General features: G+C 40.0%; 217 protein-coding genes, 5 tRNA genes, 1 other RNA gene and 2 pseudogenes (2 of these 225 running past the window's edge). 103 read left to right on the top strand and 122 right to left on the bottom strand.

What is annotated here, in order from left to right; all coding sequences use genetic code 11:
• Positions 1 to 209, top strand: partial view of a YceI family protein gene (locus D8991_RS04605; protein WP_120488998.1) — the 3' end only. 484 nt of this gene lie to the left of the window's left edge; 209 of the gene's 693 nt are visible here — the last part of the coding sequence; its start codon lies off the left edge, out of view; it ends in the stop codon at positions 207 to 209.
• Between the two features lie 355 nt (positions 210 to 564).
• Here the strand turns inward: D8991_RS04605 and D8991_RS04600 are convergent, their stop codons facing one another.
• The 6 genes from D8991_RS04600 to D8991_RS04575 form a co-directional block, all read right to left on the bottom strand.
• Positions 565 to 1974 carry an efflux transporter outer membrane subunit gene (locus D8991_RS04600; RefSeq protein WP_120488997.1) on the bottom strand — a complete coding sequence of 470 codons (1410 nt, stop codon included), beginning with the start codon at positions 1972 to 1974 and terminating at the stop codon, positions 565 to 567.
• A 24-nt stretch (positions 1975 to 1998) separates the two neighbouring features.
• Positions 1999 to 5151, bottom strand: coding sequence for an efflux RND transporter permease subunit (locus D8991_RS04595; protein WP_120488996.1), 3153 nt, complete (start codon positions 5149 to 5151; stop codon positions 1999 to 2001).
• A 69-nt stretch (positions 5152 to 5220) separates the two neighbouring features.
• Positions 5221 to 6417, bottom strand: a complete 1197-nt coding sequence (locus tag D8991_RS04590; RefSeq protein WP_120488995.1) for an efflux RND transporter periplasmic adaptor subunit — start codon at positions 6415 to 6417, stop codon at positions 5221 to 5223.
• Between the two features lie 5 nt (positions 6418 to 6422).
• Positions 6423 to 6878 (bottom strand): transcriptional regulator, encoded by a 456-nt coding sequence (locus D8991_RS04585; RefSeq protein WP_120488994.1) that lies wholly within the window; start codon positions 6876 to 6878, stop codon positions 6423 to 6425.
• Between the two features lie 164 nt (positions 6879 to 7042).
• Positions 7043 to 7567, bottom strand: coding sequence for a GNAT family N-acetyltransferase (locus D8991_RS04580; protein ID WP_120488993.1), 525 nt, complete (start codon positions 7565 to 7567; stop codon positions 7043 to 7045).
• Between the two features lie 3 nt (positions 7568 to 7570).
• The gene (locus D8991_RS04575; protein WP_120488992.1) at positions 7571 to 8182 is read right to left on the bottom strand and encodes a SanA/YdcF family protein; all 612 of its coding nucleotides are present in this window, start codon (positions 8180 to 8182) and stop codon (positions 7571 to 7573) included.
• 109 nt (positions 8183 to 8291) lie between these two features.
• Between D8991_RS04575 and D8991_RS04570 the strand changes: the two genes are divergently transcribed.
• From D8991_RS04570 to D8991_RS04505, 14 genes are all read left to right on the top strand, one after another.
• On the top strand, positions 8292 to 8828 hold the full coding sequence (locus D8991_RS04570) for a TlpA family protein disulfide reductase (RefSeq protein WP_120488991.1): 537 nt from the start codon (positions 8292 to 8294) through the stop codon (positions 8826 to 8828).
• A gap of 30 nt (positions 8829 to 8858) precedes the next feature.
• Positions 8859 to 9830, top strand: coding sequence for an iron chelate uptake ABC transporter family permease subunit (locus D8991_RS04565; protein WP_120488990.1), 972 nt, complete (start codon positions 8859 to 8861; stop codon positions 9828 to 9830).
• 245 nt (positions 9831 to 10075) lie between these two features.
• Positions 10076 to 11065 (top strand): phosphoribosylformylglycinamidine cyclo-ligase, encoded by a 990-nt coding sequence (gene purM, locus D8991_RS04560; protein ID WP_120488989.1) that lies wholly within the window; start codon positions 10076 to 10078, stop codon positions 11063 to 11065.
• Positions 11066 to 11125: 60 nt separating this feature from the next.
• Positions 11126 to 11698 (top strand): tetratricopeptide repeat protein, encoded by a 573-nt coding sequence (locus D8991_RS04555; RefSeq protein ID WP_120488988.1) that lies wholly within the window; start codon positions 11126 to 11128, stop codon positions 11696 to 11698.
• A 222-nt stretch (positions 11699 to 11920) separates the two neighbouring features.
• Positions 11921 to 12709 (top strand): tetratricopeptide repeat protein, encoded by a 789-nt coding sequence (locus tag D8991_RS04550; protein ID WP_120488987.1) that lies wholly within the window; start codon positions 11921 to 11923, stop codon positions 12707 to 12709.
• A 174-nt stretch (positions 12710 to 12883) separates the two neighbouring features.
• Positions 12884 to 13741, top strand: a complete 858-nt coding sequence (locus D8991_RS04545) for a tetratricopeptide repeat protein (RefSeq protein WP_120488986.1) — start codon at positions 12884 to 12886, stop codon at positions 13739 to 13741.
• 222 nt (positions 13742 to 13963) lie between these two features.
• Positions 13964 to 14749: a DUF695 domain-containing protein gene (locus D8991_RS04540; RefSeq protein ID WP_120488985.1), complete on the top strand. Its 786-nt coding sequence runs from the start codon at positions 13964 to 13966 to the stop codon at positions 14747 to 14749.
• Positions 14750 to 14821: 72 nt separating this feature from the next.
• On the top strand, positions 14822 to 16000 hold the full coding sequence (locus tag D8991_RS04535; RefSeq protein WP_309568990.1) for a metallophosphoesterase: 1179 nt from the start codon (positions 14822 to 14824) through the stop codon (positions 15998 to 16000).
• A 22-nt stretch (positions 16001 to 16022) separates the two neighbouring features.
• Positions 16023 to 16586 carry a phosphoribosylglycinamide formyltransferase gene (gene purN, locus D8991_RS04530; protein WP_120489696.1) on the top strand — a complete coding sequence of 188 codons (564 nt, stop codon included), beginning with the start codon at positions 16023 to 16025 and terminating at the stop codon, positions 16584 to 16586.
• Between the two features lie 47 nt (positions 16587 to 16633).
• Complete coding sequence (locus D8991_RS04525; protein ID WP_120488983.1) at positions 16634 to 17407, top strand: phospholipase D-like domain-containing protein; 774 nt, start codon at positions 16634 to 16636, stop codon at positions 17405 to 17407.
• A 54-nt stretch (positions 17408 to 17461) separates the two neighbouring features.
• On the top strand, positions 17462 to 18253 hold the full coding sequence (locus D8991_RS04520; protein WP_120488982.1) for a J domain-containing protein: 792 nt from the start codon (positions 17462 to 17464) through the stop codon (positions 18251 to 18253).
• Complete coding sequence (locus D8991_RS04515; RefSeq protein ID WP_120488981.1) at positions 18246 to 18644, top strand: HIRAN domain-containing protein; 399 nt, start codon at positions 18246 to 18248, stop codon at positions 18642 to 18644. Before D8991_RS04520 ends, D8991_RS04515 begins: the two co-directional genes overlap by 8 nt.
• Positions 18645 to 18791: 147 nt before the next feature.
• Entirely contained in the window at positions 18792 to 19292 is a 501-nt protein-coding gene (locus D8991_RS04510; RefSeq protein WP_120488980.1) for a hypothetical protein, read from the top strand.
• Between the two features lie 20 nt (positions 19293 to 19312).
• The gene (locus D8991_RS04505; protein WP_120488979.1) at positions 19313 to 19924 is read left to right on the top strand and encodes a sugar O-acetyltransferase; all 612 of its coding nucleotides are present in this window, start codon (positions 19313 to 19315) and stop codon (positions 19922 to 19924) included.
• A gap of 18 nt (positions 19925 to 19942) precedes the next feature.
• On the opposite strand, the gene D8991_RS04500 is transcribed toward D8991_RS04505, so the two are convergent.
• Genes D8991_RS04500 through D8991_RS04490 form a run of 3 tightly spaced genes read right to left on the bottom strand, consistent with a single transcriptional unit; the run spans position 19943 to position 24140 of the window.
• Entirely contained in the window at positions 19943 to 21199 is a 1257-nt protein-coding gene (locus tag D8991_RS04500) for a DUF3999 family protein (protein WP_160224630.1), read from the bottom strand.
• Positions 21183 to 23480, bottom strand: a complete 2298-nt coding sequence (locus D8991_RS04495; protein ID WP_120488977.1) for a DUF2339 domain-containing protein — start codon at positions 23478 to 23480, stop codon at positions 21183 to 21185. The genes D8991_RS04500 and D8991_RS04495 overlap by 17 nt, the downstream gene beginning before the upstream one ends.
• 39 nt (positions 23481 to 23519) lie before the next feature.
• On the bottom strand, positions 23520 to 24140 hold the full coding sequence (locus D8991_RS04490; RefSeq protein WP_120488976.1) for a Type 1 glutamine amidotransferase-like domain-containing protein: 621 nt from the start codon (positions 24138 to 24140) through the stop codon (positions 23520 to 23522).
• 219 nt (positions 24141 to 24359) lie between these two features.
• Between D8991_RS04490 and purH the strand changes: the two genes are divergently transcribed.
• The 5 genes from purH (at position 24360) to D8991_RS04465 (ending at position 30130) form a co-directional block, all read left to right on the top strand.
• The gene (purH, locus tag D8991_RS04485; protein WP_120488975.1) at positions 24360 to 25874 is read left to right on the top strand and encodes a bifunctional phosphoribosylaminoimidazolecarboxamide formyltransferase/IMP cyclohydrolase; all 1515 of its coding nucleotides are present in this window, start codon (positions 24360 to 24362) and stop codon (positions 25872 to 25874) included.
• 273 nt (positions 25875 to 26147) lie between these two features.
• Positions 26148 to 26813 (top strand): DUF6261 family protein, encoded by a 666-nt coding sequence (locus tag D8991_RS04480; protein ID WP_120488974.1) that lies wholly within the window; start codon positions 26148 to 26150, stop codon positions 26811 to 26813.
• A 163-nt stretch (positions 26814 to 26976) separates the two neighbouring features.
• Positions 26977 to 28281 carry a 30S ribosomal protein S12 methylthiotransferase RimO gene (gene rimO / locus D8991_RS04475; RefSeq protein ID WP_120488973.1) on the top strand — a complete coding sequence of 435 codons (1305 nt, stop codon included), beginning with the start codon at positions 26977 to 26979 and terminating at the stop codon, positions 28279 to 28281.
• Positions 28282 to 28411: 130 nt separating this feature from the next.
• Complete coding sequence (locus tag D8991_RS04470) at positions 28412 to 29155, top strand: electron transfer flavoprotein subunit beta/FixA family protein (protein ID WP_120489695.1); 744 nt, start codon at positions 28412 to 28414, stop codon at positions 29153 to 29155.
• A 24-nt stretch (positions 29156 to 29179) separates the two neighbouring features.
• Positions 29180 to 30130, top strand: a complete 951-nt coding sequence (locus D8991_RS04465) for an electron transfer flavoprotein subunit alpha/FixB family protein (protein ID WP_120488972.1) — start codon at positions 29180 to 29182, stop codon at positions 30128 to 30130.
• Between the two features lie 74 nt (positions 30131 to 30204).
• Here D8991_RS04465 and D8991_RS04460 read toward each other — a convergent pair whose 3' ends face one another.
• From D8991_RS04460 to lepB, 3 genes are read right to left on the bottom strand one after another with little or no spacing between them, the layout of a single operon-like run.
• Positions 30205 to 30762: an RNA polymerase sigma factor gene (locus tag D8991_RS04460; protein ID WP_120488971.1), complete on the bottom strand. Its 558-nt coding sequence runs from the start codon at positions 30760 to 30762 to the stop codon at positions 30205 to 30207.
• 25 nt (positions 30763 to 30787) lie between these two features.
• Positions 30788 to 31384 carry a WbqC family protein gene (locus D8991_RS04455; protein ID WP_120488970.1) on the bottom strand — a complete coding sequence of 199 codons (597 nt, stop codon included), beginning with the start codon at positions 31382 to 31384 and terminating at the stop codon, positions 30788 to 30790.
• Entirely contained in the window at positions 31384 to 33060 is a 1677-nt protein-coding gene (lepB, locus tag D8991_RS04450) for a signal peptidase I (RefSeq protein WP_120488969.1), read from the bottom strand. Before lepB ends, D8991_RS04455 begins: the two co-directional genes overlap by 1 nt.
• 530 nt (positions 33061 to 33590) lie before the next feature.
• On the opposite strand from lepB, the gene D8991_RS04445 reads away from it, so the two are divergent.
• From D8991_RS04445 to D8991_RS04435, 3 genes are all read left to right on the top strand, one after another.
• The gene (locus D8991_RS04445; protein ID WP_120488968.1) at positions 33591 to 34841 is read left to right on the top strand and encodes a BspA family leucine-rich repeat surface protein; all 1251 of its coding nucleotides are present in this window, start codon (positions 33591 to 33593) and stop codon (positions 34839 to 34841) included.
• 60 nt (positions 34842 to 34901) lie between these two features.
• Positions 34902 to 36584 carry a BspA family leucine-rich repeat surface protein gene (locus tag D8991_RS04440; RefSeq protein ID WP_120488967.1) on the top strand — a complete coding sequence of 561 codons (1683 nt, stop codon included), beginning with the start codon at positions 34902 to 34904 and terminating at the stop codon, positions 36582 to 36584.
• Between the two features lie 78 nt (positions 36585 to 36662).
• Complete coding sequence (locus tag D8991_RS04435) at positions 36663 to 38591, top strand: BspA family leucine-rich repeat surface protein (RefSeq protein ID WP_120488966.1); 1929 nt, start codon at positions 36663 to 36665, stop codon at positions 38589 to 38591.
• Between the two features lie 426 nt (positions 38592 to 39017).
• Here D8991_RS04435 and dapB read toward each other — a convergent pair whose 3' ends face one another.
• The 11 genes from dapB to D8991_RS04380 form a co-directional block, all read right to left on the bottom strand.
• Positions 39018 to 39719, bottom strand: coding sequence for a 4-hydroxy-tetrahydrodipicolinate reductase (gene dapB / locus D8991_RS04430; protein WP_120488965.1), 702 nt, complete (start codon positions 39717 to 39719; stop codon positions 39018 to 39020).
• Between the two features lie 17 nt (positions 39720 to 39736).
• Complete coding sequence (locus D8991_RS04425; protein ID WP_120488964.1) at positions 39737 to 40327, bottom strand: DUF5683 domain-containing protein; 591 nt, start codon at positions 40325 to 40327, stop codon at positions 39737 to 39739.
• Between the two features lie 15 nt (positions 40328 to 40342).
• On the bottom strand, positions 40343 to 41233 hold the full coding sequence (locus D8991_RS04420; protein ID WP_120488963.1) for a ParB/RepB/Spo0J family partition protein: 891 nt from the start codon (positions 41231 to 41233) through the stop codon (positions 40343 to 40345).
• A 37-nt stretch (positions 41234 to 41270) separates the two neighbouring features.
• Positions 41271 to 42032, bottom strand: coding sequence for a ParA family protein (locus D8991_RS04415; RefSeq protein WP_120488962.1), 762 nt, complete (start codon positions 42030 to 42032; stop codon positions 41271 to 41273).
• 168 nt (positions 42033 to 42200) lie between these two features.
• Positions 42201 to 43034 carry an energy transducer TonB gene (locus tag D8991_RS04410; RefSeq protein ID WP_120488961.1) on the bottom strand — a complete coding sequence of 278 codons (834 nt, stop codon included), beginning with the start codon at positions 43032 to 43034 and terminating at the stop codon, positions 42201 to 42203.
• 305 nt (positions 43035 to 43339) lie between these two features.
• On the bottom strand, positions 43340 to 44152 hold the full coding sequence (locus D8991_RS04405) for a purine-nucleoside phosphorylase (RefSeq protein WP_120488960.1): 813 nt from the start codon (positions 44150 to 44152) through the stop codon (positions 43340 to 43342).
• Positions 44136 to 45176 carry a tetraacyldisaccharide 4'-kinase gene (gene lpxK / locus D8991_RS04400; RefSeq protein ID WP_120488959.1) on the bottom strand — a complete coding sequence of 347 codons (1041 nt, stop codon included), beginning with the start codon at positions 45174 to 45176 and terminating at the stop codon, positions 44136 to 44138. Before lpxK ends, D8991_RS04405 begins: the two co-directional genes overlap by 17 nt.
• A gap of 30 nt (positions 45177 to 45206) precedes the next feature.
• Positions 45207 to 46262 carry a 3-dehydroquinate synthase gene (aroB, locus tag D8991_RS04395; RefSeq protein ID WP_120488958.1) on the bottom strand — a complete coding sequence of 352 codons (1056 nt, stop codon included), beginning with the start codon at positions 46260 to 46262 and terminating at the stop codon, positions 45207 to 45209.
• Positions 46263 to 46376: 114 nt separating this feature from the next.
• A complete protein-coding gene (gene deoC / locus D8991_RS04390) occupies positions 46377 to 47123 on the bottom strand; it encodes a deoxyribose-phosphate aldolase (RefSeq protein WP_120488957.1) in 747 nt (248 codons plus the stop codon).
• Positions 47124 to 47150: 27 nt separating this feature from the next.
• The gene (locus D8991_RS04385; RefSeq protein ID WP_120488956.1) at positions 47151 to 48041 is read right to left on the bottom strand and encodes an endonuclease/exonuclease/phosphatase family protein; all 891 of its coding nucleotides are present in this window, start codon (positions 48039 to 48041) and stop codon (positions 47151 to 47153) included.
• A gap of 9 nt (positions 48042 to 48050) precedes the next feature.
• Positions 48051 to 48509, bottom strand: coding sequence for a GtrA family protein (locus tag D8991_RS04380; protein ID WP_120488955.1), 459 nt, complete (start codon positions 48507 to 48509; stop codon positions 48051 to 48053).
• A 117-nt stretch (positions 48510 to 48626) separates the two neighbouring features.
• On the opposite strand from D8991_RS04380, the gene D8991_RS04375 reads away from it, so the two are divergent.
• Positions 48627 to 49913, top strand: a complete 1287-nt coding sequence (locus D8991_RS04375) for an adenylosuccinate synthase (protein WP_120488954.1) — start codon at positions 48627 to 48629, stop codon at positions 49911 to 49913.
• A 171-nt stretch (positions 49914 to 50084) separates the two neighbouring features.
• Here the strand turns inward: D8991_RS04375 and D8991_RS04370 are convergent, their stop codons facing one another.
• Positions 50085 to 50696: an NUDIX hydrolase gene (locus tag D8991_RS04370; RefSeq protein WP_120488953.1), complete on the bottom strand. Its 612-nt coding sequence runs from the start codon at positions 50694 to 50696 to the stop codon at positions 50085 to 50087.
• Positions 50697 to 50737: 41 nt separating this feature from the next.
• On the opposite strand from D8991_RS04370, the gene D8991_RS04365 reads away from it, so the two are divergent.
• Positions 50738 to 51124: an SRPBCC family protein gene (locus D8991_RS04365; RefSeq protein ID WP_120488952.1), complete on the top strand. Its 387-nt coding sequence runs from the start codon at positions 50738 to 50740 to the stop codon at positions 51122 to 51124.
• 48 nt (positions 51125 to 51172) lie between these two features.
• Positions 51173 to 52126: a KpsF/GutQ family sugar-phosphate isomerase gene (locus D8991_RS04360; RefSeq protein WP_120488951.1), complete on the top strand. Its 954-nt coding sequence runs from the start codon at positions 51173 to 51175 to the stop codon at positions 52124 to 52126.
• Between the two features lie 255 nt (positions 52127 to 52381).
• Here the strand turns inward: D8991_RS04360 and D8991_RS04355 are convergent, their stop codons facing one another.
• Positions 52382 to 52996: an ATP-binding cassette domain-containing protein gene (locus D8991_RS04355; protein WP_120488950.1), complete on the bottom strand. Its 615-nt coding sequence runs from the start codon at positions 52994 to 52996 to the stop codon at positions 52382 to 52384.
• Between the two features lie 4 nt (positions 52997 to 53000).
• The gene (locus tag D8991_RS04350) at positions 53001 to 53177 is read right to left on the bottom strand and encodes an ABC transporter permease (protein ID WP_245957176.1); all 177 of its coding nucleotides are present in this window, start codon (positions 53175 to 53177) and stop codon (positions 53001 to 53003) included.
• A gap of 75 nt (positions 53178 to 53252) precedes the next feature.
• Between D8991_RS04350 and D8991_RS09155 the strand changes: the two are divergent.
• The 6 genes and pseudogenes from D8991_RS09155 to moaA all read left to right on the top strand — a co-directional run.
• Positions 53253 to 53441, top strand: a pseudogene (locus tag D8991_RS09155) (molybdopterin-dependent oxidoreductase); the annotation flags it as partial.
• On the top strand, positions 53418 to 54140 hold the full coding sequence (locus D8991_RS09140; protein WP_394364125.1) for a molybdopterin oxidoreductase family protein: 723 nt from the start codon (positions 53418 to 53420) through the stop codon (positions 54138 to 54140). The pseudogene D8991_RS09155 and the gene D8991_RS09140, both read left to right, overlap by 24 nt.
• Positions 54141 to 54196: 56 nt before the next feature.
• Positions 54197 to 54772 (top strand): 4Fe-4S dicluster domain-containing protein, encoded by a 576-nt coding sequence (locus D8991_RS04340; protein ID WP_120488949.1) that lies wholly within the window; start codon positions 54197 to 54199, stop codon positions 54770 to 54772.
• 19 nt (positions 54773 to 54791) lie between these two features.
• Entirely contained in the window at positions 54792 to 55322 is a 531-nt protein-coding gene (locus D8991_RS04335) for a QcrA and Rieske domain-containing protein (protein WP_120488948.1), read from the top strand.
• Positions 55323 to 55339: 17 nt separating this feature from the next.
• Entirely contained in the window at positions 55340 to 55639 is a 300-nt protein-coding gene (locus tag D8991_RS04330) for a C4-dicarboxylate ABC transporter permease (RefSeq protein WP_120488947.1), read from the top strand.
• Complete coding sequence (gene moaA, locus D8991_RS04325) at positions 55629 to 56621, top strand: GTP 3',8-cyclase MoaA (RefSeq protein ID WP_120488946.1); 993 nt, start codon at positions 55629 to 55631, stop codon at positions 56619 to 56621. The genes D8991_RS04330 and moaA overlap by 11 nt, the downstream gene beginning before the upstream one ends.
• 86 nt (positions 56622 to 56707) lie before the next feature.
• On the opposite strand, the gene ssrA is transcribed toward moaA, so the two are convergent.
• Positions 56708 to 57107, bottom strand: a transfer-messenger RNA (tmRNA) gene (gene ssrA, locus D8991_RS04320).
• A gap of 393 nt (positions 57108 to 57500) precedes the next feature.
• Here ssrA and D8991_RS04315 point away from each other — a divergent pair.
• Both D8991_RS04315 and D8991_RS04310 read left to right on the top strand, forming a co-directional pair.
• Positions 57501 to 58841, top strand: a complete 1341-nt coding sequence (locus tag D8991_RS04315) for an SGNH/GDSL hydrolase family protein (RefSeq protein WP_120488945.1) — start codon at positions 57501 to 57503, stop codon at positions 58839 to 58841.
• 21 nt (positions 58842 to 58862) lie between these two features.
• Positions 58863 to 60530, top strand: coding sequence for an MBOAT family O-acyltransferase (locus D8991_RS04310; protein WP_185123856.1), 1668 nt, complete (start codon positions 58863 to 58865; stop codon positions 60528 to 60530).
• Positions 60531 to 60697: 167 nt separating this feature from the next.
• Here D8991_RS04310 and map read toward each other — a convergent pair whose 3' ends face one another.
• The 9 genes from map to D8991_RS04265 all read right to left on the bottom strand — a co-directional run bounded on the left by map (position 60698) and on the right by D8991_RS04265 (position 72676).
• On the bottom strand, positions 60698 to 61507 hold the full coding sequence (gene map / locus D8991_RS04305; protein ID WP_120488944.1) for a type I methionyl aminopeptidase: 810 nt from the start codon (positions 61505 to 61507) through the stop codon (positions 60698 to 60700).
• Between the two features lie 8 nt (positions 61508 to 61515).
• Entirely contained in the window at positions 61516 to 61947 is a 432-nt protein-coding gene (locus tag D8991_RS04300) for a BT0820 family HAD-type phosphatase (RefSeq protein ID WP_120489693.1), read from the bottom strand.
• Between the two features lie 30 nt (positions 61948 to 61977).
• Positions 61978 to 63237, bottom strand: a complete 1260-nt coding sequence (locus tag D8991_RS04295; protein WP_120488943.1) for a CinA family nicotinamide mononucleotide deamidase-related protein — start codon at positions 63235 to 63237, stop codon at positions 61978 to 61980.
• Entirely contained in the window at positions 63234 to 63872 is a 639-nt protein-coding gene (locus D8991_RS04290; protein ID WP_120488942.1) for a rhomboid family intramembrane serine protease, read from the bottom strand. The genes D8991_RS04295 and D8991_RS04290 overlap by 4 nt, the downstream gene beginning before the upstream one ends.
• 767 nt (positions 63873 to 64639) lie before the next feature.
• The gene (locus D8991_RS04285) at positions 64640 to 67219 is read right to left on the bottom strand and encodes a DNA gyrase/topoisomerase IV subunit A (RefSeq protein WP_120488941.1); all 2580 of its coding nucleotides are present in this window, start codon (positions 67217 to 67219) and stop codon (positions 64640 to 64642) included.
• Positions 67220 to 68509, bottom strand: a complete 1290-nt coding sequence (locus tag D8991_RS04280) for a TIGR00341 family protein (RefSeq protein WP_120488940.1) — start codon at positions 68507 to 68509, stop codon at positions 67220 to 67222. It abuts the gene before it with no gap.
• Between the two features lie 2 nt (positions 68510 to 68511).
• Positions 68512 to 69000: a hypothetical protein gene (locus tag D8991_RS04275; protein WP_120488939.1), complete on the bottom strand. Its 489-nt coding sequence runs from the start codon at positions 68998 to 69000 to the stop codon at positions 68512 to 68514.
• Positions 69001 to 69035: 35 nt separating this feature from the next.
• A complete protein-coding gene (locus D8991_RS04270; protein WP_120488938.1) occupies positions 69036 to 70886 on the bottom strand; it encodes a DNA topoisomerase IV subunit B in 1851 nt (616 codons plus the stop codon).
• A 425-nt stretch (positions 70887 to 71311) separates the two neighbouring features.
• Complete coding sequence (locus tag D8991_RS04265; protein ID WP_120488937.1) at positions 71312 to 72676, bottom strand: MATE family efflux transporter; 1365 nt, start codon at positions 72674 to 72676, stop codon at positions 71312 to 71314.
• Positions 72677 to 72979: 303 nt separating this feature from the next.
• Here D8991_RS04265 and D8991_RS04260 point away from each other — a divergent pair, with 303 nt between their 5' ends.
• Entirely contained in the window at positions 72980 to 73162 is a 183-nt protein-coding gene (locus tag D8991_RS04260; protein WP_120488936.1) for a type II toxin-antitoxin system HicA family toxin, read from the top strand.
• Positions 73163 to 73206: 44 nt separating this feature from the next.
• Positions 73207 to 73617 (top strand): type II toxin-antitoxin system HicB family antitoxin, encoded by a 411-nt coding sequence (locus tag D8991_RS04255; protein WP_160224653.1) that lies wholly within the window; start codon positions 73207 to 73209, stop codon positions 73615 to 73617.
• 69 nt (positions 73618 to 73686) lie between these two features.
• Here D8991_RS04255 and D8991_RS04250 read toward each other — a convergent pair whose 3' ends face one another.
• The 13 genes from D8991_RS04250 to lipA all read right to left on the bottom strand — a co-directional run bounded on the left by D8991_RS04250 (position 73687) and on the right by lipA (position 84948).
• The gene (locus tag D8991_RS04250; RefSeq protein ID WP_120489692.1) at positions 73687 to 74871 is read right to left on the bottom strand and encodes a sigma-54-dependent transcriptional regulator; all 1185 of its coding nucleotides are present in this window, start codon (positions 74869 to 74871) and stop codon (positions 73687 to 73689) included.
• 110 nt (positions 74872 to 74981) lie between these two features.
• A complete protein-coding gene (gene tsaE, locus D8991_RS04245; protein ID WP_120488934.1) occupies positions 74982 to 75389 on the bottom strand; it encodes a tRNA (adenosine(37)-N6)-threonylcarbamoyltransferase complex ATPase subunit type 1 TsaE in 408 nt (135 codons plus the stop codon).
• Between the two features lie 60 nt (positions 75390 to 75449).
• Positions 75450 to 75827, bottom strand: coding sequence for a large conductance mechanosensitive channel protein MscL (gene mscL, locus D8991_RS04240; protein ID WP_120488933.1), 378 nt, complete (start codon positions 75825 to 75827; stop codon positions 75450 to 75452).
• A gap of 127 nt (positions 75828 to 75954) precedes the next feature.
• Positions 75955 to 77580, bottom strand: a complete 1626-nt coding sequence (gene pruA / locus D8991_RS04235) for an L-glutamate gamma-semialdehyde dehydrogenase (protein ID WP_120488932.1) — start codon at positions 77578 to 77580, stop codon at positions 75955 to 75957.
• 130 nt (positions 77581 to 77710) lie between these two features.
• Positions 77711 to 77784: transfer RNA gene (locus D8991_RS04230), tRNA-Asp, on the bottom strand.
• A 29-nt stretch (positions 77785 to 77813) separates the two neighbouring features.
• Positions 77814 to 77887 (bottom strand) — tRNA-Asp (locus D8991_RS04225).
• A 135-nt stretch (positions 77888 to 78022) separates the two neighbouring features.
• A complete protein-coding gene (gene trxA, locus D8991_RS04220) occupies positions 78023 to 78340 on the bottom strand; it encodes a thioredoxin (protein ID WP_120488931.1) in 318 nt (105 codons plus the stop codon).
• A gap of 90 nt (positions 78341 to 78430) precedes the next feature.
• Complete coding sequence (locus D8991_RS04215) at positions 78431 to 79579, bottom strand: cysteine desulfurase family protein (protein WP_120488930.1); 1149 nt, start codon at positions 79577 to 79579, stop codon at positions 78431 to 78433.
• A gap of 64 nt (positions 79580 to 79643) precedes the next feature.
• On the bottom strand, positions 79644 to 81365 hold the full coding sequence (locus D8991_RS04210) for a phospho-sugar mutase (protein ID WP_120488929.1): 1722 nt from the start codon (positions 81363 to 81365) through the stop codon (positions 79644 to 79646).
• Between the two features lie 66 nt (positions 81366 to 81431).
• A complete protein-coding gene (locus D8991_RS04205; RefSeq protein WP_120488928.1) occupies positions 81432 to 82136 on the bottom strand; it encodes a GIN domain-containing protein in 705 nt (234 codons plus the stop codon).
• A 206-nt stretch (positions 82137 to 82342) separates the two neighbouring features.
• Positions 82343 to 83725, bottom strand: coding sequence for a dipeptidase (locus D8991_RS04200; protein WP_120488927.1), 1383 nt, complete (start codon positions 83723 to 83725; stop codon positions 82343 to 82345).
• Positions 83726 to 83792: 67 nt separating this feature from the next.
• The gene (locus D8991_RS04195; RefSeq protein ID WP_120488926.1) at positions 83793 to 84017 is read right to left on the bottom strand and encodes a hypothetical protein; all 225 of its coding nucleotides are present in this window, start codon (positions 84015 to 84017) and stop codon (positions 83793 to 83795) included.
• A gap of 70 nt (positions 84018 to 84087) precedes the next feature.
• A complete protein-coding gene (lipA, locus tag D8991_RS04190) occupies positions 84088 to 84948 on the bottom strand; it encodes a lipoyl synthase (protein ID WP_120488925.1) in 861 nt (286 codons plus the stop codon).
• Positions 84949 to 85064: 116 nt separating this feature from the next.
• On the opposite strand from lipA, the gene D8991_RS04185 reads away from it, so the two are divergent.
• The 5 genes from D8991_RS04185 (at position 85065) to D8991_RS04165 (ending at position 89640) form a co-directional block, all read left to right on the top strand.
• Entirely contained in the window at positions 85065 to 85583 is a 519-nt protein-coding gene (locus tag D8991_RS04185) for an FKBP-type peptidyl-prolyl cis-trans isomerase (RefSeq protein ID WP_120488924.1), read from the top strand.
• An 84-nt stretch (positions 85584 to 85667) separates the two neighbouring features.
• Positions 85668 to 86675, top strand: coding sequence for a peptidylprolyl isomerase (locus D8991_RS04180; protein WP_120489691.1), 1008 nt, complete (start codon positions 85668 to 85670; stop codon positions 86673 to 86675).
• 571 nt (positions 86676 to 87246) lie between these two features.
• Positions 87247 to 87750 (top strand): 5-(carboxyamino)imidazole ribonucleotide mutase, encoded by a 504-nt coding sequence (gene purE, locus D8991_RS04175; RefSeq protein ID WP_120488923.1) that lies wholly within the window; start codon positions 87247 to 87249, stop codon positions 87748 to 87750.
• A 26-nt stretch (positions 87751 to 87776) separates the two neighbouring features.
• On the top strand, positions 87777 to 88619 hold the full coding sequence (locus D8991_RS04170; RefSeq protein WP_162926733.1) for a hypothetical protein: 843 nt from the start codon (positions 87777 to 87779) through the stop codon (positions 88617 to 88619).
• Between the two features lie 10 nt (positions 88620 to 88629).
• Complete coding sequence (locus D8991_RS04165; RefSeq protein WP_120488921.1) at positions 88630 to 89640, top strand: SEL1-like repeat protein; 1011 nt, start codon at positions 88630 to 88632, stop codon at positions 89638 to 89640.
• A 71-nt stretch (positions 89641 to 89711) separates the two neighbouring features.
• Here the strand turns inward: D8991_RS04165 and D8991_RS04160 are convergent, their stop codons facing one another.
• The 3 genes from D8991_RS04160 to D8991_RS04150 all read right to left on the bottom strand — a co-directional run bounded on the left by D8991_RS04160 (position 89712) and on the right by D8991_RS04150 (position 91763).
• Entirely contained in the window at positions 89712 to 90536 is an 825-nt protein-coding gene (locus tag D8991_RS04160) for a hypothetical protein (RefSeq protein WP_160224665.1), read from the bottom strand.
• Positions 90537 to 90649: 113 nt separating this feature from the next.
• Positions 90650 to 91357 (bottom strand): dipeptidase PepE, encoded by a 708-nt coding sequence (pepE, locus tag D8991_RS04155; RefSeq protein WP_120488919.1) that lies wholly within the window; start codon positions 91355 to 91357, stop codon positions 90650 to 90652.
• Positions 91350 to 91763, bottom strand: coding sequence for an acyl-CoA thioesterase (locus D8991_RS04150; protein WP_120488918.1), 414 nt, complete (start codon positions 91761 to 91763; stop codon positions 91350 to 91352). Before D8991_RS04150 ends, pepE begins: the two co-directional genes overlap by 8 nt.
• Positions 91764 to 91910: 147 nt before the next feature.
• Between D8991_RS04150 and dnaA the strand changes: the two genes are divergently transcribed.
• The gene (gene dnaA / locus D8991_RS04145; RefSeq protein ID WP_120488917.1) at positions 91911 to 93356 is read left to right on the top strand and encodes a chromosomal replication initiator protein DnaA; all 1446 of its coding nucleotides are present in this window, start codon (positions 91911 to 91913) and stop codon (positions 93354 to 93356) included.
• Positions 93357 to 93578: 222 nt separating this feature from the next.
• Here the strand turns inward: dnaA and D8991_RS04140 are convergent, their stop codons facing one another.
• The 6 genes from D8991_RS04140 to D8991_RS04115 form a co-directional block, all read right to left on the bottom strand.
• Positions 93579 to 95201 carry an ABC transporter ATP-binding protein gene (locus D8991_RS04140; RefSeq protein WP_374210831.1) on the bottom strand — a complete coding sequence of 541 codons (1623 nt, stop codon included), beginning with the start codon at positions 95199 to 95201 and terminating at the stop codon, positions 93579 to 93581.
• Between the two features lie 183 nt (positions 95202 to 95384).
• Positions 95385 to 95729 (bottom strand): 50S ribosomal protein L20, encoded by a 345-nt coding sequence (gene rplT / locus D8991_RS04135; protein ID WP_120488915.1) that lies wholly within the window; start codon positions 95727 to 95729, stop codon positions 95385 to 95387.
• Between the two features lie 131 nt (positions 95730 to 95860).
• On the bottom strand, positions 95861 to 96058 hold the full coding sequence (rpmI, locus tag D8991_RS04130; protein ID WP_120488914.1) for a 50S ribosomal protein L35: 198 nt from the start codon (positions 96056 to 96058) through the stop codon (positions 95861 to 95863).
• 101 nt (positions 96059 to 96159) lie between these two features.
• Complete coding sequence (infC, locus tag D8991_RS04125; protein ID WP_120488913.1) at positions 96160 to 96687, bottom strand: translation initiation factor IF-3; 528 nt, start codon at positions 96685 to 96687, stop codon at positions 96160 to 96162.
• Between the two features lie 54 nt (positions 96688 to 96741).
• Positions 96742 to 98691: a threonine--tRNA ligase gene (gene thrS, locus D8991_RS04120; RefSeq protein ID WP_120488912.1), complete on the bottom strand. Its 1950-nt coding sequence runs from the start codon at positions 98689 to 98691 to the stop codon at positions 96742 to 96744.
• A gap of 59 nt (positions 98692 to 98750) precedes the next feature.
• The gene (locus D8991_RS04115; RefSeq protein ID WP_120488911.1) at positions 98751 to 100094 is read right to left on the bottom strand and encodes a GDSL-type esterase/lipase family protein; all 1344 of its coding nucleotides are present in this window, start codon (positions 100092 to 100094) and stop codon (positions 98751 to 98753) included.
• Positions 100095 to 100178: 84 nt separating this feature from the next.
• On the opposite strand from D8991_RS04115, the gene D8991_RS04110 reads away from it, so the two are divergent.
• From D8991_RS04110 to D8991_RS04085, 6 genes are all read left to right on the top strand, one after another.
• A complete protein-coding gene (locus D8991_RS04110; protein WP_120488910.1) occupies positions 100179 to 100727 on the top strand; it encodes a CopD family protein in 549 nt (182 codons plus the stop codon).
• A 4-nt stretch (positions 100728 to 100731) separates the two neighbouring features.
• A complete protein-coding gene (locus D8991_RS04105; RefSeq protein ID WP_120488909.1) occupies positions 100732 to 101460 on the top strand; it encodes an ABC transporter permease subunit in 729 nt (242 codons plus the stop codon).
• A gap of 33 nt (positions 101461 to 101493) precedes the next feature.
• Positions 101494 to 103143, top strand: a complete 1650-nt coding sequence (gene gldG / locus D8991_RS04100; RefSeq protein ID WP_120488908.1) for a gliding motility-associated ABC transporter substrate-binding protein GldG — start codon at positions 101494 to 101496, stop codon at positions 103141 to 103143.
• 85 nt (positions 103144 to 103228) lie between these two features.
• On the top strand, positions 103229 to 103582 hold the full coding sequence (locus D8991_RS04095) for a hypothetical protein (protein ID WP_120488907.1): 354 nt from the start codon (positions 103229 to 103231) through the stop codon (positions 103580 to 103582).
• 35 nt (positions 103583 to 103617) lie between these two features.
• Positions 103618 to 105840, top strand: coding sequence for an FUSC family protein (locus tag D8991_RS04090; RefSeq protein WP_120489690.1), 2223 nt, complete (start codon positions 103618 to 103620; stop codon positions 105838 to 105840).
• Positions 105841 to 105843: 3 nt separating this feature from the next.
• Complete coding sequence (locus D8991_RS04085) at positions 105844 to 106578, top strand: ABC transporter ATP-binding protein (RefSeq protein WP_120488906.1); 735 nt, start codon at positions 105844 to 105846, stop codon at positions 106576 to 106578.
• Between the two features lie 113 nt (positions 106579 to 106691).
• On the opposite strand, the gene yidD is transcribed toward D8991_RS04085, so the two are convergent.
• Positions 106692 to 106955 (bottom strand): membrane protein insertion efficiency factor YidD, encoded by a 264-nt coding sequence (yidD, locus tag D8991_RS04080; protein WP_120488905.1) that lies wholly within the window; start codon positions 106953 to 106955, stop codon positions 106692 to 106694.
• Positions 106956 to 107029: 74 nt separating this feature from the next.
• On the opposite strand from yidD, the gene D8991_RS04075 reads away from it, so the two are divergent.
• A complete protein-coding gene (locus D8991_RS04075; protein WP_120488904.1) occupies positions 107030 to 108301 on the top strand; it encodes a replication-associated recombination protein A in 1272 nt (423 codons plus the stop codon).
• Between the two features lie 73 nt (positions 108302 to 108374).
• Here the strand turns inward: D8991_RS04075 and D8991_RS04070 are convergent, their stop codons facing one another.
• Both D8991_RS04070 and D8991_RS04065 read right to left on the bottom strand, forming a co-directional pair.
• Positions 108375 to 109199 carry a T9SS type A sorting domain-containing protein gene (locus D8991_RS04070; RefSeq protein WP_120488903.1) on the bottom strand — a complete coding sequence of 275 codons (825 nt, stop codon included), beginning with the start codon at positions 109197 to 109199 and terminating at the stop codon, positions 108375 to 108377.
• Between the two features lie 270 nt (positions 109200 to 109469).
• The gene (locus D8991_RS04065; protein ID WP_120488902.1) at positions 109470 to 111317 is read right to left on the bottom strand and encodes a M1 family metallopeptidase; all 1848 of its coding nucleotides are present in this window, start codon (positions 111315 to 111317) and stop codon (positions 109470 to 109472) included.
• 86 nt (positions 111318 to 111403) lie between these two features.
• Here D8991_RS04065 and D8991_RS04060 point away from each other — a divergent pair, with 86 nt between their 5' ends.
• Positions 111404 to 112273, top strand: a complete 870-nt coding sequence (locus tag D8991_RS04060) for a hypothetical protein (protein ID WP_120488901.1) — start codon at positions 111404 to 111406, stop codon at positions 112271 to 112273.
• On the opposite strand, the gene uvrA is transcribed toward D8991_RS04060, so the two are convergent.
• Both uvrA and D8991_RS04050 read right to left on the bottom strand, forming a co-directional pair.
• Positions 112268 to 115075, bottom strand: coding sequence for an excinuclease ABC subunit UvrA (gene uvrA, locus D8991_RS04055; RefSeq protein WP_120488900.1), 2808 nt, complete (start codon positions 115073 to 115075; stop codon positions 112268 to 112270). The two genes, D8991_RS04060 and uvrA, sit on opposite strands and share 6 nt — an antisense overlap.
• 329 nt (positions 115076 to 115404) lie before the next feature.
• On the bottom strand, positions 115405 to 115941 hold the full coding sequence (locus D8991_RS04050) for a thioredoxin family protein (RefSeq protein ID WP_120488899.1): 537 nt from the start codon (positions 115939 to 115941) through the stop codon (positions 115405 to 115407).
• Between the two features lie 84 nt (positions 115942 to 116025).
• On the opposite strand from D8991_RS04050, the gene D8991_RS04045 reads away from it, so the two are divergent.
• The gene (locus D8991_RS04045) at positions 116026 to 116898 is read left to right on the top strand and encodes a lysophospholipid acyltransferase family protein (RefSeq protein WP_120488898.1); all 873 of its coding nucleotides are present in this window, start codon (positions 116026 to 116028) and stop codon (positions 116896 to 116898) included.
• A gap of 21 nt (positions 116899 to 116919) precedes the next feature.
• The gene (locus tag D8991_RS04040; RefSeq protein ID WP_120488897.1) at positions 116920 to 117885 is read left to right on the top strand and encodes a glycosyltransferase family 2 protein; all 966 of its coding nucleotides are present in this window, start codon (positions 116920 to 116922) and stop codon (positions 117883 to 117885) included.
• Here D8991_RS04040 and lipB read toward each other — a convergent pair.
• Positions 117882 to 118604: a lipoyl(octanoyl) transferase LipB gene (lipB, locus tag D8991_RS04035; protein WP_120488896.1), complete on the bottom strand. Its 723-nt coding sequence runs from the start codon at positions 118602 to 118604 to the stop codon at positions 117882 to 117884. The genes D8991_RS04040 and lipB overlap by 4 nt on opposite strands.
• 40 nt (positions 118605 to 118644) lie before the next feature.
• The gene (gene ribD, locus D8991_RS04030; protein WP_120488895.1) at positions 118645 to 119676 is read right to left on the bottom strand and encodes a bifunctional diaminohydroxyphosphoribosylaminopyrimidine deaminase/5-amino-6-(5-phosphoribosylamino)uracil reductase RibD; all 1032 of its coding nucleotides are present in this window, start codon (positions 119674 to 119676) and stop codon (positions 118645 to 118647) included.
• 173 nt (positions 119677 to 119849) lie between these two features.
• Here ribD and D8991_RS04025 point away from each other — a divergent pair, with 173 nt between their 5' ends.
• A complete protein-coding gene (locus D8991_RS04025; protein ID WP_120488894.1) occupies positions 119850 to 121184 on the top strand; it encodes a histidine kinase in 1335 nt (444 codons plus the stop codon).
• Positions 121185 to 121283: 99 nt separating this feature from the next.
• Positions 121284 to 122039, top strand: coding sequence for a LytR/AlgR family response regulator transcription factor (locus tag D8991_RS04020; protein WP_120488893.1), 756 nt, complete (start codon positions 121284 to 121286; stop codon positions 122037 to 122039).
• A gap of 391 nt (positions 122040 to 122430) precedes the next feature.
• Here the strand turns inward: D8991_RS04020 and clpX are convergent, their stop codons facing one another.
• From clpX to greA, 3 genes are all read right to left on the bottom strand, one after another.
• Positions 122431 to 123612, bottom strand: a complete 1182-nt coding sequence (gene clpX / locus D8991_RS04015; protein ID WP_120488892.1) for an ATP-dependent Clp protease ATP-binding subunit ClpX — start codon at positions 123610 to 123612, stop codon at positions 122431 to 122433.
• A gap of 11 nt (positions 123613 to 123623) precedes the next feature.
• Positions 123624 to 124013, bottom strand: a complete 390-nt coding sequence (locus D8991_RS04010; RefSeq protein WP_120488891.1) for an HIT family protein — start codon at positions 124011 to 124013, stop codon at positions 123624 to 123626.
• An 84-nt stretch (positions 124014 to 124097) separates the two neighbouring features.
• Positions 124098 to 124568, bottom strand: coding sequence for a transcription elongation factor GreA (greA, locus tag D8991_RS04005; protein ID WP_120489689.1), 471 nt, complete (start codon positions 124566 to 124568; stop codon positions 124098 to 124100).
• 103 nt (positions 124569 to 124671) lie between these two features.
• Between greA and D8991_RS04000 the strand changes: the two genes are divergently transcribed.
• The 5 genes from D8991_RS04000 (at position 124672) to galE (ending at position 128356) form a co-directional block, all read left to right on the top strand.
• Entirely contained in the window at positions 124672 to 125127 is a 456-nt protein-coding gene (locus D8991_RS04000; RefSeq protein WP_245957174.1) for a hypothetical protein, read from the top strand.
• Between the two features lie 12 nt (positions 125128 to 125139).
• On the top strand, positions 125140 to 125454 hold the full coding sequence (locus tag D8991_RS03995; RefSeq protein ID WP_120488890.1) for a DUF4298 domain-containing protein: 315 nt from the start codon (positions 125140 to 125142) through the stop codon (positions 125452 to 125454).
• An 8-nt stretch (positions 125455 to 125462) separates the two neighbouring features.
• Entirely contained in the window at positions 125463 to 126029 is a 567-nt protein-coding gene (locus tag D8991_RS03990) for a DNA-3-methyladenine glycosylase I (RefSeq protein WP_120488889.1), read from the top strand.
• Between the two features lie 71 nt (positions 126030 to 126100).
• Positions 126101 to 127231: a DegT/DnrJ/EryC1/StrS family aminotransferase gene (locus tag D8991_RS03985; protein WP_120488888.1), complete on the top strand. Its 1131-nt coding sequence runs from the start codon at positions 126101 to 126103 to the stop codon at positions 127229 to 127231.
• Positions 127232 to 127330: 99 nt separating this feature from the next.
• Positions 127331 to 128356 (top strand): UDP-glucose 4-epimerase GalE, encoded by a 1026-nt coding sequence (gene galE / locus D8991_RS03980; RefSeq protein WP_120488887.1) that lies wholly within the window; start codon positions 127331 to 127333, stop codon positions 128354 to 128356.
• On the opposite strand, the gene metH is transcribed toward galE, so the two are convergent.
• Both metH and lysS read right to left on the bottom strand, forming a co-directional pair.
• The gene (gene metH / locus D8991_RS03975) at positions 128357 to 131032 is read right to left on the bottom strand and encodes a methionine synthase (RefSeq protein WP_120488886.1); all 2676 of its coding nucleotides are present in this window, start codon (positions 131030 to 131032) and stop codon (positions 128357 to 128359) included. It lies immediately after the preceding gene.
• Between the two features lie 108 nt (positions 131033 to 131140).
• Positions 131141 to 132832, bottom strand: a complete 1692-nt coding sequence (gene lysS / locus D8991_RS03970) for a lysine--tRNA ligase (RefSeq protein WP_120488885.1) — start codon at positions 132830 to 132832, stop codon at positions 131141 to 131143.
• A gap of 603 nt (positions 132833 to 133435) precedes the next feature.
• Between lysS and D8991_RS03965 the strand changes: the two genes are divergently transcribed.
• On the top strand, positions 133436 to 134089 hold the full coding sequence (locus tag D8991_RS03965) for a hypothetical protein (protein WP_160223596.1): 654 nt from the start codon (positions 133436 to 133438) through the stop codon (positions 134087 to 134089).
• Positions 134090 to 134122: 33 nt separating this feature from the next.
• On the opposite strand, the gene truA is transcribed toward D8991_RS03965, so the two are convergent.
• From truA to D8991_RS03945, 4 genes are all read right to left on the bottom strand, one after another.
• On the bottom strand, positions 134123 to 134857 hold the full coding sequence (gene truA / locus D8991_RS03960; RefSeq protein ID WP_120488883.1) for a tRNA pseudouridine(38-40) synthase TruA: 735 nt from the start codon (positions 134855 to 134857) through the stop codon (positions 134123 to 134125).
• Between the two features lie 9 nt (positions 134858 to 134866).
• Positions 134867 to 135514 (bottom strand): HD domain-containing protein, encoded by a 648-nt coding sequence (locus D8991_RS03955; protein ID WP_120488882.1) that lies wholly within the window; start codon positions 135512 to 135514, stop codon positions 134867 to 134869.
• A gap of 9 nt (positions 135515 to 135523) precedes the next feature.
• Positions 135524 to 136150 (bottom strand): DUF4241 domain-containing protein, encoded by a 627-nt coding sequence (locus D8991_RS03950; protein ID WP_120488881.1) that lies wholly within the window; start codon positions 136148 to 136150, stop codon positions 135524 to 135526.
• Between the two features lie 104 nt (positions 136151 to 136254).
• Entirely contained in the window at positions 136255 to 136545 is a 291-nt protein-coding gene (locus D8991_RS03945) for an HU family DNA-binding protein (protein WP_120488880.1), read from the bottom strand.
• 301 nt (positions 136546 to 136846) lie between these two features.
• Here D8991_RS03945 and panD point away from each other — a divergent pair, with 301 nt between their 5' ends.
• Positions 136847 to 137194 carry an aspartate 1-decarboxylase gene (panD, locus tag D8991_RS03940; RefSeq protein ID WP_120488879.1) on the top strand — a complete coding sequence of 116 codons (348 nt, stop codon included), beginning with the start codon at positions 136847 to 136849 and terminating at the stop codon, positions 137192 to 137194.
• 19 nt (positions 137195 to 137213) lie between these two features.
• Positions 137214 to 138221, top strand: a complete 1008-nt coding sequence (locus D8991_RS03935) for a lysylphosphatidylglycerol synthase transmembrane domain-containing protein (RefSeq protein WP_120488878.1) — start codon at positions 137214 to 137216, stop codon at positions 138219 to 138221.
• Between the two features lie 42 nt (positions 138222 to 138263).
• On the opposite strand, the gene lnt is transcribed toward D8991_RS03935, so the two are convergent.
• Positions 138264 to 139904, bottom strand: coding sequence for an apolipoprotein N-acyltransferase (gene lnt, locus D8991_RS03930; RefSeq protein WP_120488877.1), 1641 nt, complete (start codon positions 139902 to 139904; stop codon positions 138264 to 138266).
• A 396-nt stretch (positions 139905 to 140300) separates the two neighbouring features.
• Here lnt and D8991_RS03925 point away from each other — a divergent pair, with 396 nt between their 5' ends.
• The 4 genes from D8991_RS03925 to D8991_RS03910 all read left to right on the top strand — a co-directional run bounded on the left by D8991_RS03925 (position 140301) and on the right by D8991_RS03910 (position 143413).
• Complete coding sequence (locus D8991_RS03925; RefSeq protein ID WP_317126825.1) at positions 140301 to 140531, top strand: VanZ family protein; 231 nt, start codon at positions 140301 to 140303, stop codon at positions 140529 to 140531.
• Positions 140532 to 140624: 93 nt separating this feature from the next.
• Positions 140625 to 142130 carry an NAD(P)H-hydrate dehydratase gene (locus D8991_RS03920; protein WP_120488876.1) on the top strand — a complete coding sequence of 502 codons (1506 nt, stop codon included), beginning with the start codon at positions 140625 to 140627 and terminating at the stop codon, positions 142128 to 142130.
• 74 nt (positions 142131 to 142204) lie between these two features.
• Positions 142205 to 142915 carry a class I SAM-dependent methyltransferase gene (locus D8991_RS03915; protein ID WP_120488875.1) on the top strand — a complete coding sequence of 237 codons (711 nt, stop codon included), beginning with the start codon at positions 142205 to 142207 and terminating at the stop codon, positions 142913 to 142915.
• A 42-nt stretch (positions 142916 to 142957) separates the two neighbouring features.
• Positions 142958 to 143413 carry a hemerythrin domain-containing protein gene (locus D8991_RS03910; protein WP_120488874.1) on the top strand — a complete coding sequence of 152 codons (456 nt, stop codon included), beginning with the start codon at positions 142958 to 142960 and terminating at the stop codon, positions 143411 to 143413.
• Positions 143414 to 143501: 88 nt separating this feature from the next.
• Here D8991_RS03910 and uvrC read toward each other — a convergent pair whose 3' ends face one another.
• Positions 143502 to 145298 carry an excinuclease ABC subunit UvrC gene (uvrC, locus tag D8991_RS03905; protein ID WP_120488873.1) on the bottom strand — a complete coding sequence of 599 codons (1797 nt, stop codon included), beginning with the start codon at positions 145296 to 145298 and terminating at the stop codon, positions 143502 to 143504.
• Positions 145299 to 145484: 186 nt separating this feature from the next.
• On the opposite strand from uvrC, the gene D8991_RS03900 reads away from it, so the two are divergent.
• The 4 genes from D8991_RS03900 (at position 145485) to D8991_RS03885 (ending at position 150701) form a co-directional block, all read left to right on the top strand.
• Positions 145485 to 147443: an ABC-F family ATP-binding cassette domain-containing protein gene (locus D8991_RS03900; protein ID WP_120488872.1), complete on the top strand. Its 1959-nt coding sequence runs from the start codon at positions 145485 to 145487 to the stop codon at positions 147441 to 147443.
• A 51-nt stretch (positions 147444 to 147494) separates the two neighbouring features.
• Positions 147495 to 148496, top strand: a complete 1002-nt coding sequence (locus D8991_RS03895; protein WP_120488871.1) for a PLP-dependent cysteine synthase family protein — start codon at positions 147495 to 147497, stop codon at positions 148494 to 148496.
• Between the two features lie 92 nt (positions 148497 to 148588).
• Positions 148589 to 149863: an aminotransferase class I/II-fold pyridoxal phosphate-dependent enzyme gene (locus tag D8991_RS03890; RefSeq protein WP_120488870.1), complete on the top strand. Its 1275-nt coding sequence runs from the start codon at positions 148589 to 148591 to the stop codon at positions 149861 to 149863.
• Between the two features lie 226 nt (positions 149864 to 150089).
• Entirely contained in the window at positions 150090 to 150701 is a 612-nt protein-coding gene (locus D8991_RS03885; protein ID WP_120488869.1) for an inorganic pyrophosphatase, read from the top strand.
• Between the two features lie 69 nt (positions 150702 to 150770).
• Here D8991_RS03885 and trpB read toward each other — a convergent pair whose 3' ends face one another.
• Both trpB and D8991_RS03875 read right to left on the bottom strand, forming a co-directional pair.
• Complete coding sequence (gene trpB / locus D8991_RS03880) at positions 150771 to 151958, bottom strand: tryptophan synthase subunit beta (protein ID WP_120488868.1); 1188 nt, start codon at positions 151956 to 151958, stop codon at positions 150771 to 150773.
• A 24-nt stretch (positions 151959 to 151982) separates the two neighbouring features.
• Positions 151983 to 152996, bottom strand: coding sequence for a nucleoid-associated protein (locus D8991_RS03875; RefSeq protein WP_120488867.1), 1014 nt, complete (start codon positions 152994 to 152996; stop codon positions 151983 to 151985).
• Positions 152997 to 153082: 86 nt separating this feature from the next.
• Between D8991_RS03875 and D8991_RS03870 the strand changes: the two genes are divergently transcribed.
• Positions 153083 to 154018, top strand: coding sequence for an NAD(P)H-dependent flavin oxidoreductase (locus D8991_RS03870; protein WP_120488866.1), 936 nt, complete (start codon positions 153083 to 153085; stop codon positions 154016 to 154018).
• Between the two features lie 404 nt (positions 154019 to 154422).
• On the opposite strand, the gene D8991_RS09005 is transcribed toward D8991_RS03870, so the two are convergent.
• From D8991_RS09005 to D8991_RS03850, 4 genes and pseudogenes are all read right to left on the bottom strand, one after another.
• Positions 154423 to 154728 (bottom strand): T9SS type A sorting domain-containing protein, encoded by a 306-nt coding sequence (locus D8991_RS09005; RefSeq protein ID WP_245957217.1) that lies wholly within the window; start codon positions 154726 to 154728, stop codon positions 154423 to 154425.
• 135 nt (positions 154729 to 154863) lie between these two features.
• A pseudogene (locus D8991_RS09000) lies at positions 154864 to 156507 on the bottom strand (BspA family leucine-rich repeat surface protein); the annotation flags it as partial.
• A 463-nt stretch (positions 156508 to 156970) separates the two neighbouring features.
• Positions 156971 to 157528, bottom strand: a complete 558-nt coding sequence (locus D8991_RS03855) for an IS1096 element passenger TnpR family protein (RefSeq protein WP_120489687.1) — start codon at positions 157526 to 157528, stop codon at positions 156971 to 156973.
• Between the two features lie 161 nt (positions 157529 to 157689).
• The gene (locus D8991_RS03850; RefSeq protein ID WP_120488863.1) at positions 157690 to 160197 is read right to left on the bottom strand and encodes a M1 family metallopeptidase; all 2508 of its coding nucleotides are present in this window, start codon (positions 160195 to 160197) and stop codon (positions 157690 to 157692) included.
• Positions 160198 to 160674: 477 nt separating this feature from the next.
• Between D8991_RS03850 and D8991_RS03845 the strand changes: the two genes are divergently transcribed.
• From D8991_RS03845 to D8991_RS03810, 8 genes are all read left to right on the top strand, one after another.
• A complete protein-coding gene (locus D8991_RS03845; RefSeq protein ID WP_120488862.1) occupies positions 160675 to 163710 on the top strand; it encodes a SusC/RagA family TonB-linked outer membrane protein in 3036 nt (1011 codons plus the stop codon).
• 11 nt (positions 163711 to 163721) lie between these two features.
• Positions 163722 to 165167 (top strand): RagB/SusD family nutrient uptake outer membrane protein, encoded by a 1446-nt coding sequence (locus D8991_RS03840; RefSeq protein WP_120488861.1) that lies wholly within the window; start codon positions 163722 to 163724, stop codon positions 165165 to 165167.
• A gap of 152 nt (positions 165168 to 165319) precedes the next feature.
• Entirely contained in the window at positions 165320 to 168151 is a 2832-nt protein-coding gene (gene polA / locus D8991_RS03835) for a DNA polymerase I (protein WP_120488860.1), read from the top strand.
• Between the two features lie 230 nt (positions 168152 to 168381).
• Positions 168382 to 168717, top strand: coding sequence for a zinc ribbon domain-containing protein YjdM (locus D8991_RS03830; RefSeq protein WP_120488859.1), 336 nt, complete (start codon positions 168382 to 168384; stop codon positions 168715 to 168717).
• A gap of 63 nt (positions 168718 to 168780) precedes the next feature.
• Complete coding sequence (locus D8991_RS03825) at positions 168781 to 169245, top strand: pyrophosphohydrolase domain-containing protein (protein WP_120488858.1); 465 nt, start codon at positions 168781 to 168783, stop codon at positions 169243 to 169245.
• A 9-nt stretch (positions 169246 to 169254) separates the two neighbouring features.
• A complete protein-coding gene (locus D8991_RS03820; protein ID WP_120488857.1) occupies positions 169255 to 169794 on the top strand; it encodes a thioredoxin in 540 nt (179 codons plus the stop codon).
• 7 nt (positions 169795 to 169801) lie between these two features.
• Positions 169802 to 170404: a DUF4230 domain-containing protein gene (locus tag D8991_RS03815; RefSeq protein ID WP_120488856.1), complete on the top strand. Its 603-nt coding sequence runs from the start codon at positions 169802 to 169804 to the stop codon at positions 170402 to 170404.
• A gap of 2 nt (positions 170405 to 170406) precedes the next feature.
• Positions 170407 to 170736 (top strand): translation initiation factor, encoded by a 330-nt coding sequence (locus D8991_RS03810; RefSeq protein WP_120488855.1) that lies wholly within the window; start codon positions 170407 to 170409, stop codon positions 170734 to 170736.
• A 60-nt stretch (positions 170737 to 170796) separates the two neighbouring features.
• Here D8991_RS03810 and D8991_RS03805 read toward each other — a convergent pair whose 3' ends face one another.
• The 4 genes from D8991_RS03805 to D8991_RS03790 form a co-directional block, all read right to left on the bottom strand.
• Complete coding sequence (locus D8991_RS03805) at positions 170797 to 171267, bottom strand: glucosaminidase domain-containing protein (protein ID WP_120488854.1); 471 nt, start codon at positions 171265 to 171267, stop codon at positions 170797 to 170799.
• 206 nt (positions 171268 to 171473) lie between these two features.
• Positions 171474 to 171923: a PepSY-like domain-containing protein gene (locus tag D8991_RS03800; protein WP_120488853.1), complete on the bottom strand. Its 450-nt coding sequence runs from the start codon at positions 171921 to 171923 to the stop codon at positions 171474 to 171476.
• A 124-nt stretch (positions 171924 to 172047) separates the two neighbouring features.
• Entirely contained in the window at positions 172048 to 174492 is a 2445-nt protein-coding gene (priA, locus tag D8991_RS03795; protein WP_120488852.1) for a replication restart helicase PriA, read from the bottom strand.
• Positions 174493 to 174540: 48 nt separating this feature from the next.
• Entirely contained in the window at positions 174541 to 175335 is a 795-nt protein-coding gene (locus D8991_RS03790) for a thymidylate synthase (RefSeq protein ID WP_120488851.1), read from the bottom strand.
• A gap of 121 nt (positions 175336 to 175456) precedes the next feature.
• Between D8991_RS03790 and D8991_RS03785 the strand changes: the two genes are divergently transcribed.
• Both D8991_RS03785 and D8991_RS03780 read left to right on the top strand, forming a co-directional pair.
• Positions 175457 to 175846, top strand: coding sequence for a group III truncated hemoglobin (locus tag D8991_RS03785; protein ID WP_120488850.1), 390 nt, complete (start codon positions 175457 to 175459; stop codon positions 175844 to 175846).
• Positions 175847 to 175883: 37 nt separating this feature from the next.
• A complete protein-coding gene (locus tag D8991_RS03780) occupies positions 175884 to 176522 on the top strand; it encodes an alpha/beta hydrolase (RefSeq protein WP_120488849.1) in 639 nt (212 codons plus the stop codon).
• Positions 176523 to 176568: 46 nt separating this feature from the next.
• Here D8991_RS03780 and D8991_RS03775 read toward each other — a convergent pair whose 3' ends face one another.
• Complete coding sequence (locus D8991_RS03775; protein ID WP_120488848.1) at positions 176569 to 177171, bottom strand: DUF2911 domain-containing protein; 603 nt, start codon at positions 177169 to 177171, stop codon at positions 176569 to 176571.
• Between the two features lie 330 nt (positions 177172 to 177501).
• Here D8991_RS03775 and D8991_RS03770 point away from each other — a divergent pair, with 330 nt between their 5' ends.
• The gene (locus tag D8991_RS03770) at positions 177502 to 178212 is read left to right on the top strand and encodes an AAA family ATPase (protein ID WP_120488847.1); all 711 of its coding nucleotides are present in this window, start codon (positions 177502 to 177504) and stop codon (positions 178210 to 178212) included.
• 7 nt (positions 178213 to 178219) lie between these two features.
• Positions 178220 to 178957 carry a YggS family pyridoxal phosphate-dependent enzyme gene (locus tag D8991_RS03765; RefSeq protein WP_120488846.1) on the top strand — a complete coding sequence of 246 codons (738 nt, stop codon included), beginning with the start codon at positions 178220 to 178222 and terminating at the stop codon, positions 178955 to 178957.
• A gap of 62 nt (positions 178958 to 179019) precedes the next feature.
• On the opposite strand, the gene D8991_RS03760 is transcribed toward D8991_RS03765, so the two are convergent.
• The 9 genes from D8991_RS03760 to D8991_RS03720 form a co-directional block, all read right to left on the bottom strand.
• The gene (locus D8991_RS03760) at positions 179020 to 179694 is read right to left on the bottom strand and encodes a DUF4377 domain-containing protein (RefSeq protein WP_120488845.1); all 675 of its coding nucleotides are present in this window, start codon (positions 179692 to 179694) and stop codon (positions 179020 to 179022) included.
• A 17-nt stretch (positions 179695 to 179711) separates the two neighbouring features.
• A complete protein-coding gene (locus D8991_RS08995) occupies positions 179712 to 180095 on the bottom strand; it encodes an isoprenylcysteine carboxylmethyltransferase family protein (RefSeq protein WP_262512157.1) in 384 nt (127 codons plus the stop codon).
• Positions 180096 to 180333: 238 nt separating this feature from the next.
• A complete protein-coding gene (locus tag D8991_RS03750) occupies positions 180334 to 181794 on the bottom strand; it encodes a lipopolysaccharide biosynthesis protein (RefSeq protein WP_120488843.1) in 1461 nt (486 codons plus the stop codon).
• Between the two features lie 94 nt (positions 181795 to 181888).
• Positions 181889 to 182542 (bottom strand): fructose-6-phosphate aldolase, encoded by a 654-nt coding sequence (gene fsa, locus D8991_RS03745; RefSeq protein ID WP_120488842.1) that lies wholly within the window; start codon positions 182540 to 182542, stop codon positions 181889 to 181891.
• Between the two features lie 86 nt (positions 182543 to 182628).
• The gene (locus D8991_RS03740) at positions 182629 to 183054 is read right to left on the bottom strand and encodes a DUF4268 domain-containing protein (protein ID WP_120489686.1); all 426 of its coding nucleotides are present in this window, start codon (positions 183052 to 183054) and stop codon (positions 182629 to 182631) included.
• Positions 183055 to 183067: 13 nt separating this feature from the next.
• The gene (locus D8991_RS03735; RefSeq protein WP_120488841.1) at positions 183068 to 183850 is read right to left on the bottom strand and encodes a TIGR02757 family protein; all 783 of its coding nucleotides are present in this window, start codon (positions 183848 to 183850) and stop codon (positions 183068 to 183070) included.
• A gap of 7 nt (positions 183851 to 183857) precedes the next feature.
• Positions 183858 to 185177, bottom strand: coding sequence for an FAD-dependent oxidoreductase (locus D8991_RS03730; protein ID WP_120488840.1), 1320 nt, complete (start codon positions 185175 to 185177; stop codon positions 183858 to 183860).
• Between the two features lie 49 nt (positions 185178 to 185226).
• Positions 185227 to 186144 carry a ribonuclease Z gene (locus D8991_RS03725; protein WP_120488839.1) on the bottom strand — a complete coding sequence of 306 codons (918 nt, stop codon included), beginning with the start codon at positions 186142 to 186144 and terminating at the stop codon, positions 185227 to 185229.
• A gap of 79 nt (positions 186145 to 186223) precedes the next feature.
• The gene (locus tag D8991_RS03720) at positions 186224 to 187153 is read right to left on the bottom strand and encodes a bestrophin family protein (protein ID WP_120488838.1); all 930 of its coding nucleotides are present in this window, start codon (positions 187151 to 187153) and stop codon (positions 186224 to 186226) included.
• A gap of 214 nt (positions 187154 to 187367) precedes the next feature.
• Between D8991_RS03720 and D8991_RS03715 the strand changes: the two genes are divergently transcribed.
• From D8991_RS03715 to D8991_RS03700, 4 genes are all read left to right on the top strand, one after another.
• The gene (locus D8991_RS03715) at positions 187368 to 187739 is read left to right on the top strand and encodes a hypothetical protein (protein ID WP_160223620.1); all 372 of its coding nucleotides are present in this window, start codon (positions 187368 to 187370) and stop codon (positions 187737 to 187739) included.
• A 385-nt stretch (positions 187740 to 188124) separates the two neighbouring features.
• Positions 188125 to 189000, top strand: coding sequence for an MbnP family protein (locus D8991_RS03710; protein ID WP_221407567.1), 876 nt, complete (start codon positions 188125 to 188127; stop codon positions 188998 to 189000).
• Positions 189001 to 189090: 90 nt separating this feature from the next.
• Entirely contained in the window at positions 189091 to 190137 is a 1047-nt protein-coding gene (locus tag D8991_RS03705; protein WP_120488836.1) for a cytochrome-c peroxidase, read from the top strand.
• A gap of 176 nt (positions 190138 to 190313) precedes the next feature.
• Positions 190314 to 191708 carry a leucine-rich repeat domain-containing protein gene (locus tag D8991_RS03700; RefSeq protein ID WP_120488835.1) on the top strand — a complete coding sequence of 465 codons (1395 nt, stop codon included), beginning with the start codon at positions 190314 to 190316 and terminating at the stop codon, positions 191706 to 191708.
• Between the two features lie 64 nt (positions 191709 to 191772).
• Here D8991_RS03700 and D8991_RS03695 read toward each other — a convergent pair whose 3' ends face one another.
• The 5 genes from D8991_RS03695 to D8991_RS03675 form a co-directional block, all read right to left on the bottom strand.
• A complete protein-coding gene (locus D8991_RS03695) occupies positions 191773 to 192093 on the bottom strand; it encodes a rhodanese-like domain-containing protein (protein ID WP_120488834.1) in 321 nt (106 codons plus the stop codon).
• Positions 192094 to 192158: 65 nt separating this feature from the next.
• Positions 192159 to 192770 carry a Crp/Fnr family transcriptional regulator gene (locus tag D8991_RS03690; protein ID WP_120488833.1) on the bottom strand — a complete coding sequence of 204 codons (612 nt, stop codon included), beginning with the start codon at positions 192768 to 192770 and terminating at the stop codon, positions 192159 to 192161.
• Between the two features lie 74 nt (positions 192771 to 192844).
• Positions 192845 to 192918 (bottom strand) — tRNA-Ile (locus D8991_RS03685).
• 144 nt (positions 192919 to 193062) lie between these two features.
• Positions 193063 to 193926 (bottom strand): BadF/BadG/BcrA/BcrD ATPase family protein, encoded by an 864-nt coding sequence (locus D8991_RS03680; RefSeq protein ID WP_120488832.1) that lies wholly within the window; start codon positions 193924 to 193926, stop codon positions 193063 to 193065.
• A gap of 139 nt (positions 193927 to 194065) precedes the next feature.
• Positions 194066 to 195229: an iron-containing alcohol dehydrogenase gene (locus tag D8991_RS03675; RefSeq protein WP_120488831.1), complete on the bottom strand. Its 1164-nt coding sequence runs from the start codon at positions 195227 to 195229 to the stop codon at positions 194066 to 194068.
• A 138-nt stretch (positions 195230 to 195367) separates the two neighbouring features.
• Here D8991_RS03675 and era point away from each other — a divergent pair, with 138 nt between their 5' ends.
• The 7 genes from era to D8991_RS03640 all read left to right on the top strand — a co-directional run bounded on the left by era (position 195368) and on the right by D8991_RS03640 (position 204566).
• A complete protein-coding gene (gene era / locus D8991_RS03670) occupies positions 195368 to 196243 on the top strand; it encodes a GTPase Era (RefSeq protein ID WP_120489684.1) in 876 nt (291 codons plus the stop codon).
• A 365-nt stretch (positions 196244 to 196608) separates the two neighbouring features.
• Positions 196609 to 197916 (top strand): TolC family protein, encoded by a 1308-nt coding sequence (locus D8991_RS03665; protein WP_120488830.1) that lies wholly within the window; start codon positions 196609 to 196611, stop codon positions 197914 to 197916.
• 100 nt (positions 197917 to 198016) lie between these two features.
• Entirely contained in the window at positions 198017 to 199105 is a 1089-nt protein-coding gene (locus tag D8991_RS03660; protein ID WP_120488829.1) for an efflux RND transporter periplasmic adaptor subunit, read from the top strand.
• A 36-nt stretch (positions 199106 to 199141) separates the two neighbouring features.
• On the top strand, positions 199142 to 202363 hold the full coding sequence (locus D8991_RS03655) for an efflux RND transporter permease subunit (RefSeq protein ID WP_120488828.1): 3222 nt from the start codon (positions 199142 to 199144) through the stop codon (positions 202361 to 202363).
• A gap of 79 nt (positions 202364 to 202442) precedes the next feature.
• Positions 202443 to 202643: a YgaP-like transmembrane domain gene (locus tag D8991_RS03650; protein ID WP_221407566.1), complete on the top strand. Its 201-nt coding sequence runs from the start codon at positions 202443 to 202445 to the stop codon at positions 202641 to 202643.
• Between the two features lie 162 nt (positions 202644 to 202805).
• Positions 202806 to 203660, top strand: a complete 855-nt coding sequence (locus D8991_RS03645; RefSeq protein WP_120488826.1) for a diacylglycerol/lipid kinase family protein — start codon at positions 202806 to 202808, stop codon at positions 203658 to 203660.
• Positions 203661 to 203678: 18 nt separating this feature from the next.
• Complete coding sequence (locus D8991_RS03640) at positions 203679 to 204566, top strand: glycoside hydrolase family 25 protein (protein WP_120488825.1); 888 nt, start codon at positions 203679 to 203681, stop codon at positions 204564 to 204566.
• Between the two features lie 84 nt (positions 204567 to 204650).
• Here the strand turns inward: D8991_RS03640 and obgE are convergent, their stop codons facing one another.
• From obgE to D8991_RS03610, 6 genes are all read right to left on the bottom strand, one after another.
• The gene (obgE, locus tag D8991_RS03635; protein WP_120488824.1) at positions 204651 to 205637 is read right to left on the bottom strand and encodes a GTPase ObgE; all 987 of its coding nucleotides are present in this window, start codon (positions 205635 to 205637) and stop codon (positions 204651 to 204653) included.
• A gap of 152 nt (positions 205638 to 205789) precedes the next feature.
• A complete protein-coding gene (locus tag D8991_RS03630; RefSeq protein WP_120488823.1) occupies positions 205790 to 206368 on the bottom strand; it encodes an adenylate kinase in 579 nt (192 codons plus the stop codon).
• Between the two features lie 48 nt (positions 206369 to 206416).
• Positions 206417 to 206692 (bottom strand): Txe/YoeB family addiction module toxin, encoded by a 276-nt coding sequence (locus D8991_RS03625; protein ID WP_120488822.1) that lies wholly within the window; start codon positions 206690 to 206692, stop codon positions 206417 to 206419.
• A complete protein-coding gene (locus tag D8991_RS03620) occupies positions 206689 to 206904 on the bottom strand; it encodes a hypothetical protein (RefSeq protein ID WP_120488821.1) in 216 nt (71 codons plus the stop codon). The genes D8991_RS03625 and D8991_RS03620 overlap by 4 nt, the downstream gene beginning before the upstream one ends.
• Positions 206905 to 206917: 13 nt before the next feature.
• Positions 206918 to 207475 (bottom strand): hypoxanthine phosphoribosyltransferase, encoded by a 558-nt coding sequence (hpt, locus tag D8991_RS03615; RefSeq protein ID WP_120488820.1) that lies wholly within the window; start codon positions 207473 to 207475, stop codon positions 206918 to 206920.
• Between the two features lie 52 nt (positions 207476 to 207527).
• Entirely contained in the window at positions 207528 to 208259 is a 732-nt protein-coding gene (locus D8991_RS03610) for a ZIP family metal transporter (protein WP_120488819.1), read from the bottom strand.
• A gap of 273 nt (positions 208260 to 208532) precedes the next feature.
• Between D8991_RS03610 and D8991_RS03605 the strand changes: the two genes are divergently transcribed.
• Together D8991_RS03605 and lptC are read left to right on the top strand one after the other, a co-directional pair.
• Complete coding sequence (locus D8991_RS03605) at positions 208533 to 209825, top strand: porin family protein (RefSeq protein ID WP_120488818.1); 1293 nt, start codon at positions 208533 to 208535, stop codon at positions 209823 to 209825.
• Between the two features lie 4 nt (positions 209826 to 209829).
• On the top strand, positions 209830 to 210417 hold the full coding sequence (lptC, locus tag D8991_RS03600) for an LPS export ABC transporter periplasmic protein LptC (protein WP_245957172.1): 588 nt from the start codon (positions 209830 to 209832) through the stop codon (positions 210415 to 210417).
• Here lptC and D8991_RS03595 read toward each other — a convergent pair whose 3' ends face one another.
• The 4 genes from D8991_RS03595 to D8991_RS03580 all read right to left on the bottom strand — a co-directional run bounded on the left by D8991_RS03595 (position 210418) and on the right by D8991_RS03580 (position 213007).
• Positions 210418 to 211557 carry a class I SAM-dependent methyltransferase gene (locus D8991_RS03595; protein ID WP_120488817.1) on the bottom strand — a complete coding sequence of 380 codons (1140 nt, stop codon included), beginning with the start codon at positions 211555 to 211557 and terminating at the stop codon, positions 210418 to 210420.
• 15 nt (positions 211558 to 211572) lie between these two features.
• On the bottom strand, positions 211573 to 211914 hold the full coding sequence (locus D8991_RS03590) for an FtsB family cell division protein (RefSeq protein ID WP_120488816.1): 342 nt from the start codon (positions 211912 to 211914) through the stop codon (positions 211573 to 211575).
• A 3-nt stretch (positions 211915 to 211917) separates the two neighbouring features.
• Complete coding sequence (gene udk, locus D8991_RS03585; RefSeq protein ID WP_120488815.1) at positions 211918 to 212532, bottom strand: uridine kinase; 615 nt, start codon at positions 212530 to 212532, stop codon at positions 211918 to 211920.
• A gap of 94 nt (positions 212533 to 212626) precedes the next feature.
• The gene (locus tag D8991_RS03580; RefSeq protein WP_120489682.1) at positions 212627 to 213007 is read right to left on the bottom strand and encodes a DUF1573 domain-containing protein; all 381 of its coding nucleotides are present in this window, start codon (positions 213005 to 213007) and stop codon (positions 212627 to 212629) included.
• A gap of 101 nt (positions 213008 to 213108) precedes the next feature.
• Here D8991_RS03580 and D8991_RS03575 point away from each other — a divergent pair, with 101 nt between their 5' ends.
• Positions 213109 to 213555, top strand: a complete 447-nt coding sequence (locus D8991_RS03575) for a hypothetical protein (protein ID WP_120488814.1) — start codon at positions 213109 to 213111, stop codon at positions 213553 to 213555.
• A 90-nt stretch (positions 213556 to 213645) separates the two neighbouring features.
• Here D8991_RS03575 and D8991_RS03570 read toward each other — a convergent pair whose 3' ends face one another.
• From D8991_RS03570 to D8991_RS03535, 8 genes are all read right to left on the bottom strand, one after another.
• Positions 213646 to 214668 carry a phosphatase PAP2 family protein gene (locus D8991_RS03570; RefSeq protein WP_120488813.1) on the bottom strand — a complete coding sequence of 341 codons (1023 nt, stop codon included), beginning with the start codon at positions 214666 to 214668 and terminating at the stop codon, positions 213646 to 213648.
• Positions 214655 to 215392, bottom strand: a complete 738-nt coding sequence (locus tag D8991_RS03565; protein ID WP_120488812.1) for a phosphatase PAP2 family protein — start codon at positions 215390 to 215392, stop codon at positions 214655 to 214657. The genes D8991_RS03570 and D8991_RS03565 overlap by 14 nt, the downstream gene beginning before the upstream one ends.
• 78 nt (positions 215393 to 215470) lie before the next feature.
• Positions 215471 to 216184, bottom strand: a complete 714-nt coding sequence (locus tag D8991_RS03560) for a DUF6261 family protein (RefSeq protein ID WP_120488811.1) — start codon at positions 216182 to 216184, stop codon at positions 215471 to 215473.
• Positions 216185 to 216521: 337 nt separating this feature from the next.
• Positions 216522 to 217121, bottom strand: a complete 600-nt coding sequence (locus tag D8991_RS03555; RefSeq protein WP_120488810.1) for a hypothetical protein — start codon at positions 217119 to 217121, stop codon at positions 216522 to 216524.
• 3 nt (positions 217122 to 217124) lie between these two features.
• Positions 217125 to 218378: an AAA family ATPase gene (locus tag D8991_RS03550; protein WP_120488809.1), complete on the bottom strand. Its 1254-nt coding sequence runs from the start codon at positions 218376 to 218378 to the stop codon at positions 217125 to 217127.
• A gap of 50 nt (positions 218379 to 218428) precedes the next feature.
• On the bottom strand, positions 218429 to 221041 hold the full coding sequence (locus tag D8991_RS03545; RefSeq protein WP_120488808.1) for a valine--tRNA ligase: 2613 nt from the start codon (positions 221039 to 221041) through the stop codon (positions 218429 to 218431).
• Positions 221042 to 221358: 317 nt separating this feature from the next.
• Positions 221359 to 222141 (bottom strand): enoyl-CoA hydratase/isomerase family protein, encoded by a 783-nt coding sequence (locus tag D8991_RS03540; protein ID WP_120488807.1) that lies wholly within the window; start codon positions 222139 to 222141, stop codon positions 221359 to 221361.
• Positions 222142 to 222151: 10 nt separating this feature from the next.
• Complete coding sequence (locus tag D8991_RS03535) at positions 222152 to 222937, bottom strand: class I SAM-dependent methyltransferase (RefSeq protein ID WP_120488806.1); 786 nt, start codon at positions 222935 to 222937, stop codon at positions 222152 to 222154.
• A 96-nt stretch (positions 222938 to 223033) separates the two neighbouring features.
• Here D8991_RS03535 and D8991_RS03530 point away from each other — a divergent pair, with 96 nt between their 5' ends.
• Positions 223034 to 224359 carry a hydroxymethylglutaryl-CoA reductase gene (locus D8991_RS03530; RefSeq protein ID WP_120488805.1) on the top strand — a complete coding sequence of 442 codons (1326 nt, stop codon included), beginning with the start codon at positions 223034 to 223036 and terminating at the stop codon, positions 224357 to 224359.
• Between the two features lie 242 nt (positions 224360 to 224601).
• Here D8991_RS03530 and D8991_RS03525 read toward each other — a convergent pair whose 3' ends face one another.
• Positions 224602 to 226029, bottom strand: a complete 1428-nt coding sequence (locus D8991_RS03525) for a TonB-dependent receptor (protein WP_120488804.1) — start codon at positions 226027 to 226029, stop codon at positions 224602 to 224604.
• Between the two features lie 45 nt (positions 226030 to 226074).
• Between D8991_RS03525 and D8991_RS03520 the strand changes: the two genes are divergently transcribed.
• The 4 genes from D8991_RS03520 (at position 226075) to D8991_RS03505 (ending at position 229014) form a co-directional block, all read left to right on the top strand.
• Positions 226075 to 226839 carry an MBL fold metallo-hydrolase gene (locus D8991_RS03520; RefSeq protein ID WP_120488803.1) on the top strand — a complete coding sequence of 255 codons (765 nt, stop codon included), beginning with the start codon at positions 226075 to 226077 and terminating at the stop codon, positions 226837 to 226839.
• 73 nt (positions 226840 to 226912) lie between these two features.
• Positions 226913 to 226994: transfer RNA gene (locus D8991_RS03515), tRNA-Leu, on the top strand.
• Between the two features lie 426 nt (positions 226995 to 227420).
• Positions 227421 to 227819: a hypothetical protein gene (locus D8991_RS03510; RefSeq protein ID WP_160223649.1), complete on the top strand. Its 399-nt coding sequence runs from the start codon at positions 227421 to 227423 to the stop codon at positions 227817 to 227819.
• Between the two features lie 46 nt (positions 227820 to 227865).
• The gene (locus D8991_RS03505; protein ID WP_120488801.1) at positions 227866 to 229014 is read left to right on the top strand and encodes a PDDEXK-like family protein; all 1149 of its coding nucleotides are present in this window, start codon (positions 227866 to 227868) and stop codon (positions 229012 to 229014) included.
• Positions 229015 to 229088: 74 nt separating this feature from the next.
• On the opposite strand, the gene D8991_RS03500 is transcribed toward D8991_RS03505, so the two are convergent.
• Positions 229089 to 229162: transfer RNA gene (locus D8991_RS03500), tRNA-Arg, on the bottom strand.
• A gap of 47 nt (positions 229163 to 229209) precedes the next feature.
• On the opposite strand from D8991_RS03500, the gene D8991_RS03495 reads away from it, so the two are divergent.
• Positions 229210 to 230271, top strand: coding sequence for an ABC transporter substrate-binding protein (locus tag D8991_RS03495; RefSeq protein ID WP_120488800.1), 1062 nt, complete (start codon positions 229210 to 229212; stop codon positions 230269 to 230271).
• Here the strand turns inward: D8991_RS03495 and lgt are convergent.
• A protein-coding gene (gene lgt, locus D8991_RS08990) for a prolipoprotein diacylglyceryl transferase (RefSeq protein WP_260392852.1) crosses the window boundary here: on the bottom strand, positions 230268 to 230686 show its end. 433 nt of this gene lie beyond the right edge of the window; only the last 419 of its 852 coding nucleotides appear in the window; its start codon lies beyond the right edge, outside the window; it ends in the stop codon at positions 230268 to 230270. The two genes, D8991_RS03495 and lgt, sit on opposite strands and share 4 nt — an antisense overlap.

The following is a 230686-nucleotide window of genomic DNA, read 5'->3' as shown; positions in this document are numbered from 1 at the left end:
CGATAAAAGATAAGACCAACCCTATTAAATTTACTGCTCAAGTGAAGGTAGATGGAGATAATGCAAGCCTCGTTTCTGATGAAATTATAATCGACAGAACAAAGTGGAATGTAAACTATAACTCTGGTTCTGTAATTAAAGACCTTGCAGCAGATAAAGTAATTAAAGACGAGATTAAAGTCCTCGTATCTGTGCTGGCTAAGAAATAATTGATTATTTACAAATTAAATCCTCCTCAGAAATATCTGAGGAGGATTTTTTATTTCTAATTTGTCTCCGACCCCACTGGATTATGGCTTTTGGCAAATAGCTATTAGCTAATCGCCAGTAGCCAACCGCTAATTATCATTTTAATAAAAAAATAGGCTATTTTTTATCAATTTTTAGGTTCTTAACCTAAAATTTTAGGTCTGGAACCTAATTGAATACGGTAACCAACCTAATCGTTCCGGTTCTTAACCTAAACGATGGGGTCTCTGACCCAAAATTTCCGGTCTTTGACCTAATCGTTCGGGTTTTTAACCCAAAAATGGGGTCTCTGACCCAAACGATGGAGTTTTTAAGTTAGTGGGCGCCGAGAGCGCGGTAGAGTTCTACGCCAGATTGTAGTTTTATGTATTGAGCATTGAGGATATTGAGCTCGGCATTGAGTTTATTTACATCAGCGTTGAGGACTTCTAAGTAATTTGCCATACCGTAATTCACAAGCTCGCGGGAGTAATCTACGGAATGAGTATAGGCTTCGAGCTCCTTTTTCTTTAAGCTGATGAACTCCTCTTGTGAGGAATAGATTTTTAGCGCATCGGAGACTTCCTTTCCTGCGGTGAGGACTGCCTTGCGGAAGGCGAGGTAGGCTTTTTCTTTATTGGCGAGGCTCACTTCATAATTGGTGCGTATCTGTCTTTTGTTGAGCAAAGGCTGGGTAAGACCGGCAATGATGCTCGCAAAAAGGGAATTGGTGCTAAAGAGCTTATCTATGTCTAATGATTGAAGCCCTCCGTTTGCGGTGATTTTAAGGCTCGGGTAGAACTGTGCATTGGCTACATTGGTCAGCTCAAAGGCTGCCCTAAGGTCGAGCTCCGCTTTTCTTACATCTGGGCGATGGGTAAGCAGATGGCTTGGGTAGCCGAGCGATGTATTAATGTTTAAAACCTGCTCGTCTATACTCCCTCGCTCTATTTTATGAGGCGCTTCCCCGAGGAGGAGAGAGATGGAATTTTCCAACTGCACAATTTGATTTTCTATACTGATGAGCGATGCCTGAGCATTATAAACTAAGGCTTCGCTTTGTTTTACGGCAACTTCGGTGAGGGAGCCTGCAGATTTCAGCGCTTTGGTGGTCTCTAAATTCTTTTGGCGAAGCTCAATAGTCTGCTCAATGATTTGCTTTTGCTTGTCATAGGTAAGGAGCTGGAAGTATGCCGTTGCCAATGATGCTACCAAAGTACTCTTTACCGCCTGCTGGGCTGCAACGGTACTCAGGTAGGTAGCGAGCTGTGCTTTCTTTTGTGCATTGAGCTTGCCCCAGATATCTGCCTCCCAGCTGAGACTTGCAGTGAGGTCATACTGCCGAAGATAAGTCCTATCCCTCCCCTGCCCAGAAGCTGAATTAAGGGAAGGCGTCTGGTAGCTAAAATTTGCAACGAGGGAGAGCGTAGGCTCATATACGCTTGCCTTGTATTGCTTTAAGTATGCCTCTGCGGAAGCAATATTCTGCACTGCGGTAAGCACATCTAAATTATTTTCCAAACCTTTGCTTATAAGGTTTTGGAGATGGCTATCGGTGAAGATTTCCTTCCAAGGGGTAGTAGCAATGCTGGTTTCCGTACTTTCAATACTACTGCCTTTTAGGGTAAGGCTATCGGTTCGGAAGAGGTTTTCAGTGGCAACTTCAGTGGGCTGTTTGTACTCCTGCCTTGCTGCGCAGGAGGTTATAAGCACTGCTGTTAGTATGGTGATGATAGTGTTATTCATATTCTTTAATTATCATTGAGTTTATTATTCAGAGAGGTGTACCTGCTCTTCTTTCTTTAAAGGGGAAATTTTCTCCTGTATCCATTGGAAAACGACATAGAGCACAGGGATTACAATTAATCCGAGAACGGTACCTATGAGCAATCCAATAGCTGCACCTGTCGCGATTGAGCGGTTCCCCACTGCACCGATTCCATTAGCGAGTACGAGAGGCATTAGCCCTACGATAAATGCAAGAGAAGTCATTAATATCGGTCTTATCCTCGCTTTTGCTGCATTAATGGCAGAGATGGCAAGCCTCTCGCCGTGTCTTCTTCTTTGCAAGGCAAATTCTACGATAAGGATAGCGTTCTTTGCCAATAGGCCGACGAGCATAATCAGTGCAATCTGGAAGTAGATATTGTTTTCCAAGCCGGCAAACTTCTGCCCGATGAACGCCCCCATCACACCGAGAGGGAGGGAGATAATCACCGAAAGCGGTACGATATAAGACTCATACTGCGCCGAAAGGATGAAGTATACAAACACCAAACTGAGCATAAAAATTACGATAGTTTGTGAACCTGCATTGATTTCCTCTCTCGTAAGTCCAGTAAAGTCTATCCCATAATTTGCAGGCAGGTGCTCATCTGCTACTTCTCGCACTACATTAATTACATCTCCTGTACTGAAACCAGGGTTATTCGCTCCTGTAACTTTCACCGAAGTGAAGAGGTTATATCGGTTGATGGACTGAGGACCATATACTCTTTTAAGACTTACGAATTGGGAAATGGGAGCCATCTCTCCACCTTTGGTTTTTACATAGAGTCCATCGAGGCTTGAAGCATCTTTTCTATCTTCTGGCAGGGCTTGTACCATTACTCGGAACTGCTTTCCGTATTTTGTAAAGTCCGCCGCGTAAAGCCCTCCGATATACCCTTGAAGCGTAGAGAGCAGGCTGCTAACCGATACGCCAGACTCCATAGCTCGAGGCACATTAATCTCCATTTCATACTGAGGATAGTTGGTATTAAAAGAGGTTTGCGCATATTGTATTTCGGGTCTTTGCATCAGTGCGCCCATAAATTCCTGTGCGGTTTTATCTATTTCCTTTATCTCCTGACCCGCTTTATCGAGGAGGACGAACTCCGCACCTGCACTCATACCGAAACCAGGCACGCCCGCAGGCTGAAAGAAAACGATTCGTGCTTCGGAGATATCTCCTACCGCCCCGAAGAGCTTGCCCGTTATCGCCTCAATGCTTTCGGCAGGGTTTTTCGCCCGTTCCTCAAAGTCCTTAAGCATAATGAACGCCATCCCATTATTACTTCCCGTACCAGAGAAGAAATTTCTCCCTGAGGAGAATGAAATCCCTTTAATCCCCTCTATATTTTTTACTTTGGTTTGTATCTGAGCGAGTACTTTATCCGTTCGCTCAATAGAAGCACCTACGGGCAGCTCTACATTTACAAAGACTACCCCCATATCTTCATTGGGTACGAAACCTCCTTTCATCGTTTTAGAAGACCAGAAGATAAGCACGCCAGAGATTAGAATCATCAGCACGGCAATCCACTTTCTTTTCAAGACAAAATTCACCGCCTTTCCATATCGCTTGGTTCCCGCTTCAAAAGCGAGATTAAACCTGTGGAAAAACTTCTGAATTACATTCTTCTTTTTATAATCCTCATCTGGGTTGTGAGGCCTTAGAAGCAAAGCACAAAGAACGGGACTAAGGCTAAGAGCATTCACAGCAGAAATCACAATAGCGACAATGAGGGTAATCCCAAACTGCTGATAAAACACCCCTGTAGGACCAGAAATAAAAGTAACGGGAATAAAAACTGCTGCCATTACTAATGTAATGGAAATAATTGCACCTGTAATCTCGTGCATCGCCTCAATAGTAGCCTGCTTTGCACTGAGGTGGTGGTTGGTCTCCATCTTTGCGTGTACGGCTTCTACCACTACGATTGCATCATCTACCACAATACCTATCGCCAGAACGAGAGCAAAAAGGGTAAGCAGGTTGAGCGAGTAACCAAAAAGATTGAGGAAGAAGAACGAACCCACAATGGAAACAGGCACTGCAATAGCAGGAATAAGCGTAGAACGGAAGTCTTGTAAGAAGATATAAACCACTATAAACACAAGGAGGAATGCCTCTATCAGCGTGCTTATAACTTTATTAATCGATGCTTCGAGGAAGTTCGTAGTATCGTAGTTTATCGTATAATTCATCCCTTCTGGGAAGTCCTTCTGTGCGGTTTCCAAATAGGCTTTTACGGCTTTGGCAATCTCTTGAGCATTAGACCCTGGTGTCTGCTGGATACCAAGACTAGTTGCGGGTAGCCCATCTTTCTTTGCCGAACCAGCATAGGAAAGCGCATCGAGCTCCACCTTTGCTACATCTTTTAGATAAAGGTACTGCCCTCCTCCCAAAGCCTTGATAACGATATTATCATACTGCTCTTTACTGCTGTATTTCCCTTGATACTTTATCACATACTCAAAGGCAGAACCACTGTTTTGCCCTAGCTGACCTGCAGCGGCTTCACGGCTTTGGTCATTTATCGCAGCACTTACATCTGAGGGTTCCAAGCCATAAGCAGCGAGCTTATCTGGGTCTAACCATACCCGCATAGAATAGGTTTTTCCTCCCATTACATTTGCATCTCCTACTCCATTTATCCTTTTAATGGCAGGAACTACATTTATATTTACATAATTTTGAATGAAAACATCATCGTGCTTAGGGTTTTCAGAATAAACCGAAAGATACATCAGTGCAGAAGTCTGTTGCTTCTGGGTAACAACCCCCGCACGGGTAACTTCGCTCGGCAAGAGGGGTGTAGCTCTATTCACCCTATTCTGAACATTCACGGCAGCAATATCTGCATCTACTCCCTGCTTGAAATATACTTGAATGCTCGCGCCACCATCATTCGTAGCCGATGAAGTGATATAATCCATCCCCTCTACTCCATTAATCTGCTCTTCGAGTGGGATGATGACCGATTTAAGTACCGTTTCTGCATTGGCACCCGTATAATTCGCCGATACACTTACCGTAGGCGGTGCAATATCTGGATACTGCGTAACAGGCAGCGCCGTAAGACCCAAAATACCGAGTATCACAATAAGAATAGATACCACAGTAGATAATACAGGTCTGTTTATAAAGTTTTTTACCATTTTTTTAATCTCATTGGTTGTAAGTATTGCTTATGTTTTTGCCTGAGTTTGCAGATATATTTACCACGATTAATGGGTTTTAAAAGCTGCTTGTATGCTGTCTGCTACGCTGCTGAAGGAAACTTTCTTCGGACTAATAGCTGTTCCTGTTTTGAGGGTAGAAACGCCTGAGGCTACGATGACATCTCCTTTTTTAAGCCCTGATTTTATGATAATCCTGTTATTCACTCGATTTTCTACTTCAAGGATAACAGATTTTGCAGTATCATTTTCTACCTTGAAAGCAATAACATTCCCTTGCTGTTCGTAGGTAGAAGCCTCAGGAATCACGAGTGCATCGTTATAGAGTTTAGGAATCCTTACGCGCCCGCTACTTCCGTTGCTGATGAGTTTTTGTGCATTAGGAAAGGCTACACGAAACTGTATGCTACCAGTAGTAGGATTGATCTGCCCAGTAGCCGTCTGCACCACTCCTTTTTCTGAATAGGCTTGTCCATTCGCAAGGAGGAGCTCTACGGAAGGTATATTTTTGAGTTTTTCCTGTACGCTTGCCCCAGGGATATCTTTCAAAAAGTCTAAGTATTCTTTCTCATTCATAGAGAAATAAGCATAGACTTGCTTAGTATCTGAAACGGTCGTAAGTGGAGTAGCGTCATTAGGACCCACAAGGCTTCCAATTTTAAATGGAAGGCTCCCCACTACCCCACTAATAGGTGCACGGATGATAGAATAATCAATATTCGCTCTTACACTTCGGTAGTTTGCCGATGCTTGATGCTGAGCTGCTACGGCTTGTGAAAGCTGAGCTTTTGCCTTTGCCAGATTTGCCTCTGCGGTTTGTAGCTGTACGCTGCTAATAATATTTTGAGCCACGAGAGGCCTGAGCTTATCTACTTCTACCTGTGCAGAGCTTACAGCCGCTCGAGCAGCCTCTACCGATGCTTTTGCAGCTCCTATACCTGCTTCTGAGGCATCTGCGCTTTGGTTGAGCATATTGGTTTCAAGACGAAACAAGGGCTGACCAGCAGATACAAACTGACCTTCATCTACCAAAACTTGGGTAATATATCCCTGTATCTTTGCTCGCACATCATTATTGATTACGCCTTGTATATTGACGTGGTATTCAGTATAAGCGGTTACATTCTGAATCTCTGCACTTAGTACAGGCAGCGCCTTTGCTCCTTCAGCTCTTTTCTCTTCTTGCTTAGAGCAGGATACTATCGAGAGTACCGATAGCGCAGCGATAAAAAATCTATTATTCATATATATTATAAGTTTACTATTGTCTGTTCTATATTGCTGATATTCTCATCTAATAACACCTTGTGGATACCAATCTTTCCGCTGATGTCTGGGTTTTTATCCTTACTGAAATCAATGAGAGAGATGAGAACTTCTCGTTCTTCCTTGAGCCTGCTCATAATTTCCATAAATCGGATTTTCACGAAATCGCAATTGATTTTAAAGAATCTCTTACGCTTATCATCTTTGTAGAAATCTACCACTAATTTTTTATCCAAAAGCAGATTGATGCTCGTAGAAACCGAGCTCTTACTCACGGAAAACACCTCTACAAAATCCTCAAATGAAAGCCCCTCACCCTGAAAATCAAAGATGAGAAAGGCATACATCTTCGCCGAGAGAGGCGAGAGGTTAAAGGTCTTCCGATAGAGTTCTGCCAAGCGGTGGCAGAGGTCATTATCTACATCAAACAGATGTGGCATACCTAATTTTTGGGCAAAAATATATTTTAGTTCGGAAACAGCCGAACTAAAACTATTAAATTTATGTTAAAGCTGTATTTATGAAATATAAAGAATCAATAATCTCCCCACCCACTGCGTGACACTGTAGCCAGTGAGGCACTTAAAATTATTTGCTTCATCGGCTACGGTGTGCCCCTCGTGCTAACGAGTTTCTCAAAGGCTTTTCTGGGGGTGCCTCTCATTTTTATTTCTCCGCAATAGGTATAATTAAGTTTTTGGAGTATGTGGAGCATTGGGAAATTATCTTCATTAGTATCTACGCGTATGCTTGGGAGGTTCATTTTTAGGGCAATCGCTTCTATTCTTAGAAAAATTTCTTGTGCAAATCCTCTGCCTAATACTTTATCGGAAATTGCAACCCTATGAACGACTAAGAAATCTCCACCGATCAACCATTGACCTTTTATCTGCTTATAAGCGGGTTCATCATTTGCCCAAAGTGCTGCATAGCCTATGATTTTATCTCCTTCGGTGAGCACATATCCCACTCCCTTTTGCAGGTCTGATTCTACGGTACTAAAATTAGGATAGCCATCTTGCCACTGGCTACTTCCATCAGATTTTCGGCGGAGAATGGCCTGTTGGAGGATTTCCCAAATCATTGGTGCATCTTCTGGCTTTGCTTTTTTGAATTCTACTGGCTTCATATTTTATTCTAAACCTAATAAATAATAGACTACGGCATTTACTTTTGCTAAAAACTCGCGTGCCTGATTTCGGTAAAAATTCTCCTTTTTAAGGACATCCTCTGCATCAAATGCAAGGGCATTCATCTGATGATTTCGGGCATAGAATAAAGCCCTGAGATTATGAAAGCCTTGTGAAACAATGATGATATTCTTCTGGTGATAAACCTTTTTACAGTTGATAATAGATGCCTGAGTACGGAAACCTTTTGGGTCTTCTATGATGACATCTTCGGGTATGCCTTCTTGCTCTATTAGGTAGTGTTTCATCGCTAATGGTTCATTATAACCTTCACTTTTTTCTCCACTTACGATGATTTTTTTTATCTTTTTGTGGTGATAGAGCATTGCAACGGCCTCCATTCTCGCTACGAAATAAGGATTGGCAATTCCAGACTTCATCTTTGGTGAAGTGCCGAGCACAAGGGCGGTCTCCCTTGGTGGTATTTTAGAGATTTTATTATAAGTACGCCCATTGGTCAGTGCGAAAACCCACATATTTGCCAGTATCATTAAAATAAGGAGCACTTCCAAAAGGTTGAGAATGAAATTGAATATGAATTTTAATATCTTCAATATAAGTGGGTTTTTGATTTGTGTTTTGTTAAGTGCTAATTTTTTTCTACTTTTAGCCCTCGAAAAATAAACGATAAATTAGATATCCAAAATTAAAGATTTTTTTGAAATGAGAAAGTTTATTCTACCCTTAGCATTAGGATTGGCGGTTGTTTCTTGTAAAAAAGAAGCGCCAGTAGAAACCACAGAAAACAAAACTGAAACCACTACCGAAAGCCCGAAACTCAGCTTAAAGGAGTACACTCCTGAGAAGGTCTCCGAGCTTCTCAGCACTAAGAATGACACGCTTTATGTAACCAACTTCTTTGCTACTTGGTGCGGACCGTGTGTAAAGGAAATCCCACATTTTAAAGAGGTAATGGACGAGAACAAAGACAAACCCGTGAAATTCACTTTTGTGTCCCTTGATGAGAAAGCCGACTGGGAGACTAAAGTCCTCCCTTTTGCTGATACAAAAGGCATCACTGCAAATACTGTTCTCTTAAACTTCGAGTCGCTAAACGAGGGCTTTTTCTCTTCCAACTTCAAAACTTGGGACGGAAACTTCATCCCCTTTACTATTTTGAGGAAGGGCGATAAAGTAGAAGAAATAGGCGGAGGTGTTTCTAAGGAAATCCTCGTAAAAAAGATGAGCAGCTTAAATTAAAATTTATCTCTTCATTTTATAAATTAAACAATGGGCAGGGGCTTTACTAAATTTTACGGTGTTTTAGTAGCCCTTGCTTTTTTTGCGGCATTTCTCAACCTGAATACGGGCTTCATCTCACTCTCTACGAGTGATTTTTTATACACCAACAGCCCGAATTATGACATTGCGGTACTTCGCTTTCACAGGGTTATCGCTGTGCTTATTGCGGGTGTCTCGATTCCAACTGCAGGCTTTGTGCTTCAAGAATATTTCAGGAACCCCCTTGCGGGTGCGGAGGTCTTGGGAATCAGCGCTGTGGCGAGCCTTGCCGTAGCTTTGTACATCTTTCTTTCTAAGGACCTCCTCTTCCCAGAATTTCTTCAAAACAACCTTCTAAACCTATCCGCCATTGTCGGTAGCGTCTTAATGCTCCTCATTCTCCTCGCATTTTCAAGGAGGATTGCCGATAAATCATTCCTTATCATCTTCGGCTTTTTGGTTTCTGCGCTGGCGGGGGCTGTTATCTCGCTCTTGCAGTTCTACGCCGATAGCCAAAGCCTTAGAAACTACATCCTTTGGAGCTTTGGAGCGAATAATCAGCTCTCGGGGAGCCAAATTTTCATCTTGGGTGGCACTACCCTAGTTGGTTTAGCCCTTTGCATAAGGGTCATCAAGCCCCTGATGGGCATCAGCCTTGGGGAGAACTATGCGCTTTCGCTCGGCGTAAATCTCCACAGGCTAAAATTCCTCGCCATCATCACTACCTCATTGCTTTCGGCGTCGGTTACGGCATTTATGGGCAGTATTCTGTTCATTGGCATCGTTATTCCCCACTTCAGCAGGCTCCTCTACAACCCGTCAAGGCTCTGGCATCAGTGGCTGCTTAATATGGCATTAGGCGTTCTCATTATGGAGGTATTTTCTGCGCTCTCGGAGGTTTTGAGCCTTTCGCTCAACATTATCAGCTCTATTTTCGGTATTCCTGTGATATTAATGATGCTCATCAAGGGAAAAAGATAGTGATTCACCAAAAAAATCTTAGGTTTTTCATTATAATTTTTTACTTTTGTGGGCAAATAAATCAAAATAGTGATCAAAACAAAGCATATTTTAGAGAACTGCACTACGGTTTTTATGATGAGAAATATAAGCTCTAAACTCTGCTGTGAAGATACAGGCCGATAATCTGCGAGATTGTCGGCTTTTTTATTGAAGAAAATCTAAGTAAGAAAGTTTGAAATAAAAGTAAAAAGTAAAAAAAAAAAATGAACAACACTTACAAATCTGCGGGGGTCGACAAGGAGGAAGGCTACAAAACGGTAGACAAAATCAAGAAAGCCGTTGCCGAAACTCATAATCCGAGCGTGCTCAATAGCCTTGGGAGCTTCGGGGCGTTTTACGAAATCGGAGGCTACAAAAACCCCGTGCTCGTCAGCGGTACCGATGGCGTAGGCACCAAACTAAAAGTAGCCCTCGACACCAAGCAGTATGGCTCCATCGGTATCGATTGTTTTGCGATGTGTGCCAATGATATCCTCTGCCACGGCGCCAAGCCGCTTTTCTTTTTGGATTACCTCGCCTGTGGGAAGCTCGACTCCGACATTGCTGCGGAAATCGTGCTCGGTATGGTCAAAGCGTGCAAAGACAACCAATGCGCCCTCATCGGTGGGGAAACGGCAGAGATGCCAGGAATGTATCAGCCAGGCGATTATGATGTTGCGGGCTTCTGCGTAGGGATTGTAGAAAAAGACGAAATCATCGACGGCTCTAAGATTCAAAAAGGCGACAAAATCATCGCTCTCCCGAGCTCTGGCTTTCATTCTAATGGCTTTTCCTTAGTCCGAAAAGTCTTCACCGATTTTAATGAAACCTTCGATGGCAAACCTTTACACGAAACCCTCCTCATTCCCACAAGGCTTTATTACCAACCGATTCACAAATTATTAAAAGAGGTGAGCCTCCACGGAATTGCCCACATCACAGGGGGCGGGCTTATAGAAAATGTACCGAGAATCATTCCCGAAGGGCTTTGTGCCTCCATCAGCACTGGGGAAATCCGCATTCCAAACATAATGCTCGAGCTTGAGAAGAGGGGCAATATTAGCCGAATGGAGATGTACGGAACCTTCAATATGGGCGTGGGAATGACTGTTGTCGTGAGCGAAGCCGACACCGAGAAAGTCCTCAACCTCTTAGACGACGCCTACCTCATTGGCGAAATCACCGAAAACTCAGAGAAAATAGCTTTAGTATAGCGCACAAACAGCGATTTATCAATTAAAATCAAGAAAAAAAACAACAAAAATAAATATAAAATGAAAAAATTAATCTTATCATTAGCGCTGTTATCCACTCCTTTTATCTTTGCACAAGAGAATTTTAATACGCTTTTAGCAAAAGCAAAGCAAGGGGACGCAACCGCACAGTATGAAGTAGCAAAAGCATACACAAAGGACAAAAGCATGGTGCAGGAGGACACCCAAGCTGTCCATTGGTATACAAAGTCCGCTGAGCAGGGGAATGTAGATGCTCAGTTTGCTCTGGCTATGATATATTATGTAGAAGGAACTACTCCACAGGACTCTACTAAAGCATTTTTCTGGATGAAGAAAGCAGCAGAGCAAGGCAATGCAGATGCTCAGTATAATTTAGGACTGTTGTACTATGATGGATATGGTGTGTCGTATGATTATTCCAAAGCTGTTTATTGGTATACAAAATCTGCTGAGCAAGGGCTTGCGGAGGCTCAGTTTAGTTTAGGAGGTATGTATTATTTCGGGCAAGGAGTACAAAAGAATATTACCAAAGCTAGATATTGGCTTCAAAAAGCAGCAGATAAAGGACATAAGGGTGCTCAAGAAGGACTAGAAGTACTAAAAAAACAATAATTTTTTCTAAGTTTTTAAAGAAAACAAAGCAGAGAAATACAACCACAGCACAAGAAGAGAAGAAAGCCTATTAATTTAAAATAATGCATTCTAATGGCTGGTCCCAGAAAAAAGAGCTATTAGAAAAAATGAAATATTTCTAATTACAGAGAAAATTAAACCGATCTAAAAATCAGAAATTATACTGGCTTTCTTATCTTTGCTCCCCTAAAATTATATTTAATGAAAAAGTTGATTTTAACTTTAGCGGTATTGTCTGCCCCTTTTATGTTTGCACAGGAGAATTTTGATGACCTCTTAAAGAAAGCCCAAAAAGGGGACGCCACCGCACAATATGAAGTAGGAAGCCATTTTATCTTAGAGAAAAAAGATTATAAGACTGCTATAGAATGGTATGAGAAGGCGGCAAAAAAAGGCAATGTAAAGGCACTGGATGTTTTAGGAATGCTGTACGCAAATGGATTGGGTGTAGAACAAAACTACACTGAGGCTATCGCATGGTATACTAAAGCTGCCCAAAAAGGTTCCGCAAAATCTCAGTATAATTTAGGGAATCTTTATTATAGCAGTGAGGGCGTTGCACAGGATTATAAGAAAGCTGTACACTGGTATACAAAAGCTGCGGAGCAAGGTTACGCCGATGCTCAGAATGATTTGGCATTTATGTATTATAATGGCTATGGCGTACCAAAGAACAACGAAAAAGTAGTATATTGGGCTACCAAAGCAGCAGAGCAGGGAACAGCAGCAGCTCAGCATAACTTAGGTTATTTTTATAACAATGGAGAAATCGTTACTAAGGACTACGAAAAAGCTGTCTACTGGTATACTAAGGCTGCGGAGCAGGACTATGTGTTGTCACAATATGAGTTGGGTCTGTTGTATGGTATGGGAGAAGGAGTGCCGCTGGACTATACAAAGTCTATCCAGTGGCTGGAGAAAGCAGCAAGTAAAGGGCATATGGAGTCCATAGAACTGCTAGAAAAGATAAGCAAAACCATAGAAAAATAAGCCTAAAATGAAAAAATTGATTTAATATTTGGAGGCGTGCTTCGCCCTTTTTGTTTCGGCGCAGGAGGATTTTTCCGCGCTTTTGAAGAAAGTGGATTAGAAGACCTAAGGATATTTAAAAGCCAGCATAATTATTGACTTTTTTTATCTTTGCTTTTCTTTAACTTATAATTAATGAAAAAACTAATTTTAACCATTATTACTTTATTTATTAATCATTATGTACAAGCACAGGAAAATCCAGATGAAATTATTAGTGATGATACAGAGGAACACATCATTGCTCAATACGATGTAGAACCTACCTATCTTAAGGATTTAAGTATAAAACAGGATTACGAAAAAGCAAAATCTTTGTATCAAAAAGCAGCAGAGAAAAATCAAAAATTTGTAAAAAGTAAATTAGGTTATATTTACAGCCAAAAGCAGGATTACAGCAAGGCTAAATTCTGGATAAAAATTGCTGCAGAGAAAGGCGATAGAGAAGCACAAAATAATTTAGCCTCTTTATTCGAATATGGTTTAGGTGTAAAGCAAAATTATAATAAAGCTATAAAATGGTATAGGGAATCTGCAGAAAAAAAATATGATTTAGCACTAAATAATCTGGCTATTCTCTATGCTAAGATGGGAGACTATTCTTCGGCAAGGTTCTGGTCAGAAAAAGCTGCTGAGCAAGGAAATGCTACCTCGCAGGGGATTTTAGGTGCTTTATATGAAGAAGGTTTTGAGGTGGAGCAGAGTGATGAGTTATCATTTTTATGGTATAAAAAAGCTGCAGAGAATGGTAATGAAACTGCACAGAATAATTTAGGGCGTATGTACTTTAATCAGCAAGAGTATAACAAGGCTTTATATTGGTTTCAGCAATCGGCAGACAAGGGTAATATAGATGCATTATATAATCTTTACATTATTTATGCTAAGGGATTAGGAACCAGTAGGGATTTTGAGAAAGCAGAAGAATTTCTCATAAAAGCTGCTGCAAAAGGTCAGCCACAAGCACTGGAAGTACAAAGAATCAGGGATTAAACCCTGATTCTTTTATAAATATACTATCTTTACAGTGTTTTAAATTAGTAAAGAAATTACACTTTATGACAAAAAAAAGACTAAACTACTAATTCTTAACTATAAAAAATAATTTTAGAGAAAAAAACTAATTTTATTACCACTCCCTAAAAACTAATAATCTTAAATACAGCAGATTTTCATCCACATATGATAACCGAAAAATAAATAAACTATACAAAAATGAATAAAATAATGGAAAATAAGGAATTAGAACAAGATTGGGTAGTCTATATAGGCAGTGTAGCTGAAAAACCTGCCGCTTTCAGAGTAGATTTGGGACTAGCACAGTTGGCTCCAATTACAGACTACTTCCATAGAATAAGTATAACTACTAATCTGAAAAGCCCAACAGAAGAAGGCTTCTCACAAGAGAGTGAGTATGAGGAAATCTATCAAATAGAAGATAGAATTTCACAAATATTGGAGGACAAAGGAGCAATTTTGTGTGGTGTAGTTACTCGCGAAGGCGAGGTGTGTTGGTACTATTATACTCAGGATAAAAGCAGTGCTGAGCAAGTTCTAAGCGATATAAAGACCTCGGATTTCGGTTATAATTTAGAAACTAAAATTTCTGATGATGCCAACTGGGAAGCATATTTCCAGTACCTCTTCCCAAATATCTATGAAATGCAAGGTATTCAGAATGACAGGGTTCGTCAGCAATGCAAAGAGGCCGGTGACCAGCTTAGTACCGAACGAGAGATACAGCATTGGCTCTATTTCTCAACTGAAACAAATATGAGAAACGCTCTGGCCAAAATAGAAGAATTTGGATTTAAAATATTAGAAGCTGGAGAGATAGACTTAGAGAATGAAGAGCCACAGTCGGAGCCCGTAGGTTTTAAAATCCTTGCCTCAAAAATAAACTCTCCACAGGATATAGATGATGATACTTGGAATCTTATTGACATCGCCCTTGATCATAATGGAGAATACGATGGCTGGGAAACTCAGATTATAAAATAGCCTAAAACCTCCCCTAAAAAGGAGGTTTTCCTTATTCGTGCATTTCCCAACTAAATAAAATATATTTGCGTAATGAGAAATTTAAGGATGGATACTAAAAAATTACTACTCGCATTAGGGCTTTTTATGATGAGCGCCCCTACCCTATTCTACTCACAACTAACTCCCCACATCTCCGAGAAAAGATTGAGCAAAGACACCTCAAAAGCGGATATTGATGGGGTTTATATCTTTTATAATGATGAGGGAGCAGTCGCAAAGCAAGTCATTAAGAAAAACGGAACTCCCATTGTAAAGACAAAGCACTTCAAAAAAAGTATAACGGGTAAAAAGTTTCAGATTTTGGTGAATGATAAGGAACATTTCCCTACCCGCATCCAAAAACAGCTTCAAAACCAACCATCGGTCTACCCAATGCCAGAGAAATTCATCGCTATATCCGATATAGAAGGGGAATATAATGCGTTTCGTACCTTCCTCATTAATAATAAAGTCATTGACAAGAATAATCAGTGGATTTTCGGTTCTGGGCACTTGATTACACTTGGGGATTTCTTCGATAGAGGGCTATTGGTAACTCAAACCCTCTGGCTCATCTACTCCCTCGAAGAACAGGCGGAAAAAGCAGGCGGGAAAGTACATTTTATACTCGGAAACCACGATATAATGAATATGAGCCACGACTTCCGATATGTGCGCAAGAAATATTTTGAAAATGCCCGCTTAATGAATGAGGAATACATCAATTTCTACAAGCCAAATACCGAGCTTGGTCGATGGCTGGGCACAAAAAATATCATTGAAAAAATTGGTTCTTATGTATTCGTACACGCGGGTATCTCTAAAGAGGTGAGCGACCTTAATCTATCCATTCCAGAGATGAACAGCATCGCAAGGCGGTATTATTTCAATACAAAATCAGCACAAACTAGCTCTGATAAACTCGCCAATGGACTTTATATGTATGCTAAAAGTCCAACTTGGTACAGAGGCTTTGGGAAAGCAGATATTGACAGGTCAGATTTTGAAGAAATCAGACAAAAAATGGGTGCTGATAAGTTCGTTATAGGGCATACACTGCATACAACTATTACCTACCTCCTCGATAAGAAAGTAATTGATATAGATGTGCATCACGCAGGCGGTAAAACCCAAGGATTGCTCGTAGAAAATGGCAAGGAATACGCGGTGGATATTCACGGGAATACATCTGCAATCGTAGAAAATGCAAGCCCAGAGGACGGAGACTAACCCCAAAATAAACCTTAGAGAAATGAAGAATATCGTTGTTTTAGCATCAGGATCGGGTTCTAATTTAGAGCGAATTATAGAATGTACCCAAAATGGTGAAATCCCCAATACCCAAGTGCGCCTTGTAGTAGCCGACAGGGATTGCTATGCTCTCCAACGGGCAAAAAATCACGAGATATCCAATCAGCTCATCCCTCGTGGGAAGGATTTCTGCGAGAAACTTGAAGAGATTCTACCTGAAAACACAGATTTGATAGTATTGGCAGGCTTTCTTTCCATTATCACAAAGGATTTTGCGGAGAAATACAAGGGTAAAATCATCAATATTCACCCTTCTCTCCTGCCCAAATTCGGTGGTAAAGGGATGTGGGGGATGAATGTACACAAGGCTGTCATCAATGCTAATGAACCTGAAAGCGGCGCAACAGTACATTTCGTGACGGCAGGTATAGACGAAGGGGAAATTATCATACAAGGTAGCGTGCCCCTCTCTCCCAATGAAACCCCAGAAAGCCTCGCTGAGAAAATCCACGAGATAGAGCATAAAATCTTCCCAGAGGGGATTAGAAGGGTGTTAGGAAAATAAAAAAAACAATACAAACCAAGAATAATAATTTATTAAATAAATAGACTATGCGTACTTTTTTTAATGGAGCCAATTGCGATATATACATTGGTCAAGGTGCAGGCAAGAAACTATTAGATGATATTACCAATGCCAAACGAAGTGTAAAGATTGTTTCCCCATTTTTATCTCCTTTTCTAATAAAAGAACTTATTTATCTGTATACAAGAGGTGTCAATGTTCATCTAATCACCACAGATAATATCGAAGACTATTATGATTCTTCTTACGAAAAGAATATTTATAAACTTATTCGGCAAACCAGAATCATAGATAAAGAAGCTGAAAGAATTAGAAATAAATGGTTAGATATTGTAAAATATCTCCTTTTTGCTAATATTGGATTAATCTGTATTTTATCACTCTCTGCATTTTTTTACTGGGATATGAAACTAATTTATGGATTAATCCCAATTCTTCTAATATTCCTGATTAGAAGTTATTTTAAAGAGAAAATAAAATCCAAACGGATTTACAATTATGAGTACTCTCAGCTATTTCCTTTCAAGGTATATGTCTCTCCTCAAAATTTCAATATGTATAAAAATATGTATATACATAGTAAAATCTATATCATTGATGATGAAATTGCTTATATGGGATCGCTAAACTTCACAGCAAACGGTACCAAAGATAATTTTGAAACCCGAATAAGAACCACAGATGAAGGAGCATTAGAGAAAATTGTAGATATATTCAAAGAACTTTTTTATCACTCTGGATTACCCGAAAGAGATATTCAATCGTGGGGAAGTTTTCTATATAAAGAGCCTATAAATTAAAGGTATTGTTAAATTACTATATTTAGTTTATTATTTAGCTTTAAAAACAAAACTATGGATAGAAAAGAACTTTTAGAATCATTAGATAAACTTAAAAAGGGATATATTTCTTCTATCAATACTCTTGAAATAATGATGAATTGGGGAAGAGTACAACTGGAATCCCTTTATGCTACTAAAATTGGAAAGTATAAAATAGAATTGCTGGAGCTCAATATTCAACTAAAAGCACTAAAAAAGAAAATACAGTTTTGTCATCAATACATCAATCAGGACAAAGAGCCAGCATTTGATAAGATAGAAGCAGAAGTAGAGGCGATGATAAAGAAAGCATATGAAGAAGTACATTTAGAAAAGCAAAAGATTGTAATGGGGAAAGAATTTCTTAAAAATTTACATTCGCCAACTGACAGTGCAGAAATCCGCAAAATCTATCGAAATATTGCAAAATCACTGCATCCAGATATCAATCCTCATCTTACAGAATATCAAAAAGAGTTATGGTATATATTTCATAAGGCATATAAAAGTGGCGATTTAGATAGGCTTAAAGCATTAGAAGTAGCTTTTTCAGAAGATTTGAAAAAATCTGAAGAACAAAATGAGGAACTCTCAGAAGAAGAAATTTTATTACAAACCGCTACCTTAGCACAAGGTATAAAAGAGTTGGAAGAAGATATTGCAAATCTTGAAAAGGAATTTCCTTTTAATATTGCTGACCAAATTCGTGATGAAGAATGGGTAGAGGAACAGCAGGAAATATTAAAAAATGAGATAGATGAAATAAAAAAAGTAATTAAGGAAAAAGAAAAAATCTATAAACTAATAAGAGAAACTTATGAGTAATCAAGAAAATTTTGAACTTAGCAAAACAGATCCTGCATTACTAAAATTAGTAAGCGGAGGGACAATATCTTTTAAAGCATTTGAGGAGGATATTCTTGCTTTAGCATCTGTTATAGCAGGCACATCACACCAAAATCTCAGCGAGATAGAAGATAAGATCATTATAAAAGAATCCATACTTAAACTAAAACGAGAACCTGATAATGAGTATGATAAATTTGCAATCTGTATTCTATTTGAGGAGCATAAACTCGGATATATTCCCAAAGCAAAGAACCAAACTATTGCCAGACTAATGGATGCTGGCAAAGAGTTTTATGCTAAAGCTACCCATAAAGAATGGGAAGGGAAATGGTTAAAAATAGATATGGAAGTATTTTTAAAAGATTAATAGGATAACAAATGAGGCTTTTTAAACAAAAAAATCTATTGTTTTCTGGGAGAAAATCTCCCCTTTTAAATTAGAAAGAGATATTCAACAACTATTTGAAAACAACTCTGAACAAATTATTGGATTAAAATTTATAAAAACATCTCAATGGACTGGTATTTAAAACAGAATATCCGTGGTGTGATTCATCATTTAGAGAGTACTTTAAATAAAAAGTCATCAAACTTCACCCGATTAGAGAAACAGACAACAGGATATTACTATCTTATGGCTCTTATTAGCAAAATGGATACCCTAGCTTATAATAATTATGGAGATTTTGTAGATAGAATTGATTTTATTATAAATATGTTTCCAACTAAGAGAAATGGGAGTCTTCGCTATGGAAAATACCTTACTCATTATTATAACTTTAGAAAATATATCCGAAAAGAATACGGCTATCTTCATAAAAATGTAATCTATTGGAAAACATTTATATACCTTTCATTATCAGGACTGGTTATAGGAGTTTTTACAAATATTTATATGGGGATTATTTTAGGTTTATTTTTAGGACACTTTATAGGAATTTCTCGTGAAAAATATGTTAGAAAACAAGGGTTGATATTAGATTCTGAACTTAGCAACTCGAAAAATCAAAATTAAACTCAATAAAACAAACACTAATGACAGAAAAAGAAAAAATGCTTTCAGGAAAGCTTTATTTCTCTGATGATAAGGATTTAGTAGAAGAGAGGAAAATCGCCAAATTACTGGTCTTTGAACTGAATAACCTCAATATTTTGGAGAAGGAAAAACGGCGGGAAATATTCAAAAAATTATTGGGGAAAATTGGAGAGAATTGCTATATAAAATCACCATTTTACTGCGATTATGGAGCAAATATAGAGATTGGTAAAAACTTCTATGCAAACTACAATACCACAATTTTAGACTGTGCAAAAGTTCAGATCGGGGATAATGTATTCTTTGGACCGAATGTTTCTCTATTTACAGTAGGGCACCCGATTGATGCAGAAATACGAAATTCAGGAGTAGAATTCGCACTGCCGATCAGTATAGGAAATAATGTTTGGATTGGTGGCAATACGGTGATCAATCCAAATGTTTGCATCGGTGATAATACCGTTATCGGGGCGGGAAGCGTTGTTACGAAGGACATCCCCAGCGGTGTCGTGGCTTTCGGAAATCCTTGTAAAGCCCATCGCGAAATCAATGAGAACGACAAAGAATTTTACTTCAAAGATTTAGCATATAAGCAAACAAAAAGTGGATAAATTTATCCACTTTTGCGCTTAATTTTCTTCTGATTCGGATTTTTTAGCTATCATTTTATAACTGAAATAACCTAAAAACAAAATCAGAACTATCATTATCCCTGAAAGCCAATAATCGCTCTCCATCAGGGGTTTGCTTCTATTATCCGCTTGCTTCACAATCATTTCATTTGATAGGCTTACGGTATCTTTTTTCTCTCTGCTAATTTTCTCTTCAAAGGTTTCTATATCATAGTTTGGTCTGTCGATAATCTGCTGATTACCATAGGTAAGAATGTAATCTCCACTTTTTTCGGCTTTAAAGACGATCCCATTTTCATAGGTTTTCACTTCTATTTCAGAGATTTTCAGTGGTGGATTATCTCCATTATCAATTACAATCATCATCTGCTTGGCGAGCACCTCTTTATAAGATTTCAGGTCAGCCCCCTTCAATGAGGAAAGCGTACCATCCGCAATGCCAGAATACTCCGCCAGCTTGCCTTTCTCCGTAGCAATAGTATCGATTGCATAAATGCTTATTGGGCGATAAAAATCGTTTTTATTTTCAACCTTTATGCGGAATGAGTGTATGGGCAAGCTATTTTTCAATGAAAAAACAGCTGTACTCGTCTTTGATTTTTTATCATTTTTAACCTTAAAGTTCTGAATCTTATGAACATTGAATTTCTGATATTTCAGAACATCATCATTCTGAAAAGCAGCTTCTGAGAGCAATGGCTTTTCATTGGTTTTCACTAATATGCGGTAATATTTATATCGTGTTTTCTCAAAAATCAAATTTTCAAAACTAAAATCTGTTTTGGAATTTTGGATGGACAAAACCCTGTAATTTTCCAGAATACCAAACCACTCTTTCTGGTCATTACTGCCCTCTAAATCAATTCTCCAATCAAAATTTTTGTTATCAAATGAGAGATTAATCTCACTGATTTCAGACTGATTATCCTCTCTTTGGAGTGTGAAATAATAGCCCTTATCGGTTTTGGTTTTGTTCAGAATTTCAAAATACTCATCCGTCTGAGCCTCAGTTCCCCAAATTCCTGAGATAAGATAAGGTACCTCCAAACTATCTTTCTGGCGAATGCGATAAATCCTAAGGTCTGCAAGGCTGGGCTCTGCTTTTTCATAGAGATTATCGGGGATTCTGAAGTAGTTCCACGAATTTTGTTTTGCATTGATTTTCCTCTTATAGCTTATTTTTGTCTGTGCTGTGCCATTAGCAAACAGCAAAATAAAACCGCCAAAAATTATCGATTTAATTATTCTTTTCACTTTCTGATATTTTATCTTTAAATTTATTATAAAGGAATGATATGATTAATAAAAGCACTCCTAAGATAATGAACACCACTATTTTTGAAATCGTATCTAAATCACTGATATCGTAGAAGAAGAGTTTCAAAAGGGTGAAAGAAAACAAAACAATCGCTCCTATTCTGAGGTGTTTCTTGTGTTTTGCTATTCCGATGCAAATGAGCGCGAGCGAATAAACTCCCCATAAAATGCTTAGCCCCAGCTTGAAAACATCTTCATATCGATTGATGGCGAGCCAATTAATCAGCTCATTACTCAAAAAGCTGATGACTGAGGTATAAACCACCAGATCTGCTAATATCCTGGTTTGTACGGACTTTTCCTTAAATGGCAATTGCCTTATATTCATCCATAAGCTAATGAGCGCCAATGCAATGCAAACCAAAAGCAGATAGCGCACCAGTACATACTTCAGCCCTATATCATAATACAATTCCTCTGCTCTGTGGATATACACCTCTCTCAGCTCGCCAAGTGAGTAAAATCCAGCCGTTTGTGCTAAAACCAACGAAAATAAAATCAATACTGCGGCTACGATTCCCAGCGCTTTGCTTTTTATTTTCAATAGGTTAAAGAAGGAAAGCAAACTAAAAAATATCAGCGCATAGCTTATTTTATAAATCGCTGTATAATCCTCAATTACAGGATTAAAACGAATCCCTTCACTCCTTGTATGCAAAATTGTGCTGGCTTCCCATTGGCTAAAATATAATTTCATCTCATTATAGAAACTGAAATATGCCACAATCACCAATAAAACCGAAAATATTACTTTCACAATCTCAAGCAATTCCTTTTGATTTTTTTCTGCAAAATCGTTCTTCTTATGAAAAATAGAGAGAACAACGGATAAGCTCGTGCCAACCAGCAGTGTAGTAAAGAAAATCGGATTGATGAAAATCAACATCTCATTATGGTAATTTGACCAATCTTCGCAAAGGCTAAAAAACGCCAGTGGGAGTATGATAAACGACAGATATTCATAGAATTTCACCTTCTGCTTTCGCCCTACCCAGAACAAAATCAGCCCCTGAACCGCCCAGAGCATCGTAACCCAATTGCCATCCCATTCTATCGGGATTGCTATCGTAATAAATCCAAAAACCAGCCCGAGCACCAAGTAGAAAATACTGCGGTCTGCCAGCTTTTTATTTCGTATAATAACGCCTACTACAAAATGTATCAGCGCATTAAACACCGTAAAAAGCCCTATATATCGGCTTGTATTTTCTTGCGAGAGCACGCCAAACTCTATCCCGTAGTATATAAATGAGTTGAGCAACAGGAAAATCACATCACCAACATCTAACATTTTATTGCTGATGATTTTATTCACAATCCCAGAAATGTAAAATTGTAAGAAAAATAAAGTCCCGAAACCAAATGCGATGCTCTGATAATGAATATTATCACTATCATAAACTAACCAAACTGCACAAGCTATCCAAGTGAAGAAAAACGAAGAGCAGAACAATAACCGCCAATACTTTTTAATCGAAATCGCTAAAATACCGAGATTAATCAATCCAATATAGCTGAAAAGCACTACAATATCCCCTGTATTTGATGAGAGAATAAAAGGAATGGCATAAGCGCCAACTAAACCAATATGCGCTATCACTGAGCGGTTATAGCTGAGCGATGCCAGCACGGTAAATACAGTAAAAACGAGCATTAATACGAATGCCAGCACTTGCGGTATCAGCGAATAGAAATCATATGCAAAATAAGTTAATAAGTAGAATATCGCCATCGCACCGCTCACGAGTACAGCACTATACGATTCATACTTTTTCCTTAGTCTGTAACTAAAAATCAATAAAATTCCCCCAGAAATATAACCTAAAACGATTCTCGTAAGAGGGTTGATAAGGTCATTCTCAATAGAATACTTCGCACCCAATGCCACACCGATAATCAGAATTAAAATCCCAACTTTATTAATCCAATTCTCACCGATAATCTTCTCCCAATTGAATGTTTTCTCTGGTTTTTTAGGCTTAGGAACAGAGATTTTTGCCTCTGGTTTCTTCGCGTCAGTTTGTAGGCTTATCACCATTTCAGCCTTTGCTGGCGCTGGCTTTTCGGCTGGCTGAACTTGTACAGGATGCACATCTCCCACCAAAGCAGCAATCTGCTCTTCTATCGCTTTTATCTCCCGCCCAAAGCTCTCTTGCCGCAGACTGAGCTCTTTCAACCTGGCACTCAGCTCTTCTATGAGCAAATCATTTTTTTTCATCTTTCAAATGTACAAAAAAATCTCTTTTCTCAGAAGAGATCAGTCTCTGGTACGAATTTCCATTCTTTTTCCAAAAATCTTAACTGCTTGTTTATTCGTTATGGGAATTAATTTTAAGTCTGAATACTGGGAAAGTATTTTCTCACATTTTTTCTCAAAGGGATACGACTTATAATGCGGTACAATACAGCAATCTACCAAGCCCAAGCCCATAAAATCCGGTGGTTGTGGATTAGGTTTTATAACATCATCCATACCTCTCATATACTCCACAGTTTCAGAGGCTACCGCTGCACCTGCAGACTCACCAATATATATTTTTCCATTGGCAACCTGCTGTTTTATAATTTTGTCTGCTCCCGAGCGTTTTAATTCACTAAGCAGGAAGAAAGTATTTCCTCCTGAGAGGTAAATATAATCGTTCCTTTCTATTGTCTTTTTGATTTCATCAGCAGTACTCTGGCTCAGTTCAAGGTTCTCTATTTCAAGTCCCATTTTCTCTAAAACCATCTTACCTTCATCCACATAAGCTCTGTAGTCTTCGTAAAAACTTGCTGTGGGAATAAAAGTTACGGACTTACCATATAGACTTCCATCCACAAAATCCCTAAAAAGCTCTCCCACTTCTGCAAAATACGAGCACAAAAACAACTTTTTCATCGTTAGATTCGTATTAAGTTCAAAATTATTTATCTATAAAACGCTGATATGTCTTAAATCTTATCAAGAGTTTGAAATTCAGCTGCAATACCCAATACAAATTCTGAATTTCAAGTTCAAGAATTTTAACTCAACCGATATTTTCATTGCTAAAATCCTCTTTAAATTAGTATATTTGCGAGATATTTTTTAGAAATTAAACATATAATTAAAAGTAAAATGAAAAAAAGAGTCCTAATCAGCGTTTCGGATAAGAGCGGATTGGCAGAATTTGCACTGTTCTTGGAGAAAAACAAGTATGAAATTATTTCCACTGGTGGCACTTTCAAGTATTTAAAGGAATCTGGCGCACATCCCATCCCGATAGATGATGTTACCCAATTTCCTGAAATGCTTGGCGGTAGAGTGAAAACCCTCCACCCAAAAGTTCACGGAGGACTGCTCGCCCTAAGGGATAATCCCGAACATATCCAGACCGTAGCCGAGCACGGTATCGAACTCATAGATATGGTCATCGTTAATCTTTACCCCTTCTTTGAAAATGCTACGAAAAACATTGATTTAGAAGAGAAAGTAGAGTTTATAGATATAGGTGGGCCTTCTATGCTCCGCTCTGCGGCGAAGAACTTCAAATCGGTAACGGTCATCACCGATGTGGCGGACTATCAGAAAGTTCAGCAAGAAATAGAAACCACAGGAAATTCTACCTTAGAAACTCGTAAGTACTTAGCAGGCAAAGTTTTTAATCTCACTTCGGCTTACGATGCTGCCATCTCCAAAATGTTGCTCAGCTGCGAATATCCAGACTATCTCAACGCTTCGTACAAGAAAGTTGCAGATCTCCGCTACGGCGAGAACCCCCACCAGTCCGCTGCCTACTATGTATCTACTGTGGAGCAAGGTGCGATGAAAGATTTTGAACAATTGAGCGGTAAGGAGCTCTCGTTCAATAACCTCCGAGATATGGATCTTTGCTGGAAAGTTGTGTCCGAGTTTAAAGAACAATTGGCGTGCTGTGCAGTGAAACATTCTACCCCTTGCGGCGTTTCCATCGGCTCTACCCCGCTCGAAACCTATTCAAAAACCTTTGAATGCGACCCCATTTCCATCTTCGGGGGCATTGTGGCAATGAACTTTACGGTAGATGCGCCCACAGCTGAAGAGCTCAATAAAACTTTCCTTGAAATCGTAATGGCACCAGACTTCAGTACAGAAGCGCTTGACATCCTCCGAAAGAAGAAGAACCTCAGAATCATTAAGATAAAAAACCCTGTGAGCGATAAACAAACTTGGGTTAAAATCGATGGCGGGCTCCTCGTACAGGATTGTGACCATCATTTTTCAAACGAAATACAGGTCGTAACTGAACAAAAGCCTTCTCCTGAGCTTCGCGATGCACTGCTTTTCGCTCAGCGCGTTGTAAAGTATGTGAAATCCAATGCAATTGTAGTCTCCAACGGAACTCAGGCATTAGGCATCGGGGGCGGACAAGTCAACCGAATTTGGGCTACTCAGCAAGCCATCGAAAGGGCAAAAGAAAAATTTAGCGGAGATTTGGTTCTTGCCTCAGATGCATTTTTCCCTTTCCGCGATGTGGTAGATTTCTGCGCCGAGCATCACATCAAAGCCATCATACAGCCTGGTGGAAGTATGCGAGATTCCGAAAGCATACAAGCGGCCAACGAGCACGGTATCCCTATGCTGTTTACTGGTATCAGGCATTTTCTCCACTAGGGGCATCGCCCCTTTTTTAGGGATATTGTTATTAATATAGGGGGCTCTGCCCCCCCTTTTTTATTTATACACCTATCTATTTGATGATAGTTTTCTTTATTTCTTATAGTAAATACTCTCAATGATGGAATGTTATAAAAAAAGCAGTATAATAACAAATGTTCTATAAAATACAATTCATTGCATGATGATTCAATAAATATAATTTATTAATTTTGATTATTAATAAAAATAAATCTCTAATTTAGCACCGTAATTTTAATGATTCAAATTATGAAAATTTCAGTTTTGAGCCATATAAGTACGGTAAATCTAGCAGCTTTTACTGAGTTAGTTATTAAAATTTCCAAAAGCGAAAAGTATAAAATTGATACGGAAAACCATTATCTGAAAGATATAGAAAACGAATACAATATTTACAAAAAATCTCACACAAAACAGACACATAATGGAAAGGAAAAAGAACTTACAAAAACTGACAGAGAACGAGACTATTTATTTAATGGAATTAAAAGTTTTCTTAAAGGTTGTATAAAGTTGCCTATTCATCCATTTTCTGAGGAAGCAAAATCACTTTATGAGGTATTTAAGTTCCATGATCTTTATCTTAACCGCCTTCCATATGAGGATAAGTCCACACTTTTACGCGAGCTCCTCGAAGCCTTAGAGTTGAAAATTAATAAAGAAAGAATTAAAATACTTCTTCTGGAAACCTCCATCGGCAAGCTAAAAGACACACAAGAAAGATTTGATATCCTATACAGTGAGCAAGTGGAAGCTAATGCGAATTTGAGGGAGATACAGAGTGCTTCTGCCATCCGAAAATCTTTGGAGAAAGCGCTGAGAGACTACCTAATCTATGTAAATTCAGCACAATTACTCCCCAATTGGAAGGAACTTCAACTCGAACTAAAAGAATTACTTAAAACAATAAAGTAAATATCTTAATATTAGATTTATACTAAATATAATTTTAATTTGGATACACCCAAATCAGATGATTTTGGGTGCTTTTTTAATACCTTTGCCGCCTTATTTTTTTGCTCTCTTCTCTTCTGAAGGAAAGCAGTTTTAAAAATTCTATTGATTAAAAATAAAGCAAATGCGTACAAAATCTGTCGGCAGAAAGAAGATTAATATCGTAACCTTAGGTTGTTCAAAAAATTTATATGACTCTGAAGTGCTAATGGGTCAGCTGAAAGCGAGCGGAAAGGAAGTGAGCCACGAGGCGAAAAACGGTGATATTATTGTGATTAACACCTGTGGTTTTGTGGATGTTGCAAAAGAGGAGTCGGTAAATACGATACTGGATTATATAGAAGCAAAAAAACGGGGAGATGTGGAAAAAGTGTTTGTAATGGGCTGCTTATCCGAGAGATATAAACCCGACTTGCAGAAAGAAATCCCAGATGTAGATGAATATTTCGGTACGAAGGATCTTCCCATACTTCTGAAGCACCTCGGCGCCGATTATAAACACGAGCTCGTTGGAGAGCGGATGACGACCACCCCAAAACATTATGCCTACCTGAAAATTTCGGAAGGCTGCGACCGGCCGTGTTCTTTCTGCGCAATTCCTCTGATGAGAGGAAACCATATTTCTGTACCGATTGAAAAATTGGTTTTAGAAGCGAAGAAGCTCGCCCAAAAAGGAACAAAGGAATTAATCCTCATTGCACAGGATTTGACCTATTATGGACTCGATATTTATAATAAACGAGCACTCGCCGACCTGCTAAAAGAGCTGGTAAAGGTAGAAGGAATCGAGTGGATTCGCCTGCATTATGCATTCCCTACGGGATTTCCAGAGGATGTTCTCGAAATTATTAAGAACGAGCCTAAGGTTTGTAATTATATTGATATCCCGCTTCAGCATATTAATACCGAAATCCTCAAATCGATGAAAAGAGGAACTACTCGCGAGAAAACCAATACTTTATTAAATAAATTCCGCGAAAAAGTACCCGATATGGCAGTGCGAACAACACTTATCGTAGGCTATCCTGGGGAGACGGAAGAGGCTTTCCAAGAGTTGAAGGAATGGGTAAAGGAACAGCGATTTGACCGCCTTGGATGTTTTACCTACTCCCATGAGGAAAATACAACCGCCTTTGATTTGCAGGATGATGTGCCTCAAGAGGTTAAAGAAGCAAGAGTCTCCGAAATTATGGAGCTGCAATCAAGCATATCTTGGGAAAAAAATCAAGAGAAAGTTGGCAAGGTATTCCGATGTATTTTTGACCGTAAAGAAGGGAATTACTTCGTAGGACGAACGGAGTATGACTCACCAGATGTGGATAATACGGTATTGGTATCCGCAGAAAATCTCTACCTCCCAATTGGAGAATTTGCCGATATCCGAATTACTTCAGCAGAGGAATTTGACCTCTATGGCGAATTAGCATAAAATACAACAATAAAGACCACCGAAAAAGGCTGGTCTTTTTTAATGTTTTATTTAAAATCTATGCTCATCTGAATTTTTATTTGTACTTTTGGACTCTTTCAAAATTAAATTTAATAACAATAATCTTGGTATGAATATATTAGTGTGCATAAGTAGTGTGCCTGATACTACTTCCAAAATAAACTTTACGGCAGATAGCTCTGCATTAGATAAATCAGGAATTCAGTGGATTATTAACCCTGTGGATGAAGTTTGCTTATCAAAAGTGGTGAAATTACAATCTTCGGGAGCGAAAGTAAGTGTGCTTTGCATCGGGGAGGGAGAAACGGAAGCTGTATTAAGGAAGTGCCTTGCAATAGGGGCTGATGAGGCAATTCGCGTAAATCTCTCACCGAAAGATAGCTACTCTACCGCAAAGGAAATAGAACAAGTGGTAAAGTCTGGCAATTATGATGTAATCTTATGCGGAAAAGAATCTATGGATTATAATAACGGTGCAGTTGCAGGGATTTTAGCAGCATTGCTGGGCTATCCTTTTGTAAATTCGGCAATTGAGATTGAACTTCAAGCTAATGAAGCAAAAATTACAAGGGAAATAGATGGAGGTACGGAGACTGTAGCCGTTCAGCTCCCAGCCGTTATCGGTGGGCAGAAAGGTTTGGTAAGCGAGAAAGATATCATTATCCCAAATATGCGAGGAATTATGAGCGCCAGAACGAAGCCTTTGCAAGTATTGGAACCGACCTCAAACGAGGTAAAAGCAAATACCCTATCATTTGAAAAAACTCCAGCCCGCGCAAATGTAAAACTCATAGAAGCCAATAACTTAGATGAATTGGTAAGGCTGTTGAAAGAAGAAGCTAAGGTAATTTAATTTGAACTCTTAAAAATATTTGAAATGACAATATTCGTATATGCTGAAAATAATAATGGTAGCTATAAGAAGACTACTTTTGAAGCGATTTCCTTTGCAAAAGCTATCGCTGAAAGCAATGGAGGAAATGTAACAGCAATTACCATAAACCCAACAGATTCAGTAGAAAAACTTTATCAGTATGGTGCCGATAAGGTATTAACCATAAAGAATGAAGGTTTAAAATTCAGCCCAAAAGCATATTCACAAATTCTGGCAGAAGTAGCACAATCAGAATTGATTATCCTTCCAAATACGGTAGATTCTTCCTCAATAGCGCCAATGCTCGCAGTACAAAAAGGATTTTCTATTATCACTAATGTAACCGAATTACCGGAAAGTTTATCCCCTCTACGAGTAAAGAGAAAAGTTTTTTCTGGAAAAGCATTTGCTACTGTGCAATCTGAAACTACTGGAACAGTGCTTACATTAGCTACTAACTCATTTGGGGTAAAAGAAAATCCGCAATCATCAGCAGGAACAGAGGAAATAATCAATTCCACCGTTCAGAATACTGATGTACAAGTGATTTCTACTGAACAAAGTATAGGGAAATTAGATTTAAAAGATGCTGATATCGTAGTTTCTGGCGGTAGAGGGCTGAAAGATGCTGAACACTGGCACTTGATTGAAGAATTAGCTTCTGCACTTGGAGGAGCTACAGCTTGCTCAAAACCCGTTTCCGATATGGGATGGAGACCGCATAGCGAACATGTGGGACAGACGGGTAAAACGATTTCCCCTAACCTCTATATTGCTGCAGGAATCTCTGGAGCTATTCAGCATTTGGCAGGAGTAAATTCCTCTAAAACAATTGTAGTTATTAATTCCGATTCCGAAGCTCCTTTCTTTAAAGCAGCAGATTATGGAGTGGTAGGAGATGTATTCCAAGTGCTTCCAGAGCTGACTAAAAAGATAAAAGAAGCAAATACATAAGATAAAAAAGAGCTCCGATAGATTATCGGAGCTCTTTTTTTAGTAAAAATCCTCTTCCCTATCAATAAAATAGACTAATGACTAAAATCATTTTCTTTAAGGAGTTGTGCTAAGACTTTTTTTGCTCGCATAATTCTCACTTTGGTATTTGCTATTGAGATATTGAGCACTTCAGCAATTTCTTTTATACTCATTTCTTCAAAAAAGCGGAGACGGATAATCTCAGCGTAATTTGCATCCATAGTAGAGACAATATCCTGAATTTTTTTATGCTCTTCTTCGGAAATCAGGAGCTCTTCTGGAGATTTTGCAAATTCATTTTTTACCTCTTCGAGGTTTCCATCTGTATCCTCAGCTTCTCGGGCTTTCTTCCGCCAGTAGTCTATAATCGTATTTTGAGCAATGGTAAGCACCCAAGTCTTAAACTGAAAATCAGAGTCGTAAAGATGTAATTTAGAGAGTACTTTGGAGAAGACATTAACAGTAATTTCATCTGCTAAGTTCTCGTGCTGTACCTTCTTCATCACAAAGGAAAAGACCTCTACCCAATAGAGATTAATCAGAGCGGTTTGGGACTTCTGATCTTTCTCTCTCGCCAGTTGAATGAGCTGTAGTATTTGTTTTTGCTCCATTGCTCAGCTATTTCTTTTAGCTATTTTAGATATTCTGCAAGTATGCCAATGCTTCTGGACCTTTATTACAGATTAAATCCAGCACCGATAAATCTTCTATAAAGCCCATTTTATCCGAAAAGGTTTGATAATACTCTTCAAAACCATAATGCAGAGGTTTTTTAGCACTAAACTTCTCCCTGTAATCATTCATCTGAGGCTGTTTTATATACTCCTCAGTAAGCAAAAAGCCTTTATCTGTCTTTAAAATACGCTGCAAAACCTCCAACGCCCTAAGGTTGAATTTCAGTAATGAAGGCTCACGAGTCTCAAAGATTGATTGGAGCTTATCTTCGTAATATTCAAAGTAGGGAGAGGATTGATAGGCAGTCTTAATAGACTTCCAATGGAGCTTTTGCCAATTCTCAGCATAGGAGATTTGTATATCTTTCATCAGCCTGTCTCCCGTATGTTTTATAGGGATAATGAGGGATAATTTCCCATTAGCACCATAGATATTCGCTCTGTTTCGGTAGGTTTGTTTAGGAAAATTCTCATACTGTTCCAGTGTAATATCTTCCTGAGCGATAAACCGAGCAAACCAGCTCACAGGCGGGAGGTAGAATACAGGTAAGAGGTTCATTATTCGTCTTCTTTTTTCTTTTTGAATATCTTCATAATATAATCCCAGCCGAAGAAAAGGGTCAGGATGAGCACCGCAAGCCACCAGTAGGATGTTTTATTAGCATCGCCTGTATTTACGGCTTTAAACATTCTTTCCCATCGGATTTTAAATGGTGCTTGGTAGATTTTTCCTTCCGAATAGGATACCCCTCGCTCAGAATCTGAGAACAGCCCTTGTAGGCTTAGCCAAGCGAACATAGGCTTACCCATAATGTGCGTTTCTGGAACGAAACCGAAGAACCTTGCATCTAATGAATTGTCTCGGTTGTCCCCTATCATCATATAATAATTGTATTTTACGGTGTATTGATCGGTCTCTTTGCCATTGATGAAGAATTTACCGTCTTTATGCACCAATGTATTGCCTTCGTATTGGGTAATGAGCTTTTGATATTCTGGTAGGTTATCTTCGGTAAGGCTAATAACATCTCCTTTTTTAGGAATTCTCAGTGGGCCATACCAGTCTGGGTTCCAGTTTTTATTATGAGGGAAAATCGTATTGGAATAGTTGATTTTATTACTAAGAACGAGCTCTCCTTCTTCCATAGATTTTACTTTATTTATATAGTATCCCACTGTTTTTTCGCCTTTGGGGTCTATATTTTCTTCTACGGAGGTTACGCCAGGCATTGCTTTAAAATCTTTTACCATAGCATCGGTAAGTCCGCTAAATACATAGACTCCGTCTTTCTCCTCGAAGGGTAAAACGCCATAGGCTTTGAATATTGCATCAATGTCGAGGAGCTGCTCAGTGGTTACGGTATAGGAATGCTGTACTTCGGCATCTGCCATTCGTTTTTCGGGCTTTCCGTTGATGAACACCTTACCTGCTTTTATCTCCAATACATCACCAGCAGTGGCGAGCAGTCGTTTTACATAGGGGTCTTTCCTGTCTATTGCGGTATGCACCGAGTCATCAGGATAGTTGAAGACCACAATATCATTTCGCTGAGGCTCACTACTGAAAATCCTCAGATACGGGAGCTCTACAACATCTACATAGGACTTAGGGTCGTCTTTCGGATTGCCTTTCTCACCAGTATCCATTATGGTGCTTTGTAAAAAAGGGATAGCGAGCGGTCGTGTAGGCATTCGGAAGCCATAGCTCCATTTATTAACGAAGAGGAAATCGCCCACAAGGAGTGTTCTTTCCATCGAGCCGGTAGGGATTCCGAAGGGTTGGGTAACGAATGTGTGTATAACGGTAGCAAATACCGCTGCGAAGGTTAATGAACCGATGAGCGTATCTTTTTTCTTCTCCTGCCGCTCTTCTTCGGTAAGGAAGAGGTCTTCCATTTCATCTATTTCAGTATCATCAAAGTAGTTGATGTACGCCATATAGATAAACGGCAGTACAACGGTGAGGAACTTTTGAGGGAAGAGCTTTTTGCCGAATTTATCCATCAAAAGGAGGTGAAAAACAGTCATCATAATGCTTCCCACAATCGGCATATAGGCAAGGAGTGCCCACCATTTCGGTTTTTTTGAGACCTTTAGTATAAGGAAGTAATTATAAAAAGGGACGAAAGCCAAAAGCGGGTGATGCCCCATTTTTCTGAAAAGTTTCCAAGTAGAGAGCCCCATTAGTGCGGATAAAATGAGGACAAAAACAGTGTATTGAACGAAATATTCCATTGATATTTTTCGGTTTTTTCGGTATTTAATCGCTTAAAAAGCAGGTGCGAATATAAATATTTTAAAATAAATCTTTTTTCTATTGCGCAATAGACTTTTTTATATAACTTTGACGCGTTTAAAATAAGGGACCCCCCCCTCTATTTTTCAAGTGTTTATATTTTTATTTAATATTTAAAAATCTAAAACAGTATGATAATATGCATGGGTAACTATGAAAATAGACATAAAGAGCCAAGGGAAATTTTCATTAGCCATCATAAAATAAAAAAAGATATGCAGACAGTATTGCTAAATACTGAAACTTAACCAACGAAGGATTAAAATACCAATATAGTGAGGTATTTTAATCCTTCGTCTTATTCTTTTACCCCTTCAAATCTGAAAGTAGAAGAAAAAATATTAAAATGAAACAGGAGATAAAATCTCTATCCGAAGAGGAATTTTTATCTCGGGAGAGCGCCGAAAATCCTTAATAGAGTAAGCAATTGATTAAAAAAATAAGAACAAGTAATAAGTAAGTATTAGAAATGAAGAAAATTTCAATTTTATTCGCATTATGCCTCGCAATAGTGGCGTATGCACAGGGAAATCCCCTCATCGGTGTATGGAAAAGCGATGCCAGCGGCGTAGTGGAGCTCTCCGCTTTGGGAGATTTTAGCTATACCTACGAAAAAGTAGGCGAGCCAAGTGTATCGGGCTCAGGCTCGGCAGTAGCGGTGGGAACTGAGTTTCAGCTTAAAATAACAGAATCCGTAGGAGAATATACCATTAAAATAAACCCAACGGGAGTTTTTAGACTGAAAAAAAATGGAGGCGATGCTTTCCGAAACCTCAGCCAATGGGGAGATATAGACTGGGCAGAAGACCTCTCGGGAATGTTTAGAGAGTGTAGCCAACTGAAAATAACCGCTACCGATACCCCAGACTTCTCCAAAGTAACCGATATGAGCAGGATGTTTCTCAATTGCGCGCAATTAGAAAATGTACCCAACATAAACGAATGGGCAGTAGGCGAGGTTACCGATATGGAATCTATGTTTGAAGGAGCAAAGCAGTTTAACGGCGATATCTCCCAATGGAAGGTAGGCAAAGTGGAAACAATGGTGTCTATGTTTAAAGGAGCAGAGGCATTTAACCAAGACCTCTCCCAGTGGGATACCGAAGCCCTTACCGAAACCGTAAGTATGTTTAGAGGTGCAAAGGCTTTCAATAAAGATATCTCTGGCTGGAAAGTGCAAAATATCTTGCTAATGAGCGGTATGTTTTATGACGCAACGAATTTTAGCCAAGACTTAGGCGCTTGGAAGATAAAAACAGGTGCCACGCTGGCAGGGATTTTTAGAAACTCTGGAATGGATTGCGAAAGCTACAGCAAAACCCTCAAAGGCTGGGCAGAAAATTCTGAAGTAGGAACAGGCGTAAACCTCTCTACCAACTCCAAGTACGGAGATGCAGCAAAACCTTATAGAGATGAGCTCATTAAAAAGAAAGGATGGACCATCAGTAGCGATAAATATGACGATAAATGTACCGTAGACTTAGGCATAGCTGATGCCCCTACCCGACCAGCCCTCAAAGTACTGAAACCCGTAAAAGATGAGCTCATTATCTCAAGCCCAGAAGAGATAAAAAACATTGAAATCTATACCGCTTCTGGCGCACTCATCAAGACATTAAAAGGAAAACAAAGAGCCGTAAGCAACCTACCAAAAGGGCTCTATATCTTAAAAATAAATACAGAAAATCATCAGTACACAGAGAAAATTATTAAAGAATAATCATCAGAGATAATCCATCTCATCATTAAATTAAAACAACATAATTAATATATTTCAATAATGAAGAAAATCTCGATTTTATTCGCATTATTCGTCGCAATAGTGGCGTATGCGCAAGAACCTTTCGTAGGAGTGTGGAATGCCCCAAGAGGACAAATAGTCTTCGCAACAGAAGGAGAATTTAGTTACTCCTATGAAAAGGTAGGAAACCCTAGTATCAACGGTATAGGAGATGGCTGGCCTAATAGAACAGAACTGTTCGTAAGCCCTGGTAAATACAAAATCTCCATCGTACCAAAAAACAATAATAAATTTAGATTTAAAGACCTTAACAACTTCCTCGAAGTACAAAAATGGGGAAGCGTGAAATGGGCAGATGACCTCTCAGGGATGTTCGCTAACTGTAACGAACTCCAAATAACCGCTGACGATACTCCCGATCTATCTGGGGTAACCAGCCTTAGCGGGCTCTTCAGCGGCTGCTCTTCATTGGAAACCATCAATGGATTAAACGACTGGGATGTAAGCAATGTTCAAGATATGAGCTATATGTTTAGCGGTGCTACGCATTTCAACCAAGACCTGTTCAAATGGAATATGGGCAATGTAAAAAATGTGAGCTATATGTTCCAGGAAGCAAGCACTTTTAATGGAGATATCCATACTTGGGAATTCAAAAACCTCGAAAATATGGAGTATATGTTCCGAGAAGCATTTGCATTTAATGGCGATGTATCTAACTGGAATGTAGGCACTGTAACCAATATGAAAGGCGTATTCTATAGAGCAAAAGCCTTTAGTGGAGATGTCTCTAACTGGAATGTATCCCAAGCTAAGAATATGGAAGTGATGTTCTATGAAGCATTACAGTTTAATAGCGACCTTTCTAGATGGAATGTAGGTAATGTAACCCTTATGTACGCTATGTTCTCCAAAGCTCCGCTATTCAACTCCGACCTTTCTAACTGGAATGTGAGTAATGTTACAGGAACTTGGAGTATGTTCCAAGGTGCTACAGCTTTCAATAGCGATATTTCCAGATGGGATGTGAGCAAGGTAACCGATATGAACAATATGTTTAAAGAAGCAGAGGCATTCGACCAAGATATCTCCCAATGGGATGTAAGCAAGGTAACCAATATGGGCTCTATGTTTGAAAGTACAAAAAATTTTAATAAAGATATCTCTAACTGGGATGTAAGTAGCGTACAAGTACTTGACTTTATGTTTGAAGATGCTAAGGCATTTAACCAAAGCCTTGCAGGATGGAAGATAAAAGATAAAGCCCATATGACGAACTTCCTCAAAGAATCTGGAATGGATTGCGAAAACTACAGCAAGACACTCAAAGGCTGGGCAGATAATCCTAACACAGGTAAGGAAATCCACTTCTACTCTACCGCAAGCTACGGAGATAGTGCAAAACCTTACAGACAAAAACTCATCGATGAGAAAGACTGGAAAATCTATAGCGATAGCTACGACTCAAGCTGTACTGCCGACTTAGCAACAGAAACAGTAGCGCAAAGACCACAGTTCTTCATCATAAAACCAGTAAAAGAAGAGCTACACATTCAAGGCTTAGACGGCATCAAGAGCATAGAAATCTACTCCGCAAACGGAAGCCTCGTAAAAACACTCAATGCAAACCAAAGAGGCGTAAGCAACCTTTCCAAAGGTGTGTATATCCTTAAAATCAATACCCAAAACGGTACTTATACAGATAAAATCATTAAAGATTAAAACCTAATTTAATAGCCCCTGAGGTCAACTTTGGAGGCTTTTGTCTATATTTTAGAAGCATAATTAAATACATTTATAATGAAAAAAATTTCAATTTTATTCGCATTATTCGTCGCAATGGTGGCGTATGCACAGAAGCCTTTCGTAGGCGTATGGAAAACAAATAAGAAAGGGGAAATCTCTTTTGGAAGTGTGGGCAACTTTAACTATACCTACGAAAAAGTAGGCGACCCAAGTGTAACAGGTTCAGGAGCAGGTGTGCCTGCAAAAACAACCCTCAACTTGGCAAATGGAGAATATAAAATCACCATCACACCAACAGAGGCTTTTAAATTTAAGAATCTTAGCGGCATCATTGAATTAAAAGAATGGGGAGAAATAAATTGGACGGATGATTTATCCGACCTCTTCCGAGGATGCTCTGGTCTTAAAATAACCGCAACTGATAAGCCGAACTTTTCTAATGTAACCAATATGAGCCATATGTTCTACTATTGTAGGGAAATCGATAATATCCCTGGCATAGAAAACTGGGATGTAAGTAAGGTTACCAATATGAAGAATATGTTTAACAATGCTGCTAAATTTAACGGCAATATCTCTGGCTGGAATGTATCCCAAGTAGAAGATATGAGCGGGATGTTTGCCCACGCACAAGCATTTAACCAAGACATCTCCAACTGGAAAGTGGGCAATGTAAAGAATATGGGAGGAGTTAACTTCTACAAAGGAGGGATGTTTGAAGGAGCTAAGGCATTCAACCAAGACCTCTCCAAATGGGATGTGAGCAAGGTAGAAAATATGAGCTATATGTTTAATGGCGCTACGGCATTCAACCAGGACCTCTCCAACTGGAATGTGAGCAATGTAAACAATATGCAGTATATGTTTAGCGATGCGGTCAACTTTAACCAAAATATGCCAAACTGGAAAACAGGAAAAGTGAAAAATATGGCAAATATGTTCAACGGTGCTATAAAATTCAACGGAGATATCTCCAACTGGGATGTAGAGCAGGTAACCAATATGAACTCTATGTTTAATGGTGCTTCTGAGTTCAACTCCGATATCTCTAAATGGACGGTAGACAATGTAGCGCATATGAACTCTATGTTTTTTAATGCTATAGCTTTCAACTCCAACCTCTCTGAATGGAGCGTAGGTAAAGTGCAAGATATGAGCTCTATGTTTGAGAATGCAAAAGCATTTAACCAAGACCTCTCCAAATGGGATGTAACCAATGTAACCAATATGAGAAGGATGTTTAACAGAGCAGGAGTATTTACCAGCGACCTCTCTAAATGGAATGTGGGGAGCGTTACCAATATGACTGAGCTGTTCTGGAACGCAGCAGAATTTGAGAGCGACCTCTCTAACTGGAATGTAGGCAATGTAGAAAATATGGAGTTTATGTTCCATGGAGCAGAGAAATTTAATAGCGACCTCTCTAACTGGAATGTATCTAAAGCTAAAAATATGAACAGAATGTTCGTAGGTGCAAGAAAATTTAACCAAAACTTGGGAAGCTGGACTATTCCAACGGATGCTAAACTCGGCGGTATATTCTCCTTCTCTGGAATGGATTGCGAAAACTACAGCAAAACCCTCAAAGGCTGGGCAGAAAACCCAAATACAGGAAGTGATGTAGTCTTCTCTTCTCAAGCCGTTACTTATGGTGCTGCTGCTAAGCCTTACAGACAAAAACTTATCGACATTAAATGGTGGAAAATCTCTGGCGATACATTTGATGCAGGCTGTACTGCCGACTTAGCAACCGAAGATGTAGCGCAAAAACCACAGTTCTTCATCATAAAACCAGTAAAAGATGAGCTTCACATTCAAGGCTTAGACGGCATCAAGAGCATAGAAATCTACTCCGCAAACGGAAGCCTCGTAAAAACACTCAGCACAAACCAAAGAAGCGTAAGCAACCTTTCCAAAGGTGTGTATATCCTTAAAATCAATACCCAAAACGCTACTTATACAGAGAAAATCATTAAAGATTAAAACTCTGATTGAGCAAATTAATATGAAACAGTACAGCCACTTATGGTTGTACTGTTTTTCTTTTGGATTCTTTTGTGAGCCGATTAATTCCCGTAATCGAATCAAAATTATCGTATATTTGAGCCGATTAATCAATATTAATTGGCTCATAGTATTATTTATTAATACAACGGAGGTCAAATTTAATACGATGACGCATTAATTTAATGAGATGGAGGTCAATTTTAGACCGTCGTCGGTCTATTTTAATGCGATGGAGGTCAAAATTTGACCTCTGGAGCACTAATTTAGAGGTATAGAGCATTAATTTAATGCTCCATCTTAGTAATCTTACTAAGATTTTCTTCAAAAACAGATAAACTACGCATTAAAACAGAGATAATTTTATTAATTTCATAAAAAAGAAGGCTTTCGCCTCCTCATTTTTTATACTCCTAAGACATCTTTCATACTGAAAATGCCCTTTTTGTCTCTTAACCACTCGGCGGCAACTACCGCCCCGAGCGCAAAGCCTTCCCTACTGAAAGCCGTATGTTTTATCTCGATTTCATCTACTTTGGAGCGGTAGAATACCGAGTGCGTACCTGGAACTTCATCTTCCCGAATGGCAAAAATTCCTAATTGGGCACCTTCGGTTTCATCTAATTTCCACAAATGAAACTTCGGATGATGAGCGATAAGCCCTTCAGCTAAGGAAATTGCCGTACCGCTCGGTGCGTCCTTCTTATGAATGTGGTGTATCTCTTCCAGCTGGGCATTATACTCATCAAAATGAGCCATCATCAATGCTAATTTCTCATTCAGAGCAAAGAAAAGATTCACACCGAGAGAGAAATTAGAACCATAAAGAAAAGCGGACTGCTGTGCCTGTGCGATTTGCTCTATTTCTGGCTTCCTGCTGAGCCAGCCCGTAGTACCGCAGACCACAGGCGTATGGTTTTCAAGGCAGGTTTTTATATTCTGGAAAGCCACTTCTGGCTGGGAGAATTCTATTGCCACATCGGCATTATTCAGCGTCTCGGAAGTCGGGGTTTGGTTGAGCCTGGCAACGATTTCGTGCCCTCTCTCGGTCGCGATTCTATCGATAATCTGCCCCATTTTACCATAACCCACTAATGCTATTTTCATTTTATATTCTGTATGTATTAAAATCTAAAACTAAGGCTTATTCCTGCTTTTGCATTCTGCTCGGCATACTCATCGTAGATAACGGTAGGTTTCAGAGTCAGGTTTGGGTCTCGCTTCATCTCATAAAGATGCGCATCTACCACTGCATCTATAATATTGAGCACATAGATAAGCCCCGTAATGGCAATGGCATAGTCTCTTTGCCTTTTAAATTTATCCTGAATGCGCCCCAAAACCTCCTCATTCACTCCCTGAAAACCAGAGAACTCGTGAGGCTGCCCATTAAGCTCTGCAATAAAGGCAGAGCGGTATTTATCATACTTCCGCTGGTTCCAGAGAACGATGCCTACCCCTGTGCCAATCCCTCCCCAGACAATAGGAATCTTCCAGTATTTCTTATTATAATACTGCCCGAGCCCAGGTAAAACTGCAGAGTATAAACCCGCCTTCACAGGGCTGTTAGGAGTAATCTTTAAAGGTTTATTTATCATCTGAATGTCTCGCTCTATATCCTGCACGGTTTGAGGTGCTACCTTTAAGGTATCTACCTCCTGTGAAAAGGCAAGATGAATGATAAAACAAGAGATGATGAGCAAAAGTTTTTTCATATTTATAAGCGGTGGCTATCGGTTAAAGTAAGCGAGAATCTCTTCCAGCACTGCTTCGTTTTTAAAATCCAAAACCAGCTTTCCTTTTTTACCATTGGCAGAAGTTTTAATCTCCACTTTTGTATCCAGCAGGTCACTGAGGTTTTTCTGAACTTTCTTATGATAATTAGAAATCTCCCTTTGAGCTTTGATTTTCTTCTCCTTCGGATTTTTTATCGCTGATGCTAATGCCTCAGCTTGGCGAACATTTAAGCCTTCTTTTATAATCTGCTCGAAAAGCTGCTGCTGCTCCTCCTCAGTATCAAGACTAAGGATGGCTCTACCGTGCCCCGCTGAAATTGCAGCACTACGGATGGCATTTTGTACCTCAGGAGTTAGTCTGAGCAAACGAAGAGAATTCGTAATGGTACTTCTCTCCTTCCCTACCCTTTGGCTGAGGTTTTCTTGGGTAAGACCGATTTCCTCCAAAAGTCGCTGATAAGTAAGGGCAACTTCTATCGCATCGAGGTCTTCCCTTTGGATGTTTTCTACGAGCGCCATCTCCAGAAGCTCCTGGTCATTCACAAGGCGAATGTAAGCAGGGATAGTTTTTAAGCCTGCGAGCTTAGACGCACGGAAACGCCGTTCACCAGAGATAATCTCAAATTTATCTTTATCCTTTCTCAGGGTAATGGGCTGGATAACACCGAGTGATTTAATGGACTGAGCCAAGTCGGTAAGGGCTTTTTCATCAAAATAAGTCCTCGGCTGTGTGGCGTTGGGGTAGATATCCTCTATTGGAACCTCCACAATATTTCCAACCAGCTTCTCGGCACCTGCATCGGTAGCGGTGTGTATTGTATTTTTAGATTCAGAGTTTAGGATTGCCCCTAAACCTCTGCCCATTGCTCTTTTTTTGTCTTTCATTTTTTAAGTTTTTATAGCGCTTAAAACCGCATTTTCTCTATTTTTTATTTTTAAGAAGCACCTCTTCTGCCAGCTGTATATACTGTACTGCACCTTTGCTTTCGGCATCATACATCAGGATGCTTTCACCAAAACTCGGAGCCTCGCTAAGCCTTACATTCCTGCTGATAACCGTCTCAAAAACCATTTCTGGGAAGTGCATATTCACTTCCTCCACTACTTGATTTGAGAGGCGAAGCCGGCTATCATACATCGTAAGGAGGAGCCCCTCTATGCTTAAATCAGGATTATGGATATTCTGCACATTCTTAATGGTATTGAGCAATTTACCCAAGCCCTCCAATGCAAAATATTCGCACTGTATAGGAACAATGACCGAGTCTGATGCCGTAAGCGCATTGATGGTAATAAGCCCCAAGCTCGGAGCACAATCAATGATAATGAAATCATATTGGTCTTTAATGGGTTCTAAGGCAGTTCTGAGCATAAACTCTCGGTTTTCCTTATCTACCAATTCTATTTCGGCAGCAACCAAATCAATGTGAGAAGGAATAATATCTAAATTCGGGGAGCTGGTTTTGTATATGCAATCTTCCACCTTTTCACTATGCTCTAAGAGATTGTAGGTAGAATTTCTCACTTCTTCTACACCGAGACCAGAGGTTGCATTTGCTTGTGGATCAGCATCAATAATCAGTACTTTTTTTTCAAGAACACCGAGTGCAGCGGCTAAATTTACCGCAGTCGTCGTTTTTCCTACACCTCCTTTTTGATTTGCAATTCCTATTATTTTAGCCATTCTAAAAATTATAATTCCCCAAAAGTACAAATTTTTTATTCTTGCAATAAATTGATATTGATATAGCAATATTTAATCCTCTACAAACCAAAAAATTATTAGAATAAAAAATTATCCACATTCGGTTATAGAATGTGGATAAAACTATAAAAAAAAACAGCTATGTCCTTAGTTAAATACTACAGAAACAGGGAATCTAAAATAGCTCCTAACAGGTCGTCCATCAATTTTTGCAGGCGTCCATTTTCCTTTTATACTTTTGATAGCACGGATGGTTTCTTTGTTAAAAGCATCATCTTTTCCACTTGCCTTGATATTAGATATACTACCATCTTTTTCAACGACAAAAGTGATTTCTGTACTTAATTTTTCATTACTTTCCTCAAATTCGGAAATATCAAAACTGCTCATCACCTTATTTCTAAAAGCATCTATCCCACCTATGAAATCTGCGCTTACATCTACCTTCGTCTTTGGTGAATCATCTATTATAACAGGTTTTTCAAATTTCACTTCTCCTGTATTACCGCTGTTATTCATCTCATTTGAAGACCGATTAAGTCTAATATCCGGTGATTTCCCCTGTATGGTCTCCAACCCTCTTATTGCATTTAGCGATTCTTCATTGGTAGGGACTGAGCTTTCATTTGTCGCATTTCGTTTAGGGTCAGGCACTCGGCTATCTACTGTATTTACCTTCTGGGGTTTAGGGGGAGCTATTGATTTTTCAGGGAGAGGCTTCTCGTCCTCTTTTTTCTCTATATTTTCAATATCCATAGGGCGAGCAACGACCTCTACCGTAGCCTTAGGCTCTTCTTTAAAAAGACTTGTTACCAACGGAATGATGGATACCGAGCTAAAAAATGCCACTCCAATAAACATTGCTTTTGTCAGCATTTTGTCTGATTGATAGCGCAGGTCATAAGCGCCATATTCTTTGTTTCTCCCTTGAAAAATCACCTCATCTAAGAGGAATTCTTCTTTTTTAAATAAATTTTTCATTGCATCTGTTTTTAATTTTATTAAACTCGTCTTATTTATTATAATTTTTAAGATTATTTTCAGTATTTCAATCCAATGATTATCTACTCTACAAAGTCTTTGCCAAAAATAAATAAAACTGAATATCTATTATAATTTCTAAAATCTAAAGCAATATCCTCTTTTTACAAGATTTGCATTATTTTTAAGTATTTGATGGAAGTCTTTTTCTAAGATATACTACCCAGAAAAAATAAAAGGGGGCAAAGCCCCCAAAATAAGTATTCAAATGAATCTTTCTTTAAAAAAGAAAGAGACGATATCCCCTAATAATTCTTCACCAAGCCTTTTACAATGCTGATGACATTAGGCATTGCTTTTTCGGCGGCTTGTAGAACCTCATCGTGGGAAACGGTAAAGGCAATGTCTGGCCCACCAAGGTCGGTGATGATAGAGATTCCGAAGCAGTCCATCCCCTGATGCTTAGCCACGATAACCTCTGGTACAGTGCTCATCCCCACAGCATCTCCACCGATTGCTTTTACAAGACCGTACTCGGCAGGAGTCTCGAAGGTAGGCCCTTGAAGCGCTACATATACTCCTTGATGTACTTTGATGCCTTTCTCTGCAGCTACTTTCTCTGCTATTTCAATCATTTTTCTGCTGTAAGGCTCACTCATATCTACGAAACGAGGACCGAATTCATCTATATTCTTACCTCTGAGCGGGTGCTCTGGCATCATATTAATATGGTCGCGAATAATCATTACATCTGCCACACGGAAGTCTTTATTTACCCCACCAGAAGCATTGGAAACGATGAGATTCTTGATACCAAGCGCGTGGAAAACCCTGAAAGGGAAAACTACCGTCTTAATATCGTGCCCTTCGTAGTAGTGGAACCTACCGCTCATCATCAGTACTTTTTTGCCTTCGAGATTTCCGTAGATGAGCTTGCCTCCGTGCCCTACAACGGTAGTCTGAGGAAAGTTTGGAATCTCGCTATACTCCAATGTATGTATCGGCTCTACTTCGTTTTTCAAAGCACCAAGCCCAGAGCCTAATACGATTGCGAAATCTGGGGTTTCTTTGATGATTCCCTTAATAAATTCTGCGGTTTCTTTAATTTTGTTTAACATAGTCTATAATTATTTGATTAAACTCTTCTTTTTTATCAATGGATAGATTTATCGGCCAGTAAAAAATAAGACCTCTAAGGTAATCAAAAGTTTTCAATCTTACATAATCCTTCTCGGTAGTGAGGATGAGTTTATAATCTCCAAGCTTTCGGTATTCATCCATAATCTTCTTTATATCAGCATCTGTAAAGTTATGATGATCCTTAAATTTTAAATGTTTAAAATTCTTGTTAAACTTGGAAAGATGTTCCAAAAGGGGCTTAGGATTGGCAATCCCCGTGATGAGGAGAATGTCGTAATACGCCAGATTATTATCGGGGAGCTCGGTAGGTTTTCCCAGCCCATCTTTACCAAACACCTTTTCATCATAGCTAATAGATGAGAAAAACACCTTTTGATTCTGTGTAGGCTTTATACGAGAGATATAATACTGTTTCTTCTCCTCTGTAAGGTTATCTGGGCATTTGGAAACCATAATAACTTGTGCTCTTTTGGCTCCTGCTTGGCTCTCCCTAAGGTTGCCCGCTGGCAATAGGAAATCTTTAAAGTAAGGGTCGTTATAATCCGTCATCAGAATGTTAAAACCTGCTTTTATCGCACGGTGCTGATAGGCATCATCCAAAAGGAGAACTTTTAAATCCATATCGGGAATCATCTTCTTTGCTCCCTCTACTCTATCTTCACAAACCCCAATAACGAAACGATTTTTAAACCTCTCGAAGAGCTGCATAGCTTCATCACCTACCTGCCTGTAATTACTGTCGTAATTGGTAATCCTGTAGCCTTTCGTCTGCCTGCCATAACCACGAGAGAGCACTCCCGTTCGGTAATATTGAGAAAGCAAATCGGCAAGATACATCACCATTGGAGACTTTCCAGAGCCTCCTACGGATAAATTACCTACATTAATGATTGGGGTTCTAAACCTTGTGGACTTAAGAATTCCTATGCTATACGCCAAGTTTCGGGTAGCCGTAGCCAAATGATAAACGAGGGAAAAAGGATAGAGATACCATCTTTTCATACGGGTGCAAAAGTAGTTCTTTTCTTCCTTTTAATAAAATGAATCCTTAGGCAACGACCCGTAAAACTCAATAGACTCAATGATATTTTTCTCCGTGGATTGATAATCATAAATACCGCTTCCCACCGCAGAGATAAGGGAGAAATTAATCTTCCCAGACGCATTCTTTTTGTCATTGGTCATTAGGGAAATCAAGGATTCATCTGTAAAATTCTGGATATTGAGCACTGGATAGAATTTTCTTATCGTGTTTATAATATTATCACGGGTTTCTCTATTAATCAATCCTTCAAGACAAGAGAGATAAGTCTCGCAAATCATACCTGCTGCTACTGCTTCTCCGTGGGGAACCAAACTTCCTTGTTCCAAGAAAAGGCTCTCAATAGCGTGCCCGATAGTATGCCCGAAATTCAGTGTTTTTCTGATATTTTCTTCCTTAAAATCGATGCTTACCACCTTCTCTTTTATCATCATAGATTCTTTGATGTAGGGCGAAACTGCTACTACATTAATCTCCGAAAGAGAGGAGAGGTTCTCCCAATGCGAACGGCTGGCAATAAGACCGTGCTTAAGCATCTCTGCAAAGCCACTCCTAAGCTCTACAAAAGGAAGGCTATCTAAAAAGTTCGGATAAACGAAAACAGCTTCTGGATGGGCAAAAGTCCCCACTACATTCTTCAAAAACTGATGGTCAATCCCCGTTTTACCACCGATAGAAGCATCACACATTGCGAGGAGGCTTGTCGGCATATTTACAAAGCGAATCCCTCTCTTATAAGTAGATGCCACAAAACCACCAAGATCGGTAATAACCCCTCCGCCAAGGTTGATGAGCAATGATTTCCTATCCGCACCGAAATCTGCCAATATCTCCCACAGTTGCTTTGCCGTTTCTATGGTTTTCATTTCCTCACCTGCTTCTATTTCTATAATTTCAAAAGGAATATCGGTCTGCATATTGAGTAAAAGCGTAGGCAAGCAGTACTCATTTGTGTTTTCATCACAAAGGATGAATATTTTAGTTGGTAAAGCCTCAGACAAATACAAATTCAGTAGAGAAAATTGAGTATCTAATATTGAAATCATTTGAATTTTAATTTTTAGCTGTGCAAAAATACTAATTATATGAGGTTGGTAAGAGATGAAAAAAAAATCCAGAGGCTTATCAGGCTCTGGATTTTGTATTTGAATGATGATAGCTTAGTATCCTGCGCTTGAAGGAGCAGTACCTTTACCCGAAAGAGCGAGGGCAGAGGAAGTACCAATCCTCTTGACACCGAGCGCAATCATATCAAGGGCTTCTTGGTGGGTTCTAACGCCTCCCGCAGCCTTTACGGGGAGCTTACCCGCGTGGGCAATCATTATTTTAATGGCTTCTGGAGTGGCTCCATTGGGCTTTCCGCCTTCCGTTTTATAGAAACCTGTGGAAGATTTAACGAAAATCTCTTGCTCTCTACCTGCAAAACTCTCCTCTGCCCACTGGCGAATGTGAGAAGTGATGCTGGCAATCTGCTCATCGGTAAGAGCGGCGATTTCGATAATCCATTTCGCGGTTTTATGATGTTTGAGCGCGAGAGCGGTACATTTTAGGAACTCATCTTTTACATAAGCGAGCTCATTTGCCTTAAATTTCTCGAAATTAATGACGAAATCGAGCTCATCTACGCCATCGGCAATCGCCTTTTCTGCCTCTGCGAGCTTCGCCTCTACAGATGCGGTGCCCTCGTGGAAGCCGATAACGGTACCAACCTTAACGGAGGCACTCTTTTCCTTGATATAGTTCTTGATGAAGTGGACATATTCTGGACGAATCATCACTTCGAAGAAATGGTAGTTAATGGCCTCGTCGGTGAGCTCAATTACCTTTTTACGGGTCTCTTCTGTGGTGAGACCAGACTGTTCTGGGAGTTTTAGATAAGTGGAATCTAAAAAATTTTCTACATTCATAGCTTACTAATTTTTTATGTTAATAATTCAGTTAATAATTGTCTTAGTTTGTATGATGACGGGGAAGTGATCGCTTTGTCCGCCCAAGTATCTGCTTCCGGCGAAGGTTCGCGAGGGCTTTCCGTGCTGCTTCAGTTGTTCTGGAGCAAAGATTTCTGCTTTTACAAACGCTAACGGGAAGTTTTCTGACACGAGATGTTCGGAGAAGAGAATCTGATCAAACAACAAACCCTTTGAGCGATGGAAATTGGAAAACGACCTATTGGCATAAACCTCTGAAAAAGGGTTTATCAGCTGGAAACGAGGGCTTATATTCATCAGATTTCTTATGGCTTCATCATTAGGATTGGCATTAAAATCACCGAGAATGATGACGGGCTCTTTTTGGGCGTTAAGATTGTTTATCAGATGCTCTTTGAGGGTGTTCAGTATGATTTCTCTTTTGTTTTTTGCCTCATCTGACCCTCTTCGGGACGGGAGATGGAGGGTATAAACATTGAATATTGAGTTGCAATACTGTATTTTAGTAAAGATGATGCTTCTGGTTTCCGAAACGGGAAGAGGCTCGGAATGGAGGACCTCTATTTCCTTAGAATCATAGAGTAAAGCGGTATCTACGCCCCTTTTGTCACGGCCTTTGTAATGTATAATGCCGTAGCTAGAAAGCGGCGGATATTGTATTAAGTCTTCCAGAGGCTGTATGCCCTGTACCTCGCATACGCCAATGATGATCGGGAGGCTCCCGTAGGTTTTTTGTATTAATAGGAGTGTTTCTGAAATGCTTTTTAGCTTTTTTTGGTATCGGCTGAGCGACCAATTTCTCAATTGATTATCAATATTCTGAGAACTTAGAGGATAAAATAAATTCTCCAGATTGTAAAACATCAAAAGGGCAGTATTTCCTTTGGCTCTCAGCATTATCTTGTATTATCCATTAAAAATCATTTTCTTTTTCACGAAATAATTCAGTATTGAGGTTAGAATAATCGCAGATATTTTGCTTAAAACCTCCGCGCTAAATGTGAAAATGATGAGTTTTAAGTGATTCTTGAAAACAAAAGTAAAAAATATTTGAAAGAAAACCAAACTCAGAAGAGTACTTAGCAATGAAACCAACATAAAGTAGGCAAACTCCCTCCTTTTGGAGTGCTTCCCCCTCTGGAATACGAACCAAATGCTGAAGAAATAGTTCGTAATAATGCCGAGCGAGGTAGAAAAAACATTGCTCAAAGGGAAATGTATGCCGTAGAAATTGGTCTCGGAGGAGATGATTGAAGGGAGAATGAGGCTTAGTCCTTTAAAACTACTCACCTCTATCATCGCACTAAGACCGCCCGCTATAATAAATAAGAATAGCTGTTTTTGTTTGAAAAAGATTTGCTTCATTGAAACACATTTGGGCTGCAAAAGTAGTATTTAATCATAAATTAGTGTGAATTTAATTTTGTGGCTGATGCATTTTTAACTTACTTTTGTGAGCATCTAAAAAAAAGTAAAGAAAATATGTCTACCTATGTAGTTGTAGGTCTCCAATACGGAGACGAAGGTAAAGGTAAAATTACCGATGTTCTATCCGCAAAATCTGATTATGTAGTTCGTTTCCAAGGTGGTGATAATGCCGGGCACACTGTCTATGCGGGCGATGAGAAGTTCGTTCTCCACCTCCTCCCCTCAGGAGTTCTCCAATGCAAAGGGAAATGTATTATTGCCAATGGCGTAGTGGTAAATCCTAAGTCCTTTATTAAAGAAATCGAGCAAATTGAGAGCAAAGGACTCAGAACTGATCATGTATTCATCAGTAGAAGAGCTCATGTGATTATGCCTTATCACATCCTCTTGGATACTTATAGAGAAGAAGAGCAAGGTGGAACACAAATCGGGACTACAAAAAAGGGAATCGGTCCTTGCTATGAGGATAAAATCGCTCGAGTGGGTATTCGTATGATAGATTTACTCAACCCCGAAGTACTGAGAGAAAAGATTGAGAAAAATCTGAAAGTAAAAAATGCTCTTTTTGAAAAATATTTTGGCAAACCCGCCCTTAATGTAGATGAACTCTACGAAGAATTCCTCGCTATCGGTCAGAAGCTAAAAAATAGAATCGTAGATACCGAACTTGAACTCAATGAAGCTATAAGAGTTGGAAAGAATATCCTCTTTGAAGGTGCGCAAGCCCTAATGCTGGATATTGATTTTGGGACTTATCCATTTGTAACCTCTTCTTCTCCATCTACTGGTGGGGTTTGTACAGGTGCGGGCGTACCTCCAACCAGCCTTCAAAACCTTATCGGTGTGGCTAAAGCCTATTGTACGAGGGTGGGTAATGGCCCTTTCCCTTCCGAGCTTAATGATGAACTCGGCGAGAAAATAAGACAGGTAGGGCACGAATTCGGGGCTACGACAGGCAGACCAAGACGCACAGGCTGGCTTGACCTCGTTTCTCTGAAACACGCTTGTATGATTAATGGTATCAACAATCTTGTTATCACTAAACTCGATGTGCTGACAGGCATTAAAACATTGAAAATCGTTACCCAATACAAGACCGAAGACGGTAAAATTATAGATTACTTTACTTCATCTACAACCAAACTCTATAAGTATGAGCCTATATATCACGAGCTCGAGGGTTGGGATGAAGACATCAGCAAAGTACGCTCTTACGATGAACTTCCAGAAAATGCCAAGAAATATATTTCCTTTATAGAAAACTACCTCGGTATTAATGTCTATCTCGTATCCGTAGGTCCAGAGCGAAACCAAAATATTATTCGTAAAGACTTGTTTTAATCTACTATGTAAAGCTCTTATTAGTATTATATTAAAGAGCGTTTACTCTGTATAAAAAGAATTATTATAATAAATCTCTTCCCAGAGTTCATAGCTCTGGGAAGATTAAGAAATAATATTTTTATAATACCTTTTGATTATATGGCTAAATAAAAAATAAGATCCAAGGTCTCACTTATCTTCTGCTACCCCACTTTGATTTAATACAAGATGTATGTTTTTAAAGGTATTGGGGAGGACTTTAAGGTAGATATCCTCTTCATCAAGCCATTGTACATCGGTTATGCCTTCCTCTGTTTGGGGGATGAGTTGCTCATTTCCTGTGTATTCCATCTGGAACCAGTGGGTCATTTTCAAGACATTATCTCCGTTTTTCTCAGTATAGATGTGGTAGGTAGTCATCACAGGTAATCCTAATACAAGATGGCGAAGATGGGTTTCTTCCTCGACCTCTCTCAGTGCCGCATTTTCATAGGTTTCGCCTTTTTCTATCTTTCCTTTAGGTAAATCCCATTTGTTGAGCCGATAGATGAAAAGTACTTTCCCCTCTGTATTTTTTACTATACCACCAGCAGCTTCTACTATTCTGAATTGGCTTTTGAAATTCTGCCACAGAGCTCCTATATCGGTAGAATAAATATTGATTTCTTGTGTAGAGGTGTTTTTAATAAGGTCCATCGCTATCTCTATGGTATGAGCACCTTCGTAAGGAAGAATTTTGACCGTGCTTTCGGGAGATTTAGTGAGTGATATTTTTTTTTCGTTAATAAAAACTTTATACATTTGTGAGGTATTTGAAAATTTAATGCACAAAAATATAAAAAATGAACTTAGAAGGAAGAAAAATCACTGTAAATAAGTCAGTACAAGAGCTTAAAGAAATGCTGAAACATCCCTCGGACTATCAGTATTTAATGCCAGAAAGTCTGCAATTCTTTGAGACTACAGAGAAGGGATTTAAATTCAGCCTAAAAGGGATGCCAGAGATTGCATTAGACATCAATAAGACGATTGATGGAAACATAGAGCTAAAATCTGCAAAAGCAGGGCTTGATTTCTCCTTAATAGGTCAGATGCAACCTATGAGCGACAACAAATCCGAAGTGCAGCTCCTTTTTAAAGGTAACTTCAATCCATTTATCAAGATGATGGTAGAGAAACCTCTTCAAAACTTCATTAACAGCCTTACTGACAAGATAGAAAAACTATAGCCTCCCACTGAAACACTGCAAATCTGCATATTCTCATATCTCCTTACGATGAACTCAATTATTGATTTAGCAAAAAGATCCATTGAAACGGAAATCAGCGAACTGCACAGACTCACTGAGCGCATAGATGAAGTTTTCCTGAAAGCAGTAGAGACAATTTACTCTGCACAAGGGAAACTTATTATTGTGGGGATAGGTAAGTCCGCACACATTGCCAATAAAATCGTTGCTACAATGAATTCCACAGGTACTCCTGCACAGTTTCTCCACGCCTCAGAGGCGATACACGGCGACCTTGGGCTTATCCAGAAGCAAGATGTGGTGCTTTGTATTTCCAATTCGGGAAATTCGCCTGAGATTGTAAGCCTCGTTCCCTACTTGAAAAGCTACTCCTCTGCCTTAATCGGTATGACGGGTAATCTTAAAAGTAAGTTAGCCGAGGGCTCAGATATCATTCTCAACACGAATGTGGAGAAGGAAGCCTGCCCGATAAAGTTGGCCCCCACGAGTTCTACGACGGTTCAGATGGCGTTGGGAGATGCTTTGGCGATTTGTCTGATGGAAATGAGGGGGTTTAAGGACACTGATTTTGCAAAATTCCACCCTGGGGGGAGTTTGGGCAAGAATCTTACGGCTACGGTGGAGCAATTCCTCTCCCAACAAAAGCCTGAAGTCCCTGAAACGGCGGGTATCCGAGAGGTGATTATATCGATTAGTGCTTCTTCGCACGGGATTACGGTGGTAACCGATGGAGGGAAAATAACGGGCGTGATTACCGATGGAGATCTTAGGAGAATGCTGATTAATACGCAGGATTTATCTCATCTGAGGGCAAAAGATATTATGAGCAAAAGCCCTAAATCGATAGAGAAAACGGCTCTTGCGAAAGAAGCGATGAAACTCTTGAAGGAGAACAATATTGGGCAGTTGATTGTAACAGAAAACGGTAAGTATTTTGGAATTATCGATCTGCATAGGCTGCTAGACGAAGGGATTAATTGAAAAATTTCTCTATGAGTTATCCCCCCTTCCAATTCCTAACCAGTTTTTATTAGGTTTCCTCTTGTTGGTAGATTTATAATTTTACTTTCCAATATAGCTTTAAAAGGATAAATATAGACTCTAACATACTATATGATTCTGTTCTAATGGAGTAAAGAAAAAAAAATGATAATTCTGCTACTCTAATAGATTAAAAATTTTCTGAAAACATAGGAATATCCTTTTCATTGAATAAAATAAAGTCTAGGTAATATCTTAGATTTGTATGCTACCGCTGATCAGTTTCTCAAATTCGGAGGGGTCGTGGCTGATGATAAAGACCGTTGGCTCGTAGGTCTTATAGTGCTCAAAAATCGTATCTATCATTACTGGTCTCATCTGCCTGTCGACGGCGGAGAGGGGCTCATCTAAAAGCATAATTTTTGCCTTTTGTGCCAGTGTGCGAGCCAGTGCTACTCTCTGCTGCTGCCCACCAGAGAGCTGGTAAGGATATCGGTTTTGTAGTGGTGAGAGCTCAAAACGTTGTAATAATTCATCGGTAAAGGGTTTATCTTTCACCTTTTGTGCAAAAGCGATATTTTCTTTTACCGTCATATTAGGAAAGAGGGCATAATCTTGAAACATCAACGAAATATCCCTTTTCTGCGGTGGTAATGACAGGTTTTGCTGAGTATCGAGAAGGGTTTGGGAGGTGGATATCCGACCGAAATCAGGCTGTATAATGCCTGCAAGAATTTTAAAAAAAGTAGTTTTCCCTATTCCAGACTTACCGAATACGCCTATAAAGCTCCCTTCATCAATCGTAGCATCTACCTCTAAGCATTTCTCTCCTTCGGAAGTGAGAATAGGGTGTTTAATGGATATTTCCATAGGATTAGAACTGTATTTTGAACTTTTTATTAATACTGAAAATCAAAAGCAGGATAAGAAATGAGAAGATGAAAAGGACGAAAGCATAGCGATTGGCTGCCTCAAAATTCAGTGCCTGAACCTGGTCATAAATAGCTACGGAAGCGATTCTGGTTTCATTCGCAATATTCCCACCGACCATAATAACCACTCCAAACTCGCCTATACAGTGCGCAAATGAAAGTGCAATTCCCGTGATAATGGAAGTGCATTAGAAAAATTGGAGTTCTACGCTGGTATAGACTTCTTCTTATCCGAGACTCTTCGCCACGCAAATATCATATTGGCAGGGTCTCTTCAAGAAGAGGAAGATGGAACTACTACCTCCTCCGAAGGTAGGGTTATCCGTATTACTGGAGCTGTAAAGCCTCCTGGAAATGCAATGAGAGACCTTGATATCTTTAAGGAGTTAGCACGAAGATTAGGAGTAGAAGATAAATTCAACTATACCAAATCTGAGGACATCTTTAATGAATTAAGACATATTACTAGGGGGAGCTATGCCGATTATTACGGAATTACTTACGAAAGAATAGAAAAAAATATGGGAATGTTTTGGCCTTGCCCAAGCCTTGACCACCCTGGTACACCGAGATTATGGGAGGATAGAAAATTTAAAACCAATGACGGTAAGGCTCACTTCAACCCTACTCCATACATTACCCCAGTAGAAGAGCCTGATGAGGAATATCCTATCGTATTAACAACTGGGCGAGTAGTAAGCCAATACCTTAGTGGAACCCAAACAAGGAGAATTGGAAAATTGGTAGATATATACCCTGAGCCCTTAATGGAAATCCACCCTGAGCTGGCAGCTAAATACAATATAGAGACCGATGATTTAATTAAAGTCATCACCAGAAGAGGAGAAGCCTTATTCCCAGCCAATGTCGTGGAGACCATAAGAAAAGATACTATTTTTATCCCATACCACTGGGGAGGAGTTAATGCAGTGAATCAATTAACCGTAGGATTTGATGGATTAGACCCAATCTCTAAAATGCCAGAGTTTAAGGTCTGTGCCTGCAAAATAGAGAAAACAGGCAGGAAGCGAGCAGAGGAGTCCGTTGAATTAGCTTACAGAAGTAGGGATATTCACTATTAAATACAAATCAAAAAGATATTTAAACAGTAATAAAGATATATGAAGTTATAAAAGTTATGGCAGAACAGTTCGAGAAGTTTAATGATATGGAGTTCTTCCTCGATATGCAGAGATGCATAGGTTGCCACTCTTGCGAAATGGCTTGTGCAGAGTGCGAAACCAATGGAGAGACGACTATGATACACATACACTATGTAGATAGAGCAGAAACCATCCAAACTACGGTTCAGGTGTGTATGCACTGTGATGACCCTATTTGTGCAAATGTATGTCCCGCCGATGCTATCACAAAAGATGAATTTGGTATTGTACATTCTGCAGATGTTTCTAAATGTATTGGGTGTGCCAACTGCGTAATGAGTTGCCCATTCGGAGTACCTCAAATCCCTGATCAGAATGCACTGCTAATGATGAAGTGTAATATGTGCTACGATAGAACAAGCATTGGTCTTAAACCAATGTGTGCTACCGTATGCCCAAGTGGAGCGCTCACCTTTGATACCCGAGAAAATGTAGCTAAGAAAAGACCAAACAGTACTCCCGTTAACCGTTTTATATTCGGTGAAGAGGTCGTAACCACTAAGGTTAATATAATGATGCCGAAAGGCAGTAAAGAATTAAAAGTATTCTAATGATAAAAATCAATTAATAATGTCTGATAATAACAATATCCCTGATTGGAAAGCAGATTTCCCTATTAAGAAAAGAGAGGCAGGATATGTCTCCCGTAGAGAATTTGTAAAAGTCGTAACCTTATTCTCTGGATTGTTGGCTTTTGCTAATGTTTTCATTCCAGTATTTAATTATTTCCATAAGAAAAAAGTCATTAAAGATTATTTCGTTTGCTTTACTGATGAGCTGGAAGTAGGGCAGCAAAAAACCTTCTATATAGATGGAGACCACAGAAACCCTTATATGCTCATTCGAATGGCAAAAGATAAATGGAAAGTTTTCGAGCAAAAATGTACCCACCTCTCTTGTGGAGTTATCTATAAACACGATGAAAACCTTATAGAATGCCCTTGCCATCACGGATTTTTTGACCCAGAGAATGGAGAAGTTTTACAGGGACCTCCACCAAGACCATTACCGCAACTGGGCGTTGTAGTAAAAGAGAACAGAATCTATGTAGAAGAATATGCTTATCAAAAGAAAAAGCATCACAAAGCACATCACGGATAAAATAAATACTGAACCTTATGGCTATTAGAAAGAAACCCATAAAGAAAGTTACATTCAGAATTAATGAAATGCTAACTTTCGTTATTGCAATTTATATTATGTTCGTCGCTCTCCAGATGTGGCTTTTATTTGGTACGATTAACAAGGCATTATACCTATATAATACAGAAATAGAAGTACAGCCGTTTGCTACTTGGTCAGCAATTGGCTCTGTAGTTATTTTTCTGTGCTTAGTCTTCTTTTTAAGATACATCCCTAGAATACCAACAGGTAATATTATGAAAGGAGACGAGAAAGAAGAAGAATATGAGTATTGATTTATTAGATTCCTTCGGTAGAAAACACGATTACTTACGGCTATCCATTACAGATAGCTGTAATTTTAGATGCCTATACTGTATGCCCGATGAGCCTTTCAGTTGCAGCTCTATCGCAGAGCTTATGTCCGCCGAAGAAATTTTCAATATCTCCAAAGTCTTTGTAGAAAAATTTGGAATTAAGAAAATAAGAATTACGGGTGGTGAACCCCTCGTAAGACAAGATTTTAAACAAATCATAGAACTCCTCTCTCAGCTCAATGTTCAAATTGCTATCACGACTAATGGAGTGCTTTTAGACCGATATTTTAACCTATTAGAAGAAAAAAACATCAGAGATATCAATATCAGTATAGACAGTCTCAATCGTCAAAAATTCAAGCTCCTCACCAAGCGAGATTCCCTCCCAAAAGTCTGGGAAAATATACTAACAGGCATCTCAAAAGGCTTTAATATTAAGCTCAATGCAGTCATCATAGATGGGATGAATACAGATGATATCCTCCCATTAGCCGAGCTCTCTCATCGCTACCCGATAGAAATGCGCTTCATAGAGTTTATGCCTTTCAATGGTAATTCTTGGGAGCGAAATAAGGTTTTCCCCATTAGAAAAATGCTCAGCATCATTGGAGAGAAGTACGATTATCTTAAACTCTTTGATGCTAAAAACGATACCTCAAAAAAATACAAACTGAGAATTGATAGCGAAGGTAGCTTTGGCTTTATTTCTACAATGACGGACTCCTTCTGTGCGGGTTGCAACAGAATACGACTCACCAGCGATGGTAAAATGAAAAACTGTCTTTTCGGAGCAGAGGAATTTGATCTGCTTTCCCTCTACCGCCAAGGGCAAAGCATTGAAAATGCCATAAAAGAAGGTATCTGGCGAAAGCATAAAGAAAAAGGCGGACAGTTCATTCATCTACAAAACATAGAGGAAGAAAAACTCGCCAACAGAAGTATGATAAAAATAGGCGGCTAGGTCTATTGAATGTTTTATACCTAATTAAGATATTAATTAGGCTAAAAAAAATAAAACCTCCGTAAATATTTAGTTTATGGAGGTTTTTGTGGAGTTGGAGGGATTCGAACCCTCGTCCAAACAAGCAATACATAAGCTTTCTACACGCTTATTCTGTTTTTAGTTTTCGTCTGCAAACAGAGAACAGACACTCAATTTACAGCTTATCTTCTCGGGTTTTCGTCCTTTAGCCGAAGCCTCCAAAGGCTTATTTCTGCATTTCCTATGCCTCATACTCGGACGCCGCAGAACGGAGCTTCCGTGAGACATCTTGTTTCCTTACTCTACTTCGGGAAAAACGCTTATCCTACTATACTTCAGATTAAGCAGCAAGAGCATACTCTTCGTTGCCAGTTAAAATTTGTAGCAAGGGATTATAGAGATCGCGCTACGGTTCTCTGCGTGCTTACTTACCCATTGGTCTTGCTGTCGAAACCAGTCAACCCCAATTGATAAATCAGCGCAAAAGTAATGCTTTTTTCCTTTCAGCCCAAAAATGAAAGATATCACAGACAGCAAGCACAGTATAATTGGGTAGTTAACTACTGGCTTTTAAACAGCCCTCAATTATTGTTTTAATAAAAAAATCATACTTTTTTTATCAATTTTTAGGTTATTAACCGCGTTTTCCTGGTTCCTAACCAGGTCAACGGGCTTTTTAACCGGGTCGGCGGGGTCTTTAACCGCAACGACGGGGTTTTTAACCCTATTATTCGGGTCTCTGACCTTGTCGTTCTAGTTTAGGACTATAAACAAATCCTAAATCTATAAGCTATTTTAGGATTTATTAGGATAAAAGAGAGATTTTATCGTTAATTTGCAGTAAAATGATTTATCACCTTGAAAAATGTTAATAAAAAGGTTATATCGCTAACCGCTATTTGTACGATTATCTATTTCGTGGCTTCGGTTATTTTCACCGCTTTCAACCTCAGTTGGGAGCCATTTGATAAGGTTAATCTCATCTCTGAACTCATCAAGTCTGATGGCAAAAAATCAACCGCCAGCGCTGAGCTGAAAAAGAAAAAAGATTCATTAATCGCCTCTCAAAATGGGAAAAGCGAGGCAAAAGAGAATTTTGAACTTTACAGAAAAGGAAATTTGATTACCGATTTCCGAGAGAGCTCCTCTCCTGCCCTACCCTCGTTTGCGGAGAAACTACACCGACTGAAAAAGGGAGAAAAAGTGAAAATACGGATTGCCTATTTCGGGGATAGTATGATTGAAGGTGACCTGATGACACAGACGCTGAGAGCTCTTCTACAAGGGGAATACGGTGGCTCTGGCGTGGGCTTCTTGCCAATTAATTCTAATGTGGCGGGCTTCCGACAGTCGGCCACGATTTCTGTAAAAGGCTGGCAGGGGACGAATTTTATGGATAAAGCCGCACAAAACCTCTACATCTCGGGGTATAAATACACAGGGACAGGTGCCGGGAGCTATACCGACAACACGATAAAGGACTCAGCAAACACAGAAAAAGCCCTTATTTTTGGTAGTGGTGCAGCATCAGAGGTACTGGTAAATGGCGCAGCGGTGCAGCTATCATCCACCGAAAAGCTCAACCGAAAAGTGCTGCTGAAAGATAGCTCCAACCGAATAAAAATCTCGGGGAATAATGTTCAAACACCACTGTACGGTATTAGTTTCGAGAGCGAGAGTGGCATTTTTGTGGATAACTTCTCCTTCCGAGGGATTACAGGCGTAGAACTGAACAAAATTGATGAAGATTTTATGCGCTCGGTACAGAAAAACAATAGATACGACCTCATCGTCTTGCAGTACGGCGTTAATCTACTCTTTAAACCAAAAACCACCGATTATTCCTTCTACTCAAAGATGTTTTCCCCAGTCCTATCAAAGATGAAAACCGCTTTTGAGGGGGCTGAATTTCTACTCATCAGCTCGGCTGACCGCGCTTTTAAGTACAATGGCGAGTTTAAAACAGCTATCGGATTACCCAACCTTATCGAGACCCAAGCACTGATGGCTTTTGAAAATAAAATCGCTTTCTATAATCAGTTTGAGACAATGGGCGGAGAAAACTCAATAGTGAAATGGGCAAATGAAAAACCCGCACTTGCCAATAAAGACTATATACACCCCAACCACAAAGGGGCAGAAATCCTCGCACAAAGGCTCTTTGAGGCAATCCAAAAAGATGTAGCTAAGAAAAAATAAACCTAACCACACGATAGAAAAATGATTATTACAATATTCCTAAACCTTATCAACAGCTTTAATGCAGAGGCTTTTTTCAGCCAGTTTCTCTACGACCCCAAGAACCCTCTGCTCTTTAACAATGGCTTCTTCGTCTATTTCTTCTTTCTATTTATCCTGCTCTTCTACCTCCTGAGGCATAAGCCTACAGCAAGGAAATATGTATTCTCCTGCTTCTCTCTATACTTTTTCTATAAGGCAAGTGGCTCGTTTGTACTGCTGGTCATCCTCTCAGCGGTGGTCAATTATCTGCTGTCAAACGCGATATACCAGCTCAAAGAAAAGCGGACAAAGACGCTTACATTAGTGGTGAGTATCGTTATCAATCTCGGGCTGCTGTTCTACTTTAAATATACCAACTTCTTTATCTCGGTTGCCAATGAGATTTTTAATACAGGCTTTAATCCGCTCCATATCCTCCTGCCGATAGGTATTTCTTTTTTCACTTTTGAGAACCTGAGCTATACGATAGATGTGTACAGAGGAGATTTTAAGCCTGCTCATAAGTTTGTAGATTATTTGCTCTTCCTTTCGTTCTTCCCAAAGCTGATGATGGGTCCTATCGTACGGGCGCACGACTTCGTACCACAACTGGATAAACCTTATTACATCAATGAGAAGGAATTTGCAAAAGGCTTCTACCTCATTATCTCGGGGTTAATAAAGAAATTGGTCATCTCCGATTATATCACCCTCAACTTGGTAGATTATATATTTGATAACCCTTCACTGCATACAGGTCTGGAAAATCTAATCGCCCTCTACGGCTATGCAATGGTCATCTACTGCGATTTTAGTGGCTACAGCGATGTGGCTATCGGTATGGCTCTCTGGCTCGGTTTCAAGATACCGCCTAACTTCCTCTCGCCTTACCAAAGTGCGAATATTACAGAGTTTTGGAGAAGGTGGCATATCTCGCTCTCTTCTTGGCTAAAGGATTACCTCTACATCCCTCTGGGAGGGAATAGAAATGCTACATTTGGCTCTTACCTCTTCGTTATTCTATTCCTCATCGGGAGTTTTATGATGCTCAACCATCTCTTTAGCCTGTCTTATCTTTACTCGGGGCTTATTACTTTCGGTTTGCTGATGATATTCGTACTCCCACCGCTCTTAAAGGGAAATAATAAAGGTATCGCAGCTAATTTTAACCTCCTTACCACAATGCTCCTCGGCGGTTTTTGGCACGGTGCAAGCTGGAATTTTATTATCTGGGGCGCACTGCACGGCATTGCGCTCGGTATTCATAAAATATGGATGATGATGACTGGGAAAGCATTTGCTCGCTTTAATAATTCCAAGCTCTATAACTTCATAATGATTGTTCTTACCTTTCATTTCGCTTGCTTCTGCTGGATATTCTTTAAGGCTGAGGATTTTGATATCGCACTGGCAATGATTCGGCAAATCGCTTTCAACTTTGATTTCAGCGTGTGGATGCCCTTCTATGAAAACTACAAATATGTGGTTTGGATGATTGCTTTCGCAATGCTTATCCACTTTATCCCGGATGACTTTATAGACAAACTCGTAGAAAAGCGAAACAAGTTCTCATTAGGCTTATATATCCTCATTTTCTTTGCCTTTCTCATCCTCTACGGTTTCTTTAAATCGTCCGAACAAGTAATGCCTATCTACCTGCAATTTTGAGGCATCGTTTTTATTAAGATAAAAAATATAGAAAATAGTATCAAGGTGTTTCAATATTATGATACACCTTGATTTCTTTTGGTTTATTATAGACAAAAAAGAAATCCTCGTTTAAAACGAGGATTTCAAGTTTAACAAATAAATATTAATATTATGAAATACAAACATTACCAATCGTACTGGAAAGGTTCTTCTTCATCGGAGGAAATACCAAGCGCTTCGTGTACATATTTAAATGTGGAGAGGAGAACGGGCTTTCCTTTGATGATTGCTACATCATGCTCGAAGTGCGCAGAAGGGCTATTGTCCTGGCTGGTAACCGTCCATCCATCTTGATGGAAAATAACTTTCTCAGTCCCCATATTAATCATAGGTTCTATAGCGAGCACGATACCGTCTTTCAGAACTTTGCCACTTCCTCGCTTGCCGTAGTTAGGCACCTGAGGGTCTTCGTGCATTTTTCTACCTACACCGTGCCCCACGAGCTCGCGAACTACCCCATAGCCTTCCTTCTCGCAATAGGTCTGTATAGCGTAGGAAATATCCCCTACCCGCTTGCCTCGTATGCACTGTTCTATACCTTTGTAGAGAGATTCCTTAGTTATTTTGAGGAGTTTTTTCACTTCGGGGCTCACCTCGCCTACCTGAAACGAATAAGCGTGGTCGCCATAAAAGCCATTTTTATAGACACCGCAATCTACGGAGATGATGTCTCCTTCCTCAAGGGGCTTTTTGTTGGGAATCCCGTGCACTACTTCTTCATTTGGAGAGATGCAAAGGGTATTAGGGAAGTCATACAAGCCCAAGAAGCCTGGTTCGGCATTGTGGTCTTTAATAAATTCGTAGGCGAGATTATCGAGATGCAGCGTAGTAACGCCAGGTTTTATTTCTTTTGCGAGCATCCCCAGTGTTTTGGAGACGAGCTGAGCAGATTCTCTAATGAGGTAGAGCTCTTCTAATGTTTTTAGTTGTATCATCGTTTATTTTACCAGAAAAATCCTTTCTTTTTTTCTTTTTTGAGTTTGGAATAAGGGAGAACCTCTCGCCCTTCTACTCGGAATTCTATTTTCTCATTAATGATGTTGTAGATTTCTCCCCAGCCTGGGAAGCCTCCGAGGTTTCTATCATCGATGAAGAGGTCGGCGTCTATTTTTCGAGATTGAGTTTCGGCATCAAATACCTCACCTTCAAAGGAAGAATTTACAGCGTAGAACTCTACTCCATTCTTTTTACAGAAATCAATTGCATCGTCTAATGCTTTGCCACTTCTGTAAGTCCAAAGAATGAGTCTGTAGCCTTCGCTCTGTAATTTTTTAAGGGTTTCAAATGCGAATATTTTGGGCTTTCCGATGGCTGGATAAGCATCTTCTACGATGGTACCATCAAAATCAATAGCCAGTTTTTTATTACTTCTAATCATATTTTCTGTAATGAGCAAGCAAATATACTAACTTTTAAGCACTTCTTCTACCACTGTTTGCAAGACCTTTTCACTGACGAAATTAATGAAGTCTTCCCGCTCCAAGTGGGGTAAAAAAAGCTTGTGCGTGCTTTCTTTCTCACCAATTCTTACCGAATAATAGACCAAACCGATGGAATTATTGTACTGGTCGGTATTAGGACCTGCAACTCCTGTGGTGGATACAGAAATATCAGTGCCGAAGAGCTGCTGACAGCCTTTTGCCATCGCTTGGGATACTTCAGCCGAAACCACCGTATGCTTCTCTATAATGGAAGGCGCTACACCGAGTATTTTCGCCTTCATCTCGGGGGAGTAGGTACAAACGCCACCAGCGAAATAAGCCGAGCTGCCAGAAACCGATGTGAGCAGTTTAGAGATCGCCCCTCCCGTACAGCTCTCGGCAGTGGAAATGGTCATTTTCCTTGAGATGAGGAGGTCTTTTACGATATCCTGTATCCTGTCATTAGCCTCGGAGATAATGCTGGTGCCGAGCAGAGATTTCAGCTTCTGTATTTCGATTTTGAGCTGTTTTTGGAGCTCGATTTCTGTGCTTCCTTTTGCGGTAATTCGCAGTTTTATCCTATTTCCTACGGGAAGGTATGAGAGGGACAGGCTCTTGGGGAGGTGGGTTTCCCAGTCTTCAATTTTGTGGGACAATGCACTCTCGGGGATTCCTACAACCGAAACTACGGCAGTGAGTATGGAATGCAGCCCAAAACGAGATTTGAGAAGCGGGATGATTTTCTCTTTGATGAGAGGCTTTACTTCAAAGGGTACGCCTGGCAGGCAGAAGATGAGCTTATCATTATCATCTATCAGCTGGCAGGGAGCAGTGCCGTGCTCATTCTTCAAGACTTCGGCGCCCTCTAAAACCAATGCCTGATTTCTATTAAGGTCTAAAATCTCGGCTCTGCCTCTCTTTTCCAAGAATATTTTAAGCTGAGCAAACACCTCATCATTAAAAACGAGCTTGCGATTGAAGAATCGTGAATATGCCTCTAATGTTTTATCATCTTTGGTCGGCCCAAGCCCTCCCGTAGATATGATAATATCAGCGAGGGAAAGGCTTTCCTTCAAGGTTTTTTCTATGGTTTCAGCCTCATCGGATATGGTATAGATTTGCTTGGTTTCTATCCCGATGCCCCTTAATTCATTCGCTATATAATGAGAATTCGTATCGAGAGTATTTCCCGAAAGGAGCTCATCTCCTATGCAAATAATAACGGCTTGTACTGGTCTGCTCATCTTCGTTTGTTCTTAAAGAGGATATAGGCGAGGTAGAGTATCGGGATAAGCATTATGATGAGGTATAATCCATTCTCTATCGCCGATTGAGTAGCTACAATGAATATATAAACCAGTCCGAAGACTGCACCTCCCAAGTGGGCGGAGTGCCCCAGATTGTCCCAAGGCTTTGGGCGGAGGAGCATATAAACCGAGTAGGAAAAATAGAGCGTGCCAAACAGCCAGCCAGGGAGAAAATTCACACTAATACCATCTGGATTGAGGGCGATGGCAGCAAAAATAACCCCAGAGACCGCTCCCGAAGCACCGATAGCGGAATACCAAGGCTGATCCTTATATAAAAACAGGCTGAAAGCATTCCCCAAGAGCATTGAACCGAAATAAATAATGAGGAAGCCACCCGCTCCGAATGCAGCGCTCACAATCCCTTGGAAGAAGTAAAGCGAGAGCATATTAAATATAAAGTGCATCCAGTCAGCGTGGAGAAATCCCGAGCTGATAAGCCTGTAATACTCCCGCTTCTGGCGAATAGCCCCTACGCTAAACTTATACTGCTCAAAAAACAAGGGTTCATTAAAACCTCTGTAAGAAAAAATCGCCGTAATGGCTATAATTACTAATCCCGCTAAAGTCATACGCATTATTCTTTTAAAACTGCGCAAAAGTAAGGAATTCTAAAGCAATTGGCACTCGTTAACGCGAGGGGCTTTTTCTATTAATTTCAGGAAACCCGTAGCACGGGAGGCTCTTTTTCTTATTAATTTCAGGAAACCCACTAGCGTGGGGAGCACAGCTTCCAGCTGAGGGACTTAGCCACTTGCACGGCAGGCGATTTTTCCCTATTAATTTTATGAAACCCGTAGCACGGGAGGTTATTTTTCTAACTAATTTCAGGAAATTTTCTGTCCGCGTTCTTGGACGAATAATTGCCTGCCGTGCTACGGCTCTCCGCACCATAGCCGGTGAGGCACTTAGACTTACTTTTTTACGAAATTTCCATAAAAAGAGATAGATTTTTATGAATATTCATACAAACAGGTCTCGGACGATGAATAATTCTTTAGCGAAAGTCTGTCCGTTTGCTCGGACAAACAATTTCCTGATGGCGAAAGTCTGTCCGCGCACTCGGACAAGCAATTTCCTGATGGCGAAAGTCTCTCCGCGAGCTCGTTCGGGAAATTTCCTGTTGGCGAAACCTTCTTCGCGAGCTCGTTCTGACTGTCGTACTAAAAATCGCCCTTCTATTGCTGTGAGGAGGGGTTTTTGCTGATTTTTTGAATGGAAATTGAGGTGGAAAATGGATTTAAAACTCCTCTGATGGGTTATCTGAGTGCTCGGACGGGATTTTATAAAAAAATGCCTGCCGTGCTACGGGCTCTCCACGCTGTGGGAGCCACACCGGCTACGGTGTGGGCTCATCAAACAGCTCGCCTATAATGCCTTCTTCGGGGATTTCATCTGAAGAATGAGGGGAGGTTTCGTCCTCTGTAAGGAGGTCTTCCTCATTGGGTTCTGGGATATTGATGTTGATGGATTTTATCTTGTCCTTGACGAACTGATTACCTATGGCTTTAATCCCTTTTATGGCGATGAAGTCGTCTATATTCACGGTTTCGGGTTCTTTTTCCTTGCCCGATTTATCCTTAGCGAAGATAATCTCCGCTGAACAGCCATCGGAAGTGCCTACAAACTCGATGAAAGACTTAGGGTGCTCGCTCGGCATAAAGGTTTGGAGGTTGGGGGTGTTCTCCAGCAGGAAGCGCTTGATGAAATAGATTTTCTTCTCGCCATCATAGTAGATGCAGGAGATGGGCTGCTGTGGTTTCCATTTTTCGAGGATGAGGTACTCATCATCAAAGCGATTACTCAGGTCAAAGCTCAGGAGCTTGGCTTCGCCTTTGGAGGTAATGCTAAGGATTTTATCTTGCCCTTTAAAAGTACCGAGCAGGGTACCTCTACCATCGGCATTGAGCCTTCGCACGGTATCATCAAACCATATTTTTCTCGGGGCAAGGGTGGAGATTCCCTCTTCCTTTAAATCGATTTTCTTAATGGCATATTTGGTTACGAGATTGCCTCTTGAGTTTCGCCCCTTTATGGCAAGCTCGGAGAAGTCTATCTCCAATCGTTGCTTGCGAATCCTTGCATTAGGCTTGAGAATGACGCTTACAATCTCGGCTTCTCCATTGGGGTTTGCAGAGAAATACAAGACTTCGGAACCCTTTTTATCCGATGCTAAAGGATATTCGGTATTTCGTGTAATGGAGGTTACGGAGAAGCGCTTCATATAGTACGGACCGAGCTTTCCCTCACGGTAAATCATATTATAAACGGTGCGGGAGTCGTTCTTCTTCCATATTCCGACAAAGAGAATATCCTTACCGACGAAGGTTTTCTGATCTACTTTTACTACCTGCATTGTGCCATCTTTTCGGAAGACGATGATGTCGTCTATATCTGAGCAATCGAACAAGTAATCATCTTTTCTCAACGCTGTTCCAACGAAGCCTTCGGAATAGTTGGCATAGAATTTAATATTGGCTACGGCTACTTTTGTGGCATCTATGGTGTCAAAAATCCTTAGCTCGGTTCTGCGCTCCCTTTCCTTTCCGAATTTCTTCTGTATGCTGAGGTAATAGTCTATGGCGTACTGCACAAGGTGCTCGAGGTTGTATTTTGCTTTCTCTATCTTGTCTTCAAGTGCTGCGATGTTTTCTCTGAACTTATCCAAATCAAATCGTGAAATTCTCTTAATGCGAATCTCTGTCAACTTGATGATATCCTCTGTGGTAACCTTGCGGAGGAGGTGCCCGGTATGCGGTTTTAGTCCATTGTCTATGGTGGTGAGTACCTCTTCCCAGCTCTTTACTTCTTCTATATCGTGATAAATTCTGTTCTCGATAAAGATTCTTTCGAGTGATGCAAAATGCCAGCTCTCTTGTAGCTCTCCGAGTTCTATTTCCAATTCTTTTTTAAGGAGTGAAACCGTGTGGTCGGTATTCAATTTCAGGATTTCCGAAACGGAGGTGAAGACAGGCTTATCCCCGATAATGACGCAGGCATTAGGCGAAAGGGTTACCTGGCAGTCCGTAAAGGCATAGAGCGCATCTATCATCTTATCTGGAGAGACATCATTGTGCAAATGGATGATAATCTCCACCTTATCCGATGTATTATCTTCTATCTTTTTTATTTTGATTTTCCCCTTCTCATTTGCCTTTATAATGGAGTCTATTAAATCGCCTGTGGTTTTGGAGAACGGCAGTTCGGAGATGATGAGCGTATGCTTATCCTGCTGGGTAATCTTGGCACGGACTCTTACTTTGCCTCCGCGCTTACCGTCATTATACTCAGAGACATCCAAAAGACCCGCCGTTTGAAAGTCTGGAAACAGCTCAAAACTCTTCCCTTTGAGATAGGCAACCGACGCATTGATGAGCTCATTAAAATTATGCGGGAGAATCTTTGTAGAAAGTCCTACCCCAATGCCCTCCACTCCCTGAGCGAGCAAAAGAGGGAATTTTACAGGTAAATCTACGGGCTCATTATTTCGCCCGTCGTAGGATTTTACCCATTCGGTTGTTTTTGGATTAAAGACCACTTCCAATGCAAAAGGCGTGAGACGAGCTTCTATATATCGGGCTGCAGCTGCCGAATCTCCAGTGTAGATATTTCCCCAGTTCCCTTGGGTATCTATCAGCAGTTCCTTTTGACCAATCTGCACCATAGCATCGGTGATGGAAGCATCCCCGTGAGGGTGATACTTCATCGTATTACCGACGATATTTGCAACTTTATTGTATCTGCCGTCTTCCAGCTCGCGCATAGAGTGCATTATCCTCCTCTGTACGGGCTTAAAACCATCGTATACCGACGGTATCGCTCGGTCTAAAATCACATAAGAGGCGTAATCAAGAAACCAATCTTGATAAAGCCCAGATATTTTTTTTAAAGTTTCTTCTTTATGTTCGTTTTCTTGCATTTATTTTGTGTTTATCAGTCTGATATTTTGGTCGTTTAACTTAGATTGAAGCCATTTTTTCAGCTTTTCTTCATCCAGCTTCTCTTTTTCTTTGATTTGGTAGATGACAGTATTTTGTTGTTTACGAGAATCTTTTTCGTAACTATTTAGTTTACCGATAGATATATTTTCTACCTCTGGGAAAATGATTCTAAGTTCTTTGATGAGCTGTCGGTCATCAAATTTGTATTCATTCAGTTCCGAAGTAAGATTTTGGATGATAATATCTTTTTCTGAGAAATCCTTGTTCTGCTGGTTGATTTCAGCTAAAATTTCACTTTTTAGATTAGATGAATTATTTTTTATCAGGAGTTTTGTATCCTTGATTTCGTAGCTGTCGGCAAGTTTTTTGTTAAGCGCTTGAATTTCAATGCTGTCCATTCGCTGATTTAGTAAAACCAATTCTATGGTTTTTGGCGTATCATTTTGATTTATTTTCTTATAAATCACCGTGTGCCCTCTGTCTGTAAATTCGTTTTTGATGAAATTTTCTACATTTTTTGTGTATTTATTATCACTAATGAGACGGTAAGCCAAGAAAATACTTGGAACAATCATAATAGTAAACAAAATATAGATGGAATATTTTACTTTTCTGTCAAATTTTTTATCCTGAGTAGAAACAGGTTTGTATTTAAGGAATTTAACAATAGTAAATGTAGCAATGGCGATGAAGAAGCAGTTGATAGAATATAAATATAAAGCTCCAGCAAAAAATTTAAAATTAAAAGTTGCCAGCCCAAAACCAGCCGTACAAAGAGGCGGCATAAGCGCTGTGGCAATAGCTACCCCAGGGATAGGGTTTCCTTTTTCTACACGGGTGATGGAAATTATTCCTACAATTCCACCAATGAAAGCAATTAGAACATCATAAATATTAGGTGATGTTCTGGCTAAAATCTCAGACTGAGCTTCTTTAAAGGGACTGAGAGTAAAGTAAATCGCAGAGACTAAAAGACTCACGATAGTAGCCGTAAGTAGGTTTTTTCCTGATTTTTTTAGAAGAGTTAAATCATAAATGGCAAGGGCAACCCCAATTCCTACAATAGGTCCCATAAGTGGAGAAATCAGCATGGCGCCGATAATTACGGCTGTGGAATTGACATTTAGCCCAATAGATGCAATGAATATAGCACATGCCAAAATCCAAAGGTTAGCCCCTTTGAATGAAATGTTTTTTAAGACATCTTGTAGGACTTTTTCTTGTTTCTCTTCTCCTTCGTGTAAGTTAAATAAATTATGTCGTTTCATGCTTAGTTATCGTCGTTATCGCTGTTTTCTTTGTTGGCTTTTATTGTTCGTTGTAAAGAAAGTTTCAAATCCCTTATTTCACTGCTTGTAAGGTAGGAAATATCGTATTTTAGGACAATTTCATTTTTCTTTCTGCTCGTTATTTTTATGTGAAGTCTTTTGAACAGAACAGCATCAGTAATATCAAAAGAAATCAGTTTGTATTTAGGAAATTCATCTCTTGCTTCTCTTCCTAAAAAAGGAATTATGCTGTAATTTCTGAAATTGAGAGCTTCGCCATCGCTGTCGTACTCAAAAATCTGTTTTCTTCGGATGAAGTGCAGCCCAAAGGCCACGATATTAATAAGCAGGAAGAGGCTAGCTTTCCACCCGAGGGTATGGAGCTCAAACCTATCTGCAAAGAATATCAGAATACTCATCGCGAAAGAAAATATCACCAGTGTATTAATAAAATTATACAATGGTTCTTTTTTTCTGTTACTTAATCTCATCTGTGTTGTGTTTTTTATAAAGATTGATGGTAGAATTAGCTCAGTGCTTCTTCTACCACTAAATTTTCCAAGATAAAGGACTGCCTATCGGGTGTATTTTTCCCCATATAGAATTCCAATAGTTGGTCTATGGTCTGGTCTTTACCAATGACTACAGGCTCGAGGCGGATATCCTTTCCGATGAAATGTTTAAACTCGTCTGGTGATATCTCTCCAAGCCCTTTAAACCTCGTGATTTCTGGATTTTTCCCAAGCTCGCTGAGGGCTTTTATCCGCTCTTCTTCGGTATAGCAGTAGCGGGTTTCTTTTTTATTTCTCACTCTGAAAAGCGGCGTCTGCAAGATGTAGAGATGCCCATTTTTTATCACATCAGGGAAAAATTGAAGGAAGAAAGTAATCATCAGCAGGCGAATGTGCATACCATCTACATCGGCATCGGTAGCGATGATAACTTGGTTGTATCTGAGGTCTTCCAGACTGTTTTCTATGTTGAGCGCTGCCTGCAAGAGGTTGAACTCTTCATTCTCATAGACTACTTTTTTGGTCAGTCCGTAGCAGTTTAGCGGCTTACCTTTTAGCGAGAAAACCGCCTGAGTTTCTACATCTCTGGACTTGGTAATGGAGCCAGAAGCAGAATCACCCTCAGTGATGAAGATTTGTGTTTCGGATTTCCTCTGTGCTTTTTGGTCGTTGTAATGCTGTCGGCAGTCGCGCAGTTTTTTATTATGAAGAGAGACCTTTTTTGCTCTCTCACGAGCTAATTTCTGTATGCCCGAGAGCTCCTTTCTTTCCCTTTCGGAGATCAAGATTTTCCTGTTGATGGCTTCTGCTATTTCAGGGTTTTTATGGAGGAAATTGTCTAACTCTTTTTTTAGAAAATCAATAACGAATGACCTCACGCTTGTGCCACCAGGCGCCATCTCATTAGAGCCGAGCTTCGTTTTGGTCTGAGATTCAAAAACAGGCTCTTCTACATTTACAGAGATCGCTGCAATGATGGATTTCCTCACATCCGAAGCATCAAAATTTTTATTAAAGAACTCACGAATCGTTTTTACATAAGCCTCACGAAAGGCGTTGAGATGCGTACCGCCTTGGGTAGTATTCTGCCCATTGACGAAGGAAAAATAGGTCTCGGATTGTGATTTATCAGAATGGGTAATCGCAACCTCTATGTCTTCCCCTTTTAGGTGGATGATTGGGTAGAGAATCTCCTCGCCGATCTCCTCCGTTAGCAAATCTTTTAGCCCCTCTTCCGAATAATAAGCCTCTCCATTGAAAATAATTTTAAGACCAGGGTTCAGATAAGCATAATTTCTCAGCATTCGTTCGATGTACTCATTTCGGAATTTATAATTCACGAAAATCTCGGCATCGGGTACGAAACTAATCTCCGTACCGTTCTTTTCATTGGTTTCAGCGGTAGGGAAATCCTCTATGAGGTTACCCTTTGAGAACTCGGCAGATTTCGTTTGCCCCTCTCTTACAGACTTCACCTTAAAGTAGGTCGAGAGCGCATTCACCGCCTTTGTACCTACCCCGTTTAGCCCCACTGATTTTTTGAATGCCTTAGAGTCGTACTTCCCTCCTGTATTCATTTTGGAGACCACATCTACTACCTTCCCGAGCGGGATACCTCTTCCGTAGTCTCGTACAGTGATTTTATCCTCATCCAGCTTTATTTCTATTCTTTTTCCAGCTTTCATTCGGAATTCGTCAATCGAATTATCGATGACTTCTTTCAGCAGTATGTAGATTCCATCGTCTGCCGAAGAGCCATCGCCCAATTTCCCGATGTACATCCCTGGTCGCAGCCGCACATGCTCCTGCCACTCCAGCGTACGAATATTTTCTTCCGAATAATTTGTCTGCTCTTTTGTGCTCATAAAGATGAAATCTTAAAACTGAATTGCACAAAAGTAAATAAAACGATTGTAATAGACAATTGATGAGCTGCGGGCTTTTGGTAAATAGCTATTAGTAAACCGATTGATAATATTTATCGTTTATCACTATTTCTTTGAGGAATTAATAATAAAATAACCTGAATAGTTATAAGTGTTTAAGAAATTAATCTTGCGCATATTGCGTAAGAAAAATTTCATGTGAAAGTAGTCTCAAACAAGTTGCGCAAGATGAATTTCACGTGAAATTGATTACAAACAACCTGAAAAGAGATTTCCATTTTTTTTGTTCATTAAAATTTATCTATAAAATATAGGCTTATATTACGATAAATAGAGCCTCCGAAGGGGGGAGGAGGCTATTTGCCATTCATCATAATGAGTAAAAAAGATGTAGCCTTCTTCGGTTAAGAAGCGCTCGCAAAATCAGAGCGAGAAGTAAGAATCAGAAAGCGGCGAACGAGCAGAACGGCGGAGATGGTGAGCCCCACACCAAAAGCTATCCACATCCCTACGGCGCCCATCCCTCGCACATAGCAGAGATAGTACCCGAGCGGAATGGTGATGACCCAATAGGCGATGAAAGTGAAAATACTCGGGATTTTCACATCTTGAAGCCCGCGAAGACTACCGAGCGCTACGACTTGGATGCCGTCTGACAACTGGAAAAGTGAGGCAATGATGAGCAGCATAGAAGCAAGCACCACGACATTGGTCTCACCAGGTTTGGTATAGAAAGTCGGCAGGATGTCTTTGCCCAAGATAAAAATCAAACAGCAGAGGCTCATAAATATAAAGGCGATTTTTATATTATTAACACCGATCTTCCGAGCACCTAAGAAATCTCTCTCGCCAAACTTATTGCCCACCATAATAGTGGAAGCCACGCTGAAACCTACACAAAGGTTATAGGTGAAGGAGACCATTGTCATCGCTACTTGGTGTGCTGCTACATCGGTAGCAGAAACCAGTCCGCATATAAACGATGCCCCAGCGAAGGTACTTACCTCAAAGAAAAGTTGAAAAGCGATGGGCACACCTATTTTGAGCATCTTACGAAACATTTCTTTTGAGAAAATCTCGAGTTTAAGGCTAAATTCCTTTAAATATTTTTGAGTTTTAGACTCTCGCCTCATTATAAAATAGAGAAAAATGATGATGAAAAACCTTGAAATCAGGGTGGCATACGCCGAACCTGCTACGCCCATAGGAGTAATACCGAAGAGCCCCTCGATAAAGGTATAATTAAGTGCGATATTAATGAGGTTTGCCGCTACTGTAGCCACCGTAACACCAATGGTATAGGACAACCCCTCTGATACCTCCCTCATCGTTTGAAAAATCATAAAGGGGATAATGCTTATCGCCATAATGTTTAAAAACCGCATAGCATCGGGAATGATTTCTGGTGGCTGTTGGGCGTATTTCATCAGGGGAGAAATCAGCAGCAATAATGCGGCGAGAAGAATACCGATAGCCAAATTAATCACAAAACCGTGGCTAAAAACCTTATTGATTTGCGAATGATTGTTCTGCGAATTCGCTTCCGACACGAGGGGTGGAATCGCAAGTGAAATCCCCAATGCAAAAACAAAAACACTAAAAAAAACCGAGTTCCCAAGCGAAACCGAAGCAAGGGCATTAGCTCCTAACAAGCGCCCCACAATAATATTATCAAATAAATTTACAGAAGCCTGCCCCAGCTGAGTAAGCATTACAGGTATAGCGAGTTTTAATGTTTGTTTTGTATAAACGGGATTTAAAAAAGACATTAAATAAAAATTTGCGGCAAAAGTAGCTCAAACTTTTTAGTATTACAATCGTAAAAAAAAACAATGAATATTATAAATTTATTCTATAAAATAAGATGGGAATAAAAGATAACCTCCAAAATACAGCAAAGGACAATGCAGAGAGAAAGAAGGGAGAAAGAAGGAATATACCTCTTCTTAATCTTAGAAGGATTGTTATAAAATATCTTTAAATCAATAATATTAATATTACATAAAATACTGATTAAAATATTTTGGGGTACAAAAAAGTTACCTACATTTGCAATACTAAAACAATACCCAATGAGTAGTACAGAGCTAATTAGGGTTATAGAAGATGACGGATGGTATTTGGTTAATGTTAAAGGAAGCCATCATCATTTTAAGCACCAAACTAAAAAAGGTAAAGTAACGATACCTCACCCTAAAAAAGATTTACCCCAAGGGACTATAAATGCAATTTTAAAACAGGCAGGACTGAAATAGAACCGTTGTTTATTAAATTATTATTAGAAAAAAAAAATAAAAAAATGAGAAAGATAAAAGTAACCGTTCGTAAAGAAAATGGAGTTTATTGGGCAAATACTGAAAACATAGAAGGTATTGTAGTAGCTGATGGGAATACTTTTGATGAAATGAAAAAAAATTTACAAGATGCCTTTGATTTTCATTTAGAGGAATGCGAAAAAGATGGTGATTTAGGCTTCGTAAAAAAATATAAAAAAGGAGTAGAATTCGTATATGAAATTGAACTTAACGGAATATGCAAACAACTCCCCGAGATTAATTTATCAGAACTGGCAAGACGATTAAAAATAAGCCCTGTAATGATGAGAAAATACGCTACAGGAAAGACTAAAGCCTCCGAAAAAAGGCTTTATGAAATACAGGAAGGTATTCGGAATATCGGAAAAGAACTTGTAGAAGTAAGGCTACTCTAATCCCCCTCTTTTTTTTAAACATTTTGCCCTGCATATAGTGCAGGGCAAAATGTTTTTTCTAAAAAATACTTAACGAACAAACGCTACCACATCTTCTTCTGAGATAGGGTTCCCACCGAGGATGATAAGCCTTTCTACCACATTTCTCAGCTCTCGGATATTGCCCGTCCACGAAAAAGATTGAAGTTTTTTTATCGCCTCTTTAGAAAATTTTTTCGGGGTATTTCCTTGCTCATCTGCAATGAGTTTCGCAAAATGCTCTACGAGAAGTGGTATGTCCTCTTTTCTTTCATCCAATGGAGGTACATAGATTTCTATTACCGAAATTCTATGGTATAGGTCCTCACGGAAACGCCCTTCGGCAATTTCCTTTTTCATATCCTTGTTGGTCGCTGCCAGTACGCGAACATTAACTTTAATCTCCTTATCGCTGCCCACAGGAGAAACCTTATTTTCTTGCAAAGCTCGGAGGACTTTCGCTTGGGCTATAAGACTCATATCCCCTATTTCATCGAGGAAAATAGTGCCCTCATTTGCTTGCTCAAACTTCCCAGATTTATCTTTTATAGCGCCAGTGAAAGAGCCCTTTATATGCCCGAAAAGCTCAGACTCGATAAGCTCGGAAGGGATGGCTGCACAATTCACCTCCACTATAGGACCTTTGGAGCGCTCGCTCTGGGAATGAATCGCGTGGGCTACCAGCTCCTTCCCTGCTCCATTGGGACCTGTGATGAGCACCCTTGCATCCGATGCAGCAACTTTATCTATCATCTGCTGTATTTTTTTCAGGGGCTCGCTCTCGCCAATCATCTGGTATTTCTTATTGACTTTCTTCTTTAAGGTTTTATTCTCGCTTTGGAGGGTTTTATTCTCTTTCTTCAAGTTTCCTTTGTCCAGAGCATTCCTCACACTCGTCAGCAGCCTGTTGATGTCTATCGGTTTTGAGATAAAATCATACGCACCCTCCTTTAAGCAGGAAACCGCAGTATCTATATCTGCGTGCCCAGAAATCATTATAAATGTAAGGTCTGGATTAATGCTTAAGCTCTGTTTGAGAAAGTCTGAACCCGAAAGTTTAGGCATTTTAATATCCGAAATCACTAAGCTGAACTCCTCTTTTTCTACCCTCTTTAAACCTTCGAGGCCATCTTCGGCAATGGTGAAATCATACTCTGGAAGCTCATCCGAAAGGATGCTATGAAGCACCCCAGAAATCGTTTTTTCATCTTCTACGATAAGAACCTTTTGAGACATAACTTGATTAATTTTTCTGTTTTTATAATGCACAGCCCAGAGGCAAAAATCATTCCTTTGGCGGCATATTGATAAAATTTAATAAGTTTTTAGAAGATTATGGCTCGGGGTTATTCAAAAACCACCCTGCGCACGCCCTCCTCCACCTCTATGCTGAGGCTATGATAAGGGATACCTTCGAGCGCGGGCTCATAAATCTCTGCCCACTCGATAATGTTCAGAAAAGCATTATCAAGATATTCCTCTATGCCTATATCATAAACCTCTTCTATGGACTTCATCCTGTACAAATCGAAGTGATTAACCCTGCCTCTCGGGGAATGATACTCATTTACGATAGCATAAGTGGGCGAGGAGACTTCATCTGCGCTGCCGAGCTTCTTTAGTAAAAACTGCGTAAAGGTAGTCTTCCCCGCTCCGAGATTTCCCCTCATCAGGAGAATATTGTGCTTTATATGCGGGAGGAGGGCATCTATCACCTCATTCCACTCCTCTAATCGGTGTATTTTAAACTCCATACGAAAAATTAAAGCGCCAAATATAAATAAAAAAACCGCCTTTCAGCGGTCGTGAAGTTCTTATTTGTTTTTGAGCAAATCCCTGATTTCTGCAAGGAGCTCCTCCTGCGTAGGACCAGCTGGTGGCGCGGGTGCTTCCTCTGGTTTTTTGTTCAGCTTATTCGCTCCTTTTATCAACCAAAAAAGGACGAGCGCAATACAAAAGAAGCTGATAACCGATGAAAGGAAGTTGCCGTAAGTAACTCCATTCCAAGAGAGTTTTGCAATATTATCCGCTCCCGCTGCTTTTAATACGGGGTTGAGTAGCAGCGGCGTGATGACATCATCTACCAGCGAGGATACAATCTTACCAAATGCTGCCCCGATGATGACACCGACAGCCAAATCAATCACATTTCCCTTGAATGCAAATGCTTTAAATTCTTTAATCAAACTCATAATTTTTAACTATTTTGATGGACAAAAGTATGAGTTTAATTTTAAAACTGACAATAGATAATCTCTATTTATCCAACAAAAAAGGCGGAGATTAGATCTCCACCTTTTAAGATTATTCGCGTTTATATTAGCCTAAATAAGGATATTTATAGTCCTTAGGGCTTACGAAAGTCTCTTTAATCGAACGAACGGAAACCCATCTGAGTAGGTTCATTTTAGAGCCTGCTTTGTCATTGGTTCCAGACGCTCTACCGCCACCGAATGGCTGCTGACCCACAACGGCACCCGTTGGTTTGTCATTAATATAGAAATTACCCGAAGCGTTTTCTAATGCCTTGAAAGCCTCATCTATCACATATCTGTCCCTCGCGAATACAGACCCCGTTAATGAATAAGGAGAAGTGGTATCTACCAATTTGAGCGTTTCAGTCCACTTTTCATCTTCATAAACATAGATGGTGAGGATTGGGCCAAAGATTTCTTCTACCATACTCTCGTATTTTGGGTTGGTTGTTTCGATGATGGTAGGCTCCACGAACCAGCCTTTACTGCCATCGCACTTACCTCCGAAGATTACTTTTGCATCAGAAGAGGCATTTGCTCTGTCTATATACCCCTTGCATTTCTCGAAAGATGCCTTGTCGATCACAGCATTTACGAAGTTGGATGGGTCTTCTGGCGTACCTACTTTAACCGTTCTGAGCTGAGCTGCTAAGGCTTCTTTTACTTTTGCCCAAAGAGATTGAGGGATGTAAGCTCTGGAAGCTGCAGAGCATTTCTGACCTTGATACTCAAACGCACCTCTTACCAATGCAGTAGCTACGGCATCTACATCCGCAGAAGTGTGAGCGATAACGAAGTCTTTACCGCCCGTTTCACCTACAATTCTCGGATAAGATTTATAGTTATGAATGTTCTCTCCTATTTTCTTCCACATACTTTGGAATACTGCGGTAGAGCCTGTAAAATGCAAGCCCGCGAAATCTGGGTGGGTAAGAACCTTATCTGCTGTTTCCTTACCTGGTGAGAATACGAGGTTGATCACCCCATCTGGAAGTCCCGCTTCTTTGAATACCTCCATAATGACACTTGCTGCATAGATTTGCTTATCGGAAGCCTTCCAAACGACTACATTCCCAAGCATCGCCATACAAGAAGGGAGATTGCCCGCAATAGCAGTAAAGTTAAACGGAGTAAGCGCAAAACAGAAACCTTCAAGTGGTCTGTACTCTACTCTATTCCAGATTCCGTTATCTGAAACCGGCTGCTCGGAGTACATTTCCGTCATAAATTCTGCATTAAATCTAAGGAAGTCTATAAGCTCACAAGCGGAATCTATCTCTGCCTGGTGCACATTCTTAGACTGCCCGATCATTGTAGCTGCATTTATTCTATCTCTGTAAGGGCCAGCAATAAGGTCTGCCGCTTTAAGGAAAATAGAAATTCTCTGCTCCCAACCGAGAGCATTCCACTTCGGTTTTGCAGCCAAAGCAGCTTCAATAGCTTGGTCTATATGGCTTGCATTACCTCTATAAAAAAATCCCAAATCGTGCTGGTGGTCTTGTGGAGATTCTAATCTTACTTTTTCATCAGATTTTACTTCTTTTCCACCGATAATCATTGGGATTTCTACTTTCTCATTCCACATTTTTTGGTAAGTGGAAATAAGGTTTTTCACCTCTGGGCTTCCTGGTTCGTAAGTTCTTACTGGCTCATTAATCGCAATAGGAACTTGTGAAATTGCTTTTGACATATTTTTCTTTTTTTAATGTATTTGAATAATTAAATTTTGCCCAAATTTAAGATTTTAAAACGAAAGAATAAAATTTCTTTTTGTAGGATTAAAAAACAAAAAATCTCACTAAATCATTAGTGAGATTCTGCGATCCGGACGGGACTCGAACCCGCGACCTCCGCCGTGACAGGGCGGCATTCTAACCAGCTGAACTACCGGATCAATAAACTTATGAGAAAAATCTATTTCTGCGATCCGGACGGGACTCGAACCCGCGACCTCCGCCGTGACAGGGCGGCATTCTAACCAGCTGAACTACCGGATCAATTAGTGTTAATAAAGAGCGTTGTTCCTTTTTGACGAGTGCAAAAGTATAGTTTTTCTGCAAACCTCCAAAACTTTTTTCCAAAAAAAATACCCTTTGGATAAAAGGGTATTGATTTTCAATAGTGTTTTTTTCCTATAAATGTGCAGATAATTTCTCTGCTATAACAGATTTAGGATTTACACCCACGATTTTATCTACTACTTCCCCATTTTTAAAAATAAGAAGCGTAGGGATATTCCTGATTCCATATTGTACGGATACCTCTTGGTTGTTATCTACATCTACCTTGCCTACTACTGCTTTACCTTCAAAGTCCTGAGAGAGTTCATCAATAACAGGAGCAAGCATTTGGCAAGGCCCACACCATACTGCCCAAAAATCTACCAATACGGGCTTATCAGAATCTAAAACTAATTCTTTGAAACTGCTGTCTGTAATTTCTAATGCCATAATTTATTCTTTTCTTATTTTAACTTTGCAAATGTAGTAAAATAATACACAATTATCTTTTTCTACATCTATCTGAAACATTGTTTTCATCTATTTAAAATCCTGCTGAATGCTTACAAGAGCCTCTACCAACTTGTCTATTTCCTCCTTCGTAGTATAATGGCTGAAAGACACTCTAAGCGGCGTACAACTCTCCATTTCCTCATCGGTGAGGAGCATTAGCATAACGGTAGAGGGTTTTGCTGCTCCCGATGAACAAGCACTCCCCTGCGAGATAGCAATGCCTTTCATATCCAGTTTGAAACCGATAAGCGGGTCTTTAAACGGAAGAAGGACATTCACCAGTGTAAAGAGGCTGTTCTCCGCCTCTGAGGAGCGACCGTTGAACTTCACACCTTTAATTTTATCTATGAGCTGATGAATGGTATAATCCTTTATCTCTTGAATCTTATTCTTATAGATTTCAAGGTTTTGGATACACAAATCAAAGGCTTTGCCTAAGCCTACAATACCAACCACATTCTCGGTACCCGACCGCATATCTCGCTCCTGACCACCACCAGAAATCATTCCCTTTAGCTTAGTAGATTTCCTAATATAGGCAAAGCCATTGCCCTTTGGCCCGTGAAATTTATGAGCAGAGCAGGAAGCGAAGTCTATATTCATCTTAGAAAAATCCAAGTCCAAATGCCCGATGGTCTGCACCGTATCTGAGTGAAAATAGGCATTATACTTTTTGCATAGCTCACCTATTGCCTTTATATCATAGATATTCCCGACTTCGTTATTGGCGTGCATAAGGGTAACGAGAGTCTTTTTATCGGAGCTTTGGAGAGCTTTTTCTATATCATCAAGGCTGAGATCTCCCTGATGATTCGGTCGGATATAGACCACCTCTACCCCTTTTCGAGCTTTCATATCTCGGACAGACTCTGCCACGCACTTGTGCTCCAGTGGAGAAGTGATGATACGCTCTACACCGAGATGCTCTACACAGGATTTGATGATGAGATTATTAGACTCCGTACCACAAGAGGTAAAGACAATCTCGGCAGGTTGAACCTTAAGACTATCGGCAATATTGCGACGAACGCCCTCTATAAGAGCCTTTGCTTCTTGCCCAAAACTATGGGTAGAGGAAGGATTTCCATAGCTAATTTTCATCACCTCTACCATCGCATCAACGACCTCTTCAGAAAGAGGAGTGGTAGCAGCATTATCAAGATATACTCTATTCATCTTATTAGATTTTTTTTAGGTGTGTAAAAATACGGCTTTTTTAAAATTCAACAAGAATGAATATTTAGATGAGGTTTAAGTCCTTTTTCACCTGCTCTATCTGAGCTTCCAAGACTGGGAGTTCTTTTCTAAAGTCTTCTTCTGAGGTGATGCTTGCTTTAACCGATACATAGAACTTAATTTTAGGCTCTGTACCCGAAGGACGGACGCAGATTTTGTTTCCATTCTCAGTATAGAAGATGAGAACATTAGACTGAGGCACATCGGTGATAGGTTCAGTGGTATTTTGAGCTACAGAGAAGCGGGTTCTCTCCTTATAATCTCGGATTTCGGCTACAGGAGAACCAGCGATCTGCTTTGGAGGATTGCTTCTGAAATTCGTCATCATCTGGCTGATTTCCTCAGCACCTGTTCTTCCTTTTCTAACCACATTAACGAGCCCTTCGTAGTAGAAGCCAACTTCTTTATAGATATCAATCATATATTGGAAGAGGGTTTTGCCCTGAGCCTTGCACCAAGCTGCTGCTTCGCAGGCAAGGAGGATGGAGCCACAAGAGTCTTTATCTCTCACGAAATCACCCGTCATAAATCCAAAGCTCTCTTCGCCTCCACAGATGAATTTCTGCTTACCTTCTACCTCTCGAATCATTTTTCCAATCCACTTAAAGCCTGTAAGGCTTACTTTGCATTCGATACCGAACTTTTTAGCAATATCAAAGAAAATATCTGAGGTAACGATGGTGGAACCGATGAAATCCGAAGGCTGGAGCTTACCGAGACGCTGCCACTGCTCAAGGATGTAATACGAAAGAACAGTATTGGTCTGGTTGCCATTGAGGAGCTGCATTTTACCATCGAGGTTTCGTACGGCAATGCCGAGCCTGTCACCATCTGGATCGCAACCGATAACGATATCTGCATTGGTTATCTCTGCAAGATTGAGCGCCATACTGAGAGCAGCGGGTTCCTCTGGATTAGGACTCTCAACAGTAGGGAAATTGCCACTCGGAATCATCTGCTCGGAGACTAAATCTACCTTTTTAAAACCTGCCTTTGCAAGTGCTTTAGGGATGGTAGTGTAAGTAGTACCGTGTATGGAAGTGAAGACGATGTTGAGGTTATCATAACCGATTTTATCCTCTTGATAAAGGGAATTTTGCATACAAGCATCAATGTATACATCATCTTGCTCCTCTCCTATCCATTCTATAAGTGAGTCGTTTCCATTAAATTTAATATCTGCAAAATTTACAGCATATACATTTTTGATAATGTTTTCATCATTGGGAGGTACGACTTGTGCGCCATCATTCCAATAGACTTTATAGCCATTATATTCTGGTGGATTGTGCGATGCAGTGAGGACGATACCCGCATTACACTTCTTATTTCTCACCGTAAATGAAAGCTCAGGCGTAGGGCGGTGCTCCTTGAAGAGGAGGACTTTAATACCGTTTGCCGTAAGGACATCGGCAACGATTTTTCCGAATTCTGGAGAATTATTTCGAACATCAAACGCCACAGCAACCTTAATCTCCTCACCAGGGAACTGCTCCTTGAGGTAATTGGCAAGTCCTTGAGTAGCCTGCCCAAGCGTGTATCTATTTAGGCGATTGGTGCCTACGCCCATAATACCTCTCATCCCCCCAGTACCAAATTCGAGGGCTTTGTAGAAGGAATCTTCTAATTCTGCTGAGTTTTCATTGATGAGCTTCTGAACCTGAGCTCTGGTTTCCTCATCAAAAGCGTCTGTAAGCCATTGTTTAGCTCTTTCTAATGCTGTCATAATCTATGATTTTAGTTATTATTATCTGGTTTTAAGATACTCCTTAGCGAGTAAGGGGTTTAATTTTTATTTCGGATTAATATTTTGGATTTTCACGGTTTTATCTGCCTTAAAAATCTTTACAGGGCTATTATAATAAACGAATTTCGTGGTGTTTTTTAAGTCTGCTTTTATGGAATCTTGTGTATTGACCTCCGCATAAGCCCCGTTATAAGCCTTGATACTAAGGGTATTAACTTCCCAATAAGGTGCAATGATTCCCGCTGTATCTTTTATCTTAATTAATGCCTCTCGGGTGAAGCCTTTGAAGTTGGCAAGGCTGAAATGCCGCATTTCAATCTCTGTACGGTCAGATTTTACTGCTCCGATGAATTTTGAATTATCACTAAGGGATAATTTTAGGTTTTTTAATGCTAATTGCCCTGAAACATTGAACTCGATAGAGTCTCTAAGGGTGATTTTTAAGGGAGTATTTTTGGAGAAAATAGTGATACTGTAGAATCCATTACCAAAAGTTTCCTTTTTCTCGGAGATGGTGAGGTTTTCATCCTTTATATTGATATTCAGATTATCAATGAAGTTGGGATAAGTCTCGACTTCTAATAGATTTTGTTCGGATTTCAGCCAAAACACTCTGAATTTGCCCTTAGCATCTATAGAGGAGAAATTTTTTAGTGGGATTTGTTTTTGTTGGATATCTCCTTCGGGTTTGAGCTTGCTGCAACTGATGAGCAAAAGGGTGATGAAGAATATTGAAATGAGGTTTTTCATTTTTAGGGTGATGTTTGTAAAAAAAACTCCTCAAAAGTATTGCTTTTTTTAGTGTTTTCAAAGCAATGGGGGGGACAAAATATAGGTCTATAAATAATATTTTGTATGAAAAAGTAAGATTCTTATTTTCATCTGTTTTATTGAGTTTTTTATAAAGCCATTGGCTTTCAGCTATTAACCGAAAACCAATGACTCATAGCTAAAATTTATTGCTTAGCATAATTTTGAAAAAAGAGAGGAATGCTCTCTATACCTTTAAAGAAGTTGGAGAGCCCATAATGCTCATTTGGCGAGTGGATAGCATCTGACGCCAATCCAAAGCCCATTAAGACGCATTTGGAACCGAGAACTTGCTCAAACATTGTGGTAATTGGGATGCTACCACCACTCCTGAATGGGAGAACCTCCCTACCGAAAGCCGTTTCCATAGCTTTTTTGGCAGATTGAAACTCCTTAGTATCTATTGGAAGAACATAAGGAAGCCCACCGTGATGCGGATTTACGGTTACTTTCACATTATCAGGTGCGATTTTATGAAAGTATTGGGTGAATTTCTCTGTAATCTCTTCAGGCGTTTGATAAGGCACGAGGCGCATAGAGATCTTAGCATAGGCTTTAGATGGGATAACGGTTTTTGCCCCTTCGCCAGTGTAGCCTCCCCAGATGCCATTGCAGTCCAAAGTAGGACGAATGGAGGTTCGCTCAAGAGTAGTATAATCTTTCTCGCCCTCTACCCCCCTAAGACCGATGGCGTTTTTGTATTCCTCTACATTATCTTTTAGCTTGTTCATCTCGGCTCTTTCTTCGAGGGAAACAACTTGTACATTATCATAAAATCCATCGATAGTGATATGACCGTTTTCATCTATCAGCTGAGCAATCATCCTGCTGAGGGTATGGATCGGGTTGGGCACTGCACCTCCGTATAAACCCGAATGGAGGTCGCGATTAGGACCTTCTACTTCTACCTCTACATAGCTGAGCCCCCTGAGCCCAGTAGTTACAGTAGGCTGCTCCATAGAATAGAGGCTGGTATCTGAAATAAGGATGCAATCACAAGAGAGTTTTTCCTTGTTTTCATTGACGAAATCACTTAAACTTACGGAGCCGACTTCTTCTTCTCCCTCTATGATAAACTTAACATTGCAAGGCAGAGCATCGGTATTTATCATTGCTTCAAATGCCTTTAAATGCATAAAAAACTGACCTTTATCATCCGCTGCACCTCTGGCGAAGATAGCGCCATCAGGATGGATATCCGTTTTCTCAATATAAGGCTCAAAAGGAGGTTTATTCCAAAGCTCTATCGGGTCTGGTGGCTGCACATCGTAATGCCCATAAACCAAAACAGTAGGCAGGTTTGGGTTAATGAGTTTATCCCCATATACGATAGGATTGCCTTTTGTTTGGCAAACTTCTACATTATCTACTCCCGCTTTTTGGAGGTATTCTGCTACTTTATCTGCACACTTAAGTACATCATTTTTATATGCTGGGTCAGCAGAAATAGAAGCTATTTTCAATAAATCAAATAACTCCTCTACGAATCTGTCTTTATTCTGATGAATATAATCTAATGTTTTTTGCATTATTTATTAATTTAAGTTAAAATAAAAATGCCCACTGATAAACAGGAGGCATTATTGAGATTTTTTCTTAGTGAGCTGGTTGTTCTACCTCAGTGGAATCTGCTGGTGTTGCTTCTACTTCTGGGGTCTCAGGAGCGGTATGCTCTGCTTCGGAGTGAGATTGTGCATCATCAGTGTATCTTTCTACACCATCCTCCAGCTTCAGAATGTTTTTATTCCCTCCCTCAGGGAGTTTTTTACAGCTAACAGCCATCAATGCCACTAAGGATAAACCTAAAACTATTTTTTTCATTATTCTTAATTTTCTATTTAAAATTTTGCCAAAAATAAGTATTTCTAATTTCTTATACAATAACTTACCATTAATGAATATGTTTTTCTGCGTGGTAAGAAGACCTCACCAGAGGGGAACTCTCCACATGCCTAAAACCAAGACTGCGGGCAAAGTCTCCATATTCATTAAACTCTTCTGGAGAGATGAATCTCTTTACAGGTAAGTGATTACGAGTAGGCTGAAGATACTGTCCCAGAGTAATAACATCTACATCTGCATTTCTAATGTCTTCTATCGCTTGGAAGACTTCGTCTTTCTCCTCTCCTAATCCGAGCATTATCCCTGTTTTTGTTCGTCTCTGCCCTGCTTCTTTCAAGTATTTAAGGACTTCAAGACTTCTCTCATACTTAGCTTGTATTCTCACTTCTCGGGTAAGCCTTTTTACGGTTTCCATATTGTGAGATATAACTTCTGGTGCTACTTCTACCAGCCTGTCTATATTTTTCCTCACCCCTTGAAAGTCTGGAATCAGGGTTTCCATAGTGGTTCCTGGTGATATTCTACGAACGGCATTTACGGTTTCTGCCCAGAGTATGGAGCCCATATCTTTTAGGTCATCTCTATCCACCGAAGTAAGTACAGCGTGCTTAATCTTCATTAATTTTATAGACCGAGCTACTTTTTCTGGTTCATCCCAGTTTACATCGAGGGGTTTTCCTGTTTTCACACCGCAGAAACCACAGCTTCGGGTACAGATATTCCCGAGAATCATAAATGTAGCGGTACCGTATCCCCAGCATTCTCCCATATTTGGGCAACTCCCACTTTGGCAAATGGTATTGAGCTTATATTTGTCTACCAAACTGCGAAGCTCACGATAATTCTTTCCTGTTGGGAGCTTTACGCGTATCCATTTAGGTTTGTTGGTAAGCGTACTTTGTTCTTCCATTTCTTTCTAATGCGATATTTTCATTTGTGAAAAATCTCGCCAAAATTAAGGAATATTTTATAATTCCCAATCGTGTGTGGAGGTAAAGATTAAATTCACTACTTTTGCCATCGTTTATGAAAAAAATCTATATCATTGCTCTGGGTACCCTATGTTTCTCCGCTTGTGAGAAGCCTAAAGTATATTCCCCTGCAAATGGGATGAATGCTCCCGTTGCAAATGATATGGAACAATCTAAAGAAAAAAACAAAAACAGAAACCAGCAAGAGCGGGAGTTCATTAAAAACTGGATAAAAGAGAAAGCAGAGCAGAACTTCTACCCCACTGCGATGAACTACTGGTCAAGTATAGATTTCAAAGGGAGAAAAGCCTCTAATGAAGCACTATATTCTTATGAATACAGCCTTTCAGACTTTAATGCAACGGCTATTTATCCCTCACCAGCGGTAGTACAGAAAGAGGTTTCTCCTATTAAGATTGAAGAATTAAAAGCCGTAGAAGACGCTTTAAAATATCTGAAAACCGATGAAGAAACGGTATTGCTCGTACCCTCATCATTAGCGTATGGAATTTTAGGCGATGGAGATAAAATCCCAGCAGACTTGCCTCTCATCATCAGATTAAAAAGAAATTAAATATTTATAGTAATGAAAATAAAAGAATTTTTAACCGCTGCGGTTCTCACTTCCATAGTGAGCTGCACACCAATTTATAAGAAAATGAATGTAGACAAAGCAACTTATGAAAGCCTTGACAATGGGCTTTATGCAAACCTCCAAACTTCCAAAGGGAATATGCTCGTGAAGTTTGAGGACAAGAAATCTCCCGTTACAGTAGCGAGTTTCATCAGCCTTGCAGAGGGTAAAAACACTTCTGTAAAGGCAGAACTAAAAGGTAAACCTTATTTCGATGGTACCATCTTCCACCGCGTGATTAAGGATTTTATGATTCAAGGAGGAGACCCTCTCGGTACGGGTATGGGCGAGCCTGGTTATAAGTTTGATGATGAGAAAAACGACCTGAAACACCTCGGAAAGGGCTACCTCTCTATGGCAAACTCTGGACCTAATACCAACGGCTCTCAGTTCTTCATCACAGAAGTAGCTACGCCTTGGCTCGATGGCAAGCACACCGTTTTCGGTAAAGTGGTAAAAGGAGAGGAAGTAATTGAAAGCATTGCAAGCGTAGAAAGAGACGAAAGAGATAAACCCAAAGAAAATGTAGTCCTCCAAAAAGTTTCCATATTCAGCAAAGGAGATGAATACAAGCACTACGACGCTGCAAAAGTTTTTGAAGAAGGTAAAACCAAAATTCAAGAAAACAACGCCGCACTCATCAAAAAACAGGAAGAGGAAGCACTAAAACAATTGGAAAATCTGAAAAAAGATATGACACAAACCGCATCTGGTCTCCTCTACAAAATCACCAAAAAAGGAAGCGGTGCAAAAGCAGAAGCAGGTAAAAATGTAGCCGTACACTACGCAGGAAGATTAGCCAATGGTAATGAGTTTGACAGCTCCTTCAAACGAGGAGAGCCCATTGAATTTACCGTAGGTACTGGGCAAGTAATCCGCGGTTGGGACGAAGGGCTCCTCCTCCTCAACGAAGGCGATGAAGCTACCTTCATCATCCCACCAGATTTAGCATACGGCACCAGAGGTGCAGGAGGTGTAATCCCTCCAAACGCTTGGCTCATCTTCGATGTAAAACTCGTACAAGTCAAATAACACCGTAGCCGGTGAGGCAGCCACTAGCGTGGCGAGCACTTACACCGTAGCCGGTGAGACACTTATATCGTAGCCGGTGAAGCAGACCACAGCGTGGCAAGCACTTACACCGTAGTCGGTGAGATTCTTAGCTACTCGTATGGAGCGTGCTTAAACTAGAAATTAGAAACCCGAAAGACTGTTTTTATCATAAAAGCAGTCTTTTTTTTGTTCCGTATTGGGTAGGGTTTTATTAGCAATCTGTTTGAAATAATTTTTAGTTAAAATCCTGTTATAATCAATAAGTAGGACATTTAAAAAAATGTGAAGGAGAAGCTCCTCCCGATGGAGGAAGAGCTCCTACGGATGAAGGAAAGAAAAAGGAAATACAACTATACTAACCATCTTAATTAAGAGACAAAAAAGAATAAAAATCATCTTTTATAATACATTGATAAACGCCCTCCCAAAGAACAACAATTTTGCTTATTTAATAAAAATTTGCTCTATTTATATAAATAAAGATATAGGTTATAAACCGTATTAATTTAAACCCTATCTTTGAGGCTTTAAAATCTAAAAAAATAATAAAATGATAGGTATTATTATGGGCAGCCAGAGTGATTTGCCCGTTATGCAACAAGCCGCTGATTTTTTAAAAAGCCTTGAAATCCCCTACGAGCTTACGGTAGTCTCTGCACATCGCACCCCTGAGAGAATGTTTGAGTATGCAAAATCTGCAAAATCAAGAGGGCTGAGAGCCATTATCGCTGGAGCAGGAGGTGCAGCACATCTCCCTGGTATGGTTGCCAGCTGCACTACACTACCCGTTATCGGGGTGCCTATACTCTCATCCAACTCTATTGATGGATGGGATTCTGTTCTGTCTATCCTGCAAATGCCCTCTGGCATCCCTGTGGCAACAGTTGCCCTAAACGGCGCTACAAATGCTGGGATTTTAGCCGCTAAAATCATAGGTGCTTCGGAACCTGAAATCTCAAAAAAATTAGAAGCCTATCAGCAATCTTTAAAAGAGAAAGTCCTCCACACCATAGATGAAATAAAAACACTCCACCCTAATGAATATGACCAATAATTCCATTCATTAATAAAAAAAATCAAATGATGAAAAATATAGTAAGCCTCCTCTTCTCGGTTCTATCAGTTCTTTGCCTCTCTCAAATACCAAAGGATATGGGTGATTTGGAGTACAATAACCTCATTGGAAACATAAAATCCGTAAAAGAAATTACTTATAAATACACAGACTCAGCCGATAGCAAAAAACCTATGCTGCAATCTACCCGCACTACCCACTACAACAAGAAAAAGAATAAAACCCTACTTATCATTAATGATGCAAATAATGAATTAAAGGAAAAACAAACTTTCACTTATGATGCTAATGGCAATCTCATCTCAAAAACAGAATACAATAAAAACGAAGATGAAGAGACCAATATGACCTATCATTATAAGTATAATGATAAGCAACTCCCTTCTGAAGAGGCGGGATATGACGGCACAGGAGCACTGATCGCCAAAACACTGATTACCTACCCTAATAACGACCACGAAGCAGAGTCCAAAACCTATGACAGCAAGGGAAATCTCACCTCAAAATCCACAGTATTTTTTAGTGCAATGAAGGGGATTCCCTCCAAGATTATAGAATATACCCCTACCGATAGTTTAGAGGCGGTTTATACCTTTAAATACGATGGAGATCTCTGCACAAGCTTAAAGATATCCTCCCCTGCTACTGAAACCAAACTCCTTGAAATTGCGATAAAGTATAATGATAAAAAACTTCCTTCAGAGGTTTCAATCGAGTGGCCTTTTGGTCCGATAAAAGCGAATTTTAAATACCTTTCCTTTGATAAAAAAGGGAACTGGACGAGACGAGAAACCTATACCAATGAAGAGCTCTCCGAAACCTCAGAACAAATAATAGAATACTACTAATCGACAACGAATGAAAATAAATCTACTAACACTTTCCCTACTCTCCTGCACTTTATTAGCACAGAAAAGTTTTAAAGAAATAAAAAAAGAAGCCGAAAAGGGAAACCTGATATCTCAGTTTAACCTCGGATTGATGTACTACGAGGGCAATGGCACCTCTAAAGATTATAAAAAAGCCAAATACTGGTGGGAAAAGGTTGCTGAAAAAGGGAATATAAAACTCCAACACTTTCTCGGGCAGATGTACTACTACGGCGAAGGTATACCTCGGGACTACTCGAAAGCCAAATATTGGTGGACGAAGGTAGCTGAGCAAGGGAATCCCAAAGCTCAACACTTCCTTGGGCAAATGTATCAAAATGGTGAAGGTATGCCTAAAGACTTTATAAGAGCTAAATTCTGGTACGAAAAAGCCGCACGGCAATGGCTCCCCGAGGCACAATACAGCTTGGGAACAATGTATGCAAAGGGAGATGGCGTACTTAAAGACCTTACGATTGCAAAATATTGGTGGGAAAAATCTGCTGAACACGGCTATAAAGTTGCCCAATACAATATTGGACTAATGTATGAAAATGGAGATGGTGGAGCAAAAGATAAAACAAAAGCCTTTTACTGGTACCAAAAAGCTGCCGAACAAGATGTAGCCAAAGCACAAGTTGCCCTTGGTTCTCTCTATATGAATGGTGATGGCATACAGCAGGATATAATGAAAGCTAAATTCTGGTACGAAAAAGCTGCTGAACAGGAAGATGCTATAGCTCAGTTTAACCTTGGTTTATTGTACGACAGCAAAAGTATATCAGAAGATAAAACCCAAGCTATTTACTGGTATCAAAAGGCTGCCGAGCAAGGTATAGCAGATGCTCAGTACAATTTAGGAGCTCTATATGAATCTGGAGAAGGTGTACCTCAGGATTATTCAAAAGCTAAATACTGGTATGAAATGGCAGCAAAAACAGGAGATACTGGAGCTAAGCAGGCCTTAAAAGACCTCAAACAAATGATGATGAAAAAATAAAATCTATATCTCCTGCATAAAAAAAGACTGCATTTATTGCAGTCTTTTCTATTTTCAGTTAGCTTTAAAAATTAATAAAGAGCTATCTCTCTCTCTGTTACAGAGAAACCAGCATCACGGATATGTGTTATTTTAACACTCCAAATTCCAAGATAACCATAAGTATATTTTTGTTCTTCCTGTGCAATAAGGACTCCGAACTCATTATATGTAGATTCTTTAATAATATCTCCTTGGTTATTATACTCATAGGTAGTACCATTCCCTTTTGTATCATCAGGATTATAATACTGCTCACTAATTTTTCGGTTTTTCGAATCATACCGATAAACATATTTAAATTTAAGGAAATTTTTAGCTGTAAACTGAGACCAAGCAATCTGGTTTCCTGCTGCATCATACTCATAAGCATCTTTAGATTCAAGCTTCCGATTACTATCATAGTTCCACTTTTCTATCAAATAACCATTAGCATCATATTTATAAACATTTTCAGAAACAAGACTTCCGTCAGGATTAGTCATTTTTTCTTCTTCTAACAAATTCTTATCATTATAAGTAAATATTTTTTTGTAATTCAATGAACCATCTCCATCCCAAAAGGCTTCTTCCACTTTTAAATCTTTATCATTATAGGTATAGGTCGTCTTTTGAGAGAGGTTTCCATTGGATACATTATAATCTGCATCTTCAATCAGTAGACCTTTTCTATTGTAGGTTTTTACATTGTGGTCTTCCAAATCCCCTTTCCTTATATTGCCAGCTTCTTCAATGCCGATATAAGTCTTTTCAGTAATGGTCTTTACAGCAATGTCTTGCATACCTTGATCAAAGTCGCTTCCCAAGCAACTCATTAATAACAGTGCCACTCCTGTGGCAAATAGTAAGTTTTTCATTGTATGTAAATTTTAAATTATAATCTTAATTTTTATTTAGTTTTTAAATCTATTAATTATCTAATTCACAATATATAAAGCTTCTAATGAAAACTTCTCTACAAATTCAATGCCTAAAATGAAAGTACAGTACCGCTTTCTACCTCATAAGGTTCAGTATCAGGGAGAAATATCCTTGTCAATTTTTCACCTTCCACTGTGGTAATATCTCCTGATTTTCGTATCCAGTTGCCCTCTCGAAGTCCTACAACAGGGAGATTGTTCTGGCTGAGAAACTCCTTAATTCGGGTCTCTCGAGTCTCGCCATTATGTTTTAAATCAGGCTGAGGGTCAAGGTAATGAGGGTTGATATTAAAAGGTACCAAACCCATTGTATCAAAGCTCGGAGGATAGACGATGGGCATATCATTCGTGGTCTTCATATTCACCCCACCGATATTACTGCCTGCACTGCACCCCAGATACGGCTTTCCGCTCTCTACATTCTCTTTTAAGAGGTTCATCAGAGCGTTTTCGTGGAGGGTTTTCACAAGGAGAAAAGTATTTCCGCCTCCTGTAAAATAGCCTTTAGCACTGCGGATAGCCTCCTTCATATCCTGAAACTCATGCAAGCCTCTCACCTTAATATTTAAAGTAGAGAAGAATGCCCTTGCCTTAGCGGTATAATCTTCATACGAAATCCCCGAAGGGCGTGCAAAAGGGATAAATACGATTTCATCTATACCCTTAAAGAGCTCTGTGATGGGTGCTCTGAGGTATTCCAAGTACTGTCCTCCGAAAAGCGTAGAAGTGGAGGCGAGTATAAAATTAGGTTTATTCATCTTTCCAATTTTTTTGTAGGTATTGCATTATAAAATCTGGGCATTTGGTTATTTTCTGGGTAGCAGCATCTAAAAAGAAGAGCGTAGTAACTGCTTCGGAGAGCTTCTCACCCTTTTGGTTGAAAATCTCATATTCAAACTCGATTCTCACGGCTGGAAGTTTCTTCACACGGGTATGAATTTCCAATATATCATCATACTTTGCAGGCTTTAAATATTTAATTTTATATTCCGAAACGGGGAGCCAAATCCCACGATTTTCTATCTCATTATAAGAGATTCCTATACTTCTGAACAGCTCTACTCTGGCTACCTCTAAATACTCTGCATAGTTACCATAATAGACATACTTCATAGGGTCGGTTTCTCCATAACGAACTCGTAAATAATGCTTTGTAAATATCATTTAAATACTTTTGTTCAATCATACAAATATATTTTTAAAAAACCAATAGTGCCAAATCTTTTTTTTCCACAATTAAAGTTTCATATTTGCAGGGTTGAGTTTCATCAATAAGTTCTAACCCGATAAATTTTTCAAAGCGAGTACAATATGAATCAAGAGTTGTCATTGATATGGGAAAAGTGTCTCCAATTTATGAAGGACAATCTGAATGCAATGGAAGGGAAAGATCCTGAAAAATTAGCTAAAAACTTTAATCTACTTTTTGAAAAAGTAGAACCTATATCTTTGATAAACCATAACCTCACCCTACTCGTGCCAAGTGACTTCTATAAAGAATATATAGAGGATAATTACCTCTCACTACTCTCGGCGGCACTCCGAAAGCACATCGGGAAAGGGGTGAAACTTTGGTATTCGGTAATGGAGAATAAACCTTCGGGAAATAAAAAACCAGTAGTACAGAATATGAAAGGAAATTCTGTACAATCGCCCAAGGTACAACAGGCTTCTCCCAAGGTAAAAAATCCCGTAAATGCTTTTATAGCACCAGGAATAAAAAAGGTAAATATAGAATCTAACCTTATCCCGAGCCTTTCTTTCAGTAATTATGTAGAGGGCGAGAGTAATAAACTCGCAACCAATGTAGCGAAATCCATCTCCCACAGACCTGGCTCTACGGCTTTTAACCCAATGTTCATCTATGGAGGAGTAGGGGTAGGAAAAACTCACCTCGCCCACGCTATTGGCTTGGAGGTAAAGAGCCTTCATCCAGATAAAGTGGTGCATTATCTGTCTTGTGAGAAATTTACCCAGCAGTTCGTAAAAGCAGCAAAGGAGCAGAATAAGGCAGCTTTCCACAACTTCTTCCAGATGATTGACGTACTCATCATAGATGATATACAGTTCCTCTCTGGGAAAGAGGCTACACAGGAGAGTTTCTTCCATATTTTTGACTATCTGCATCAGAATGATAAGCAGATCATCCTCACCTCAGATAAAGCACCGGCAGATATACAGGACATACAGGAGCGCATCGTTTCCCGTTTTAAATGGGGGCTTTCTGCTGAAATTAAATCTCCAGACTTTGATACAAGGAGGAAAATCATTACCGAGAAGCTGAACAGAGACGGCATTGTCCTCACTGATGATATGGTGGATTTTCTGGCTGGTGAAGTCAATTCTAATGTGAGAGAGCTCATCGGAGTGATTAATTCAGTCATAGCACACTCCACCGTCTATAAATCTGACCTGAGCCTCGACCTGCTAAAAGAGACCATCAATAAAATAACGACCAATCAGAAGAAAATCGTCAATATCCCTTATATTCAGAATGTAGTCTGCGAATACTTCGGGCTCGATAGGGAAAAACTCATCTCAAAATCGAGAAAAAGAGAAATTGCCCTACCCCGTCAGCTGTCTATGTACTTCGCAAAGAAGTTAACCAATGCTACATTTAAAAGGATTGGCGACGAGACAGGTGGTAGAGACCATGCCACCGTGATGCACGCCTGCGAGACTATAAAAGACCTTGAAGAGATGGACAAGCAAGTAAAAAAGTATGTAAAAGAACTCTCTGCCAAAATTGGAAAATAATCAGAATTTAAAATATAAAAGCACCTAATAAGGTGCTTATTTTTTCTCGCCTTCTTCCCGATTAAGAGCGTATAAAATTATACACACAAATTTCCCAACTCATTAGGAGGAATGAAAAAATACAAATAAATTTTAGATTCTTTCTCACAGCTCATTACCATAAGCCTACAAAAGAGTAGCAGTATTAAAGGCTAAATTTCAGCCTTGAAAAAGCAGCGCCGCTCACGAGCGAGGATAGCGAATTTCCACGATTCTCCCCTGCTCCATCACGATAATTTTGTCCGCATTCTCTATCGTAGAGAGGCGGTGTGCAATGATGATTGCCGTACGGTTCTGCGTGATTTTCTCGGTTGCCCGCTGTATCAGCCGCTCACTTTCGGTGTCTATGGAGGAGGTTGCCTCGTCCAGAATCAGGATTTTCGGGTCAGAAAGGTATGCCCTCATAAAGGAAATGAGCTGGCGCTGCCCAAGCGAGAGGGACGAGCCGCGCTCGCTCACCACATAATCATACCCGCCAGGGAGCTGCTCTATAAAACTGTCTATCCCGATTTCTCTTGCCGCTTCTTTTATTTTTTCAAGGCTAATATCCTCATTCCCAAAACAAATATTCTCGAGAATACTGCCGTGAAACAGGAAAACATCTTGGAGAACCGCCCCGATATTCTGCCTCAAATGCTGGAGTTCGTAGCTTCTCACCTCAATATCATCGATGAGAATCTGACCTTTTTGTATTTCATAAAGTCTGGGAATCAGGCTGATGATGGTAGATTTGCCGGCACCCGTCTCACCGATAATCGCAACGGTCTCGCCTGGGCTCACGGTAAAATCAATGCCTTTGAGCACTTCCTGCTTGTCATCGTAGGAGAAATGCACGGACTTAAACTCTATCTTCCCATCAAAATTGTCCTTAACCACTGTGCCGAGGTTCTCTATCACCTCGTTTTCTTCCATTATTCCGAGCACTCGCTCTGCCCCTACGATGCCGCGCTGGATGTTATTAAACCTGTCGGCTATCTGCCTTAAAGGGCGGATGAGCATATTGATAAACTGGATGAAGGCGATGACCTCCCCTGCCGTTATCGTGATATAACCGCCATACACCAGCACAAAACCGATGAACAGGGACGAGATGAGCTCGACCGTTGGGAAAAATAACGAGAAGATGAAGACGGTGCGGAGGAGGGCAGCTTTGAGGCTCTGATTGATGGAATCAAACTTCTTAAACTCAGCTTCCTGCCTGCCAAAAACCTGGATGATGGGCATCCCTGCGAGCCTTTCCTGCACGAAGGAGTTCTGAGTGGCCGTCCACCCCCTTTCATCGCCAAAGGCTTTTTTTAATTTTTTCTGGAATAATCGGGTGATGAATACCATTAGAGGCAAGATAGCGAGCGAGATATAGCTGAGATGAGCATTTACGGCGAACATCATCACAAGCACGAAAATGATGCGGAGGATATCACCAAAAACCATTAGAAATCCGTCGGTATATACTGTGGATATGGTCTCTACATCGCCTACGGCACGGGTTACGAGCTGGCCGATTGGGGTTTTATCAAAGAAAGCTGTACGGAAATAGATGAGCTTCTTGAAGAGCCTTTCCCTGATATCTCGGATGACATTTTGGGAGATAAAGTTGGAGAAATAGACGAGGAAAAAGTTGAGCACCGTCTCCAAAAAGACCAAACCTACGAAGAGATAGATGTGGGTAAGCATAAGCTCCTTATCTTGTAGCTTGATGATGTCTTCATCTACAATTCTCATACTGAGATAAGGGCGGTAAGTGGATACGAGCGAGAGCGCAACAGATAGGGTGAGGGCTAAAATAAACCAAGCTCTGAGCTTCATTCCTATCCCAAACAGCTGCCTGATGATAGCCCAAGTGGAGGTTTTATGATTCTGCTGAGTGGTAGTGGTCTCGGTAAGCTCTTGGTTCATTTTCTTATTTTAGGGTTGCAAATCTACTGAAAAAAAGGCATAAAAAAAGCCCAGAGAACTGAGCTTTTCTATTGATAACAAAACAGTTTTACATTATTTAACTTGATCTACAACAGCTTTAAAAGCCTCAGGATGATTCATTGCGAGGTCTGCAAGAACCTTTCTATTGAGCTCGATGTTGTTCTTTTTAAGAGCTCCCATAAACTGAGAGTAAGAGATTCCGTGTGCTCTTGTACCTGCATTGATTCTTGCAATCCACAAGGCTCTGAAATTTCTTTTTTTCTCTTTTCTACCGCGGTAAGCATATTGCATTGCTTTTTCTACGGCGTTTTTAGCTACAGTCCAAACATTTTTTCTTCTACCGAAGAAACCTTTGGCTTGCTTCAAAACTTTTTTTCTGCGTGCTCTGGACGCTACAGCATTTACTGATCTTGGCATAATTTAATTGTTTTTTTGAAAAGGGCGGAACTGTATTTTTTCATTCTCTTAGGGGCGCCTTTTCAGGGTTAAACTTTCTTTTGTTGAATTTTACACTTTAAATTCTTATAAACCGAACCGATTTATAAAAACTACTTAATTGCTAATTGTCTCAAAACGCTCTTTGTATCCACAGAAGCGACATAAGAAGTTTGCGTAAGATTTCTCTTTTGCTTGGTTTCTTTTTTAGTCAAAATGTGGCTTTTGAAAGCATTTTTTCTTTTGATCTTTCCTGTTCCGGTAAGAGCAAAACGCTTCTTAGCACCTGATTTAGTTTTTAACTTTGGCATTTTTGTTTGCTTTTAATATTTGTTATCAATATTCTTTTTATGTCTGTTATAGCGATATACTTAAAAAAATAATAAGGAATGAAATGATTATCCTTTTTATTTTACTTTGCTTTCTTTGGGCTCATCATCATTATCATCCTCTTACCTTCGAGTTTAGGCATTTGGTCTACTTTCCCTACATTCTCTAAATCTTGAGCTAAACGAAGCAAGAGAATCTCCCCTTGGTCTTTGAAAATAATAGAACGCCCTTTAAAAAACACATAGGTTTTGAGCTTAGAACCCTCTTCAAGGAACTTTTCTGCGTGTTTTTTCTTAAACTCATAATCGTGGTCATCCGTCTGAGGCCCGAAACGAATTTCTTTTACAACAACCTTAACTTGCTTAGCTTTCAGCTCCTTTTGTTTTTTCTTTTGTTCATAAAGGAACTTCTTGTAATCCAAAACACGAGCTACGAAAGGCTCTGCTTTATCTGAAATTACAACCAAATCCAATTCCTGCTCTTGGGCTATCTGCCTTGCTTTCTCAATTGGATAAACTCCTGGCTCTACATTATCACCGACCAAACGAACTTCTTTCGCTTTAATCTTTTCGTTTATCTGGTGTAAATCTTCTTGCACGGGACGGCGCATCGGCCCTCTACCCCTGCCACTAAATTTCTGTGCTATTGTATTATAATTTTAAAGTTAATTCAAATCTTTTTCCCCGAACTCTATTCCTGTATCTACTTCTTTTTTAAAGTACTGAACAAAGTCATCGAGCTTCATTGAGCCTAAATCTCCTTCTCCTCTTCTTCTTACAGAAACGCTTCCTTCCTGCTCCTCCTTCTCACCTACAACAAGCATAAAAGGAATTTTTCTCAACTCTGCATCTCGGATTTTCTTGCCTGTTTTTTCGTTTCTTTCGTCTACGAGGCCGCTAATATCGTTAATTTCTAATAATTGAGAAACTTTTTTAGCATAATCTGCATATTTTTCACTAATTGGAAGCACAATATACTGCTCTGGGCTTAGCCAAAGAGGGAAATCTCCCGCTGTATTCTCTATAAGAATTGCAATAAACCTTTCCATAGAGCCAAACGGCGCTCGGTGTATCATAATCGGTCTATGCTTTTCATTATCACTACCTACATAAGTAAGGTCAAAACGCTCTGGGAGATTATAATCCACTTGAATAGTCCCAAGCTGCCAACTTCTGCCTAAGGCATCTTTTACCATAAAGTCGAGTTTAGGACCATAGAAAGCAGCTTCGCCATATTCTACCACAGTTTTCAGGCCTTTATTAGCTGCTGCGGTAATAATTGCACTTTCAGCTTTTTCCCAATTCTCCTCAGAACCGATATATTTGTCTCGGTTCTCTTTATCCCTAAGTGAGATTTGAGCAGTAAAATCTGCAAAACCTAATGAGCTAAATACATAAAGTACCAAGTCTATCACTCCTTCAAACTCTTCTAATAGCTGGTCAGGAGTACAGAAAAGGTGAGCATCATCTTGGGTAAATCCTCTTACTCTTGTAAGCCCGTGGAGCTCCCCACTTTGCTCATAACGATACACGGTTCCAAACTCTGCATAGCGCTTAGGCAAATCTTTGTACGACCACTGGCTTGTCTTATATATCTCACAGTGGTGAGGGCAGTTCATCGGTTTTAGAAGGAACTCTTCTCCCTCGTGTGGAGTTTTAATAGACTGGAAGCTATCTGCTCCATATTTTTCATAATGCCCAGAGGTTTTATAGAGTTCTATATTCCCAATATGTGGAGTTATTACAAACTCATAACCTGCTTTTTTCTGTGCTGCAGAAAGGAAGTTTTCAAGTTTCTTTCTCAATGCTGTACCTTTTGGAAGCCAAAGAGGGAGCCCAGCTCCTACTCTTTCTGAGAAAGCAAAAATCCCGAGTTCCTTACCGAGTTTTCTGTGGTCTCTTCGTTTTGCTTCTTCTAATCTCTCAAGATATTCTGTAAGTTCCTTTTGTTTAGGAAAAGAAATACCATAGACCCTTGTCAGTTGCGGATTGTTTTCATTTCCTCGCCAGTAGGCACCTGCTGCATTGAGTATTTTAACCGCTTTTACAATCCCTGTGGATGGGATATGCCCGCCACGACAGAGGTCTGTAAAATTATCGTGGGTGCAGAAAGTAATCTCCCCATCATTCAGATTCTGTATAAGCTCTGTTTTATAAGGATTATCCGCATATTCTTTAAGAGCATCTGCCTTTGAAACCGAATAGAGATTGAAAGTAGAATTCTTTTTAGCATTTTCAATCATCTTTTTTTCAATCTTCTCAAAGTCTTTCTCAGAGAGGGTCTCATCGCCGAAATCTACATCATAATAGAAACCACTGTCAATAGCTGGTCCTATGGTAAGTTTAGCTTTGGGATAAAACGCTAAGATTGCCTGTGCCAAAAGGTGTGCAGAAGAGTGCCAAAATGCCTTTTTACCGAGGTCATCATTCCAAGTAAGAAGCTGTACGGTAGCATCTTCAGTAATAGGGGTAGTTACCTCCACTTGCTTGCCATTTACGAGAGCAGAGATGGTATTTCTTGCAAGCCCCTCGCTTATAGATTGCGCTACTTCTAAAGGTGTTACAGTTTCTTTAAATTCTCGGATACTTCCATCTGGAAGGCTAATATTCGGCATTGTTTCTTTTTATTTTGAGGTGCAAAAATACAATTTTAGTTTAAAAGCAGAAAAAACTTTTAGTTGGTATCCACACATATCACCTTGTATCTATCATCATACTCCTCAAGTGCTCTCCATATTTTCATTGCTTGTTCTTCATAGCCCGCCTGCAAAAAATGAACTTTATCTGCACTTGCTTTCTTTTGGCTTAATGCTTTAGTAAAGTAGCCTCTACCCCCTGTTGCCTTATACATATTGAGAAATGCTGTATTATATTTTAGACTGGCTTCGCTAATCCAATCTACCACTTCAGCAGTTTTCTTGGGATTTAAATTATTATCGGTAGGGCTAATGAGCAAGATTGAGAGGTTTTTATTTTCCTCTCTAAGTGCTGAAATGAGATTCCCCACATTCTTTATAAAATCTTCCTTTGTAATGCTGCTAATCCCTTCATTCGTCCCTAAGGAAATCATTACCAAATCTGGCATTGTAGATTTGAGCTGCTTCAATTGAAGCGGATATTTCAAAAAATCGGCATAAGTAGCGCCATTTACCCCTACTGTATTAAAGACTACTCCAGATTTTGCCGTGCTTTTGAGGAGCTGAAAACCATACAGGATATTTCCTTTACTGCTATTGAGTCTTAGAAGCAGGTGCTGAGTAGGTTTTGGATAGCGAAAACTCGTTTCAATTCCTGTAAAATGATGACTGGCAATCTTCCTAAGCCCCTCTTCAAAATTTGTATTATACACAGGCGTTGCTCTCTCGGCTTTGATGAGCATTCCTGCCTTTGGGTTTTTCACTTTATCACCATTGAGCTGAGCCAGTCGAGTGGTTACCACATTAAATTTCGCTGCGAGTTCGGGATAGGTCTCCCCTTCTTGAACCGTATAATTGAGCAAAGTTTTCTCAATTTTAACAAAATCTCTCAGCCTCTTTTCGGTTTCATAAACACTAAATGCCTCTCCGTTTAGAGACGCATCATTATAGATTCTCACCTCATCAAAGGCGTCTTCTGGGTCTTTAAAATCCATTTCTATCAACGAATCTGCATTATTTCCCATCACAAAGCCCAAAGCTCCTACTTGAGGGAATACATCTTGCTCATAAACCATACGGAAAGTCTGCCACGCTTGGTTTGAACTGGCTACAAAATCCAATGAACCATTAGAATTTGCCAGCTGATAAGGAAAAACCACTCCCCTACCTGCATTGCCATACGCCTGCTGAAACTTTCGCCTCAAAACCTGAGAGATATAGCCTGACTGTATATGAGAATCACCCAAAAAGAGCACTCTGCTCACCGATTTTCTTGTATTGAGCTTATCCCAAAATGGTTGCAGATTCGCTGTATTTTCAAGTGTTTGGGCAGTAAAACTCCCCCATATCATTGCAAAAGCAAACCAACTAATTTTCTTCATCGCTTTTAAATTTTCACTCGGCGAAGATACAAATTCAGAGGCTTTGTACCTTTTTAGGTATCTTTGCAACCTTAATTTTCATTAATGGCATATAGTATTTTCAAGGCATTGCACATTATCTTTATGGTGAGCTATTTCGCAGGGATTTTCTATCTCGTTCGGCTTTTCGTTTATTATAAAGATACTGAAGGCTTTCCGCAGGAGAAGAAAACCATCCTCCGCGAGCAATATATCTATATGCTTCGCCGTTTGTGGAACATCATCCTCGCCCCTGCTGGCGTACTGATGCTCGTCTTTGGACTAATACTGATAATGCTAAACCCTACACTGATGAAAATGCCCTGGTTCCACCTGAAACTAACGGGACTGATTGCCCTCGCTGGCTATCACTACTGGGCGTGGAGAAAGGTTTTAGAACTAAAAAATCTTCAGGGGGAAAGCCTGCAAACACCGAATATCAAGCTGAGGCAATACAATGAAATCGCCACCTTTATACTCTTTCTAATTGTCTTCACTGTGATATTAAAGCAACAGGTAATTGACTATGGATGGCAGTTGTTGCTCGGGTTTTTCGCTTTAGTTTTTGTGATAATGATGATTGTAAAACAGGTTAATCGTAAGAAAAAGAATTAAAAATATGCTGAGTATTTATAAGAAAGAGCTGTTTGAGAGCTTTGGGAACTTTACTGCTTTTATTATCATTGGAGTTTTTGGGATATTAGGAGCGCTATTTCTCTTTTTCTTTGAGAATGATTCTAATATTTTTGATATAGGTACGGCTTCCTTGCAGGCTTATTTCGTGCTTGCGCCGTGGCTATTGCTATTCACCATCCCCGCTCTGTCTATGAAAACCATAGCCGAAGAGCAGCAGCAAGGCACCTTAATCTGGCTCTTTGCACAGCCTGTATCGGTTAGGGATATTGTGCTCGGGAAATTTCTCTCAGTTTGGACGGTCGGGATAATGTGCCTACTCCCCTCTCTGGTGTATCTCTACACTATATATGTACTCGGTGTGCCTGAGGGCAACTTAGATGCTGGGGCTACCTTAGGGAGCTATCTCGGGCTCATTATGCTGATAGGGGCTTTCTCCGCCGTAGGGCTTTTGGCATCATCTATCGCGAGGAACCAGATAATGGCTTACCTGCTCGGGGTATTTATGTGCTTCTTCATCTTCTTCGGAGTAGAGCAGCTGGCGAGCTACCGCCTACTCGGAAATGTGGATTACTTCCTGCAAAGTTTAGGGTTCTACAAGCATTATATCGCCTTTACTCGTGGGCTTATAGACAGCAGAGATATCTTCTACTTCCTCTTCATTATCTCACTGATGATAGGTGCATCCGTATTATTAGTAGAAAAAAAGAAATAATGCCTCAAGTTTTAATCATTAATACTTATTCAAATGCTTAGAAAAAACATCGTATTCTTTATATTTCTCATCCTGATTTTTCTTGGGGCTATCGGTATTTTTCAGTTTAGGATAGACCTTACCCAAGAGAAAAGATACACCCTTTCTCCCTCCACCGTAAAGGTTTTAAAAAGCATTAAAAAACCATTGAAAGTGGATGTATATTTAGAGGGAAACTTTCCCGCTTCCTTTAAACAGCTGCAGAGCGAAACCCGCTTTATGCTGGAAGAATTCCGAAGAATAAATCCGAATATAGATTTTGAGTTTATAGACCCATTAGAGAAGAAAATGTCTCAGGAAACTCTGATGGCAATGGGTATGCAGCCCTCCATCTTGCCGAGCTCTAAGGACGGTAAAGTCTCCGAAATCGTTATCTTCCCCTATGCCGTAGCGAAGTACAAAAGCGCAGGCGCTACCATCCCCCTCATCGTACAGCAGACGGGGATTTCCGCTGATGACCAGCTCAACCGCTCCATTGAGAACCTCGAGTACAACCTCATCTCCACAATGAAGAACATTAGCCAAGAGAAAAGGAAAAATATCGGTATACTCGTTAATCAAGACGAGCTAAGCCCAAAGGAATTTCAAGGATTTATGGATATGGCGCTTGAGAACTATAACGCTGGCCCCATCATCCCCAAGAATCAAAAAGAACTCACCTTAGACGACCTCCCTACGCTCAAAAAAGTAGAGGCATTAGTCATTGCAAAACCTCGAAAACCCTTTACCGATGGCGAGAAAGTTATCCTCGACCAATACATTATGAACGGCGGAAGAACCCTCTGGATGATAGACGCAGTAAATGCCGAGATGGACACCCTCTTCCAATCCAAAGAAATAATGGCATACCCGATAGACCTTAATATGACCGACTTTTTCTTTAACTACGGGGTGCGCATCAATTCCGCTTTGGTAAAAGACTTAAAGAAATCCGCACTGCTAAGGCTACAAACAGGGCAGATCGCTGGCAACCCACAATACTCCTCCTTCCTTTGGCCGTATTTCCCTCTCGGAATAGCGGAAGGGAGCAGTGCCATTACCCGAAACATCAACCCCGTGAAATTCGAGCTCCCCACAGCCATAGACACCCTCCAAAGAGCAGGAATAAAAAAAGAAATCCTCTTTGAATCCAGCGACAGAACCTTCCTCAAGACCGTTCCCAACCTTATCTCGCTCAATGAAATCATCCGCACCGACTCCCTCGGGCAGATGGAGCACCCCACCCCACCGAAAATCTTCGCCGTTTCATTAAAAGGGAAATTCCCCTCCGCCTACGCTACCCGAAGCGAGCGAAAATCTTTCCCCAACTTCAAAGCCTCTACAAGCTCAGAAAATAAAATGATTCTAATCTCCGACGGAGATGTAGGGCGAAATAAAGTGATAAAAGACCAACCAATGCCACTCGGCTACGATATAATGAATGACCAGTACTACGGCAACGAACAGTTCCTGAGAAATGCCCTTGACTACCTCCTTGACGATAGCAACCTCATCGCCCTTCGGAACAGGAATATCGAAGCCCGACTGCTCGACAGACAGCGCATCTACGATGAAAAAACCTACTGGCAATGGCTCAACCTCCTCCTCCCACTCATCCTCTCTCTCCTCCCCTATCTACGGCATCTTCGCCATCTCGGGAGATAGGTAAAATATGATTGGAAACAGCCCCTATTCTTTGTCAATCTTATGGAAGTTGGTATTTTTGTTCGATTTTTAAATGCTTCACCAAATGGAAACGAAGAAATCTACTGGCTTTATATTGGCATTGGTCTTCACTTTTGTGGTCTCTACTGTGGTTTTTAACCTCGATGGGGTAGAGTTTGTCCAGCGTAGGGAGGTCAATATCCCGAGTGGGTATTTCTACCTTATTTTTGCAGTGGATATTCTTTGGGTAGTCTCGCTGGTGCTTATTTATCTGTACCGAAAGCTGGGCGTTTTTCTTTTTCCATTAGCGGTGGCTGTGCATTTTTTGCTCAACAGCTATTTTTTATCCTCGTTTTTATATTTTGATGTCTTTATCCTCTTCCTCTACTTTTCGTTAGTGCTCTTAGTAACGGTGCCGAGGTGGCAGGCTTTTAAGTAGGCGGGGAGAGATTGGGGGCAGAAATTTTCTATGAGATGTATTACAAGACAGAGTTACAGAAATTTGCTACGGGGCAGTATGTGTATGCTGGGGTGAGGATTACGCTTGCGTGTGTAGTCCCAGCAATCGTCCTTGCCTACTTCGGAGTGCTGAAGGAGTATTTCCTCTTCCCATTGGCAACGAGCTTTGTGGGGCTTACGGACTTGCCCGGACCTTTCATTAGGAGGAGAAATTCGCAGCTCTTCGCAGTGGTAAGTTTTTTCTTTGTCGCCTTACTCTCGGGTTTGGTAAAGGAGATAGTGCCGCTGGTCTTCCTGCTTATTTTTGTATTGGGGATGTTCTTCACCTTGATTGGCGTGTATGGTCAGCGGCTGATGTCGGTAGGCTCCATCGCCCTCATCGTAATGGCGATATTTATAGACCCGCACTTGGCACAAGGACCATTGTGGAAGAACCTTCTCATCTTCCTTGCAGGCTCGCTTTGGTTTGTTTTCATCTTTTTGGTGGTGTCTAAAATTCAGCCCTACAAGCTCGCCTCTCAGATGATTGGTGAGAATTATATAGAGCTTGCGAATTTCCTTAGCATCCGAGCGAGATTATACCTCCCAAATCCTAATTTTTCCAAGATTAATGGGCTGCTCATCAATAAGCAGATACAGATTAAGGAGCTGCAGGAAGGCACTCGAGAGACGGTATTCAAAACCCGAACGCTGGTGAATGAATCTACCACCACGAGCCGTCTCTTGATGCTGATGCTCCTCAATTCTTTCGAGCTTCACGAGAAGCTAATGACTTCCGAGAGCGATTATGAAACGATGCAGAAGGATTTTGGGGAGACGGGCTTCCTCCCAAAGATACACGACTTCCTCCTCCTCCTCTGCCAAGAGATGACCAATATCGGCATCGCGCTCCAAGGGGGAAATAAGGTGAGCCTCCTCCACAACTTGGATGAAAAACACGCCGAGCTCTACAAAGAATACTTCGCAATGCGAGAGCGCGAACTGAAAGCCGGGAGCCACAAAAACTTCATCGTGCTGAGGCATATTCTCATCAGAGTAAATGATATAACCAAGGATATAAAAGGGATTTATAACTTCTTCTACCAAGACGAGAAGCTCGCGAAGAGCCTTTCTTCTGGCTTGGATTACGGGAAGTTTATCCCAAAGGAAGAAAAGCTCAGCTACAAAGTGCTCAAAAATAATATATCGCTAGATTCGCAACACTTTCGCCACGCGATCAGGCTTACCTTAGCCCTGCTGATAGGCTATGCTTTCTCGTTTGTAGATGTGCTTAGCCTTGGGCATTCGTACTGGATACTCATCACCATTCTGGCGATTCTGAAACCTTCATTCTCTATCACCAAAAGCAGGAACCTCCTGAGGTTATACGGGACTATTGCGGGTGGCGTGTTCTCCTACGGCTTATTGTACTTTGTAGATGACCATAATGTACTTTTAGCGTGGCTGCTTTCCAGTATGATTATCTGCTTTACTTTCCTTAGGAGTAAGTATTTTACGGCAGTTTTCTTTATGACGGTCTATATCTTCCTCACCTTTAATTTCGTGAACCCCGGCAATGTAGATGTCATCTTTAAGGACAGGCTGTTTGATACCTTTATAGGGGGCGTTATCTCATTTCTCGTCTCCTACCTCGTGCTGCCCGTTTGGGAGCATACCCAGAATGCAGACCTGATGAAGAAATCCGTGCGCTACAATAAAAACTACTTTGATGTAGTGATGAGCGCGCTGGAAACCCTCGTATTTGATGATGAAAGATTCAGGCTGGAGAGGAAAGACGCGATGATAGCCCTTGCCAATCTCTCTGCCAACTTCCAGCGAATGCTCTCGGACCCGAAAAACCAGCAGAGCAAGATGGAAGCCCTCCACCAGTTTGTAACTACCTCGCACCTGAGTACGGCGTACATAGCCTCCTTGTCTCAATATGCAAAGATGAATAAAGATGTTACCAAAGAAATAGACATCACCAACTGGAAACTCAAAATAGAACTCGAGTTTCAGAAGGTTTTATCCTTCTTCGGAGAGGCAGAATACCCCGAGCAAGGGAAAATAAAGCCTAAGGATAAGCTCACTCCCCTCCTCGCAGAGCAGAGAGCAAGGGAAATAGCTCCCGATGAGGCAGAGGCACAAGAAATACACCTCGCCGAAGTAGAGAATGTGCAGAACCTCCTCAGCCTCATCTACGATGTAGTGAAGGAGCAGCGCAGAGTGGTAGAAAAAAACTATAAAGAACAGGTTTAAGCTATGGGATTTCTCAGTTTGGAAAATGCAGAAGTAGGCTATGGGCAGCCACTCATTAGGAACATCAATGCCGACTTAGAGCTTGGCGAGGTCTGCCTGATGATGGGCGATAACGGCACTGGGAAAACCACCCTCATCAAGACGATTCTAAGCCAGCTCCCCCTCCTTAGCGGAAAAATTTCAATTGATGGCAGAGATACCTCCGAGCTTTCGGCACAGGAAGTAGCGGAATACATCGCGGTGGTCTTTTCCAAGTACGAAATCCCTGCATTTTACACCACTACCGACCTTATTGCGCTCGGCAAGTTCATCCATTATCCCTACTACATCAGGCTGAGCGAGGAGGACAGGGCGGAGGTCTCAAAAGCCATCCACCTGCTCGGTTTGGATGAGTATAAGTACTGCCCGCTGCAAAACCTCTCGGATGGCAATCTACAAAAAGCGTTTATCGGCAGGGCAATCGTGCAAAACTCCCCCGTTATCCTCTTAGACGAGCCCACCACTCACCTTGACGAGCAGAATAAAATCGCCCTCCTCAAGCTCCTAAGGAGGCTCGCAAAGGAATATCACAAGCTCATCCTCTTTTCGTCTCACGACTGGCGGCTCGCGAAGTTCTTCACCGATAAAATTTGGTACATCACCGACCAATCTCTCCAGTCAGGCAGTCCAGAAGAGCTCATCGGTACGGTAATTTTAGAATCCAATTTTGATGATTTGATAAATGGAGGGGTGTTTTAATGAAATTATAGTCAGAATTTGACTAATGAATATTAAATTTAAGGAGATTCATTCAGAGCTTCATCAAAAAAAATCGCTTTAAACCAGAATTTGAGGTGATTCTTGCATATAGTCTATTGCTTACGGCTTGTAGCCTGCTTTTTCTTCGGAACGGGGTCGTAGCCACTGCCTCCCCAAGGGTGGCACCTCAGTATTCTATTAATCCCGAGAGAAAGCCCACGGAAGAGCCCGTGCGTACGAAGCGCCTCCGCCATATAGTGCGAGCAGGTGGGCTGATAACGGCAGTTACGCCCCAGAAGAGGAGAAATCCCCCACTGATATACCTTAATCAGCAAGAGAAAAGGAAAGAGAATGATATGATTTAAAACCTTTTTCATAGCCGCGCAAAGGTAATTAATTTAATGACATATTGGCGCAAATGCTTTACTTTTGCAGTCATTAAACCGACGAAATGAATACCCCATTAGCTGAGATTTTACGCCCCAAAAACCTCGATGATGTACTCGGACAAGAGCATCTGACAGGAGAAAACGCACCCATCCGAAAGATGATTGAGAACAATACACTGAACTCGCTTATCTTTTGGGGACCTCCCGGTACGGGGAAGACTACGCTGTCTGAAATTATCGCTGAAAAATCTGGGCGGAAGTTTTTTAACCTCTCGGCGGTATCCAGCGGTGTGAAGGAAGTAAGGGAAGTCATTGAGCAAGCGAAAAAACAGAACCTTTTCTCTGGGAAATCGCCTATTTTATTCATAGACGAGATACACAGATTTAATAAATCTCAGCAAGATTCCCTGCTCCACGCTGTGGAAAAGGGGTGGCTCATTCTTATTGGTGCCACCACTGAAAACCCGAGCTTTGAAGTGGTCTCTGCACTGCTCTCCCGCTCTCAGGTTTATATCCTAAAAGCCCTAAGCTATGAGAAACTCGAAGAAGTGGCAGGTATTGCTTTATCAAAATTCAATGAAATCAACCAAACCTCCTTTAATCTCGTAGATAAACAGCCGTTTATTCAGTATTCTGGGGGAGATGCGAGAAAACTTATCAATTCTATTGAATTGGTTTTAAATCAATACAAAAACAGCCACAAACGGGAGATTAAAACTGAGGATATTTTGAGCGTACTCCAAGAAACAATGGCGGTTTATGATAAAAATGGTGAGCAGCACTATGATATTATCTCTGCTTTTATAAAGTCTATACGAGGGAGCGACCCGAATGCAGCGGTGTATTGGCTCGCGAGAATGCTGAACGGTGGAGAAGACATTAAGTTTATCGCAAGGCGAATGCTGATTCTCGCATCTGAGGATATAGGGCTGGCAAATCCTAATGCGCTGATAATAGCAAACAACTGTTTCCAGGCGATAAATGTTATTGGCAACCCCGAAGCGCGGATTATTTTGAGTGAAACAGCGGTGTATTTGGCAGTTTCACCTAAGAGCAACTCTACCTATAAGGCGATCAACGAAGCCCTTGCCTTTGTGAAGAAAACAGGAGACCTCCCCGTACCCCTACACCTGAGAAACGCACCAACCAAACTGATGAAAGACCTAAACTATGGCAAGGATTATAAATATGCACATAGCTATGACGGTAACTTTACCGAGCAGGAGTTCCTCCCCGAAGAGATTTCTGGAACTCGGTTCTACGAGCCAGGGAATAACTCTACCGAGAAGAAAATAAAAGATGAACTCACCAAAAAATGGAAAGATAAGTACTAAAAAAAGCTATCGGCTTCCTAATAGGAAGCCGATAGCGAGTTTCAAAACAATCTAAAAATATGAAATATCAAACTTACTCCTTAACGATTTTCTGAGAAACAGATTTACCATTTACTACTCCTGCTACAATATAAACACCTTTTGGTAGAGAAGATAGATTAAGCGCACCGTCCTTAGCTACTTTTGCTGTTTTTACCAATTGACCAGCAGTATTAAAGATTTTCACCTCTGAATCTGTAGAGAAGAATAGGTTATCTCTTACGATTGTGTTCTTAATAAAATCAACTTTTGCATAGCTATGCTCTGCTGTACTAAGCTCAGTACTATGGAGGACGAAGTTGTCTAAGTCTAAATCAAAAGTACCTGCCTTACCTAATTTAACAATAAAGAACTGAGTCCCTTCTGCCGTATTCAAATCAGTAATACCAGAGAGATTAAGTTTAACTTTCACCCATTTTCCTTGGGTATCAATCGTACCTGTATATCCATTTTTTGAAGATGCTTCAATTTCCACTTCATCTTTAGAACCATCTATTAAACTTTCAAGATTGAAGATAGAATTACCACCACCATGATGTACCATTATGGACAAAGACTTATTTGAAGTACCTTTTATTTGAAAACTAATCGCTTCTCCCTTAGTAGGAAGCCCTTTCGGTGCATTCGCAGTAAATACATAATCATTTTTCTTACCATCAGAGTTATTAATATGTAGGGAAGCAGAACCATCTACACCTCTACCTACTCCTTGCTCAGCATGTTTTACACCATACTTGTTAAGCCCTCCTGTAAAAGCAGACCAGTCTTCAAAGTCTGCTCCTGCAAATGCTGGCATTTGTTGAGCACTCATCATTGCACCAATAGCAAACACTGACAAAATTGAATAAAACTTTTTCATAGTCTTTAAAATTTTAAATAGTTAATAATTAATAATCTTTTTCGTGCCACTAAGATAAGCCTATTTATAGTAACAAAACAAGTTTTATGACAAGATAAATGTCATCTGCTAATATTCTTGATATTTTAATAAAAATTTGTATATTATAAGCGAAATTTTTCATCGGAAATCTATTATTAGCTTTGCTACTATAATCCATAAACATCTACCCCTCCACAAAAAAACACCTCCCAAAAGGAGGCGTAAGTATAAAAAGCAAACTCAATAGAGCTATTTCAGTTCTAAGAAGTTGTTTTCTGGGTTTACATCGGCCATTCTTTGGGAGAAATCAATACCGAGCACGGAGATTTCAGACTTTTTTAGCGGGAGAGTAAAAGTGTACTCCTTATTCGTCCAAGCCCAATAGTCCAAGCTCGTATGGTTGCCATAGATATCGCTGGTTTTCCAAGTGCGGGTAAGGTTGGTGGGGATGTGGTAGTTGAGTATCTTTTTATCCTTAGTCAATACACTAAAATCTATCGGCATAGGAATCCCGCCTTTATTCTCGAGGGTTATGGTGGTGCCCTCATTTGAATAACTTACATTCTTAATGGCATAATCTATCGTTTTGGTGGTATTAATCCAGTAGTGGTGGAACCATTTTAAGTCCATAGAAGAGGTTTTCTGGGCTATGTGCAAGAAATCTCTATCGGTTGGGTGCTTCAGGCTCCATTCATTAAAATAATTTTTCAGCACGGCAGACAGGTTTTTCTCACCCATAATATAGCCGAGCTGCACGAGGTAGAGCTCGCCCTTCACATACGATGCGTAGCTGTATGCCGAGCCACTGTCGTGATGATCGCCGAGCCAAGATGCTGGCGCTTCCTGCCCCGTTTTGGTAAATTGGATATAAGAATTTAGGGTAGATGAGAAAGGATTGGGCTGAGGCTCTTTCGGTGGGAAGAGGTTATACATCGTATAGGTCTCTGCGTAGCTGGTAAAGCCTTCGTCTAGCCACGGGCGCATCGCCTCATTGGTTGCCACCATCTGCTGATACCAAGAATGCGCACCCTCGTGTGCCATTAGCCCTACGAGCCCCTCCAAGCTACGCGCTTCACCGAGCATCATTGTGCACATACCGTACTCCATACCGCCATCTCCCCCTTGTATAAAGGCATAGCTTGGGTAAGCATACCTGCCGAAGGTGTTGTTCATAATCTGGAAATAGCGTTGGATATAAGGTTTGGATTCCTCCCAATATTTCGTTTTGTCTGATTTCTGATAGACATAGTAGATTTTAGGTCCGTCCAACACATCGAACTGCTCTACGGTGTAGTCTCTATCTGCTGACCAAGCAAAATCGAGGATATTCTTTGCCGACCACCGCCATACCGCCTTGCCCGATGTATCAGTCTTGATTTCAGCCGTAGGAGAATAGCCCTTTACCTCATCAGGGTTAATGAGCTCGCCACCGGCACCTATGACATAGTCCTTATCTATCCTGATGCTCACATCAAAATCTGCAAACGGCGAATGAAACTCCCTACCGATATAGTCAAACGCTGCCCAGCCGTCATAATCGTATTCAGCAATTTTAGGATACCACTGCGTCATCGTCATATCGATACCTTCGGAATTATTCCTCCCACTGCGGCGGATTTGCATTGGGATATTAGCCTCCCACTCCATACTCAGCGAGGTGGTAGTGTTGGGCTTTATCGGTTTATCGAGATAGACTTTCATCACCGTCTCCTGCACTTCAAAGCGAAGCGGTGTGCCGTTCTGCTTTATCCAATGAATATTCTGCCTCCCTTCCTGCTCCTTTGGGATAAGGGAAAGCCTAGACACTCCATTTGCCTGCAATCTCTTATCGGCGTTCTTTCCTTGGCTTTTCACCCTTTCGTCCATCATCGAGCCTGGCTTAAAAGCATTCCAATACAGATGGAAATAAACCACAGAGAGCTCATCTGGGGAGTTATTTGTGTACTGAATCGTCTGCTTCCCCGTGTAGGTATAGTTCTCTGCATCTACCTCTATATCCATCTTATACTTTGCGTGCTGCTGATAATAGTGCGGAGACTTCTGCGCCTGCAATCCTCCAAAACATAAAGCCGAAGCGACCAAGATTAGTTTTTTCATTAACGATTATTTTAATTTTTTACGGCAGGCAAGATAAGGATTTCCACCCAAATGCGCCTATCTTTGCAGACTTAATCCTAAAACCGATGAAAAATATCATATCTATTATTCTGTTTGTAATTTCGGCTCTACTTTCTGCACAATCCGAGAAAAAATTCCCTTTAAAAAACTACTTTATAGCCCATTTACCCAATTCATTAGAAGAAACTTCGGGGCTTGATTTTTTCAATGGAGAGCTGTTTAGCTTTAATGACAGTGGGAATAGTTCAGAGCTGTTTAAAATCTCCCCCAAAACAGGAAAAATACTCAAAGTCTACCATCCAGACATTGTAAATAAAGACTGCGAAGCAATAACCAATGATGGACAACACATCTATATGGCGGATTTTGGGAATAATTTAGGGACAAGACAGGACCTCACTATCTACAAAATAAAGATGGAAGGCGATTCCCTGCAGTCCCCTATAGTAAAACTCCCTTTTTACTACCCCGAGCAAGAAGACTTTTCCCGCAATAACAGGAATACCGACTTTGATGCCGAATCCATCATCTACCATAAAGGGAAACTGCACATCTTTACTAAAGAATGGAAATCCAAAAACACCACCCACTATACCATAGATCCCAACAATACTGAAAAGCAAGCTGCAGAAAAATTGGAGAGCTTTCCTATCGGTTTTGTAGCAACCGATGCTGCTTACTACAATGGAAGACTCTATATCGTAGGCTATACCAAAAGTCTGCGAGCCTTTCTTTACATCTTTGAAGAAAACTCTGATGGACTCTTCTTCCAAGGGAAAAATGAAAAATATACCCTTGGAGGAGTGCTTACCGTAGGTCAAATAGAAGGAATAGCCGTAGACGACAGCGGTATCTACCTCTCTGGAGAAAAATTTAAAGTTCCTGTAAAACTAATAAAGCAAAGCCTATACTTTATACCTGCTACAGATTTATAGTTTACTACTTAAAACTAATAATTTATCGGCTATATATTTTGCGGTGTGGGAGAGGCTGCAAGTCGCCAAGTCCTCAGGAGTGCCACAGAAGATGATTTCTCCGCCATTTTTTCCTGCCTCAGGCCCGATGTCTATCACCCAATCGGCGGACTTAATAATATCGGGCTGGTGCTCGATGACGAGTACCGAATGCCCGAGCTCTATAAGGGATTGGAGGGATTTCATCAACTTATTAATATCATGGAAGTGTAGCCCTGTGGAAGGCTCATCAAAGACGAAGAGGGTCTTTTCAGTTGCACTTCCTTTTACAAGAAAAGAAGCGAGCTTCATCCGCTGTGCCTCACCACCAGAGAGCGTAGAGGAGCTTTGCCCGAGCTGTAAGTATCCGAGACCTACATCTTGCAAAGGTCTGAGCTTAGATACGATTTTAGCCTCTCTGTTTTTCTCAAAGAAATCTATCGCTTCATCTATCGTCATATGGAGGATGTCGGCAATATTTTTCTCATCAAATTTCACTTCCAGTATCTCGCTTTTGAATCTACTTCCATGGCAAGTTTCGCATACCAGCTCTATATCTGCCATAAACTGCATAGATACGGTGGTTACGCCTTCGCCTTTGCATTCATTACACCTCCCGCCATCTACATTAAAGGAGAAGTGCTTGGGCTGCAGCTTGAGATGCTTCGCCAGTTTCTGCCGAGAGAAGAGCTCCCTTATCTCATCGTATGCCTTTAAGTAGGTTACAGGATTGGAGCGAGATGATTTACCGATGGGGTTCTGGTCTATAAGCTCGATGTGCTGAACTAAGGATTTCGGGAAATCTACGCTGTCGTAATCTCCTTTTTTTCCTCCCATCCCGAGCTGTATCTGTATATCATTTACTAGGACTTCTTTCATCAGGGTAGATTTCCCAGAGCCCGACACCCCAGAGACTACCACCAAGCACTCGAGCGGTATATCTACACTGATGTTTTTAAGGTTGTTCTGCCTTGCGCCTCGTATTTGTATAAAGTTTTTTGGAGCGCGCCTTAGCTCTGGAGTTTTTATTTGTAGCTTTCCTGTGAGGTAATTTGCGGTGAGGGTATCTGCCGTTTTCAATTCCTCAAACGCACCTGCGAAGACCAATTCTCCCCCCAAATATCCTGCCTCTGGACCGATGTCTATAATGTAGTCGGCAGCTTTCATTACATCTTCATCGTGCTCTACGACAATGACTGTGTTTCCCAAATCTCTGAGCTGCTTGAGGACACCGATGAGGTTTTCGGTATCGCGAGAGTGCAGCCCGATGGACGGCTCATCGAGAATGTAGATGGAACCCACGAGCGAGCTCCCCAAACTCGTTGCGAGATTTATCCTCTGGCTCTCTCCGCCCGAAAGGGTATTGGAATTTCGGTTGAGGCTAAGGTATCCGAGCCCTACTCTATTGAGAAACTCAAGGCGAGAGGTGATTTCGTATATCAATCTCTTGGCTACGCTCTCCTCGTATGGGGTAAGTTTAAGGTTTTTAATAAGCGGGAGGAGCTCATCGAGGGGGAGGTCTATGAGCGATTGTATATTTCGCCCGTCAATTTTTACCCATTCGGTTTCTTTTCTCAGTCTGAGCCCCCCACAGTCTTGGCAGAGGGTTTTTCCTCTGTATCTTGCGAGCATTACTCGGTACTGTATCTTGTAAAGATTCTCTTCGAGCATTCGGAAGAGGTTGTCTATGCAGGGGAATCGCCTCTCGCCATTGCCTCTCCAGAGGAGGTGCTTTTGCTCCTTCGTTAGTTGGTAATACGGCTTATGAATAGGGAAATCCGCTACTTGCTTAATGAACTCGCGCTTCCACTCGCTCATTGTCTCGCCTTTCCAAGGGGCTACGGCATCTTCAAAGACCGAAAGCATCTTGTTGGGAACCACCAAATCTTCGTCTATACCGATGATTTTCCCGTATCCCTCGCAGGTAGGGCAAGCGCCGTAAGGATTATTAAAGCTGAAAAAATGCACATTAGGCTCTAAGAAACTGATACCATCTGCCTCAAACTTGTTTGAAAACTCTTTTATGCTTCCACTCTCGGTATTTTTTAATGAACAGGAGCCCCTACCTTCGTAAAATGCCATCTGCACCGAATCGGCAAGCCTTTGCAGGAAGCTCTCATCCTCCTCATAAGTAAATCTATCGATGACGAGCTGAATATCCATCCCCTCCTCTGGGATAAATCCAAAGCTCTCCAAATCTTCTATCCCAGCAATATTACCGCTAACCTCCAAGCGGGTGAATCCCGATATTTTCAGCGTGTTGAGCATCTCTTTAAAGCCATCAACACTATACTCCAAAGGGCTGCGGAGAAGAAAAGAGGTGTTTTTAGGAGAGGCTTTTATGAAGTCTATCACATCGCTTACGCTGTCCTTCTTCACTTCCTCCCCAGAAATTGGCGAGTAGGTTCTGCCAATCCTCGCAAAGAGGAGCTTGAGGTAATCATACACCTCAGTAGAAGTACCCACCGTAGAACGCGGATTGGAGGAAATTACCTTCTGCTGAATGGCGATAGACGGAGCCAATCCCTTAATATCATCTACCTTCGGCTTTTCCAGCTTCCCGAGAAACTGCCGAGCGTAGGAGCTAAGGCTCTCCACATAGCGCCTCTGCCCCTCAGCATAAACCGTATCAAATGCCAATGAAGACTTGCCACTCCCCGAAACGCCCGTAATAACGACCAATTTATTCTTCGGAATCCTCACATCTATATTCTTTAAGTTGTTAAGATGTGCATTCTTCACAAAAATCTCTTTCCTGATATCTATCTCTCTTTCCTGACTCATAAAAAATCTTTATTCCTTCTATTTGGAATAAAAACCCTGCAAAATTACAGAAAAATAATAAGCATCATAGCTGATGAGGCTCTTAGTACTCAAAATAAGGTTTAAAATTCTCCACTGAAGTGTTTTTGGTCTCGGACAAGCAATTATACCGCTCCGAAACTCTGCACAGCTTATCTGACTTTTGTAGAAAAAAATACCTCGCCAGCTACGGTGTAAGTACTCCCCATGCGAGTAGGTACCTCACCGGCTACGATGTTTTCTCAGTTTAGTAAAACCACCTAAGGGGAGAGCTTATGCTCAATTATATGGGGAAAAAGCGGTAGTATTGCCTACCGCGTACTGCCTATAGCATACTGCAAAAGAAAGTCTTTTACCTTCTCGAAATCGTAGCTATTGGCACCATCCTCAAGTACGGAGCTGTCTTGAATGTGGATTAGCTTACCGTATTTATCTAAAATAATGAAAACAGGGAAGCCGTATTTATCCTGAGGATTGCCGTAGGAGGCAAAGATATCAGCATTTTTATTCTCGCGAGAATAGTTCAAATGATAGTAGAGGTAGTTTTCATCTACCAGTTTTTTCAGCTCGGGATTGTTTTGTATGTATTGATGAAACCTCAGGCACCAGATACACCAATTGCCACCGCCCTGAATCAGAATGTTCTTGTTTTCGGTTTTGGCTTTCTTTACCAGCGCTGCGATTTTCTGCTTAGCATTTTCATTAGGATTGTAAGGCTTATCGAATTTCTGCTGTTTCTGAGAAGTGGATGGGTCTTTAGCCCCGTCTTTAATCTGTGCAAAAGAGAAAGAAGCCCCTGCAAAAAGGAGGAAAGCAGCAACTGAGGTTTTAAGAATATTTATACTCATCTCATTAAAATTTGCGCCAAATATAAAGAAATCACCCTAAAGAAAGTTTTTAACCGATGATATTATTTTTACTTTTGCACCGAAATGAAACTTATCCTAATACTTCTACGACTGATATCAAGACTCCCTCTTCGAGTGCTTTATGTATTTTCGGATATCATCTTTTTTCTGAATTATTATATCATCGGTTATAGAAAAAAGGTGGTGCTAGACAATCTGAGGAACTCGTTTCCCGAAAAGACCGAAGCCGAAATAAAAGCGATACGAAAACAGTTCTTCCGCAACTTCTCAGACTATATCGTGGAGACCTTAAAAGCGATGACCATTAGCGAAACGGAGCTTAGGGTAAGGGTACAGCACATTAATCAGGAAGTATTTTATGAGGCTCTTGATGAGAAGAGAAACATCATCCTCCTTACAGGGCATATTTTTAATTGGGAATGGATTATTGCTCTTGCATCGGTGATTCCGCAGAAGAATTGCCATCCTGTTTATAAGAAAATCAATAATAGTTTCTGGGAAGAGCAGATGGTGAAGATTAGGAACAAGTTCGGAAACCAATCCTTAGAAACGAATGATGTGCTGAGAAATATTCTGCGCACCCCAAATGATGGAAATACCGCCTATATGTTCGTTGCCGACCAATCTCCTTTTGTGGCAAATGTAGATGTAGGAACGATTTTCCTTCATCAGAAAACTCCTGTATTTATTGGGTACGACAGGCTCTCCACAAAAATGAATCTCGCCTTTATCTACTGCGATATGAAGAAGGTAAAGAGAGGTTTTTACCAAGTGAATTATTATAGAATCTACCCTGATGAGGAGAAATTCACCGAGCTGGAAGTCGTGAAGAAATTCCACATCCTATTGGAAGAGACAATAAAGAAAAACCCCGACAATTATCTCTGGTCTCACAAGCGCTGGAAGTATGCGCACGCCATTAAAAGGATTATTTAACCCTAAAACCTCCCTCCGAAAATGAAAACTGCCGTAGCAATACTCAACTATAATGGAAAAAACTGGCTGGAAACCTTCCTACCCACTGTAATAAAGCACTCGCACGGGTATGAGGTCTATGTTATAGACAATCAATCTAATGATAACTCTGTAGATTTCGTAAAAGAGCATTTCCCAGAGGTGAAAATCATTATCAATGCTGCCAATTACGGCTTTGCAAAGGGATATAACGAAGGATTAAAGCAGATTGATGCTGAGATATACTGTCTGCTCAACTCTGATGTGGAGGTTACAGAAGGGTGGATAGATTCGGTGCTGGAAGTTTTTCAATCTGATGAGAATATTGCTGTCGTACAGCCTAAAATACTGTCTTATTACGAGCGAGACAGTTTTGAATTTGCTGGCGGAGCAGGTGGTTTAATGGATAACCTTGGCTATCCCTACTGCCGAGGGCGAATATTTGACAAAACAGAGAAAGATAACGGTCAGTATGATGATATTTCCGAGATATTTTGGGCATCGGGCTGTGCTTTTTTCATCCGTGCAGATGTATTCTGGGAGCAACAACAAGGCTTTGATGAAAGATACTTCGCTCACCAAGAAGAAATAGACCTCTGCTGGAGAATTATCAACTCTGGAAAAAAGATATTCTACACCTATAAATCTGTGGTCTATCACATAGGAGGCGCTACCCTTGCCAAAGAGAATCCGCACAAAACTTATCTCAATTTCAGGAATAATCTTAGCACCTTGCTCAAAAATCTTCCTTTCCCAAAGCTCCTTTGGGTCATTTTCCTCAGGCTTTGCTTAGATGGCATTGCAGGTCTTTATCTCGGGATTAAAATCGGCTTTTCTCACACTTGGGCGGTCATAAGGGCGCACTTTGCTTTCTATGCAGAGGCTATAAATACAATCAAGCGGAGGGGGAAACACCAAACGGCGAACTACTACCAAACGAAATGGCTCATATTTAAGAAAAAGTTTTAGATAATTTCGGCATCAAAGACCTCTTCAAAATGCCTTTTGATGTGATTTTTCACGCCCGCAACCTCTTCTGAGGAAAGAATTCCACCCAGCTCACGATGGAGCGATGCCACCGCCTTATCTTTTATCCCACACGGAATAATGTACTCAAAATACTTTAAATCGGTATTCACATTAAGGGCAAAGCCGTGCATTGTAACCCATCTTGACGCCTTCACTCCCATTGCGCAAATCTTACGAGCGTACGGCTTACCGACATCCAGCCATACTCCCGTCTCTCCTTTGCTCCTCTCGCCTTTCAAGCCATACTCGGCAATGGTTTTAATGATAACTTCTTCCAGATTTCTCATATAAAGATGGATATCTGACTTAAAATTATCCAAATCCAAGATAGGATAGCCCACAATCTGCCCATAGCCGTGGTAAGTAATATCTCCGCCTCTGTTCGTCTTCACATAGGAAGCGTTAATCTCCTTCAGTTTCTCCTCATTAGCGAGCATATTCTGCTCATCTCCTGATTTCCCGAGGGTATAGATATGGGGGTGCTCCACAAAGAGGAGGTGGTTCGGTGTTTGAATACGAGCGCGCTCTTCTCTATCTCTATTTTTTATTTTCAGGTCTATAATCCCCTGCATTAGGTTTTCTTGGTAGGAGAATGCCTCCGCATAATCCATTATTCCCAAGTCTTTAAACTGAACTTTTTTATTTTGAATCACTGACATAGGCATAATTTAAGGCATCAAATCTACAAATTAAATCAATCTACGAATGATGATTTCTATAAAATCGTACGAGATTATCTCTCAAGCGCTCTTCTTTATAAGGTACAAAGCTAAAATCAGGCGCTTTTGTCCCATTATCAAGGTATAATGAAGGATTACTAATCACCACAGCCTCATCCCAGAGGTTATGCGAGATAAACTCGCCCAAAGTAAAACCGCCCCCTTCTACCAGTATGGATTGTATTTGCAGCTGATAAAGCGCCTCCATCATCTCCTCCAAAAGCCTCGTTTTATCTTGAATGCGCACATAGAGAATATTATTTTCCCCGCCTTCTTTTTGGGAGTTAAAGACAATGGTCTCTGCTTCATCGTTGAAAATATTAAAGTCTCGGGGTACTTTTAGGTCAAGGTCAATCAGCAGGCGAATCGGACTACGCCCAACAACCTCGCGAGTCGTAAGGCTCGGATTATCACCAAGCGCCGTCTGAGTTCCCACCAATATCGCTTGTTCCTCACTCCTCATCCGATGTACCCACTGCTTTGAAAGCCCATTGCTAATACTAAACGGCTGATAATCCTTATCCAAAAAACCATCTGCACTGCTCGCCCACTTTAAAGTAATATACGGGCGCCTCTTGGAATGGTAAGTAAAGAACCTTTTATTGAGCTCCCAACACTCCGCCTCGAGAAGGGGGGAACAAACCTCTATCCCAGCGGCTTCGAGGAGGGCTTTCCCTCGACCATTTACACGCTCATTAATATCCATCGCACCAATAACTACCCTTTTAAAGCCTATCTCTTTAATTGCCTCAGCACAAGGCGGCGTTCTACCAAAATGCGAGCACGGTTCTAAGGACACATACAAGGTAGATTCTGGAAGCAGCCCCTTATCCCTTACCGAACGAATGGCGTTAATCTCCGCGTGCGGCTCTCCCGCCCTTTCATGGAAACCCTCACCGATAATTTTCCCATTATGCACAATCACGCTCCCTACCAAAGGGTTCGGGTAGGTATTTCCCACAGCAATCTGCGCAAGTTCTATACATCTTCGGAGGTAGTCTTCGTCTTTCATCGCTTATTTATCTAGGCAAAAATAAAAATATTCAGTTAAAAATCACTTGAAATCACTAATTAATCAACAAAAACCACCTTTCAGTAAGGAAAACCTACCTTTCGGTAAATAATTTTTCCAATAGCGACAGGGAGTTTCTATCTTTGAACCATAAAATTATTAAAACCAACCGTATGAACCGCTCTTATCCCAACAAAACACTCTCATTTTCCCTGTTTTTCCTTAGCATTAGCAGTATTTTCCTCTATTATATGCTCCCGAACCTCTTTTTAGGCATACCACACTCGGAATCTTTCTATCTTACCGCGATATATTCTGTGGGATATACCTTTGCAAACGCCCTCCTCTACAATTTTTTAGATGAAAAACACCCTTGGAGCCCTCGTTTTCAGCTAAGATTCCTTCTTAGCATCATCAGCATCATCATCGTCAATACTTTTATCACCTATGCCCTTCATTTTTCGTATCTCGTTCTTTATAAAGGGGGTAGCGCGGAGGATATATTCAACCTTAACCGCTTCAATCTGCTTTGCATCTGGGGAATCACCATCATCGCCCTTTTCTATCACGGATTTGATTACCTCAAAAGCCTAAAACATCGGGTAGAGCGAAAGCTAAGCCAGCAAAAAATCATTGCGCACTCCGCCGATGCAAGGTATCAAAGCCTTAAAAACCAGCTAGACCCCCATTTCCTGTTTAATTCCCTCAATGTCCTCAGCTCGCTCGTAGAAGAAAACCCAAGCCAAGCGCAAAACTTCATCCATTTGCTTTCAAAAACCTACCGATACATCTTAGAACAGAAGGATAAAGACCTTATCTCCGTAGGGGACGAGCTCAGCTTTGCAGAAACCTACTGCCAGCTCCTCAAAATGCGGTTTGAAGAGAGCATCAGCCTGTCTTTCGAGCTCGAGGAAGGCATAAAAAACCACCTACTCGTCCCACTATCGCTCCAGCTGCTATTAGAAAACGCCATCAAACACAATTATGCCTCTGTGCAATCACCATTACACATAAAAATCTACTCAGACTCCGATAATTTTTTAGTCGTAGAGAACAATTTCCAGCCTAGAGCAACCAATGCATCAAAAACAGGCATAGGATTACAAAACATCATCCAACGCTATGCAATCCTCACCGATAAACCCGTACAAATCGAAAGAAATACACAGCATTTTAAAGTAAAAATCCCGATACTAACCCTAAAAAATAAGATTATGGACAAAAATTTTGAAACCAAAGACCAAGCGCGACGAAAAGCAGAGAGAAAAGCCGCCGCTCTCACTGATTTCTACGGAAATCTCATCAGCTATGCCCTCATTATCCCCACATTGTTCCTCATCAATTGGCTTACATTGCCTAAATATTGGTGGGCGGTATGGCCAGCCATCGGCTGGGGGCTCGGTTTAGCCATTCACGCGGTAAAAACCCTCTATATTACCAGCAATTGGGAGGAAAAACAAGTGCAAAAATTCCTAAAAGAAGACGAAAAACTCCACCCAAAACACTAATTCCTCCCCTATCAAATGAAATACTGAGCTTATAAAGGCTCGGTATTTCATTTTATCCTTATTTTTGGAGAGCAAAAAACATTTATAAAAGTAAAAACAATGAAAGAAAAGACAAAAACACTCATTATAGAAGACGAAAAACCCGCTGCTCGCCACCTGTCGCGAATGCTTTCCGAGCGGAGAGATATAGAACTCATCGGGATTGTACATTCCGTAAAAGAAGGTCTCAATTTCCTTAAAAATCAAAGCCAACCAGACCTTATCTTTGCCGATATCGTGCTTGGAGATGGGCTATCCTTTGATATTTTCGAGAAAACTGAGCTCCGAAGCTTCATCATCTACACTACGGCGTTTGATAATTACACCCTAAGAGCCTTCAAACTCAATTCGGTCGACTATCTCCTCAAACCGATAACCAAAGAAGAGCTCCATACTGCCATAGAAAAATATCATCGCTTTTCGCCTAAAGCACAGCACTATGAGAACCTTAATTTCTCATCAATGATTGCAACAGAGGCACCAAAAATCTCGCGGATTTTATCCAAAACGGGAACCAACTTAAAAATAATCCCCACCAGCGATATCTCTTTTTTCTATTCTGAAAACAAAATCGTCTATGCGCAAACGAAAGAGCGCTCCTACCCTACAGATTTCTCCCTTGATGAGCTTGAAAACAACCTCCCCTCACCATCCTTTTTCAGAATCAATCGGCAGACTATCATCCATATCCATTTTATTAAAAACATCTGTACATCGCCTACTTATAGCGTTCAAATGCTCTACTCCCTCGATCCACATCTCTCCATAAGCCGCGATAGAATTAATGACTTTAAAAACTGGCTCACCCAAAGCTAATCCCTCCCCACCATAAGAGGGATTTCTTTTTCTATTTTCTCTCCATCGGGCATCCTCATTAGTAGTAATATTTTTTACCTCTAAACCCAAAACTCTTTCCACAGCGAATGTTAGCTCTATTGTACCGCGAAAAAATCATATTGTAACGCAAAGAAACGAGATTGTAACGATAAAAAACAGTATTGTAACGCGAAGAAATGGGATTGTAACGCGAAAAAATGACATTGTAATGCGAAGAAATGGAATTGTAACGCTAAAAAATCATATTGTAACACAAAGAAATCATATTGTAATAATTCTACTAAAATCCCTGAAAAATAGAGCAATAAAAAACCTCTTCTTGTACAAGAAGAGGTTCACTAATGAAACAGACTTTATAACTAAAGTATTTCTAATTGCTTTCTTTATTGCCCGTAAGTATAATTTCTTTCTGCTCGCCTATGCTAAACATATAATCCTCTAAAACTTTTTCCGTCGTTCCTCTAAGACCCCTCGCCCCAAGACCTTTTTCCATCGTTTCATCTACAATGGATTCTACCGCTTCATCGCTAAACACTAGGTTGATACCATCCATTCTGAAAAGCTCTACGAACTGGTTTACAATAGAGTTCTTTGGTTCTTTCATAATTCTAACCATCGTTTCTCTCGTTAGCTTATCGAGGTGCGTGATAATAGGGAACCGTCCCAAAAGCTCAGGAATAAGCCCAAAGCTCCTCAGATCTATTGCGTTGATTTTGCTGAGGATATCCTCTTCCTCCTCTGCTGCATTTAGCTTCTCAGAACTAAAACCTATTGCCTGCTTATTAAGCCTTCGTTCAATGATTTCTCGTATCCCATCAAACGCGCCTCCAGCTATAAAAAGTATGTTCTGGGTGTTTACCTGTATGTACTTCTGGTCGGGATGCTTCCTGCCCCCCTGAGGTGGCACATTTACAATGCTGCCTTCCAATAGTTTTAGGAGCCCTTGCTGTACCCCCTCCCCCGACACATCTCGGGTAAGGCTCGGATTATCAGACTTTCTGGCTATTTTATCTATCTCATCGATGAAAACAATTCCCCTTTCTGCTTTTTCCACATCATAATCCGCAACCATCAGTAGGCGAGAGAGTATGCTCTCCACATCCTCCCCTACATACCCTGCCTCTGTGAGTATAGTGGCATCTACTATACAGAATGGCACATTGAGCTCGCGAGCAATCGTCTTCGCAAGGAGGGTTTTCCCTGTTCCCGTTTCGCCAATCATTATGATGTTAGACTTTTCAATTTCCACTTCTCGGTCCTCATTCTGAGCGTGTAAAAGCCTCTTATAATGATTATACACAGCTATTGAGAGCTGCTTCTTTGCTTGGTCTTGCCCGATGACATATTGGTCTAAAAACGCCTTTATTTCCTTAGGTTTTTTAAGATTTTCAAGGATTTGCGCTGATTCTGCAGAATTTTGAACCGCATTTTCCTTCACGATAGAATGCGCCTGCTCTATACAATTCTCACAGATATAACCATTCTGCCCAGAGATGAGCATTTTCACCTGCTCTCTATGCCTCCCGCAGAACGAACATTGGTTTGGATTCATAAACTTACTGACTAATTATTTTTAATCTTTTCGGCAATTGCTGTATATTCCTCTGGTGTGAATTTCAACCTTTTATTGCTAAAATTAAGGTCGTCCATCTCGCTTATCGGAACCAAATGAATATGCGCGTGTGGCACTTCTATGCCCACTACAGCTACAGCAATGCGCTTCCCTGGATAGGTTTTCTCTAATTTCTTTGCTACCTGCTGAGCAAACGCCCAAAGCCTCTGATGCTTTTCGGTATCCAAATCAAAGATAAAGTCTATTTCCTCCTTCGGAATAACGAGCGTATGCCCCTCTACCAAAGGCATAGCATCCAAAAAGGATAGAAATTCGCCATCTTCGGCTACCTTGTAAGACAGTATTTCTCCTCTTACAATTTTAGTGAATATTGAACTCATAACGATTCTTTTTAATATTTAAAAACCTTGTTTTAATACTTGAAAACCTTATTCTTTTAGCAATAAGTTTTCAAAAAAAACAGACTAAAGTGTAATTTCTAATACCTCAAAGGAGAGTTTATTGCCATTAGGGAGGAGAATTTCTGCCGTCTCCCCTACTTCCTTACCGAGCAAGCCTTTTGCGATAGGAGTATTCACAGATATTTTGCCCGCTTTCAGATCGCTTTCATTATCGGGAACAAGGGTGAATTTCTGCTCCTGTTTTGTAGCATTATTCTTCAATCTTACGGTCATCAGTATAGATACTTTGGAGGTATCCAGCTGAGACTCATCTATCACTTTTGAAGTTGCAATGGCATCTTTCAGCTTGGAGATTTTCATTTCCAGCATACCTTGTGCCTCCTTTGCAGCATCGTACTCCGCATTTTCAGAGAGGTCTCCCTTGTCTCTTGCTTCTGCAATCTGTTGAGTTATTTTAGGTCTCTCAACACTTTCCAAATGTTCCAATTCGGCTTTCATTTTCTCTAAGCCTTCTTTAGTTACATATGTTGCCATAATAAAGTTAATTTTAACAATGAATATAAAAAAATAATCCGACATTTGCCGGACAATGTTTGTATATGATTTTCGTTATGCAAATATATAATATTTTTTGAATATGAAAAGACATTCCTCTCTAATTCTCTTTTTTATAAGTCTTATATTTTGTACTTTCAGCCTTCATTCGTGCAAAGACAGAGATGGTACCGTGAGTTGCTTCCCAAAACAGTATATTAATTTCAATCTGGATTTAAACTTCCCCAGCTATAATTCCCTTCAGCACGCGGGGAATTGGCTTTATATAGATATAGATGGTAGTGGTACAAAAGGTGTTATTATCTACAATAAAGGTACAGAGTTTAAAATCTATGACCGCAATGCTCCTCACCTCTGCCCAGATGAAAATACCACATTAGAAGTGATTCGAGATTCATCGGGTTTTAATAAAATCCATTGCAAAAAAGATAATTCAGAATGGCTTTTAGAGACTGGCGAACCATTAAAAAACACACAAGTCCCTCCCAAGACTTACCGATATACTTTTGAAAATAATATACTAACAGTCTATAATTAAAGGAATAAAAAAATGCAAAACCTTAACGAAAGGATGGAGAATATTACAGAAATGGAAAATATTCTCAATAAAATGAATGACTTAATGAGCCGATTAGAAACCCTGCACCAAGAGTGGAAAGATGCTCAACCCAATTTTGAGAAATTGCTCAACTATTACGAAGGTGAACAGTGGCAAGCGGACTATGAGGCTTATGAAGAAGGGCTTTTCCCTCAGGATTTCCCCTGTGGAGTGCTTAGCGAAGATGCTGTTTTTGACCTTGTGAGTAGCCAGCACTCTGCCGCCCTTGATGCCATAAAACTTTCAGCAGATATACTAACGAAATAAATCAAACTTTGGAAAAGAAAATACGCTGCCAATGGTGCGAGAAAGACCATCTCTACCGAAACTATCACGACAACGAATGGGGCAAACCCGTTTATAATGATGAAACCCTCTTCGAGTTTCTCACCCTTGAGAGCTTCCAAGCGGGGCTTAGCTGGTACACAATCCTCGTGAAAAGAGAAGGCTTTCGAGAGGCTTTTGATAACTTCAATTATCATAAAATCGCGAAATACAGCGAGCAAAAAGTAGAAGAACTCCTCAATGATTCTCGGATTGTAAAAAACAGACTCAAAATCTTCGCTACAATAAATAATGCTCAAAAATTTATAGAGGTGCAAAAAGACTTCGGGAGTTTCTCAAACTATATCTGGGCATTTATAGGTGGGCAGCCGATAGATAATCATCCGAAAGAGTTAAAAGATATCCCAGCAACTACGGCTATTTCTGATAAAATTTCTAAAGATTTGAAGAAAAGGGGCTTTAAGTTTTTAGGCTCTACGACTATTTATGCCTTTATGCAGGCTGTAGGGATGGTAAATGACCATATAGCCAACTGCTTCACAAGAGAGAGAGGTTAGTTTCTGCTAAAATCTCACTTAAAAATCCTTCCAATTCGGTAGAAAGTCTTAATTTTACGCAAATTTTTTATATGAAAAAGATTCAGATGGTTGACTTGCAAAGTCAATATTTCAAAATAAAAAATGAAGTAGATAATGCCGTACTCAATGTAATGGAGTCGGCACAATTCATTAATGGTCAAGAGGTAAAATTCTTCCAAAAAGAGTTGGAAGAATACCTCGGAGTGAAAAATGTAATCCCTTGTGCCAACGGTACAGATGCCCTGCAAATTGCACTAATGGCATTGGACTTGGAAGAAGGCGATGAAGTCATCACTGCTGATTTTACCTTTGCAGCAACAGTGGAGGTTATCCATTTATTAAAACTCAAAGCTGTACTTGTAGATGTGGATTATGATACCTTTACCATCAGTCCAGATCGAATTCGGCAAGCGATTACCCCAAAGACAAAGGCAATTATCCCTGTTCATCTCTTTGGGCAATGTGCTAATATGGAGGAGATTTTAAAGATTGCCAAAGAACATAACCTTTTCGTGATAGAGGATAATGCTCAGGCGATAGGTGCGGAATATACTTTCAGCGACGGCAGAGTGAAGAAATCCGGTACTATGGGTACGGTAGGGACTACTTCATTCTTCCCGTCTAAAAATTTGGGTTGCTATGGTGATGGCGGAGCTATTTTCACCGATGATGATGACCTTGCCCACAGGTTGAGAGGAATTGTAAATCACGGAATGTATGAGCGGTATTACCACGATGAAGTGGGGGTAAATTCGAGGTTAGACAGCATCCAAGCAGCGGTTCTAAGGAAGAAACTCCCTCACCTGAATGCGTATAACGAAGCCCGTGCAAAGGCGGCAAACTATTACAATGAGGCATTTAGCAACCATCCTCTTATCCTCACCCCAAAACAAGCCGAATATACCACCCACGCCTATCATCAGTACACTCTCAGGATACTCAATGGCAAGAGAAATGAGCTCCAAAGCTACCTTGCAGAGAAGGAAATCCCTGCAATGATTTACTACCCCGTAGCACTAAGGAAGCAGAAGGCATATTACCAAGAAAGCAATGATGCAGACTTCATCAATACCGATAAGCTCTTGAACGAAGTAATTTCTCTGCCAATGCACACCGAGCTGGATGAGGAACAACTAAAATACATTACAGAATCCGTTCTGGAATTTGTAAACAAAAGCTAACAATTATTAACTTTTTCACATCTATGAAGCAAGGGCATCTTAATCCAATTGCTTTCTGTGCTATGATGGGTATTATTAATGACAAATAAAAAATAACTGATGAAAACAATTCTGGTAACAGGTGGGCTCGGGTATATAGGCTCTCATACGGTAGTAGAACTCCTAAATGGTGGTTTTGAGGTAGTCATCGTAGATGATATGTCAAATTCCGAAAAATTCATTCTCAACAATATAGAGGAAATCACAGGTAAAAAACCTTATTTCTACCCATTTGACCTAAAACGAAGAGAGTTACTCACTCAGGTATTTGATGCTCATCAAATCAATGGGTGTATCCATTTCGCTGCTTTCAAAGCTGTGGGTGAAAGCCAAGAAAAGCCCGTAGATTATTACGAAAACAACCTTTTTACGCTTATCAACCTCCTTCAAGAATTTAAGGAGAGGGGTATTTCTAACTTTATCTTTTCATCATCTTGCACCGTTTATGGGCAGGCAGATGAAATGCCAATAACCGAAACTACTCCACTAAAAGCTGCGGAAAGTGCCTATGGAAGAACCAAGCAAATGGGTGAAGAGATTTTAAGAGATTTTGCTACAGCACATAAGAAAAAGATTTCTCTGCTAAGGTATTTTAACCCAATTGGGGCGCATTCATCAGGGAAATTGGGCGAATTACCGATTGGCATACCAAACAACCTGGTGCCTTATGTAACTCAAACTGCAGCAGGCATAAGGGAGAAGCTTAGTATTTGGGGTGATGACTACCCTACCCCAGACGGTACAGCAATAAGGGATTATATTTATGTTTCAGATCTTGCCAAAGCGCATTTACAAGCATTAAAAAAACTTCTCTCCGAAGAAAAGGAAAGTCTGATAGACATCTACAATCTCGGAACAGGCAAAGGGTCTTCGGTGCTGGAAGTAGTAAAAGCATTCGAGAGGGCGAATAGCGTAGCAGTACCTTATCAGATTTGCGAGCGAAGAGCAGGAGATATTACGATAGCCTTTGCTAACGCCGAAAAAGCAGAAAAAGAACTCGGCTGGAAAGCAGAAACTACCTTAGAAGAAGCCCTGCGTACCACTTGGCAATGGCAAAAATATTTAGAAACAAGAAAGGGAGGTTAATTACCTCCCTATTAAATTAGGTCTAAGCCATTTTGTAGCAAAATCTAAATCCACTCCTTTTCTCTCGGCATAGTCGCGGAGTTGGTCATTCCCAATCTTGCCTACACCGAAGTATTTCGCATTGGGGTTACCTATATAATAGCCAGATACGGCAGCCGTAGGATACATCGCAAGACCAGCATCCATCAGCTCTATGCCTGTATTTTCTTTTACTTTGAGCAGTTCCCAGATGGTTGCCCGTTCCAAATGGTCTGGACAAGCGGGATAGCCTGGAGCTGGCCGTATACCCTTGTATTCTTCGTCTATCAGCTCATCATTGGTCAAATTTTCATCAGAGGCATAGCCCCAGTATTCCTTCCTCACTCTCCAGTGGAGATATTCTGCAAAAGCCTCTGCAAATCGGTCGGCTAAAGCTTTTGCCATAATGGTGGAATAATCATCATTTTTCTGCTTATAATAATCCACGAGCTCATCTGTGCCAATGCCTGCGGTAACAGCAAAAGCCCCGATATAGTCCTGCACCCCTGATTGTTCTGGAGCAATGAAGTCCGACAAGGCAAAATATTCCTTACCCTCAGATTTTTTAAGTTGCTGGCGAAGGGTTCTAAACACAAACTTTTCGCCATCTTTATCCACGATAATATCATCTCTATCGTTGGAATTTGCAGGGAAGAGCCCAAATACCGCCTTTGCTTTAAGGAGTTTTTCATCTAAAATTCGGTTGAGGATGATCTGTGCATCTGCCCAGAGTTCCCTCGCCTGCTCTCCGACTTTTTCATCATTTAATATATTGGGAAATCTGCCGTGTAAATCCCAGCTTCGGAAGAAAGGAGACCAGTCCACAAACGGAAGTAATTCCCTCAAATCCTGATCTTCTATCACCGTAATGCCGAGCTTTTTCGGTGGAATGATACGCTCGTTTTTCCAATCGATTGTAAATCTTTTCTGGCGAGCTTCTTCTATTGAGATATACTCTTTATCGGTTTGTCTTGCGAGGAATTTCTCTCTAAACTCGGTATACTCGGCTTTGAGCTCCTTTTTATAATCAGAAGATTTATCAGGGCTAAGGAGAGAATTGACGATATTCACCGTTCGGGAAGCATCTCCACCGTGTACTACGGTGTTTTTGTACTTCGGAGCGATTTTCACTGCGGTATGCGCCTTTGAAGTGGTAGCCCCTCCGATGAGAAGTGGGAAATCCAAATTCTGCCTGTCCAGCTCGGAAGCTACATATTCCATCTCATCAAGGCTTGGAGTGATGAGCCCGCTAAGCCCTATAATATCCACTTTCTCTTCTATTGCGGTTTGTATGATTTTCTCACAGGGAACCATTACGCCAAGGTCTATTATCTCGTAATTGTTGCAGGCAAGGACTACGCCCACAATGTTTTTTCCTATATCGTGCACATCTCCTTTCACGGTCGCCAGTAAAATTTTACCATTGCTCGGTTTGGTAGCATCTTTTTCAGCTTCGATGAAAGGTTCTAAGTAGGCAACAGCTCGTTTCATTACCCTTGCGGATTTCACAACTTGAGGGAGGAACATTTTACCACTCCCGAAAAGGTCTCCCACTACACTCATACCCGTCATCAGGTTGATTTCTATCACATCCAAAGGGCGAGTAGCTTCTTGCAATGCCGCAGCCATATCTTCTTCTATAAACCTATCAATCCCCTTTACGAGAGAATGAGTAATTCGCTCCTGGAGGGGCTGCTCACGCCAAGAGAGATCTTCTGTTTTTTCTTTTTTTACGAATTTCACCTTTTCGGAATAGTCCAAAAGGCGCTCGGTAGCGTCATCTCTTCGGTCGAGGATAACATCTTCTACGAGTTCTAAAAGTTCAGAGGGGATTTCATCATAGACCTCGAGCATTGTAGGATTTACGATGCCCATATTCATTCCTGCCTTTATTGCGTGGTAGAGAAATACGGAGTGCATCGCCTCTCGCACAGTATCATTCCCCCGAAATGAAAAGGAGACATTGGAAACCCCACCACTCACCGAAACGAAAGGGAGGTTTTCTCTAACCCAGCGAGTAGCCTCTATAAAATCAATGGCATTTCGCCTGTGCTCCTCCATACCCGTAGCCACAGGGAAGATATTCAAATCAAAAATGATGTCTTCTGGTGGGAAATCAACTTTATCCACCAAAATCCTGTACGAACGCTCAGCAATCTCTATCCTCCTCTGGTAATTATCCGCCTGACTTACCTCATCAAAAGCCATTACGATAACAGCAGCACCATATCTCTTAATGATTTTTGCCTGCTCTATGAACTCCGCTTCCCCATTCTTTAAACTAATGGAATTAACGACGGACTTCCCCTGCACAACCTGCAAACCTGCTTCTAAGATTTCCCAGCGCGAGGAGTCTATCATTATCGGTACTCTGGCGATGTCTGGCTCGGAGGCGATAAGGTTGAGGAACTTTATCATTGATTCTCTACCGTCCAAAAGCCCATCGTCCATATTTACATCGAGGATTTGTGCACCGCCCTCTACTTGATTTCTGGCAATGTCTAAGGCTTCTGCAAATTTACCTTCATTGATAAGTCTCAGAAACTTTTTAGAACCTGCAACATTGGTTCGCTCACCAACATTTACGAAATTGGATTCTGGAGTAATGACAAGTGGCTCGAGGCCCGAGAGTTTGAGATATTTCGTAGGAGTATTCATCTTATTGAATAAATTATGCGCACAAAACTAAGTTATTTTATCTTTAATTTCTTGCCTAGGATACTAATTGAAAAATAAAAGTGAGGCAGCTGATGTGCCCCACTTGGTTTATGCTAATCTTATGATAAGATGGTCATCTATTTTCTCAACCTTAATCAAGTTGTGTTTGCTAAGGTTTTTGGTTGCCTTATCCCATTTCTTACCTGAAAGCTGAGATTTATCTTTCACTTCTTGCAGAGGTTTTGCCTCATCGGAGAGGAGGGAGAGGATTGCCTTCTCGTCATCTCCGAGTTCTATAGATGGGGCTTGTTTCTCGGGTCTCATTTGAGGGAAGAAGAGTACTTCTTGGATGGATTGATTATCGGTAAGGAACATCATAAGCCTGTCCATCCCGATACCTAATCCCGAAGTTGGCGGCATACCGTACTCCAATGCGCGGAGGAAGTCCTGGTCTATGAACATCGCTTCATCGTCGCCCTTTTCGGAAAGCTTCATCTGCTCCTCAAATCTCTCGCGCTGATCTATCGGGTCATTGAGCTCGGAATAAGCATTCGCAATCTCCTTACCGCAAACCATCAGCTCAAACCTTTCGGTAAGCCCCTCCTTGCTCCTGTGCTTCTTGGTGAGTGGAGACATCTCAACGGGGTAATCGGTAATGAAGGTCGGCTGAATAAAATTGCCCTCACATTTTTCTCCAAAAATCTCGTCGATGAGCTTTCCTTTACCCATTGTTTCATCTACGGCAATACCGATGGACTGTGCAAAGGCTCTTAATTCTTCTTCAGTCTTGCCCGTGATATCGTAGCCCGTGAATTTAAGGATAGCATCGGTCATTGAAATCCTTTCATAGGGTGCTTTCCAATCTACTTCATACTCGCCAAACTTCGCTTTAGTACTACCATTTACAGCGATGGCGCAGTGTTCGAGGAGTCGCTCGGTGAAGTCCATCATCCAGTTATAATCCTTATACGCCACATAGATTTCCATTGCCGAAAACTCGGGGTTGTGGGTTCTGTCCATCCCTTCATTACGGAAGTTTTTCGCAAATTCATAAACGCCATCAAAGCCCCCTACGATAAGCCTTTTGAGGTAAAGCTCATTGGCAATTCTGAGATAAAGAGGGATGTCCAAAGCATTATGATGCGTGATGAATGGGCGCGCCGCAGCACCACCAGGAATGGATTGGAGGATTGGGGTCTCCACCTCGAGGTAACCAGCATCGTTGAAGAACTGGCGCATTGCGTTAAAGAGTTTTGTTCGCTTCACAAAAGTCTCTTTCACTTGCGGATTTACGATGAGGTCGGCATAGCGCTGTCGGTACCTGAGCTCAGGGTCGGTAAAGCCATCATAGACCTTGCCCTCAGCATCTACTTTCGGTAGTGGGAGCGGGCGAAGCGCCTTTGTGAGGAGGGTAAAGTTCTTCACCATAACCGTCATTTCCCCCACTTGGGTTTTAAACAATTCCCCCTCGATTCCGATGATATCCCCGATGTCCAAAAGGTGTTTATAAACCTCGTTGTAGAGGGTTTTGTCCTCCCCCACACAGATTTCGTCTCTATTAAAATAAACTTGAATCTTCCCCGTGCTGTCTTGAAGTTCGGCAAAGCTCGCCTTGCCCTGAATCCTTCGCGACATTAGCCTGCCCGCGATGTTAACTGGCTGCCCCTCCTTGAAGTTTTCCTTTATCGATTGTGTAGTATGCGTAAGTGGGTACTCATCTGCTGGGAAGGCATTAATCCCCATATCCGTAAGCCTCTGCAACTTCTCGCGACGAATAATTTCCTGTTCTGATAATGACATTGATTTAAATTTAGACGGCAAAGATAATATTTTTCACCGTAGCCGGTGAGGCACTTAGAAATAAGTTTCCTCCACACACCGTAGCCGGTGAGGTAGCCACGAGCCTGACGAGCGCTTCAATTAAAAATAAGAAACCCGAAAGATGGTTTTTATGATAAAAAGCCTCTCTTTTTTGTTCCGTAGCAGGTAGGGTTTCATCAGTTATCGGTTTGAAATAATTTTTGGGCAGAAACCTATTAAAATCAATAAGTAGAGAATGAAAAAAAAGTTGAAGGAGAAGTTCCTACACCTGTAGGAAGATAAATGCCTGCCACGCTGTGGCTCCTACACCCGTAGGAGGGTTTCCTACACCAGAAGGAAGAGTTCCTCCCGATGGAGGAAGAGTTCCGACATATTGTAAGGATATAAGTGCCTGCCACGCTGTGGCTCCGACACTTATCGGGGAAGCCCCTACATCTGTCGGGGATATATATCTAAGTATCTTATAGACTACGGTCTAAGTGCTCGCCACGCTCGTGGTTGCCTCACCGGCTACGGTGAAAAACATTATCTTTGTGCTTGATGAATGAAAAAAGAAAAATAAACCCTAATAAATATAAAAAGATGAATATAAAAACACCCCTATTAGTTATAGGTCTCGTAATGATTTCTTGCGCTTGTATAGACCATAAAAAACAAATGGGAAGTAATGAAGAGGCGAGCCTTCATCATCCGCACTTAGAGCGGGAAGATGAGCAAAAAGCAGATGACTTTACAGACTTCGTATTTGATTTCTTAGATGTATGCTTCTATGAGAATAATCTGAACCGACTGATTCGTGATAATGACCCCCGCCTGAAACCTTATATAGACCCGAAAATGGGCGTGAGGCGCTACTATGCACCAGGGGCGTTTGCTTATTTGGCAGGGGCCGATGAGCATTATGGCTTCCAGGACTATGATGATTTTAGCTTCCTCCCAGAGCCTTCTGGCGAAATTATCCTAACAAAACTTTCGGCTAAAATGAGCGTATGCGAGCTCGAGTTTAAAAACAACAGTGAAGTATTTTACGAAACACTCAAAAAACTGCCCGAAGCCGTAGTAAATGCCGATGTGGAAAACATCAAGACGAAGCCCGTTGTCCTCCCCTATCCTAAAGCCAAAATACGCGCCGTTTATGTGCCTGATAATTTTAACAATCCCGTAGGGCTGTATTTCGTTCTTACCCCCAAAGGATGGAAATTCGCCTTCATCAATGATGCCTTGTGCGAAGCCTAGAAGGTTGAGGAGTTTTAGCTAACAGACATTAGCCTAAAAGTGGGGATAGCCTACATCTACGAGGAAGAGCCCTTGCGGAGGAGCGGAGGAGCCTGCGGAGTTTCGGTTTTTGTTTTCTATGATGGCTCGGAGGTCGGTAGGGTGTAGCTTGCCAAGACCTACATCCACCATAGTACCCACAATAGCACGCACCATATTTCGGAGGAATCGGTTGGCAGAAATAGTGAACTTAAGCTGGTCGCCCACTACCTCCCACTCTGCTTTATAGAGGTTGCAGAGATTGGTTTTATTATCACCCCCGACCTTAGCAAAGCTACTGAAGTCCTCATACTCAAGAAGGATTTTGCAGGCTTCGTTCATCTTATCTACATCTAATTTTTTTTTTCTCAGTTGCCACGAAAAATCGGTATGAAAAGGGCTTTTCCCTTGATAAATATAGTACTCATAAGTGCGATAAATGGCACTGAAACGGGCGTGGAGCTCATCGGGAACAGAAAAAATGCGGTGGATGCTGATATCAGGAGGGAGGAAGGCATTGAGCCTCTCGCTAAGCTGAGGAGGAAGGTTTTTCTCGGTATCAAAATGAGCAAAAATCTTTTTGGCGTGTACGCCCGTATCGGTACGCCCAGCTCCTGTGGTCTTTATTTTCTCCCTTAGAATCGTGGAAAGAGCGGTCTCCAAAGCCTCCTGAACCGAGATCTGATTAGGCTGCACTTGGTAACCGAAATAGTTCTTACCATTGTATGAAAACTCTATGAAATATCTCATTGTGGGGATTTATTCGGTTAGATTCCACTCTTTATAAAACTGCTCCAAAAAGATAAGCATAAAATTATGCCTCTCCTCTGCCATTTGGTAGGCGGTGGGAGTATTCATCAAGTCCCTCAAGAGCAAAAGTTTTTCGTAGAAATGGTTAATGGTAGTGCCATTGGATTTTTTGTAGTCCTCCTTGCTGAGATTGATTCTGGGAGGGATTTCAGGGTGATACATCAGATTGTTTTTAAAACCTCCGAAATTGAATGTTCGCGCAATTCCCAAAGCACCGATAGCATCTAACCTGTCGGCATCTTGCACTATTTGAAGTTCAATATTTTTATGAGTTGGAGCTTCATTTCGGTTCTTGAAAGAGATATTTTTAATGATGAAAAGCACCTGCTCAATCTGCTGAGAATCTAAATTCTGAGTTTGGAGGAAATCATTTGCTATACGGAGGGCAAGGGTTTCATCACCATTATGGAATTTGGGGTCTGCTATATCGTGGAGGAGTGCTCCGAGCTGAATAATCAGTGAATCTCCCCCCTCTTTAAGGGCGATTTTCTGTGCGAGCTTCCAGACCCTCTCGGTATGGAACCAATCGTGCCCCGCTTCGGCATCTTTAAGCATTTCCTTTACAAACTGAATGGTATTTTGTATGATTTCCATCATCTAAACGCCTTATCCTGCTACCTCTATAAATTCTGTAATGATTTTCACTGGCTTAGACTCGGCATTAAACCCGATATAACTCGCATAAAAACCTTCTCCAAAGCCAGCTTCAAAAGCAAAAATATTCCCTGTATTAGATTCATCGGGATTTAAAAAGGCATATTGCTCGCCTCCAGAGAAATATTGATGAAAAAACTCTTCATAAATCCCCATAAATAAGTCGCCTTTCTTATTATAAATCTCCCGTTCTAAAAGATTTAATTTATCCTGAGTATCAACATCCATAAAACAGCCCATACCGCTCTGAACGGGATAGCCGAAGATTTCATTATCGTTTAAATCGGCTATATTTTGTCCATCGGTAGTAGCCATTTCCCAGTGAGTGACGGTCTCTTTACCGAAAATAATCTCCACATAAGCAATACAACCCGTTTCTCTCTCCTTATGAACGATAACAGTAAAATCTCCCTTTGGGAAAGAGACTTTGAAAGGCTTCATATCATTAGTAATTAAAGGGTCGCAAGCTACCAGCCTACCACTCACCAAACTGATTACTCCTGCCTCAAAAGACTCTATCATTGGATTTTCTACAAAATCTCTACTGAAAAGTTTACTGATATTCTCTATATGCTGCATAGCTATGGAAACAAAAACAGCGCGAAAGTATAAAAATAATCACAAATAAAAAGAAGCTATACACGAGGTTTAGCTTCTTTAAATGGATGAGAAAATAAAAACAATTATTTTTTCTTAACACCAGCTACAGCATTCACAAGTGTTGCTCCTGGTTTAAATCTCGCTACTTTCTTAGCAGCAATTTTAATTGGTTTCTTAGTGGCAGGGTTTATACCTGATCTTGCAGATCTCTCTGCCACAAAAAATGTCCCAAATCCGATAAGAGACACTCTGCCATCTTTCTTTGTAAGTGTAGTGGTTACATTAGAAAGAAAAGATTCCAAAGCTGCTTTTGCTGCTACTTTGGAAATCCCTGCATCCTTAGCCATAGCTTCAATTAACTCTGTTTTGTTCATAATTTAATTTATTTAAAAAGTTAAGATTCTTACGCTTTGATTTATTGGGTAACAAATATATAAAGTTTTTCTACACACGCAAGTAAACCTGTCAAAAATCATATAATCTGTACCTAATAAGGATATTAGCAATTGTAATACCATTTTATAAGATTAATGAATTTTTTTTGGCATTTTAATGCTTAATAATAGAGAGAGATGTAGTAGTTATCATTGATTAGCAATACACTATACTTCTTTCAAAGCATCTGAAATTATACGAAAATTTATCACATTAAAATTAATACTTACATTTGCCGCCATGTTTATTGAAGTATTTAAATCTAAAATCCATCGGGTAAGTGTTACAGAATCCGATCTTAATTATATAGGAAGTATCACAATTGATGAAGATCTGATGGATGCTGCTGGCTTAATTGTAGGTGAAAGAGTCTATATTGTAAATGTAAATAACGGTGAGCGCTTTGATACCTATGTAATAAAAGGCAAAAGAAAATCTGGAGAAGTCTGCCTAAATGGTCCTGCAGCAAGAAAGGTTCAGAAAGGAGATATCATTATTATTATTGCGTATGCACAGATGACTCCTGAGGAAGCAGAGGGCTTCCAACCGAAAATAGTTTTCCCAAATGAAAAGACCAACCTGCTCTAAGCAGTCAGCACGCTAATCTATGAGCCAGAATACTCAATCTTCTATTCTTAAAAATACACTTATCATTATTATTTCACTTTGCTTTGCTGCTGTATTTATGTGGCTGGCTTTGCGTGGGCTGGAGTTTAAAGCCATTAGAGAGAGTCTCTCGCAGGCGAATTACTGGTGGATATTCATTTCTGTAGTATTTGGGCTAATGGCATACTGGATAAGAGCCATCCGCTGGAATCTATTGCTCGAGCCTTTGGGATACAGCATTTCATCTGCAAATTCTTTATGGTCTCTGTCATTTGGATATTTAATGAACCTTACCATTCCCCGCAGTGGGGAGATTGCCCGCTCCACAGCACTTTACAGTGTAGAAAAAGTACCCGTAGATAAATCTTTTGGTACGATTGTATTAGAACGGGTTGTAGATTTAGTATGTATGCTCCTGTTTCTGGGGCTTAGTCTGGTCTTTAAAGCTGGTGCTATTTACAGTTTCTACGCTCAGTCGGGCATCAGTATCAACCCTGCACTTATTATAGGAATAGTTTTAATGGGTCTTATCGGGAGTATTCTATTTTTCATCTTAAAAGAAAGACTTAAAAAACTTAGGTTTATCGGTAAAATCATCGGCTTTATAGAGGGAATATTTGATGGACTTCTCTCCATATTCAGGCTCAAAAAAAAGGTGCTATTCATCATTGAGAGTCTTGGGATATGGTTATGCTATTATATGGCTACTTATATGGCGTGTTTTGCTTTGCCAGAGACTGCTGATTTTAGCATTACCGATGGATTCTTTATCGTAGTAGTGGGTACTCTGGGGATGATGATTCCTGCTTCGGGGGGGATAGGTGCTTATCACTTCGCATTGAAACTCGGTATATCGGCTCTTTTCCTCTCTATGGGTAGAGATGCAGATGAAGGTGCAAGAATTGGGCTGTCTTATGCCTTTCTTTCTCATTCTGTACAATTGGTTATAATGCTCGTAATGGGCATCATCTCTATACCAATGCTCACCAAAGCCAGAAAGAGAGCTTAACTGCCCTCTTTTCTTATTCCTAATATTATTATCACTTATTCATTACTTCTTCTTTTTCCTGTTCTGATACTTATCTAATAGCGTATAGAACACAAGAAAGCCAATACTGAATATCGCTATTCTGGAAATAAAATCTCCAGCACGAGTATAGAAAGTCTCTCCCTGATACAATTTAATAGCAGAATACAAAGCCGTTTTATCCCCATAGAAAGTACTTTCCTCAATTTCACCAAGGGCATTGATATGCGCAGATACACCAGAATTAGCCGCTCTTGCAATCTCTCTACGGGTTTCTATAGCTCTCAGCCTTGCATAGGAAAGGAGTTGCTTATACCCTTGTGTTTCGCCCCACCAAGAGTCATTGGTCAGTATTCCGAGGAAGTTAGCTCCGTTTTTCACATAATCCGTTACAAACTCTCCATAAATGCTCTCATAGCAGATAACAGGGGCTATTGCACCTTTATTATATGGGTTTCGGAAGACCTTTCGCTTTTCATCTGTTCCCAGAGAGGCTACAGTTCCTCCGAGATTCAGCATAGCATCGCCCAGCAGGGGTTTAAGGGTTTTCATATAAGGAAAAATCTCAACACCAGGCACCAGTTTAGCTTTGTGATAAGTCTGCACCTCTTCCTTTGGGATAATTTGAAGTGCAGTATTATAATTCTCCACCCAAACTTCGGGCTGAGCCTGTATTTGATAAGCAGAGGGTGGCAAATTTTCATTAGAAAAGAAGAATTGATGAGTAGATGCTCCGCTCACAAAAGCCGAATGTGAGTGAGTCTCCAAGAAGCCTTTAATCTCACCTATGAGCCTTGATTGATGAAACCCCTTCTCCGAAAGCGAGCCATAACCTGGCACTGCCGTCTCTGGTGCAAGGTAATAATCCACCTTAGCAGCATCCGCCGTATGGGCGAGTTCCATTATATCTTTTAGAATACTAAGGCTATCCTTCGTGTATTTCTCAGTATAAGGGTCAAGGGCGGGCTGTATCATCACTACCTTTACCTCACCAACGGGCTTTTCATCAAATGAATAATACTTGAATAAAGACACTACCACAGGCACACTTATCAGTACCCCCAAGATTGCAAGATGCTTTACGAGTGCCTTCCTGCTTCGCCCTGCTTCCCAAATCCTGAGGGCATAGAATACAAGGACATTTACCTTCAGTATCCATAAACTCCCCCCCGTAGCACCAACGGTATCGTACCACTGTATGAGTTTTGGATATTCCGAGAATACATTTCCCAAATTCAGCCAAGGCCAGCTAAGCTCCCAACTGAGGTGGAATTTCTCAAAACTCAGCCATATCGCTACAAAGAAAGCCAATCCCCAATAAGTCCCCTGCACCTTTTTATAAACAGAATACAGCTGAAATACGATGGCATAAAGCAGGGAATTAACCAAAACTGGAAAAGCCACCGCCTGCAAAGACTGTGAGCCATCAGGGTTCTTAGAACCATAGAGCCAACCTGTACTAATGATATTCCACACCACAAAACACAAGTATGAAAGCCCAAATACTGCCCAGCCTTTGTGCTTTATCTTACTAAATTTTATGATATCGTGCTCCAATACCAAAAGCGGAACAAGCGCTATAAAAATAAAAAACGGCACTCCATACACTGGCCACGAAACCGATAACAATAATGCCGATATTAAGGACAAAAAAATATACTTCATATAAACCCACCTGCGACAATTATACCACAAGATGCCTGCAAATGTAATAATAACCGCCCAAACACACCGTAGCCGGTGAAGCAGCCACAGCGTGGCGGGCACAGCCACCAGCTGACGGACTTAGCCACACCGTAGCCAGTGAGGCGCTTAAAAATAATTGCTCCCAAACTTTGCGTTTTTTTTATTAGTCCCTCTCTTTATTATGATACCTTTGCACAATGCTAATAAAAAAAACTTTACAAAACTCTTCTTCTACCCTATACCCTCCTGATACTCTACTTAATGTTTCTCGGATTTAGCAGAAAGCCAATGGATTTCCATATCGTGCGAGTTATACCCATTGTTTCCACTGGCTTATTTGTAAAAGAGTAGTTTCTCAACCATAATTATCTCAGTATAGCAATTAATCTCATTGGCAATATAGTAATGTTTATACCTTTCGGATTTCTCGGTTGGTGGTCCTCACGATATAATCAACTGCATAGATTAGTACTGGACTTTCTCACTGCAATATTCATAATAGAAGCCTGCCAATATTTCACTCGTCTCGGAATTTTTGATGTAGATGATATCCTCCTAAACTTCTTAGGCGTCTTAATAGGATTTAAAATAAAAGAAAAATTTTAAATAAGTACTTTTCATATTAGAACTAAATATTCTTCATACCGTAAAAATATTTACAAATTGATTATATTTGCGGGATATTTTTAGGAAATCGTTATGAAAATATTAGCATTAGAACAAATTAGAAAATGTGAAGAACTCACCATTAAGGAGGAAGATATGCCTTCTGTAAACCTGATGGAGAGAGCTGCCAATGCCTGTGCGGAGTGGATTACCAAAAATCTCTACCAGGTAAAAAGGTTTAATATCTTCTGTGGAAAGGGCAATAATGCTGGTGATGGATATGCCATTGCAAGAATCTTGAAAGCAAAGGGCTTTTATGTAAAAGTTTTCAGCTTTAATCCGAAAGAGCTGCCACCAGAGGCTGCGAAAAATCATAAGAGACTTCGTGAGCTGGGAGATATCGAGCTCCTTAGCTTTGAGAAAGCCTATGAACTCAAGTTTGAGGAAAACTCCTGCGTAATAGACGCCCTCTTCGGTATGGGGCTTAAAGGCAAGATAGACGACCCAGACTTCATTAAAATCATCGATTTTCTCAATGGTTTGGAGAATGTCCACAAAGTATCGTTAGACATCCCGTCCGGGCTCTATATTAATGATATGTATCCAGAGGGCACAGCTATTTTCAAGGCAGACCATACCCTCAGCTATCAGTTCTGGAAGAAGGCTTTCCTGCACCCAGAGAGCGGTATGTATTGCGGTCAAGTCCATATTTTGGATATCGGGCTTAATAAGAATTATATCGATGAGGTAGAGGTGGAGCATTTCATCAGTGATGATGCAAAAATCAACAGCTTCTTCCGAAGAAGAGAGGCATTTACTCATAAGGGGCGCTTCGGGAAGTCGGCACTCATTGCCGGGAGCTATGGTAAAATGGGGGCTGCGGTGCTCTCCGTTGCTGCTGCGCTTAGGACGGGTAGCGGCCTGGTCTATTCGGTGTCTGTGGATTCCGGCTACCACATTATGCAGACCAACAACCCCGAGGCGATGTTCAGAAAAGGAGGTAATGACTTCATCGATACCATTACCATTACTGATGATGAATATACCATAGGCATTGGTCCTGGTTTGGGTACCGAGCCTCAGACGCAGGAGGCTTTTGCAAACTTCCTGAAATCCTACAACAAGCCCTTGGTGATGGATGCCGATGCGCTGAATATCATTGCTCAGAATCATAAGCTGCTAAAACATATCCCAGAAGGGAGTATCATCACACCGCATATTGGTGAGTTTGAGAGATTGTTCGGACAGTTTAAAAACTCTTTTGAGCGATTGGATGAAGCTAAAAAACTCGCCGAAGAGCTCAAGATTTATATTGTACTGAAAGATCACAGAACCCAGATTATAACCCCAGAAGGCAAGGTATATTATAATATTACGGGCAACTCAGGAATGGCAAAAGGCGGCAGTGGTGATGTCCTTACAGGGATTATCACTTCCCTCCTTGCGCAGGGCTACACCAGCCTGCAAGCAGCACTCCTCGGTGTGTGGATGCACGGTAAAGCAGGAGATTTCGCAGCAGAAGCACATTCAAAAGAATCCTTCCTCCCATCAGATTTAATACATCAGTTGGGCGAAGTATTCAAACTTCTGAATAAATAATTGTTTATTAACCATAATAGATAAAAGTACAATGTATTTTTGCATTGTACTTTTTAATTTAAACCAAAACTCTTATGAAAGACTTAATGGGAATGGCAATTTGGGACTATTACCACACCCAAAAACCTGCGGATATCCTCACAGAAACCTCTATTTCAGATATAGATGAGCTCCCTGTAGCCTATCTCTTCCGAGATTTTGATGAGATGAATACCTTAGAGCAGAAAGCCCTCCAGCTGTCCTTCGGAAAGGTATTAGATATAGGGGCAGGAGCGGGCTCTCATAGCCTTTTCCTCCAAAATAATCGCGGGCTCAGCGTTTGTGCATTGGATTTTTCCCCTCTTTCCATAGAGGTCTGCAAGCTAAGAGGCATTAAGAATACCATCTGCGCAGATATCCTCAACCTCCCCACAGAGAAATTTGATACCCTCCTCCTCCTGATGAATGGTACGGGGATTTTTCAGAGCTTAAATACCCTAGATATCTATCTCCAAAAGCTGAGAACCCTGCTGGCAAGTGGCGGACAAATCCTTATCGACAGTACCGATATTATCTATATGTATGACCGGGATGTAGATGGTGGTATCTATATCCCCGCAGGGCGGTACTACGGCGAGGTAGATTACTTCATCCACTATAAGCAGGATACCGAGCAACCCCTCAAATGGCTCTATCTGGACTATGAAACCCTGAGAAAAGCAGCTGAGAACAATGGTTTCAAGGTTGAGAAAATAGCACAAGAAGAATATTCTTTCCTCACAAGGCTTACCAATAAGGCGGAATGATGAAAAAGCCTTAACTTCGTCTGCAAAAAAAGTCCACGAATTATGAAAAGAGATAAAAATATAGTGCCCCTCTCCAGAGACCACCACTTCGGTCTGCTCGCAGGCTGGAAGATTCGCCAAGGATTGAAAAAAGGAATCTCCTACGACAGGATTCGCCGATTTGTGAATTTCCATTGGGAGACTCACCAAAAGCAGCATTTTGACGAAGAAGAGCGCATCCTCTTCCCTTATTCCGATAATGAGCATACCCAGCAGGCCATCCGTGAGCACGAGGAGATTAGAGAAATCATTCAAGCGATTAACCAAGTAGAGGAAGAGCAACTCCTTACCCTCTTTGCTGATAAAGTAACGGCACATATCCGCTTCGAGGAGCGCATCCTTTTCCCTTATTTGGAGCAAGCCCTCACCCCCGAACAGCTTTTGGAAGTCGGAGCTCAATTAGACTCCATCCACAACGATGAGGAAATCCCCTACAATGATGAATTCTGGCTCTCTTAATACCCTGTAGGGTCTGTTTTAATACCCAATGGGGTCAATTTCAGATCCTGTAGGGGTCAACTTTAGACCTTTTGACTAAATGGCTGGTTTATTGAGTACGGTGAAAATACTCCCAGATGAGTTTTGCTTTGGCTTTGCCGAGGATTTCTTCGAGGGTTTCGAGGGGGGATTCTTTTATTCGTTTTACCGATTTGAGCTTGGAGAGGAGGAGGGTGATGCTTTTCTCACCAATGCCCGGTATTTCTTGAAGCTCGGACTTGATGGTGGTATTTTTCCTGCGGATTCTGTGGTGCCTCACTCCAAAGCGGTGAGACTCGTCCCTCACCTGTTGGAGGATTTTCAGCGTCTCAGATTTTTTGTCTAAATAAAGCGGGATGGAATCTTCGGGGAAGTAGAGTTCTTCCAATCTTTTAGCTATCCCGATAATGGTGATTTTACCATACAAACCGAGAAGTTTCAGGCTTTTTACCGCCGATGAGAGTTGGCCCTTTCCACCATCTATTAATATCAATTGTGGGAGTTCTCGGTCTTCATCTAAAATCCGCTTATAACGGCGGTAGATGACTTCTTCCATTGTGGCAAAATCATTTGCCCCCTGCACTGTTTTGGGATGAAAGATGCGGTAATCCTCCTTGCTGGGCTTGCCATTTTTAAAGACTACACAGGCAGATACGGGGTTTGTCCCTTGTATGTTAGAATTATCGAATCCCTCTATATGGCGGGGCTCTACGGGCATTCTGAGGAGGGTTTTCATCTCTGCCATTATGCGGTTGGTATGCCTTTCAGGGTCTAAAATCTGGGTTTGTTTCAGCTTTTCTATGCGGTATTCTTTTGCATTCTTTTCGGAGAGCTCTACGATTCGTTTCTTATCTCCTGCTCTGGGCACGAAGATCTTAGTGTTGGGGATTTCTACGCTAAGGTGGAAAGGGAGGAGGATTTCCTTAGAATCCGATCTGAACTTCTGGCGGATTTCTATCAATGCCTCCTCTAATATTTCCTCATCGGTTTCCTCTAAAATTCGTTTTATCTCAGTGGTGTAGCTCTGTATGATGTTTCCATTTCGAATTTTAAAGAAGTTGATATAGACTGCTACCTCATCGCTTGTCATTCCAAAGACATCTACATCGTCTATATTCGGATTGGTTACGGTGTGCTTTGCTTGGTAATCTTCGAGGAGGGTGAGTTTTTCTTTTTCGGCTTGTGCTTTTTCAAATTCTAATCTCCCTGCGTAGTGGAGCATTTGCTCGGTCAGGTACTTTTTTGCCAGCCTGAAATCCCCTTTTACGATTCCCCTGATGGCATCTATTTTTTTATTATACTCCTCTTCGAGTTCCAAGCCTTCGCAAGGACCTTCGCAGTTCTTTATATGGTATTCCAAACATACTCTGTACTTGCCTTCGGCAATCTTTTCTGGGGATAAATTAAGACCACAGGAGCGGATTTTATAAATCTGTTTAATGGTCTCTAAGAGTACTCTCGCGGGTTTTATCTTGGCATAAGGTCCATAGTATTCGGAGCCGTCCTTTATTCTCTTTCGGGTGAGGAAGATTCTTGGGAAATGCTCATTTTTAATACATAGCCAGGGGTAAGATTTATCGTCCTTCATCATTACATTGTAGAAGGGCTGGTATTCTTTTATCAGGTTATTTTCAAGGATGAGTGCATCGTATTCACTGGGTACAATGGTGGTTTCCAAATGATGAATCTTGCCTACCATAATCTTGGTCTTGTACCCTGAGAGTTTTTTATTGAAATAGGACATCACCCTTTTTTTCAGGTTTTTTGCTTTTCCTACATACAGTAGCTGATTGTTTTTATCGTAATATCTATACACCCCAGGCTCTGTGGGCAAAGTCTTAAGTTGTAATTCAAGCTCGGAATTCATAGGTGCAAATATAGGGCTATTAGCTTTTAGCTTTTAGCTTTTGGCAGCTGGCTAATGGCTTTTAGTGATAAATACCTGCAGTGCTGTGGATAAGAGCCTCACAAGCTATACTGTACTCACCAACTATAGTGCTAACCGCTAAAAACATTATCTTTGCGGGCTTAATTTTAATCTTTTATTAAGGAAATGCTATCAGTTCAGGGTTTAGGTCTGCACCATTCGGGGAATTATTTATTCCGAGATGTAAATTTCACCATAAAAAGAGCAGATAAAATCGGTTTAGTCGGTAAAAATGGAGCAGGGAAATCTACACTGCTGAAAATCCTCTCTAATGAAATTAATTTCTATGAGGGAAATGTAGTTCCAGAAGGGAATATCACCATCGGAATTCTAAAACAAGACCTTGATTTTGTAAAAGGGCGAACAGTCTGGGAGGAAACTCTACAGGCTTTTGAGCAGATTAATCAATGGAAAGCCGAGCTGGAAGAGGTTAATGAGCAGCTCACTACGCGTACAGATTACGAGTCTGACGACTATGCCAACCTCATCCAAAGAATGACCGACCTCAATGATATACTCCAGCACCACGATGCCTATAATCTGGAAGGCGATGTGGAAAAAGTCCTTCTCGGGCTCGGATTCAAGGCAGATGACTTTAATAAAATCACCGATACCTTCTCTGGAGGCTGGCGGATGAGGATAGAACTCGCAAAACTCCTCCTCCAAAATAATGACCTTCTGCTGCTGGACGAGCCTACCAACCACTTGGATATGGAGTCCATCATCTGGTTAGAAAACTTTTTAAAGGACTACACAGGGGCAATTGTCCTCGTAAGCCACGATAAGCAGTTTATGACCTCCGTGTGCAACAGAACCTTTGATGTGAATAATAAAAAGATTGATGACTACAAAGCCAACTACTCAAAATACCTTGAGCTAAGGAAAGAAAGACGAGAAAAACTGATGCAGGCAAAGAAAAATCAGGATGCAGAGATAAAGCAAATGGAAGATAACATCAATAAATTCCGTGCATCTGCTACTAAGGCGAGCTTTGCACAGTCGCTCATCAAGAAGTTGGAAAAGATTGAGCGGATAGAGATAGATAATGAAGATGTCTCCAAGTTTAATATCCGATTTGAGCAATCCATCATACCAGGTAAAGTTATTTTTGAAGCCGAAAACCTCGGTAAATCCTACGGAGATAAAAAAGTCTTTGATGGTGTAAATTTCTTCGTGGAAAGAGGCGACAGGATAGCTCTTCTCGGGCAAAACGGTCAGGGGAAAACTACCCTTGCAAAGATTCTGTCAGGTGTAATCACCGATTATACAGGAAGCTGGTCGCTCGGTCATAATGTAAATATCGGCTACTTTGCACAGAACCAAGAAGAGGTATTAGACCCGAATAAAACCGTACTCCAAGAAGCTGAAGATGCTGCCACCGAAGAAACCAGACCAAGAGTAAGAGACCTGCTCGGGAGCTTCCTCTTCTCTGGTGAAGATGTAGATAAAAAGACCAAAGTACTCTCGGGAGGCGAGAGAAACCGATTAGCCCTCTGCAAACTCCTCCTGCGACCATTCAATACGCTGATTATGGACGAGCCTACCAACCACTTAGACATACAGTCTAAGGAGATTATCAAGCTCGCATTAAATAAGTTTGAGGGTACGCTCATCGTTATCTCGCACGACAGGGAATTCCTCCAAGGGCTTGCTGATAAAATCTTTGAATTCCGAAACGGAAAGATGAAAGAATTCCTCGGCAATATAGATGAATACCTCGAATACAGACAAAAGGAAAGCCTCCGTGAAGTCTCTATGGAGAAAGCAAAACTGGAAAGCTCCAGAACCTCCCCAAAGCAGGAACACACTCATCAAAATAGAGATAAAAGCTCTGAGACTTCAGCTAAAACAGAGGTTACAACTACAAAAAATACCTTCGTAAGCAAAGAGCAAAAGGCTTTGCAGAACAAGATAAAAAAAGTGGAAGAGAAAATCTCCCAGCTCGAACTCGAAATAGAAGCTTTTGAAGTGGATTTCTCCAAGTCTAACCCCTCAGAAGAGGCATTAGAAACCTATAACGCCAAAAAAGAGGAACTGGATTTAGCCCTTCAAGAATGGGAATACTTGGGGAGCCAGCTGAACTAAAACGCTCCTTAGATAATATAATATATTTGCAAACCATAAAAAGATATAGAAATGAAGAATGTTCACGATAATATTCTTGAACTTATAGGGAATACTCCCCTTGTAAAGCTCAATAAAACGGTAGGAAACACTCCTGCAAAGGTATATGCCAAGTTAGAATGCTTTAACCCTGGTCATTCCGCAAAAGACAGAATCGCGCTGCACATTGTAGAGAATGCAGAGAAGAAAGGGCTCCTTAACCCAGATTCCGTTATCGTAGAAACCACCTCTGGGAATACGGGTTTTGCACTTGCAATGGTTGCCATTATTAAGGGCTATAAGTGCATACTTGCCGTTAGCGATAAAACCAAGCCAGAGAAAATGTCTTATCTAAAAGCTCTCGGTGCAGAAGTGCATATATGCCCTGCCAATGTAGAGCCAGACGACCCAAGGTCCTACTACGAAACCGCAAAACGAATAGCCCAAGAAACCCCTAATGCCATATACATCAATCAGTATTTTAATGAACTGAACATCGATGCTCATTACCAAAGCACAGGCAGGGAAATCTGGGAACAAACCGAAGGAAAGATTACCCATCTGTTTGCCTGTACAGGAACTGGAGGTACGATTTCTGGCACAGCGAAGTTCCTCAAAGAGAAAAATCCAAACATCAAAGTTATAGGTGTAGATGCCGATGGCTCCATTCTCAAAGGCTATTTTGATACAGGAAAAATCAATAAAGAAGACATCCACCCTTATCAGATTGAGGGGATGGGTAAGAATTTAATCCCTTCCGCTTTGCTCTTTGACCTGATAGATGAATACGAGCGAGTGAATGACAAAGATGCAGCCCTAAGGGTGAGGGAAATAGCTCTGAGCGAAGCTATTTTCGGCGGATATACCACAGGTGCAGTAATGCAAGGCTTTTTACAATATGTAGAAAAGAACCCTCTCAGCAAGGATGACTTAGCGGTGCTCATCTTCCCAGACCACGGCTCTCGGTACATCTCCAAAGTCTATAGCGACCAGTGGATGCAAGAGCAAGGCTTCCTCCCATCTCATAAAGAATAAAGATATATTGAGATAGCCTCCTGTTTTATGCAGGAGGTTCTATTATTTTAATTACATTTGCAACCATTAAATAATAAAATCAGTATCATAAAATGGTAGATATTTTTGATAGAATTAAAGAAAACCCTGGTCCATTAGGTCAGTTTGCAGACTATGGCGAGGGGTATTTTATTTTCCCAAGATTAGAAGGTCCTATCGGTCCAAGAATGAAATTCCAAGGGAAAGAAGTAGTATTCTGGTCGGCTAACGACTATTTAGGTCTCTGCAACCACCCAGAAGTAAAGGAAGCAGATGCCAAAGCAGCGGCTGAGTACGGTATGTTTTACCCAATGGGTGCGCGCGCAATGTCTGGCGAGACCGATGCCCACCTTCAATTGGAAAGAGAATTGGCAGAATTTGTCCAAAAAGAGGCTGCCTATCTCCTTAACTTTGGGTACCAAGGAATGCTTTCCATCATCGATGCTTTGGTAAGCAGAAATGATGTGATTGTATACGATGTAGATTCCCACGCCTGTATCGTAGATGGCGTTCGCCTGCACTCTGGGAAGAGATTTACCTACAGACATAATGATATTGAAAGCCTTGAAAAGAACCTCCAAAGAGCAACCAAAGTAGCGGAGGAAAACGGTGGCGGTATCCTCGTCATTACCGAAGGAGTTTTCGGAATGAGAGGTCAGCAGGGCAAGCTAAAAGAAATATGCGAACTTAAAAAGAAATACGATTTCAGGCTCTTGGTAGATGATGCCCACGGCTTTGGTACGCTCGGTAAAACGGGTGCCGGTGCTGGCGAAGAGCAAGGTTGCCAAGACCAGATAGATGTCTATTTTTCTACTTTTGCCAAGTCTATGGCAGGCTTTGGAGCATTCGTAGCGGGGAATAAAGAGATTATCCGATATCTGAAGTTTAACCTCCGTTCTCAAATCTTTGCAAAGTCCCTCACAATGCCTATGGTTATTGGTGGGCTGAAGAGATTGGAACTCCTAAGAAGCCGACCAGAGATAAAAGCCAAGCTCTGGGAGAATGTGAATAAACTCCAATCGGGTCTCCGTGAAAGAGGCTTCAATCTCGGGGATACCAATACTTGCGTAACGCCCGTATTTATGGAGGGTAGCCCTGTAGAAGCAACGCTTCTGGTGAAAGACCTCCGTGAGAATTTCGGTATTTTCACCTCCGTAGTGGTTTATCCCGTAATTCCAAAAGGTATGATTCTCCTTAGGCTCATTCCTACCGCTTCTCACACCGATGCAGAGATTAATGAAACCCTCGCCGCATTTGAGGCAATCCACGAAAAGCTCGTTTCCGGTGAGTATAAAAAAGCAGCCGAAAAACTCCTCGCCGAGCAAGGTTTGGCTTTTAAAGAAATTTAGAGTAAATTTTTGTTTTCATATAGATTAATTTTAAGAGGGCGCCTCCTACTTCGTAATGAAGTAGGAGGTCTTTCTTTTTTTGTATTTTTTATAGCTTCTGGATTAAACATTCTCCTCTTATTCTAATAACAAACACTGCTTATTGCTTAAAACCTACCTACCGCTTAATTTTTTATTTCATATCTTTGGCGTCCTTAAATTTAATAATTAATAAAACAATAATAGAATGAAACCAACATTTCAAGCACATCCTTGGCACGGAATATCTGCTGGGGAGAATGCTCCAGAGAAGGTAAATGTATTTGTGGAAATCGTACCATCAGACACGATTAAATATGAAATCGATAAAGAGACAGGGCATTTGATGATTGACCGTCCACAAGTATTCTCAAATATTATCCCAGCGCTTTATGGATTTATACCGAGAACCTATTGTGATGAGGAAGTGAAGAAATTAGCAGTAGAAATGGGTGCCGATGATGTTACAATGGGAGATAATGACCCACTGGATATCTGCGTACTCAGCTCTCACAACATCCCAATGGGAGGGATACTCCTCGAAGCTATTCCTATCGGTGGATTTAAAATGATTGATAAAGGCGAAGCGGATGATAAAATCATCGCAGTACTGGTGGGCGACCACGCTTTTGGGCATATCCGAGATATTGCTGACCTGCCAGAAGCCGAAGTAAAAAGACTGATGCACTACTTCCTGACCTATAAAAACCTGCCTACGGAGCCTGCCAAATGCAGAATACAAGAGGTATATGGTGTAGAACACGCGAAGAAAGTAATCGCTGCATCTCAAAAAGATTATCACAACAAGTATGGGGAATAATCTCCCTGCTTTGTCATAAATCAAAGGCTATCCAGAATTTCTGAATAGCCTTTTTCAGGTCTATCAATTCTATTGACTATTCATATTTGCGAGGTAGGTTTCCATATCCTTATCTCCTCTACCACTTAGGCAGAGAACTACCACATCTCTCTCCAAAAATGTTTTTTTATCTAATACAGCAAGAGCATGCGCCGATTCCAATGCTGGAATAATCCCTTCTATTTGGGCAAGTTGGAAAGCTGCTTTCAGGGCTTCATCATCATTAATGCTAAGAAACTCTGCCCTTCCCTTTTTAAACAAATGAGCGTGGAGAGGACCGATACCAGGATAATCTAAACCTGCAGAAATAGAATAAGGCTCTATCACCTTCCCCTCATCATCTAAGATAACGAGACTTTGGCTCCCATGCAAGATACTGAGGCTCCCCAAAGCAGTAGTTGCCGCAGTTTTACCGGAACTCACGCCCAAGCCACCTCCTTCGGCAGCGATGATTTTAACTTCCGGTTCATTCAGAAAATGGTAAAATGCTCCTCCAGCATTACTCCCTCCACCTATGCAGGCAATAAGATAATTTGGATTTTCTCTACCTGTCTGCTCATAGAGCTGCTGCTTTATCTCCTTAGAGATAACGGACTGAAATCGGGTTACCATATCCGGATAAGGATGAGGACCTACAGCACTTCCTATGAGATAATGGGTAGTCTGTGAATGGTTAATCCAAGCCTCCAAAGCTTCATTTACGGCATCTGTCAAGGTTTTAGAACCAGATGTTGCAGGTATCACCTCTGCTCCGAGCATTTTCATTCGCGCAACATTTAGAGCTTGCCTTTTCATATCTACCTCTCCCATATAGATGGTACAGTCTAAGCCAAGCAATGCACAAGCTGTAGCTGTAGCCACACCGTGCTGCCCTGCTCCTGTTTCTGCTATTACTCGCTTTTTACCTAATTTCTTCGCGATAAGTGCCTGCCCAATGGCATTATTAATCTTATGAGCCCCTGTATGATTAAGGTCTTCTCTTTTCAGATAGATATTCGTACTGTATTTCTTACTCAGGTTCTCGGCGTAGTAGAGCGGCGTTTCTCTCCCTACATAGTTTTTTAATAGCTTCTGAAATTCTTTTTGAAAGTCCACAGACTCCATAATTTCTAAATATATCTGCTGGAGTTCCTGTATATTGGGGTAAAGTGCCTCTGGAACGAATGCTCCACCGAACTCACCATAGTAGCCGTTTTCATCAGGATGTTGAAAATTCATATCATTATTTTTTTATTATCGGATTTACCTCTCATCATCATAATAGAGACGGTAGAATTTCCCTTTATCATCTTCGCCCTGCTCTATTTTCTGCCGGTCTCCGTGGATGTAGATATGGAAGTTTTTATCGAGCTTGATGATGCTCTTAAAACCTCGGCTCTGCTTTTTTACGGCAGGCTCACTAATGGGAAATTCCTCTGCTATGGACACCTGCATATCCTGCTCCCAATCGGTTTTATAATTGATGAAATTCTCTATCACATTAGCATCTTCCAGCACTTCATTCGTAAACTGATCGAGGTTAAACTGGTCTTTCTCCTTAAAGAAATTAATCGAGCGGTTGAGGAAATCCGCTTGGTCAGCTTTTGAAACCTGAAACTCCTTCGGAAGCTCATTGGTGATGAAATCCTTATACAGAGAGAGCGTTTCCTGAGTCTGGAAGTAATCATCTTCCCTTTGTTTCACTTTTAGGAAGTCCTCAAACCAATAGTACAAATCACCGTTTTTATTATTATCTACTACGGATACCACATAGCCTTCCTCCTTATTATTATTGTAGATGAGTGCTGCTTTATCAATCTTTGAAAGCCCGATGCCATAGTCCTTTTCCAGCTCCATACTCGTGCCCTCTGGATATATTTTAAGGAAAGGCTCCTTTCTCTCGGTCTTGAAAATCCCAATTTGGTCAATCTTCCCAAACTCGGTCTCCTCCCCTTCTATATAGACGATAAAGAGCTCTCCATTGGGTATTCTTGGGTTCTCGGTAATCTCATAGAGGTGCTTAGCAATATTCTCAGACTCTTGTACGAACTTAGAATTATCCTCAAAAATCTCTGCAACCGAAGCATAGACTGGATTATTCGCAAGGTAAGACTCGCTGTAAAACTGAAACTGCTCGGGAGACTTAAAAGACTTGAGCAGATAATCCGTCAGCAGCTCATTCATATCTTCCGAGAGCTTGATTTCATCTTGAGAGAGAATCAGGGAATCTTGATTGACTTTATTCCCCACTTTATGTGCAATAATCTTTGAAAACATAATCTATTTATTAAGGCAGACAAAGGTAATGAAAAGACGACTACCAATAGAAATAAATACCTATCTTTACCCCTAAAATTAAGAATATGCAAGCATTAGAACAAAGCAGAGTTTCCCAACTCTTCGGGATAAAATACCCCATCATACAAGGCGGAATGGTCTGGCATTCGGGGTGGCAACTGGCATCCGCAGTGTCTAATAACGGTGGGCTCGGGCTCTTGGGTGCCGGCAGTATGTACCCCGATGTATTCCGAGAACAAGTACAGAAGTGCAAAGCCGCTACACAAAAACCTTTCGGAGTGAATATCCCAATGTTCTACCCCGATATACAGGAGCTCATCAACATTATATTAGAAGAAAAGGTAAAAATCGTCTTCACCTCCGCAGGAAGCCCAAAACTCTACACCGAGATGCTCCAAAAGGAAGGGATAACCGTAGCTCATGTGGTCTCTTCAACCAAATTTGCTATAAAATGCGAAGAAGCAGGCGTAGATGCCATAGTTGCCGAAGGCTTTGAAGCCGGTGGGCACAACGGTAGAGACGAAACTACCACCCTCTGCCTGATCCCCAATGTGAGAAAACATACCTCTAAACCCCTGATAGCCGCAGGAGGAATAGCCCTTGGCTCACAAATGAAGGCCGTAATGGTTCTCGGCGCCGAAGGAGTACAAATCGGTTCCCTCTTCGCTGCCACCACAGAAGCTAGCGCTGATGAAAACTGGAAACAAAAAATCACCACCCTACAAGAAGGAGATACCTTCCTCACCCTAAAAGAGCTCGCACCTGCACGCCTCGTAAAAAATAAATTCTTCTACGAACTCGAAGAACTCTACAACAAAGGGCGAGATGCCGAAGCCCTAGACCAGCTCCTCGGCAGAGCAAGAGCAAAAAAAGGAATGTTTGAAGGAGATTTAGACAATGGCGAGCTCGAAATCGGGCAATCCTCCGCTCTTATCAATGAAATCCTCCCCGTAAAACAAGTCTTCCAAAACCTCCTCACCCAATACACCGTAGCACCGTAGCCGGTGAGGCTCTTAGGAAATAATTGCTCCCCACGCTAGTGGGCACCGTAGCTGGCTTCTAGCTTTTGGCTTCTGGCTATTAGCCAGCTTCCAGCTGACGGACTTATCTCCCTCCGAAAAGTGGTTTTTTATCCTATTCCGATATCGGAATTTTAACATTTAGTGCCAAACTGCCCCGTCGTCATATGTCGACACCTCAGTTAGGTAGTGAATTGCCCTGTCGGGGCGTCCCAATAGGATAATTGCCTTATTGACTACAGTGTACTTATAATCCTATGGCTAAGTCCGTCAGCTGGTAGCTGTGGCTGCCATGCTAGTGGCTTTTACCAATAAAAAAGGCTGTCTTTGTTGTAAAGACAGCCTTTCTAGCTTTTAGCTTCTGGCTAATAGCTAATAGCCATAAGCTAGAAGCCTACAATTATCTTCTCTGTAATGCTCACATTGGGAGTATTGATTTTAAGGATATAGGTTCCTTTGGTGAGGTCGGTGAGGTCTCTATCCGTATGGAAGAGGATTTTCACAAGCTGACCGCTGAGGTTATACACCTCTATGCTGGTAATACCTGAAAGACCTTGGATATGCAGATGGTCTTTTACAGGATTGAGGACAAAGATTTTTGTTTTAGCCCGAGTGATATCCTCTGTGGAGAGACCTGGATTGCAAGATGGGTCAAAGGTATCGCCAGAGATGCTCCATTTCTTATCATTCATAAGTTTATCTCTATACACCTCTGCTCCTACACCGTATTTACGATTAGACGAGAGGCTAACATATTGACCTATGTTAGGATTCTCTGCCCAGCCTTTTAGGGTATTGCTGTAATTCTTACAGTCCATTCCTGAGTTTGTAAAAATATCCGTAAGGGAGGCATCATCTTCTTTTATAAGCCAAGCGCCTAAGTTTTGATTAAAGGCAGTAGCATTGGAGAACATATACTGCATATCGCTAACCTTGCTCACATTCCAGCCAGAAATATCTTGGTTAAATGCTGCTGCCCCTGAAAACATAGACTCCATATCGGTAACCTCACTTACGACCCAGCTGGAGATATCTTGGTTGAATTTAGTAGCTCCTTCAAACATAGAATTCATACTGCTGACTTCACCCACATTCCAGTTAGAAAGTGCGGTATTAAATTTCTCAGCTCCTTTAAACATACCTGCTAAGGAAGTAACACTTCCTACATCCCATAGGTATATATTCGGTATAGTTTCTATTGAGGAGCAGTCTTTGAACATATGGTTCATATTGGTTACAGCAGAGAAGTTGGGGATATCGGTAGCTGTTATTTTAAGGTTAGAACACCCAGAAAAGCTACTTGCCAAATTGCTAAGCCATTTCCCTCCTCCCCATTGTCGTAATTCCTTAAACTGAGCCCTTATCTCTTGGGTAATGTCCTTATCTCCATAGAAAAAGGCAAAGCCATCGGAAGGAGTTATGGTGATGAGATATTCGCCCGAATCTCCTGTATCTATAATTGTTTTGCCTTTGCTCCCACTTCCAGAGCCTGTTTTAGTATCGTCTCCTATCTTTTTATACTCATAGGTAAAGTCTGCACCATCTGTTGGTAGAGTAATCTTCCCATCGGCTGTTGCCTGCCATACACCTGAGAAAGGTAGGGCAATGGGTGCGCAGTCAGACACCTCTATATCATCAGAAATATACCAACCTTTTGTATCTATAAGGTTTTTTCTAGAAGTCGCTGCACTTTTATCATACTTAATATTAGAGGAGAGCCTTACATTTTTCCCCATCTTAGGGTTTCCTGCCCAGCCTTTCAGGGTATTACTATAATTTACACAGTCCATCCCCGAGTCGCTAAAAATATCATTAAGAAGCGCTCCTCCCTTTATTATCCAGCTCCCTAAGTTTTGATTAAAGGCAGTTGCTCCTTTGAGCAGTCCATTCATTTCTTTCGCATTGCTCACATTCAGCTAAGAAATATCTTGGTTGAAAGAAGAAGCTCCTTCAAACATAAAGTTCATATTCCTAACTGTACTGAGATTCCATTGGTTTAGATTCGGGATTTCGGTAATGGAGGTACAGTTTTTAAACATTTCAAGCATAAAGTTTACCTCAGAGAGGTTAGGGACATCTGTAGCAGTTACTTTAAGCTCAGAGCAACCGCTAAAGCTACCCAATATAACCATCATCCAGACTACATCTCCCCACTGTTTTAGTTCTTTAAACTGGGCTCTTTCTGAGGGGAGCACATTACTTTTGCCATAATCAAAAGCGAGGCTAATTTTAGGTGTGATGGAGATAATATACGCCCCGGCTTCGCTTACATCAATTACATTTTTAGCATAAGTACCTTTTCCAGAGCCCGTAATGCTCGGGTCATTCTCTTTCTGATAGGTATAATCAAAATCTCCTCTTGTGGGCAGAATAATTTTACCATCTGTAGTTTCCCACTTGCCTATAAAAGGCCTCTGTGCATATACTATTAGAGAGATTAGTAATGCAAATACAATTGAAATTCTTTTCATAATTTATCATTTAAGAAATATTACTCGGTTTTTATTGGGATTTTTCGGTTTTCTCCCTGTTAAATTTATTTTTAGCAGAACAGCCTATCTCTTTCTAAGCCTCCTCTCCTCATTTAAATCAGCAAGTGAATTTTTCGTAAAAATGAAAAGGAGCAACTCTGCCCACAAACTCGGCAAATGTAGCACCTCAAATTATTAATTTAATAAAAAAAACAGCTGTTTTTTGTCATATTTTAGGTTATTGACCTAAATTTCCTGGTTCCTAACCTAAAATTTTAGGTTAAGAACCTAATTGAATACGGTAACCAACCTAAACAACGGGCTTTTTAACCTAATCGTTCGCGTTTTTAACCTAAACGATGGGGTCTCTGACCCAAATGATAGATAAATTAGGCAGAAAAAAAAGCTTCCGAACCCCAATCTTGGGGTTCGGAAGCCATATTATGAGATATCTTTTTAAAATTTATTCGTCATCAAAGAGGTCGTCTCCGTAGCCTGTATCTTCATCATCATCAAAAGAATCATCTTCATCTGAAAAATCAGCAGTAAAATGCTCCTCAAAACTGAACTCATCTTCCAAGACTGCGGATTTTGGTTTCTTAGCCGAGTTTGTTTTAGCAGGTGCTTTCAGCGGTGCATTACCAAATCTATACACGGTGATAGGGTAATTTACGGACGGCTTTTCGTCTTCAATCGCAATAAGTTCGCAGAAAAACTCCCATAGATCGAGGAAACCGTACTGGAACTGCGCCTTGTCGCCCACCTGCTCGAATGCCTCATCTATATAGATATCAGACATTATCTCACCCTCACCATCATCGCTCATATCTTCAAGCGGAACAGATTTTACGACAGTACCGTCTTCCTCCAAAAGATTAAAAGCAGAGAGCTCCTCACCTTGCAGACTGAATGCACTTTTAATTCCCAAATGCAGATTCCAGAGCGTCTGCTTACCTTTAATCTCAATGTCTCTAAAAATGTCTTCTTTAGTATCTAAAATAACTCGAATCTTATATACCATCTTCTTCTTTAATTGCTTTTCTTCTGGTTGATTTGGGTGCAAATATAAAACAATTGATAAATCGAAAAAATTTTTACCACAAAAAAGGATAAATGTTTTTTCATTCTAAAAAACGCCCATTAACAGGGCGTTTGTTCATTGTTTTTACGATGCTTGATTTTCTATTTATAAGCTTCTATCATCTCCTTTAAGCTATCGATCTGAGTATTGAGCGTTGGGCTGTTCGGATGAGCTCTAAGAACCTGCATCTTTCTTTGCAAACCCTCTTTCAGCATATCGATAATCATCATTTTTACCTGTGGATTATCTATCTCTCCTTTTATCTGGGAGAGGACTTTGGTGATGGACTGGGTAGCAGGCAAGTCATCGGACTCCATAATCCAGTTAAATCCTGCTTCAGCAGTGGCCCCAAGCTCTGGATTTTGAAACTTAATAAACGGATAAAAAGCAACCATACTTCCGATAGCCTCCCTGTGCTTTGCTACCTTGTGCTCCACGATAATAGGGAGAAGCTTTATAATGGTATCCTCAGAGGCATTGGTCAGCTCTACCCTGTCTAATATACCTACTACTTTTTGGGGTTCCAAAGAGGCAATAGCTGCCAGTGATGAGCTTTTTACCGCATTAGAAACCGCATTTATCCCTTTCTCAAATAGAGGAAGGTATTTAGTATTTTTAGTTTTAGCCAATGCTGAAATAGCCGCTGCCTGAACCAGCGTTTTAGGGTCTTTGGAAGCGAGCTTCTCCACTTCCGAGAGGAGGATTTTTGCCTGTTTAGCATCGGATAAGTCCAGACTTGATAACGCCTTCATCCTTATTCTGAAAAACGGGTCTTTGAGTGCAGAGGCCAATGTCTTTAAAGCTGCATCATTCTTGGTAGATAGCTCACCCACTGCCTTCACTGCATTATATCTACTATGAAAATCCTTAGTTTGGGTATATTGTGCGAGGTACTGTTCTGGGGTTTTATCTTCAGTAATCTGTGCAAGGAGAATTCCATCAGGGTTTAGGTTGAGGAAGTCTGGTTTTTTAGTTACCGAGAACGAGAAATTGTTCTTTTGCTTTGCTTCTACCCAGACTTTAACCCTCTTAGGCTTCCCAGCTTCAAAGATATCTATGCTGAGAGGGAACTGAAAAGGCAATTCCTCATTTTGATGAATACTAACGATGATTTCTTTCTTCACAGGCTCATAAGAATAGGAGTAGCTGAGCTTGGGGTTTCCACTGCCGAAATACCACTGATTGAAGAACCAGTTGAGGTCTTTACCACTGATTTTCTCCATAGATAAACGAAGCTGATGTGCCTCCCCAGTACTGTATTCATTGGTTTTAAGATAATCGGTAATGCCGGCAAAGAAAGCTTCATCGCCAAGGTAATCTCTCAGCATATGGAGGATGGCTCCTCCCTTATTGTAGCTCACGGCATCAAACATATCACCTCGAGATTTATAATCAAAACGAACCAAATGTTTATTAAAATTCGTCGGATTGTGAATGTAGCCTCCTACGGAATCCATCAAATGGTAATCTGCCCTGTCTTTCCCATACTTATACTCGTACCACAGATATTCTGAGTAATTGGCAAAGGATTCATTTACGGTAAGGTTGCTCCAACTCTCGGTAGTTACCAAGTCACCGAACCAGTGGTGGAAGAGCTCGTGGGCAATCACTGCTTCCCAACGGTTTTCATCTATCAGGTCTCCTTCTTTCTGATTTGCCATCTCACTGTGGATTACCGCTGTGGTATTTTCCATTGCACCACTTACAAAGTCTCGTCCTACAATCTGGGAGTACTTCGCCCAAGGGAAGTCATAATTCACCCTCTTAGAGAAAAACTCAATCATCTCTGGGGTAAGCCCAAAAATATCCTTTGCATAAGGCTCATACTCTTTCTCCACATAATAATCCACATCAATATTTCGCCATTTATCCTTCACTACGGCATAGTCCCCCACTCCCATAAAGAAGAGGTAGGGTGCGTGTTTTTTATCCATTACCCAATGGTCTGTCCTAAGCCCACCACTTTCTTTGGTAGATGATTTCAGGATACCATTAGAGAGGGTAACATACTGCTCTGGCACAGTGATGAAGAGCTCCTGTGTAGTCTTTTGGTTGGGTTTATCAATAGTAGGAAACCATACCGAATTGGCTTCGGTCTCTCCCTGCGTCCAAATTTGGATGGGCTTCTGAGAATCTTTCCCCTGTGCATTGATGAAATACAAGCCCTTATTATCTTTAATAGCAGCATCTCCCTCACCTTTTACCTCATTCGGGCGGGCGGTATATCTTATATATAGAGTATAATCCTCATTTCTGTTGTAGGTTTTATCGAGATTGATTTTGAGAATATCATCCTTATAATCGTATTTCAATGGAGACTTCTTCCCCTTTTTATCAAGGGCTACTTCGTGTATGAGCATTGCTTTTGCATTGAGCACCAACGAATCCGCAGGATAGAAATACGGCGATGCGGTGAGCCATTCCTCTCCCTTCATCTGTTCTTTTTCGTAATCAAAACTTACTTTCAGCTTTGTGTGTTTCAGCTCTGTGGTCTTTGTGTGTGTAGCTCGGTATAGGCTCTCTCTCCCTGAAGTCTCGGTCTGCGCATTCAGATGATTGGCACTAAAAAAAACACCGAGTGCCAGTACGGTGATAAAAATCTTTTTCATTCTATTTGATATATAATGCGAGCAAATGTAAGGAAATTTGGATTAAATTTTTCTCCCATTCAGAGCTTTTCACTAATCAATATAAAGTTATATTTTCCCTCTATCCGAATTAAAATTTTCCATTTTGCTTTATCCATCTCTCTTTTTTTGGAAAAAAATCTCTTGAATAAATCATAAAACATCTCAAACAGAATAAAATTTCAGTATAGTAAAATGTTAAAAATCTTAGTTATAACAAGATTTTTCTCCTTTGAATAAAACAAAAAATACATAGATTAAAATTACGAATACCTTAAGTCCTTTTTATATGAGCTCTTACTTTATTCTCAAAAATATCATTATATTTTTAAATTTTCACAAATATTAAAATATACACATTTTTACCTTATTTATTTAATTAAATAAACAATATTTTAATAAAAACTTGCAAGGTTTAATATTTATTAACATATTTGTCACAACAAAAACTTAATTGATATGAGGTTAAATTTTAATGTACTGAGTGCTGGAGTGCTTTTCTTCCTCGGGAGCCAAGTAGCTACGGCACAAAAAGTAAAAAAGGATACCGTAAGAGACATAGATGAATTGGTTCTCGTAGGGTATAGCAAAGTGAACAGAAATGAGTTCGTGGGTACAGCTACTCAGATCAACACAAAGTCTATTGACAACAAAGCTGTGTCTAACGTTTCTCAGGCTCTTGCTGGAGAAGCAGCAGGGGTAAGAGTGATTAATACTACTGGACAACCAGGTACTTCGGCTAAAATTAGGGTTAGAGGTTTCGGCTCGGTAAATGGTAATAGAGACCCTCTCTACATCTTAGACGGTATGCCATACGAGGGGAACATCTCTGTAATCAATCCAGATGATATTGCTACTATGACCATCTTAAAAGATGCAACGGCAACCTCTATCTACGGTGCAAGAGGGGCCAATGGTGTTGTAGTTATCAATACAAAAAAAGGGAGAGCTAATCGCTCAAGCATACAGTTTGAATCTAAAATAGGGATGAACCTTTCCTTACTTCCTCGCTACGAAGTAATAAAATCTCCAGAAGAATACATTTCATTAGTTTGGGAAGGTCTTTATAATCAAGGAAAAATCAACCCTGCTATATTAGCTCAGTATGGTTTTAGAACCGCTGAAGAATATGCTAATAATATCCTATTCAGTGATTATGGTATAACACCTTTATATAATCTATGGAATGTGGAAGGTAAAGATTTAATAGACCCTGTTACCCGACAAGTAAGAAACGGTGTAACCAGAAAATACACTCCAGAAAACTGGCAAGACTATGCTTATAAACCAGCTCTAAGAACAGAACATAATCTTAGTATGAGCGGTGGTAGCGATAAAACTACTTACTATACAAGTTTTGGTTACTTAAAAGATGGCGGCTACTCTATAAACTCCAATTTTGAGAGATATTCTACGAGGCTCAATTTAGGATTCCAACCCAAAAACTGGTTAAGAGGAACCTATAATATGGGATATGCTTTTACAAAATCTCAAAACAATGGACAGACTTCAGACTCTGGAAGTGTATTCTGGTTCTCTGACAGCATTCCTTCCATCTACCCTCTTTTCTTAAGGGACGCCAATGGAAACAGAATCCCTGAAACTACATTAGGAGGATATATATACGACTATGGCTACAATGGTAGGAACTTTGGTTTCGGTACCAATGCGATAGCAGATGCCACCTATGACAAGCTTACCAATACTAAGCATGAACTGAATGCAAGCCTTAATTTAGAAGCAGATATTACAAAGCATTTAACCTTTGAAACTCGCTTGAGCGGTCAATACTTTAATAATAGTAGAGACAATTATAAAAACCCTTACTATGGTAGTATGGCATCTTCAGGAGGATCAATATCTAAAATAAAGCACGAAGCATTTACCTGGAATTTCCTACAATTATTAAGATATAAAAACAAATTCGGAAATCACGGATTGGAAGCATTCGCAGCTCACGAGGCTAATGATTACGAATACAAATATCTTGGAGGAGACAAAACAGGATTAGTAGACCCTTATACCGGAGAGTTTAATAATGCTATTAAAACCGTTGCGCTTAACTCTTATATAGAAAATTACAAGCTGGAGAGTTTCTTCGGTTCTGTTAGCTATGACTATCAAAACAAATACTTAGCATCTGCATCTGTTAGACGAGATGGTTCATCAAGGTTTAGTACGCATAAATGGGGTACATTCTACTCCCTTGGTTTAGGTTGGGTACTCTCAAGAGAAAATTTCCTGAAAGAGAACTCTTTCTTCTCTAATATGAAACTCAAAGCAAGCTATGGTACCGTAGGAGACCAGGCAGGTGTAGGCTACTATCCTGGATATGATGTTTATGATATCGGAAACTTTATGGACGCACCAAGTGCTTCTTACAATAGAAAAGGATATAAAGACCTTACTTGGGAGAAATCGAGAATATTCCAAACAGGTCTGGATTTCTCAATCTTTAAAAACAAAAGATTAGAAGGAAGTATAGATTATTATAATAAAACAACCGATAACTTAATATTTGACCGAAGGCTCGCTCCTTCTCAAGGTAATGCTATTGAAAAAACCAATGGTGGAGCACTCGTAAATCAAGGTATAGAATTTAACCTCATTGGGCATATTATTAAAAAAGATGATTTCTACTTGGATTTATCTGTAAATGGAGAAATCTTGAGAAATAAGCTTACAAAAATGCCGATTGACCCTGTAACAGGAAGACCTAAAGTCATTGATTTATCAGAATCTGGGTTTGGTAGAGCACAAGGCTACTCTATATACGACTACTATCTAAGAGAATGGGCTGGTGTAAACCCCAATACAGGTGCTGCACAATGGACGATGCATTATGTAGATGTAAATAAAAACGGAGTATATGATACAGGAGATGAAGCGATAAACTCCCTTTATGAATATCAACAAAACAATCCTGGCGCTGTAATCAGTCAAACCCTTACTGAGTCCTATGCAGATGCCACTCAGAAATTCATAGGTAAATCTGCAATACCCGATCTAAGAGGAGGGATTAATCTATCGGTAGGATATAAAAATATCTCATTAGGAGCTCAAATGCTTTACAGCATTGGTGGCTATGCAATAGACTACTCCTATGCTACCTTTATGACCAACCCTACTGCTGGAAATGCAAACTGGCATAAAGACATTCATAACAGATGGCAAAAACCCGGTGATATCACTAATGTACCAAGATTGTCCAACTCCAATCGTGGTGATAGAAATTTCTCTAATCAGTCTTCTCGTTTCCTTACAAAAACAGATTATTTCATACTAAATAATGTTAATATAGCTTATACATTTGATAGAGATTTTCTAAGAGGGACTGGCCTTGATGGGCTTACCATATCCTTATCTGGTGATAATCTTTGGATAAAGTCTAAGAGAAAAGGCTTCAACCCTTCTACTTCGGAGAATGGAGAATCCAGTAGATATGCATATGCACCTCTATCTACTTTTACAATAGGAATAAAAGCTAACTTCTAAAATGAATTAAAATGAAAAAATTAGTAATAGTAGCCTTATCAATAGCTACAACTTTATCACTCATATCTTGCAATGAAGATTTTTTGGATACTTCACCTACAGAAACAATTCCTAATGCACCTAACGAATATAAACTTAATGGCTTATATGTGATGATGGTAATGGATAGAACCGGCGGTACAACCAGACACGAAGATTTTGGACAAAAAGGCAATGATATTATTATGGATTTACTATCTTCAGATATGGCATTAGCTAAAAATAGTTATAACAGATATCTAAGACTTGCCAATCTCAGTGCCACAGAAGATTTTACCGATGATTTTAATTATATCCCTTGGAGATATTATTACAGAGTAATTATAGGCGCCAATGATATTTTAACAAATATAGATGGTAATAGTGACACTGATAAGCACATTATAGGACAAACAAAAGCACTAAGAGCCTACGCTTATTTCTATCTAATGCAACTCTATAATAAGGAATATGCTCCTAACGAAAAGGCAATCCCTATCTATACAAATCCGGCACAGGAATCTCAGCCAAAATCTACCCAAGCACAGGTATATCAACTAATTATAGATGACCTCACCGAGGCCATTACCCTGCTTGATAATTTTGATAGAGCACATAAAGGTATGATAGATAAATATGTAGCCAAAGGACTCCTTGCCTATGTCTATGCTGCAATGGGCAATTATGCTAAAGTTGAAGAACTGTCTATGGATATCATTAACAATAGTGGATTAAACATTACCACAAGAGAGAATTTATTAGGTGGATTTAATAACTTGGCAACAAATCCAAGTTGGATGTGGGGTTTTGACATCACAACAGAAAACGGTTTAGACCTCATTAGCTGGTGGGGACAGGTTGACCTCTATACTTATAGCTATGCTTCTGTAGGCGATTTTAAAACTATGGACGAAGGCTTGTATAATTCCATCCGTACCGATGACATCAGAAAAGAGCAATTTAACGGTACTTATAAAAACTTCAAGTACTTCGCTACAGGGAAATTTTATAATACTGCGGCTAAAGCTGCAAGAAAAATTGGTGGACAAAGAATCGTTACTGATGACTACATATTTATGCGTGTAGATGAATTTCACCTGCTAGCTGCCGAAGCTCTTGCTAAACAGGGTAAAGAAGCCCAAGCTAAACAAATCCTGAAAAATTTCTTAAACAATGGCAATGATAAATACATAAAAATTGCTGATGTGTCTTATATAGATGGTCTCACAGGAACCGGGCTTACAGATGAAATCTATCTCCAAACAAGAATTGAATTCTGGGGCGAAGGTAAGAGTTACTTAGCTATGAAGCGAAACAAAGCAACCATTACCAGAGCAAGAAATCATCAATTCCATGGCGGTGCATCATTCGCTCACAATGATGGCAAGCTCACTCTTGAAATCCCTCAACAGGAAGTTAATAACAACCCTAATTTATAATTAATTAACCCTCATATTAGGAAGGTATCAAAGATTAAGTTCTTTGGTACTTTTCTTTTCTCCATACTGATGAAAGAAAAATTTTAAAATCTGCAATCCTTATACTTCCGATATAATTTTTGCTACCTTTGAGCCCTGTTTAAACCGAGAAAATGGCAAATTCATCCGATAAAAGACTCTTCCTCATTGATGCGTATGCAATGATTTTCCGAGGCTATTATGGCCTTATCAGAAACCCGAGAATCACCTCCAAAGGGCTCGATGTATCAGCGATATTTGGATTTACAAATTCCCTTATTGACCTTATCAAAAGAGAGAAGCCAAGCCACCTCGCCGTAGTTTTTGATGTAGGAAAAGAGAATATACGAACACAGGAATTCCCCGAGTATAAAGCCCACAGAAGCGAAACTCCAGAGGCAATAAAAATAGGTGTACCCTATATCCAGAGAATTTTAGAGGCAATGAAAATCCCCATTCTAGGAGTAGAAGGCTATGAGGCAGATGATGTGATTGGGACAGTCGCCCATAAAGCAGAAAAGGAGGGCTACACTGTCTTTATGGTTACCCCTGATAAAGATTTTGGTCAGCTCGTAACCAATAATATTAAAATCTATAAACCCGCATCAAAGGGTGGAGATGTTGAGATTATCGGCATAGCGGAAGTCAAGGCAAAGTATGGCATCAAGCATCCTAAACAAGTCATAGACATTCTCGCAATGATGGGTGATGCGGTGGATAATATCCCTGGTCTGCAAGGGGTGGGAGAGAAGACTGCCCTTAAATTTGTTCAGCAGTTCGGTTCTATTGAAAGCCTGATCGCAAATACCTCAAAAATTCAGGGTAAGCTAAGGCAAAAAATAGAAGCCAGCGCTGAGCAAGGACTACTCTCCAAAAAATTAGCAACGATTATTTGCGATGTGCCAATAGACTTTGAACAGGAGAAATACGATGTAGAAAAGCCAAACTTTGAGGAAATCCAGAAGATATTTGATGAAATTGAATTCAAACGATTATACGAAAACCTGTACAGAGCATTTAACGAGCCTTTGAATATGGAGAAGGCTAAACCTAAAAACCCAGAACCCGCACAAAAACTACCTACGGGGCTCACAAGACAGCTTGACCTCTTTGCGGATTTTGAAGCCGAAGAGCAGGAATTCCTCATTACCAATAAAGCTACGATAGAGAATACCGACCACCTTTATCAGTTCGTAAATACGCCCAAAGCGCAGCAGATATTAGTAGAGAATCTCCTCAAGCAAAAGGCGGTAGTCTTTGATACCGAAACCACTTCGCTCAACGAGCTGGAAGCAGAGCTCATCGGGCTTAGCTTCTCCTACCAGAAAGGGCTCGCCTACTATATCCCCCTTGCGGAGGACAGAGAAAAAGCGTTGGAGACCTTGCAAATCTTCAAACCTTTTTTTGAAAAGCAAGATATCCTTAAAATCGCTCATAACTTCAAGTATGATTTAAAAGTCCTTACCCAATACGGCATCAGCATCAGAGGAAATTGCTTTGATACAATGATTGCCCACTACCTCCTAAACCCTGACGGCAGGCACGGTATGGATTACCTCTCGGAGATTTACCTCAGCTATACGCCTATCCCCATCGAGAGCCTCATCGGGAAGAAGGGCAAAAACCAGAAAACCCTCAGATCTGTGAGCCTCGAGCAGCAAACCAACTATGCCGCCGAAGATGCAGACATCACTTTTCAGCTCTACGAGAAGTTCGCCCCACAGCTCAAAAAAGAAAACCTCGAAAGCCTCTTCTACGATGTAGAAATGCCCCTGATGAAAGTCTTGGCAAAGATGGAGCTCGCAGGGGTAGCATTGGATACCGACTGGCTATCCAAAGAGAGCCTCGATTTAGAAAACGACCTCCAAGTGCTTGAAAAGAAGATTTTCGCCCTCTCTCGGGAGGAGTTTAATATCAACTCACCTAAGCAGCTCGGCGATATCCTTTTCGCTAAGCTCCACCTTGACCCAAAAGCGAGGAAAACCAAAACAGGGCAATACTCCACCTCCGAAGAAGTGCTGCAAAAGCTCGCTGGAAAGCACACCATCATCGGGCATATCCTCGAGTACCGAACCTATCAGAAACTGAAATCTACCTATGTAGACGCCCTCCCGCAGGAGATTCAGCCCAAAGACGGAAGGGTGCACACCCATTTCTCACAAACCACAGCGGCCACTGGACGCCTCGCCAGCCTCAACCCTAATCTCCAAAACATCCCCATCCGAACCCTCAGGGGGCAGCAGATTCGTGGGGCTTTCGTAGCCGATAAGGGCAAGAAAATCATCTCCGCCGATTATTCGCAAATCGAGCTCAGGCTCATCGCCGAAGTTTCTGGCGAGGATAATATGATTAAAGCCTTCCAGAATGGCGAAGACATCCACGCATCTACCGCCTCCAAACTCTTCAAAGTCCCCATAACCGATGTAACTAAGTCCCAAAGAAGCCAAGCTAAGGCTGTCAATTTCGGGATTATCTACGGGCAAAGCTCCTTCACCCTATCCGAGCAAACTGGGCTCTCCCGCAGCGAAGCCAAACAAATGATAGACTCCTACTACCAGACCTACCCAATGCTGAAGGAGTTTATGAACGAGCAAGTCCTCAAAGCAAGGCAAAACGGTTTCGTAGAAACCATCTTAGGGCGAAGACGCCACCTGAAGGATATCAATTCTAACAATGCCGTCGTAAGAGGGCACGCCGAGAGAAATGCCGTAAACGCACCGATACAAGGGAGCGCTGCCGATATTATTAAAATCGCGATGATTAATATCGATAAAGCCCTCCACGAGCAGAATTTAAGAACCCAAATGCTCCTCCAAGTACACGATGAACTCCTCTTCGAAGCCCCTGAGGACGAGCTGGAAGTGGTAGCTCCCCTCATCAGACAACTAATGGAGTCCGCCGTACGCACCACCGTACCCCTCCTCGTAGAGGTAGGCATTGGCAACAACTGGCTCGAAGCCCACTAATTCCTCCCTTAGCACCAAAAACACCTTGCAGGTGATATAATTATTACTAAATGCTCCCCACACACCATAGCCGATAAGGCACTCACTGGCGTGGGGAATACTTTTAGGATGAAGCATCATTGGCTATTCGTTTGTAAGCTAAAATCCAATAACCAGAAGTTAAGCATACACTGCTTACAGCTAACTCTATGTTAAAATTAAAAAATGTACTTTTGCGAAAAATAAAAAATATGAGCGAAACGATTATGACTTGCCCAAAATGTGGCTCCGACTACACCTACGAACAAGACCACCTGATGGTCTGCTCCCAATGCTTCCACGAGTGGGACCCCGCAGAGGCTGGAAACGAAGATAAAGTCTTTGACGCTAACGGAAACGAACTGAAAGATGGAGACTCCGTAGTCGTGGTAAAAGACCTCCCAGTAAAAGGAGCCCCAAAACCCGTGAAAGCAGGCACGAAAGTGAAAAACATACGCCTGAGACCCGATAGCGACCATAATATAGACTGCAAAATAGACGGCTTCGGAGCAATGGCTCTTAAATCCGAATTTGTAAAGAAAGCATAAGTATTAACACCCCTTGAAGCTACCCTGGCGTGGTTTCTTATCATTAAACCAACCTATTGAAAGATGGAAAAATTAGACGCCCTAAACCAAGTGGCAGCGTTTCACAAGACCTTTAATGCCCCAATTCTGGACGCCCCACAAATCCCCTCTGCTGATAGAGCAGAGCTAAGACTGAAGCTCCTCCAAGAGGAGCTGGACGAGCTGAAAGCCGCAATAGAAAACAATGACCTTGTGGAGGTGGCTGATGCCCTCTGCGACTTGCAGTATGTGCTCAGCGGAGCGGTGCTGGAGTTTGGGATGGGCGAGAAATTCGTAGAGATGTTCGATGAAGTGCAGCGCTCCAATATGTCCAAAGCCTGTACTACTCAGGAGGAAGCCGATGCCACAATAGCATTCTATGCCAATAAAGGCGTGGAAGCCTATTCTGAGAAGTCGGGAGATAAGTTTAATGTTCACCGAAAAGCCGATAACAAAGTCTTGAAGAGCATTAACTACTCGCCAGCAGATTTAAAGAAATTCTTAGGCTAAGAAGATCCGATGATGAGGCAGAAACGCTTTTTAACAATCGCAGTTGTAGGGCTCGTATCGGTGGTGCTCACCTCTTGTCTCGGTGAGAAAATCGTAGTGAATCGGCAGGTAGAATCTTCGCAAGACGGAGCTTTACTCCTCGGCAGGCAGACCCTTGACCAGTTCCACAAAGAGCCTTTTAAAGATTGGTTTGCAAAGGAGTATTCAGACTATACTCCCCACTCGGAAGCTATTAAATCATTAAAAAAAGCAGGGATTAACTCCACCCGAATAAGCGTATTTATAGGTACTTGGGATACCGATAGCCAAAGGGTGTTTTCAAGGCTTATCAAAGTTTTAGATGTGATGAAATATCCAAAAGCAAAGCTGGAAATCATTGCGCTCAACCGAAAGAAAGAGTCTCCCGCAGGCGAAGAAGCCGCTAATAACATCCACCAACTCCCTACGATTATCATTAGAAAATATGACAAGGTACTCGGAAGGCTGGTAGGAAACCCCAAGACAGGGTTGCTGGAGCAGGATTTAGTACAGGTACTCAACAAAAAATAAATAAAGTATGAAAGAAGTAAGATTTAAAGACGGGCTACTGATGGGCTTTCTGCTCTCGGTACTCGTCTCCTTTGCGGTTTATTTCTTCACGATAAAGGGCGGTCAAAATGAAAAATCGGATTACTACCTCATCACCAATCAAATTCAAAAGATGAATAAAATGGTGGTTGTAGAGCAGGATTTCTCCTCTATGGAACGCACAAAAATCACCCGAGAGCTCTTCGGAGGTACAATCCCAGGTACGGAGAAATCCATCATCACCTTTACCAAAACCAATGTGCAGGTAAGCTACGACCTCAATAAAATGAATATAGAGGTAGATTCTACTCGTAAGCGACTCATCATTCGCGAGCTCCCACAGCCACAGGTTCGCATCCTCCCAAGTGTGGAAATACAAGCGATGGATGATTCTTTCCTCAGCCGTTTCAGCGAAGAGGAAATAAAGAAAATTACCCAAAGTGCTAAAGACAAAGCCTACAAAAGTGTGAATCAGGAAAGGCTCATTAGCAATAGTAAAAAGCAGCTTATAGAGAATTTGGAACAAATATTTGTCTTAGCCCAAGTCCTCGGATATAGCATAGAAGATGATACGAAAACCTTGAAATTATAACAATGGATTTAAGAGATCAGCTTAAAAACCTCTTCCCAGACCATATAGAAGAAGACTTTGAACTTCCCGAAGAGAGAGAAGTATTTGAACAGCGCAATCCGCTCATCTGTAAGTACGAAAAGAAAGGCAGAAATGGAAAGCCCGTAACCCTTATAGAAGGATTTGAAGGTAGTACTGATGAACTAAAAGCAATTGCAAAAAGACTCAAAACCCAGCTGGGAATTGGAGGTTCGGAAAAAGATGGCGTCATCATTATACAGGGAGACAACCGAGATAAAGTAATGCAAATTCTAAAAGATATGGGATATAAAACCAAAAGAGTTGGCGGATAAGCCCACATTATAAAAAAAGAGACAATCAACATTGTCTCTTTTTCTTTTTTAGATTAATTATTAGTCTAATTGTGGTTCAATTTTCTTAATCATCAGGTTTATCCTTCGCATCCATTCTTGTGGTTGAGTGGAGTATCCCGCTTTGGCTATTGCCTTTACCCATTCGGAGTGGTCATCGTTGCCTTTTAGTCTTTGGTAATACTTCTTTCTCGATAGCAGGTCGCAAAACGCCCTGAAACTGTCCTGAGTAGATAAAAAACTTCTGTATCTGGATTTATTGACTGTATTTTTTCCCACAATACCAAAATGATTGTTTAAGATTTGAGAGTTTTTACTCGTTCCTCCTCCAGATTCTACAAAGGCTACTGCCAATATTACTGTGCTGGGGATTCCATATTCCTGAGAGAGCTGAGCTGCAATCTCTTTATGCTTCTCTATATACGAGTGTTTTTTCTGTGCCTTTACTGAGGAGAAAGACAAAACCAAAAGAATACTTATGACAACAGTTTTAAGATTTTTAAAATGTCTCATACATTATTATTTGCTGGCAAAGCTATCTCTGTGAGGAGGTTCACTAAAACTTTTTAGACTTTTTAACGCGGTTTCAGCCATTTTGTCAGAAAAACAAGGAGGTAGATGTTAAAAGAATTAACATTTATACCTCAAAATATAGCCAAAGGGAAAATAAAAAAGCTGAGATATTTTGTATCTCAACTCTTTTGTTGGTAAGTCTTGTTTTAGTCATCAATTCTTAGAAAAGCTCCGCTTGAGCTAAATTCTAATTCCAAACCATTAGAAATTTTCACACTGTAACCATAGCGCTTTTTATCTATTTCTAAGACTTTTGTACCTGGGAATTTCTGTTTAATGTAAGCAGCTATCTTTGCTGGCACTGCTGAGAAAGGAATCCCCATATGTTTATTCTCTATCTCCTTCCAAACGCCACTTCTATTGAAATCCAACTTCGTACCGTCTTCTAAATAGACTTGATACTCAGAGATGATACCATAGTCATAATCCTTCGTTGCTTGAAGAATTGGGCTACTGAAATTCTTTTTAATAAATGCCTGAGCCGTCTTTGGCAACTGAGAGGAAGTAATAACTACATCATCTTGAGCCTTTGCAAATACACCTGTTGATAAAGCTAATACAGCTAAAATCATTTTTAAACTTTGTCTTGTCTTCATTTGTATAAAATTTTACTGATGCAAAGAAATAAACAAATTTGGGAAAGATTTAGGAAGGCTTATAAGTTTATGATATTCGATTGATAAACTAAGTATTTATACTTAAAGCCTACTTACCTGCCAACTAAGGGTCTACAAAGACGGTTTGTTTTATGGAGTGGTAGGCTTTTACTTGGTCGAATTCGTGGAGGCTGTGCTCTATGAATTGTTTATATCGCTTGTAGCTTTTGCCACGAGGAAGTTTGAGCATTATTTGGTAATGATAATAGGTATTAATTCGCGAAATGGGAGGCTTTTCGGGGCCAAAAACACATTCTGAAGGGAGGTATTTTCTTAGGATATTCCCCATAAAGGTTGCTGCTCGCTCGAGTTTATCCTCTTTTCGGTGTTTGAGCTGTATTAAAACCAATTTTGTATAAGGTGGATAGTGGAATTTCTTCCGTTCATCCAATAGATAGCGGTAGATTTCGGAGGGTTGGGATTTATTAATCAACCTAAAAATAGGCTGCTGAGGATTGAAGGTTTGAAGAATGATGCGCCCCTGTCCCGACTTCCTGCCAGCCCTTCCAGATACTTGGGTGATGAGCTGATATGCGCGCTCCTCTGCTCGGAAATCCTGTATGTGCAGCATCTGGTCGGCTCGAGGGACGGCTACGAGTTCTATATTGTCAAAGTCCAGCCCCTTAGCAATCATCTGCGTACCGACTAAAATATCAGTCTTGCCTTCCTCGAGCTTTTCGTAGAGCTTTTCGTAGGCAAATTTCCTCCGCATAGCATCGGTATCCATTCTATCTACTTCCGCATTGGGGAAATGCTTCTGGATTTCTTCATACATCTTCTCCACCCCTATGCCACGCTCGCTAAGGTTTTTAGATTTACACTTGGGGCAAGCGATAGGGCGAGCTGCTCGGTTGCCACAGTAGTGGCACTTCATCTCGTGAGATGCCTTGTGATAAGTGAGTACCACATCGCAATTTGGGCAGTAGGCCACATAGCCACACGCCTCGCATTCCAATACATTGGAATAGCCTCGCTTGTTGTGGAGTATCATTACTTGGTGCTTTTCATCCAATACCTTTTTTATCTCACCGAGAAGCTGATGACTGAAATTACCGCTTACATTTTTCAAATCCTGAGCTTCCTTGTAATTAATGACCTCCATTTTGGGAAGTGCCACTTCTGCATATCGCTCTCCGATGAATACATATTTGAGCTTACCGATTTGGCTAAGATAATACGCCTCTACCGATGGCGTAGCCGAGCTGAGGATAACTGGAGCATTGTAGAGGGAGGAGAGGTAAAGTGCGGCATCTCTCCCATTAAAAAAGGGGCTGACTTCTTTCGGTTTAAAAGCAGAATCGTGCTCCTCATCTACCACGATAAGCCCTAAACTCTGAAAGGGCAGGAAAAGAGCAGCCCGCGTTCCAATGACTACGCTAAGCTCATTATTCTTTACCTTTTTCCAGACCTCTACTTTCTCAAAGTCGGTAAGTTTTTGGTGATAATACCCCAATGCCTTTCCATATTTCTTTTCTAATCTTAGTATCATCTGTTTTGTAAGGGAGACTTCGGGGAGGAGGAGGAGTGCTGTACCTCCTTTGGAGACTACTTCATCTATCTTTTGGAGGAAAATATGCGTCTTCCCAGAGGAAGTAACTCCGTGCAAGAGTACATTCTGTCGGTTTGCAAAGGCATCATCTATTTCATCTTTTGCTCTTTGCTGGGTAGGGCTTAGCCGCTCTACTTTCTCCATTTCCCCTTCGTAGAAGGTGAGTCTGTCTTTGGTAAGGTAATACTCTTCTACGAGCCCTTTTTCTATAAGCCCTTTTAGATGTGTAGGAGTAAATGTTCCTTTCTCCAAAACATCAGATTTGCGGAGAGGAGCTTCTGGCGCTGCAGAATAAAGCGAGAGGAGGTGCATCAGTAGCTCTCTCTGCTTTGCTGAGCGTTTTAAATTGGTGAATATCTGTGTGAGGTCGCCTTTTAGAATTCCTTCCTTTATCTTAATATAGGCCACTTCCTTAGCTCTATACCTCTCGGAGACCTTTTCGTCTATCTCTATATATTGCAGGTCTATGAGGGATTTTACTGTTTTTATAATTTCCTTTTTGGGGATAAATGCTTCGGTTTCTTTCAGGTTGATGACTTGCCTCACTTCCAAAGCCTGAATGAGGAAAATCTCATTAGCCTCTAAAATCTGATAATCTATCTCTGCATTGGGGCGAAGTTTTAGATAAGTCTCGCTTTCTAATTTAAGAGATGCGGGGAAGGCAAAGCGGTAGACCTCCCCTATATTGCAGAGGTAGTAGCCCGAAAGCCATTCCCAAAAGCGGAGCTGCTCCTGTGGGAGCAACGAAACCTCATCCAGCACACTGATGATTTCCTTTGGAATAAAACCCTCAGGAGCATTTGAGTGTAATGACTGCACAATGCCTGTATAAATCTTCTTCCCACCGAAAGGAATTAAGACGCGTTTTCCTTCCTCAACTTCATCAGCTAGGGCATCGGGAATCTTGTAAGTAAAAGTTCCTTTCAGATTTAATGGAAGAATAACTTGTGCAAAAGTCAATGCTAATAGGATTTAGATATGGATTTTCGGTTGCAAAAATAAAAATCACTAAACTGCCACTGGGGCTTTGATGCCAGGATGGGGCTCATAATTCTCCAAAGAGAAATCCTCGTATTTGAAATCAAATAGATCTTTTATCTCTGGGTTTAGTTTCATTGTTGGGAGCACTTTTGGCTCTCGTGCGAGTTGCTTTTTCACCTGCTCAAAGTGGTTATTATAGATATGCACATCTCCGAAGGAATGCACATAATCTCCCACCTCCAAGCCACAGACCTGTGCTACCATCATTGTGAGGAGGGCATAGCTCGCAATATTAAATGGCACACCGAGAAATACATCTGCAGAGCGCTGATAGAGCTGAAGCGAGAGTTTTCCATCGGCTACATAGAACTGAAACATCGTGTGGCAGGGAGCAAGTGCCATATTAGGGATTTCGGCAGTATTCCAAGCGGAGACGATAAGCCTCCTACTGTCAGGATTAGTCTTTATCTGCTCAATAACTTCAGAAATTTGGTCAATGATTTTACCATCGGCGCCTTTCCAGCTTCTCCACTGTGCACCATAGACCGGCCCGAGGTCACCATTATCATCTGCCCACTCGTCCCAGATCGTTACGCCGTTATCATTTAGGTATTTTATATTGGTATCACCTCTTAGAAACCAAAGCAGCTCGTAGATGATGGATTTTAAATGTACTTTTTTCGTCGTTACAAGGGGGAATCCTTTGGACAAATCATACCTCAGCTGATATCCGAAGATACTCCTTGTGCCTGTACCTGTACGATCAGTTTTATCCGAGCCATTATCCAATATATGCTGCAAGAGAGCCAAATAATTTTGCATAATAATAAAGATTAAGGCACAAATATAGCAATTAGCAATGAGCTATTGGCTAATAGCTATTAGCTGCTTAAAGCATAAATTAATTAATCTTTATCTTTGCTACCCATTAATTCAGAAACTTATGAAAAAAGATATTGAAACAAGGGAGGATATCATCAAGCTAGTGGATGTTTTCTATGATAAAGTGAAGAAAAACGAAATCCTCGGTTATATCTTCGATGATATTGCAAAGATAGATTGGTCTAAACACCTCCCTGTAATGTATTCCTTCTGGGCGAGCATACTTCTTGGCGAGAAGAGTTTCAGTGGAAACCCAATGAAAAAGCATATTGACCTCGCACAGATTGCCCCAATGACGGAAGTAGAATTTACCGAGTGGATAAAAGTATTTTTCTCTACGATAGACGAGCTTTTCGAGGGTGAAGTAGCCGACGAAGCCAGAGCCAGAGCATCAAATATTGCAAGGCTAATGCTGGTTAACATAGAAAGGCGCTCACTCTTCTCGGTATAAAAAAAAACACCCCTGAAACACATAAATCCCAACCATTATGGAACTGAATTATATCGTAAGAGCCCCTGAAAAAATAAACGCTGAGACGCCTGTACTCTTTCTCATTCACGGATACGGGAGCAATGAACAGGATTTATTCTCCTTCGTACCCGATTTACCAGAAAACTGGCTCGTGGTGAGCTTCCGAGCACCAAGAAACACTCCATACCATGGCTTTGCGTGGTATGATATAGACTTTATCAATGCAGAGAAGTTCATCAATATACCTCAGGCAGAGGAATCATTAGAAGCGATACTCAGCAGTATACAGCTCATTAAAAATACCTACGGCATTGGCGAAGGGAAGAGCCATTTATGTGGATTCAGCCAAGGAGGCGTACTCGCTTATGCCCTTGCCCTGAAACATCCGAGCAAATTCTCCAAAATCGCCTGCCTGAGCACTTATCCAGAGACCAAAATTCTGAAGAATATAGAGGAGGACAAAAAGAAATTCGCCCACCTTTCGTTTTTTGTGTCTCACGGTACGGAAGACGCGGTAATCCCCATAGAATGGGCGAGGAAGGGAGCCGATTTGCTCTACGACCTCAGCTGCTATTTCACATTTAGGGAGTACATCAGCGGGCACGGAATCAACCAAAAGAACTACATAGACCTAATGGAGTTCTTCGCCAAGTAAAAAATAAAATACCTCTGAGATTTTCAGAGGTATTTTTGTGTATTCATTAATTTTTATTGCCTTCTCTTTCAATTTTTCTGGCTTCACCGAGCTTCTCCTCTATTTTGGAGACCACTTCTGGGTTTGAAACTTTTATCGGGACAGAAATTTTAGCATTCTCCCAAGCCATCAGCATCAGCATTCCTTCTTTTCCATTGGGTAGGAAGTCTATCGTAAACCACTCGGTGGGTGTTTTTGTGATTTCTACGGGGATGACAGTCTCCAGTACATTGAGTTTTTCATCAAAGGAGAAAGCACCCCAGCTTTGGAAATCTTTATTGAGAACCACCTGCCACTGATTGGGTTGCGGGATGATGTAAAGACCGTAAGTACCCGCTTTGAGCTCCTTACCGCCGAAAATTACATTCTGCCCGAAGCTGATTTTTGTACACGAATTGGCTCCTGCCCTCCAAACTTTGCCGTAAGGCACTAAATCTCCGAAGATTTTCCTCCCCTTTACGCCTGGTCTACCGTAATCTACCGTTATTTTTGAGATGGAGAACTGCTGATCTATTACTTGCCTTGGGCTGGCTGCGGGAATGGAGTAAGTCTGTGCATTTGAGAGGGATAAAAACACCCCCACGAAGACTATTAAAGCTGCTTTTTTCATTAATCTAATTTTTCCTCAAAGGTATTAAATAATCAAAAATCCTCCAAAGGGCGGCCTGATTAAAACTTTAATGCCTTAGCTGAGTAATCCACCTTCTTAAAGTATCAATTTAATAAATAAAAGGCGTATTTAATACCGATTTTCATCAAAATCACTACAATTCTTAGTAAGGTTAATAAGATAACGCTCTATTTTAATGCCTCAGACCTCTATTTTAATGCGATGGCGCACTGATTTAATGCGATGAGGGTCAAAATTTGAGCGATGGCTATCAAGCTCAATTGGGCTAATGGGCTTTTTTTAGTAAATTGCCCGCAGTAAAACAAAACAATGAATATTTTTAACCTGCTGATAGACGATAAGGAGAAGATTGACCTCGATGAAGTCTTCCTTAGCAATAAAAATAAAGAGACGATAAACCAACTGATTAAGGAGCACCAATACGCCGATAAACTGAGCGAATACGGCATACCGATTAATAATAAAATCTTCCTGTTTGGGCACTCAGGCTGCGGAAAAACGATGACGGCAAAAGCAATAGCCACCGCTACAAATAAACCGATTCTCATCCTGAACCTGAGCAATATCGTGAGCTCGCGGATTGGGGAGACTTCCCAGAATATTAAGCAGATTTTTGACAAAGCAGCGAGGGAAAAGGCTATCCTCTTCCTCGATGAATTTGACCAAATAGGCAAAGCCAGAGGCAGCGATGATAAAGATGTAGGGGAAATGAGGCGATTGGTAAATACCATCATCCAGCTCATAGACTACTTCCCGAAAGAGGCTCTGCTCATCTGCGCGACCAACCACCCAGAGATTATAGACATAGCCCTGCTGAGGAGATTTCAGCTAAAAATCAAGTTTGAAATGCCTTCGGATGAGCTATTAAATCGGTACTACGACACACTGCTGGAGCCTTTCCCCAAAGACTTTCAGAACATTGAGAGGAAATACAAAATCTCCTACGCCGAAGCCAAAGATTATACCCTGACCTTAGTGAAAGGGCTGCTCATCAACCAATGGGAAAACGAAAAAAATTAAATAAACAATGAAAGAAGACCTACTACACAACCTCGAAGCTATCCTTACCCGAATAAAAAACGCCTGTGAGAAAGCAGGAAGAAACCCAAGCGAAGTAAAACTCCTCCTCGCTACAAAAACAGTAGACCCAGAGAGGATAAAAATCGCTCTGCAAGCTGGGCAAACCCTCATTGCAGAAAATAAAGTGCAAGAAGTAAAAGAAAAATACGAAGCCCTGAAAGATACCCCCCACACCAGCCATTTCATTGGGCATTTGCAAACGAATAAAATCAAGGAAATCCTTCGCTATGGCATCTCCTGCGTAGAATCTGTGGACAGGCTGGACCTTGCAGAGAAACTCCAGCAAAGATTAGAGTTTGAAGACAAAACGATAGAGGTTTTTATCCAAGTAAATACCTCTGATGAGGAGAGTAAATTCGGTGTGCACCCAAGCGAAGCCATAGCACTCGTAAAAAAAGTAGCAGCACTCCCTCGCCTTAAAATAAAGGGGCTAATGACCATAGGGCTCTTCAGCGCCGAAACCGAAGAGGTGAGAAAATGTTTCCAACTGCTGAGAAAAATACAGCAAGACATCATTGCCCTTAACCTCCCAAATGTAGAAATGAATGAGCTGTCTATGGGAATGAGTGGCGACCTGGAAACCGCAATAGAAGAAGGCGCAACGATAGTACGCGTGGGCACTGCGATTTTCGGGCAGAGGATTTATCCAGACTCCTATTACTGGAACGAAGGCAAGCAAGCCTGAAAAATTAAAAAGAGGAATAATCCGATTATTCCTCTTTTTTGTACATCTCATCGCTGAAGTACTTATCTTGTTACCTTTCCGAATCTGAGAACCTCTTTGCCTTGTTTATTATACATATAAAGGGTGTGCTCATCTACTTTATAGGTTGCCACCTGAGAAATAGCCTGTGAAAAAGCATCTGGAACCTGCATATCTTCACAAAGTCGGAATGTAGTAGCCAGCGGACTAAATACCATTTCTCGGGAATTGAGCTTGCTAAAGCCTCCCATATAATGATTACAACCATCGGAGCCATTAACTTTGTTCTGGAAAGGGTCTATATTCATCGGGAACATAGAATCATCTCCTAATTTTTTAGAATTAACAGCCTCTAAGAGCCATTGACCATCCAACTGAGTTTTAAAATCGCTTACTTTTTCCAATTCTCTCACCAGAGTATATCGTACAGAAGGGGCATCTGCTGGGACATCCTTAGGATTGAGTTTTTCTTCCCTTACCTCAATCTTTTTAAAGAAACCTTCCTCAAACTTAAAGCCCTCAATAGGTGAATAGATGAGCTCCCATTGGGCTTTATCTAAATCATTTCCTTTATAGACTTTCAAGCACTGCATTTTACCCACTCCTGAGCAGTCTGCCCTATAAGCATCTACCCAATATACACTTGTCTTTGAACTTCCACACGCCTGAAACAGCATTACTGCCATTAAAATCAAGCTAAAAACTTTTAAATTTTTCATTTGTTTAGTTATTATAGTTAATATAAATTTTTCATTGCTCTTTCCTCCTGGTAAATTCTTATCCCCAGAATAATTAAATAAATCGGAAAAAGTATGCCAAAACTGATATTAGCTCTACACAAAAGAGCAATACCAATTAATTCTGGAATGATATTAAGGTAATAATTAGGATGTTTCACATACCTAAAAAGAAAGGAAGTCTTTATCTTATGATTTTTAAGGATATAGATTTTAAGCGTCCATACACTGCCCAACTGATAAATGACATAAAAAAGCATTAGGTAAGCGAAGGTAAGAACAGCAATACCGACCTCTGAAGTAGTATTAATTTGTAAATTCTGCTTTTGATAAGCCTCATAAAGACACGAAAAATAAAAGAGAATATGAGTACTGGCAAGCAATAAAGAATTAAACTTCCCATACTGAACACCTCCTTCTCTTATTATTCTCTTCTCATTTCGTATGGAAATAAAAAGAGAAACAAGCCTTAAACAAAAAAAATAACAAAAACAATCGTTACTGGATAAATGTTTGCAAACATAGTATTTAAGTTTTATGGTTGATTAGTTTTATTAACCGCTAAAATAAAACATTATAATGTACGCACCTCAATACTCGCTGTTATTTTTTTCTTAAAGTTTAATTCTTCCTCTGAAATTTCTTTAGAAGCTCATTCATCGGGATGAGTCTAAATGCCCAATTTGCAATAAAAATGAGAATGAGTGCAAGGGTAGGTTTATAGATAAGATTAATGAAATGATGAGGTGCATTAGGTAAAATCATTACTACACTCATCGAAATTGTACAAATAATCGTACCATACATCATCTCTATACCAAAAGGCTGAACCTTAAACTTCCAGTAATTAAATGCTACTTTTATGACATTATATATTGTGAGGGAAATCGCTGTGGAGATCGCTATACCGACAAGCCTTAGCTCCGTGTAATGAATGAAATAGAGATTAAGGCTCACCGTAAGCGCTGAGAGAAGAATCATTACCAAAATATTAAACTTGTAGTATTGAGAGAGGGAAAGGATATTGCCATTAAAGCCCGTTGCAAGGTCAAATAAAACAGCCAATCCCCAGATCCAAACCACCGGTTGGTAGTAAAGCAGTAGAGCTCCATTTTTCATCAGCAAAGCGAGGAAGGGAAACCCCACAACGATACACGAGAAAAGCACCGCACCCAAAAAGAAAAGATAAAGCGAAGATTTTTTATAAAAAGCATCCAGTGCTCCGTATTTCTTTTCATTAAGATATTGATTGATCATCGGTGCGGATACATTGAAGAGCCCAAGCTGAGGGATTGAGACGAGGGAAATTAGCGAATAAAGAATGGAATAGACGCCCATATCTTCCATACCGAGAAATTCGCCTACCATTTGATTGTTTATCGTGAGCTGATTACCAAAAGTTCCCAAGAAACCAAAAAAACTATAGCTTGAAAAGTCCTTCCAAAGATGGTTTTTTCTAAAATAATCGGTTGAAAAATCCAGACGAATCGGTTCTAATCTTTGGGCATAGAGTGCATAGCCTATCATAGAAAAAAAGAAAACCGCAAGGAAGGTTGTAAATGAAATAACCTGTGAAAAACCACAAAAAAAGAAGAGTGAAAACGCCAGAAGATTAGCGATTTTTGGGAACAGGTTATCAAAAACATTGCTGATGGCGACTCTTTTGTAATTGGAGATAAACTTATTGAAAACGGGGCTGATTGAGAGCATCAGCACGAGGGGGAGAATGTAGAATTTGTAATTCCAGAACTCAAGCTGCTTTATTTTTGGAAATGCAATCGGCGCTAAGCCTACCCCCAGCAGGAAAATAAAAAAATTGATGAAGACAACTACCAAAGAAAGCGAAAGCATATTATGGTGTCTGCCGTCTTTATGGGCGTGGTAGAAGAATTTTACATTAGAATAAGACACACCTAATATGATAAATGGTGCGATAAACTCCGCAGAATTCATTATAAAACGCAGCTTGCCATAGAACTCAAAATCTCTATTGAAGACAAAAACTGCTGAAAAAGTCCCCAACAAAAATCCAAAATAACCAATTAAAGTATATTTAAAACTCTGCCTCGCAACTACACTCATACCTGAAAACTATTGGGCAAAGATAAAGTTTTTAGCTTTAGGCAATAAGTAGCTTCTGGCTAATAGCTAAAAGCTAGAAGCCAATCGCTATAGGCTACCCTAATTTCTTAGAATCTGCGATGAACTGTGCCAGTCCATTATCCGTAAGGGGATGTTTAAGCAGGGAGAGTATCGGTGCAAGAGGCGAAGTGATTACATCTGCACCTATCTTCGCGCAGTTGATAATATGCATAGAATGGCGGATAGATGCCGCTAGGATCTCAGTATTGTATCCGTAGTTATCAAAAATAATCCTGATGTCTTCAATCAATGCAAGCCCGTCGGTAGAGATATCATCTAACCTGCCGAGGAATGGAGAGACATAAGTAGCCCCCGCCTTCGCCGCTAAAAGAGCCTGACCAGGAGAAAATATAAGAGTGCAATTGGTCTTAATCCCCTTCTCGCTGAAATATTTCAGAGCCTTTACTCCGTCTTTGGTCATTGGGATTTTTACTACAATATTCGGGTGTATTGCTGCAAGCTCCTGCCCTTCTGCAATCATTTCATCGTAAGTAGTGGAAAGAACCTCTGCGGAGATATCTCCATCTACAAGCTCACAAATCGCTTTATAGTGGGCTTTTACAGCATCTTTCCCGCTGATACCCTCCTTTGCCATAAGGGACGGATTAGTCGTAACGCCATCTAAAATACCGAGGTCTCTTGCCTCTTTAATCTGCTCTAAATTTGCAGTATCAATAAAGAATTTCATTGTATGATAATTTACTTTTTTTAATCTAAGGGACGAAGATAGAAAATATAAACACGCCAAACAAAATATTTTGTTTTTGATAAGGATTATTCATCTCTGAAAAAATCCTCATATTCCAGCCAAAATTCTTCCAATTTCAGCATTTTTTCGTGAAGGAAATTCATCGTCTCTTGCCAAGTTGACTTATTATGGATAGATACACCATATTTTTCTACAAATACGCAGGAGATTTCCTTTCCGTTTTCCAGCTCAAAACTATCCGAAAAAACCGCATCCTCCCAGTAATCCATTAGAAGATTTTCCAAAGACTGCATTTTCTCGAAATATCGAATCCGATGCTCCAAATTCCCCTCTATCACAACTAAAACCATCGCTTTTTTGGTGTCAAAATGAAATTTAAAGCTAAAACCCTTGATTTTAGTATTATATAAAATCCATTTTCGAGGAAAAGATTTCCCAAAAGAAGTCCAAAACTCCTGCCTCATCCTTGCCGATTCTTCCTTGCTAAACATTGTTTTTTCTTTTTTAATTAAAATCCTCCATTGCTCCCAATCCAAACAGTGCAAAATCGTACTTCGCAGGGTCTTTAGCATCAAAGGTTCTAATGATTTTATCGAGCTCTTCCACCGCTTTCCAATCGTTTTGTTTTCGTTCTAAAATTCCGAGTTGTCGAGAAATATTCCCCACATGCACATCAAACGGAAGTGATAAATACTGCTGAGAAAGTGCACTCCAAATCCCTAAATCCACGCCTTTATTATCCTTTCGTACGAGCCAGCGCAGAAACATCATCAGTCGCTTTGCTGCTGAATTTTTATAAGTGGAGCCAATGTGTTTCGTACTTCTATGCGAATAATCTCCACCAAAAAAATTAGATCTAAATCTCTCCAAAGCGTGATAGAAATTCGTCTCGCCCTCTTTTAGCAAAAATAAATTTTCCATGCTCTCATTCTCAGAATAAATCCTCCGAAGAGAAGTCAAGAAAAACCGAAAATCCTCCATTGAAAAAGTCCTGTGAATAGCTCTATTCCCTATTCTCTCTAAATTCTCTTCCGTAAAATCCATCACAAAATCATAAGGAGAATTCCCCATAAAATCGAGCATTTTATCAGCAGATTTTATAATGGAGCTCCGTTTCCCAAAGGTAATTATCGCCGTCAAAAAAGCTGAAATCTCTATATCTTGTTTCAGCTCAAAGCGGTGAGGTATTTGTATTGGATCGGTCTCTACAAACTTAGGGCAGTTATATTTTTCGACTTTTTCGTTTAAAAAATCCCTTAGCTCTTCAAGACTTAAATTTTCGTTCATTTATACTTTATATATTAAATAAATCATTAAGAGCCTCAGACATTGTGGGGTGAGTAAACACTTGGTCTCTAAGCACTTTATAGCTCAACTCATTATCCATAGCCAATTTTACTGTATTAATAAGTTCGTGAGCCTCAGCACAGAAAAGCGTACAACCCAAGATCTTTTCAGTTTGAGTATCTACGATTGCTTTTAATAGTCCATCGGTCTTGCTGAGTACCCTTGCTTTTGGAATAGCCCCTGCAGGAAGTTTCTGTACTTTAATATAAGGATTGGTCAAATCTATATCTTTCTCTTTAAGCCCTATATGAGCATAAGGAGGGTCTATAAATACGGAAAAAGCAAAGTCTTTACGCTCCTGTCTGGAATTGTACTTACCTCCAGACAACTGATTTTTAATAATACGAAAATCATCGAGAGAGATATAAGTAAACTGAGGGCCTCCATTTACATCTCCTAACGCCCATACTCCTTCTATATTCGTTTGAAGCTGGTCATTTACTTTTATAAAACCTCTTGTATCGGTTTCTATACCTGCTTTATCAAGGTTCAGATTCTCAGTATTGGCAATACGACCAGTGGCTACTAAAACCGCATCTGCATAGAGCTCAGTATCATTATACTTTACCAATACGCCATTTTCTTTTTCTTCAAATTTCTGTACTGCAACTTTATTAATAATATCAATACCCTTCTTTGAAAGACTCTGCACAATAGCTTCTGCCATATCTCTATCCTCTCTTGGGAGGGATATTTCTCCATTATCAAGGATAACCACTTCACTACCAAAATCTGCAAACATAGAGGCAAACTCCAATCCTATAAAACCTCCTCCCACTATACACAATTTTTTAGGGAGATTTTCCAGCTCCATTATCGAAGTACTATCATATATTCCTGAAACATTTACCCCATCAATAAGAGGAATAAAGGACTTGGTACCTGTATTAATAAAAATCCTTTCTGCTGTATATTCTGCAATAGACTTCCCTTCGGGGCTAATGATTTCCACAGTTTTTGCCCCAATAAAACGAGCTTCACCCGTAATTACCTCTACCTTATTGTGATTATCTAATTTCTCAAAATTCTTAGCCCTCAAGAAAGTAATGAGTTTATTTTTATGAGCAACAGCTTCTGAAAGAGGGATATTTTTCTCTGCCTGACTAATCAAAGTCTTTGTCGGAATGCAACCTACATTGATACAAGTTCCCCCATACATTTTTTCTGATTTTTCTATGAGTACTACCTCCTCACCTTTATCTGCTAAGTATGAAGCAAGGGTTTTTCCTGCCTTACCAAATCCTATAATTAAGTTTTTAATATTCATTATTCTTGATTTTATATAATTTAATTATATTTTCCTTATTATAAACAAGTTATCCAATTTCTATTCTTTCGAGCATTTTTGGGAGGTAGGTTTCTGGGAAAATGCCCCTCGCCTCGTCTGTAAATACGGAGTAATCGGAGTATCTGTTGGAGAAATGCCCAAGCAGGAGCTTCTTTACCCCTGCTTTTTGTGCGATGGTTGCGGCTTCTTCGGCGGTGGAGTGCCCGGTGTAGTCCGCCATTTCTTTCAGGTCTTTGAGGAATGTAGCTTCGTGGTAAAGTAAATCTACGCCTTTGATGATGGGGATAATATCTTCCTTAAATCGGGTATCGCTGCAAAAAGCATAAGAGAGGGGCGGTTTCGGCGGCAGGGTGAGGACTTCATTTTTCAGGATATATCCATCTTTTAGCTGGAAATCTTTCCCGTTTTTTAAGTTTTGATAATCGCAGACTTCTATTTCATCATACTTCCTTATCTCGTCCATATTCAGGTTGCGGGGTTTTGGTTTCTCTCGGAAGAGGTATCCATTACAATAAATCCTGTGGTCTAGCGGAATAGTATAAACTTCTACCCTGCTATCTTCGTAGATTTTTTGTGAATGATGAGCTTCTAATTCGGTATAGATGACCTCAAAATCGCGATGAGTTTCGGTAATACTGAAGATGGTTTCGAGCATCTTTTTGATGCCTTTGGGCCCATAGACATAGAGGGGAGTTTCCCTACCGAGCAGGCGAAGCGAGGCGATGAGCCCCGGCAACCCAAAACAATGATCACCGTGCAAATGAGAGATGAAAATATGATTAATCTTTGAGAATTTAGCCTTTGCCCTTCGGAGCTGTACTTGGGTTCCTTCCCCACAATCGATGAGAAAGCTGCGATCTGCCATCTCCAGAAGCTGGGCTGTGGGAAATGAATTTGCGGTAGGTATAGCCGAATTAAATCCTAATATCGTTAAAAAAGCTGTCATTATGTTTCAGTAAAAAACTTTTTTCTAAGGTTTATAAATTTTTTCTCACAAATTTAATTAAAATGCTTTTGCCTTCTCTCTACTTCACAAAATAGTCATTATTCTCTGGCTGATGAGTTTGGTCTATTCCGATCTGTTCATTTATAGAAAACTCAATAGTCTGGCAGATGCTGTCCAATGCGAGGTCATTTTCCTCTTCTCCAAAGGGTTCGGAAATCTCCTGTATCAGTGCATCAAGGCTTACAAAAGTATAGCAGATAAGCAATACAATGACAGGCATCATTAGTCCTACAACATCTACAAGCCCAAACGGTAGCCAAAAAGCATAAAGATAAACCGTACGGTGCAGGAGCAATCGGTAAGGGAAAGGCAAGGGCGTATTTGAGATTCTCTCGCAACCTCCTATAATAGTAGAAAACTCATTCATTTGCCTGTCCATCTGAGCCAAAACAATACTGTCTATCCTCCCCTCCTCATATTTTTTATATAACCATCTCGCCATTATATCCATTATAGCAATGGGTTTAAATCTCTTCTCTTGTATCTCATTATATACCTCTTTACTCAGCAACCTTTGAAGCTCCTGCGTATGACTAGCCTCCTTTTTCCGTAACTGATAGTTTAATGCCCAACAAAGAGCCGAAATCATTTTTATAAATGCTTTTTTCTCTTCTCTATCTACCTCATTTTCCTCTTTTATATAGCCTAAAACCTGTCGGGTAAGGGAGCGGGTATCATTTAACAATGCTCCCCATAGCTTTCTCCCTTCCCAGAATCTATCATAGCTTGCACTGTTACAAAAGCCCATAAATATTGCTAATGCCAGACCTATAAGCGTGAATATTGTAGGGTTAAGATGTACTTTATAATCATAAATATGCCCTCGAAAATAAAGGACAATCACCGCAAACAGTGTAATAATGAACAATCTCTTCCATACTTTCCTAAGGATAGAGCCCTTCCAGATAAACAGCAAACTAATCCAACTATTAGGTTTCTTTATAATCATCTCTCTAAAAAAATACCAACAAATATACATTTTATTAGGGCTAAAACCCTATCTTTGGCTAGCTTTTTAAAAATAATAGAATTTTAAGAAGTCTTTTTAACAAAAGAAAAAGCTATATTGGTTTATTCATATTTAACTCTCTAATAACATCTTCAAAAGATATATATGATTATTATCATTTTTCAGATAAAATAAAACTCTATATATTTGGGGCGTGAAAAAACTGTTTAGCATACTGATGATTGCACTAATCTTGCTGGTAACCTTCCAGCGAGGTTTAGTTGTTATACACTTTAAGCTAAACCAAGACTATATAGAAAAGGAGTATTGCGTTAATAAATCCAAGCCAAGTCTCAATTGCCACGGGCAGTGCCATCTAAAAAAAGAGCTTAGCAATACTGCTGATGACAATCTTGAAAAAATCAGTATCTATAAAACGATTGAACTTATCATCCCTTCTACTGATGATGATTTTAAAATCCTAAATCCTAAATTTTCTGAACAAAAAAATATTCCTTTCTATAAAGAAAGACTTATCTCAAAATTATTCATTAAAAGGGATCTACGCCCACCTACTTCTATTTAATTCATTTTTTCCTAAGTGTATTATTTGTATGCCCAATAGATTTATTCTAGCCAAATAGTTCTATTCTGGAGGTTTATATCAAATAATATATCCAAAAATTTCATAGAAACAAGTATAAATTTTATTCAATTTTCTTTTAGGTATCTATCTAAAAGTAAGAGATTGGAGTATGAATATCCCTATAAAGCGACATTCATAGATGAACAAATAAGAACTAACCAAGTATCGGTTTGGATATTCATACTCTTTTCTTTTTAAAAACCAAAATCAATAATCACTCAAAATCACAATTTATATTTTAATATCAAAAAAAGAAAAAATAAATATTCAATATCCTTGAGTAAGTAAATAGAAAATTATATATAACATTAAATTTTTAAGTAAAATGACAGATTTTAAGAAAATCCTTCTGGGTGCTTTTGTAGCAACGACATTAGTTGCTTGTAGTGGTAGTAACAATGATGATTCTCCAGCACCTCCTCAGCAATCATCAAATAATGTTACTCTGAAATTTAATAATGTAATGGGAAGTACTCCTCTTGCATTAGGAACAGAATATACTTCCAACAATCAGAAAATTAAATTTACTGAGGTTAAGTATGTCATCAGTGATATCTATTTAGTAAAATCTGATGGTACAAAGGTTCCTTATAATGTAGATAACCTTGATAAAGGTGCTACGGTAGTAAATTTAGCTAAATCTGAGACCCTTAGCTATGTATTAGAAGGTATTGAATTAGGAGAGTACAACAAAATTATCTTAGGTTTTGGTGTAAAAAGCTCACTCAATACATTGGATCAACAGAAATTCCCTAACTTCTATGCAGCTGCTGGTGCTAACGATACAAAAATGCACTGGGAATGGGGTAATGGTTATAGATTTACTAAATTAGAAGGAACTTATGGAGATGAAAATAAACCACTATCCATACACACAGGAAGTACTGTAAAAGGAACAAGAGATGATCCAAGAACTTATGTACCTGGTGTAGATGCATTTAGAGATGTTACATTAGAATTACCATCTAAAATGAATGTAACACCTAAATCTTCTCCTACTATTACTATTAATGCAGACTGGGACAAATTATTAAATGGTAAAACTAAAATTACGCTATCTGGTAATATACCAACGGTACATCATACGCAGAGTATGATTCCTGTGGTAAATAACTTGGCTGGTGAAGGTAGAAACCTAGATGGTAGCTATGTAGACGCCAACTATATGGGTATGTTCTCTGTTTCCAAGGTAGAACATTAATATATTCATTATTAACTAAAATTTTATATAAAGCCCAGCTTTCTCAGGTTGGGCTTTTTTTGAAACGAAACGATTAAAACGCTCTTAACAATGAAAAATACTTTTTTAGTACTGAGTACATTCTGCTTATTCGCAAGCTCGTGCTGTAGCGATAATTCAGAAAAACCGATTAACGATACGAATCCCAAACTGGAGATTAAAATCCCAAGTAACTTCCCCGAGCTAAACAGCTTTATCAACCAAGCCTACCCTACAAAATATGGGGTAGAACTGGGAAAAAAATTATTTAATGACCCACGACTCAGCCAAGGCAATGAGATTTCCTGCGCCACTTGCCACATCCCAAGTTTTGCTTACGCAGATAATAAGCCTAGAGCAGTAGGTGTAGAGGGAAGAATAGGTCTCAGAAATACTCCTCCTATCCAAAATATGGCTTTTATCTACAAATATATGTGGGACGGTGCGGTAAATAACCTTAAAGAGCAACCCATTACTCCGATTATCACTCACGAAGAGATGAGCTCCACCATTTTTGAGGTGATTGATAAAATTAAAGATGATGAAAATTATAAAACGGCCTTCAAAAAAGCCTTTGGCGATGAAACCATAGATCGCGAGAGAATCCTCAATAGCTTAGCGCAATTTATGTATACCCTGATTTCTTCGGACTCGAAGTATGATAAAGTGATGAGAAACGAAGGAGTAGCATTTACCGAAACTGAAAAGAAAGGATATGAGACTTTCCAAAACAAATGCGCTTCTTGCCACGCCGGTCCTCTGCAAACAGATGAAACTTTCAGAAACATCGGCTTCCCCGTACATCCAGATATTGTAGAAGAGGCAGGGAGAGCCAGAGTAACGGGCAAAGACGAAGACTATATGGCATTTCGAGTACCAACGCTTCGAAATATAGAATATACAGCACCTTATGGTAGTTTTGGTCAGTTTAAAACCCTTAGAGAGGTACTCGATTACTTTGACAATGGTGTTCTTAATGAAAAAAACCTTGACCCAGAGATGAGGAAATACACTGCCACCACAGGAAAAGTAGGAATCCCACTCTCCGAGGAAGAGAAAACCAACCTCATCGCCTTCCTAAAAACGCTGAGCGATACAAAATTTACACTAAGAGAATAAGAACTATCCTTTTTTACAGAGACTGTGTTTCATTTTATAAAGACATTATTATTTCAAATGTTTTGAATACAAGAAACACAGTTTTCTTTTTAAGAACAAGACTCTCTTTCTATAAAAAAGATATTATTAGTATTTAAATGAAAAAAAATTTAATTAATATTTAAAGTAAAGAACCAATGAAAAAGTTATTTTATTTAGTGCTTGGATTATTGATTAGCTCATCTGCAATAGTAAGTTGCTCAAGAGAAGATAATAACACACAAGAAGTTATAAAAGATTTTAATGTAGATACATCTACGGTAAATCTAAACTTAGATGAGACACAAATAATAAAGATATCAGGAAATGGGGACTACAAAATTAATCAAAGTGATGAAAGTATGAACATTGTAGAAACAAAACTGATAAAGGATGAGCTTCACTTAAAGGGAATAAGTGTAGGAAGTACAAGCATAAAAATCACAGATAAAAAAGCAAATACTACAATAAGTATAAAAGTAGAAGTAACTGGAAAAGAATTCAGTATAACTCCCAACGAAGTAACGATTAATATAAACGAATCTGCTACTGTAAAAATTAGTGGTAATGGTATATATGAAATTGGGACGAGCAATATAGCGACACTGGAGCTTTCGGAGGATAAACAAACTCTAAAGATTACTGGACATACTCAAGGTTTGGAAAATATTACAATTTTAGATAAAAGAGGAAATCAATCTCTTAATCTTAATATAAAAGTAAATGTACCCTCCTATTCTCCAGACTATAAGCTAAGTGCTGATGGGCGAGTATTGCTAAAATGGACAAATAGCCAGACCACAGAGGTAAACTTCAATACGATAGATGCTTTAAAATTCGTTACTGAAATTGGAGAAGATGCATTTAACTTACACGAAAACCTAACAAAAATTGTATTCTCCGAAAATCTAACAAAAATTGGAAATTCAGCATTTAACGGCTGTACAAAATTAAACACAGTAACTCTTCCGAATAGCTTACAAACAATTGGAAACAGAGCTTTCAGAAGGTGCTATGGGCTCAACAGCATAACTATACCCGCTGGAGTAACCTCTATAGGAGATTCCGCTTTCTTCCAGTGTAATAATCTGAAAAATATAAGCCTCGGAAATAATATAACACATATTGGATTGATGGCTTTTTATGGTAATACTTCATTGGAAAATATCGTATTACCTGATAACTTAAATGATGTAGATTCTTCTACTTTTGAGGACTGCTCAAGCTTGAATAGCGTAACACTCCCAAAAAATTTAAAGAGAATCAGTGCAAAAGCATTCAAAGGCTGTAGCAATCTAACAACAATAACAATACCTGCAAGTGTGGAAGAAATATTCTTTGAGACATTTACTAATTGTACCAAGCTGCAAAAAGTATATTGTGAGAGAGCATATCCACCAATAATGGTTACAAAATCTGAAACACAGAAAAATCATAGCTTTGATGGAACCGCACTTGAAAACATCTATATACCTGCAGGAAGTTTGGGAAGATATAAAAATGTTGATGGCTGGAAAGAATATGCAAACAAACTGGTAGAAAAGAAAAATTAATAAAAAGTTTTATTTATTATACATTTTATAGGGGAGTTTTATAAGCTCCCCTTTTGCTTTGTGCCTATTTAAGTAAAATTTTATTATTAAGACTTATCCAGCTACCGCCGTTATAAACTTGTGTAAAGCCATTATTTTTGAGAATCATTTTCGCAGAGGCACTTCGTATGCCAGAAGCACAGCAGGTAATAACGGGTTTAGATTTATCTTTCAATTTTTTAAGATTATTTGCAAGTGAAGTAACAGGGATATTCATCGCTCCCTTGATATGTCCAGATTTAAACTCCCCCTCACTCCTCACATCAAGGATGATAGCGCCGTTTTTCACAAGTTCTGAAAAATCTGTTTTTTCCCAATTGAAAAGACCTTTTATTGCATTTATCATAATTGCTGAATTAAAAATTATAATGCAAATTTACTGTGTCTTAAAAAGTGGATAAGTGATGAATGTTACAATAATGTGATTTTATTTCGGGAGAGACTGATTTGATTCTCGTTTTCCATTTGCTTTAATACGCGGCTAACGGCTTCACGGGTGATTCCCAGCTCATCTGCAAGCTGCTGATGCGTTACGGAGAGTTCTTTTGATTTATAAAGTTGTGATTTTTGATATAGCAGGCTCAGTATCCTGGCATCTGCTTTTTGGAAAGCAACGGAATTTACCACTTCTAAAAGCTCCTCAAAGCGTTTGTGATATAAATTAAAAACGAAATCCGTCCATTCTGGATATTTTTTAATCCATTCTTTTGCCTTTTGTTGAGAAAGCATTAAAATCTCCGCATCTTCTTCTATTACTGCCTTTACTTTGGACTTGTCCCGCCTCATCCCCGCAAGGATAGAAACGATACAGCTCTCGCCAGGTGTAATATAATAGAGTAAAATTTCTCTACCATCTTCTTCGGTTCGGATTACCTTTATGCTTCCTGAAAGCACCAATGGGATATAATGAGCATACGAATCTACATTGAGAATAACAGAACCTGCTGGGAATGATTTTATCTCGCCATTTTGTTCCATTTCTCTCCTGAACTCTGAATTTATTATTTCATCAATATTCATCATCAAGTATAATAAAGGATTCGTATTCTAAAATAAAAAAGTGCTTATGTAGATACATAAACACTTGGATTGTAAAGTGGTCCCACCTGGGCTCGAACCAGGGACCACCTGATTATGAGTCAGGTGCTCTAACCAACTGAGCTATAGGACCTCGAAACTAACATTCTTCTGCTCTGTTTCGTTTATTGTGGTGCAAAAATAGTATTTTTCCCCTTATTTCAAAAAAAAATCTATACTTTTTATGTGATTATTTTATAAAATTATCTTTTACAGTCGCTTAATTATGATGAAAAGATTAATTTAATCTACCAAAAATATAGTCCTTATGATATTTTATAAGGTTATCGATAGGCTTTTGCACAATTTGACCGATGTTTAGCCTATGTTCTCTCGCAATATTTCTTAGAATATCCTCATAATAATGGGCAATAGAACCAATGAAGTTGATTTCACAGGTTTTAGCCTCTGGATAGGGCAATATTTGAAATTCAAAATAATTAGAAAACTCCTGCTTTAAGAGTTTTTGAATAAAAGGATGCTCTTTTTTCTCGTGCAGGAACTTACTAAACCCTGCCAGGTAGGCATTTGCCTTCGGATTATGGTAGATATTTTTAATAAAGTCCTCAATTTTCAGGTGGTAGATCTCTGTGAAGTCCCGTTCTAAATCTGTGGGGAGCTTTTTCATAAAGAAGTGTTTCAGAATGGCTTTACCTAAGGCAGCTCCCCCGCCATCATCGCTGAGGATATACCCGAGGGAAGGCAGTTTTACCTCGATATTCTTACCATCAAAGAAGCAGGAGTTTGAGCCTGTCCCAAGTATGCCCACTATGGCAGGATTTCCTCTGTAAGCAGAGTAAGCGGCTGCTGTTAGGTCGTCTTTCACCTCAATGAGTGCTTTTGGGAAGAATTTTTGTAGGGTATTTTTCATTTTTTGCTGATTATCTACGATTCCGCAGCCTGAACCATAAAAAAAGAGATAAGAAACCCCATCTTTATACCTCATCAAGACCTCGTTTTGGGATAAATCTGAGGGGATATTTTGTACATTTATTACATTGGGGTTTATCCCTTGGGTGCTGGTTTTCGCAATCATCTCTCCCTGCCTGCTCAGGAATACCCAGTCTGATTTTGTGGAGCCACTATCTACCAAAAGTATCATTATATAAAGTATTTTTATAAGCTAATGTGCCAAAGATAAGTAGAAGTTTTAAATTTTTCTTCTATTATGAGTAAAAAAGGAGCGTTTTATCATTATAATAAAACACTCCCAATTATTAAATAAAATGACGATAATTAAATCAATAGGACATCTCCACGATTTTTTTTACATCTTGTGGAGTGATGCGCTTAAACTCACCAATGCCGAGCCATTCTCTGTTTATAAAAGCCTGTTCTATCCTTTCGGCGGTGCCTTTATAGTCTTTGGTATAGTCTGATAGCTTGGTTTTTATGCCCAAGCTATGGAAAAATGCTTCCATTTTCTCGATGGCGAGTTTTGCTTTGTCTTCGAGGCTACCCTCGGTGATGTTCCAGACTCTTTCGGCGTATTGAGCGAGTTTTTCTTTTTTATATTCAAAGTTATAATGGTAGTGAGAAGGGGCGATAATCGCCAAAGTGCGTGCGTGGTCTATGCCAAAGTATGCCGTAAGCTCGTGACCTATGGCGTGTACAGCCCAGTCGGTTACCACACCTTTTTGGAGGAGCCCATTGAGCGCCATAGTGCAGCACCACATATAGTTGGCCGCAGTATGATAGTCAAAATCTTGCTGTAGGAGCTTAGGGGCGGTATTTTGCAGGCTAATGAGGACACTTTCGGCAAATCTATCTTGAAGATCGGCATCAGAAATGACCGTCATATACTGTTCTAACGCGTGAGTATAGGCATCGGCAATACCATTGGCGAGCTGGCGGTGGGGTATGGACTTAACCACATTCGGATCGAGGATAGAAAAGACGGGGAAAGAGCCTGGACCACCAGACGAGCGCTTTTCGTGGGTCTTTCTTCGTGAGATTACATAGCCAGAATTCATTTCGGAGCCTGTTGCAGGGAGGGTGAGCACGGTACCGAAAGGCAAAGCCTCTCCCTCTAATGTTCTAATAGGTTTTGAGAGGATGTCCCAAGGGGTTCCATCATATTTAGCGGCTGCCGCGAGGAATTTTGTACCATCGATTACGGAGCCTCCGCCTACGGCGAGGAGGAAACTAATCTCCTTATCCTTAATAATTTCCAGTGCTCCTAATAATACCTCATACTCGGGGTTTGCGGGGATACCTCCGTATTCATAAACTTGGCGACCAGAGAGTGCATTCATCACCTCATCATAGATTCCGTTTGATTTTATGCTTCCTCCGCCATAAAGCACCAGGATTTTTGCTCCCTTGGGGATTTCGGTAGAGAGTTTGGCGATTTCGCCTTGTCCGAATATAATTTTTGTAGGGTTTTTAAATTCAAAATTCAGCATAATATAAATTTTCGTTCAAAGATAAGGCTTATTATTGAATATTTCGGAAGGATTTTGAGGCATTTTATTTAGATATATCAGCATTTGAGGGGTGAATATGATAATTTCATTACCTTTGCTCCCTTAGATTTTAGAGATATGCACAGAGCAGGATTTGTAAATATAGTCGGTAAGCCTAATGCGGGGAAATCTACTCTCCTCAACCAGCTGATGGGCGAGAAGCTTGCCATTGTTACCCAAAAAGCACAGACCACAAGGCACAGAATCTTTGGTATTTATAATGAAGAGGATGTACAAATTGTATTTTCTGATACGCCTGGCGTGCTGGATCCGAAGTATGAGCTACAAGAGAGGATGATGGATTTTGTGAAGGACTCGCTACAAGATGCGGATGTGTTTCTTTTCATTGTAGATGTTACGGATGAGGCTCCTGCATCGGAGTTTCTTATTGAAAAGCTGAATAAAATTCCTGTTCCTGTTCTTATTCTTTTGAACAAGGTGGATAAGACCGATCAGGAGCGGTTAGAGGGGCTCGTAGAGGAGTGGCACGAGAGGATTCCGAAGGCGGAGATACTCCCGATATCGGCATTGAATGCCTTTAATACGGAGATTATCCTCCCGAAGCTCAAGACGATGCTTCCAGAGAACCCGCCGTATTATGATAAGGATCAGTTTACGGATAAACCTGAGCGATTTTTTGTAAATGAGGCGATTCGTGAGAAGATTTTACTGAATTATGAGAAGGAGATTCCGTATTCGGTAGAGGTAGTTACGGAGCTTTTTAAGGAAAAGGAAGGGATTATCTTCATAGATTCTATTGTTTATGTAGAGCGGGAGACGCAGAAGGGGATATTGATTGGTCATAAGGGTGAGGCGATTAAGAGAGTGGGTACGGAGGCACGGCTTGACCTTGAGAAGTTCTTTGCGAAGAAAATACACCTTAATCTCTTTGTAAAAGTGAAGAAGGATTGGCGCAAAAGTGATCGAGATTTAAAGAATTTTGGGTATAGGTAGTATCATTATTATTCACCCTCAGTCTAAAATTAAAAACCTCTCACTTCTATAAGCGAGGGGTTTTATTCATTTTGCAGAGATTCAGCCTAACTGGAACTTTTTAATAAAGTTTTCTTTTTTTACTTAGATAGAAATAGGCTGTTTTCAGAAAAGTCATAAATTGCCATATTTGCAAGGTCTCCACTGCCTTTTTTCTCCAGTAAGTTCGCTACATTTTTCTTCAGGCTATTACATACATAGACAATAACAATAGTTTTTTTTCAACATAAATTATTCATACAGATGCGAGGAGGAGTCATTCTTATGTAACATTTATCACTGTACAGGAGATTTCACCAGTATACTTTTGCTAAAAATTAAGAAAAATGAAATATATTCTTTTCTCTGTTTTAGCATTAAGTATTTATTCTAAGGGGAAGGCACAGGACACTATTCAAATTTCACAATCAGAAATTGAAGCTAAATCATTAGATGAAAACCTCCAAATAAAACTGGCACAAAAAGAAGCAGATATAGCACAGACCGAACTTTTAGGAACAAGGGCAATGTATCTTCCCAATATCACAGCATCCTATACATTTATTAATACCAATAACCCTCTGATGACTTTTGGTTCAAAACTAAATCAGGAGAGAGTCAGCGCAATGGATTTTGACCCTATGAAACTTAACAACCCCAAAAGTATCTCTAACTTTGGGACAAAAGTGGAAATAGAACAACCGATTTTTAATATGGACGCAATACTTCAGAAGAAAGCAGGAAAGGTAAAAGCCGATATACTAAAAATAAAAGCGGAGCGCACCAAAGAATACATCCAGTATGAGCTAAGAAAATCCTATATGATGCTCCAGCTTGCCTACAAAATGCTCAAAACATTGGAGAATGCAAGAGCTACAACACTCGCCAATAGAAAAATGATGGATAATTATTTCAAAAATGGAATGATTCAGAAGTCCGAAATCTTATATGTGGATGTACGCCTCAGTGAGATTGATAGCCAGATTCAAATAGCGAAGTCTAACATAAAAAATGCTTCCGACTATCTTTATTTCCTTCTAAACGAAAATTCTAATGGCAAGATTCTTAAACCAACAGAACCTCTGAAATATCAAGAAGGGCTAATTTCTGAGGATTTAAGACTCAATATTCATCGGAAGGATTTGGAAGCATACAATAAATCTCTGGAAGCCTATAAATGGCTTATCAAATCTTCAAAATCTAAATTCCTCCCTCGTCTGAATGCCTTTGGAAGCTGGGAAATCTACGATAACAAATTCGCTCAATTTGATGCTAATGGATATTTGGTCGGGCTACAGCTATCGTGGAATATTTTTGATGGATTAAAATCAAAATCCGAATCTGAAAAATATAAATCTGAAGTCTCAAAAACACAGGCTGAACTCTTGCAATACACAAAACAAAGTGAGCTGGAACTCTCCAAAGCCAGTCGTGCTGTGCAAGATGCGAATTCTAAAATCATATTTACCCAAAAAGCCTGGGAGCAAAGCAAGGAAGCATACAGAATCCGAAAAAATCGCTATGAGCAGGGGCTGGAAAAATCGGCCGACCTCCTCTCTGCTGAAACCTTAATGTCTCAGAAAGAATTGGAATATCAGCAAGCGATCTTTGAGTATAACACTGCCTTTGCCTATCTGGAATTTCTGAAAAAATAGTACCATTATAAAGATTTAGTCATAAAAAATTAATGTTTAATTCATTTTATTAAATATCATTATTAGAGGGAAACCGTCTAAGAAATAAAAAAAATCTACTATGAAAAAATACATTTATACCGCAATTATTTTAGGAGCGCTCATCAATCAGAGTTGCACCACCGACAAAAAACAAAATGCAGCATTTAATGACAAACCCATTAGTGTTACGGTAAATAGACCGAACACAAGTAATGGAACTTCCCATGCCACAGCAAGTGGAAAACTCGTTGCCAAAAACTCAGTAAATGTTTCTACCAGAATGATGGGATATATTACGGGAATGAGAGCCGAGATTGGGCAAAATGTCCGTGCTGGGCAGTTATTAGTCTCCATCAATGCGAGCGATATTCAGGCTAAGAGTGGTCAGATTAATGCTCAGATTTCTCAAGCCCAAGCGAGTTATAATATTGCAAAGAAAGATTATGAGCGTTTTGTAAATCTTTATAAGACACAAAGTGCCTCACAAAAGGAAGTTGACGATATGAAAGCACGCTACGAAATGGCAAAAGCTGGTCTGGATGCTGTCCATCAAATGAAAAATGAAGTGAATGCTCAATACCGCTATACTCATATTACCGCTCCAATTTCAGGGATTATTACCGCAAAATATGTGGAACAGGGCGATATGGCAAATCCTGGAATGCCACTTTTAACGATAGAATCACCTTCGTCTTTACAGGCTCAAGTATTGGTTTCTGAGCAGAACATCAATCAGATTACGAATGGAATGCAGGTTCAGGTGATATTAAAATCATTGAATAAAAGAATTTCGGGGAAAGTTTCAGAAATCAGTAAATCTTCAGCTAATACAGGCGGACAGTATATGGTTAAAATCAATATTATGGATTCATCGGATGCTTTGGCTGGAATGTTTGTCAATGTAGAATTTCCCTTTAAATATTCCGGAAAAGCCAATCAAGACTTTCAGGAAAGCATACAGATACCTAAATCTGCTTTGGTAGAAAATGGTCAGCTTACTGGAGTTTATGTACTAAGCTCCCAAAATACCGCAATTTTAAGATGGGTAAAAGTAGGCAAAACTTTCGGAGAGCAAGTGGAAATACTTTCTGGATTAAAGGCTGATGAACCCTATATTCTCACTTCCAATGGGAGATTGTTTAACGGAGCAAGAGTAGAATTGAAATAATCAAACTACCTTATTAAATACTAAAAATTTTTTTTTATGGAAAAAGGATTCTCAGGACGTATTGCCGCGTTTTTTATCAATTCAAAACTCACGATTTTGCTGATGATAGCACTGATGATTATCGGTGTGTATAGCTCAACTTTAATTCCCAGAGAAGAAGAACCTCAAATTGTAATTCCGATGGCAGATGTTATGGTCGGTTACCCCGGAGCTAATCCTCAGGAAGTAGAGAACCGTGTGATTAAACCTTTGGAAAAGATTATTTCCAACATCAAAGGTGTAGAGCATTTACACTCTATGGCAATGAATGGACAGGGAATGATTATCGTTCAGTTTTTGGTAGGTGAAGATACAGAGCGCTCATATGTAAAACTCTATGATGAATTGATGAAACATCAGGATATTTTCCCGAAAGGAGTGATGCCTCCAATGGTAAAAACCCGCTCTATAGATGATGTGCCAATGTTAGGACTCACACTTTGGAGCGATAAATATAATGATTACGAACTTCGACAGATTGGAGAAGAAGTAGCTTCCGAAATCAAAAAAATCAAGGATGTCTCCCAGACCAATGTAATCGGTGGACGAAACCGACAGCTTTCTGTAACACTGGATAAGGATAAAATGGCAGAGCTAAGCATAGACCCACTAGGCATTATGCAAATGATTCAGGCAAATAATGGAAGTTCTCAATCTGGAAAATTTAATTCTGGGGATACAGAATTTATGCTTACAACAGGGCAGTTTCTCAATTCTCAGGAAGATGTAGAAAACCTCGTGGTAGGGACTTCACAAAATATGCCTGTATATCTAAAACAGGTTGCCAAAATCTCAGATGGCGCTTCAGCTCCTGTAAACTATGTGAGTTTTGGTTATGGAAATGCTACCCAAAATGGGAAGAAATTCAAGTCTGAATACCCCGCAGTAACGCTTTCTGTTTCCAAAGTGAAAGGTGCCGATGCAATGAAAATTTCTGAACGCATCATTTCCAAAGTAGATGACCTCAAAAAAACACTGATTCCTGATGAAGTCTATGTAGAAGTAACACGAAATTACGGAGAAACCGCCTCACATAAAGTTTCTGAACTTCTAATGCACCTTGGTGTTGCCATTATTGCCGTTACTGTTCTGGTAATGCTGGCAATGGGCTGGCGAGGTGGGCTGGTAGTATTTTTATCCGTTCCACTAACATTTGCTCTCACGCTTTTCAGTTACTACATCCTCGGTTATACACTCAATAGAATCACTCTTTTTGCTCTTGTTTTTGTGGTGGGAATTGTAGTAGATGACAGTATCATCATTGCAGAAAATATGCACCGGCATTTTCATATGAAGAAACTCCCGTTTAAGCAGGCAGCTATTTATGCAATCAACGAAGTGGGCAACCCAACTGTTTTAGCAACATTTATTGTAATTGCAGCAATATTACCAATGGCTTTCGTTTCTGGGATGATGGGACCTTATATGTCTCCTATGCCCATCGGTGCATCTATTGCGATGATGCTTTCCCTTTTCGTAGCACTCACCATTACTCCTTATTTAGGTTATCATTTACTCCGAGTAAAAGATGAGCAGGAGCATAAAGAAGAGCGAGGTCTGGAAACTTCAAAAATCTACAAAATCTATAAAAAGATTGAGCTCCCACTCTTAAACTCCACATCTAAAAGATGGCTAATGCTGGGGATTACCGCTGTTTTATTACTGGTTTCCGTATCTGCATTTTTTACGAAATGGGTAGCCGTAAAACTACTTCCATTTGATAATAAAAATGAAATCCAAGTGGTTATTGATATGCCCGAAGGGAGCACTTTAGAGCGAACCAATGCCTTAACCAAAGACATTGCACAGTATCTGAAAACCGTTCCAGAAGTAGTGAATTATCAAAATTATGTAGGTTCATCAGCACCGATTACCTTTAACGGTTTGGTTCGCCATTATGATATGCGAGGAGCGAGTAATACAGCAGATATTCAGGTAAATTTAAAAGGAAAAGAAGAGCGCTCAGAGCAGAGCCACAATGTTGCAAAAAATATTCGCCCCGAGATTCAAAAAATTGCAAAAAAATACAATGCAAATGTAAAAATCGTAGAAGTTCCCCCAGGACCACCTGTCTTATCAACCATCGTTGCGGAAGTTTATGGACCAAACTACGATGAGCAGATGCGCATAGCAAAAGAGATTGAAAAAATCCTCCAAAAAACCGATGATGTCGTAGATATTGATACGAGAATTGAGGACAGTCAGAAAGAGTTCAAAATAATTCCTGATAAGGAAAAATCAATGTTAAACGGAGTTGCTCCTCAGCAGATTGTAGGAAATATAACCTATTTAATGGGAGAATATCCTATTGGAAATCTGTACGATGAAAAATCTGTTTATCCGATTGATATCGTTATGAGGCTTAATGATGCCGACAAGGCCAATATTCAGGATATAACCAGCCTAAAAGTAAAAGGACAAATAGGAATGATTCCCGTCTCGGATTTAGTAAAAATAGAAGAGAAAGAAGTAGAAAAAAGTATTTACCGCAAAGACCAGCAACGCGTAGTTTATGTAATGGCAGATATGGCGGGAGCATTAGAAAGCCCTGCATACGCTATTCTCGGAATGGATGAAAAGCTCAAACACATTAAAATCCCCAATGGTTATAAACTAAATGAACTGTATATGGGGCAGCCCAATAGCGATTTTGACTATACCATAAAATGGGATGGAGAATGGCAAATTACACTCGAAGTTTTCCGTGATTTTGCTGTAGCTTTTGCCGTAGTCCTTATCATTATTTATATGCTGATTGTCGGTTGGTTCCAGAATTTCAAAACCCCGTTTGTAATGATGATTGCTATCCCTCTTTCACTTATTGGAATTGTACTCGGCCATTGGCTTTTAGATGCATTCTTTACTGCAACTTCATTTATTGGGATGATTGCCCTTACAGGAGTAATGGTAAGAAACTCTGTATTACTCATCGATTTTATTGAAATTCGCTTGGAGCAAGGCGAGGGGCTGAAACAAGCTATCATAGAAGCAGGAGCCGTGAGAACTACTCCTATCTTGCTCACAACTGGAGCCGTTGTCATCGGTGCAATGATTATTCTCTTTGATCCTATTTTTCAAGGACTGGCAATTTCATTAGTATTCGGAGCTATTGTCTCTACCCTGCTTACTTTAGTTGTAGTCCCACTGGTATATTATATGGTAGAACGCAAAAAATGGAAGAGTATCTCCAAAAAAGAATGCGACCTGTCGGAAGAATAACTAACCTTGAAAACTTAAAATCTAAAACTCATAACCTTCAATTATATATTTTTAAAATTAAACTTTAAAACAAAACATTATGCAAACAAGAATTGTACATGCCATTGCAGGAACTTTAATCTTAATCGGCCTCCTGTTAGGAATTTTCATAAACCCAAACGGGTTCTGGCTCATAGGACTTGTAGGGCTTAATATGCTGATTCACGCTACCACAAACTGGTGTATGATGTATATGATTCTGAATAAATTGGGTGTGAAGAAAGACGGAAAATGCAGTTAGGTTCTGTATAAAATTAATTTTAAAGTTTTAATTTTTTCAGCCACTTACAGTATTGTGAGTGGCTGTAGGCTCCCCCCCCCCTGTTTTAAGCCTCTTTATATCCATATTATACTCCTAAAAATATTAAACAATGCCTCTCCAAAAATCCCTATATTTGTCGCTATGATTAGCAGAACCGCTTTTATTATCAACCCCAATTCCTCGAAAGGGCAATACGAACCTTTTTTAAAGGAAATCAACCAACGCATAGACCAACCCACCGTACTTATTTCTCGTACAAAAGAGGATACAGAGCGCTTCATCTCTGAGAACTGGGAGCATATTGATATTTTTGTAGCTGCTGGTGGCGATGGCACCATCTCCTCCATTGCGCAGCAACTGGTCAATTCCGAGAAAATCCTCGCGGTCTATCCAATGGGGTCGGGTAATGGCTTTGCAAGAGAAAACGGCTTCAATACCAATCTAAAAAAGCTTATAGAAAAGCTCCAAAAAGGCAATTCAAAGAAAATAGATACGGTAAAAATCAATGATTATTTCTGTATAAATGTCTCTGGTGTGGGGCTCGACAGCGCTGTGGCCCATAATTTTGAGAAGACTTCACGGGGATTTTTCAACTATATAAAAACAACGGTCAAGACCTATTTTCAGTTTAAAAGCGTAGAGGTTTCCTTTTCAGATTCCCACTTTGAGAACTTCAATGGCAGCTATATGATGCTCAATATTGCCAATACCCGTCAGTTTGGGAATAATGCCTACATCGCACCGCAGGCGATTATAGATGACGGTAAGATAGACCTTGCACTCGTCAAGAAGTTTCCGTTCTGGTACTCGTCTATCTTCGCCTGCCGACTTTTCACCAAAAAACTGAGGGGCAACCGCTACATCAAATACCTCTGTACAGAAAAAATTGAGATAAATGCTTCCTCCGACCTCTGGCATATAGACGGTGATGCGGTGAGTATTTCCTCCCCTGTTAGCATTAAAGTTTCCAAACAAAGCCTTCGTATTTTGCAATAAAAAAATCACAGGATAAATATGCAGAAAACAGCCCACAAGAGGAAAAAGACAAGTGCTAAAAAGCCTAATACCCATCGAAAAAAGAATAAGAAAAACAAACGCTTTTGGAAGAAAAGACACCTCCTTTTAGTGTTTCTGCTCATTGGGCTTTTCTCTATCGGATTTTATTACAGAACGACCCTCGGGTACTATTATTCCTCCTATTTTAGGATTAAAAAAGAGCATTCTGTACTCAAAAACACCCCGTATGAAACGATGAGAATGGAGAGAATCATCTCTGAACATCACGATAAAGTCTTCGGAATAGATATTTCTCATTATCAAAGAAAAGAGGACATTGAGTGGGACAGTATGACGATTGCGGGCGGAGCTATTTCGATTGATTTCGTTGTGCTAAGGGCTACGATGGGCAATGCCAGTACCGATAAACACTTCGCTGATTTTTGGATGAAAGCCCAAAAGCACGGCAAAATCCGCGGTGCTTACCACTTCTACCGCGCCGATGAAGACCCTGCCCAGCAGGCAAAAAACTTTATTGCTACGGTTCACCTTGAAGCAGATGACCTCCCTCCCGTGCTCGATATAGAGAAAATCCCAAGGAGGAGATCAAAAGAACAGCTCATTGCCGACCTCAAGAAATGGTGCAATATTATAGAAAATCACTACGGTAAGAAGCCCATCATCTACACCTATTATTACTACTATAAGGACTTTTTGCGTGGCGAGTTTGAAGGTTATCCCCTTTGGCTTGCCAATTATAACAATGTACTCCAGCCTTCCCCTACCGACCACTGGGATCTCTGGCAATTCTCCGAAAAGGGCATTGTCTATGGCATTAATACAAAAGTAGATCTCAATGTCTTCAACGGCTCCCTCCAAGAGCTTAAAAAATTTAGCAATAAGTAGCTTCTTAACACTGGTAACACGGCTTCAATTATTAAGCTACTACTACTAAAAAAGAGAAGCCTAAGCCTCTCTCATAAAATGAAATTAATCTTGGTTTAAAGTTTTCCAGAGGACATCTTTAAGCTCCGTAAGCCCCTCGCCTGTAACCCCCGAAAAGAATAATGGCTGTTTATTCTCTGGAAATTCTGCGGAGATTTCTCTTTTTAGCTCGTCATCGAGTAAATCTGCTTTAGAAATAGAGATAACGAAATCCTTATGTAGGAGTTCGGGATTGTACTCTCTAAGTTCATTCTCCAGAATTTTAAACTCTTGGTAATGATCTTCGGCATCGGCAGGAATGAGAAACAAGAGTACCGAATTTCTTTCTATATGCCTTAAAAAACGATGCCCAAGCCCTTTGCCTTCGGCAGCTCCTTCTATAATACCAGGGATATCTGCCATCACGAAAGACTTATAATTTCGGTAATTTACAATGCCCAAATTAGGCGTAAGGGTAGTGAAAGCATAATCTGCAATTTTGGGCTTAGCCGCAGAGACAACCGACAGGAGCGTGGATTTACCTGCATTAGGAAAGCCGACCAAACCTACATCCGCAAGGACTTTAAGCTCAAAAGTAATATATCCCTCCTCACCCGGAAGCCCAGGTTGCGCATAACGAGGAGTCTGATTAGTTGCAGATTTAAAATGCTCATTGCCCAAGCCGCCTTTCCCACCTTTCATTAAGATGATTTCCTGCTTATCTTCCATTATCTCGCCTAATATCTCTCCGTCTTCATTCTTCGCAATGGTACCAATCGGCACTTCTATATAGACATCTTCGCCATCGGCACCTGTGAGCTGGCTTTTACCGCCATTCTCCCCTCTCCCAGCCTTTATATGCCGAGTATATCTGAGAGGGAGAAGCGTCCATTCGTGGGCATTCCCTTTCATAATGATATTCCCACCTCTTCCGCCATCGCCACCATCAGGACCGCCTTTCGGGATGTACTTCTCCCTCCTAAGGTGAGCTGAACCAGCCCCTCCGTGCCCCGACTGGCAATGGATTTTTACATAATCTACAAAGTTTGACATAAAAAATTATTCGTTGATATTAGACCAAAAGCCCCCAGACTTAAGATTAATTACAGCCTTAAAGCGGGCAAAGATATAAAAATAAAGCGATGATAAATAAACAAAAGAGCTACCCAAATGAGCAACTCTTTTATAAATACAATGAATAAATTTTACTTCATTTTTTCTACTTCTGCGTATAGCTTTTCGGAGATTTCGTCTATTTCTCCTACGCCGTTTATCTCTACATATTTCCCTTGTTTCTTGTAGAGCTCTGCTACTTCGGCAGTTTTTGCATAGTATTCTTTTATTCTGTTTCTGATGATATTTTCATCGGCATCATCGGTTCTACCGCTGGTTTCTCCTCTTTTTAGAAGTCTTTGTACCAAGATTTCATCTTCAACCATTAGAGCGAGGCAGATGCTGATTTCGGAGCCGAGAACTTCTTTCACTATTTTTTCTACAGCTTCTGTTTGGGCCACAGTTCTCGGAACACCATCAAAAATAAACCCGTTGGTATCGGTAGGTTTTTGGACTTCTTCTCTCAGCATATCGCAAGTTACCTGGTCTGGAACCAATTCCCCTCTATCTATATAAGATTTTGCAAGCTTGCCGAGTTCTGTTTCATTTTTGATGTTATATCTGAATAAATCTCCTGTGGAAATTTGTTTCAGATTAAACTTTTGGATTAAGTTCTGTGCCTGCGTTCCTTTTCCACTACCTGGAGGCCCAAAGAGTACAATGTTTATCATTTTTGTAAATACTTTATTTTAAATATTTTCTTTTTTTTAATCGTTAATCTATTTATCGTCATAATGACCATATACAGATAAAATAAAAACATAAACCTCATCATTATTTATCTTATATATAAGCCTGTCTTTTTTATTAATCCTGCGAGACCAATATTCAGAATAATCTCCTTTTAATTTTTCAGGTTTTCCTGTCCCGGTTGTGGGATGTTCTCCTAACTCCATAATAAGTTTTTTAATCTTATTATAGCTGGTAAGATTTGTTCTCTTAAATTCAGAGATTTGCTCCTTTGCAAGATCTGAAAAGATAATATCAAACCTCATAAACTCTCAAAAAAGGCATTGATTTCTTCTTTTGATTTTAGACGAGTTACTTTCCCCTGCTTCAATTGTTTTTCCGCAAGAGCAATTTCCTTTTTCATTTTCTCCTGTGGAATTTCTATTTCTTCAGAGGTTTTAAAATCAATTTTCATTCGTTTTAAGAACTCTAAAATGAAGTCTTTTTCTCTGTCTTTTATCTCAATTATAATATTCATTACATTTCACTTTTTAATGATTTATCCTACCCTCTGCCAATTGGTAGAGGTCGGGGAGGTTTCTGCCTCTTTCGTCATAGTCCAGACCATAGCCAAGTACAAATTTATTGGGGATTTCCTTTGCTACATAGTCTATTGTAAAATTCTTTTTGAAGACTTCGGGTTTCAGTAGAAGCGAAGCTACTTTCAAGGATTTTGGTCGCTGAGTACTTTTAAAATACTCAAACAGGCTCTCAATGGTATTCCCCGTATCTACGATATCTTCCATCAGTATGATATGCCTACCTTCCACATCCTTGGTTAAATCCATTTTTTTATAAACAATCCCTGTAGATTGTAGTCCACCATTGTATGAACTCACTTGCAGGAATGCCACTTCGCATTCGCCAGGGTAATATTTCATAAAATCTGAGAAGAACATAAAGACACCGTTGAGAACTCCGATAAATACGGGTACTTCATTTTTATAATCTTCATAAACTCTCTCTGCAAGGGCTTTTATTTCCCTTTGCAGCTCTTCATTCGTAAGATAGGGCACGAATTCTTTATCGTGAATTTGTATTGTTTTCATTCTAAAATTCAAAGCACAAAAATAAGATAATTATTATATTCTAAGGAAAAAATTAATGGCTATGCGCCAGATGAGTAAGATATGCTAAGGCTACTCCAAGCATTACCAAAATGATTTTAGCCCAGTCCATCCTGTGGTTTTTATTGCTTTCAAAAATAATAACCGAAGAGATATGAATAAAAATCCCCCCTACCAAAGCTAAGAAATAAGGTTGCCAATTCGGATTAAAATACTTGCCTAAAACCACCCCCGCAGGCGATGCAAGCGCAAAAAGCAAAACAACCAATACTGATGGAAGTGTCCATTTTTTGCTGAATAAAAAGGCTCCTAATACGAAAGAAATCGGTAGGTTATGAACTGCAATCCCTAATAGATAAGCCATTGAAACCTTATCCCCCGCAAGAGGAATACCCTCTATAAACGCGTGGATAAACAGCCCAACAACCAATGCCGAGGGCAGAATAGCCCTCCCCTCTTCCTCATTATGATGATGGATATGCCCGTGCTCAAAGCCCTTAGTAATGCTTTCCAAAAACATCTGCAAAATAACCCCCGCCACTACAAACAAACCTATGCTGGAATGCGCTCCCTCACCGTGAAAATGCGCCTCCTCACTGCGAAAATGCTCACCATAAACCAAAGGAAAAACCTCATTCAGACAAATGGTAATAAGAAATCCGGCACTTATAATAAGGAGCTGTTTTGCTAATTTTTCATTTTTCCCGAAAAAACCACCGAGCACAACTCCTAAAACCACACTGAGAATAAGTATAAAATGAACCATTTTACCAAAAATAAGACGGCAAATGTACTAAATAATATTTTTTTAAATAACCCATTTGATGTTTAGCAGTAGTCTTTTAACTTAAAATATATCCCTAATGCTAAAGTATAACTTAATATTCATTCAAAGGAAAATTTTTCAAAGCCACAATTACTTCCTATGGTTTATCACCTAAATACAGCAGGCGCAGCCTGTTAAGAAACTTTAACGGGTGAGGGTTTTCTTAGTTCAATGGAAATTATGATATTTGCACCTCAATTTAGAGTACAAAGAATGAAAAAAGCAATCGTACTGACTTCTTGCCTGGTAGCATACTCGCTCAACGCACAGAGTATAGGCAATTCCCCTTATGCAGCGTATGGAATCGGTGATGTGAAATATGACAACTCAGTGGATATTTCCTCTATGGGAGGGATTTCTGCAGCTTATATCAATGATTTTAATGGGAAATTTAATTTTGATAACCCAGCAACGAATCAGAATTATGGACTAACGAGTTTATCCATTGAAGGTACGAATGAGAACAACTACTTCTCCTCCAACTATGGAGATATGAACACGAAAAAGCACTCCACTTACCTTTCTAATATTGCATTTGCATTCCCCATCACAAAGAAATTGAAGTTCGGTTTGGGCTATCAGCCTTATAGCTCCAAAGGATATACTATCGTACACCGTGAGGGTGCGAGCACTAGCCACTACAAGCTCAATAAATTCTCTGGTAGCGGTATGGTGTCATTGGTTCAAGGAGCGGTTTCTTATACCATTAATCCTAATTTTTCATTAGGTTTTAAAGCAAATTATCACTTCGGAAAACTTACCGATTTGGAAGAAATTTCATATTCAGATGCAGTACTTATCAATGGCTATTCTACAACGAATACCATTAAGAGCTTCAACTTTACAACGGGAGCGGTATATCAGAAAAAGCTGAAAAACGATAGAAAACTCACTTTCGGTGCTACTTATACTTTTGGTTCTACAGGAAAATCAAGCGTAGATTATACCAACAGTACTTATTACTACCTCTCTTCTAATGAAAAAATGAATGAAACAATTCTCGACCAAAAGACGAGCACTGGAAATAATTATCTCCCGCAGAGAGCTACTTTCGGGGTAGGCTATGGTAATGATGCCAAGTGGTTTGCCTCTACGCAGTTTGATTACAAAAGTGGTAATGATGTACAGTTTATGGGCAAGCCTTTCCATTATGAAGATTCATATAAAATCTCTGCTGGTGGGTGGTATCTCCCGAACTATAACAACTTCCGAAACTACTTCTCTCGAGTAATTTATAGATTTGGTGCTTATTACGAAAGAGGTGGATTAAAACTCAACCCAAGCAATCAAGGCTCGGGCAACTTCATCAATGAATTTGCAGTAACCGCAGGAGCCTCCTTCCCCTTTGCGGATGCAAATATCAACAAACGAAGCTCCCTTGATATAGGAATTGAGCTCGGAAAAAGAGGAACTACGCAAAACAACTTGATAAACCAAACTTTTATCAACTTGAAAATAGGATTAAACTTCTCCGACCTTTGGTTCAGAAAAGTAGAATTTGATTAATATTTTGAGAAAGAAATCAACATATAAAAATATAGTAGTTGCAGCAGCCAGCTCTGCTATATTTTTTGTCTTTACCTCCTGTGAGGACAACAATACCGATGTATCTAATAATCAAAAGAAAGATTTCCCCTCCCAAATACTCTACAATACCTATCTCATACAAAAAGATTCTGGAGAAATAAGCCTGAGATTTAAAGCCCCAATTATAGAAAAATATGAACTGATAGACTCCCCCTATGTAAAAGCAAAAAAAGGTTTCTATCTGGAATATTTTGATAAGAAAAAGCCTGAAATACCTGGTAAAATATGGGCAGATTATGCTATATTCTACGAAAAAAAGAATTCCTACGAAGCCAAAGGAAATGTAAAAATCATAACCAATGATGGGACTTCATTTGCGACTAAAACCATTTTTTGGGATAGAGAAAAACGGCAAATGCAAACTCAGGATACTGTATTCGTAATGGATAATAAAGGGAATACCCTTGTAGGAGCCAACGGTATGGTGGCAAAAGATGATTTTTCAGAATACAGTTTTTATAACAATTCTGGTGATTTTAATGCAAAGGAAATCCCACAGACGAAGAAATAATCACTCACTCAGCAGGACTTCCATACCAGCAACACTTTGAGTAAAAACAAGGTAACGCTCCCCTCCATCTGATATTTTGTACTTCTTTTTTATAGCATCAGGTTTTAGTGGATGGTTTTTAGAGATGATATTATATTTATCTCCTCGTTCTAATGTTTTAGGGTTAATTTTCGTTACTTTCAATATCCTGCCTGGAAAATTCTCAAACTTTTCACCAGAAGTATAGAGATGAGTATTCGGGTGGAGTTTGCTCAATGAAAACTGCTTGGCTACCTCTAAAAATGCACCAGATTTCAATATGGCATTATTCGGAATATACAGATAAGCCTGAGGTTGGGAATAACTCACACAAACTGCTGAATCCCCATACTCAAACTCAAAAGGAGCTTCATCGGTTTCAAGATTTACACAGCAGATTTTAGGATATTTAGTCCCTTTATTTATCAGTACCAAAACTTCTTTTACATCATTCTTTATTGCTACAATATGGATTTCACTAATATGCTCAATTACAGAAATGAGGTAAGAAATATCAATAAGTGGTGAGAGTTTTATAAGAGTTTTGTCTGAAATACGAGCCTGCTGCTTCTGAATCTCCAAAATATTCGGTGAAAGATCTTCTAATAAGAAAACCTTTTTATCATCTGCACTTCGCCTCGCAGGGTCTATAAAAATAACATCAAAATTCTTATCATTTTCACTGAGAAAGGTCTCTAATTCAGAGTTGGCAAAATGAGCATCTCTACCCAGCACTGCCCAATTGTGTTTTACGATATCCAACAGCTTAGAATTTCGCTCCACGAGTGTAGTTTCTTCAAAATTCTGAGAGAGAAAATAGGCATCTATACCAAAACCAGAGGTAAGGTCGAGGAAAGTCTTCCCTTTTACAAGACGGCTTTTGTACCTTGCTGCCGACTCGGAGCTGGACTGTTCCAAATTAAGATGCGGTGGAAAAATAATATTCTCTCTATCCAGAAAAGGAAATTTCTTTCTGCATATCTGCTTGCCTTTAACCTGCTGAGCAATCTCCTGTATTGAAATATCATCAAAAGGAGATTTTCTTAGAAGTAAATCAACAATATCTACATCAATATTCTTATTAATGTAATCTTGAACTTCGGTTTTTAAGTAATTTTTCATAGCTATTCATAGGATTTAGTTTTTCACATTAACACTATCAGCTACAAGGATAAAGATTTCTTCGTCAGGTTTCTTCATAAAATAATTTTCACGAGCAAACCTTTCTTTTTCATCTTTATTTTCCATCAGAGTATTATAGAAAAGAGTATGTTTCTCATATTCACTCTTGTAATGTTCAAGCTGAGATTCATACTTCTTAATCTCCAAATTAAGATCATTAATAACGAGTAAAGAGCTATTATCAAATAAAATAATCCAAACTAAAAAAAGCACAAAAGTAATGACATACTTATTGAGCACATACCGCTGTATATACTTAAAAGCAGAAGTTTTATTTGTAGGATTATCCGTGCTCATCTCTTAGGATTTCTTCAATGAATTGTTTATAACTGTGGTTAAAAAGTCAATAGCTACATTATTATGTTTCATATTAGGCACTATAAGGTCGGCATCATTTTTAGATGGCTCTATAAACTCTTGGTGCATAGGCTTCAGTGTGGTTTGGTACCTGTGCAATACTTCTTCCAAGTCTCTACCTCTTTCCTGTGTATCTCTTCGGATTCTTCGGATGAGCCTTTCATCAGAATCGGTATGTACGAATACTTTAAGGTCAAATTCCTTCAAGAGTTCTTTATTCGTAAGTACTAAAATCCCTTCTACGATAAGGACATTTTTAGGTTCTACCAAGACAAAATCTCCCGTTCTGGAATGGGTTACAAAACTATATACAGGCTGCTCGATGCTCTCCCCATTTTTAAGCTGTTTTACATTTTTTACCAGGAGTTCAAAATCTATGGACTTTGGGTGGTCGTAGTTCAATGCCTCTCGCTCGGCAAGAGAAAGATGCTGATTATCGTGATAATAATTATCCTGAGAAAGGACATTTACACCTTCTGTATTGAGTTGTTGTAAAATTTTATTAACTACGGTAGTCTTCCCAGAACCTGTACCACCGGCAATTCCTATAACAAGCATTTAAAATTATTTTAGCAAAAATAGAGAAAAAAACTAAAACAGAACGGCAATCATTTGATTGCCGTTCCACTGCATTACATATAACTATTAAATCTTATTTCTTAACTGTATCTTCTACTATTCCCTGTATATAAACCACTGCTCTGCTGTTATTTGGGTCATTTGAGAAGACCTCTATAACTTTTTTAAATGGATTCACAAGGTTGGTATTGTAGTGTACAGATATTTTCCCTGTTTTCCCTGGAGCTATAGGTTCTTTCGTCCAAGTTGGTGTAGTACATCCACAAGCAGGTTTCACATTACTGATGATAAGTGGTTTATCCCCTGTATTCTTCACTACGAACTCTCGGTTTCCATCGCTTCCTTTCTTTATTGTACCATAGTCTACAATGGTTTTATCAAATGTAATAGTCTGAGCTGTAGCTATTGTTGTAAAGCCTGCTATAAATAATCCAATGAAAAATCCTTTTCTCATAACGATGATATTTTTAAGTTTAATAAAAGCAAAGGTAATAATAATTTTATAAGTTGAATGAAATATTATATTTGTCCGCAAATAATTAAATACATCATAAAATGAAAAAGATTGTTTTCAGCTCGGTAGTGGCATCAGCGATGCTATGGGCGTGCAACAAACCAGCACAAACGGAAGTAAGTAATGAAAATACCCCAGAAGATACCTCAGTAGTAGCACAAGAGAGGCCGACAGGTGGTGATCAAGATGAGCACGGCTGTAACCCATCTACTGGAGAGACTTGGAGTAACTTAAAACAAACCTGCCTGCGCTTATTTGATGATGCTCTACGCCTCAACCCTATCGAGCAAAAGGAAGGAGAAGCAGTAATCAGTGCATTTGTAGTCTTTAATGATGATAAGTCTAAGGTAGAAGTTTTCCTAACGGATGATAATAAAATCCTCGATAAAACAAGTGAAAACACCTTTGCAGACGAACATTACAAATACGATGCAGCTGAAAAAGCGCTCTATATAGAGGGTGTAAAAAAGTATACTGCAGAGAACTAATCTGCTGATTTAGTCAGAGACTTGCAATGCAGCAAAATGGTTTAGGCTCACCCTGCGGGTGAGCCTAAACTTTTATCTATATTCTCTTAATCAAAAACTAATATTCACCCCTATCATCTGATAGCTTCCGTATACCCCTCCTGAAAGTCGGATGCTGAGCTTCTTCTCTTCGGAGAGAGCAGAAGCATTCTTCACTTTGGTAATCCGCGTCTTTGCAATATTCTTCCCGATAAGGTAGCCTACGAAGAGTGCAATAGGATAATCAGATGCCCAATGTACCTTACTCTGCATCATCTCAAAAGACATCAATGCGAGTAGTGAGTATCCAACGGGTTTCAGCCATTTTTTCTCTGGATAGTTTTCAGTAAGTACCGTGAGCGCTGCCATTGCCGTCGTAAGGTGTCCAGAGGGCATTGCATCATACTTTGGAGTATCTTTTTGATAGGCTGAAAAGCTCGGTGCAAATGTCCAATGGCTATGCCATCTGCCTGCCTCAGCAGTGATGAAAGGGCTTTCCCTACCCGAAAGCCTCTTTATCGGTTGAACGAATAAGCCCGACAACGCAATACTCTCAATCAGTTGCAGAGAAGTGCTCACCGCTCTATAATCGTTTTTCAGGAGCCCATAAGTAGCAAGCCCTCCACTGATAAGAATAAAAGTAGTACCATTGCCCACGAAATACAGAGCTGAGTTTACATCAGCAGGGATAATCTTCAAAAATCCTAATTTCTTATAGGTATGAGCTTCATTAAACCCGATAGATTCACTAAAATTTCTACTCTCCCTGATAAGCCAAGGGTCGGCAGGGATAAGTGCAGCGGTAGCCCCCAAAGCTGCCAGACCATACGGATAATACGGTGCTGAAACTGCATCTACAGCGGTATTCACAAAGTTTCTGGGGAGCTTATTCACAACATCCCAGAGCTTGGGCTTTTGGTAAATATAGGTCTCGGTATCGGAGATTTTTATATGCTGAGCGGCTTTATCCATCGGGGGAATTTCTCTCTCAATCTGCACAGTATCAGCAGGAGTGGTATTAATGGAAAGGCTATCATTCTCCTGAGCATACGCCAGTGCTCCTATTAGGAGGAAGCAAATTTTAATTCTCTTCATCTATCGTAGTATCATCGGTTGGATTAATATTATAGACCACGCCTTGGAAAGGGTCATCTTTTTCGGTTTTAGGGCGGTTCCATTTGTACTTGTGAGTCCAATAAGCGAGCTTCATAGCCAATATCCCAAGTCCAGCGCCGAAGAGCACATCGCTGATATAGTGCCTGTTATTTGCTATCCTCATCATCCCCACAACGGAAGCAGTAGCGTATGATGCGTAGGGTACCCAAGGGTGATTTTCCCCGTACTCCATAGCGAGAATAGTAGCACCACTGAAAACATAGGCCGTATGCCCTGAGGGGAAGGACATTCGGGCACCGTTGGGACGCTTATTATCGATTAAATTTTTCATTAAATGAGCCGTAGCCAGTGTAAAGAGATGTCCCTTGATGTGTATTGCCATTCGGTTTTTCCAATCGGTGCGAGGCTTCATTCCGAGGGCTTCAAAGCCATAAGTAGCGGCATCGGGTGCAAATTGCAGATAATCATCAAACTTATATCTGAAATAAGGTAGCTGCTTGTTCCTAAACCTGTGCACTTCATTCTTTATCTCTATCTCCGATGCGGTACCTAAAACCATCAGCCCTACAGGGAAGTAGAGGTCTTTGGGTTTAAACTTCGGTCGGCTGTTCTCTACCAAAGATAAAGAGTCTGTTACCTGAGCAAGACCCTTTACATTAAAAATTAAAATAGTGATAATGAATAACAAAAATTTCAATCTCATACTTTAATAGTGTTTATTTACGAGTAAATAACGAAAAAGGAGAGACAAGATTATCTCTCCTTATAATTTTAGGTGAACTTAGGGTGTTTTTTCCTTATTTTTCTTTCTTGCTTTGATGGTTTCATTTACACTGGTGATGATGACTGCTACATCTTCTGAGAATACCTTGTACTTGGTTGGATTGGCGATTTTCATTGCGGCAAGATAAGTAAGAAGTTTATTATTTATCAGCTCCAAAAGTGGTTTTCTAAGGCTGGTTGCCGTCTCTTTACTCCCTTTCTGTGCTAATTCTTTGTCATAGTTAGCACGGATTTTAGTAAATTCTTCCTGTGCCGTTCTAATGTTTGCAATCGCTTCCGCTACGCCTGGCAACCCTGCAACAGCCTCCACCAAATCACTTGCTGAAAGGTCTTTGAGCAAGGAATCTACAAGGTTGGATTGGGAAGAATAGTTCTCGCCCACCATCTTCACTCCATATTTTTTAAAGACCGCTGAGAGCTGTACTCCATAGGCTTTTAGGGTATCCAAAGGAATGGTTTTGTAGCCTTTTAATAACCTGTCCAGCACTCGGATTGCGCCATCTCTCTTGGCGTCTGCGTTCTCCAATTGGGAAATAACGGCATCTCTTTTCACGGCTTCGGTTAGGGTGTTGGCTTTTTCCTCCATCTCTACGAATAGAGGTTTCAAAAATGCCTCATCTTTAAGCGTTGCAGTGCTTTTGTAGAGGCTTACTAATCTGTGGGCTGTATCACCAACTTCGGTGATTCTGGCTGTTGTAAGTAACTTTTTCATTTGTATGTAATTTTAAAATTATATTTTAGTTATTGGCTGCTTTTGTTTATTTTCTCCTTTTAACTAATTAGTGGAAGCTCATTTTTGTTCATTTTCTCCCTTTCACTAATTAGTGAAAGCCCATTTTTGTTTATTTTCTCCTTTTAACTAATTAGTGAAAGCCCGTTTTTGTTCATTTTCTGCCTTTCACTAATTAGTGGAAGCCCGTTTTTGTTCATTTTCTCCTTTTAACTAATTAGTAGATGGAAATTTTTTATTTTTCATTCACTAAATAGTTATTGGTTTTAATTTTATTTTTCAAAACTAAGGAAATTTTTTCTACAGAGATTTTGGGAGTTTAATTTTTCCCTAGAAATAATTGTGTATCATTAATAACTTTAATAAAATTAGTAGCTCTTAACACAATATTATAATCCGATTTAAGATCAATTAATTCATCTTGTGTCAATCTAAAATTAGGAAAAGGCTCTTCCTGTTTAGGTAAAGATATTACAAAGTAGCATGTATTAGTTTTAGTAAAAACTCGTTTATCAAAATAATAGCTTCTTGTTGCTTCAAGTTGTTCTTTTGCTTTTTGAAAATCATCAGGATTATTCTTTTCATTAGCTCCATATTTTAATTCTGCAAATAATATCCAGCTTTTTGAGTTACTTTTATTTGGGAATAAACAAGTCTCACACTGGGATTTAGTATTCCCTGTACTATCATCTATAAAACTTTTATTATCAAAAATCACTCCTACTATACCAAGGTTATTTGGATTTTGTATTTGCAAATATTTTTCATCCACAGGTGCTTTGGTCAATAGATTAGTTCCTCTACTATTAGGTATTTTTTTATATTTATCTTGATTTGTATAATCTACAATAAAAACATCTCCTACAAAAGACTCGATTTTATGATGAGAAAAGTGTTGTTGTATATTAGCTTTAATCATAGCCTAAAGATAATTTAGAGATTGGTAAAAATCATCCATTACTTCCTTCATTATTTTATCAAAATAATTATCTCCTATCAGTCCATTGTCCTTTTTTATGTCTTTCTTTATTCCTTGTTCTATTTCAAACAAATTAATATCATCAGGGGATATAGCTGATTTTATATTAGATAATTCTTCTTCTGCCTTGTCTCTTACCAAATAAGTAAGAATACAGTTATTAATAGCATACAAGATATATGGGCTATGAGTAGTAAGCATAAGAGTATGATCATATTCACTGTTATTAATATACTCTAATAGTTTATATGCTAATTTCTTTTGTGTTGCTGGGAAGAGGTTTTGCTCAGGCTCTTCTATAATTAGATTGGTGCGATGGTATTCAAATAAGTTTTCCATTATTTGACTATACTTTCTAATCAATTTATCATTTTTTTTATTCAGAGCCTCCTCTAAATAATTACTATACTTTTCATCATTTTCATCAATATCAGTTTTCAGAATAGGATTAATTACAAACTTTGCCATAAGTGATCTACTAACCATACTCCTTATATTTCTAAATTCATATGAATAATCTACTTCATTAGTATATAAATTAGAGATTAAATTATCTACCATTGTAAGCAATGGGGTTAAAGATTGCATACCACTTGAAGATTGTGATAGTTGTATACTGTAGTTTTTACCCTCAATACGATTTTCTCTTTCTTCCTCTAAAAAATAATATTTAATATTAGTATCTAATAAAGAAAATTTATTATTAGGAGTATAGCTTTTTCTTGTATCAAGCCAATCATATAGATAACTTCTCAAATAATTATTGGGAAGATCCAGTTTCTCCATTTCTGGTAATATAATTACACTTCTCTCAGAAGGGATATAGGATATTTTAGGCCTCTTATATTTATAACGCCCCTTTTCTAACCATTTTAAAGTTCCTTTTTTTCCTTTATAAATAATACTTATTGCATCTCCCTTATAATGAATTTCGCTATTTTCTTTAAAATAACCCTCCATTTTATGAAAGTTTTCAATTATTGTTATAAATTTTGGAGATAAGTCTCCAGAATCATCTGCATACTTTTTAAAAGACTGGTGAAAAGAAACATCTTTCTCTATCCAGCTACAAAAACTCAAAAGTTTAGCAATAGTACTTTTACCACTACTTTGCTTTCCCATAAATATATTTACTTTTTTTATCTTAAAATGAATATATTTTATAGGACCTATATTTTTTATAGTTAAACTTCTCATAATTTTCTTATTATTTAAAAAATTATAACTGCAATATTAGTCTTTTATATTTAAAATCCCTTCAACTTCTCCTCCAAGATTGTGATTTTTTCGAGGGTATCTTTTTGTTTTTTGCGTTCGTTTTCTACGATTTCGGGCTTTGCATTGGCTACGAATTTTTCATTGCTGAGTTTTTTCTCCACCGAAACCAAAAAGCCTTTCAGGTAAGCCAATTCTTCCTCGGTTTTCTTTTTTTCTTCGCCTAAATCTAAGTTTTCGCTCAGCGGAACAGAGATTTCCACCGCTCCCACTAGGAAAGTAAAGCTCGGCTTATCCGTTTTCTCGGAATAATGAATTTCAGAGATGTTTGCCAGTTTTCTGATTACATTTTCATTCGCAAAAGAGCTTTCGCTGGTGAATAATTCCACTTCTTCCCTTGGCGAAATTCCTTTGCTCTGGCGGTAATTTCTCACTCCAGAGATGATTTCTTTCGCTGTATCAAACGCAGAGATGATGTTTTCATCAAAGCTTTCTGCATTTTTCTGCTGGGCGATAACCAGCGCTTCTGATGTGTTTCGCTCCGCGATATGCTGATAAAGCTCCTCCGTAAGGAACGGCATAAATGGATGAAGAAGTCTCATCAGTTCCTCAAAGAACCTGATAGTTTGGTTATAAACCTCCTGAGAAATACTTTCCCCAAAATTGGGTTTCACCGCTTCCAAATACCACGAACAGAAGTCGTCCCAAATCAATTTGTAAAGCAAATGCAGCGCATCTGAAATTCGGAATTTCTCAAACTGGTCATTGATTTCGCTGATGGTTTTATTCATCTGATTTTCAAACCAAGCAATCGTCTGCTGCTCAGCATCGGAAGAGGGTTTATTCTCCTTACTCCAGCCTTGTGTAAGTCGGAAGGCATTCCAAATCTTGGTGGCAAAATTCCTCCCTTGAAGCATTAAGTCTTCATCAAAAAGGAGATCATTCCCCGCTGCAGAGCTCAACAAAATCCCTACACGAACGCTATCGGCACCGTATTTTTCTATCAATTCGAGAGGGTCTGGGGAGTTCCCGAGAGATTTAGACATTTTTCGTCTCTGCTTATCTCTTACAATTCCCGTAAAATACACATTCTTAAACGGAACTTCGCCTTTCCACTCCAGCCCCGCCATAATCATACGAGCCACCCAGAAGAAAATAATATCTGGTCCTGTAACCAAATCTGCCGTAGGGTAATAGTAGTTAATATCCTTATTTTCTGGGGCAAGAAGTCCATCAAATACAGACATCGGCCAAAGCCAAGAGGAGAACCAAGTATCGAGTGCATCCTCATCTTGTTTCAGATTTTCTGCGGTAAGTTGAGGATTATTCGCCCTTTCTCTCGCTAAAGCTAAGGCTTCTTCGCTATTTTCTGCCACTACGAAATCATTCTCACCATCACCGTAGTAGTACGCAGGGATTCTCTGTCCCCACCAGAGCTGGCGGGAGATATTCCAATCGCGAATGTTCTCCATCCAGTGTTTATAGGTGTTTTTAAACTTCTCTGGGTGGAATTTTATTTCATCATTCATCACAACATCAAGTGCTGGCTTGGCGATTTCTGACATTTTGAGGAACCACTGCTGAGAGATTTTTGGCTCGATAACGGCACCCGTTCGCTCTGAAGTTCCCACTTTATTTACATAATCCTCCGCTTTTAAGAGGAGGTCTTTTTCTTCCAATTCTTTTGAGATGAGCTTCCTTACCTCAAAGCGATTTTTCCCTGCATAATGAAGCCCGTGCTCATTGAGATTGGCATCATCATCCAAAGCATCAATCATCGGAAGGCTATGGCGGATACCGATTTCATAGTCATTGGTATCGTGGGCAGGCGTGATTTTGAGCGCTCCCGTACCAAACTCAATATCCACATAATCGTCCTCTATAATCGGAATCGCTCGATTAACGATAGGCACGATGACCTTTTTGCCCCTCAGGTGAGCATATCGCTCATCATTTGGATTAATACAAACCGCCACATCTCCAAAAATGGTCTCTGGACGGGTCGTTGCCACAGTGAGGAAGTCCTCCGAACCTTCTATTTTGTATTTCAGGTAGTAGAGTTTTCCGTTTTGTTCTTTGAATATAACCTCTTCATCAGAGATATTGGTTTTCGCCTCTGGATCCCAGTTCACCATCCTGTATCCTCTGTAGATAAGTCCCTTGTTATACAAATCCACAAAGGATTTTATCACCTGTTGGGAGAGTTTATCTTCGAGGGTAAAGCGAGTTCTGTCCCAGTCGCAGGAGCAACCGAGCTTTTTGAGTTGCTCGAGGATAGTTCCTCCGTATTGATTCGTCCAATCCCAAGCGTGCTTTAGGAATTCTTCGCGGGAAATATCAGATTTATTAATCCCCTCAGATTTGAGTTTAGCAACGACCTTAGCTTCGGTAGCAATGGAAGCGTGGTCGGTACCTGGTACCCAGCAGGCATTAAAGCCTTTCATCCTTGCCCTTCTTACGAGTACATCCTGTATCGTATTATTGAGCATATGCCCCATATGAAGAATCCCCGTAACATTCGGCGGGGGAATCACGATGGTGTAAGGCGGTCGGCTATCTGGCTCAGAGTGGAAGTATTTGTTTTCTAACCAGTAATTGTACCATTTCTGCTCTGTTTCCTGAGGATTATATTTATCTGAAATCATTGTATAATATGTTATTCTTAAATTAATATTTAATAGTCTGTCATCAATAAAGGAATAATAAATAAAGATTTATGAACAAACTTTAATTTTAAATAATATTCCCTAAATTTTATCACAAAATTGCTGAGCAAAAGTACAATATCTAGTGTTTTTAGGCAAATCTTTATAGGGAGATTACAAGTCTGATAAAGCGAGATAAACATCAAATTATAGCATAAAAAATCTGCTCCAATAGAATCTTCTTTCCATTGGAGCAGATGATTTAATCATTACGAATACTTAAAAGATAAAGATGAGTATTAAACCTCATCGGTGCTTTATTCTCTCCCCTGCTTTTCTCGGAGCTTTTCTCGCACTGAGAGAATGGACTTTCGGGCTTCGGGCTTGAGGAGGAGTTCAGCACTGATTAAAGCACGGGAAATCATCAGTTCATCCATATACTCAGTACCTTTCCAAGAGAGCTTTTTTATCTCACAAAGGGCTTTTGTACTTTTTTGAGCAAGTTTTTTCATAAACCGATGAAGATACTCATCCAACACCTGTACAGATGGGAAAATATGCTGATAAATATGATTTTGCACTGCCCAATGAGGCGTACGAAACTCGGCATCAAGGCTCATAGCAGTCATCTCCGATATACCTATCTTCCGCTCTACAACAGGCGAAATAACAAAAGGTCCTATGCCGATATTGAGCTCGGTAAGGGCAAGGGCAGCATCTTCGGTAGCGAGACAATAATCGGCAGCGCAGACTATGCCCACTCCCCCACCTGTTACCTTACCCTGCACCCTTACTACTATAGGTTTGGTACAGTTCTTCATCGCACTGAGAACTTTAGCAAAACCCGAAAAAAATCGCTTTGCAGAATCAAGGTTTTCTACAGCAAGAAGTTCATCAAAACTGGCACCCGCACAAAAGGCTTTTTCACCATAGGATTTCAGGAGGATTGCTTTTACCTCATCCTGCTCTCCTACCGATAGCAGTGTACTTGCAAGCTCTTCCATAATGTGAAGTGGTAGAGCGTTTGATTTGGGTGTTCCGAAAGTGATTTCGGCTATTCCGTCTTGTATATTTGAGGTTACAAATGCTGTGTCTATCATTAGTATTGTCTTATGTTAAGGGTTTCTGTGCAACTATCGCTACGGCGTCAAGGTGGTTATCATATTCTCTGAATACAGAACGCATATTGAGGACTCTTTTCCTTAAATCTGGAAATCTGAGAAGATTAAACAAAAATTTCATTGTGCGCCAAAAGCCTTCATCTTGAAGTACTCGCTTACCTTCTAAGAGGTGCATAGGGTTGTGGTCTATACTCACAATACTAAAGCCCTGCTCGGTAAGGAGCTCTACCCACTCGGCAGTAGTCATAGGTCTGGCGTGTACCCTGATATTAGAACTTAATCCCTTAAAAATCTCTTCTTTTACGCTTTCATCTACCTCATCTGGTCGTATACCGAGCTCGTGTATTCCATAATATCCACCAGGCTTCAAAAGGCGGAAGGCTTCTTTTATAATTGCCTTTTTATTCTCCAAAGTTTGCATCGTGAGCATTGCTTCACCATAGACCTTGGTAGCACAACCACTAAGCAAAGTAGTCTGTGATACATCGGAAATAATAACTTTAGCTTTGCTATACTTTATACTCTTTCGAGCGAGCTTTGCTGCTTCTTCATTAATATCTACCCCAGTATAAGAATTGGGCTGATGCGAACAGGTAATATTTGCTGTAAAGCCCAACCCAGGAGCAAACTCCACAACATCATCTGAAGGCTGAATATTCATTTTTCGGATAAGAGTCTCTGTGAGCTCCCTACCTCCAGGGCGAAGCACTTTCTTACCAAGCTTAGCAAGAATCCAGTGCCCCTGCTTTTCATTTAAAGTGCTTTCTCTATTCATAATTATTTTAATTTAGACAGCAAATGTAGATAATAATATCCACTCGCTAAACAAAAAAACTCCTTATATTTACCGCCCTAAACAACAAATACAGTAATGATAAAACCCATAGAAGGCTTTTCCAAGCTGGATAAACAAGGAAAAATAAACTGGCTCACAAGCGAATATCTCAATGGAAATACAGAATATGAGAAAATTCTGAAACAATACTGGAATGATGACGAGCCTCTGCAAAAACTACACGAAGAATTCTCCGAAAACACCATTTCTAACTTCTATATGCCCTACGGCATAGCTCCAAACTTCCTTATAGATGGAAAACTCCTCGCTCTACCAATGGTGGTGGAAGAAAGTTCCGTAGTAGCTGCAGCTGCAAAATCTGCAAAATTCTGGTTAGACAAAGGAGGGTTTAAAACGACTATTATCAATACAGAAAAGCTGGGGCATACCCACTTTATCCTTAATGCAGAACCTGTAAAAGTGCTTCATTTTTTCAATTTTAAACTGAAACAGAAACTCTTTGAAGCAACGGAAAACATTACCACAAATATGAGGAAGAGAGGTGGTGGCATTCTGGATATTCAGCTTATTGACAAGACTGCAGAGCTTAATAATTATTACCAGCTGAAAGCGAGCTTTGATACTAAGGACTCTATGGGTGCTAATTTTATCAACTCCTGCTTAGAGCAGTTCGGGAGGACATTAAAAGAGGAAGTCCTAAACGATGAAAACTTTAATGATGACGAGAAAAACTCATTGCAGGTAGTGATGAATATCCTCTCCAACTATACGCCCAACTGCATCGTGCGAGCAGAGGTTTCCTGTAAAATTGAAGACCTGAAAGACGACTCTGGAATCTCACCAGAAGAATTTGCATGGAAGTTTAAACAAGCGGTAACCATTGCCGAAATAGAACCCTACCGAGCAACAACTCACAATAAAGGAATTATGAATGGGGTAGATGCAGTAGTTATCGCAACGGGAAATGATTTCCGAGCAACGGAAGCCTGCGCCCATACCTATGCCTCCAAAGATGGAAAATACTCCTCCCTTACGCATTGCAGTACAGATGGTGGCATATTTAAATTCTGGATAGACCTACCAATTTCCATAGGAATAGTGGGCGGGCTGACCAATCTTCACCCTCTCGTAAAATTCTCCCTTGCACTCCTCGGCAAGCCCTCTGCACAAGAACTGATGAGCATACTTGCCGTTTCTGGACTTGCACAAAATTTTGCCGCACTAAGGTCATTAGTAACCACAGGAATACAAAAAGGACATATGAAAATGCACTTGCTCAATATCCTGAACCAGTTCAACGCTACCGAAGAAGAAAAAAAATACTTCATAGAATATTTTAAAGACAAAACCGTCTCCCACCACGAAGTAATAACCGAGCTTAATAGCAGAAGGAAGCAGTAGCACAGCGGGCGGTTACACCCACTGGCTACAGTGTCCTAATATATAAAGAAAAACGAGTCATAACTGTCTCGTTTTTTTTATTTCAAAAGAGAGTAATTCTTGTCCTTAACTAAGATCTCACTTGTAGGATCGATTTCAAGACTAAGAGAGGGCTAAAATAGTCCTCTCTTAGTATCTTTAGCTTACTTTATTTGCATAAAACCACTGGCTCGGTGCTAATAAATACGCTCCAGACCCGCTGATTAGTCAAAGGAAATTTCATCGCGGTAGCCGAACATTCGGCGCTCCTTAATCATATCGGCAACACCTGCAGGGAGCTGATTTTCCCAGCCTTTTTCCCTCATTGCAATCTTCTTCAGAATCTCTCGAGAATAGATTTCGGAGTAGGCGGTATTATGATTGGTAATATCGACAATCCGCTTGTTCTGGATGAAATATTTGTAGAGTTCTTTGAGATTGGCACCAACTTTCAGATTAGCGGAAGTGAGTACTTGATGGCTAACAGGGTCTTTGTAAGGGTAGAGATAGACGCAGACATCTTTCCTGAAGAGCTTTCCGAATGCCTCCAAAATACCACCAGAGAGATCCTCATAATAATCCTCATTGAAGACATCTAAAAGATTGTTTACCCCCATTGCAATACCAATTTTCTGATTGGTATAGCCGATGAGATAGTCGGTCAGGCGATAGTATTCGGAGTAATTAGAAATCATCACATTATAACCGAGCTTGCCGAGTACATCTACCCTATCAAGGAAGTCTCTCTCATCAATATCCCCTGCTGCACGGAGGTTTGCCGTAGTGATTTCAAAGAGGACTTCTACATCATCTTCGCTACATTTTACATCTTCCATAAACATCTCCAAACCATTGAGGAACATATCTATATTAACGAGGGTTACAGGACGGAAGCTCCCACGAACAGCAAAGATATTCTTCTTGTAAAGGAGGTCGGCAGAGAGTACATTGGTACCTTCAGGAGTGAAGATTACCGCTTCGGTCATACCCGACTTCACGAGCTGCAAAGACATCAATCTATTATCTACATATTTAAAGTCTGGTCCCGAAAAGTCTATCATATCAATCTCAATATTATCCTTTGGGATAGAATCATATAGAGAATCAATGAGCTTCCTTGGGTTATCATAATAATTGAATGCGCCGTAGATGAGATTAACGCCCAATTTGCCGAGTGTTTCCTGCTGGTAGGTAGCATCATTTTCCTTAAATCTGATATGGAGGACGATTTCGTTGTACTCCTTCTGAGTTTCTGACTGGAACCTGATGCCTACCCAACCGTGCCCTTTCAGTGTCTTAGTAAAATTGATGGTAGTAACCGTATTGGCATAGGCAAAGTACTTCCTGCTAGGCATTTTATCGCGAGAGATTCGCTCTTCTATAAGCCCCACCTCGTATCTGAGCATCTTTCTCAATCGGTTCTGGGTTACATATCTGTTTTTGGATTCTTTACCATAGATGGCATCGCTGAAATCTTTATCGTAGGCAGACATAGCCTTTGCAATGGTCTGCGAAGCCCCACCAGCCCTAAAAAAATGCCTTACAGTTTCCTGACCAGCACCTATTTCAGCAAAAGTCCCATAAATATTGGGATCAAGATTGATAATTAAAGCCTTCTGTTTAGCAGTTAAATTCTGTTTTTGCAACGACATTTTATATTTTTTGTAAATTTACCAAAAATATTTATTCTTCAAAGTATGAAGCTAAAATTTCTTGGCACTGGAACCTCACAAGGCGTTCCAGTGATTGGTTCCAAACACCCCGTTTGCCTCTCCAATAACCCAAAAGATAAACGATTACGAACTTCTGCTCTCATTACTACTGATACGGGAAATAAAATTTTAATTGATTGTGGTCCTGACTTTCGCCAGCAAATGCTCAATAATAATGAAGATAGCCTCAATGCCGTACTCATTACCCACGAACATAATGACCATATTATAGGGTTGGATGACCTCCGCCCACTCATCTTTAAAAATGCTTCGGATATGCCTATCTATTGCTCCGAAAGGGTTGCCGATGAGATACAAAAACGATTTCCTTATGCTTTCAGCGATGATAGATACCCTGGAGCTCCATCTTTTGAACTTAATATCATCAAAAAGTCTTTCAATGTATTAGATGCTGAGATTATTCCCATTAATATAATCCACGGAAAGCTCCCAATATTGGGCTATAAAATAAAGAACCTCGCCTATATAACCGATGCAAGTGCTATCCCCAAAGAAGAAAAAGAAAAACTTAAAAACCTTGATGTACTCATCATTAACTGCCTGAGGAAAGCGCCCAAACATCATTCTCACTTCACATTGCCAGAAGTAATTTCACTTGTGGAAGAGCTAAAACCCAAAACAGCTTATCTTACACATATTAGCCATACATTAGGCTTCTATGATGATGTAGAAAAAGAGCTCCCTGCTGCTATGCACCTTGCATACGACGGTTTAGAAATAAATTTTTAAGGTTTATAGTATCAATAAAGGCTTGTGTATTTTAAAAATAAATGTATCTTTGCGCTCACAATTCTGAAAAGTAGCCCAGATGGCGGAATTGGTAGACGCGTTGGTCTCAAACACCAATGCCGCAAGGCGTGCCGGTTCGATCCCGGCTCTGGGTACAAGTTGAAAAGCATAAAGTTCTCACTTTATGCTTTTTTTGTAACTAAAAAACTATAAAATTAGCATCATAAAGGCTATATTTTTTCTAATGGCATTGCACTATATAAGCTTTCTAAACAAAAAAGCCCATCAACTAAAGATAAAGTCTTTTCTGGGGAAGGCTAGATAGTTATTCACTGAAAAAGTATGTATCTTCGCGGGATGTAAGGATAAAGGTATCTCACCAGAATATGATGATGTAGAGAGTATGCTTTACTGGGAGCTGTATACAAACCAATAAATATAATTAGCGGTTAGTTAACAGATGCCAACTATCACACATGGAGTTTTAGACTTCGTTACACAGGAAGTTGGCAGGCTGAGACTCGAGCAATTAGGCGAAGAATTAGTATTTAACTTAAAACAATTTGAAAAATAAAAAAACTATGGAAAATATAATCAATTTCTTCTTAAGGTGTGTAAGTGCTGTTATTATACTCAGCATATTACTTCTGGCTATTGGAATTATGGCATATACCTGGAAAATATGGGCTGTAGGCGTAGGAGCGCCTATTCTATCTTTTCTTACCTATTCTATAATCTTCCAGCACAAATATGAAATGAATAAATTCCAGAAAATAATGCTAATTATCCTTTCTTATATGGAAATATTAGGTTTTATCAGTCTTATAGGTACAGTTTGTTGGGCTATATTTATTGGAAATATAGATATGAATATTATTTATATTATTTTAGGAATTACAATTGTGGGTTCTTCTGGGTTACTAAAAGTTGATTTAGATTGTAGAGGTTATGGTAGAAAAGATATAAAGAATAAAAAATAATACAAACTTATTTAACTAATTATAAAATATAAAAACAAAAGAAATAATGGATAAAATACAGAATCTACTAAATCAAGTATCTATCATTAGTAAGAAAAATGCAGAAATATTGGAGGCAGTAGGTGGTAGATTTAATATATTTCGTATTTGTGGTGTGAATCATTATGAAAATACACATTCAGCAATTATCGCAGAATTTTTAAACCCTAATGGGACGCATGGATTAAAATCACAATTTCTTGAATGTTTTATAGATATATTAGAGAATGATTTTTTAGTAAAAGATTTCAGCTATGAAAATGCAAAAGTATATACAGAATACTCAACCCCAAAAGGACGAATAGATATTCTTATAGAGGACGAACAAAGACAAAAGGCTATTATTATCGAGAATAAAATATACGCAGATGATCAATGGGAGCAACTAAAAAGATATAACGAATACGCTGAAAGTAAATATCAAAAAGGAAAATATCAGATATTATACTTGACTCTTGGGGGATGTAAAGCCTCTGAACAAAGTGGAGGAGAAGTTCTTTATTCAACAATCTCATATAAAGAAACCATAATAAATTGGCTTGAAAAATGCGTTGCAATTGCTTCTCGCTTTCCCATTGTACGAGAAACCATCATTCAATACATAAATCACCTAAAAGAACTAACAAATCAAGATATGAATAATAAAAACAAAGAGGAAATAACAGAAATCTTATCAGAAATAGAAAATCTGAAAGCTGCAAAAACAATTTATAATAACTATTTAGCAACTTATGATACTATCATAAATAAGTATTTTAATCCCAAAATGGAAGAGTTTGCAAAGCAAAATGGGTTAGAATATCATTATGAGACAAGTGAAGAGGCTTATGTAGGTTTTTATTTAAGAAATCCTCTTTGGCCAGAAGAATGCTGGATAGGGTTCTCTTTTGAAAAAGGTTATTATTACTATGGATTAAGCAATGATCCAGACATTTATAATCTTTCTCCTGAAAAAAGAAATAATCTTCATAAGCAATTAGCGGATTTGGGTATTTCTTCTTGTAAAGAAAATAAATGGTGGCCATTCTATGAATACATATCAAACCTAACTGTTGATGTTTGGGAAAGGGATATTATTAATAGTGATAATTTTCTGAATGATTGTAAGGATAAAATAAAAATGATATTAGAAGCAATGAAAAAAATAGAGCTGTAGAGACGCTGGCTTTATCCTAAGAATAAAATACACACAAAATAAAAAAGCCCACCAAGGTGAGCTTTTGTTAAAAGTGAACGCGGAAGGAGTCGAACCCTCAACCTTCAGAGCCGTAATCTGACGCTCTATCCAATTGAGCTACGCGTCCTGAACTTTCGGTTTGCAAATATATAATAAAATTCCTTCCTTTGAAAGATGAATGCAAATTTTTTTTTCATCATTAGCCTTCTCATCGTCTTAAGCTGTAAGAATGAGAGTAAAAAAATATCAGATTCAGACTGGGTAAGAGTTTCAGAAAGGATTTCCTACTCGGAAAATAAAGATTTCTTTGAGTTTAAATCTGGAAAATTCAAATATAAAATCCCACAATCCAAACTTCCTTTCAAAAAGATAATGCTCCTTAATGCCAGCCTTACAGGGTATATCTTAGAGATTAAGGCAGAGGACAAAATCAATGGAATTGCAAGCCCAGAATATGTATTCTCCGAAAAAATAAGAGCACTCATCACTCAAAAGAAAATCCAAAATATAGGAAATGACCAGAAGTACAACATAGAGAAAATCCTCTCCTATAAACCAGATGCCATTTTTACCAACTATATCGAAAGCTTTGAAAACACCTACAACATCCTTAGAAAAAACGATATACAAGTTATCTTTATAGATGAATACCTTGAACAAAAACCATTAGACAAAGCCAATATCATCAATCTTTTTGGGCAATTGCTGGGCAAGGAAAAAGAAGCAAGCCTCCGTTTTGAAGAGATAAAAAAGGAATACGAAAAGCTCTCCAAGCTCGCACAGGAGCAAAAGGAAAAACCCAAAGTTCTCGTCAATGAAATGTACGGAAATCAATGGTTTTTAGCAGGGGGAAAAACCTTTACTGCCAATTATCTGAAAGACGCTGGCGCAAACTACATCCTTAAAGAAAACGAACAAGACACCAGCGTACCAATGAGCTTTGAGGAGGTTTTCATAAGAGCAAAAGACGCTGAATACTGGGTGAATGTAGGCAATCATAAGCATAAAAGCGAACTTATAAGCATTAATCCCAACTATGAAAAGCTCAGTGTTTATCAAAAAGGGGAAATCTATTCCCTATCCGGAGCAATGAATGGCGCTGCCAATGATGCCTTTGAAAGCGGTGCTATACGAGTAGATTTAATGCTCAAAGATTATATCAAAATATTCCATCCTCACCTTCTTCCACACCACAAGCTCATCTACCTAAAACCCGTTAGTACGGGATACAATTAGCGGTTACTTAGGCTAAATCTTTTAGAGACGAGCATCAGTATCACTCCAATCAGTATAAACGGAATGGATAATACCTGACCGGTATTTAGCGTTCCAAGAGTGATAAATTCATCACCTTGTGGTTCTTTTAGGAATTCTACGAAGAAGCGGATAGACCACAGCACGATAAAGAAAAACCCAAACAACCAACCTTGCTGATACTTCTTATCGGTATGATTATAAAGCCACCAGAGAATGGCAAAAAGAGTGATATATCCCACCGCTTCGAAGAGCTGAGAAGGGTATCTCGGTACGGTAGCTCCGTATTCTTCACTCATCTGCGGGAAGAGCACGGCAAAAGGAGAGTCTTCGCTGGCAATTTTCCCGATGATTTCAGAGTTTATAAAGTTCCCAATCCTCACAAAAGTCCCCCCAA

Source organism: Bergeyella cardium, from assembly GCF_003614945.1.
GTDB classification, from domain to species: domain Bacteria; phylum Bacteroidota; class Bacteroidia; order Flavobacteriales; family Weeksellaceae; genus Bergeyella_A; species Bergeyella_A cardium.
The sequence above is the reverse complement of the archived record's forward strand: the minus strand, read 5'-3'. Positions and strand labels throughout refer to the sequence as shown.

Excerpts from the sequence above, each read along its gene's own strand:
- D8991_RS04385 (WP_120488956.1), bottom strand. The coding sequence starts at position 48,041 with ATGCTGAGAGCCAAAGGAAATACTGCCCTTTTGATGTTTTACAATCTG.
- D8991_RS04520 (WP_120488982.1), top strand. The coding sequence starts at position 17,462 with ATGGATAGAAAAGAACTTTTAGAATCATTAGATAAACTTAAAAAGGGA.
- D8991_RS04550 (WP_120488987.1), top strand. The coding sequence starts at position 11,921 with ATGAAAAAGTTGATTTTAACTTTAGCGGTATTGTCTGCCCCTTTTATG.
- D8991_RS03750 (WP_120488843.1), bottom strand. The coding sequence starts at position 181,794 with ATGAGTGTAGTTGCGAGGCAGAGTTTTAAATATACTTTAATTGGTTAT.
- lpxK (WP_120488959.1), bottom strand. The coding sequence starts at position 45,176 with ATGAAAAGATGGTATCTCTATCCTTTTTCCCTCGTTTATCATTTGGCT.
- D8991_RS04200 (WP_120488927.1), bottom strand. The coding sequence starts at position 83,725 with ATGCAAAAAACATTAGATTATATTCATCAGAATAAAGACAGATTCGTA.
- purH (WP_120488975.1), top strand. The coding sequence starts at position 24,360 with ATGAAAAAAAGAGTCCTAATCAGCGTTTCGGATAAGAGCGGATTGGCA.
- pepE (WP_120488919.1), bottom strand. The coding sequence starts at position 91,357 with ATGAATAAACCTAATTTTATACTCGCCTCCACTTCTACGCTTTTCGGA.
- udk (WP_120488815.1), bottom strand. The coding sequence starts at position 212,532 with ATGCTTGTTATAGGAATTGCCGGTGGTACAGGTTCTGGGAAGACTACC.
- D8991_RS04210 (WP_120488929.1), bottom strand. The coding sequence starts at position 81,365 with ATGACAGCATTAGAAAGAGCTAAACAATGGCTTACAGACGCTTTTGAT.
- D8991_RS03810 (WP_120488855.1), top strand. The coding sequence starts at position 170,407 with ATGGATTTAAGAGATCAGCTTAAAAACCTCTTCCCAGACCATATAGAA.
- D8991_RS04380 (WP_120488955.1), bottom strand. The coding sequence starts at position 48,509 with ATGAAGCAAATCTTTTTCAAACAAAAACAGCTATTCTTATTTATTATA.
- D8991_RS03555 (WP_120488810.1), bottom strand. The coding sequence starts at position 217,121 with ATGATTAAAGCTAATATACAACAACACTTTTCTCATCATAAAATCGAG.
- D8991_RS04580 (WP_120488993.1), bottom strand. The coding sequence starts at position 7,567 with ATGAAGCCAGTAGAATTCAAAAAAGCAAAGCCAGAAGATGCACCAATG.
- D8991_RS04330 (WP_120488947.1), top strand. The coding sequence starts at position 55,340 with ATGGCTATTAGAAAGAAACCCATAAAGAAAGTTACATTCAGAATTAAT.
- lipB (WP_120488896.1), bottom strand. The coding sequence starts at position 118,604 with ATGTCAGTGATTCAAAATAAAAAAGTTCAGTTTAAAGACTTGGGAATA.
- D8991_RS04445 (WP_120488968.1), top strand. The coding sequence starts at position 33,591 with ATGAAGAAAATTTCAATTTTATTCGCATTATGCCTCGCAATAGTGGCG.
- dapB (WP_120488965.1), bottom strand. The coding sequence starts at position 39,719 with ATGAAAATAGCATTAGTGGGTTATGGTAAAATGGGGCAGATTATCGAT.
- D8991_RS04180 (WP_120489691.1), top strand. The coding sequence starts at position 85,668 with ATGAATGTAGACAAAGCAACTTATGAAAGCCTTGACAATGGGCTTTAT.
- D8991_RS03540 (WP_120488807.1), bottom strand. The coding sequence starts at position 222,141 with ATGATAGACACAGCATTTGTAACCTCAAATATACAAGACGGAATAGCC.
- metH (WP_120488886.1), bottom strand. The coding sequence starts at position 131,032 with ATGAATACTCCTACGAAATATCTCAAACTCTCGGGCCTCGAGCCACTT.
- D8991_RS03790 (WP_120488851.1), bottom strand. The coding sequence starts at position 175,335 with ATGCAAAATTATTTGGCTCTCTTGCAGCATATATTGGATAATGGCTCG.
- D8991_RS03575 (WP_120488814.1), top strand. The coding sequence starts at position 213,109 with ATGAAAAAGATTGTTTTCAGCTCGGTAGTGGCATCAGCGATGCTATGG.
- D8991_RS03725 (WP_120488839.1), bottom strand. The coding sequence starts at position 186,144 with ATGACAGCTTTTTTAACGATATTAGGATTTAATTCGGCTATACCTACC.
- D8991_RS04595 (WP_120488996.1), bottom strand. The coding sequence starts at position 5,151 with ATGGTAAAAAACTTTATAAACAGACCTGTATTATCTACTGTGGTATCT.
- D8991_RS03580 (WP_120489682.1), bottom strand. The coding sequence starts at position 213,007 with ATGAGAAAAGGATTTTTCATTGGATTATTTATAGCAGGCTTTACAACA.
- trxA (WP_120488931.1), bottom strand. The coding sequence starts at position 78,340 with ATGGCATTAGAAATTACAGACAGCAGTTTCAAAGAATTAGTTTTAGAT.
- D8991_RS04140 (WP_374210831.1), bottom strand. The coding sequence starts at position 95,201 with ATGAAGCTCAGAGCTTGGTTTATTTTAGCCCTCACCCTATCTGTTGCG.
- D8991_RS03820 (WP_120488857.1), top strand. The coding sequence starts at position 169,255 with ATGATGAGGCAGAAACGCTTTTTAACAATCGCAGTTGTAGGGCTCGTA.
- purE (WP_120488923.1), top strand. The coding sequence starts at position 87,247 with ATGATAGGTATTATTATGGGCAGCCAGAGTGATTTGCCCGTTATGCAA.
- D8991_RS04310 (WP_185123856.1), top strand. The coding sequence starts at position 58,863 with ATGATTATTACAATATTCCTAAACCTTATCAACAGCTTTAATGCAGAG.
- D8991_RS04025 (WP_120488894.1), top strand. The coding sequence starts at position 119,850 with ATGAACCGCTCTTATCCCAACAAAACACTCTCATTTTCCCTGTTTTTC.
- D8991_RS04185 (WP_120488924.1), top strand. The coding sequence starts at position 85,065 with ATGAAAAAAATCTATATCATTGCTCTGGGTACCCTATGTTTCTCCGCT.
- D8991_RS04270 (WP_120488938.1), bottom strand. The coding sequence starts at position 70,886 with ATGAGCACAAAAGAGCAGACAAATTATTCGGAAGAAAATATTCGTACG.
- D8991_RS04440 (WP_120488967.1), top strand. The coding sequence starts at position 34,902 with ATGAAGAAAATCTCGATTTTATTCGCATTATTCGTCGCAATAGTGGCG.
- greA (WP_120489689.1), bottom strand. The coding sequence starts at position 124,568 with ATGGCAACATATGTAACTAAAGAAGGCTTAGAGAAAATGAAAGCCGAA.
- D8991_RS04420 (WP_120488963.1), bottom strand. The coding sequence starts at position 41,233 with ATGAAAGACAAAAAAAGAGCAATGGGCAGAGGTTTAGGGGCAATCCTA.
- D8991_RS03805 (WP_120488854.1), bottom strand. The coding sequence starts at position 171,267 with ATGAGACATTTTAAAAATCTTAAAACTGTTGTCATAAGTATTCTTTTG.
- D8991_RS03965 (WP_160223596.1), top strand. The coding sequence starts at position 133,436 with ATGAATATAAAAACACCCCTATTAGTTATAGGTCTCGTAATGATTTCT.
- mscL (WP_120488933.1), bottom strand. The coding sequence starts at position 75,827 with ATGAGTTTGATTAAAGAATTTAAAGCATTTGCATTCAAGGGAAATGTG.
- trpB (WP_120488868.1), bottom strand. The coding sequence starts at position 151,958 with ATGAATTTTCAACATCCTGATGAAAACGGCTACTATGGTGAGTTCGGT.
- D8991_RS03645 (WP_120488826.1), top strand. The coding sequence starts at position 202,806 with ATGATTAGCAGAACCGCTTTTATTATCAACCCCAATTCCTCGAAAGGG.
- galE (WP_120488887.1), top strand. The coding sequence starts at position 127,331 with ATGAAAACAATTCTGGTAACAGGTGGGCTCGGGTATATAGGCTCTCAT.
- purM (WP_120488989.1), top strand. The coding sequence starts at position 10,076 with ATGAACAACACTTACAAATCTGCGGGGGTCGACAAGGAGGAAGGCTAC.
- D8991_RS04095 (WP_120488907.1), top strand. The coding sequence starts at position 103,229 with ATGGAAACGAAGAAATCTACTGGCTTTATATTGGCATTGGTCTTCACT.
- D8991_RS04215 (WP_120488930.1), bottom strand. The coding sequence starts at position 79,579 with ATGAATAGAGTATATCTTGATAATGCTGCTACCACTCCTCTTTCTGAA.
- D8991_RS04150 (WP_120488918.1), bottom strand. The coding sequence starts at position 91,763 with ATGATATTTACAAAGCATTATTTACGAGTTCGTTATGGAGAAACCGAC.
- D8991_RS04405 (WP_120488960.1), bottom strand. The coding sequence starts at position 44,152 with ATGTTAAACAAAATTAAAGAAACCGCAGAATTTATTAAGGGAATCATC.
- D8991_RS03625 (WP_120488822.1), bottom strand. The coding sequence starts at position 206,692 with ATGAGGTTTGATATTATCTTTTCAGATCTTGCAAAGGAGCAAATCTCT.
- D8991_RS03530 (WP_120488805.1), top strand. The coding sequence starts at position 223,034 with ATGATAAAACCCATAGAAGGCTTTTCCAAGCTGGATAAACAAGGAAAA.
- D8991_RS04290 (WP_120488942.1), bottom strand. The coding sequence starts at position 63,872 with ATGACTTTAGCGGGATTAGTAATTATAGCCATTACGGCGATTTTTTCT.
- D8991_RS03825 (WP_120488858.1), top strand. The coding sequence starts at position 168,781 with ATGGAAAAATTAGACGCCCTAAACCAAGTGGCAGCGTTTCACAAGACC.
- purN (WP_120489696.1), top strand. The coding sequence starts at position 16,023 with ATGAAGAATATCGTTGTTTTAGCATCAGGATCGGGTTCTAATTTAGAG.
- D8991_RS04085 (WP_120488906.1), top strand. The coding sequence starts at position 105,844 with ATGGGATTTCTCAGTTTGGAAAATGCAGAAGTAGGCTATGGGCAGCCA.
- D8991_RS03495 (WP_120488800.1), top strand. The coding sequence starts at position 229,210 with ATGAATGCAAATTTTTTTTTCATCATTAGCCTTCTCATCGTCTTAAGC.
- D8991_RS04515 (WP_120488981.1), top strand. The coding sequence starts at position 18,246 with ATGAGTAATCAAGAAAATTTTGAACTTAGCAAAACAGATCCTGCATTA.
- D8991_RS04090 (WP_120489690.1), top strand. The coding sequence starts at position 103,618 with ATGTATTACAAGACAGAGTTACAGAAATTTGCTACGGGGCAGTATGTG.
- D8991_RS03695 (WP_120488834.1), bottom strand. The coding sequence starts at position 192,093 with ATGATAAATGCAATAAAAGGTCTTTTCAATTGGGAAAAAACAGATTTT.
- D8991_RS04355 (WP_120488950.1), bottom strand. The coding sequence starts at position 52,996 with ATGGAAATATCCATTAAACACCCTATTCTCACTTCCGAAGGAGAGAAA.
- D8991_RS04265 (WP_120488937.1), bottom strand. The coding sequence starts at position 72,676 with ATGTCTTTTTTAAATCCCGTTTATACAAAACAAACATTAAAACTCGCT.
- D8991_RS03945 (WP_120488880.1), bottom strand. The coding sequence starts at position 136,545 with ATGAACAAAACAGAGTTAATTGAAGCTATGGCTAAGGATGCAGGGATT.
- D8991_RS03775 (WP_120488848.1), bottom strand. The coding sequence starts at position 177,171 with ATGAAAAAAGCAGCTTTAATAGTCTTCGTGGGGGTGTTTTTATCCCTC.
- D8991_RS03895 (WP_120488871.1), top strand. The coding sequence starts at position 147,495 with ATGAAGAATGTTCACGATAATATTCTTGAACTTATAGGGAATACTCCC.
- D8991_RS03605 (WP_120488818.1), top strand. The coding sequence starts at position 208,533 with ATGAAAAAAGCAATCGTACTGACTTCTTGCCTGGTAGCATACTCGCTC.
- D8991_RS03510 (WP_160223649.1), top strand. The coding sequence starts at position 227,421 with ATGGAAAATATAATCAATTTCTTCTTAAGGTGTGTAAGTGCTGTTATT.
- D8991_RS09140 (WP_394364125.1), top strand. The coding sequence starts at position 53,418 with ATGAGAGACCTTGATATCTTTAAGGAGTTAGCACGAAGATTAGGAGTA.
- D8991_RS03690 (WP_120488833.1), bottom strand. The coding sequence starts at position 192,770 with ATGATGAATATTGATGAAATAATAAATTCAGAGTTCAGGAGAGAAATG.
- D8991_RS03915 (WP_120488875.1), top strand. The coding sequence starts at position 142,205 with ATGAAAGACTTAATGGGAATGGCAATTTGGGACTATTACCACACCCAA.
- D8991_RS03840 (WP_120488861.1), top strand. The coding sequence starts at position 163,722 with ATGAAAAAATTAGTAATAGTAGCCTTATCAATAGCTACAACTTTATCA.
- D8991_RS03890 (WP_120488870.1), top strand. The coding sequence starts at position 148,589 with ATGGTAGATATTTTTGATAGAATTAAAGAAAACCCTGGTCCATTAGGT.
- D8991_RS03785 (WP_120488850.1), top strand. The coding sequence starts at position 175,457 with ATGAAAAAAGATATTGAAACAAGGGAGGATATCATCAAGCTAGTGGAT.
- D8991_RS04275 (WP_120488939.1), bottom strand. The coding sequence starts at position 69,000 with ATGAGATTAAGTAACAGAAAAAAAGAACCATTGTATAATTTTATTAAT.
- thrS (WP_120488912.1), bottom strand. The coding sequence starts at position 98,691 with ATGCCGAATATTAGCCTTCCAGATGGAAGTATCCGAGAATTTAAAGAA.
- D8991_RS03885 (WP_120488869.1), top strand. The coding sequence starts at position 150,090 with ATGAAACCAACATTTCAAGCACATCCTTGGCACGGAATATCTGCTGGG.
- D8991_RS03675 (WP_120488831.1), bottom strand. The coding sequence starts at position 195,229 with ATGCTGAATTTTGAATTTAAAAACCCTACAAAAATTATATTCGGACAA.
- D8991_RS04070 (WP_120488903.1), bottom strand. The coding sequence starts at position 109,199 with ATGAAAAAGTTTTATTCAATTTTGTCAGTGTTTGCTATTGGTGCAATG.
- moaA (WP_120488946.1), top strand. The coding sequence starts at position 55,629 with ATGAGTATTGATTTATTAGATTCCTTCGGTAGAAAACACGATTACTTA.
- rplT (WP_120488915.1), bottom strand. The coding sequence starts at position 95,729 with ATGCCAAGATCAGTAAATGCTGTAGCGTCCAGAGCACGCAGAAAAAAA.
- D8991_RS03740 (WP_120489686.1), bottom strand. The coding sequence starts at position 183,054 with ATGTTTAGCAAGGAAGAATCGGCAAGGATGAGGCAGGAGTTTTGGACT.
- D8991_RS03505 (WP_120488801.1), top strand. The coding sequence starts at position 227,866 with ATGGATAAAATACAGAATCTACTAAATCAAGTATCTATCATTAGTAAG.
- D8991_RS04170 (WP_162926733.1), top strand. The coding sequence starts at position 87,777 with ATGATGAAAAATATAGTAAGCCTCCTCTTCTCGGTTCTATCAGTTCTT.
- D8991_RS03640 (WP_120488825.1), top strand. The coding sequence starts at position 203,679 with ATGCAGAAAACAGCCCACAAGAGGAAAAAGACAAGTGCTAAAAAGCCT.
- D8991_RS03570 (WP_120488813.1), bottom strand. The coding sequence starts at position 214,668 with ATGAAGAGAATTAAAATTTGCTTCCTCCTAATAGGAGCACTGGCGTAT.
- D8991_RS04115 (WP_120488911.1), bottom strand. The coding sequence starts at position 100,094 with ATGAAGAAAATTAGTTGGTTTGCTTTTGCAATGATATGGGGGAGTTTT.
- rpmI (WP_120488914.1), bottom strand. The coding sequence starts at position 96,058 with ATGCCAAAGTTAAAAACTAAATCAGGTGCTAAGAAGCGTTTTGCTCTT.
- D8991_RS04010 (WP_120488891.1), bottom strand. The coding sequence starts at position 124,013 with ATGAGTTCAATATTCACTAAAATTGTAAGAGGAGAAATACTGTCTTAC.
- D8991_RS04585 (WP_120488994.1), bottom strand. The coding sequence starts at position 6,878 with ATGCCACATCTGTTTGATGTAGATAATGACCTCTGCCACCGCTTGGCA.
- D8991_RS04455 (WP_120488970.1), bottom strand. The coding sequence starts at position 31,384 with ATGAACCTCTTACCTGTATTCTACCTCCCGCCTGTGAGCTGGTTTGCT.
- D8991_RS03900 (WP_120488872.1), top strand. The coding sequence starts at position 145,485 with ATGCTATCAGTTCAGGGTTTAGGTCTGCACCATTCGGGGAATTATTTA.
- lipA (WP_120488925.1), bottom strand. The coding sequence starts at position 84,948 with ATGGAAGAACAAAGTACGCTTACCAACAAACCTAAATGGATACGCGTA.
- D8991_RS04020 (WP_120488893.1), top strand. The coding sequence starts at position 121,284 with ATGAAAGAAAAGACAAAAACACTCATTATAGAAGACGAAAAACCCGCT.
- D8991_RS03985 (WP_120488888.1), top strand. The coding sequence starts at position 126,101 with ATGAAAAAGATTCAGATGGTTGACTTGCAAAGTCAATATTTCAAAATA.
- dnaA (WP_120488917.1), top strand. The coding sequence starts at position 91,911 with ATGAATCAAGAGTTGTCATTGATATGGGAAAAGTGTCTCCAATTTATG.
- D8991_RS04260 (WP_120488936.1), top strand. The coding sequence starts at position 72,980 with ATGAGTAGTACAGAGCTAATTAGGGTTATAGAAGATGACGGATGGTAT.
- D8991_RS04280 (WP_120488940.1), bottom strand. The coding sequence starts at position 68,509 with ATGAAACGACATAATTTATTTAACTTACACGAAGGAGAAGAGAAACAA.
- D8991_RS04375 (WP_120488954.1), top strand. The coding sequence starts at position 48,627 with ATGTCTACCTATGTAGTTGTAGGTCTCCAATACGGAGACGAAGGTAAA.
- D8991_RS04495 (WP_120488977.1), bottom strand. The coding sequence starts at position 23,480 with ATGAAAAAAAATGATTTGCTCATAGAAGAGCTGAGTGCCAGGTTGAAA.
- D8991_RS04590 (WP_120488995.1), bottom strand. The coding sequence starts at position 6,417 with ATGAATAATAGATTTTTTATCGCTGCGCTATCGGTACTCTCGATAGTA.
- D8991_RS04285 (WP_120488941.1), bottom strand. The coding sequence starts at position 67,219 with ATGCAAGAAAACGAACATAAAGAAGAAACTTTAAAAAAAATATCTGGG.
- D8991_RS03630 (WP_120488823.1), bottom strand. The coding sequence starts at position 206,368 with ATGATAAACATTGTACTCTTTGGGCCTCCAGGTAGTGGAAAAGGAACG.
- hpt (WP_120488820.1), bottom strand. The coding sequence starts at position 207,475 with ATGAAAACAATACAAATTCACGATAAAGAATTCGTGCCCTATCTTACG.
- D8991_RS03535 (WP_120488806.1), bottom strand. The coding sequence starts at position 222,937 with ATGAATAGAGAAAGCACTTTAAATGAAAAGCAGGGGCACTGGATTCTT.
- polA (WP_120488860.1), top strand. The coding sequence starts at position 165,320 with ATGGCAAATTCATCCGATAAAAGACTCTTCCTCATTGATGCGTATGCA.
- lepB (WP_120488969.1), bottom strand. The coding sequence starts at position 33,060 with ATGGAATATTTCGTTCAATACACTGTTTTTGTCCTCATTTTATCCGCA.
- D8991_RS03920 (WP_120488876.1), top strand. The coding sequence starts at position 140,625 with ATGAAAATATTAGCATTAGAACAAATTAGAAAATGTGAAGAACTCACC.
- D8991_RS03620 (WP_120488821.1), bottom strand. The coding sequence starts at position 206,904 with ATGAATATTATAATTGAGATAAAAGACAGAGAAAAAGACTTCATTTTA.
- D8991_RS03830 (WP_120488859.1), top strand. The coding sequence starts at position 168,382 with ATGAGCGAAACGATTATGACTTGCCCAAAATGTGGCTCCGACTACACC.
- D8991_RS04295 (WP_120488943.1), bottom strand. The coding sequence starts at position 63,237 with ATGAGCAGACCAGTACAAGCCGTTATTATTTGCATAGGAGATGAGCTC.
- D8991_RS03735 (WP_120488841.1), bottom strand. The coding sequence starts at position 183,850 with ATGAACGAAAATTTAAGTCTTGAAGAGCTAAGGGATTTTTTAAACGAA.
- D8991_RS03545 (WP_120488808.1), bottom strand. The coding sequence starts at position 221,041 with ATGATTTCAGATAAATATAATCCTCAGGAAACAGAGCAGAAATGGTAC.
- D8991_RS03770 (WP_120488847.1), top strand. The coding sequence starts at position 177,502 with ATGAATATTTTTAACCTGCTGATAGACGATAAGGAGAAGATTGACCTC.
- tsaE (WP_120488934.1), bottom strand. The coding sequence starts at position 75,389 with ATGGAGTTTAAAATACACCGATTAGAGGAGTGGAATGAGGTGATAGAT.
- D8991_RS04255 (WP_160224653.1), top strand. The coding sequence starts at position 73,207 with ATGAGAAAGATAAAAGTAACCGTTCGTAAAGAAAATGGAGTTTATTGG.
- D8991_RS04040 (WP_120488897.1), top strand. The coding sequence starts at position 116,920 with ATGAAAACTGCCGTAGCAATACTCAACTATAATGGAAAAAACTGGCTG.
- D8991_RS03560 (WP_120488811.1), bottom strand. The coding sequence starts at position 216,184 with ATGAAAAAGTTACTTACAACAGCCAGAATCACCGAAGTTGGTGATACA.
- infC (WP_120488913.1), bottom strand. The coding sequence starts at position 96,687 with ATGCGCCGTCCCGTGCAAGAAGATTTACACCAGATAAACGAAAAGATT.
- D8991_RS03995 (WP_120488890.1), top strand. The coding sequence starts at position 125,140 with ATGCAAAACCTTAACGAAAGGATGGAGAATATTACAGAAATGGAAAAT.
- D8991_RS04350 (WP_245957176.1), bottom strand. The coding sequence starts at position 53,177 with ATGGTCGGTGGGAATATTGCGAATGAAACCAGAATCGCTTCCGTAGCT.
- D8991_RS04415 (WP_120488962.1), bottom strand. The coding sequence starts at position 42,032 with ATGGCTAAAATAATAGGAATTGCAAATCAAAAAGGAGGTGTAGGAAAA.
- D8991_RS04540 (WP_120488985.1), top strand. The coding sequence starts at position 13,964 with ATGAATAAAATAATGGAAAATAAGGAATTAGAACAAGATTGGGTAGTC.
- D8991_RS03550 (WP_120488809.1), bottom strand. The coding sequence starts at position 218,378 with ATGAGAAGTTTAACTATAAAAAATATAGGTCCTATAAAATATATTCAT.
- D8991_RS04480 (WP_120488974.1), top strand. The coding sequence starts at position 26,148 with ATGAAAATTTCAGTTTTGAGCCATATAAGTACGGTAAATCTAGCAGCT.
- D8991_RS03760 (WP_120488845.1), bottom strand. The coding sequence starts at position 179,694 with ATGAAAAATTTAAAAGTTTTTAGCTTGATTTTAATGGCAGTAATGCTG.
- D8991_RS03845 (WP_120488862.1), top strand. The coding sequence starts at position 160,675 with ATGAGGTTAAATTTTAATGTACTGAGTGCTGGAGTGCTTTTCTTCCTC.
- D8991_RS04335 (WP_120488948.1), top strand. The coding sequence starts at position 54,792 with ATGTCTGATAATAACAATATCCCTGATTGGAAAGCAGATTTCCCTATT.
- D8991_RS03665 (WP_120488830.1), top strand. The coding sequence starts at position 196,609 with ATGAAATATATTCTTTTCTCTGTTTTAGCATTAAGTATTTATTCTAAG.
- D8991_RS04465 (WP_120488972.1), top strand. The coding sequence starts at position 29,180 with ATGACAATATTCGTATATGCTGAAAATAATAATGGTAGCTATAAGAAG.
- D8991_RS04065 (WP_120488902.1), bottom strand. The coding sequence starts at position 111,317 with ATGAAAAAACTAATCTTGGTCGCTTCGGCTTTATGTTTTGGAGGATTG.
- D8991_RS04490 (WP_120488976.1), bottom strand. The coding sequence starts at position 24,140 with ATGAAAAAGTTGTTTTTGTGCTCGTATTTTGCAGAAGTGGGAGAGCTT.
- D8991_RS04045 (WP_120488898.1), top strand. The coding sequence starts at position 116,026 with ATGAAACTTATCCTAATACTTCTACGACTGATATCAAGACTCCCTCTT.
- D8991_RS03650 (WP_221407566.1), top strand. The coding sequence starts at position 202,443 with ATGCAAACAAGAATTGTACATGCCATTGCAGGAACTTTAATCTTAATC.
- D8991_RS03700 (WP_120488835.1), top strand. The coding sequence starts at position 190,314 with ATGAAAAAGTTATTTTATTTAGTGCTTGGATTATTGATTAGCTCATCT.
- ribD (WP_120488895.1), bottom strand. The coding sequence starts at position 119,676 with ATGAAAGACGAAGACTACCTCCGAAGATGTATAGAACTTGCGCAGATT.
- D8991_RS04050 (WP_120488899.1), bottom strand. The coding sequence starts at position 115,941 with ATGAGTATAAATATTCTTAAAACCTCAGTTGCTGCTTTCCTCCTTTTT.
- D8991_RS04370 (WP_120488953.1), bottom strand. The coding sequence starts at position 50,696 with ATGTATAAAGTTTTTATTAACGAAAAAAAAATATCACTCACTAAATCT.
- D8991_RS04470 (WP_120489695.1), top strand. The coding sequence starts at position 28,412 with ATGAATATATTAGTGTGCATAAGTAGTGTGCCTGATACTACTTCCAAA.
- D8991_RS03590 (WP_120488816.1), bottom strand. The coding sequence starts at position 211,914 with ATGAGCACGGATAATCCTACAAATAAAACTTCTGCTTTTAAGTATATA.
- D8991_RS04365 (WP_120488952.1), top strand. The coding sequence starts at position 50,738 with ATGAACTTAGAAGGAAGAAAAATCACTGTAAATAAGTCAGTACAAGAG.
- D8991_RS04425 (WP_120488964.1), bottom strand. The coding sequence starts at position 40,327 with ATGAAAAAACTTTTGCTCATCATCTCTTGTTTTATCATTCATCTTGCC.
- pruA (WP_120488932.1), bottom strand. The coding sequence starts at position 77,580 with ATGTCAAAAGCAATTTCACAAGTTCCTATTGCGATTAATGAGCCAGTA.
- D8991_RS03520 (WP_120488803.1), top strand. The coding sequence starts at position 226,075 with ATGAAGCTAAAATTTCTTGGCACTGGAACCTCACAAGGCGTTCCAGTG.
- D8991_RS04060 (WP_120488901.1), top strand. The coding sequence starts at position 111,404 with ATGAAAAATATCATATCTATTATTCTGTTTGTAATTTCGGCTCTACTT.
- D8991_RS04205 (WP_120488928.1), bottom strand. The coding sequence starts at position 82,136 with ATGAAAAACCTCATTTCAATATTCTTCATCACCCTTTTGCTCATCAGT.
- D8991_RS03950 (WP_120488881.1), bottom strand. The coding sequence starts at position 136,150 with ATGCAGCATATAGAGAATATCAGTAAACTTTTCAGTAGAGATTTTGTA.
- D8991_RS04460 (WP_120488971.1), bottom strand. The coding sequence starts at position 30,762 with ATGGAGCAAAAACAAATACTACAGCTCATTCAACTGGCGAGAGAGAAA.
- D8991_RS03815 (WP_120488856.1), top strand. The coding sequence starts at position 169,802 with ATGAAAGAAGTAAGATTTAAAGACGGGCTACTGATGGGCTTTCTGCTC.
- D8991_RS04110 (WP_120488910.1), top strand. The coding sequence starts at position 100,179 with ATGGCATATAGTATTTTCAAGGCATTGCACATTATCTTTATGGTGAGC.
- D8991_RS03680 (WP_120488832.1), bottom strand. The coding sequence starts at position 193,926 with ATGATACTTTTGGTAGATAGTGGCTCCACAAAATCAGACTGGGTATTC.
- lnt (WP_120488877.1), bottom strand. The coding sequence starts at position 139,904 with ATGAAGTATATTTTTTTGTCCTTAATATCGGCATTATTGTTATCGGTT.
- D8991_RS04510 (WP_120488980.1), top strand. The coding sequence starts at position 18,792 with ATGGACTGGTATTTAAAACAGAATATCCGTGGTGTGATTCATCATTTA.
- D8991_RS04565 (WP_120488990.1), top strand. The coding sequence starts at position 8,859 with ATGGGCAGGGGCTTTACTAAATTTTACGGTGTTTTAGTAGCCCTTGCT.
- lysS (WP_120488885.1), bottom strand. The coding sequence starts at position 132,832 with ATGTCATTATCAGAACAGGAAATTATTCGTCGCGAGAAGTTGCAGAGG.
- uvrC (WP_120488873.1), bottom strand. The coding sequence starts at position 145,298 with ATGAATTCCGAGCTTGAATTACAACTTAAGACTTTGCCCACAGAGCCT.
- D8991_RS03765 (WP_120488846.1), top strand. The coding sequence starts at position 178,220 with ATGAAAGAAGACCTACTACACAACCTCGAAGCTATCCTTACCCGAATA.
- D8991_RS04360 (WP_120488951.1), top strand. The coding sequence starts at position 51,173 with ATGAACTCAATTATTGATTTAGCAAAAAGATCCATTGAAACGGAAATC.
- D8991_RS04105 (WP_120488909.1), top strand. The coding sequence starts at position 100,732 with ATGCTGAGTATTTATAAGAAAGAGCTGTTTGAGAGCTTTGGGAACTTT.
- D8991_RS04410 (WP_120488961.1), bottom strand. The coding sequence starts at position 43,034 with ATGAAAAATTTATTTAAAAAAGAAGAATTCCTCTTAGATGAGGTGATT.
- D8991_RS04555 (WP_120488988.1), top strand. The coding sequence starts at position 11,126 with ATGAAAAAATTAATCTTATCATTAGCGCTGTTATCCACTCCTTTTATC.
- D8991_RS04075 (WP_120488904.1), top strand. The coding sequence starts at position 107,030 with ATGAATACCCCATTAGCTGAGATTTTACGCCCCAAAAACCTCGATGAT.
- D8991_RS03710 (WP_221407567.1), top strand. The coding sequence starts at position 188,125 with ATGACAGATTTTAAGAAAATCCTTCTGGGTGCTTTTGTAGCAACGACA.
- D8991_RS04570 (WP_120488991.1), top strand. The coding sequence starts at position 8,292 with ATGAGAAAGTTTATTCTACCCTTAGCATTAGGATTGGCGGTTGTTTCT.
- D8991_RS04165 (WP_120488921.1), top strand. The coding sequence starts at position 88,630 with ATGAAAATAAATCTACTAACACTTTCCCTACTCTCCTGCACTTTATTA.
- fsa (WP_120488842.1), bottom strand. The coding sequence starts at position 182,542 with ATGAAATTCTTTATTGATACTGCAAATTTAGAGCAGATTAAAGAGGCA.
- D8991_RS03875 (WP_120488867.1), bottom strand. The coding sequence starts at position 152,996 with ATGTTTTCAAAGATTATTGCACATAAAGTGGGGAATAAAGTCAATCAA.
- D8991_RS04545 (WP_120488986.1), top strand. The coding sequence starts at position 12,884 with ATGAAAAAACTAATTTTAACCATTATTACTTTATTTATTAATCATTAT.
- D8991_RS03705 (WP_120488836.1), top strand. The coding sequence starts at position 189,091 with ATGAAAAATACTTTTTTAGTACTGAGTACATTCTGCTTATTCGCAAGC.
- D8991_RS03595 (WP_120488817.1), bottom strand. The coding sequence starts at position 211,557 with ATGAAAAATTACTTAAAAACCGAAGTTCAAGATTACATTAATAAGAAT.
- D8991_RS03730 (WP_120488840.1), bottom strand. The coding sequence starts at position 185,177 with ATGAATATTAAAAACTTAATTATAGGATTTGGTAAGGCAGGAAAAACC.
- D8991_RS04505 (WP_120488979.1), top strand. The coding sequence starts at position 19,313 with ATGACAGAAAAAGAAAAAATGCTTTCAGGAAAGCTTTATTTCTCTGAT.
- D8991_RS04195 (WP_120488926.1), bottom strand. The coding sequence starts at position 84,017 with ATGAAAAAAATAGTTTTAGGTTTATCCTTAGTGGCATTGATGGCTGTT.
- D8991_RS04000 (WP_245957174.1), top strand. The coding sequence starts at position 124,672 with ATGAAAAGACATTCCTCTCTAATTCTCTTTTTTATAAGTCTTATATTT.
- D8991_RS04525 (WP_120488983.1), top strand. The coding sequence starts at position 16,634 with ATGCGTACTTTTTTTAATGGAGCCAATTGCGATATATACATTGGTCAA.
- D8991_RS04160 (WP_160224665.1), bottom strand. The coding sequence starts at position 90,536 with ATGAAAAACTTACTATTTGCCACAGGAGTGGCACTGTTATTAATGAGT.
- panD (WP_120488879.1), top strand. The coding sequence starts at position 136,847 with ATGTTTATTGAAGTATTTAAATCTAAAATCCATCGGGTAAGTGTTACA.
- aroB (WP_120488958.1), bottom strand. The coding sequence starts at position 46,262 with ATGATTTCAATATTAGATACTCAATTTTCTCTACTGAATTTGTATTTG.
- D8991_RS03910 (WP_120488874.1), top strand. The coding sequence starts at position 142,958 with ATGAAAAGAGATAAAAATATAGTGCCCCTCTCCAGAGACCACCACTTC.
- D8991_RS04600 (WP_120488997.1), bottom strand. The coding sequence starts at position 1,974 with ATGAATAACACTATCATCACCATACTAACAGCAGTGCTTATAACCTCC.
- D8991_RS03800 (WP_120488853.1), bottom strand. The coding sequence starts at position 171,923 with ATGAAGACAAGACAAAGTTTAAAAATGATTTTAGCTGTATTAGCTTTA.
- D8991_RS03935 (WP_120488878.1), top strand. The coding sequence starts at position 137,214 with ATGAGCCAGAATACTCAATCTTCTATTCTTAAAAATACACTTATCATT.
- yidD (WP_120488905.1), bottom strand. The coding sequence starts at position 106,955 with ATGAAAAAGGTTTTAAATCATATCATTCTCTTTCCTTTTCTCTTGCTG.
- D8991_RS03720 (WP_120488838.1), bottom strand. The coding sequence starts at position 187,153 with ATGATTATAAAGAAACCTAATAGTTGGATTAGTTTGCTGTTTATCTGG.
- deoC (WP_120488957.1), bottom strand. The coding sequence starts at position 47,123 with ATGAATGTAGAAAATTTTTTAGATTCCACTTATCTAAAACTCCCAGAA.
- D8991_RS03855 (WP_120489687.1), bottom strand. The coding sequence starts at position 157,528 with ATGGTATATAAGATTCGAGTTATTTTAGATACTAAAGAAGACATTTTT.
- D8991_RS03525 (WP_120488804.1), bottom strand. The coding sequence starts at position 226,029 with ATGTCGTTGCAAAAACAGAATTTAACTGCTAAACAGAAGGCTTTAATT.
- D8991_RS03565 (WP_120488812.1), bottom strand. The coding sequence starts at position 215,392 with ATGAGATTGAAATTTTTGTTATTCATTATCACTATTTTAATTTTTAAT.
- D8991_RS03780 (WP_120488849.1), top strand. The coding sequence starts at position 175,884 with ATGGAACTGAATTATATCGTAAGAGCCCCTGAAAAAATAAACGCTGAG.
- D8991_RS03850 (WP_120488863.1), bottom strand. The coding sequence starts at position 160,197 with ATGAAAAAGATTTTTATCACCGTACTGGCACTCGGTGTTTTTTTTAGT.
- D8991_RS04435 (WP_120488966.1), top strand. The coding sequence starts at position 36,663 with ATGAAAAAAATTTCAATTTTATTCGCATTATTCGTCGCAATGGTGGCG.
- D8991_RS03870 (WP_120488866.1), top strand. The coding sequence starts at position 153,083 with ATGCAAGCATTAGAACAAAGCAGAGTTTCCCAACTCTTCGGGATAAAA.
- D8991_RS04340 (WP_120488949.1), top strand. The coding sequence starts at position 54,197 with ATGGCAGAACAGTTCGAGAAGTTTAATGATATGGAGTTCTTCCTCGAT.
- D8991_RS04535 (WP_309568990.1), top strand. The coding sequence starts at position 14,822 with ATGAGAAATTTAAGGATGGATACTAAAAAATTACTACTCGCATTAGGG.
- era (WP_120489684.1), top strand. The coding sequence starts at position 195,368 with ATGCACAGAGCAGGATTTGTAAATATAGTCGGTAAGCCTAATGCGGGG.
- D8991_RS04250 (WP_120489692.1), bottom strand. The coding sequence starts at position 74,871 with ATGTCTCAAAAGGTTCTTATCGTAGAAGATGAAAAAACGATTTCTGGG.
- clpX (WP_120488892.1), bottom strand. The coding sequence starts at position 123,612 with ATGAATCCAAACCAATGTTCGTTCTGCGGGAGGCATAGAGAGCAGGTG.
- D8991_RS03610 (WP_120488819.1), bottom strand. The coding sequence starts at position 208,259 with ATGGTTCATTTTATACTTATTCTCAGTGTGGTTTTAGGAGTTGTGCTC.
- D8991_RS09005 (WP_245957217.1), bottom strand. The coding sequence starts at position 154,728 with ATGAATGATAAGAAATGGAGCATCTCTGGCGATACCTTTGACCCATCT.
- obgE (WP_120488824.1), bottom strand. The coding sequence starts at position 205,637 with ATGTCAAACTTTGTAGATTATGTAAAAATCCATTGCCAGTCGGGGCAC.
- rimO (WP_120488973.1), top strand. The coding sequence starts at position 26,977 with ATGCGTACAAAATCTGTCGGCAGAAAGAAGATTAATATCGTAACCTTA.
- truA (WP_120488883.1), bottom strand. The coding sequence starts at position 134,857 with ATGAGATATTTCATAGAGTTTTCATACAATGGTAAGAACTATTTCGGT.
- D8991_RS03655 (WP_120488828.1), top strand. The coding sequence starts at position 199,142 with ATGGAAAAAGGATTCTCAGGACGTATTGCCGCGTTTTTTATCAATTCA.
- map (WP_120488944.1), bottom strand. The coding sequence starts at position 61,507 with ATGATACAACTAAAAACATTAGAAGAGCTCTACCTCATTAGAGAATCT.
- gldG (WP_120488908.1), top strand. The coding sequence starts at position 101,494 with ATGCTTAGAAAAAACATCGTATTCTTTATATTTCTCATCCTGATTTTT.
- uvrA (WP_120488900.1), bottom strand. The coding sequence starts at position 115,075 with ATGAGTCAGGAAAGAGAGATAGATATCAGGAAAGAGATTTTTGTGAAG.
- D8991_RS03955 (WP_120488882.1), bottom strand. The coding sequence starts at position 135,514 with ATGATGGAAATCATACAAAATACCATTCAGTTTGTAAAGGAAATGCTT.
- D8991_RS03660 (WP_120488829.1), top strand. The coding sequence starts at position 198,017 with ATGAAAAAATACATTTATACCGCAATTATTTTAGGAGCGCTCATCAAT.